Origin of the sequence: Flavobacterium sp. (assembly GCF_017744675.1) — a bacterium.
Taxonomy (GTDB): Bacteria; Bacteroidota; Bacteroidia; order Flavobacteriales; family Flavobacteriaceae; genus Flavobacterium.
This window is the reverse complement of sequence record NZ_JAGIAV010000001.1, coordinates 521,666-695,272: the sequence shown is the minus strand read 5'-3', so window position 1 is coordinate 695,272 and position 173,607 is coordinate 521,666. Positions and strand designations below refer to the sequence as shown.

Annotated in this window: 166 protein-coding genes and 2 tRNA genes; 83 read left to right on the top strand and 85 right to left on the bottom strand. The window is 33.1% G+C overall.

Annotation, left to right across the window (positions count from 1 at the left end; genetic code table 11):
- Positions 1 to 167: 167 nt before the first annotated feature.
- Both J7574_RS03060 and J7574_RS03055 read right to left on the bottom strand, forming a co-directional pair.
- On the bottom strand, positions 168 to 848 hold the full coding sequence (locus J7574_RS03060; protein ID WP_290964051.1) for a hypothetical protein: 681 nt from the start codon (positions 846 to 848) through the stop codon (positions 168 to 170).
- 118 nt (positions 849 to 966) lie between these two features.
- Complete coding sequence (locus J7574_RS03055; protein ID WP_290964048.1) at positions 967 to 1,245, bottom strand: hypothetical protein; 279 nt, start codon at positions 1,243 to 1,245, stop codon at positions 967 to 969.
- 174 nt (positions 1,246 to 1,419) lie between these two features.
- On the opposite strand from J7574_RS03055, the gene J7574_RS03050 reads away from it, so the two are divergent.
- Entirely contained in the window at positions 1,420 to 1,812 is a 393-nt protein-coding gene (locus J7574_RS03050) for a helix-turn-helix transcriptional regulator (protein ID WP_290964041.1), read from the top strand.
- Between the two features lies 1 nt (position 1,813).
- Here J7574_RS03050 and J7574_RS03045 read toward each other — a convergent pair whose 3' ends face one another.
- The 18 genes from J7574_RS03045 to J7574_RS02960 form a co-directional block, all read right to left on the bottom strand.
- Entirely contained in the window at positions 1,814 to 2,299 is a 486-nt protein-coding gene (locus tag J7574_RS03045) for a Mov34/MPN/PAD-1 family protein (protein WP_290964036.1), read from the bottom strand.
- Positions 2,292 to 4,049 carry a ThiF family adenylyltransferase gene (locus J7574_RS03040; RefSeq protein WP_290964033.1) on the bottom strand — a complete coding sequence of 586 codons (1,758 nt, stop codon included), beginning with the start codon at positions 4,047 to 4,049 and terminating at the stop codon, positions 2,292 to 2,294. The genes J7574_RS03045 and J7574_RS03040 overlap by 8 nt, the downstream gene beginning before the upstream one ends.
- Complete coding sequence (locus J7574_RS03035; protein WP_290964030.1) at positions 4,046 to 5,089, bottom strand: CBASS cGAMP synthase; 1,044 nt, start codon at positions 5,087 to 5,089, stop codon at positions 4,046 to 4,048. The genes J7574_RS03040 and J7574_RS03035 overlap by 4 nt, the downstream gene beginning before the upstream one ends.
- Position 5,090: 1 nt before the next feature.
- Entirely contained in the window at positions 5,091 to 6,110 is a 1,020-nt protein-coding gene (locus tag J7574_RS03030; protein ID WP_290964027.1) for a CBASS cGAMP-activated phospholipase, read from the bottom strand.
- 205 nt (positions 6,111 to 6,315) lie between these two features.
- Positions 6,316 to 7,512 carry a C1 family peptidase gene (locus tag J7574_RS03025; RefSeq protein ID WP_290964024.1) on the bottom strand — a complete coding sequence of 399 codons (1,197 nt, stop codon included), beginning with the start codon at positions 7,510 to 7,512 and terminating at the stop codon, positions 6,316 to 6,318.
- Positions 7,513 to 7,733: 221 nt separating this feature from the next.
- Positions 7,734 to 8,894, bottom strand: coding sequence for a BamA/TamA family outer membrane protein (locus J7574_RS03020; RefSeq protein WP_290964021.1), 1,161 nt, complete (start codon positions 8,892 to 8,894; stop codon positions 7,734 to 7,736).
- A 65-nt stretch (positions 8,895 to 8,959) separates the two neighbouring features.
- A complete protein-coding gene (locus J7574_RS03015; protein ID WP_290964017.1) occupies positions 8,960 to 9,928 on the bottom strand; it encodes a transporter in 969 nt (322 codons plus the stop codon).
- Between the two features lie 66 nt (positions 9,929 to 9,994).
- Positions 9,995 to 11,170 (bottom strand): AraC family transcriptional regulator, encoded by a 1,176-nt coding sequence (locus tag J7574_RS03010; protein ID WP_290964014.1) that lies wholly within the window; start codon positions 11,168 to 11,170, stop codon positions 9,995 to 9,997.
- Between the two features lie 132 nt (positions 11,171 to 11,302).
- Positions 11,303 to 11,881, bottom strand: a complete 579-nt coding sequence (locus tag J7574_RS03005; RefSeq protein ID WP_290964011.1) for a DUF4136 domain-containing protein — start codon at positions 11,879 to 11,881, stop codon at positions 11,303 to 11,305.
- Between the two features lie 358 nt (positions 11,882 to 12,239).
- The gene (locus J7574_RS03000) at positions 12,240 to 13,640 is read right to left on the bottom strand and encodes a DUF2252 domain-containing protein (RefSeq protein ID WP_290964009.1); all 1,401 of its coding nucleotides are present in this window, start codon (positions 13,638 to 13,640) and stop codon (positions 12,240 to 12,242) included.
- 17 nt (positions 13,641 to 13,657) lie between these two features.
- On the bottom strand, positions 13,658 to 14,476 hold the full coding sequence (locus tag J7574_RS02995; RefSeq protein WP_290964006.1) for a hypothetical protein: 819 nt from the start codon (positions 14,474 to 14,476) through the stop codon (positions 13,658 to 13,660).
- Positions 14,477 to 14,577: 101 nt separating this feature from the next.
- Positions 14,578 to 15,594 carry an HAD family hydrolase gene (locus J7574_RS02990; RefSeq protein WP_290964003.1) on the bottom strand — a complete coding sequence of 339 codons (1,017 nt, stop codon included), beginning with the start codon at positions 15,592 to 15,594 and terminating at the stop codon, positions 14,578 to 14,580.
- Between the two features lie 59 nt (positions 15,595 to 15,653).
- A complete protein-coding gene (locus J7574_RS02985) occupies positions 15,654 to 17,330 on the bottom strand; it encodes an arylsulfatase (protein WP_290964000.1) in 1,677 nt (558 codons plus the stop codon).
- 605 nt (positions 17,331 to 17,935) lie between these two features.
- Positions 17,936 to 19,369, bottom strand: a complete 1,434-nt coding sequence (gene pyk, locus J7574_RS02980; protein ID WP_290963996.1) for a pyruvate kinase — start codon at positions 19,367 to 19,369, stop codon at positions 17,936 to 17,938.
- 5 nt (positions 19,370 to 19,374) lie between these two features.
- The gene (locus J7574_RS02975; protein WP_095930692.1) at positions 19,375 to 19,863 is read right to left on the bottom strand and encodes an IPExxxVDY family protein; all 489 of its coding nucleotides are present in this window, start codon (positions 19,861 to 19,863) and stop codon (positions 19,375 to 19,377) included.
- Between the two features lie 125 nt (positions 19,864 to 19,988).
- Complete coding sequence (rnc, locus tag J7574_RS02970; RefSeq protein WP_290963990.1) at positions 19,989 to 20,729, bottom strand: ribonuclease III; 741 nt, start codon at positions 20,727 to 20,729, stop codon at positions 19,989 to 19,991.
- 10 nt (positions 20,730 to 20,739) lie between these two features.
- The gene (gene fabF, locus J7574_RS02965) at positions 20,740 to 21,993 is read right to left on the bottom strand and encodes a beta-ketoacyl-ACP synthase II (protein ID WP_290963987.1); all 1,254 of its coding nucleotides are present in this window, start codon (positions 21,991 to 21,993) and stop codon (positions 20,740 to 20,742) included.
- A 243-nt stretch (positions 21,994 to 22,236) separates the two neighbouring features.
- Positions 22,237 to 22,473: an acyl carrier protein gene (locus J7574_RS02960; RefSeq protein ID WP_007137004.1), complete on the bottom strand. Its 237-nt coding sequence runs from the start codon at positions 22,471 to 22,473 to the stop codon at positions 22,237 to 22,239.
- A 175-nt stretch (positions 22,474 to 22,648) separates the two neighbouring features.
- Between J7574_RS02960 and purN the strand changes: the two genes are divergently transcribed.
- Together purN and rnhA are read left to right on the top strand one after the other, a co-directional pair.
- Positions 22,649 to 23,212 carry a phosphoribosylglycinamide formyltransferase gene (gene purN / locus J7574_RS02955; protein ID WP_290963984.1) on the top strand — a complete coding sequence of 188 codons (564 nt, stop codon included), beginning with the start codon at positions 22,649 to 22,651 and terminating at the stop codon, positions 23,210 to 23,212.
- A 97-nt stretch (positions 23,213 to 23,309) separates the two neighbouring features.
- On the top strand, positions 23,310 to 23,789 hold the full coding sequence (rnhA, locus tag J7574_RS02950; protein ID WP_290963981.1) for a ribonuclease HI: 480 nt from the start codon (positions 23,310 to 23,312) through the stop codon (positions 23,787 to 23,789).
- 63 nt (positions 23,790 to 23,852) lie between these two features.
- Here the strand turns inward: rnhA and J7574_RS02945 are convergent, their stop codons facing one another.
- Positions 23,853 to 24,200, bottom strand: coding sequence for a DUF6249 domain-containing protein (locus J7574_RS02945; RefSeq protein ID WP_290963978.1), 348 nt, complete (start codon positions 24,198 to 24,200; stop codon positions 23,853 to 23,855).
- A gap of 316 nt (positions 24,201 to 24,516) precedes the next feature.
- Between J7574_RS02945 and J7574_RS02940 the strand changes: the two genes are divergently transcribed.
- The 5 genes from J7574_RS02940 to J7574_RS02920 all read left to right on the top strand — a co-directional run bounded on the left by J7574_RS02940 (position 24,517) and on the right by J7574_RS02920 (position 29,635).
- Positions 24,517 to 25,137 (top strand): sigma-70 family RNA polymerase sigma factor, encoded by a 621-nt coding sequence (locus tag J7574_RS02940; RefSeq protein ID WP_290963976.1) that lies wholly within the window; start codon positions 24,517 to 24,519, stop codon positions 25,135 to 25,137.
- A gap of 33 nt (positions 25,138 to 25,170) precedes the next feature.
- Positions 25,171 to 25,575 (top strand): hypothetical protein, encoded by a 405-nt coding sequence (locus tag J7574_RS02935; RefSeq protein WP_290963975.1) that lies wholly within the window; start codon positions 25,171 to 25,173, stop codon positions 25,573 to 25,575.
- A gap of 15 nt (positions 25,576 to 25,590) precedes the next feature.
- Complete coding sequence (locus tag J7574_RS02930) at positions 25,591 to 26,478, top strand: alpha/beta hydrolase (protein WP_290963971.1); 888 nt, start codon at positions 25,591 to 25,593, stop codon at positions 26,476 to 26,478.
- Between the two features lie 252 nt (positions 26,479 to 26,730).
- Positions 26,731 to 27,654, top strand: a complete 924-nt coding sequence (locus J7574_RS02925) for a PfkB family carbohydrate kinase (protein WP_223706767.1) — start codon at positions 26,731 to 26,733, stop codon at positions 27,652 to 27,654.
- An 82-nt stretch (positions 27,655 to 27,736) separates the two neighbouring features.
- A complete protein-coding gene (locus J7574_RS02920) occupies positions 27,737 to 29,635 on the top strand; it encodes an amidophosphoribosyltransferase (protein ID WP_290963965.1) in 1,899 nt (632 codons plus the stop codon).
- An 820-nt stretch (positions 29,636 to 30,455) separates the two neighbouring features.
- On the opposite strand, the gene J7574_RS02915 is transcribed toward J7574_RS02920, so the two are convergent.
- The 4 genes from J7574_RS02915 to J7574_RS02900 all read right to left on the bottom strand — a co-directional run bounded on the left by J7574_RS02915 (position 30,456) and on the right by J7574_RS02900 (position 33,899).
- Positions 30,456 to 31,067: a superoxide dismutase gene (locus J7574_RS02915; RefSeq protein WP_012023214.1), complete on the bottom strand. Its 612-nt coding sequence runs from the start codon at positions 31,065 to 31,067 to the stop codon at positions 30,456 to 30,458.
- Positions 31,068 to 31,206: 139 nt separating this feature from the next.
- A complete protein-coding gene (pth, locus tag J7574_RS02910; RefSeq protein WP_290963959.1) occupies positions 31,207 to 31,836 on the bottom strand; it encodes an aminoacyl-tRNA hydrolase in 630 nt (209 codons plus the stop codon).
- Positions 31,837 to 32,222: 386 nt separating this feature from the next.
- Positions 32,223 to 32,834, bottom strand: a complete 612-nt coding sequence (locus J7574_RS02905) for a 50S ribosomal protein L25/general stress protein Ctc (RefSeq protein ID WP_026727205.1) — start codon at positions 32,832 to 32,834, stop codon at positions 32,223 to 32,225.
- 123 nt (positions 32,835 to 32,957) lie between these two features.
- On the bottom strand, positions 32,958 to 33,899 hold the full coding sequence (locus J7574_RS02900) for a ribose-phosphate pyrophosphokinase (RefSeq protein ID WP_290963955.1): 942 nt from the start codon (positions 33,897 to 33,899) through the stop codon (positions 32,958 to 32,960).
- 287 nt (positions 33,900 to 34,186) lie between these two features.
- Between J7574_RS02900 and J7574_RS02895 the strand changes: the two genes are divergently transcribed.
- Positions 34,187 to 34,266, top strand: a tRNA-Leu gene (locus J7574_RS02895).
- A gap of 130 nt (positions 34,267 to 34,396) precedes the next feature.
- Here the strand turns inward: J7574_RS02895 and J7574_RS02890 are convergent.
- From J7574_RS02890 to J7574_RS02860, 7 genes are all read right to left on the bottom strand, one after another.
- The gene (locus tag J7574_RS02890; RefSeq protein ID WP_290963953.1) at positions 34,397 to 34,873 is read right to left on the bottom strand and encodes an OsmC family protein; all 477 of its coding nucleotides are present in this window, start codon (positions 34,871 to 34,873) and stop codon (positions 34,397 to 34,399) included.
- 3 nt (positions 34,874 to 34,876) lie between these two features.
- Positions 34,877 to 35,500, bottom strand: coding sequence for a hypothetical protein (locus J7574_RS02885; protein WP_290963950.1), 624 nt, complete (start codon positions 35,498 to 35,500; stop codon positions 34,877 to 34,879).
- Positions 35,501 to 35,662: 162 nt separating this feature from the next.
- On the bottom strand, positions 35,663 to 36,847 hold the full coding sequence (locus tag J7574_RS02880; protein ID WP_290963947.1) for an aldose epimerase family protein: 1,185 nt from the start codon (positions 36,845 to 36,847) through the stop codon (positions 35,663 to 35,665).
- Positions 36,848 to 36,987: 140 nt separating this feature from the next.
- Positions 36,988 to 38,496, bottom strand: a complete 1,509-nt coding sequence (gene araA, locus J7574_RS02875; RefSeq protein WP_290963944.1) for an L-arabinose isomerase — start codon at positions 38,494 to 38,496, stop codon at positions 36,988 to 36,990.
- A gap of 167 nt (positions 38,497 to 38,663) precedes the next feature.
- A complete protein-coding gene (locus tag J7574_RS02870; protein WP_290963941.1) occupies positions 38,664 to 39,365 on the bottom strand; it encodes an L-ribulose-5-phosphate 4-epimerase in 702 nt (233 codons plus the stop codon).
- Positions 39,349 to 41,040 carry a ribulokinase gene (locus J7574_RS02865; protein WP_290963938.1) on the bottom strand — a complete coding sequence of 564 codons (1,692 nt, stop codon included), beginning with the start codon at positions 41,038 to 41,040 and terminating at the stop codon, positions 39,349 to 39,351. Before J7574_RS02865 ends, J7574_RS02870 begins: the two co-directional genes overlap by 17 nt.
- A 272-nt stretch (positions 41,041 to 41,312) precedes the next feature.
- Positions 41,313 to 42,857, bottom strand: a complete 1,545-nt coding sequence (locus J7574_RS02860; protein WP_290963936.1) for an alpha-L-arabinofuranosidase C-terminal domain-containing protein — start codon at positions 42,855 to 42,857, stop codon at positions 41,313 to 41,315.
- A gap of 520 nt (positions 42,858 to 43,377) precedes the next feature.
- On the opposite strand from J7574_RS02860, the gene J7574_RS02855 reads away from it, so the two are divergent.
- A complete protein-coding gene (locus J7574_RS02855) occupies positions 43,378 to 44,067 on the top strand; it encodes an NUDIX domain-containing protein (protein WP_290963933.1) in 690 nt (229 codons plus the stop codon).
- Positions 44,068 to 44,081: 14 nt separating this feature from the next.
- Here J7574_RS02855 and J7574_RS02850 read toward each other — a convergent pair whose 3' ends face one another.
- Positions 44,082 to 45,080, bottom strand: a complete 999-nt coding sequence (locus J7574_RS02850; RefSeq protein ID WP_290963930.1) for a GntR family transcriptional regulator — start codon at positions 45,078 to 45,080, stop codon at positions 44,082 to 44,084.
- A 103-nt stretch (positions 45,081 to 45,183) separates the two neighbouring features.
- Here J7574_RS02850 and J7574_RS02845 point away from each other — a divergent pair, with 103 nt between their 5' ends.
- From J7574_RS02845 to J7574_RS02825, 5 genes are all read left to right on the top strand, one after another.
- A complete protein-coding gene (locus J7574_RS02845) occupies positions 45,184 to 46,236 on the top strand; it encodes an aldose epimerase family protein (protein WP_290963927.1) in 1,053 nt (350 codons plus the stop codon).
- A gap of 32 nt (positions 46,237 to 46,268) precedes the next feature.
- Positions 46,269 to 47,429 (top strand): galactokinase, encoded by a 1,161-nt coding sequence (galK, locus tag J7574_RS02840; RefSeq protein WP_290963924.1) that lies wholly within the window; start codon positions 46,269 to 46,271, stop codon positions 47,427 to 47,429.
- Positions 47,430 to 47,443: 14 nt separating this feature from the next.
- Positions 47,444 to 48,502, top strand: coding sequence for a UDP-glucose--hexose-1-phosphate uridylyltransferase (locus J7574_RS02835; protein ID WP_290963921.1), 1,059 nt, complete (start codon positions 47,444 to 47,446; stop codon positions 48,500 to 48,502).
- A 252-nt stretch (positions 48,503 to 48,754) separates the two neighbouring features.
- A complete protein-coding gene (locus tag J7574_RS02830; protein WP_290963918.1) occupies positions 48,755 to 50,440 on the top strand; it encodes a sodium/sugar symporter in 1,686 nt (561 codons plus the stop codon).
- Between the two features lie 420 nt (positions 50,441 to 50,860).
- The gene (locus tag J7574_RS02825) at positions 50,861 to 51,640 is read left to right on the top strand and encodes an SDR family oxidoreductase (protein ID WP_008465924.1); all 780 of its coding nucleotides are present in this window, start codon (positions 50,861 to 50,863) and stop codon (positions 51,638 to 51,640) included.
- A gap of 139 nt (positions 51,641 to 51,779) precedes the next feature.
- Here J7574_RS02825 and J7574_RS02820 read toward each other — a convergent pair whose 3' ends face one another.
- Complete coding sequence (locus tag J7574_RS02820; RefSeq protein WP_290963916.1) at positions 51,780 to 52,643, bottom strand: AraC family transcriptional regulator; 864 nt, start codon at positions 52,641 to 52,643, stop codon at positions 51,780 to 51,782.
- A gap of 173 nt (positions 52,644 to 52,816) precedes the next feature.
- Here J7574_RS02820 and J7574_RS02815 point away from each other — a divergent pair, with 173 nt between their 5' ends.
- The 5 genes from J7574_RS02815 to J7574_RS02795 all read left to right on the top strand — a co-directional run bounded on the left by J7574_RS02815 (position 52,817) and on the right by J7574_RS02795 (position 57,425).
- Positions 52,817 to 54,472: a UxaA family hydrolase gene (locus tag J7574_RS02815; protein WP_290963914.1), complete on the top strand. Its 1,656-nt coding sequence runs from the start codon at positions 52,817 to 52,819 to the stop codon at positions 54,470 to 54,472.
- Between the two features lie 37 nt (positions 54,473 to 54,509).
- Positions 54,510 to 55,274: an SDR family NAD(P)-dependent oxidoreductase gene (locus J7574_RS02810; RefSeq protein WP_290963912.1), complete on the top strand. Its 765-nt coding sequence runs from the start codon at positions 54,510 to 54,512 to the stop codon at positions 55,272 to 55,274.
- 186 nt (positions 55,275 to 55,460) lie between these two features.
- Positions 55,461 to 56,318, top strand: a complete 858-nt coding sequence (locus tag J7574_RS02805) for a fumarylacetoacetate hydrolase family protein (protein WP_290963910.1) — start codon at positions 55,461 to 55,463, stop codon at positions 56,316 to 56,318.
- Between the two features lie 4 nt (positions 56,319 to 56,322).
- The gene (locus J7574_RS02800; RefSeq protein ID WP_290963907.1) at positions 56,323 to 56,658 is read left to right on the top strand and encodes an L-rhamnose mutarotase; all 336 of its coding nucleotides are present in this window, start codon (positions 56,323 to 56,325) and stop codon (positions 56,656 to 56,658) included.
- Between the two features lie 161 nt (positions 56,659 to 56,819).
- A complete protein-coding gene (locus tag J7574_RS02795; protein ID WP_290963904.1) occupies positions 56,820 to 57,425 on the top strand; it encodes a hypothetical protein in 606 nt (201 codons plus the stop codon).
- A gap of 13 nt (positions 57,426 to 57,438) precedes the next feature.
- Here the strand turns inward: J7574_RS02795 and J7574_RS02790 are convergent, their stop codons facing one another.
- Positions 57,439 to 58,689, bottom strand: a complete 1,251-nt coding sequence (locus tag J7574_RS02790; RefSeq protein ID WP_290963901.1) for an NAD(P)/FAD-dependent oxidoreductase — start codon at positions 58,687 to 58,689, stop codon at positions 57,439 to 57,441.
- 101 nt (positions 58,690 to 58,790) lie between these two features.
- Here J7574_RS02790 and hutH point away from each other — a divergent pair, with 101 nt between their 5' ends.
- From hutH to J7574_RS02705, 17 genes are all read left to right on the top strand, one after another.
- Positions 58,791 to 60,311: a histidine ammonia-lyase gene (gene hutH / locus J7574_RS02785; protein WP_290963899.1), complete on the top strand. Its 1,521-nt coding sequence runs from the start codon at positions 58,791 to 58,793 to the stop codon at positions 60,309 to 60,311.
- Between the two features lie 39 nt (positions 60,312 to 60,350).
- Entirely contained in the window at positions 60,351 to 61,562 is a 1,212-nt protein-coding gene (locus J7574_RS02780; RefSeq protein WP_290963896.1) for a WG repeat-containing protein, read from the top strand.
- A 95-nt stretch (positions 61,563 to 61,657) separates the two neighbouring features.
- The gene (gene fabG, locus J7574_RS02775) at positions 61,658 to 62,389 is read left to right on the top strand and encodes a 3-oxoacyl-ACP reductase FabG (RefSeq protein ID WP_290963893.1); all 732 of its coding nucleotides are present in this window, start codon (positions 61,658 to 61,660) and stop codon (positions 62,387 to 62,389) included.
- A gap of 199 nt (positions 62,390 to 62,588) precedes the next feature.
- Entirely contained in the window at positions 62,589 to 63,824 is a 1,236-nt protein-coding gene (locus tag J7574_RS02770) for a beta-ketoacyl synthase (protein WP_290963891.1), read from the top strand.
- Positions 63,817 to 64,071 carry an acyl carrier protein gene (locus tag J7574_RS02765; RefSeq protein ID WP_290963888.1) on the top strand — a complete coding sequence of 85 codons (255 nt, stop codon included), beginning with the start codon at positions 63,817 to 63,819 and terminating at the stop codon, positions 64,069 to 64,071. Before J7574_RS02770 ends, J7574_RS02765 begins: the two co-directional genes overlap by 8 nt.
- Positions 64,071 to 64,952 (top strand): lipid A biosynthesis acyltransferase, encoded by an 882-nt coding sequence (locus tag J7574_RS02760; protein WP_290963886.1) that lies wholly within the window; start codon positions 64,071 to 64,073, stop codon positions 64,950 to 64,952. The genes J7574_RS02765 and J7574_RS02760 overlap by 1 nt, the downstream gene beginning before the upstream one ends.
- A gap of 373 nt (positions 64,953 to 65,325) precedes the next feature.
- Positions 65,326 to 66,228, top strand: a complete 903-nt coding sequence (locus tag J7574_RS02755; RefSeq protein WP_290963884.1) for a dialkylrecorsinol condensing enzyme DarA — start codon at positions 65,326 to 65,328, stop codon at positions 66,226 to 66,228.
- A 17-nt stretch (positions 66,229 to 66,245) separates the two neighbouring features.
- On the top strand, positions 66,246 to 67,379 hold the full coding sequence (locus tag J7574_RS02750; protein ID WP_290963882.1) for a beta-ketoacyl-ACP synthase III: 1,134 nt from the start codon (positions 66,246 to 66,248) through the stop codon (positions 67,377 to 67,379).
- A complete protein-coding gene (locus J7574_RS02745; protein ID WP_290963878.1) occupies positions 67,379 to 67,810 on the top strand; it encodes a hypothetical protein in 432 nt (143 codons plus the stop codon). Before J7574_RS02750 ends, J7574_RS02745 begins: the two co-directional genes overlap by 1 nt.
- A gap of 8 nt (positions 67,811 to 67,818) precedes the next feature.
- On the top strand, positions 67,819 to 68,286 hold the full coding sequence (locus J7574_RS02740) for an ABC transporter permease (protein WP_290963874.1): 468 nt from the start codon (positions 67,819 to 67,821) through the stop codon (positions 68,284 to 68,286).
- Positions 68,287 to 68,315: 29 nt separating this feature from the next.
- Positions 68,316 to 68,720: a hypothetical protein gene (locus tag J7574_RS02735; protein WP_290963871.1), complete on the top strand. Its 405-nt coding sequence runs from the start codon at positions 68,316 to 68,318 to the stop codon at positions 68,718 to 68,720.
- A complete protein-coding gene (locus tag J7574_RS02730; RefSeq protein ID WP_290963868.1) occupies positions 68,721 to 69,719 on the top strand; it encodes a BtrH N-terminal domain-containing protein in 999 nt (332 codons plus the stop codon).
- Between the two features lie 63 nt (positions 69,720 to 69,782).
- Positions 69,783 to 70,481 (top strand): ABC transporter ATP-binding protein, encoded by a 699-nt coding sequence (locus J7574_RS02725; RefSeq protein WP_290963865.1) that lies wholly within the window; start codon positions 69,783 to 69,785, stop codon positions 70,479 to 70,481.
- On the top strand, positions 70,471 to 71,754 hold the full coding sequence (locus tag J7574_RS02720) for an ABC transporter permease (protein WP_290963863.1): 1,284 nt from the start codon (positions 70,471 to 70,473) through the stop codon (positions 71,752 to 71,754). Before J7574_RS02725 ends, J7574_RS02720 begins: the two co-directional genes overlap by 11 nt.
- Entirely contained in the window at positions 71,729 to 72,178 is a 450-nt protein-coding gene (locus tag J7574_RS02715; RefSeq protein ID WP_290963861.1) for a thioesterase family protein, read from the top strand. The genes J7574_RS02720 and J7574_RS02715 overlap by 26 nt, the downstream gene beginning before the upstream one ends.
- Positions 72,148 to 72,729: a hypothetical protein gene (locus J7574_RS02710; protein ID WP_290963858.1), complete on the top strand. Its 582-nt coding sequence runs from the start codon at positions 72,148 to 72,150 to the stop codon at positions 72,727 to 72,729. Before J7574_RS02715 ends, J7574_RS02710 begins: the two co-directional genes overlap by 31 nt.
- A gap of 117 nt (positions 72,730 to 72,846) precedes the next feature.
- Complete coding sequence (locus J7574_RS02705) at positions 72,847 to 73,986, top strand: beta-ketoacyl synthase N-terminal-like domain-containing protein (protein WP_290963856.1); 1,140 nt, start codon at positions 72,847 to 72,849, stop codon at positions 73,984 to 73,986.
- A 12-nt stretch (positions 73,987 to 73,998) separates the two neighbouring features.
- Here the strand turns inward: J7574_RS02705 and J7574_RS02700 are convergent, their stop codons facing one another.
- Positions 73,999 to 74,184 carry a hypothetical protein gene (locus J7574_RS02700; protein WP_201999162.1) on the bottom strand — a complete coding sequence of 62 codons (186 nt, stop codon included), beginning with the start codon at positions 74,182 to 74,184 and terminating at the stop codon, positions 73,999 to 74,001.
- A 71-nt stretch (positions 74,185 to 74,255) separates the two neighbouring features.
- Here J7574_RS02700 and J7574_RS02695 point away from each other — a divergent pair, with 71 nt between their 5' ends.
- From J7574_RS02695 to dusB, 18 genes are all read left to right on the top strand, one after another.
- Positions 74,256 to 74,939: a hypothetical protein gene (locus tag J7574_RS02695; RefSeq protein ID WP_290963846.1), complete on the top strand. Its 684-nt coding sequence runs from the start codon at positions 74,256 to 74,258 to the stop codon at positions 74,937 to 74,939.
- Positions 74,940 to 74,960: 21 nt separating this feature from the next.
- Positions 74,961 to 75,578 (top strand): 3-oxoacyl-ACP synthase, encoded by a 618-nt coding sequence (locus tag J7574_RS02690; RefSeq protein ID WP_290965408.1) that lies wholly within the window; start codon positions 74,961 to 74,963, stop codon positions 75,576 to 75,578.
- Between the two features lie 2 nt (positions 75,579 to 75,580).
- Positions 75,581 to 75,838 carry a phosphopantetheine-binding protein gene (locus tag J7574_RS02685; protein ID WP_026727250.1) on the top strand — a complete coding sequence of 86 codons (258 nt, stop codon included), beginning with the start codon at positions 75,581 to 75,583 and terminating at the stop codon, positions 75,836 to 75,838.
- A gap of 140 nt (positions 75,839 to 75,978) precedes the next feature.
- Positions 75,979 to 77,178: a beta-ketoacyl-[acyl-carrier-protein] synthase family protein gene (locus J7574_RS02680; RefSeq protein ID WP_290963837.1), complete on the top strand. Its 1,200-nt coding sequence runs from the start codon at positions 75,979 to 75,981 to the stop codon at positions 77,176 to 77,178.
- Positions 77,178 to 78,239, top strand: a complete 1,062-nt coding sequence (locus J7574_RS02675) for a beta-ketoacyl synthase N-terminal-like domain-containing protein (protein ID WP_290963834.1) — start codon at positions 77,178 to 77,180, stop codon at positions 78,237 to 78,239. The genes J7574_RS02680 and J7574_RS02675 overlap by 1 nt, the downstream gene beginning before the upstream one ends.
- On the top strand, positions 78,236 to 79,012 hold the full coding sequence (locus J7574_RS02670; RefSeq protein WP_290963832.1) for a polysaccharide deacetylase family protein: 777 nt from the start codon (positions 78,236 to 78,238) through the stop codon (positions 79,010 to 79,012). The genes J7574_RS02675 and J7574_RS02670 overlap by 4 nt, the downstream gene beginning before the upstream one ends.
- Positions 79,013 to 79,118: 106 nt before the next feature.
- The gene (locus J7574_RS02665; protein WP_290963829.1) at positions 79,119 to 79,745 is read left to right on the top strand and encodes an outer membrane lipoprotein carrier protein LolA; all 627 of its coding nucleotides are present in this window, start codon (positions 79,119 to 79,121) and stop codon (positions 79,743 to 79,745) included.
- Positions 79,711 to 80,346, top strand: a complete 636-nt coding sequence (locus J7574_RS02660; RefSeq protein ID WP_290963827.1) for a hypothetical protein — start codon at positions 79,711 to 79,713, stop codon at positions 80,344 to 80,346. The genes J7574_RS02665 and J7574_RS02660 overlap by 35 nt, the downstream gene beginning before the upstream one ends.
- A 37-nt stretch (positions 80,347 to 80,383) precedes the next feature.
- Positions 80,384 to 80,971 (top strand): porin family protein, encoded by a 588-nt coding sequence (locus tag J7574_RS02655; protein ID WP_290963825.1) that lies wholly within the window; start codon positions 80,384 to 80,386, stop codon positions 80,969 to 80,971.
- 114 nt (positions 80,972 to 81,085) lie between these two features.
- The gene (locus J7574_RS02650) at positions 81,086 to 81,736 is read left to right on the top strand and encodes a porin family protein (RefSeq protein WP_290963823.1); all 651 of its coding nucleotides are present in this window, start codon (positions 81,086 to 81,088) and stop codon (positions 81,734 to 81,736) included.
- Positions 81,733 to 82,104: a 3-hydroxyacyl-ACP dehydratase gene (locus J7574_RS02645; protein ID WP_290963820.1), complete on the top strand. Its 372-nt coding sequence runs from the start codon at positions 81,733 to 81,735 to the stop codon at positions 82,102 to 82,104. The genes J7574_RS02650 and J7574_RS02645 overlap by 4 nt, the downstream gene beginning before the upstream one ends.
- A gap of 2 nt (positions 82,105 to 82,106) precedes the next feature.
- Positions 82,107 to 82,592: a hypothetical protein gene (locus tag J7574_RS02640; RefSeq protein WP_290963819.1), complete on the top strand. Its 486-nt coding sequence runs from the start codon at positions 82,107 to 82,109 to the stop codon at positions 82,590 to 82,592.
- Between the two features lie 16 nt (positions 82,593 to 82,608).
- Positions 82,609 to 83,784, top strand: a complete 1,176-nt coding sequence (locus J7574_RS02635) for a DUF2062 domain-containing protein (RefSeq protein ID WP_290963816.1) — start codon at positions 82,609 to 82,611, stop codon at positions 83,782 to 83,784.
- A gap of 89 nt (positions 83,785 to 83,873) precedes the next feature.
- Positions 83,874 to 87,548 (top strand): 1-acyl-sn-glycerol-3-phosphate acyltransferase, encoded by a 3,675-nt coding sequence (locus tag J7574_RS02630; RefSeq protein WP_290963814.1) that lies wholly within the window; start codon positions 83,874 to 83,876, stop codon positions 87,546 to 87,548.
- Positions 87,549 to 89,066 carry an NAD(P)/FAD-dependent oxidoreductase gene (locus J7574_RS02625; protein ID WP_290963812.1) on the top strand — a complete coding sequence of 506 codons (1,518 nt, stop codon included), beginning with the start codon at positions 87,549 to 87,551 and terminating at the stop codon, positions 89,064 to 89,066. It begins immediately after the preceding gene.
- A gap of 6 nt (positions 89,067 to 89,072) precedes the next feature.
- Positions 89,073 to 90,737 carry a C45 family peptidase gene (locus tag J7574_RS02620; RefSeq protein ID WP_290963810.1) on the top strand — a complete coding sequence of 555 codons (1,665 nt, stop codon included), beginning with the start codon at positions 89,073 to 89,075 and terminating at the stop codon, positions 90,735 to 90,737.
- Positions 90,734 to 92,020 (top strand): phenylacetate--CoA ligase family protein, encoded by a 1,287-nt coding sequence (locus J7574_RS02615; protein WP_290963807.1) that lies wholly within the window; start codon positions 90,734 to 90,736, stop codon positions 92,018 to 92,020. Before J7574_RS02620 ends, J7574_RS02615 begins: the two co-directional genes overlap by 4 nt.
- Before the next feature lie 255 nt (positions 92,021 to 92,275).
- Positions 92,276 to 93,268 carry a tRNA dihydrouridine synthase DusB gene (gene dusB / locus J7574_RS02610; protein WP_290963804.1) on the top strand — a complete coding sequence of 331 codons (993 nt, stop codon included), beginning with the start codon at positions 92,276 to 92,278 and terminating at the stop codon, positions 93,266 to 93,268.
- A gap of 70 nt (positions 93,269 to 93,338) precedes the next feature.
- Here the strand turns inward: dusB and J7574_RS02605 are convergent, their stop codons facing one another.
- From J7574_RS02605 to rbfA, 5 genes are all read right to left on the bottom strand, one after another.
- A complete protein-coding gene (locus tag J7574_RS02605) occupies positions 93,339 to 93,560 on the bottom strand; it encodes a hypothetical protein (RefSeq protein WP_290963801.1) in 222 nt (73 codons plus the stop codon).
- 16 nt (positions 93,561 to 93,576) lie between these two features.
- Positions 93,577 to 94,119: a hypothetical protein gene (locus J7574_RS02600; protein ID WP_290963798.1), complete on the bottom strand. Its 543-nt coding sequence runs from the start codon at positions 94,117 to 94,119 to the stop codon at positions 93,577 to 93,579.
- A gap of 94 nt (positions 94,120 to 94,213) precedes the next feature.
- The gene (locus tag J7574_RS02595; protein ID WP_290963795.1) at positions 94,214 to 95,641 is read right to left on the bottom strand and encodes an MATE family efflux transporter; all 1,428 of its coding nucleotides are present in this window, start codon (positions 95,639 to 95,641) and stop codon (positions 94,214 to 94,216) included.
- Between the two features lie 172 nt (positions 95,642 to 95,813).
- Positions 95,814 to 97,013: an FtsX-like permease family protein gene (locus tag J7574_RS02590; protein ID WP_290963792.1), complete on the bottom strand. Its 1,200-nt coding sequence runs from the start codon at positions 97,011 to 97,013 to the stop codon at positions 95,814 to 95,816.
- Position 97,014: 1 nt separating this feature from the next.
- Positions 97,015 to 97,407, bottom strand: a complete 393-nt coding sequence (gene rbfA / locus J7574_RS02585) for a 30S ribosome-binding factor RbfA (RefSeq protein WP_111378779.1) — start codon at positions 97,405 to 97,407, stop codon at positions 97,015 to 97,017.
- Positions 97,408 to 97,529: 122 nt separating this feature from the next.
- On the opposite strand from rbfA, the gene J7574_RS02580 reads away from it, so the two are divergent.
- The gene (locus J7574_RS02580) at positions 97,530 to 97,949 is read left to right on the top strand and encodes a CBS domain-containing protein (protein ID WP_290963786.1); all 420 of its coding nucleotides are present in this window, start codon (positions 97,530 to 97,532) and stop codon (positions 97,947 to 97,949) included.
- Between the two features lie 35 nt (positions 97,950 to 97,984).
- Here the strand turns inward: J7574_RS02580 and J7574_RS02575 are convergent, their stop codons facing one another.
- From J7574_RS02575 to J7574_RS02485, 19 genes are all read right to left on the bottom strand, one after another.
- Positions 97,985 to 99,238: a peptidoglycan DD-metalloendopeptidase family protein gene (locus tag J7574_RS02575; RefSeq protein ID WP_290963783.1), complete on the bottom strand. Its 1,254-nt coding sequence runs from the start codon at positions 99,236 to 99,238 to the stop codon at positions 97,985 to 97,987.
- 24 nt (positions 99,239 to 99,262) lie between these two features.
- On the bottom strand, positions 99,263 to 100,042 hold the full coding sequence (locus tag J7574_RS02570; RefSeq protein WP_290963780.1) for a DUF4292 domain-containing protein: 780 nt from the start codon (positions 100,040 to 100,042) through the stop codon (positions 99,263 to 99,265).
- Between the two features lie 12 nt (positions 100,043 to 100,054).
- The gene (locus J7574_RS02565) at positions 100,055 to 101,404 is read right to left on the bottom strand and encodes a tetratricopeptide repeat protein (protein ID WP_290963777.1); all 1,350 of its coding nucleotides are present in this window, start codon (positions 101,402 to 101,404) and stop codon (positions 100,055 to 100,057) included.
- A 51-nt stretch (positions 101,405 to 101,455) separates the two neighbouring features.
- On the bottom strand, positions 101,456 to 102,472 hold the full coding sequence (locus J7574_RS02560) for a sugar phosphate nucleotidyltransferase (protein WP_290963775.1): 1,017 nt from the start codon (positions 102,470 to 102,472) through the stop codon (positions 101,456 to 101,458).
- A 60-nt stretch (positions 102,473 to 102,532) separates the two neighbouring features.
- A complete protein-coding gene (gene dut, locus J7574_RS02555) occupies positions 102,533 to 102,967 on the bottom strand; it encodes a dUTP diphosphatase (protein WP_008465845.1) in 435 nt (144 codons plus the stop codon).
- Positions 102,968 to 102,995: 28 nt separating this feature from the next.
- On the bottom strand, positions 102,996 to 104,456 hold the full coding sequence (locus J7574_RS02550) for an oligosaccharide flippase family protein (protein ID WP_290963772.1): 1,461 nt from the start codon (positions 104,454 to 104,456) through the stop codon (positions 102,996 to 102,998).
- Positions 104,457 to 104,550: 94 nt separating this feature from the next.
- Positions 104,551 to 104,997 carry a GNAT family N-acetyltransferase gene (locus J7574_RS02545; RefSeq protein ID WP_290963769.1) on the bottom strand — a complete coding sequence of 149 codons (447 nt, stop codon included), beginning with the start codon at positions 104,995 to 104,997 and terminating at the stop codon, positions 104,551 to 104,553.
- Positions 104,998 to 105,660: 663 nt separating this feature from the next.
- A complete protein-coding gene (atpG, locus tag J7574_RS02540) occupies positions 105,661 to 106,521 on the bottom strand; it encodes an ATP synthase F1 subunit gamma (protein ID WP_290963766.1) in 861 nt (286 codons plus the stop codon).
- 87 nt (positions 106,522 to 106,608) lie between these two features.
- A complete protein-coding gene (gene atpA / locus J7574_RS02535; protein ID WP_290963763.1) occupies positions 106,609 to 108,186 on the bottom strand; it encodes a F0F1 ATP synthase subunit alpha in 1,578 nt (525 codons plus the stop codon).
- 37 nt (positions 108,187 to 108,223) lie between these two features.
- Positions 108,224 to 108,757 carry an ATP synthase F1 subunit delta gene (gene atpH, locus J7574_RS02530; protein ID WP_290963760.1) on the bottom strand — a complete coding sequence of 178 codons (534 nt, stop codon included), beginning with the start codon at positions 108,755 to 108,757 and terminating at the stop codon, positions 108,224 to 108,226.
- 4 nt (positions 108,758 to 108,761) lie between these two features.
- A complete protein-coding gene (locus J7574_RS02525) occupies positions 108,762 to 109,262 on the bottom strand; it encodes a F0F1 ATP synthase subunit B (protein WP_290963757.1) in 501 nt (166 codons plus the stop codon).
- A gap of 90 nt (positions 109,263 to 109,352) precedes the next feature.
- Positions 109,353 to 109,550 (bottom strand): ATP synthase F0 subunit C, encoded by a 198-nt coding sequence (gene atpE, locus J7574_RS02520; protein ID WP_008465835.1) that lies wholly within the window; start codon positions 109,548 to 109,550, stop codon positions 109,353 to 109,355.
- A gap of 33 nt (positions 109,551 to 109,583) precedes the next feature.
- Complete coding sequence (atpB, locus tag J7574_RS02515) at positions 109,584 to 110,759, bottom strand: F0F1 ATP synthase subunit A (RefSeq protein ID WP_290963743.1); 1,176 nt, start codon at positions 110,757 to 110,759, stop codon at positions 109,584 to 109,586.
- 118 nt (positions 110,760 to 110,877) lie between these two features.
- Positions 110,878 to 111,270 (bottom strand): hypothetical protein, encoded by a 393-nt coding sequence (locus J7574_RS02510; RefSeq protein WP_290963742.1) that lies wholly within the window; start codon positions 111,268 to 111,270, stop codon positions 110,878 to 110,880.
- 58 nt (positions 111,271 to 111,328) lie between these two features.
- Positions 111,329 to 111,556 (bottom strand): AtpZ/AtpI family protein, encoded by a 228-nt coding sequence (locus tag J7574_RS02505; RefSeq protein WP_290963739.1) that lies wholly within the window; start codon positions 111,554 to 111,556, stop codon positions 111,329 to 111,331.
- Positions 111,534 to 111,935 carry a polymer-forming cytoskeletal protein gene (locus J7574_RS02500; protein ID WP_290963737.1) on the bottom strand — a complete coding sequence of 134 codons (402 nt, stop codon included), beginning with the start codon at positions 111,933 to 111,935 and terminating at the stop codon, positions 111,534 to 111,536. The genes J7574_RS02505 and J7574_RS02500 overlap by 23 nt, the downstream gene beginning before the upstream one ends.
- 12 nt (positions 111,936 to 111,947) lie before the next feature.
- On the bottom strand, positions 111,948 to 114,476 hold the full coding sequence (locus tag J7574_RS02495; protein WP_367272530.1) for a gliding motility protein: 2,529 nt from the start codon (positions 114,474 to 114,476) through the stop codon (positions 111,948 to 111,950).
- 174 nt (positions 114,477 to 114,650) lie between these two features.
- Positions 114,651 to 115,346: an ABC transporter ATP-binding protein gene (locus J7574_RS02490; RefSeq protein ID WP_290963731.1), complete on the bottom strand. Its 696-nt coding sequence runs from the start codon at positions 115,344 to 115,346 to the stop codon at positions 114,651 to 114,653.
- 71 nt (positions 115,347 to 115,417) lie between these two features.
- The gene (locus J7574_RS02485) at positions 115,418 to 116,878 is read right to left on the bottom strand and encodes a DUF5687 family protein (protein ID WP_290963727.1); all 1,461 of its coding nucleotides are present in this window, start codon (positions 116,876 to 116,878) and stop codon (positions 115,418 to 115,420) included.
- A gap of 128 nt (positions 116,879 to 117,006) precedes the next feature.
- On the opposite strand from J7574_RS02485, the gene J7574_RS02480 reads away from it, so the two are divergent.
- From J7574_RS02480 to J7574_RS02470, 3 genes are all read left to right on the top strand, one after another.
- On the top strand, positions 117,007 to 118,059 hold the full coding sequence (locus tag J7574_RS02480) for a 2Fe-2S iron-sulfur cluster-binding protein (protein ID WP_290963725.1): 1,053 nt from the start codon (positions 117,007 to 117,009) through the stop codon (positions 118,057 to 118,059).
- Positions 118,060 to 118,337: 278 nt separating this feature from the next.
- Entirely contained in the window at positions 118,338 to 118,733 is a 396-nt protein-coding gene (locus tag J7574_RS02475) for a hypothetical protein (protein WP_290963722.1), read from the top strand.
- 60 nt (positions 118,734 to 118,793) lie between these two features.
- A complete protein-coding gene (locus J7574_RS02470; protein WP_290963719.1) occupies positions 118,794 to 119,102 on the top strand; it encodes a hypothetical protein in 309 nt (102 codons plus the stop codon).
- Between the two features lie 161 nt (positions 119,103 to 119,263).
- Here J7574_RS02470 and J7574_RS02465 read toward each other — a convergent pair whose 3' ends face one another.
- Positions 119,264 to 120,271 (bottom strand): glycosyltransferase family 9 protein, encoded by a 1,008-nt coding sequence (locus tag J7574_RS02465; RefSeq protein WP_290963716.1) that lies wholly within the window; start codon positions 120,269 to 120,271, stop codon positions 119,264 to 119,266.
- Positions 120,272 to 120,314: 43 nt separating this feature from the next.
- The gene (locus tag J7574_RS02460; RefSeq protein ID WP_290963714.1) at positions 120,315 to 120,920 is read right to left on the bottom strand and encodes a DUF4254 domain-containing protein; all 606 of its coding nucleotides are present in this window, start codon (positions 120,918 to 120,920) and stop codon (positions 120,315 to 120,317) included.
- A 109-nt stretch (positions 120,921 to 121,029) separates the two neighbouring features.
- Between J7574_RS02460 and upp the strand changes: the two genes are divergently transcribed.
- The gene (upp, locus tag J7574_RS02455) at positions 121,030 to 121,683 is read left to right on the top strand and encodes a uracil phosphoribosyltransferase (RefSeq protein WP_290963713.1); all 654 of its coding nucleotides are present in this window, start codon (positions 121,030 to 121,032) and stop codon (positions 121,681 to 121,683) included.
- On the opposite strand, the gene J7574_RS02450 is transcribed toward upp, so the two are convergent.
- The gene (locus J7574_RS02450) at positions 121,678 to 122,607 is read right to left on the bottom strand and encodes a DUF6427 family protein (RefSeq protein WP_290963711.1); all 930 of its coding nucleotides are present in this window, start codon (positions 122,605 to 122,607) and stop codon (positions 121,678 to 121,680) included. The genes upp and J7574_RS02450 overlap by 6 nt on opposite strands.
- Before the next feature lie 142 nt (positions 122,608 to 122,749).
- Between J7574_RS02450 and J7574_RS02445 the strand changes: the two genes are divergently transcribed.
- Entirely contained in the window at positions 122,750 to 122,980 is a 231-nt protein-coding gene (locus tag J7574_RS02445; RefSeq protein WP_041519835.1) for a hypothetical protein, read from the top strand.
- A 42-nt stretch (positions 122,981 to 123,022) separates the two neighbouring features.
- On the opposite strand, the gene purD is transcribed toward J7574_RS02445, so the two are convergent.
- Positions 123,023 to 124,297, bottom strand: a complete 1,275-nt coding sequence (gene purD, locus J7574_RS02440; RefSeq protein ID WP_290963702.1) for a phosphoribosylamine--glycine ligase — start codon at positions 124,295 to 124,297, stop codon at positions 123,023 to 123,025.
- A 134-nt stretch (positions 124,298 to 124,431) separates the two neighbouring features.
- Here purD and J7574_RS02435 point away from each other — a divergent pair, with 134 nt between their 5' ends.
- Positions 124,432 to 125,742 carry a phenylacetate--CoA ligase family protein gene (locus tag J7574_RS02435; RefSeq protein ID WP_290965405.1) on the top strand — a complete coding sequence of 437 codons (1,311 nt, stop codon included), beginning with the start codon at positions 124,432 to 124,434 and terminating at the stop codon, positions 125,740 to 125,742.
- 43 nt (positions 125,743 to 125,785) lie between these two features.
- Positions 125,786 to 126,307: an ORF6N domain-containing protein gene (locus J7574_RS02430; protein WP_290963700.1), complete on the top strand. Its 522-nt coding sequence runs from the start codon at positions 125,786 to 125,788 to the stop codon at positions 126,305 to 126,307.
- Between the two features lie 224 nt (positions 126,308 to 126,531).
- On the opposite strand, the gene J7574_RS02425 is transcribed toward J7574_RS02430, so the two are convergent.
- The 4 genes from J7574_RS02425 to J7574_RS02410 all read right to left on the bottom strand — a co-directional run bounded on the left by J7574_RS02425 (position 126,532) and on the right by J7574_RS02410 (position 130,599).
- A complete protein-coding gene (locus J7574_RS02425; RefSeq protein ID WP_290963698.1) occupies positions 126,532 to 127,299 on the bottom strand; it encodes a glycosyltransferase family 2 protein in 768 nt (255 codons plus the stop codon).
- Positions 127,300 to 127,372: 73 nt separating this feature from the next.
- Complete coding sequence (locus J7574_RS02420) at positions 127,373 to 128,356, bottom strand: UDP-glucuronic acid decarboxylase family protein (protein WP_290963696.1); 984 nt, start codon at positions 128,354 to 128,356, stop codon at positions 127,373 to 127,375.
- A gap of 64 nt (positions 128,357 to 128,420) precedes the next feature.
- Positions 128,421 to 129,545 (bottom strand): glycosyltransferase, encoded by a 1,125-nt coding sequence (locus J7574_RS02415; RefSeq protein ID WP_290963693.1) that lies wholly within the window; start codon positions 129,543 to 129,545, stop codon positions 128,421 to 128,423.
- Positions 129,546 to 129,549: 4 nt separating this feature from the next.
- Positions 129,550 to 130,599, bottom strand: coding sequence for a glycosyltransferase family 2 protein (locus J7574_RS02410; protein ID WP_290963691.1), 1,050 nt, complete (start codon positions 130,597 to 130,599; stop codon positions 129,550 to 129,552).
- 74 nt (positions 130,600 to 130,673) lie between these two features.
- Between J7574_RS02410 and J7574_RS02405 the strand changes: the two genes are divergently transcribed.
- Positions 130,674 to 131,912, top strand: a complete 1,239-nt coding sequence (locus tag J7574_RS02405; protein ID WP_290963689.1) for an oligosaccharide flippase family protein — start codon at positions 130,674 to 130,676, stop codon at positions 131,910 to 131,912.
- A gap of 2 nt (positions 131,913 to 131,914) precedes the next feature.
- On the top strand, positions 131,915 to 133,123 hold the full coding sequence (locus tag J7574_RS02400) for an O-antigen ligase family protein (protein ID WP_290963687.1): 1,209 nt from the start codon (positions 131,915 to 131,917) through the stop codon (positions 133,121 to 133,123).
- On the opposite strand, the gene J7574_RS02395 is transcribed toward J7574_RS02400, so the two are convergent.
- The 7 genes from J7574_RS02395 to J7574_RS02365 form a co-directional block, all read right to left on the bottom strand.
- Positions 133,049 to 134,254, bottom strand: a complete 1,206-nt coding sequence (locus J7574_RS02395; RefSeq protein ID WP_290963685.1) for a hypothetical protein — start codon at positions 134,252 to 134,254, stop codon at positions 133,049 to 133,051. The two genes, J7574_RS02400 and J7574_RS02395, sit on opposite strands and share 75 nt — an antisense overlap.
- 29 nt (positions 134,255 to 134,283) lie before the next feature.
- A complete protein-coding gene (locus J7574_RS02390; protein WP_290963676.1) occupies positions 134,284 to 134,799 on the bottom strand; it encodes a hypothetical protein in 516 nt (171 codons plus the stop codon).
- Between the two features lie 19 nt (positions 134,800 to 134,818).
- Positions 134,819 to 135,808: a hypothetical protein gene (locus J7574_RS02385; protein WP_290963673.1), complete on the bottom strand. Its 990-nt coding sequence runs from the start codon at positions 135,806 to 135,808 to the stop codon at positions 134,819 to 134,821.
- A 6-nt stretch (positions 135,809 to 135,814) separates the two neighbouring features.
- Complete coding sequence (locus tag J7574_RS02380; RefSeq protein WP_290963671.1) at positions 135,815 to 137,494, bottom strand: hypothetical protein; 1,680 nt, start codon at positions 137,492 to 137,494, stop codon at positions 135,815 to 135,817.
- Positions 137,495 to 137,573: 79 nt separating this feature from the next.
- Positions 137,574 to 138,233, bottom strand: a complete 660-nt coding sequence (locus tag J7574_RS02375) for a transposase (protein WP_290963668.1) — start codon at positions 138,231 to 138,233, stop codon at positions 137,574 to 137,576.
- A gap of 69 nt (positions 138,234 to 138,302) precedes the next feature.
- Positions 138,303 to 139,790: a GH3 auxin-responsive promoter family protein gene (locus J7574_RS02370; protein WP_290963665.1), complete on the bottom strand. Its 1,488-nt coding sequence runs from the start codon at positions 139,788 to 139,790 to the stop codon at positions 138,303 to 138,305.
- An 11-nt stretch (positions 139,791 to 139,801) separates the two neighbouring features.
- Positions 139,802 to 140,308 (bottom strand): peptidase, encoded by a 507-nt coding sequence (locus J7574_RS02365; RefSeq protein ID WP_290963663.1) that lies wholly within the window; start codon positions 140,306 to 140,308, stop codon positions 139,802 to 139,804.
- Between the two features lie 213 nt (positions 140,309 to 140,521).
- On the opposite strand from J7574_RS02365, the gene J7574_RS02360 reads away from it, so the two are divergent.
- Entirely contained in the window at positions 140,522 to 140,701 is a 180-nt protein-coding gene (locus J7574_RS02360; protein ID WP_008465789.1) for a twin-arginine translocase TatA/TatE family subunit, read from the top strand.
- Positions 140,702 to 140,831: 130 nt separating this feature from the next.
- Here the strand turns inward: J7574_RS02360 and J7574_RS02355 are convergent, their stop codons facing one another.
- The gene (locus J7574_RS02355) at positions 140,832 to 142,955 is read right to left on the bottom strand and encodes a Tex family protein (protein ID WP_290963657.1); all 2,124 of its coding nucleotides are present in this window, start codon (positions 142,953 to 142,955) and stop codon (positions 140,832 to 140,834) included.
- Between the two features lie 116 nt (positions 142,956 to 143,071).
- Between J7574_RS02355 and J7574_RS02350 the strand changes: the two genes are divergently transcribed.
- Complete coding sequence (locus J7574_RS02350; protein ID WP_290963655.1) at positions 143,072 to 143,341, top strand: DUF1294 domain-containing protein; 270 nt, start codon at positions 143,072 to 143,074, stop codon at positions 143,339 to 143,341.
- Positions 143,342 to 143,493: 152 nt separating this feature from the next.
- On the opposite strand, the gene rpiB is transcribed toward J7574_RS02350, so the two are convergent.
- Both rpiB and J7574_RS02340 read right to left on the bottom strand, forming a co-directional pair.
- The gene (gene rpiB / locus J7574_RS02345) at positions 143,494 to 143,925 is read right to left on the bottom strand and encodes a ribose 5-phosphate isomerase B (RefSeq protein WP_290963652.1); all 432 of its coding nucleotides are present in this window, start codon (positions 143,923 to 143,925) and stop codon (positions 143,494 to 143,496) included.
- A gap of 814 nt (positions 143,926 to 144,739) precedes the next feature.
- Positions 144,740 to 144,973 carry a DUF2007 domain-containing protein gene (locus J7574_RS02340; RefSeq protein ID WP_290963649.1) on the bottom strand — a complete coding sequence of 78 codons (234 nt, stop codon included), beginning with the start codon at positions 144,971 to 144,973 and terminating at the stop codon, positions 144,740 to 144,742.
- Positions 144,974 to 145,083: 110 nt separating this feature from the next.
- Between J7574_RS02340 and rnr the strand changes: the two genes are divergently transcribed.
- From rnr to J7574_RS02325, 3 genes are read left to right on the top strand one after another with little or no spacing between them, the layout of a single operon-like run.
- Complete coding sequence (gene rnr, locus J7574_RS02335; protein WP_290963647.1) at positions 145,084 to 147,267, top strand: ribonuclease R; 2,184 nt, start codon at positions 145,084 to 145,086, stop codon at positions 147,265 to 147,267.
- 23 nt (positions 147,268 to 147,290) lie between these two features.
- Positions 147,291 to 147,959, top strand: a complete 669-nt coding sequence (locus J7574_RS02330) for a head GIN domain-containing protein (protein WP_290963644.1) — start codon at positions 147,291 to 147,293, stop codon at positions 147,957 to 147,959.
- An 11-nt stretch (positions 147,960 to 147,970) separates the two neighbouring features.
- Entirely contained in the window at positions 147,971 to 148,648 is a 678-nt protein-coding gene (locus J7574_RS02325; RefSeq protein ID WP_290963641.1) for a LysE family transporter, read from the top strand.
- 385 nt (positions 148,649 to 149,033) lie between these two features.
- Here J7574_RS02325 and J7574_RS02320 read toward each other — a convergent pair.
- Together J7574_RS02320 and folB are read right to left on the bottom strand one after the other, a co-directional pair.
- A tRNA-Cys gene (locus J7574_RS02320) sits at positions 149,034 to 149,104 on the bottom strand.
- A gap of 94 nt (positions 149,105 to 149,198) precedes the next feature.
- Positions 149,199 to 149,558 carry a dihydroneopterin aldolase gene (gene folB, locus J7574_RS02315; RefSeq protein ID WP_057115457.1) on the bottom strand — a complete coding sequence of 120 codons (360 nt, stop codon included), beginning with the start codon at positions 149,556 to 149,558 and terminating at the stop codon, positions 149,199 to 149,201.
- A gap of 107 nt (positions 149,559 to 149,665) precedes the next feature.
- Between folB and J7574_RS02310 the strand changes: the two genes are divergently transcribed.
- From J7574_RS02310 to J7574_RS02290, 5 genes are all read left to right on the top strand, one after another.
- The gene (locus J7574_RS02310; protein ID WP_290963636.1) at positions 149,666 to 151,783 is read left to right on the top strand and encodes a glutamine--tRNA ligase/YqeY domain fusion protein; all 2,118 of its coding nucleotides are present in this window, start codon (positions 149,666 to 149,668) and stop codon (positions 151,781 to 151,783) included.
- Positions 151,784 to 152,994: 1,211 nt separating this feature from the next.
- Positions 152,995 to 153,474 (top strand): hypothetical protein, encoded by a 480-nt coding sequence (locus J7574_RS02305; RefSeq protein ID WP_290963634.1) that lies wholly within the window; start codon positions 152,995 to 152,997, stop codon positions 153,472 to 153,474.
- Between the two features lie 93 nt (positions 153,475 to 153,567).
- Entirely contained in the window at positions 153,568 to 153,894 is a 327-nt protein-coding gene (locus tag J7574_RS02300) for a YtxH domain-containing protein (protein ID WP_290963631.1), read from the top strand.
- Between the two features lie 73 nt (positions 153,895 to 153,967).
- Complete coding sequence (locus J7574_RS02295) at positions 153,968 to 154,318, top strand: competence protein (RefSeq protein ID WP_290963628.1); 351 nt, start codon at positions 153,968 to 153,970, stop codon at positions 154,316 to 154,318.
- A gap of 2 nt (positions 154,319 to 154,320) precedes the next feature.
- On the top strand, positions 154,321 to 154,575 hold the full coding sequence (locus tag J7574_RS02290; RefSeq protein WP_111368323.1) for a DUF6327 family protein: 255 nt from the start codon (positions 154,321 to 154,323) through the stop codon (positions 154,573 to 154,575).
- A gap of 23 nt (positions 154,576 to 154,598) precedes the next feature.
- Here the strand turns inward: J7574_RS02290 and J7574_RS02285 are convergent, their stop codons facing one another.
- Positions 154,599 to 155,579: an SPFH domain-containing protein gene (locus J7574_RS02285; protein ID WP_290963624.1), complete on the bottom strand. Its 981-nt coding sequence runs from the start codon at positions 155,577 to 155,579 to the stop codon at positions 154,599 to 154,601.
- A gap of 201 nt (positions 155,580 to 155,780) precedes the next feature.
- Positions 155,781 to 157,286 carry a glutamate--tRNA ligase gene (gene gltX / locus J7574_RS02280; RefSeq protein ID WP_290963621.1) on the bottom strand — a complete coding sequence of 502 codons (1,506 nt, stop codon included), beginning with the start codon at positions 157,284 to 157,286 and terminating at the stop codon, positions 155,781 to 155,783.
- Between the two features lie 162 nt (positions 157,287 to 157,448).
- Here gltX and J7574_RS02275 point away from each other — a divergent pair, with 162 nt between their 5' ends.
- The 7 genes from J7574_RS02275 to J7574_RS02245 all read left to right on the top strand — a co-directional run bounded on the left by J7574_RS02275 (position 157,449) and on the right by J7574_RS02245 (position 169,083).
- A complete protein-coding gene (locus tag J7574_RS02275) occupies positions 157,449 to 160,850 on the top strand; it encodes a DUF4175 family protein (protein WP_290963618.1) in 3,402 nt (1,133 codons plus the stop codon).
- Positions 160,847 to 161,266 carry an rRNA maturation RNase YbeY gene (ybeY, locus tag J7574_RS02270; RefSeq protein ID WP_290963616.1) on the top strand — a complete coding sequence of 140 codons (420 nt, stop codon included), beginning with the start codon at positions 160,847 to 160,849 and terminating at the stop codon, positions 161,264 to 161,266. The genes J7574_RS02275 and ybeY overlap by 4 nt, the downstream gene beginning before the upstream one ends.
- A gap of 701 nt (positions 161,267 to 161,967) precedes the next feature.
- Positions 161,968 to 163,839, top strand: coding sequence for a tRNA uridine-5-carboxymethylaminomethyl(34) synthesis enzyme MnmG (mnmG, locus tag J7574_RS02265; protein ID WP_290963614.1), 1,872 nt, complete (start codon positions 161,968 to 161,970; stop codon positions 163,837 to 163,839).
- 349 nt (positions 163,840 to 164,188) lie between these two features.
- Positions 164,189 to 165,037 (top strand): class I SAM-dependent methyltransferase, encoded by an 849-nt coding sequence (locus J7574_RS02260; protein ID WP_290963612.1) that lies wholly within the window; start codon positions 164,189 to 164,191, stop codon positions 165,035 to 165,037.
- 241 nt (positions 165,038 to 165,278) lie between these two features.
- Positions 165,279 to 165,863 carry an OmpH family outer membrane protein gene (locus J7574_RS02255; RefSeq protein WP_290963609.1) on the top strand — a complete coding sequence of 195 codons (585 nt, stop codon included), beginning with the start codon at positions 165,279 to 165,281 and terminating at the stop codon, positions 165,861 to 165,863.
- 101 nt (positions 165,864 to 165,964) lie between these two features.
- The gene (locus J7574_RS02250) at positions 165,965 to 168,244 is read left to right on the top strand and encodes a helix-turn-helix domain-containing protein (protein WP_290963607.1); all 2,280 of its coding nucleotides are present in this window, start codon (positions 165,965 to 165,967) and stop codon (positions 168,242 to 168,244) included.
- A gap of 77 nt (positions 168,245 to 168,321) precedes the next feature.
- Positions 168,322 to 169,083, top strand: a complete 762-nt coding sequence (locus J7574_RS02245) for a hypothetical protein (RefSeq protein ID WP_290963604.1) — start codon at positions 168,322 to 168,324, stop codon at positions 169,081 to 169,083.
- Between the two features lie 40 nt (positions 169,084 to 169,123).
- Here the strand turns inward: J7574_RS02245 and J7574_RS02240 are convergent, their stop codons facing one another.
- Together J7574_RS02240 and J7574_RS02235 are read right to left on the bottom strand one after the other, a co-directional pair.
- Positions 169,124 to 169,561 carry a hypothetical protein gene (locus J7574_RS02240; protein ID WP_290963602.1) on the bottom strand — a complete coding sequence of 146 codons (438 nt, stop codon included), beginning with the start codon at positions 169,559 to 169,561 and terminating at the stop codon, positions 169,124 to 169,126.
- A 353-nt stretch (positions 169,562 to 169,914) separates the two neighbouring features.
- Positions 169,915 to 170,886, bottom strand: coding sequence for an SPOR domain-containing protein (locus J7574_RS02235; RefSeq protein WP_290963600.1), 972 nt, complete (start codon positions 170,884 to 170,886; stop codon positions 169,915 to 169,917).
- Positions 170,887 to 171,123: 237 nt separating this feature from the next.
- Between J7574_RS02235 and dprA the strand changes: the two genes are divergently transcribed.
- A complete protein-coding gene (gene dprA / locus J7574_RS02230; protein WP_290963597.1) occupies positions 171,124 to 172,224 on the top strand; it encodes a DNA-processing protein DprA in 1,101 nt (366 codons plus the stop codon).
- A 267-nt stretch (positions 172,225 to 172,491) separates the two neighbouring features.
- On the opposite strand, the gene trpS is transcribed toward dprA, so the two are convergent.
- The gene (gene trpS, locus J7574_RS02225; RefSeq protein ID WP_290963594.1) at positions 172,492 to 173,466 is read right to left on the bottom strand and encodes a tryptophan--tRNA ligase; all 975 of its coding nucleotides are present in this window, start codon (positions 173,464 to 173,466) and stop codon (positions 172,492 to 172,494) included.
- Between the last annotated feature and the right edge of the window lie 141 nt (positions 173,467 to 173,607).

Below are 173,607 nucleotides of genomic sequence, written 5' to 3'. Positions count from 1 at the left end.
ACCTTAGCGCCCTTTGCGGTAAAAAAAACACAGCAAAAAAAAAGTCCGCAATAGACACAGCTTTGCGAACTTAATCTTTAGATTCCACTCAAAATAACCTTTGCGTACTTTGCGTAAACCTTAGCGAACTTTGCGGTTAAAAAAAATATGCGGTCAAATAAAAAACCTTATTTCATTGTCAAAGTTTCGCTTTTAAACCTTTTCATTAAAGTATTTGCTTTTTCATTTTCGTTTATTGCTTTTAAGGACTGAGCATATCTATAATAATAAATAACATCAAGATCTTGGGTTTCATCAAACAATTTAGCGTAATACCCTACTGCTGCGCTTAAATTGCCTTCAAAATAAAAACGGTCTGCGACTTTTTTAAGCATATCGATAGATTTATAGCCTTTATCAATCACTTTTTCATAAGTGTCGACCATATTTACGGTAATATATTTTGAAGTCGAAGGAGCAGGAGCCGTAACTTCTACCTTTACAGGCGATACAGAAGCAGACGAACTTGCCACGATTGTTTTTGCTTCTATTGCATTTGGAGCTACTTTCGGTTTTCTTTTTACGTAATTCGGAATTACCGTTCTTGTATTATTAGGTCCAAGATCGTAGGTATCGATCAAGTCTAATTTTGAAACTTGGTAAGTAATAATTCTACCTCCAAAAAGTTTATTTATTCTTTCCTCTACATAATAAGATTGTATTACAAAATCATCATTAGAAAGACTATCCGTCAACAGTGTCGTTTTTCCTGGTGCTGGAGAGGCAGAGGCATTGTTTGTGCGCTGGGCAAAACAGCTCAGAGAAAATACGAACGCAAGTGCAACCATAACTGCTTCATACTTTTTCATGATTCCTGAATAAAATTAATGCTCCAATTAAAAAACTCACCTTAAAGATACTGATTTTCTTTTACTTAGCTTTTATTCTGACTGCAAATTACCCAGAAAACCGATAAAGTACTTCTTTTTACGAATTCACCATTTGAACGCAGGCTTTTTGAATTTCTTCGTCTGAAAATGGATGCAATGTTTTTGCCAGCATGGCACTTATTCTAATACAGCTTAACATCTTAATTCGCAAAGAGAGATCGTTTCCTTGTTCTGTTTCTAGAAGGTATTCAAAAATTTCGGTTAAGTATTCGGGATGTTTTCTAAATTCTCCGTCAAAACAAATATCCGATACCAATTTAGATACCGATTTTATCACTCTCTTTTGACTTGCATTGCTTTCGTTTTCTGTTTTCATGGCGTTTAGTTTTTTGGTTTTTGAATTGAATATTATAAGAAAAATTGTATTTTTATTCCATGCAATTACGCAATAGATTGTTTAGTATCAAAATAAGCCAGCTTGGTATATCACCAATAAACTTTGTAATTTACTATAGACCTAATTTTTAAGGATTTTTAATATCTTTGAAGTATGAGCACAGCAACAAAACCAAAACATATCGGGAGAAACATAAGCCGAATTAGAGAGCTTAGAGGAATGAAACAAGAAGCACTTGCCATTGCCATTGGCTTGAGCCAACAAACGGTTTCTAATATTGAAGGAAGCGAAACGATTGATGACGAAAAACTAAACATAATTGCAGAAGCTCTTGGAGTTTCAGCTGAAGCAATTAAGAATTTTTCTGATGAAGCCGTTTTAAATGTTATTGGGAATACTTACACCAATAACGACATTGTTAATGCTGGACTTAATTATAACTGTACTTTCAACCCAATTGATAAAATTGTAGAACTTTATGAGCGTTTGGTTCAGGCTGAAAAGGATAAAGTGGAGTATTTGGAGAGATTGATGAAGGGGAAGTAAATTACATATCATCTAAATATAAATCTATCCAAGTAATTTTTTTTGAAATAATTTTTTTCCCATTATAAATTCCAATAAAAAAAGATTTAGTTCCAAAAATAATCATAACGATAAAAGGCTCATTTAATATGTTTTTCTCAAACTGTTCTTTAATCATTTTTATATCTTGAGAGGAAGGATTAGGCACCTTTTCCGGATGTGTATGCCATTCTCCTAAATAAATAGTCTTGCCTTCACTTTCCTTAAACTCAAAGTCTATTATTTTTTGAGCATTTTTAATGTCTCTTTCAAATGAATATCTTTTAGATTTATCATCCCTACATGGCACGGAATTTTTCAATATGTAAATATTTTTTATAAAAACTTGCCCTAATAAAATTCCTCCAGATTCATTTTTAAATATTTTATCCTGCTTGTAATTTACAAAATCACTTAAAACCCTTTTTGATAAAAAAATATTAAAATCTCCAAGTTTTATTTCAATCATAATTTTCTATTATGGACCCAAAAGTTTTGTTATTTGCAAAATCAGAAAGATCAATATTATTTTCTTTTAAAAAATCTACATCTCCAATCCATGTAAAAATTTTACTATTTAAATCTGAATTTACTATTATTTTTGCTAAAAGAGGAAAAATTGAAGATAAAAAAAGCATGAGATTTTGAGAAGAATATGGAATATAAGTTGTTTGGCAACCCGCTTCTTTCAGAGCAATTACGTTTTCAACCGAATTATAATGCTTACTATCAATAACATTATATTTATAATTATTTTCGTCAAACAAATTTGGATATTCAATCAAATTGTTCGGATTTACATATACAACATGCCCTCCTGCTAAATATGGTTCGACCCAAATAAATATTAGAGGCTTCACTATATCTCTTTTTTTTAATGAATTAAATAACCAGTTATCTATATTATCTTTTCCTGTCGCAACAAATATGTAATCTGTATTATTCAAAAAAGAAACATCATCTTGAATAACTTTAACTATAGAATCTTCAATTGTTTTAATTTCTTGCAAAGGATTCAATTCAATTAAGTAATCTTTCATACCTAAAGTTTTATATTTCTTGACACTATTAAATCCTAAAAAATGCCTTCCAATATTTTCAACTTTTAATTTATCATGATCAATCAATTTAAATTCAGAAATACCCATTGAGTTTAAAAAATAAACTAAATGAGAACCTACGCTTCCAACGCCACAAATTAAAAATTTATACATATTAATTTTATCCAAACCAGCTGTACGCATTCTCAATCTATTTGGAGTGTAGGTTTCCAAAGAAACACGTCCAATTTTATCTTTTTTTTGATACTTAGATATTGCGTCAAATGGTTTTATTTTATTTATACGAAACCCTTTCTTATTTATTTCTACTGATTTGTTATACCAACCTATTAAGATTTTTTTACTAGGAGTTACATAATTTGTTAAAACAAAATAAATAGATGTAGAATGATTATTTACGTAACGTCTATACTTTTCAAGTAAATTTTCATTAATTGATTTCAGCATTAAAATTATATCTTCATTACTAAAATTATAGGGAGGATAAAAATTTTTACTATTAATTTCAAAATAAAAAACTTCCTGTTCAGAAAAGTGTATTCGTTTATATTTCAAAAATGATTTAAGTTTTATTGAAATTTCATTATTATTATGTACAATATAATTAAAACCAGCAACATTAGTTTTCAAATCCAACAAATATGGTGTTTTTATATCTTCTTCAGAATTAATCAAACACAAGACATTTTTTAGTACAGAATCCCCCGCAGAAAAACTACATTCCCAGTAAGATAAAAACTCTTCTTCAAAATCTTTAAAATTTTCTTTTCTAATTCCCTCTTCAATAATTTTTTTTGCTCTTTCAATACATTCAAATACAATTTCAAACGGTTTAGACACATTCGTTCTAGTAATTTCCGAATCAAACGTACAAATTAACCTATTATCATCTATATGGGGAATATATTTTAGATTTTCATAGTCAGAAAAAGATAGGTATAACTTTGGCAAAGACAGAGGAAAATCAAACTTAAAACAAATATCAATATTTATCTCTTGAATTTTATTTTCATGACTAATTTCAGTTCTTAATTTCCAAACCTCACTATATAAATCAAGTTTATAATATTTACATTGATCTTTATTATAGATTTCAACAGATTCAATTTGCTTTATACCATTGAAAGCAATTAATCTTGCCTCTTCAAATTCATTCATTTTGCACTTTTAGCTGTAGCTCCAATAATCGCTTTATTTTCATATGTATTTGAATCATCAATTGTATCCTTCGCCATTGAACATGGGAACCTATCTCCAAAATGTTTTTGCCATTTATAACACGCATCTTTTTGATTTGGATGATTTATTGCCTGCTCTCCTGATTCAATAAAAGTCTTTAATCTATCTAAAAAATATTGTTTTTTACTTTGAGAGTAGTTTTCAAATAAATCTTCATTGATAGGAGGTGTTGGCCTTAAACATTTACAATTATTACTATCAAGGTAATTTTTTATTTTGATTAATGTATCTTTTAAAGCAATATCATCGCGCTCATTTGGTACATAATTCTCTCCAGCAAGTATTGTCATTACAATACCAGGAGGCATCTCTCCTCTTAAATTATCCGCCCATCCTTTTAAATATCTTACAATTCTTCTTAGTTGAGCATCTTTTTTTCTAATATCGTCTAACCATACTCTATATTCTTGGGAAAACATTTTCTTTTCAGAAAGAAATTGTTCCTTAAAACCAGATCCTACCTTTTGCTCAAACCAAGCAATAAACTTAATCGGATTACTTAATATCCATCCTTCTTTAGTATGAGCCAGTTCTGGATTTACTTTACTTGCATAATAAATAGGAAGATCAATATGAAACTTTTCCTTCACATATCTAACTCGCACGCAAGTTTCTTTATCAATGATTTCTGCATAATTCTCATCTTCCCCTATAGCCAAAATGACACCATCATGAAATTCTTGTGGCATGGGTCTTTTCTCCTTTGATAATGCTCCTATAAAATATACTCCATCATCTAAATCATAATCATCATCAATAGGAGTTATTATTGTATCCATTATAAAAGAACCTTGGCTTTGAAACTCTAATTTATGATTGTCAAGATTTCTAATCAAATTAAATCTTGAGTTCATTTTCTCGCGAAGAGCATTCCTGACAGATTTCAGGATTACTCTTTTTTCTTCTTTCAATTTAATAGTTGAATTGTAAATTTTAAAAAGTTCATTACAGTTTGCCATATTATTTCACTTTATATGTTTTTTGTATTGTAAATATTTTTTTAATCTGTTCTTCTTTTTCAAATTCTAATGCTTGATCATTTGCTTTTATTTTCATGAGGTTCAAAGCATCCTTTGTTGCAATATCTAATTGAACTAAACTTTCTTGTTCTTTAGAAATTTTTGCACTTGGTATCCTTAAATACTTAATATTAACATTACACATTTCCTTAATTTTAGTTAAAAAAAAGTTTGAAAAATGACTCTGCCCATTCATTGAAGTTTCAAACAATTCTGCTCCCCAATCTACAAAAGATCGTTCTCTTTTTAATCCCACTTTTTTCCCTCCCGTTAATGATAGGCTACTTAATGAAAGTATTTCAATGGAATCATATTCTTTGTTTACTCCAACAAAATAATCAAGTGCTTCTAAAAGTCCAACTAATGTGGGATTATTTGCCCAAACACCTCCATCAATAAATTGTTCATTATTATAGTACTCAATTTCTGCTAATGGAAAATATGTTGGCGCAGCTGACGTAGCTAATGCTATATCAACAATGGGAGCTAAATTATCTCTTGACAATTCTCCATCAACATGATCGAACTTAAATACTTTCGGTTTAGCTTCAGTTATTGAATAACTTGGTATACACAGTAAGTTATTACAATCTTTAATTTTTTTATCTCCAAAAATTTCAACTAATGATTGTTTTAATCCTACATCTGAATATTTCCCTCCTTTTAAAGTTTGTTTAAAAAAGCCATAATCCATTATTTTTAGAAAAGGTATTTTTATTTTTTTGTGAGTCGGAAATATAATTTCCCCTTTTTCTTCGTAAAAATTACAAATATCTTCAGCAGAAATTTTTAATGATAATGCAAGAGCAATTAAACCTCCTGTTGATGTTCCACAAATCATGTCAAAATGATCACTTGTGTAACAATTAAATTTTTCTTCAAACTTTTTTAAGATCGTTGCAGAATATAAACCTTTTATACCTCCACCATCTATTGACAAAATCTTAAAAACCTTTCCCATATCAGATTATTAAATAATACGTTACATTTTAAGAAAAACAAAAATTAATAGCTCTGTTTTTCAATAATTTATTTACAATATTAGAAAAAATCTTAAAACCTCAATTACTGTTTTCCGTAAAAAAAATGAAAAATTACGCACAAAAAAAGCGCCGTAATCTTTTGGATTACGGCGCTTTTCTATTTTCTGTAAAACTCTAGGATAATTAAACCCCTAATTTCTTAGCAATTTCAGCAGGAATTCCTCCTTTGTTTACTAGTAATGCAGTAGTTTTATATTTTACGAAGTTCTTAGTTACAAACAAGAAACCTTTGTAGTCGTTTGTTTCTCCCCAAGAATTTTTTACGATATAGTATTCTTTTCCAGTTTGGTCTTTTGCAAGTCCGATAATGTGCATTCCGTGGTCGTCTGTTGTAGTGTAGTTATCAAACGCTGCTTGGCGCATTTCTGGAGTAATTTCTGGTTCTGCTTTTGGTCCGTTAAACATGTCTGCTTTTTCTTCAGCCGTCATATCGTCGAATTTTTTAGATGCTACATAAGCAACACCGTTTTTCCAGCTAAAGCTTTTCTCGCTAACATCTGTTGCCCAAGCTACAGTGTATCCTTTTTTCAAGGCGTTGTCGATAACATCTGTCATATCGTTCAATTTTACGTTGTAAACTTGATCCAATGACCAGTTGTCTGGCACCATCATCGTTGTTTTTTGGTAGTAAGGCGCATTGGTAAAGGATGACATTTCTACGTAATCATCTGGGTTAATTCCTACTACTTCTTTAGCAAAAGATTGTGGCGTATAGTTTTTTCCTTTGTATGTAAAGTTATCTGGCACTTTTCCTAAGTAAGAATCAATAACTGCTGCGTATGCTTTTTGCCAGTTTGGAGTTAATTCTCCGTTCGGGTTTTTCACCACTGCTGTAAGAACACCTTCGATAAGAGCACCCATTTCAGCAAATTTGTTTTTGTCTGTTCCGTAGTTTAATCCTGTATAAACTTCTCTTGGCACAGTTCCGTATTTTTTATACATATTAATTACATCGTGCAAAGCTCCACCGTCTCCAAGAGTAATTGCTCCGTGCATACGCACATAGTTCACCCCTTTTTCAACATATACGTTTCTTGCAGAATAAATTTGAGATAACTCAACAGGCTGTTTTCCTAAACGAATCATTTCTGACTCTAAGAATGAGTTTGTCGAGTAGCTCCAGCAAGTTCCAGATGATCCTTGAGATTTTACCGATGTTGTTCCTAGGTTAATTACTTCTGTAAATTTGAAGTTTTCTTTGCTTTTGTCGCTCGCATTTAGTTTAAGTGAATTTACTAAAATGTCTTGCGCAAAACAGCCTGCAGTTCCAGCCAAAAATACTGAAGCGGCAAACACTGATTTGAATGAAAATGTATTCATAATTTATGTTTAAGATTTAACAAAATTAGTCTTCAATGTTTCCAATTTGTTACAAAACAATTAAATATTATACAATTTGTGTAATGTTTAGTTGTTAATGTTTTCTTAACGGCATTATTTATTAAGATATTTAACGCAAAAAAGCCCCGATAAGGAGTATCAAGGCTTTTTAAATGTATTATTTTATAAGTTAACTTCTTACAAGTTTTTTGCTCAAAGATCTATCGTAACCAGTTGCTTCCAAAAACGATATAATATGCCCATTCTTCTGGTCCTTTGGCAACGTCTACACCCATACGGAGTTTAAATTTTCTAGCAATAAGGTATCTAAAACCAGTTCCGTAACTGTACACAACGGGTTTGGCAAAAGCTTGATCCCAATCGTTAAAAGCGCTGGCGAGACCTCCGTATCCCATAAGACTCCATCTTCGGTACAAATCCCATCTAAATTCTAGTTCGCTCACAATACTGGTGTTTCCCATATATCGCGCTGCTGGAATACCTCGCATATTGATTCCCGGTTTTAAATAAAAAGGCGGACTCCCCAACGCCTGCTCCCCTTCAATCCTTAGTCCGCCAATTAAAGTTTTCGCCAACGGATAATATCCTATTGCCGATAAATTAATACGCCATGCCTGATAATCGCTCCCCAATGCTTTATCAGACCAGAAAAAATCGGACTGAATCCGTATTCCTTTATCTGGCGTAAATATATTATCACGTCCGTCAAACTGCAGCGCAGCTCCTAACTGACTTATGGTACTTTTAATATCTTTCGGATCGACAAATGGCGGCGGAAGATTAAAATCGGGCAGGTTTATTTTTGAATTTAAAAACAGATATTGCGGTCCTGCGCTCCATTTTGCATTTTTAAATTGTTTGAGCCACTGCGTATAAAATATAGTCGATTTGAAATTAAGCTTAAATTCCTGATCTGCCTGATTGGGCAGATTGTTGGCATAAAATGATAAATTCATGTCGCCATAAGCGGCAAAAACACGGTATAGAATTTTAGGTTTTACCAATGTTGCAGAACGAAATGCTCCTGCCATCCAGCTCTTGTTTGCGGTATACATTCCTAATCCTCCTGTTATATCTGGATTTACGAGACGTTTGGTTCCGTCTGCTTCAATAACAGGTGCGCGTTTTTTTAGGAAAACTGGAGCAACAGCACCTCCAAATCCTCCAAGAGCAGGTTCTGTAACAATAGTGGGTACTACTAAGAATCCGTTTGCGTAGATAAGAAAATCGCTTAAATCGAAGGCTCCGTCTATAGAATCTTTAAAAACTACTTGATGTTTTTGTGCGCTTAGAAAATTAAACGATAAAGTAATCAAAAGCAAAAATAGGATGTTTTTTTGTGTCGGTTTTTTGTTTTTCATATAAGATTTGATCATTTATATTTAAAATTTCACCTCATCTCCAAAACCTGAAATTCTTAGAAAAATCATTTTTTCTTAAAACTGAAAGTATGTGCCAGCGTGATAAAAAAGGTGTTTCCTTGAAATCTATTTTCAGCATTTACTTCTCCAATCCATCTAAAACCTGCAGTGGTCATACTTTTTATATGCAAGTAATTAACCTCTGCGCCAAGTCCAGCAACTTTATCTTTGTCCGGTTCAATAAAAATGTTGTTTGTTACAGGAATCTTATCGTCTGACACTTTATATTGCAGATAGTAAATTAAACCTGCGTTGAATATTCCTTTAGGAGCTGTTTTTTCGGCATTCATGCTATAAAAAGTTTTTCCTAGACCGCCTTCAATACTTAAAATGTCTCCCGTTTTGATGTCGGTATCTTTTTTCTTTCCATTGATTTCATAAGAAGCTAAAACCGAAAAATGAAATGTTTTTTTGTCGTTAAAAAAGACTGTAGTTCCTGCTGAAAACTCATTCATAAACATTCCTAAACCGCTATTGTCACTAGCTCCAAGCTCATATTTACCTGTTGGAAGATACATTTGATAGCTGAAAACAAAATCGGCTCTTTTATTATGCCAACCCAATTGAAGAGGCACAATGTACATATCGGTAAATGCAAAATCGCTTTTGGTATCGGTATGACTTCCTTGAATGGTATTGGAAGCTCCAGCCAATAAAATTCCAGCTCCATAATTGGCTCCCAAAATTTTAAAATCGCTTACATAAGATGCGCCTACACCTGTAATAAACATAGTGATATCTGGATTTCCAACTTTATCTCCGTTAGAATCTCTTAAAGAAGAGGCACTATAAATGTATCCTGGAATGTATACGCTTAAGGTATTTTCTGGAGCCTGAGTCCCAGATTGAAGTCCCATTGCTCCCAAAATATGCCCTCCTTTTAATTGGGCATTCATATAGAAAGAAAATAATAGCAGGATTGCTGTGACAACCGATTGGGCTATCTTTTTAGAATGATGAACTGTTGCTTTCATGCTGAAATATTTTGAATGGATTAAGGCTCTGTAACAGCCATTAACAATTTAATTTTGCAGAAAGAATTACTTAAAATAATACGCTTCTGAACGATCAGGATTTATACGGATCGTTTTAAAATATTCTGAAGGAGATTTTCCGGTGTGTTTTATAAATGCTCTAAAACAAGTTGTTCGGGATTTAAAACCAGAACCCCAAGCCATGCCTTCTAATGATAAATCTTTCCATTCTGGATCGTTTATTTTATCTTTAAAATATTCAATCCTTTTAAGATTTACATAATCCTGAAAATGAAGATCAAATTCAGAATTAATCAAATTAGATAAATGATGCACGGATATTCCCGTCTCGTCGGAAAGATCTCTGATTACGAAGTCTTTTTTTAAGAATAGGTTTTTAGAATTTAAAACGTGATCCAGTTTTAAAAGGTATTCTTCTCTTTTTTCGAGCGTAAGTTCGTTGGTTATCGGAATTGCAGTCTTTACTTCTTTGGTTTTTACGACAAGCGTATTGTCTACCACAAAATCGAATGTTTCTTCTTCATCGTGAAAAATTTGCGGTCTGAAATAAAGCCAGCCTACCGTAAAAAACAATACCGAAGAAATTAACACATAGCAGGAAAGATCGGTTGCATCTACTTTTCGCAATAAAAAGTGATGAACAAAAAGCGCCGAGAATAAAAATAGAATCATCAAGTTATACACTCTAATCCAGTTTATTACTTTAGTATGATGAAATTGGTTTCCTTTAAATTTTTTCAGATCATAGTTTAAAATCAACATGGTTTGAAAAAAGACATAGAACAACCAAATCGTCAATGTTAAAACAGAAAACGGATTTTTGATTAATTCTGCAATATAATCGACAGCTTTTATATTAGTGTGGCTTCCAATATAAACTACTAGCGTTAAAAAGAAATAAATAACAAAAGGCACAAAATGCAGCCAGTCGTATTTTCTGAAACTTTTATTTAAGGATAAAATGTTTCTCACGTACAAAAAAGAGCATGGAGCGGTTAAAAATATAAACGCTTTGGTAATGGTAAAGAGATCTGGGAAATTTTTAAATAAGTTGGCCGACAAATAAAAATTATAGATACTCACCACCGCCAAACTCAATAGAAACATTCCCAAAAAGAAACTCTTAGAGTAATTTTTCTTGGAAAATAACACCATAATTGAAGTTGCCAAACCTGCAATTGTGGCTACAAAAAAGAATAGGGAAAGTAAAATATCGATCATTTTTTAAGTTTAATTAGTGGTATTAGAAATTTTCTTAAAATCTTAAAAATAGAATGCGAGAAGGGGCGTGTAGTTATAAAGTATTGTACTTGCCGAAGTTTGGCAAGTACAAAGACTTTATTTCAGTTTTACTTATTTTTTAACTGCTCCCGGAGGGAAACCAGCTAGTATTTTTTTAATTGCGTCATTAATAAATTGTTCTGGATTATCTGGTCTGCTGTCAATTTCAGCATTTCCGATTCCTTGCCAAAGCAGCTTATCTGTTTTTGTAGATACGATATCTATAACCAATGAGCCATCAACATAATCGTAAGTATTAAATGTTGTATTGGCACCACCCATCATAGCACCGCCTCCCCAATATCCGTAAGGACGATACATTCCTCCGTACCCGTAAAAGTCAGTATTGGCGCTAACAGATGTTTTGTTTTTTAGGATAGAAACAGCATTTACTTTTAAATCTGGATTGCTAGATTCTGTAAATCCTTTTGCCAGCATTTCGTTTCGAATCGCTTTTGCAACACGATCAACATTTAGTTGATTAACCTGTCCTTGCTGCGCTTTTAAGTCGTAAACCGCAAAGGTTTTATATTCGCTAAAGTTAGCAGCATGATCATAATCGGTTGTAACTTTTACAGTTGGAGAGCAGCTGTAAAATAAACCCAAAACTAAAATTGGGATTATACGAAGACTTGTTCTTTTAATATTCATGTTGTGTATTTATTAAATTAATAATTAAATCTGTTTAACTCGAATGTATTAAAATCGTAAAAATCTTGAACGAAGGGCGTATAACATAATCAATAATCGCTCATACAACACAAACCACTACTAAACAATTACTTAGGTCACTATCAAAGATAAATCATTTTATTTAATTAACACTAATAAATAAATAAAATCTTACGTTGTTGTTTTTTGGTCTTGTTATAGCCAAGATTTTTGTTTTTTTAATATTCTATTTACCTTTTACATCTCGGTGATTGCCACATTCTTTTTTTTTGAAGAAACTATTTACAAAACGCATTAAAACACAAATTCTCCTAAAAACTTTAATTGATTACAGAATTTAGATTTCGGCTGCTATGGGCAGTTTTCCGTGTTTTATTGCTTCTAACATTTTATTGTAATCCGATTCGTTTTGAGCGGCATATAAAATCGAAAACTCAGAAATTGCATCGGCAAAATCGTCTGATTCTCCAATATAACCAGAAATGATGGAAGGATCTCCCGAGCGTGCGTGTGCCCTTGCTAGCGCCCATCCGCAGGCTTTGGCATAATCTGCCATATTTTTAGGTTTCATAACTTCGAGAACTGGCTTTATTTTGGCATCTCTAAGCTGACGAATATAGAAAAACTTATTTTTACTGTCGTTTGTCCAACCCAGAAACATATCAGATGCCGACTGCATTAATTTCTGTCCCATCACAATGCGTTCGCCCTGATGTGTATATTTGCCTTTGATTTTTACATTTTCTTCGAGCACGCTTTTTCTGGCTTCTTTAAACTGTAAAAAAATAGGTTCGCCAGAAGCAGACATCAATAAACTAATGCCGCAAAGGGTTCCAACACTTCCTACGCCAACCACTTTGATGGCCACATCATGCACCATATATCGGCTTAACAAAACTTGTTTGTCTTCTGAAAGAGATTCTACATATCTTTTGTGAATGATTTCTCCTTCTTGTGCGATTTGTTTTTCGAGATTCCCACTTGGATGAAATATCAAAGGCGGATCGTCTTTTATACGCGCTCTGGCTCCATCAAAATACGTCATCTTTGCAAACTCCTTTTCGTGAGCAGTATACTCTGATGCTTTTTTTATTCTTTTCTGATCAAATTCTTTAAGTTCTTTATCATGTCCCAGATCAATCAGTTCTGCAAAATCAATATCGGCATACCAAATTTGAAGCGCCGATAATTTGCTGTACTCTATCATGTGCCGTTTGTAACTGTCGGCAACATGCCAAGCAAATTGCTTACAGTTTTTATTGGTGAACTTTCGCCATTGTCCAGCAATAACAAAACTGGCGGCTAATCTTTTTATATCCCATTCCCAAGGCCCAGGAAATGTTTCGTCAAAATCATTAATATCAAAAACCAATTTTCGTTCTGGGGTTGCAAAACCGCCAAAATTCATTAAATGACAGTCTCCGCAAAGCTGCAGATTTATTCCCGATACCGCAGTATGAGCCAAATCTGCCGCCATAATTGCTGCAGCTCCTCTATAAAATGCAAAAGGCGATTCCATCATTCTTCTGTATCGAATTGGCAATAAACTTTCAACCCTTCCTATACTGGTCTGAATTAAAATGTCTACCGGATCTTTTCGGTTTTTAAAAGAATTCCAGTCCTGATGTTTTTCCAAAGGCACTTTTTGTCTAATAGAAGCTCCTTTTTGATAGCGCTCTGCCTTTGATACGACTGGATCAAATATGGTTTTGTCTATATGTTTCGATTTTTCAGACATCTTTTGATTGTGCTTTATTACTCAGGAAATACAAAAGCAACAACGGCTCTTAATCCCCAATCTGGTCTTATGTCTTGATGGCCGACAATTGGAATTAATGGCTGTACAGAAAACTGCACCACTTGTTTTCCAAATTTGGTTATCCCTCCCATCATCGGATTCAAAGAAATTAAAGTCGTATTGCCTTGCCAGTTTTGGGTAATTTCGGCATTCACACCCCAAGATGCTCCACTTTTATAACTATGAGAAAGAAATATCTGAGTGTAAAACTGATTAAAATCGGAACGATCGCTTGCCCCTGCTACCGACCAAATCTGATTGGCAATAAAACCAACCGACAGGCCTTTTCCTTGGTGCATCAATAATACACTTGGCCCGATTCCAAATTTTTCTGTTCCTAATAATTTATCTGTCGCCGTTGGCACTAAAAATGCGGGTCCAACACCATAGATTAGTTTTTTGCTTTTTGGAGCAAAAAATGCTGTAACGGTAGCATCACTCAAGCCAAATTCGTGAGTATTAAGTCCTGTAATATTTCGTTGATCGACAACCGGAAGAATCCATCGGCTTATTAAATTTAAGTTGTCACTTAGTTTAAACGGAATAACAGGTTGTACATTGATGGTATACTTCACACCATTGTACGGCCCGATTCCGTAGTTTAAGTTATTTTGAAGTGGCACACTAATTAAATTTGCCACTGGGTTGGCCAGTTTATCGGCAAGTTCTTGCGGACTATTGCCTGGTTTATGCTCTTCTTCCTGAGCGTAAGCGCTAAAGCCTAAAACTAAAGAGACAGCAAATAATAGTGATTTGATGACATTATAAAACTTCATAGGATGGCTCATTTTAAAAATTTATAAATGCTCTTTTTAAAATTAAAATGAAACAGCCCAACCAAAAAAGCTGTTTCATTTTTAATCATAACTAACTCAACCTAATTGTCGGAAAAAACTTTTTTCCAGTCTTTTTGCATATCCACAACATGCCATTTGTTTTTGGCGGCAGCGTTTAAGGATGCATTATCTTTTTCTTGATAGCTATATTCTCGTATAGAATCATTATGGTTTACTAGCAATTGAAAAGAAGGATATTTGTTGCCTTGCGAGTAAGTTAGCATGGCAATATCTCCCGCTCCGCCTTCGTTTCCGCAGGCAAAAACAGGTCGCTTACCAATGTGCAACTGAATGCCAACCGGTTTTCCTTCCTTATCATTAAAATGATCTAGAGCAGCTTCTCTCTGCACCGCATTTTTAGCCGCATCATATTTGTATTTGAAAGATGTACCCACAACCTGATCTTTTGGAATTCCGTAAAAATCCTGAGATATTCCTCTCACGACTTCTATTGTTCCTCCTGTTACGATAAAAGTTTTGAATCCGTTGGCACGGAGGTAGTTCAGCAATTCCAATTGTGGCTGATAGCGTATCTGCTTTACTGGAACATTTTTGCCGGGATATTTTGCGTCTTTAAAAAAATCTGCAACCGAAGCTTCAAACTCATCTTCGGTCATTCCGGTATGCGTTGCCGCAACGAGTTCTATCAATGCTTTATCGCCTCCTTTTTCAAAGAAAGTTTTGTCTTTTTCTATTACTGCTTTAAAAGGTTGTTTTTTTGCCAATTCAGGCTTCGCTTCAACCATTTTTTGCACTCTATAAAAAGCAAAAAGTTCCTGTACATAAGGTCTTTCGGCCCATAAAGTTCCGTCATTGTCAAAAGTGGCAATTCTATCTTGCTCCGGAATAAAGTCTGGACTTCCTTGCTTGGTTACTTTTTCGACATAAGCAATAATATCGCTTTTTAAAGCTCCATCATTCCAGCTCGGCAAAGGATCGCCGCCTGCAGCAGTTTCTGTTTTTTTACTCTCTGTTGTTGGGGAAGTTAACGTATCAGATTTTTTACAGGAAAAGAAAAACAAAACTACTAGAGACAAAAAGTATATATTCTTTCTCATGTGTTTTTGTTTTAAATAAAGAGATTCAGATCCTTAAATCTGAATCTCTTTGTGATGATTTATTTTTTCTTTTTTGAAGCTGCCGCCTCTTCTTCTTTTACTTTAGGCAAAATATTTTTCTCCACATATTGCTCTGCTTTTATTCCTTTCATCGTTTGCTGAAGAATTGTAGTTGGGTTAAAGCTTGGCGGAATAGAACGTGGAGGATATTCTTTGAACGACTCTGCAAAAACAAATACATCATTCATAACTCCATACATAGTTTGAACATGGTTTAACTGCCAATCCCAGAATGTATTAGAAGTAAAATCAGCTCTTTCATATGGATCTTGGAATATATTGAATATCTTTTGTAGACGAAGTTCTGTAAATGGTTCTGCCCAAACACCCAAAGTACCAGGACTGCGTTGTTCTGCAAAAACATATTTGTAATCTCCCTCTCTTAAACCTACCAAAAGCCCATCGTCATCAGAATAAAAGAATTTATCTCGTACGCTTTTTCCACCTTCCAATAATTTGGTTTGATCAAAGCCGTCTAAATGCACTTTATAACTTTTCCCATTTGCATTATACCCTTTTAAAAGTTTATTAATCAAATCTGGTTCTCCTGCAATTGAAGCAAAAGTTGGCATCCAGTCATTATGACTCATCAATTCATTAGTTATAGTTCCTGGTTTGATATGACCTGGCCATCTTACAATACAAGGAACACGGAAAGCCCCTTCCCAGTTTGTATTTTTTTCTGAACGGAATGATGTCATAGCACCGTCAGGCCATGTATTCATGTGAGGACCGTTATCTGTAGAATATACTACGATTGTATTGTCAGCAATTCCTAAATCGTCAAGTGCTTTTAAAATACTTCCAATAGTTTCATCATGTTCGATCATACCATCGATATATTCACTATCGCCGTGAGTATATCTTCCTCTATGTTCTTTTCTTACGTGTGTACGAAGGTGCATACGAGTAGCGTTAAACCAGCAGAAAAATGGTTTTCCCGCTGCGTGCTGTCTTTTAATAAAATCAATAGCAGCTGCAGAAGTTTCGTCATCTACCGTTTCCATTCTTTTTTTAGTAAGTGCTCCTGTATCTTCGATTTTTTGTTTTCCAATTTTACCAAAACGAGGATCAACAGTTGCATCATCAACATTTGTTGCGGTACATTTTAAAACTCCTCTTGGTCCATATTTTTTCAAGTATTCTGGATCTTTAGGATAATCTGGCAATTCTGGCTCTTCTTCAGCATTTAAGTGATATAGATTTCCAAAAAATTCATCAAAACCGTTTACTGTTGGTAAACTTTCGTTTCTATCTCCAACGTGATTTTTACCAAATTGACCTGTTGCATAACCTAGGTTTTTCATGATTCCTCCAATTGAAGGATCCAACTGGCTCATTCCCATTGGTGCTCCAGGAAAACCAACTTTTGTAAGTCCGGTACGAATACCGTGCTGCCCTGTTAAAAACGCTGCACGGCCTGCAGTACAGCTTTGTTCTCCATAATAATGTAGAAATCTCATTCCTTCATTAGCCAAACGATCGATATTGGGTGTAGTATATCCCATGAGTCCATCACTATAAGCGCTAATATTAGTAATCCCGATATCATCACCCCAAAGCACCAAGATGTTTGGCTTTTTGCTTTGCGCGGTAACAGAAACACCAGATAAAAATAATACTGCCAATACCTTAATGGTATTTGTAAATCCGCATTTTAATTTGATTTGTTTCATGATAAAAAAATTCGTTAATGATCTTGTATATATGAGTTTGAAAATCCAAAAAAACAAATGGGAAAATTGCAAGCTTTCAAAAAACACGCTCAATGCAGGTTGCATATTTTTGATATGTTTCAAATTCATTTTATCTTAAAATTTGAAACAGAATATTTTTAACTTTTTATTAAGTATCTCAAAATTAACTAATAAATAAGCGAACAATAGTATTTATTCGGCATGAGCTTGTTTCATTTTATAAAATGAAACAACAAAATTTGAGAATTTGCACCAAAATGTTTCATTTTATAAAATGAAACATTTCAAAACGTCAGAAAATTAAGCAGTTATGTTTTGTGTTTACTTGTGCGAAAAAGAAGTAAAAATTAGTTAGAACCGATTTTTTGCATGCCTATTTTCTACCATTTTAGTAAAATGAAACAAGAAAATCATTCTTTTCAGTAAAATTTTTATCAGATCATCAGAAAATTAGACCTAAAAAAGTCCTCAAAAAGACAAAGTGCCAAATCTGGAATGTAAACTGATTTTTACAAAAAGTGCTAAAAACAAAAAAGCCGCTTAAAAATTTAAGCGGCTTTTTCGAAATTATTTGAAGTAATGTGTTACTCGATTTCAGAAACTCTCATCGTGTTAACCATTCCTTTATCTTTAATTGGCATTGCAGCAAGATTGATTAAGTAATCTCCTTTTTGTGCATAACCTTTATTGATTGCAATTTGATTTACATCTGTTACAGTATCGTCTGTGCTTTCTTCATTATCATAGTAGAAAGATTTAACTCCCCATAATAAATTCAATTGCGTTAAGATTCTTCTGTTTGAAGTAAATACTAAAATATGAGCTGTAGATGGTCTCCAAGCTGAAATTTGAAAAGCAGTGTAACCACTGTTTGTTAAAGTACAAATTGCTTTAGCTTCGATTTCGTTAGCCAATAAAGCTGCTTGGTGGCAAACTGTTTTCGTAACAAAACGTTTCGTTTTAATTTGTGGCGTATTTTGTGGAACTTGAATAAGTGGTGAGTTCTCAACAGCTTCACAAATTTGTGCCATTCTCTGAATTACTTGCACTGGGTAGTTTCCTGTTGCAGTTTCTCCAGACAACATTACAGCATCTGCTCCATCCATTACAGAGTTGGCAACGTCATTTACTTCTGCTCTTGTTGGAGTTAAACTTGTAATCATTGTTTCCATCATTTGTGTAGCAACGATTACCGGAATTCTAGCCGTTTTAGCTCTTCTAATCAAATCTTTTTGTACCAATGGAACTTCGTGAGCAGGAAGCTCCACACCAAGATCTCCACGAGCAACCATTAGACCATCGCAATATGCTACAATTTTGTCCATGTTCTCAAGAGCTTCTGGCATTTCAATTTTAGCAATAATTGGAATTTTAACATCTGAGTGCTTCGCGATTAATTCTTGTAAATCTTGTAAATCGCGAGGAGTTTTCACGAATGAAAGTGCGATCCAGTCTACTTTTTGCTCAATTGCGAAAATCGCGTCAGCAATATCTTTTTCTGTTAAAGCTGGTAAAGAGATTTTTGTGTTTGGAAGATTAACCCCTTTTTTAGATTTTAATTCTCCACCTTGAATAACTTTAGCAACAACCTCTGTATTTTTATCTGTAGAAACAATTTCAAAAATTAGTTTACCATCATCAAGCAAGATACGTTCTCCAACATTTACATCATTTGGGAAATTTTGATATTTCATGAATGCTTTTTTTGCATCCCCGATAATATCTTCTGCTGTAGTGAAAGTGATTTCGTCTCCATCGTGAACTACTGTTCCCTCTTCCATTACACCAACTCTAAGTTTTGGTCCTTGCAAATCTCCTAAGATTGCTGTTGTGTAACCAAACTCTTCATTTAATCCTCTAATGATGTCGATTTTTTCTTTTACTCCTTCGTAATCTGCATGCGAAAAATTGATTCTAAACACATTAACCCCAGCATCGATCATATCTTTAATGATCTCTCTTGTACTACAAGCGGGCCCAAGTGTAGCAACAATTTTGGTTTTCTTGTTTGTTAGCATTTTTTTTAAAAAATTAGATTGTTTTTTGATTTTATTTTGTCTGTATCAACGGCATAAATAGCCGCAATACTTTCTATGGTATTTAATTTTTGTTGAATTTCTGAAAAATTAAGCGCCTCTTCGCTATTATCAATTTTCAGGAAAAAATCGACTTTTTTAAATTCAGGAAGTAAATGAATTGTTGTCGAAACCTCACTTGTTTCATTAGAAAACAAATTCTGGAAATCATTTGTACTCACAGAAATGATTTCATTTTTATTCTGAATTAAATTCCAGGAAACAGCTTTTTCTTCATCATAATAATAGAATCTCGAAAAATTTGCTTCACCTTCCTTAGTTTGAGCATGGATCTCGTTTTTGCTCTTACTTAAGTTGATCGGAAGGATTTTATTGATAAAATAGGCCAATCTATAATCTTCTAATGAAGTATGAATTGCCATTAAATAATAATCAATTTCGTCAAATTCGTCTAAATCCAATTTATGAATAGCCATGTCTTGAAAAATCAAGTTGTAAATATACTATTTCTAAGCGGAGCATCAACAGTTATGACATGCTTGTTTTGTTAAATTATAAACGAAAACGTTATAGCCTTATGATAATTACTTCATTTTTGCAGCTATTTCTTGTCAATTTTTTCTTGAAACGCAAAATAAGCTCTTTGAGATGCTTTTTCTTCTGCTTTCTTTTTTGAAGTTGCTCTCGCTCTTGCAACAACTTTATCATCAATACTCAATTTGACACCAAATAAACGCTGGCCGTCTATACCGTTGTCTTCAAAAATGTCATAATGGAAAACTCTTTTTTCCTTCTGGCACCATTCGATAACAAGGCTTTTATAACTTATCACTTTTCCTTCTAGTCGAGCAATATCGACATAAGGAGTAACTACTCTTTTTTGGATGAATTTCTCGCAAAAAGAATAGCCTTTATCTAGATAAATAGCTCCAATTAGAGACTCAAAAATATTACCGTGAATGTTTTCTCCAAAGTGCTGAATTGGCACTTTACTTTCTACAAACTGCACTAAATTTAAATCTTTCCCTAACTCGTTCAAATGTTCACGACTCACAATTTTTGAACGCATTTTGGTTAAATATCCTTCGTCGCCATTTGGTGCTTTATTAAATAAATGCGCAGCAATTACGGCACTTAACATAGCATCTCCTAAAAATTCTAAACGCTCATAATTTATAGGATGCCCATTCTGATCTAATTTATTAGAAGAGCGATGCGTGAAAGCCCTTCGATAAAAATCAACATTTGTTGGCGGAAAACCAAGAATTTTTTGAATAGTGTCAAAAAAAATCCCGTCTTCTAGAGAACGGGATTTAGAAAATATTTTTTTGAAAATATTCATATACAGAAAATTAATCAGCTAGTTTTTTAAACAATACGCAAGCATTGTGTCCACCAAAACCAAATGTATTACTCATGGCAACATTTACTTCTCTTTTTTGAGGTTTGTTTAGAGTAAGATTCAAAGATGGGTCAATGTTTTCGTCTACAACTGTATGGTTAATCGTTGGAGGAACAATTCCGTGTTGCATTGCCAAGATCGAAGCAATAGCTTCAATAGCTCCAGCAGCTCCAAGTAAGTGTCCTGTCATTGATTTTGTAGAGTTGATGTTGATGTTTTTAGCATGATCGCCAAAAACTTTACTAATCGCTTTTAACTCAGCAACGTCTCCTAATGGAGTAGAAGTTCCGTGAGTATTGATATGATCTACTTGATCAGGAGACATACCAGCATCTCTCAATGTGTTTTCCATTACTGCGATAACGCCAATTCCTTCTGGATGTGGTGCAGTTAAGTGGTAAGCATCAGACGACATACCGCCACCGCCAATTTCGCAGTAGATTTTTGCTCCTCTAGCTTTAGCATGCTCATACTCTTCAAGAACTAAAGCTCCTGCTCCTTCTCCTAAAACGAAACCATCTCTGGTTGCATCAAAAGGTCTTGAAGCTGTTTCTGGGCTTTCGTTTCTTGTAGATAAAGCGTGCATTGAGCTAAATCCTCCCATACCCGCAATTGTAACAGCAGCTTCAGAACCGCCAGAAACAATAACGTCGCACATTCCTAAACGAATGTAGTTGAAAGCATCGATTAATGCATTTGCAGAAGATGCACAAGCAGAAACCGTTGTATAATTTGGTCCCATATACCCGTTACGCATAGAAATATGTGCAGGAGCAATATCGGCAATCATTTTAGGAATAAAGAAAGGATTGAACTTTGGAGTTCCGTCACCTTTAGCATAATACAATACTTCATCTTGGAAAGTCTCTAAACCTCCAATTCCTGCTCCCCAGATAACACCAACTCTTTGTTTGTTTACGTTATCATTTGTGATTCCTGCGTCTTTAATAGCTTCATCACTGGCAGCAACTGCGTATTGTGCAAATTTATCTAATCTACGAGATTCCTTGCGATCCATGTAATCTTCAATATTGAAGTTTTTTACTTCGCAGGCAAATTTCGTTTTGTGTTTCTCGGTATCATAATATGTGATTGGAGCGGCTCCGCTAACTCCATTCACAAGTGCATTCCAATATTCCTGGATATTATTCCCGATAGGAGTAAGTGCACCTAATCCTGTTACAACAACTCGCTTTAATGCCATAAATATGTATTTTGTACTTTAAACAAATAAAACCCACGCTTTCTTAACTTATTTGTTACTTAAGAGCCATGGGAATTACAATAAAATATATCTTGTATGATTGAAAATCAATCGAAATTTAAAATTTAAAAAAATAATAACACCCGATTTCTAGAAATTCCAATTTTTTAAAAAACAAACTCCAATTTTTGGAATTTTGATATTTTAAATTTTGATATTTTTTAGAATTCGGGTGTGGTATTATTATTTTTTTGCTTCTTCGATATAAGAAATAGCTTGACCAACAGTAGCAATGTTTTCTGCTTGATCGTCTGGAATTTGAATATCAAATTCTTTTTCGAATTCCATAATAAGCTCAACAGTGTCTAATGAGTCAGCTCCTAAATCATTAGTGAAGCTTGCTTCTGTTACAACTTCGTTTTCGTCAACACCTAATTTGTCTACGATAATCGCTTTTACTCTTGATGCAATGTCTGACATAATCTTTAATTTTAGAATTTAATTTGTTGGCAAAAATAAAAAACTTTATTTTAAAACAACTATTTAGTTTATAAATGTGACACTAAATTATAAAATTAATTTCAAGAAAGGTCTTTTAAAGCTATTTATTTTCGATTTTTATTCCGTTTTTTGCAGTCTCAAAACACACAACTTTATGAAAAAAATTATCGTTTTTGCCTCAGGATCAGGAACTAACGCAGAGAACATTATTAAATATTTTTTGAACACCGAAATTGCAAGAGTCGTTTCTGTCTTTACAAATAATGCTTCAGCAAAAGTGATTGAAAGAGCAAAAAATCATCAAATTCCAGTCGAAATCTTCTCAAAAAACGAACTTTTAGAGCGTAAAGTACTACAAAAAGTACAAGAAATCGACCCGGATTTGATAATCTTGGCTGGTTTTTTACTCAAATTTCCAGAAAACATAATCGAGCAATATCCACATAAAATAATCAACATCCATCCTGCTCTTTTACCTAATTATGGAGGCAAGGGAATGTACGGAATGCACATACATAGAGCAATTGTAAATAATAAGGAAAAAGAAACTGGAATCTCGATTCATTATGTTAACGAAAACTACGATGAAGGCGCTATTATCTTTCAAGCAAATGTTGCTCTAACGGATGAAGACACTCCAGAAACCGTTGCAGAAAAGATTCATGAACTGGAGCAAAAGCATTTTCCAGAGATTATTCATAGATTATTAGAAGCTTAGAAATTAAACCATATTAAGGACATAGAAGATCATTTAAGTGTAATGTAGAATAAATTAAATGAACTTATATAACTTATATGGTGAAGAAAAATAAAGAATGACTCACGAAGTACATATATATACAGACGGCGCAGCAAAAGGCAATCCAGGAAATGGGGGTTACGGAGTCGTAATGGAATTGGTTGGAACGCCACATAAAAAAGAATTTTACGAAGGTTTTCGTTTGACTACTAATAATAGGATGGAACTTTTGGCTGTAATTGTAGGTTTAGAAAAACTAAAAAAGCCAAATATGAAAGTCCTTGTAGTTTCTGATTCTAAATATGTTGTAGATTCTGTCGAAAAGAAATGGGTGCTTGGATGGGAGAAAAAAGGTTTTGCAGGAAGAAAAAATGCCGATCTCTGGAAACGCTTTTTAATTGTGTACCGAAAACATCAAGTTGATTTCAAATGGATAAAAGGGCACAACAATCATCCGCAAAACGAACGATGTGATCAATTGGCGGTTATGGCATCGATGCAACCGAAACTCTCAATTGATTCTTATTACGAAAACACCGATTCTAAATTGCTATAAAAAATAAACGTATCGAAAACTAAGTTCTCGATACGTTATTCAATTACTAATCAAAAATCTTTCTTATTCTTTGTCCAGATCTTTAGCTGTTTTAAATCCAACTAAAAGTCCAATACCTGACATTATAAATATTATTGAAGGATAAACTGCTCCATCATTCAACGAAGTATAAGTTGTAATTAATAAAGCAACAAATATACCTACACCGCTTCCTATTAATAAGAAAGCCACATTTACAACAAACACTTTCCAAGCAGGAACTCCGCTTCCTTTTCCTTGTAAAAAGATACTCGCGTCTACACCTTTTTCTATAAGAGCCAAACGCTCTCTATTTCTTGTTGAATAAATTAAATAAACGATTCCGAAAATCATTAAGAAAAGGCTGATTGGAATTAAAATTTTTGAATCCATGATATTTACGTTTTTAATTGATTGATATATCCCATATGACGACGCTTTTAAAATTGAGGTTACAACTATTTTGAAAAAATTTCAAAGTTTTAAATTCCAAATCCCAAAACTCACTGATAATCAATTAATTTTGATACTCGAAAACTTTGTCAAAGTTTAAAACTTTGACAAAGTTCACTATTCTACTTTAATATATATAAAGATTGGAATTTAAAGTTTTGGAATTTCCCCACCATTGGAATTTGAGATTTAAAAATTTTGGAATTTTATTTTAAAAAGTTGTAACCTAAACAGACAACTTGTCGTCCTATATAATATGAGCACAATACACGATCAAAATTATATCGATAAAATTCTGCAAGGCGAGACCAATGCGTTTGCCGTTCTTGTAGATCGCTATAAAGATATGATCTTTACTTTGGCTCTAAAAATGGTTAAAAATCGAGAAGAAGCAGAAGAAGTTGCGCAAGACACCTTTATAAAGATTTACAGTTCGCTAACTAAATTTAAAGGAGAATCTAAATTTTCGACCTGGATTTATAAAATTGCCTACAACACCTGTCTGGATCGTTTAAAGAAAAATAAAAAAGACGATTTAAATATTTCGATTGATGATTTTTCATCTCACTTAATTAAAACAATGGACAATGCATTGAGCGCATTAGAAGAAAAAGAGCGAAAACAAACCATCCAGAAATGCTTAAATTTATTGCCAAGTGACGAGAATTTCCTTTTAACCTTATTTTATTTTGACGATCAGAATTTGGAGGAAATTGGAAAAATCATGAATATTTCGGCCAATAATGCCAAAGTAAAATTATTTAGGAGCCGACAGAAATTAGCTGTAATTTTGAGACAGCAGTTAGAACCAGAAATAATAGAATGTTATGAAATCGGCAAGATTCCAAAACAAAAACAAAATGAAGAATGCCGATAACATATTCCGTTAAAAAACAAAAAATACATTCGTATGAAAGAGAGCGATAAAAATATAGAACAACTTATAGACAAGATGATGGCAGAAGAAAAACTGCAGTCTCCATCACTAGATTTTACTTCTAAAATCATGGCAAATGTTCAAATTTTAGAAGAAAAAAAATCGATTGTCTACAAACCTTTAATTTCAAAACCTGTTTGGATTGCCATTGGAGCAGCTGTTGCTTTACTAGTACTCTATATTTCTCTTTTTTCAGGTTCAGAAAACAATATTGAAATTGACGAAATCGGAAAACTATACTACAATAAAGTTTCTACAGCTTTTTCGGGAATTCATTTTTCTAAGAATATCTTTTATGCAATTCTGATTGTTCCTATTATGATATTGGTTCAGGTTGGAATTTTGAAGAATTATTTTGATAAGAAGTATCAGTTATAACACCATTGTAAAGAAATGAAAAATAATATATTGCCAAAAAATCTTAAAGCGAAGACGTATTTCTTCTTAATCCTATTGTTTTGCATTTCTAGTCATGCATCGGCAATTTCGTCAAACTTTACTACTAAAGAAATAAAATTTGTTAGTGAGGGTGTTTCTCTCGCCGGAACTATTTTTACACCTAATAATATACAGGCAGCCGTTGTGATTGTTCATGGATCCGGACAAGAAAAAAGAATGATCGACTTTGCAACAACTCTAGCCAATAACGGAATTGCAGTTTTAACCTATGACAAACGCGGAGTTGGAGAATCTGGAGGCGTATATGCGGGTCCGGAAGTTGGAACTAATAATGTTGATTTTGCAAACCTAAATCTTTTATCTCTGGATGTTAGCGCTGCTGTAAATACTTTATCTAAATCTTTATCAAATAATCAAATCTCAATTGGTTTAACGGGAGGCAGTCAAGCTGGATGGATAATTCCATTGGCGGCACAAAAAAATAAGAAAGTCAAATTTATGACAATATTTAGCGGAGCACTTATAACTGTTAAAGAACAATTGAGATTCCAATTTTATACAAATGGAGACAAAAATTTTTGGGATACACACTCAGAAGAAGAGGCACGAAAACATGTTTTCAATGATCCAGACAAATATGAGTTTATCGATACCAATCCTAATGATGTTCTATCTACATTATCAATTCCTGGATTTTGGATTTTTGGCGGTAAAGACATTCAAGTTCCCGTGAAGCTATCAATCGAATATCTTGACAAATTAAAATCTAAAGGAAAACGTTATGAATATAAATTGTTTCCAGACTTAGGACACAATACAGCTTTCTCCAAGTCTGAAGAACCTATGAACGACGCTATTAATTGGATAAAAAGTATTAATTAAAAAAGCAATTTTAAGAAGCTCATCTTAAAAAAGTACGAGTTGTAAAATAATCGCATTTTTTTTCAAAAAAGTTGCAACTTAACTCTAGAAAACATATCTTAAGCATTCCCAAAAAATCAATTTTAACCAATTCATTTACAATAGTTTCCCTTCGAAATCGTTGTCATTTTTTTAAGAAAAATTTGAGAACCTAAACCGTTGCAATATTGTAACTTATGAAGTATCTTTGCACCCTAATTCGAAATTCATAAAATGAATAAACTATTGATTGTTGGAACAGTTGCTTTCGACGCGATTGAAACTCCTTTCGGAAAAACAGATAAAATTTTAGGTGGTGCTGCAACCTACATCGGATTATCAGCGTCATTTTTTAACTTGCAATCGGCCATTGTTTCTGTAGTTGGCGACGATTTTCCTCAAGAACATTTAGATTTATTGACTTCAAAAAATATTGATATCTCTGGTATCGAAATTGTAAAAGGAGGAAAAACCTTTTTCTGGAGCGGTTTATACCACAACGACCTAAATTCTAGAGATACTTTAGTTACTGAATTGAACGTTTTAGCTGATTTTCAGCCAAAAGTTCCTCAAAACTACAAAGATGCTGATGTGGTAATGTTAGGAAACTTACACCCATTGGTACAAAGCAGTGTTTTAGATCAATTGGAGAAAAAACCAAAATTAGTGGTTTTAGACACCATGAATTTTTGGATGGACTGTGCTCTTCCAGAATTACTAGACGTTATTAAACGTGTAGATGTTATTACAATCAATGACGAAGAAGCAAGACAACTTTCTGGTGAATATTCATTAGTAAAAGCCGCTGCGAAAATCCAAGACATGGGACCAAAATATGTGGTGATCAAAAAAGGAGAACACGGAGCACTTTTATTCCACAACAGAGAAGTATTCTTTGCACCAGCTTTACCATTAGAAGATGTTTTTGATCCAACTGGAGCAGGAGACACTTTCGCAGGTGGTTTCTCTGGATTTATTGCGCAGAGCGAAAACATTTCGTTTGGCAATATGAAAAACGCAATTATTTACGGTTCAAATTTAGCTTCGTTCTGCGTAGAGAAATTTGGGACTGAAAGAATGGAAACATTAAGCAAGGCCGAGGTGGCGATTCGATTACAGCAATTTAAGTCGTTAACTCAGTTTGATATAGAAATATAATGCCTAAGAGCCTCGATAAAACGGGGCTTTTTTATTACGTTAATACACACAACTTACAACAACACACAAATAACAAAAAACAATGAGCGACGCTTTAAAACACGAATGTGGGATAGCTTTAGTTAGACTACTTAAACCGCTTGAATATTATAAAGAAAAATACGGAACTGCGTTCTACGGAATTCAGAAGATGTATTTAATGATGGAAAAACAGCACAACCGCGGACAAGACGGAGCTGGTTTTGCAAGCATTAAATTTGATGTTGATCCAGGACAGCGCTACATCAGTAGAGTTCGTTCTAATCACGCACAGCCAATACAAGATGTTTTTAAACAAATTAACGAACGCATTAGCGAAGAGTTAAAAGCGCATCCAGAACTTGGTGACGACATGAAAGAACTAAAAGCAAACATTCCTTATATTGGAGAATTGTTTTTAGGTCACGTTCGTTACGGAACTTTTGGAAAAAACAGCATCGAGAGTGTTCACCCATTTTTACGTCAAAGTAACTGGATGCACCGTAACTTGATTTTGGCGGGAAACTTTAATATGACCAATGTTAAAGAACTTTTCGAAAATCTTGTTGAACTTGGTCAGCACCCTAAAGAAATGGCTGATACTGTTACAGTAATGGAAAAAATTGGTCACTTCTTAGATAAAGAAGTTATGCAATTGTACCAAGACTGTAAAGCCGAAGGTTACTCAAAAAGAGATGCTTCGCCAGTAATTGCAGAGCGTTTGGATATTGCTAAAATCTTAGCCCGTTCTGCTAAAAATTTGGATGGAGGTTATGCAATGGCTGGTTTATTAGGACATGGTGATGCTTTTGTCTTTAGAGATCCAGCAGGAATTCGTCCAGCTTATTTTTATCAAGATGACGAAGTTGTGGTTGTAGCTTCTGAAAGACCTGTTATTCAAACTGTATTTAATGTTCCTTTTGAAAGCGTTCAGGAAATTGATCCAGGAAATGCTTTGATTATCAAGAAAAATGGTAAAGTTTCTATGAATCAAATTTTGGAGCCAACAGTAAAAAAAGCGTGTTCTTTTGAAAGAATCTATTTCTCAAGAGGAAGTGATGCTGAAATTTACCAAGAGCGTAAAGATTTAGGTAAATTAATTTTACCAGCGGTTCTTAAAGCAATTGACAGCGACACAGACAATACTGTTTTCTCTTATATTCCGAATACAGCCGAAACATCATTCTACGGATTAGTTGAAGCTGCTCAGGATTTCTTGAATCAGAGAAAAAACAATTATATTTTAGAAAATAGAAATACCTTAACTGCTGAGACGCTTCAGGAACTTCTTTCTGTAAAAATACGTACAGAAAAAGTAGCGATAAAAGATGCTAAACTTAGAACTTTTATTACCGAAGACAGCAGTCGTGATGATTTGGTTGCTCACGTTTACGATGTTACTTATGGTGTAATTAAGCCAGAAGACAACTTGGTAATTATTGACGACAGTATTGTTCGTGGTACCACATTGAAAATGAGCATCATTAAAATGATGGATCGTTTAAAACCAAAACGCATTGTAATTGTTTCTTCTGCTCCGCAAATTCGTTACCCAGACTGTTACGGAATCGATATGGCAAAACTAGAAGGTTTGGTTGCTTTTAGAGCAGCACTAGCTTTATTGAAAGAAAGAAACTTATACCATATTGTAGACGAAGTATATGCTAAATGTAAAGCACAAGAAAACTTCCTTGATAAAGATGTTGTAAACTACGTAACAGAAATTTACGACCAATTTACACAAGACGAGATTTCAGATAAAATTGCAGAAATGTTAAGCTCGCCAGAAATCAATGCCGAAGTAAAAATTATCTTCCAAACCGTAGACGATTTGCATAAAGCATGTCCTAAAAATTTAGGTGATTGGTACTTCACAGGAGATTATCCAACTCCAGGTGGAAATCGAGTTGTAAATCGTGCTTTCATGAATTTTTATGAAGGAAAAGACGCTCGAGCTTATTAATAAAATACTAATAAAAGGTTAAATAGTGCATTTCATCGGTTTTTTTTGCCGTTCATCCTATTTCTTTGGTGAAATTGAAAAGCTATGATACTTTTGAAATACCATAACATTAGTAGGTTAAGTTTATGGTAGATTTGGGGCAAAAAGGGTGGAAGCAATTCCACCTTTTTTATTGGAATAAACTCAAACTATTTATAGTCAACCAATTATATCCTTTCACCGAATACCCTTTCTTTTATCCTAAAATTTTTCGTCACAAAAAGAATTGAGGCCATAGCATTAGTAGATTAGTTCATGATAGATTGGGGACAAAAAAAGACAAAATAAGTTCTGCTTTTTTTATTTTACACATAATTTACTGAAAAGCAACCCATTAAACGCAATTTGTCGAATATAATTGCTATTCATCTAAAAATTTTTCTTCGAATAAATAACTGCCATACCTTTACTAGACCATAACATTAGTAGGTTAGTTTATGGTAGATTTGGGGCAAAAAAGGTGGAAGAAATTCCGCCTTTTTTATTGAAATAAACCTCTAAATTTTCAAGAACCTTCATTATAGGTCTTTTATCGGATATAGTTGCCTTTCATCTGATAAGTTTTCTTCAAAAAAAGATACGCCATACCTTTACTAGACCATAACATTAGTAGGTTAAGTTTATGGTAGATTTGGGGCAAAAAAGGTGGAACTTCTTCCACCTTTTTTATTTTTTCTTTTAGAGCAAAGAATATAGATGAAAGAATTTAGATAAACAAAAAAGACGAGCACTTTTCAGTACTCGTCTTTTTTCTATGTTCTTTATTCTATTTTCTCTTAGACTATTTGTCTAAAGCAAATCTTCTAGCAACTTCTGTCCAGTTAATTACGCTGAAGAAAGCTTCAATATAATCTGGTCTTCTGTTTTGGTAGTTTAAGTAGTAAGCGTGCTCCCAAACATCCATTCCTAAGATTGGAGTTCCACCGTGACCAGCAACTTCTGGCATTAACGGATTATCTTGATTTGGAGTTCCTACAACTTCTAATTTTCCGCCTTTTTGAACTGTTAACCAAGCCCATCCAGAACCGAATTGTGTAGCACCAGCTTTAGCAAATTTTGCTTTAAATTCTTCGAAAGATCCAAAAGAAGACTCAATTGCAGCTAACAAATCACCTGTTGGCAAACCTCCTCCGTTTGGAGACATTACAGTCCAGAATAAGTTGTGGTTGTAAAAACCTCCACCATTGTTACGAACTGCTGCGTTTGACTTATCTAAGTTGATTAAGATATTCTCGATCGTTTTTCCTTCCAAATCTGTTCCTGCAATTGCTGCATTAAGATTTGTAGTATATGCATTGTGGTGCTTAGTATGATGGATTTCCATTGTACGAGCATCAATATGTGGTTCTAATGCATCGTATGCATAAGGTAATTGTGGTAATTCAAAAGCCATGGTATTATGATTTTTATGGTTTATAATAATTTATTCCAAATTTAGACATTTAACTTTGGAATTGAAAATACTATTTCGTTATAATTGAATTAAATTCGCTGATAATTTACATTTTTAGAATATAAATACCTGAAAATCTTTATTTTCCATTAAACGTAGTCATGGTATTTTCTAAACCGGCCGTTCCAAAAGTTCTAATTATTTCTGCAGAAACTTCTAAGCGTTCTTGTAATTTTGCTTCTTCCTCGGCATTCCATTCTCCTAAAACATAATCTACCTGCTGTCCTTTTTTAAATTGGTCACTAATACCAAATCTGTAACGGGTGTAGTTTTGTGTATTCAGAACCAGATTGATGTTTTTAAGTCCGTTATGACCGCCGTCGCTGCCTTTTGGTTTGATTCTAATAGTTCCGAATGAAAGATTTAAATCGTCTGTAATGACCAAAATATTTTCTAGCGGAATGTTTTCTTTATCCATCCAATATTTTACGGCTTTTCCGCTTAAATTCATGTAAGTATTTGGTTTTAAAAGAAAAAAGGTTCTTCCTTTAAATTTATACTCTGCCATCGAACCTAGTTTTACAGTTTCGAATGAAAGACCTTCTTTTTTGGCTAAAAAGTCAAGCACTTTAAATCCGATGTTATGTCTGGTGTTTACGTATTCGGCTCCGATATTTCCTAAACCTACGATTAAGTATTTTTTCATATTGTCTTCTGCGTTCTCTTCTTTTGGTGTTGATGAAAACAGTTTTGTTATCCATTTTATCATTTGGCAAAAGTAAACTTAATTAGATAATTTGGCAATTTGTTAATTAGATAATTTGAAAATGTGGCGATTAGATAATTGTGAATTGGTGCGTTATTTTTAACCGCAGAGCTCATCTTTAGAATTAAATGCTTAAAATCTCAAAACCCTAGAAGCTTAGTACCTTATAAAAAAAGATTTTTCTCGCTAGCCCTGACAGGAGCGGTATCCTTTTTCTGGTTTCTTTAACCAGGAAAAGATTTAGCGGATGGCAGGAACATCACATCTTTTGAAAGCAAATACTTTCTGCTTCTAAAAAAACTTAGCATCTCAGCACCTTAGAAACTTAGAAGCTTAAAAAAAAAAGCCCCAATCGTAAGATTGAGGCTTTTTGTATAGTTTGAAAAAAATTATTTTTTCTTTCCTTTTGCAGGAGCTTTTGCAGCTTTTGCAGCCTCTTGAGCAGCTTTCATAGCAGCACGAGAGATTCTCACTTGACAAACAACTGTGTTGTCTGGGTGCATAATTTTGTACTCTGGTTTTCCAACTTTAGTAACATATAATTTGTTACCCATTTCAAGTGGAGTGATGTCAGCTTCAACGAAATCTGGAAGATTTGCTGGTAAAGCTTTAACTTTTAATTTACGTTGGTTTAAACGTAAAACACCTCCCGCAAGAACACCTTTAGATGTACCAACGATTTTCACAGGAACTTCCATTGTGATTTCTTTATCATCAAATAATTGGAAGAAGTCGATGTGTAAAATTTTGTCAGTTACTGGGTGAACTTGGATATCTTGCAAAATTGCATTGAATGATTTTCCTTTTCCAAGCTCAATCACAACTGTGTGTGCATTTGGAGTGTAAACCAAGTTTTTGAACGCTGCAGCGTCTGCTGAGAAGTGTACTGCTTGATTTCCTCCGTATAACACGCAAGGAACCGCTCCAGCATTACGTAAGGCTTTAGTTGACACTTTGCCCACGCTTTCTCTTTCTGATCCTTTAATTGTAATCGATTTCATTGTAAAAAAATATAGTTATTAATAAATAAATTATTCTAATTTGCTGTAAGCTTTAAGCAATATGCTTTAGGCTTTTATGCAAAGTAATTAAGCTTACGGCTTAAAGCCTAAAGCTTACTGCTTTTACATAATAAATTTTCCACTGATGGAATTGTTGTGGTGAACCATTTGCATTACCTCAGCAAATAGAGGCGCGCAGCTTACCACTTTTATTTTCTTTGATTCTCTCTTTAACGGAATAGAATCTGTTACGATTAATTCTGTTAGTTTCGAGTTTTCAATTTTCTCGTACGCACCTCCAGATAAAATCGCGTGTGTACAAATTGCTCTTACACTTAGCGCTCCTTTCTCGATCATAAGGTCTGCCGCTTTCGCTAAAGTTCCTCCTGTATCGATCATGTCGTCTACTAAGATTACATTACGACCTTTTACTTCACCAATAAGTTCCATAGTATCGATAATGTTGGCTGCTTTTCTTTGTTTGTAACAGATTACTACATCTGATTCTAGAAACTTAGAGTAAGCATATGCTCTTTTTGAACCTCCCATATCTGGAGATGCAATTGTTAGATTTTCTAACTTTAAACTTTCTACGTATGGTAAAAAGATAGTAGATGCAAATAAATGATCTACCGGTTTTTCAAAGAATCCTTGAATTTGGTCTGCATGCAGATCCATTGTCATGATTCTTGTTGCTCCTGCAGCTGTTAATAGGTTTGCTACTAATTTTGCTCCAATCGGAACTCTTGGTTTGTCTTTTCTATCTTGTCTTGCCCAACCAAAATAAGGCATAACAGCTGTAATGTGTCTTGCTGAGGCACGTTTTGCCGCATCAATCATTAACAACAATTCCATCAGATTATCTGCACTTGGAAAAGTTGAACATACGATAAAAACTCGTAACCCTCTAATTGACTCTTCGTACGATGGCTGAAATTCTCCATCACTGTACGTTGACATCGTTACTTTTCCTAACGGAATCCCGTAGTCTTTTGCAATTTTTTCTGCAAGATAAACACTTTGTGAACAAGCAAAAATTTTAGCTTCTGGTTCTAGGTGCGACATTATAATGTGTTGTTTTATTCCGTTACATTTAATAGAATTTTACTCTATCATTTCTGTAAAGCTCGATGCGCTTAAATGTCTCGGATGTAGTTAGTTGTGTGTGCTTCGTTTTAACGAGCTGCAAATTTATAAAATTTATTGAAGACTGAAAGCAAAAATTTAAGTATTTTTAGTAGTTCGTTTAATTTTATTTTTTACATTTGCACCGTGTTAAAGGAATGACGCCATTTATGACTTCATTCTATTGCGTTAAAATAATCGCTTTGGGTTATTTTTTCGTCTGCTAAGCCCGGATGGCGGAATTGGTAGACGCGCTGGTCTCAAACACCTGTGGGAAACCGTGCCGGTTCGACTCCGGCTCCGGGTACTTAAAAACCTCTTCTTAACGAAAGAGGTTTTTTTATGGCTTTTTTTTAAAACCATATAAGACATATAAGTAAATAAACTTTACGCTTAAGTCTTCTAAATCTTCATTTTATTAAATGAACTTATATCACTTATATGGTTGCAACCTCACAACTCGGATTATGCAAAACAGGAAAGTTGCAAGAATTAGCAATAAAACATAATTGATTTGCTTTTTGATGCAGTTCTAAAGCCAATTCTATTTTATCTGCGTTCACAATTGTAACTTTTGGATTTAATCGAACTTCTGTAAAACGTCCGCTTCCGTCTGGATTTACTTCTAATGTTGCTTCGGCATTGTCTGAATAACTCAGAACCTCTATCCCGTTTTGAGAGCAAACGTATAAGTATGACATCATGTGGCAGGAAACTAAACCGCTTAACAATAAATCTTCTGGATTGTATAATGCTGGATCGCCTTTGAAAGCTTTTGCTGCTGAAATATCTAAAACGGGTTTTCCTTCGATTTGAATTTGATGGCTTTTGCTGTAAAATCTTTTGGAAAAATCTATTGGAGCTTGTTTAGAAGTCCAATTTAATTTTGCTTTGAATAAATGTTTAAATGCCATAAATTACTGTATTGATTCTATTTTCTCAATAAACCATTTTGTTCCTATCTTTTTTAAAGAATACTTATAACCTCCAGATACAGGCAGAACAAACTTTACTTCTGAATTAAAGTCATCTTTTTGATTTACAAAATATTTACTTTTATCAATATTCAGTAGATCTTCCTCAAAAGCTTCTTGAGTAAGAAAGAAATGATCATAATCAAAACCATACGGCGGACTATCATTGTCCGGGTTTTCTTTATAATATTTGTCCGCTTCTAAAAACGATTTTTCTTCCTTTTTAAGAAGGTTATCAGTTAAAAAACCACTTCTTTTCAATTCCGAAATATATTTTTCAGCCTCTTTAAAATTCACATAATAATTTTCTAGCTCTTCATTCTCTTTTAGATCTGCTGGCCCTCCGCCAATGACATCAAATTCACCTAGAATATCCATGTTTTTAATATACCATTTCATAAAATCTTTAACTAATGCCACCTGCTCCTTACTATCGTTCGATAAATCTGATCTTTTATGTGAATCTATTTTATCAATAGAATTGTTTTCTTGTTGGCTTTTATCTTTATTTTGGCAACTTTGAAGAAATAAAATAGAGAATAAAATATAAACAACTTTTCTTTTCATATTGCAATTTTTCAGTTTCCTAAGATGAATTAAGATCGCTAAGTTAATCTTTTAACAGCAGTGAAATCAATTAAAAATCATTCCATTCTAAAACAAAAAACCTCGAAAGCTACAACTTTCGAGGTTTTTAAAAATTACTAAACTAATAAACAAATCCTAAAACTATTTCTGCACAGAGAATTTAAACGTAGTTCTAGTCTTATAATTTTCTCCCGGGTTTAAAACCGTTGTTGGGAAGTTTTTCTGGTTTGGAGAATCTGGATAATGTTCTGTTTCCAGACATAATCCTGTTCTGTGTGCAAAAGTTCCGCCGTTTGGCATTGGTAAAGTTCCGTCAAGGAAATTTCCAGAATAAAACTGAATTCCAGGTTCGTCTGTTGTCATTTCCATAACTCTTCCGCTTGCTGCGTGATACACTTTTGCAATGATTGTTTTTCCTTTTTCAGGATTGTTCAGTACCCAGCAATGGTCGTAACCTTTTCCTCTTTCTAACTGCTCGTTTTTAGCATTGATGTCTTTTCCAATTAATTTTGGCTGTCTGAAATCGAAAGGCGTACCTGCAACGTCATCTAATTTTCCTGTTGGAATCAAAGTTGCGTCTACAGGAACCAATTTATCTGCATTTAAAGTCAACTCGTGATCTAAGATTGTTTTGGTAAAATCTCCAGACAAGTTGAAATAAGAATGCTGCGTTAAGTTAACCACTGTTTTCTTGTCGGTTGTTGCTTCGTACAACACTTCTAATTGATTGTCATTTGTCAAGGTATAAGTCACAAAAACTTTAAGGTTTCCTGGATATCCTTCTTCCATATCCTTACTTACATAAGATAATTTTAAAGAAGCAGTTTCTCCAGATTTTACCTCATCTGCTTTCCAAACCACATTAAAAAATCCTTGTGGCCCTCCGTGCAAAGCGTTTGGTGCATTGTTAATTGCTAACTGATATTCTTTTCCATCTAATGAAAATTTACCTTTTGCAATTCGGTTTCCGAATCTTCCGATCAAAGCTCCAAAAAATGGATTTTCTTTTTCGTATTGCGCTAAAGAACTAAATCCAATAACCACATTTTCTGAAACTCCAGCTTTGTTTGGCACTTTTAAATCAGTAATTCTTCCTCCAAAAGTGATGATGTCAACTTCCATCCCATTTTGGTTTTTCAGTTTGTAACTCTCCACTTTTTCGCCTTTGGCAGTAGTTCCGTACTCTGATTTTGCTATTGTAACTAAAGCTTTTTGATCAGTTGTCGCTTTTTCTGTATCCATTTTTTTTTCGTTTTTGCATTGAACTGTAACTATAGCAATACCGAGCATACTTAGTATGAAAAGGGTGCGTTTTAATACATTCATAAATGATAGTTTTTTGGTTTGTAAAAGGTTAAATGTTTAGATGTAAAATGTCAGATGCGAAATTTAATCATTTTAAAAATGTAAAATTTACCTTTTAAGCTTTTTCACATTTTACATCTTACAAATTAAATTTTACTGGCTTACAGGCCGTGTTGAAATAAATGATAATAGGCTTCATTAGCATTGATTTTATCTTTGAAATCTCTTACTGTAGTTTTTTCATCAATAACCAATAATTCGATTCCTGCGATGTCTGCGAAATCTTCCATGTATTCTGTTGTAATTGACTGGCTGTAAACGGTATGATGCGCTCCTCCAGCTAAAATCCAGGCCGTTGCTGCCACTTCTAAATTTGGCTTACAATCCCAAAGAACGCGTGCCACTGGAAGTTTTGGCAATTCTGCCATTGGTTCTACTGCTTCCACTTCGTTCACGATTAAACGGAAACGAGTTCCTATATCAACCAATGAAACGTTGATTGCATCGCCTGCAGGAGAATTAAACACCAAACGCGCTGGATCTTCTTTTCCTCCAATTCCTAACGGGTGCACTTCACAAGAAGGTTTTCCGTCAGCAATAGATGGGCAGATTTCCAACATGTGAGAACCCAAAACATACGATTTTTGCGGAGTAAAATGGTACGTGTAATCTTCCATGAAAGAAGTTCCGCCTTCTAAACCAACACACATTACTTTTAAAGCTCTTACCATTGCAGCGGTTTTCCAGTCTCCTTCTCCACCAAAACCATAACCATCGGCCATTAATCTTTGTGTAGCGATTCCTGGCAATTGTTTCCAAACTCCAAGGTTTTCAAATGTATCTGTAAAAGCTCCGAATCCTCCTTCTTCAAGGAAAGCTCTTAATCCTAATTCGATTTTTGCTGCTTCAACTAAAGAACTTCTTTGCGCTCCACCTTCTTTTAAAGAATCAGTTAAGCTGTACGATTGCTCATAAACTGCTAATAAATCGTTTAATTCTTTATCTGTTACTCTCTCAATATGTTTGGTAACGTCTGATGAATCATATCCGTTTACAGAAACTCCAAAACGAATTTGAGCTTCTACCTTGTCGCCTTCTGTAACGGCAACTTCACGCATATTATCTCCAATACGAGCCACTTTTAAGTTTTGAAGTTCGTCCCATCCAAGAGCAACTCTAGACCAGATTCCTAATTGTTTTTGAACTCTTTGATCTTCCCAGTGTCCTACAACAACTTTACGTTTTTTACGTAAACGAGACATGATGAAACCAAATTCACGATCTCCGTGAGCCGATTGGTTCAAATTCATGAAATCCATATCGATGCTTCCCCACGGAATTTCAGCATTGTATTGTGTATGCAAGTGGCATAATGGTTTTTTAAGGATATTTAATCCGCCAATCCACATTTTTGCAGGAGAGAAAGTGTGCATCCAAGCAATAATTCCTATACAGTTTTTCGCTGAGTTTGCAGCTAAACAAACATCTAAAATCTGCGAAGGAGATTTTACCACATCTTTATAAACCACTTTTACCGGAATTGAAGATGAAGCATCTAATCCTTTTGCAATAATTTGAGAATGTTCTGCTACTTTTCTAAGTGTTTCTTCACCATATAATTCCTGGCTTCCTACTACAAACCATACTTCTTTTTGAGAAATGTCTATCATTGTTTTTTATTTTGTTTCAAGTTTTCTTTTGTTTCAAGTTTCAAGTTCTCAAAATGCCGAAAATCTTATTGTTATGTTATTATTTTTGTTTTTGTCTGTTTCACGTTCCAAGTTTCACGTTCCAACAACTTGAAACTAAAAAAACCTGAAACCTGAAACAAAAATTTTTACTGTCCGTAGTACGAATCTTTTCCGTGCTTACGGTTGTAATGTTTCTTTATTAACGAATCTTTTAATCTTGGTGCGTTCGGATTTATTTGTAAAGTCAGGTACGCCATTTCTGCCACAACTTCTAATACTTTGCTGTTGTAAACCGCTTTTGCCGCATTTTTTCCCCAAGCAAACGGACCGTGATTTCCAATTAAAATCATTTCTACTTCTTCATAAGAAAGATTTTTTTCTTTGAAACAATCCAAAATCTGAATTCCAGTATTGTGTTCGTAGTTTCCTTCTATTAGATGATCTGCCATTGGCGGTGCGCACGGAATATCAGCCGTTAAATGATCGGCATGTGTTGTTCCGAAAATCGGAATATCTCGCTGCGATTGTGCCCAAGCTACAGAATAAGTTGCGTGCGTATGCGCCACTCCGCCAATATTTGGCCAGTGTTTGTATAAATAAGCATGCGTTTTTGTGTCTGAAGACGGACGCATCGTTCCTTCGATAACATTATTATCAAAATCGACAATTACAATATCTTCAGGTTTTAAATCTTCGTAAGGAACACCGCTCGGTTTAATGGCGAAAACACCATTTTTTCTGTCCACGGCACTTACGTTTCCGAAAGTATACACCACCAAGTTCAATGCATTTAACTGCATGTTGGCTTCGTAACATTCTTGTTTTAAATCTTTATAAAGAGAACTCATTTTGAGAAATTTTAATAGTTGGATCTGCAAAAGCACTTAATTGCTCATAAGCTAAAAGCAGTTTATGGTACGCTGCCACTTTATCTAATTGAGGGAAATATTCTCCGTCAAAATCACTTCCAATTTTTTGGCTTGCTTCGATTACGTTTGGATAAATTCCGGCTGCAACCGCTGCATAAATTGCGGCACCTAAAGCAGGTGTCTGGTCTGAAGCCGCCACTTTAATTGGCTTGTTTAAAACGTTGGCCAAAGTCTGCATAATAAAAGGAGATTTACGAGCCACGCCACCAATTCCGATAACACTGTCGATTTTTACGCCTTCTTCTTCAAAACGATCCACGATTTTCTTCGCTCCAAAACAGATTGCGTTTACTAAAGCTTTGAAAATATGAGGCGCTTTTGTTCCTAAAGATAAATTTGAAATGGCGCTTTTCACTTCCTGATTGGCATCTGGAGTTCTTCGTCCGTTGATCCAGTCTAAAGCAATTGGAAGACTTTCTGAAACAGGGATTTTCTCTGCTTCTTTAGTTAATTCAATAATCAATTTATCGCTGAATTCTTCTCTTAATTGTTCTTTTTGCGCATCATTTAAAGTTGAAGAAGAAGCTAATAAATGTTCTGTTGGCCACATTAGCAATTCTTTGTACCAAGCCAGTAAATCACCAAAAGCCGATTGTCCTGCTTCCAAACCAATAAATCCTGGAATTACAGATCCGTCCACTTGACCGCAGATTCCGCGAACGGTTTTTGTTCCCACTTCCTCATAAGAACCAACTAGGATATCGCAAGTTGAAGTTCCCATAACACGGACTAAAGTGTTTTCTTCAATTTTAGCTCCAACAGCACCAGAATGTGCATCGAACGTTCCAACAGCCACAACCGTTTCTGTAGAAAGTCCTAAACGTTCTGCCCATTCTTGGCTTAATTTTCCAGCAACTAAGTCTGAAGTATAGGTTTCATCGTATAAATTGCCACGCAAAGTCGCCAAATACGGATGTAATTTTTCTAAAAATTCAACTGGCGGTAATCCGTTCCAGTCTGCATGCCACATGGCTTTATGACCTGCTGCACAACGGCTTCTTTTAAATGTTTTTAAATCTTTATCTTCAATTAACAAATACGTCATTAAATCGCAATGCTCCATCCAAGTATATGCTGCATTTCTAACTGCTTCATCTTGTCTTGCAATGTGAAGGATTTTTGCCCAAAACCATTCTGAAGAATAAATTCCTCCAACGTATTTTGTCACATCTTCTCCACCCCAGCTTACTGCCAGTTCGTTGATTTCGTTTGCTTCATTTATCGCAGTGTGATCTTTCCATAAAACCATCATTGCATTTGGGTTTTCTTCAAAACCTTTTGTCAACGCCAATGGTGTTCCATCTTTTGTAACTGGAACAGGAGAAGATCCCGTTGTGTCAATACAAATTCCGCGAACCAATGACGGATCAACCTTACTTTCTTTTACTACATTTTGAATTGTAATTTCCAATCCCTCAATGTGATCCAAAGGATGTTGGCGAAACTGGTTTATAGAGGCATCACAATACTGCTTGTTTTTCCATCTTTTGTAATGAGAAACATTCGATGCCAGCTCCTGTCCATTCTCAGTATCAATTAGCACCGCGCGAACAGAATCTGTTCCGTAGTCCAATCCTATTACATAATTTTTCATTCGTATATTATTTTAAAATATTGACAAATATAGAGATAAATATTTTATAAGTGTACAAAAAACACTTAATTGAAATTGTATAGTTAATTTTTGCTATAAATGCATTAAAACAGCATTTTAGCCTTAAATCAAAAAATAAATGTTACCTACACATTTATAATGTTGCGATTATTTCATTCGCAAACAGAAATTCTTTCTTTTAAAAATGCATTTCGTTTGTTTAAGCTGTAAAAATCCGCTCTTTGAAGAACGGATTTTCAGATCTCTTTCTATTATTTTCCTTCTAAAACCAATACAGAATAAGGAGGCAATGTTATTTCAAGTTTTCCTTTTTTGTTTTCAAAACCTTTGAAAGCAACAGGAACAATTTTATTCGGATTCTCGAAAGAATTGTAATCTTGCAGTTTCGAAGCAGTAATTATATTTCCTGAAAAACCTTTTACACCAAGATCTTTTACATCAATTTCTATTTTATTCTTATTTACCGGATCAATATTTACTAGCGAAATATGAACAGAACCGCTCTGATCTTTTGATGCCGAAGCAGACACGGCTGGAATGCTTTGACCATTGTAAGTATATAAAGGCGATTTAAAATCTATTGGCAATAATTTTGCATCCTGATGCACGCTGTACATTTTCATGACATGATAGGTTGGCGTCGTGATCATTTTTGCTTTGTCTGTTAAAATTACAGCCTGAAGCACATTAATACATTGGGCTAAATTGGCCATGCGAACACGGTCTGCATGGTTATTAAAAATATTTAATGTTGCACCTGCCAAGACAGCATCTCTCATTGTATTTTGCTGATATAAAAATCCTGGGTTTGTTCCTTTCTGAACGTCATACCAACCTCCCCATTCATCTACAATCATGGCTACTTTTTTCTCTGGATCATATTTATCCATTATTGCAGCATGTTTGGTAACAAGCTCTTCCATTATTAAAGCAGACTGCATAGTAAGGAAATATTCTTTTTCTGTAAAGTCAACATCCGAACCTTTTTTGGCCCAATCGATTACAGCATAATGATGCACGCCAACTCCGCCAAGCATACTTAAAGGAATGTTTTTCATTAAAACTTCTGTCCAGTTGTAATCAGAGCTGTTGGCACCAGATGCGATTCTTGTAATTCCTCCTGCATTTCCCCAATCAGACATAAAAGTGGCGAATTTTTTATATTCGTTTGCATAATAATCTGCCGTCATATTTCCGCCGCAGCCCCATGCTTCATTTCCAATTCCCCAGTATTTCACTTTCCAAGGCTCTGTTCTTCCGTTTTTCTTACGAAGATCACTCATCGGACTTTTCCCTCCAAAATTGGTGTACTGAACCCAGTCTGCTAATTCTTGAACTGTTCCGCTTCCAACATTTCCAGATAAGTAAGGTTCTGCTCCAAGCAATTCGCACATATTTAAAAAGTCATGCGTCCCGAAACTATTATCTTCTGTAACACCTCCCCACCATTGGTTTACAATTGTCGGGCGCTGTTCTTTTGGACCTATCCCATCTTTCCAGTGATACGTATCTGCAAAACATCCTCCAGGCCATCTTAAATTCGGAATTTTAAGATCCTTCAATGCTTTTACAATGTCGTTTCGAACTCCCTTTGTGTTTGGAATTTTAGAAGTATCTCCAACAAAAAATCCACCGTAAATGCAACGTCCTAGATGTTCTGCAAAATGACCGTAAATATTTCTATTTATGGTTGGCGCCGAGGCATCATTTTTTATTGAAATAAGTGTGGATTCTTTTTGTGCAGATATTGTTTGGATGCCAAGTACAGCAAACGATATCAGTAATAGCTTTTTCATGTTTCTTGTGGTTTTTTGTTTTTAGGAAAAAGAGCATTCTCTATTCCCTATTGCTTTTTGGTTTAAATTTATAAGTGTCTGTTTAACATTTGTAAATTTAAATAAAAAAAAGCCACATAAAAAAATAAAAACATCAAAACAACTGGTTGTAAAAAATAGATTTCGCAATTATCCCTTAAAAATCAGCATAAAAAAAGATTTTGATAAACCTTATAAATGTAAAATCCAAAAAAAATCGACAAAAAACCTGCGAACAGTGGCATTTGTAACAAAATTTCAAAAAAAATAATTTTTGATCGCGAAATAATAATCCTCAGATTCATTCTCTTATAAAAATGTTTCTACCTTTGACTTCATAATTTTTATATATAATCGAGAAAGAAAACAGAACAAAGCGTTTCATGATCATTATCCAAATTGTATTATTTTATTGCCTTTTAATATTAAGTGTAAAATCGACATTATTAAATTATGATACGTTTTAAGAAGTTTATATATTTACCATACAAATTAATTATATATGTTAGATAGTTATAGCTCTGCCGATAAAGTTTTATTGGCGGTTGACTGCATCATTTTTGGGTTCGACAATGAAGGGTTGAAAATCCTTTTGATTCAAAGAGATTTTGAGCCTGAAAAAGGAAAATGGTCCTTAATTGGAGGATTTCTAAAACGCGATGAAGTTTTAGACGCTGCGGCAACCAGAATCTTAAATACCTATACAGGTCTTAACGATATTTATATGGAGCAGCTTTATGCATACAGCGAAATTGATCGTGACCCGGTAGAAAGAACCATTTCGGTTTCTTACTTTGCCTTAATTAATATCGAAAACCATAATGCAGAACTGATTCAGAATTATCATGCAAAATGGTTTCCAATTAATGATGCGCCAAACTTAATTTTTGACCACAATGAAATGGTTGAAAATGCCATTAAGAGACTTCGCTACAAAACTTCTATCAAACCAATTGGCTTTGAATTGCTTCCTGAGAAATTCACAATGCGTCAGCTTTTAGAATTGTATGAAGCTATTTTGAGCAAAGAATTAGACAAAAGAAATTTCATTAGCAAAATAAACTCTTTAGAAATTTTAAATAAACTAGACGAAAAAGACATGCAGTCTTCTCGAAAAGGTTCTTATTTATATACTTTCAACAAAGAGAAATATGAAGAAAAACTACTAAATAATTTTGTGCTCAATTTATAATTGACACTATTATATTATAAAGAATTTCTAACTATGAGAGCAGATTTATTTTCGATCTGCTCTTTTGTTCCTTTCAGAACCATATCGGCTAGAATCTTGCCCATCAATTCAAAATTGGTTGAAATGGTCGTAATTCCGTTTGCTGCAATTTTCTTCAATGGCGTCTCATTATAAGAGATAATTCCAAAATCTTCTCCTAGCTTTAAATTTCTGCTCATTGCATTTTCTATTACCAAAAGCAAATCCCGATCGTGCGGAATAATGTACAAATCTCCTAATGCAATAGATTGATTGCCAAAATCTGAAATCACTTCGTAATCAAAACCATAAGTTTCGCAAAACGATTCAAAACCCAATTTCATTCCTGGCGGCTCTCTAAAACCTGGGAAAATTAAAATTAGTTTCTTGTATTTTGCCAATCTGGATTTCCCTTTCATTAAACCTTCGTAAATATCTTTTTGATGGTTTTGGTAAATCGCTGGAAACATTTTTAAATCTGGATTGGTCTGATCCAAAATAATTACATCACTCACTGGTAGGGTTTTTATCGAATCGGCAATATCGCTTAAATTCGTCGGCATGATTATGTATTTTGTATAATTTCCGTTACTGTCGTGTATCAGCTTTTTAAAAACCTGAACATTAAAATGATGAAAGAAAATATCGACCTGCACATTTTTACCAATGTTTTTTAAAAACGAATTATAAATATCTTCCTTGAAAATATTCAACTCATCAAAAAGCAGGAAAATCTTCTGAGTTATAGTGATTTCAATACTTTTAACGTAATATCCTTTACCGGGAATGGCATAAATAATGCCTCTTTTCTTCAATTCATCATACGCCAACAAGACCGTATCGCGAGATAATGAAAATGCCAAACAGACTTTATTAACAGATGGAAGTCGGTCTCCTTTAATTAAATTTCCTTCTTCAATCGCTTTTTCGATTGAGAGAATAATCTGCTTGTATTTTGGCAAACCAATATTATTTTGAATTGAAATCATGCTCATGATAAAGTCATTTTGACTATTAAATAATTAGAAACTGGTAGGTACTGGTATGCAAATATAAAAAATGTTTCTACTTTTGGATTTCATTTTTGGTAAAAATTATATGAAAATAAAACACATATCGCATTTAAAAGAGATTCATAATTGCAAATTGTTTGGTTTAATGCCCAATAAGGAAGAAATTTATTCTTTTGATTTGGTTAATAAAAACGGAATGAAAGTGCAGATTATCAATTATGGAGCAACTGTAACTTCGATTCAAATTCCAGTTAACGGAAAACAAGTAGATGTTGTTTTAGGCTTCGATAATTTAGATGCGTATTTAGAATCTTATAATTTGCCGAGCGCTCCTTATTTCGGAACCACAGTGGGCCGCTATGCAGGACGCATTCATAATGCAACTTTTAGTCTTAATGATAAAAAGTTTCAGTTGGGCGGAAACAATAATGGCAACACACTTCATGGCGGAGAAATGGGATTTGGAAGAAAAGTGTGGAGCGTAGTTAATGCAAGTTCTGGCGAAAACCCATCTCTTACTTTTGGCCTTTTGAGTGAGCATTTAGAGGAAAATTTCCCTGGAGAAATGACGGTTTATTTAACGTATACGTTGACTGAAGAAAATGAATTAAAACTAGAATATAAAGCGACCTCAACAGAAGATACTATTATCAATCTGACGCATCACAGTTATTTCAACCTTGATGGACATGACGGAAATGTTTTAGAACAGCAAATGTTTATCAAATCGGCTAAAATATTGGAAACAAATTCAGACAATATTCCGACAGGAAATTTTACCGATTTAACCAATCATGATTTTGATTTTAGAACACCTAAAAATTGTCCGTTTCCTATTGACAATTCGTTTGTCGTGAATTCTAAAACTGAAATTGTCGGACAATTGATCAGCTTAAAAAACAAATTGAGAATGAATGTCTATACCGATCAGCCAAGTGTGCATATATATGTAGGCGGAAATTGTTTCGGAAAACTAAAAGGAAAAGAAAATGTAGATTATAATGCGCAAAGCGGAATTTGCTTTGAAACTCAAAATTTCCCAGACGCTCCAAATCATGCTCATTTTCCAAATGCGGTTTTGAAAAAAGGCGAAGAATACACGCAGAAAACGCTTTATAAATTTGAAAGTTTAAATTAATAATTCCAAAAAACACCATACAACTAACTATAATGAATGATATTTTAATACAAAATACCGTTGCTTTTTTTGAGAAATCTTTCGGGTCTTCTCCTCAAAAAACGGTACTTTCTCCAGGTAGAATTAACATCATTGGAGAGCATATTGACTATAATGATGGTTATGTTTTGCCTGCCGCAATCGACAAAGTGATTTGTTTTGCTTTTGAAAAAAACAACACCAAAACTTCCAAAATAATTGCTATCGATTTAAACGAAGAATTTGAAATCGATCTGACTCAAGAAGTAAAACTGAGCGATGTGGTTTGGACCAATTATATTCGTGGCGTAATTAAACAATTGCAAGACAACGGATTTTCTTTTGACGGTTTCAACTGCGTTTTCAGCAGCAATATTCCGGTTGGTTCTGGATTGTCTTCTTCAGCAGCTTTAGAATGCGGAATGATTTTCGGAATCAAATCTCTTTTTGATTTAAAAATCGAGAAAAAAGACATTTCATTATTAGGACAAAAAGCAGAACACTGGGTTGGCATCAACTGCGGAATTATGGATCAGTTCTCAAGCGTTCACGGTCTTGAAAACCAAGTAATTCAATTAGACTGCAACACTTTAGATTTTGAATATCACAATGCCGATTTCAAAGATTATTCTCTGATTTTATTTGATTCTAATGTAAAACATTCGCTTTTTACATCAGAATATAATACTAGAAGAATCGAATGCGAAGAAGGTTTATCTATTATAAAAAGCTATTTCCCAGAAGTAAAAAGTTTTAGAGATGCGACCGAAGAGCAAGTTATAAGCTTGAAAGACAAAATGACCGAAAAAGTTTTCAGCAGAGTTCATTTTGTTGTAAAAGAAATCAATCGCGTTATTAAAGCCTGCAAAGCTTTAGACCAAGGAAACATTGAACTTTTAGGCGAATTGCTTTTTGAAACACATTACGGTTTATCTCAAGAATATGAGGTAAGCTGCGAAGAATTAGACATGCTTGTTGACACCGCAAAAGAAGATAATGCCATTATTGGTTCAAGACTTATGGGTGGTGGTTTTGGAGGATGCACTATCAATTTAGTTAAAAAAGGACATGAAAATGAGGTTAAGCGTAAGTTTTCAAAGCTTTATTTAGATACATTTGGAATTGAATTAAAATTCTATGATGTAAAAATCTCTAACGGAACAACGCTACTTTAAAACCACACTGTACAATGAAAAATTTTGACATTAACGAAGATCCGCACAGACGCTTTAATCCATTAATCAACGAATGGGTTTTGGTATCTCCTCACCGTGCAAAACGCCCTTGGCAGGGACAAAACGAAACTATTTCGACTGAAGAACTTCCTAAATACGACCCAACTTGTTATTTGTGTCCAGGAAATGTTCGTGCCAACGGAATGAATAATCCACAATACGAAAACAGTTTTGTTTTTGAAAATGATTTTGCAGCCATGAAGCAGGACGAAATTATTTTTGAAGAGGATATTAAACATACTTTTTTTAAGGCAAAACCAGAACAAGGCATTTCGAGAGTAGTCTGCTTTTCACCAAGACACGATCTGACTTTGCCAGAAATGGAAATTGCAGATATCGAAAACATCATTAAAACTTGGCAGAAAGAATATACCGATTTAGGAAATATTAAATTCATCAACCACGTTCAGATTTTTGAAAACAAAGGAAGCGTTATGGGCTGCAGCAACCCGCACCCGCACGGTCAAATCTGGGCTCAGTCTTCATTGCCAACTCAGGTTGAAAAAACACAAAACAGCTTAAAATCTTATTTCGATAAAAACGAGAGAACCTTATTAGAAGATTATGTTAAAGCTGAATTGAAAGTGGGCGATCGCATCGTAATCGAAAATGATCATTTTGTGGCATTAGTTCCGTTTTGGGCAATCTGGCCATACGAAACCATGATTATAAGCAAAAGAGCCGTAAACAAAATCACCGATTTTACTGCTGAAGAAAGTACCGCTTTCGCGAAAATCTTAAAGCAGCTTACAACGAAGTATGACAATTTATTTAACACTTCATTTCCGTATTCTTCAGGAATTCACCAATCTCCAACAGATGGCTTATTACATCCAGAATGGCATTTCCACATGCATTTCTATCCGCCGTTGTTAAGATCGGCAACTGTAAAGAAATTTATGGTTGGATATGAAATGCTGGGCGAATCGCAACGTGATATTACACCTGAAAAAAGCGCTGAAATTTTAAGACAGCTTTCAGATGTACACTACAAAAGTCTTGTAAAAGCGTAGTGTTCTAAATGTGGCAGTAAAGCCAAAAAATAAAAATTTAACATAATAATCAAACAATAAATGTAAAAAACACATTTCATAATGGTTGATTTCTAAATTTTTATTTTACATTTGGCTTCTGCTTTTATTTTCGCAAAAAAATAACAGAAATAAAACACATCTTGCATTTTTAACAAGATTTAATAACACAAAAACTGATTTAAACCACATAAACAAACAACCCTATAATAATTATTTAAAATACTACTAACAATGAACCAAAACCTCGCTTTCGCAGACTATGCGGTTTTTATTATTTATTTTATCGTAGTCTCGGTCTATGGCTACACTGTTTACCGCAAACGTAAACAGGACGAACATGATGCCAAAGCTTACTTTTTGGCTGAAGGAAATTTAACTTGGTGGGCAATTGGAGCTTCTCTTATTGCTTCTAACATCTCTGCAGAACAATTTATCGGAATGAGCGGTGAAGGTTTCTTCTTAGGAATCGCTGTTGCTGCCTACGAATGGCTTGCTGCCGTTGCTCTTATTATTGTTGCCGTATGGTTTATTCCTGTTTATCTTAAAAATAAGATTTACACGATGCCACAATTCTTAAAAACACGTTACAATGAGTCTACTGCTCTTATCATGGCAGTTTTCTGGCTGTTTTTATATGTTTTTGTAAACTTAACTTCTATTTTATATTTAGGAGCTGTTGCCATTAACGGTCTTGCAGGAGGAGAATACCTTCACGTAATCATGATCGGATTAGCTGTTTTTGCGTTATTTATTTCTCTTGGAGGAATGAAGGTTGTGGCTTATACAGACGTTATTCAAGTTGCGGTATTAATCATTGGAGGTTTGGTAACTTCTTATATTGCTCTTACAACTGTTGGACAATATTTCGGTGTTGGCGAAAATGCAATTGCTGGTTTCAAAGTTTTAATGAAAGAAGCTCCTGAGCATTTCAAAATGATCATTCCAAAACCAACTGCAACTTCTTCTCAGTTGGAAATCGATAAATATTTAACCTTCCCTGGATTGTTATCTTACGCTGCTGGTATCTGGATCATCAACTTGAACTATTGGGGATGTAACCAATACATTACACAAAGAGCTCTTGGAGCAGACTTGCAGACTGCACGCACAGGAATTTTATTTGCTGGTATGTTAAAATTATTAATGCCATTAATCGTAATGCTTCCTGGTATTGCTGCTTATGTTTTATACACAAACGGACACTTGCCACAATTAGTTGGAGGAAAAGATGGAGCTTATTCTGCTGTATTGACATTCCTTCCAACTGGATTAAAAGGGCTTTCTGTTGCCGCACTTACTGCTGCAATTGTTGCGTCTCTTGCTGGAAAAGTAAACAGTATCTCTACAATCTATACATTAGACGTTCATAAAAAATACATCCAAAAAGAAGCTGGTGAAAAACAACAAGTAAACATCGGTCGTATTGCCGTTTTTGTTGCCATGCTTTTAGCAGTTCTATTTACATGGAATGATATCTTAGGAATTGGTGGTGTTGGAGGATTTACATACATCCAAAAATACACTGGATTTATTAGTCCTGGAGTTTTTGCGATGTTCTTCTTAGGTATGTTCTGGAAAAGAACTACTGGAACAGCTGCAATCGTTGGGGTAATTTTAGGATTCTTATTATCAGTTTTATTCAACGAATACGCTCCAGCTTTATTTGGAAACGACACACTTTTATATACAGCTTATGCTAACGGAAAAGGAGCTTTCGAAATTCCTTTCCACATCTGTATGGGATTATCGTTCTTATTTACAATGATTGCCATGATTCTAATAAGTTTCGCTGGACCAAAAGTAAACCCTAAAGCATTCGAGACAGAACCTGGAATGTTCAAAGTTAAACCGCAAACAACAGTTTTAATCGTAATTACATTATTGATTATTGTTGCGCTTTACGTTAAGTTCTGGTAATAAATTATCAGTTCAATTCTCTCTTTTTACAGCTGTTGTTTGTCATGAACAACAGCTGTAAATTTTTAAAGTATATTCGTTGAAAAAAAAGTAGCCACAGATTAAAATGATTTCATGATCTACGTTTTTGTCAGGCTGAGCGAAGTCGAAGCCCACGTCAAATTGGAGCGCCCTTCGACTTCGCTCAGGGTGACAATCTAATTCATAAATCCTTCTAATCCTTTAAATCTGTGGCAAAAAAAATTAAACACATAGAACCATAGATTTTAAAATGAGCTGAAAAGAGAAAAAAAACAAATCTAGATTTGAACACATAGAACTATGTGAATTGAAGTAAAATGAAATGCCTTTATAGATAAAGTAAAGCTATAATTCTATGTGTTAGAAAAATTAAACAATATTTAAATTAAAATAAAAGTCATGCAGTTATCATTAACCCAAAAAATCATTATCGTTACGGGAGGTGCAAAAGGAATTGGTTTAGGAATTGTAAAAGTACTAGCCGAAGAAAATGCAATTCCGTTTATCGTTGGTCGTAACGAAAATGATAACATCAAAGCCGTAGAAGAATTAAAAGCCATAGGAAAAGAAGCACATCAAGTTGCTGCTGATCTAACAAAACCTGAAGACTGCAAAAAAGCCGTTGAAGCCGTAATCGCCAAATTCGGCAGAATTGACGGATTGGTAAACAATGCCGGAGTTAATGACGGCGTTGGATTAGAAAACGGAAATTATGAAGATTTTGCTGCTTCTCTTCACAAAAATTTAGTGCATTATTATTTAATGGCGCAGCATGCTCTTCCGTATTTGAAAGAATCGAAAGGAGCAATTGTAAACATTGGTTCTAAAACTGCCGAAACGGGTCAAGGTGGAACCTCAGCGTACGCTGCTTCAAACGGAGGAAGAAATGCCTTAACCAGAGAATGGGCTGTTGAATTATTAAAATACCGCATTCGTGTAAACGCCGTAATTGTGGCAGAATGTTATACACCTCTTTACGAAACCTGGATTAATACTTTCGAAAATAAAGAAGAAAAACTAGCCGCGATTACCAAAAATATTCCGTTAGAAAACAGAATGACAACCGCAGAAGAAATTGCGAATATGGTTGTTTTCTTGTTGTCTGAAAAATCAAGCCACACTACTGGACAGATTATTTATGTAGATGGCGGTTACACGCATTTAGATCGATCTATCTAATTTTTTTTGCAAATTTTTTCGCTACGAATTCACGAATTTTTACAAATCGTAATTTGTGAAATTTACAGTCCTTTTTGATGCAAATTTCACGGATTTTAATCATTTTAATTCGTGAATTCGTGGCTATTTTTTTTCAAAATTATATAGCACTATTTTTAAACTCCGAAGGCGTAATTCCTTTACACTTCTTGAAAAGTTTATTAAAGTTAGATGCCGTTTTATACCCACAAGCATAAGCGATTTCAGACATGCTTTTATCAGTTTCCAAAAGCAATTTGCAAGCATTCGAAATCCTGATTTCATGCAGATAATCCACAAAATTCTTTTTTGTTTTTACTCTAAACATTCTGCAGAAAGAAGTCCGTGTCATATTTGCCACAGCGGCAATTTCTTCCAAGGAAATATTCTTCTTGTAATTTTTATTGACATATTGAAAAACCTCCGAAAGTCGGTCAACTTTCGAATCTTTCTGCATCAGAGAATAAATTTCGTCATTAATATAAATCTTATCCTGACTATCAGAGAGAATAGACAAAATTTCAAAAAGTCCAACAATTACTTCGAAGTCTTTTTTAGAAACTAATTTTTCCAGTTTTTTAGCAATCTGTTTATTCGTTTTTCCAATAATCGAAATCCCTTTTCCTGCCTGAAAAAAGAGATCGTTGATTTTTTGGGTTTCTTTTAATTCGTAAAAAGTTGGTCCGAAAATGTCTTTATGAAAATATACGACTATAGAATTGGCTTTTAAATCTTCAATTCCCTGATAATATTTTTCATCATTCAACCATACATGCGGAATATCAGAACCCAAAAAAACCATATCTCCAGGCTCAAAAGGCATTACCGAATTTCCGATAATTCGTTTTCCAAAACTCTCTTTCACATACACCAACTCCAGTTCTGGATGCGAATGAAAAGGCGCCTGAAAAAATGGTTCAATCCGATTCAGGACCGAAACTTTTGTGTTGAGATAAGACGTTATTTTAGTTTGTTCCAATTTCATACTGCAAAGATAATTAAAGATTATACACAGATAATATTAGACTAATATTGAATGCATAAAAAAGCTAATTTTATTTTTCGTTAACTGCCCAAATTCTATAGAAATCAAAGTGTTAATTTGATTTTTAAAATGAGGCGGCAACATCAAAAAAAAAAAGAAAAAACAACAGCACAATGTTAGAGAATACAACAAAAAAACTGGTCGTAAAACTGCATCCAGATGATAATGTATTGGTTGCCTTAACCGATCTTCAAAAAGGCGAATCGATTCATTTTGAAAATGAAACTTACGTTTTGCAAGACCTTATCAAAGCCAAACATAAATTCTACATGCAGGACATGAAGCAGGGCGAAGAAGTGAATATGTATGGCGTTTTGGTCGGAAAAGTGCAAAACGATGTGGCAAAAGGAAGTTTGATGACAACCGAAAACTTAAAACACGCCGCAGATCCTTACGCTTACAGAAACGCTTCTTACGAATGGAATGCGCCAGATGTTTCGAAGTTTGCAAACCGAACTTTTAAAGGGTACAAAAGAAAAGACGGACGCGTTGGAACAGCAAACTACTGGCTTTTTATTCCGACTGTTTTTTGTGAAAACCGAAATCTTGATGTCATCAAAGAAGCATTGCACAAGCAATTGGGTTATGCGGTGACAGACAAATACAATCAATTTACGCACGAATTGCTGGAAAGTTATTTGAACGGAAATGATATTAACGATATTAATATTGAATTGAATCCGACTCCGAAAAACAAACGTGTTTTTGAAAATGTCGACGGAATTAAATTCTTAAATCATCAAGGCGGTTGCGGCGGAACACGTCAAGATTCATCTACTTTGAGTGCTTTATTGGCTTCTTACGCCAATCACCCAAACGTTGGCGGAATCACACTTTTGAGTTTAGGATGCCAGCATTTGCAAGTTCAGGATTTTGTAAATGATGTAAAAAGACAAAATCCAGAGTTTGACAAACCGTTGTTTATTTTTGAACAACAGCAAACAGAAAGCGAAGAAGTTCTGATTACAAACGCCATCAAAAAGACTTTTGAAGGTTTAATCGAAATCAACAAATACGAAAGAACGGATGCTCCTTTAAGCGATTTATGCATTGGCGTAAAATGTGGGGGAAGCGATGGTTTTAGCGGTGTTTCTGCAAATCCTGCTGTGGGTTATACTTCAGATTTAGTGGTTGCTTTAGGCGGAAAAATTCTTTTGGCTGAATTCCCAGAATTATGTGGTGCTGAACAAAACTTAATCGACAGATGTATTACAGAAGATAACGCTAAAAAATTCATCCATTTAATGGAATCTTACGACGAACTGGCTCATAAAGTAGGCTCAGGTTTCCATATGAATCCGTCTCCTGGCAACATCAAAGACGGTTTAATTACCGATGCTATAAAAAGCGCGGGAGCGGCCAAAAAAGGAGGAACTTCTCCTGTCGTGGATGTTTTGGATTATACCGAATTGGTTACAAAACCAGGTTTAAGTTTGGTATGCACGCCAGGAAATGATGTGGAAGCAACAACAGGAAAAGCAGCTTCTGGGGCAACTCTAATTTTATTTACAACAGGTTTGGGAACTCCAACTGGAAATCCGGTTTGTCCTGTAATTAAAGTCGCTACAAACTCTGTTTTGGCGACTAGAATGAAAGATATTATCGATATTGACTGCGGACCAATCATTAGCGGTGAAAAATCTATTGAAGAAATGGGCGAAGAAATTTTAGAATATTGCATCAAAGCGGCAAGCGGAGATATTATTCCGAAAGCAGTCCAATTAAACCAAGACGATTTTATTCCGTGGAAACGCGGAGTATCTTTATAATCTAAATTTTAAAATAAATCATTAAACACATATAAGTATGTTTTCATTACAAAATAAAAAAGCAATTATCACAGGAGGCGGAAGCGGAATTGGAAGAGCGATTTCTGTTTTATTTGCTAAACAAGGAGCTGAAGTTCATATTTTAGAATTAACAGAAGAAAGCGCAAAAGAAACGGTGGAAGAAATCAAATCAAACGGAGGAACTGTTTTTGCTCATGCTTGCGACGTTTCAAACCACGAACAGGTAAAATCTGCTTTCGATAAAATCGGAAATATCAATATTTTGGTAAACAATGCGGGAATTGCTCACGTTGGAAAAGTAGACACTACTTCTGAATCTGATTTTGACAAAATCATGAATGTAAACGTAAAGGGAGTTTACAACTGTCTTCATGCTTCGATTCCAGCTTTAAGAAACTCTGGCGGAGGCGTTATTTTGAACTTAGCATCAATCGCGTGCTGGGTCGGAATTCCTGATCGTTTTGCTTATTCGACTGCAAAAGGTGCTGTTATGGCAATGACTTTGTCTGTTGCAAAAGATTATTTGCACGATAAAATCAGATGTAATTCTATTTCTCCTGCGAGAGTTCACACGCCTTTCGTAGACGGATTTATTGCTAAAAACTATCCAGGAAAAGAAGAAGAAATTTTCGAAAAACTATCTCAATCACAGCCAATCGGCCGTATGGGAAAACCAGATGAAATCGCAACTTTGGCTTTATTTTTATGCAGCGATGAATCTTCTTTCATCACCGGTTCTGATTACCCAATTGATGGAGGTTTTATTAAATTGAATAACTAAAAAAAGAAATAGCCACAGATTAAAGAGTTCAAATCTGTGCGAAAAAATAGCCACGAATTCACGAATTAAAATGATTGAAAAATCTGTGAAATCTGCGTAAAAATAATTCCAAATTTCACGAATTATAATTTGTAAAAATTCGTGAATTCGTGGCGGAAAAAAATATTACTAAAAAATATAAAGATTATGAAACTTATTAGATTTGGAGAAGAAGGAAAAGAAAAACCAGGCGTTGTACTAAATGATAAAAGATATGATGTTTCTTCTATCGTAACAGATTACAACGAAGCTTTTTTTGAAAATGACGGATTAAAAAAATTAGAAGAAGCCTTAAAAAACAACCCTGCACTTCCAGAAGTAAGCGATTCAATTCGTTTAGGTTCGCCAGTGGCACGCCCTTCAAAAATTATCTGCATCGGATTAAACTATGTTGATCACTGTGAAGAAACTGGTGCTGCGATTCCGACAGAACCCATTATTTTCTTTAAGTCTACCACTTCTTTATGCGGACCAAATGACAATTTGATCATTCCAAAAAACAGTGAAAAAACAGACTGGGAAGTAGAATTGGCATTTGTTGTAGGTAAAAAAGCAAGTTATGTTTCTGAAGAAGATGCGCCAAACTACATTGCTGGATATTGCCTTTTGAATGATTACAGCGAAAGAGCTTTCCAATTGGAGCGTGGTGGACAATGGGCTAAAGGAAAAGGAAACGACACTTTTGCTCCGCTTGGGCCAATTATGGCAACTCCAGAAGAAGTGAGTGATGTAAACAATTTAAAAATGTGGCTTACTGTAAACGGAAAAACGTTCCAAAACAGTAATACTTCAAACTTGATTTTCAAAATTCCATTTTTAATTCATTACTTAAGTCAGTTTATGACATTACTTCCTGGCGATGTAATTAGTACAGGAACACCTCCGGGAGTTGGTTTGGGAATTAAACCAAATCCAATTTACATTAAAGCGGGCGATGTAATCGAATTAGGAATTGAAGGTTTGGGCACAAGCAAACAAACTGCTGTAGCTTACCAACAAAAATAAAATTATGGCAACTCAAAAATTTTATCTTGCGTTAGACTTAAAAGATGACGCAGATTTAATTGCAGAATACAAAGAACTGCACGAAAATGTATGGCCAGAAATTAAAAAAAGCATTAAAGATTCTGGAATTGAAGTTCTGGATATTTACTGCACAGGAAATAGATTGTTCATGATTATCGAAGCAGATGCCGATTTTACTTTCGAAAAGAAAGATCAAGCCGATGCTGCAAACGAAAAAGTTCAGGAATGGGAAACTTTAATGTGGAAATTCCAACAAGCGCTTCCTTGGGCAAAACCAGGACAAAAATGGATTGTAATGGATAAGATTTTCGGATTGTAAAGTCCAATGTTATTCAAATTTTAAAAAAGGGATTTCAATTTTGGAATCTCTTTTTTTGTTTTTGAAGCAAAATAAGGAGAAACTTTAATATGAAATAAATTATATATTCATCGTTTTGATTACTTTTAGAGCCTAAAAAATAAACCTCAATTAACCAAAAAATGAAAAAACTAATTATTGCGTGCTTCTTTATTTCAGGAGCAATGTTTGCTCAGGACATCAATATTGTTCAAGGCAATTTTGACTTTTTAAAAGATCAAAAAGAAATCAATACCGTATTTGATTATAGTAATTTTACTATGATGAAAGAAAAAAAATCTGAAGCACAATATGTAAAAGAACACAAAGCAGATCTAGACGAGAAGGCAAAAGGAAATGGAAATCTTTGGGAAAAAAGATGGATTGTGGCAAAAGATCAAATATGGACTCCAAAATTTTTGGAAATTGCAAACATTGTATTGACTAAAGAGAAGAAAGAATTAAACTTTCAGGAAGGATTAAATACTCCTTATACTTTAATTGTACAGGCAGTTTGGATTTATCCAGGCTGGGATGCTGGAATTATGAAACAGCCAGCAAAAGTAACAACCAATTTAAAATTTGTTGAAACAGCTAACAAATCAAACGTCTTGTTAGAAATTAACAGTGAAGAGGCTCCAGGAGATCAATGGGGAAGCAATTTTAATAATGAAACTCGAATTGGCGAAGGATTTGCAAAAACAGCGAAAACAATGTCTAAACTTATAGCGAAAAAAGCATATAAATAAAAAAAAGCCCTGATTATTCAGGGCTTTGTTCTTTTTGCATATTCAGTAAATACGCCATATTAGCAATTACGTGATCGTGTTTTTTGACGAATGAATTTTCTTCGTTCCAAACATAACCGGCTAAAACCGCACATATTTTTTCCTTCACTTCAGGATTCTCCGGCTGATGGAAAAATAACGTCTGTAGATTTCCAGTATACCATTCTTGTACATAAGTGGTAAAAACTGCAATTCCGCGTTTCATATATTGGGTAAATTCTACTTCCCAGTCAACAGGGATTCCTTGCGATTCTTTCAAATATAATTTAGCTGCCAGCATTCCAGATTCGGTTGCAAAAGCAACTCCTGAAGAGAAAACCGGATCTAAGAATTCAGAACTGTTTCCTGTTAAAGCAAAACCATCGCCGTACATTCTTTTTACGGCTCTAGAATAGTTTTCTAATTTAACTGGCTCAAACAAAAATTCTGTTCCTTTAAATCTTTTGATATAATAATCCGATTTCTGAATCGCATTTCGTAAAGCCTCAGCATTGTCTTTATTTTCAGAAAGCGAATTGATGAAATCTGTTGGTCCCACAACCCCTAAACTAGTATTTCCGTTTGAAAATGGAATTACCCAAAGCCAAACCTCAGTTTCTAGAATATCAAATGAAATTTGAGTTCCCTCTACTCCTTCTTCTCTATTAATATCTTTAACATGGGTAAAAATAGAAGAATGCGGATCTAATTTTGAAGGCGTATCCAAATCTAAAAGTCTTGGCAATACGCGTCCATATCCGCTTGAGTCGATGATAAATTTAGCATGGATTTCTTTTAGATTTCCGTCTTTATCTTTTACAATAGTTTTTGAATTTTTCCCTTCAAAAGAAACTTCCAAAACTTCTGTTTCAAATTCTAGGTCAATTCCTTTTCTAATAATTTCCTGAGCCATTGTATTGTCAAAATCAGCTCTTGGAACTTGCCAAGTCCAATCCCAACCTTCTCCAAATTTTACGCTGAAATCAAAATTGCAGATTTCTTCGCCTCTAATAAAACGTGCGCCTAATTTTTTTTCGAAGTTCATTGCATCAAGAGCGTCAAACAATTCAGCCTCTGCAAAATGATCCATTACACGCGGAATAAGGCTTTCGCCTACCACAAGTCTCGGAAACTTCGTTTTTTCTACAACTTTTACCTTAACATTGTTTTTAAAAAGATACGATGCCGAGACACATCCAGACGGTCCTGCACCAATCACTAAAACATCAACAAACTCCTTTGTCATATTAGAATTATTATCATTAATTAACCTACATTTGCCATCATCAAAATAACTACATTTATTTTGATAAATAAAATTAAATTAGCACAACCAAAATTGATTTGATGAATACAATAAATGAATATTTAAGTTTAGCCGAATTTGAAGCCATAATCTTCGGAAAAAGCAAAGTTGCGATAAGCGATGTGGTTTTAAATCGAGTAAACGAAAGTTTTAATTTCTTAAAAGAATTCTCAGGAAATAAAGTTATATATGGCGTAAACACAGGGTTTGGTCCAATGGCTCAATATAGAATTAAAGAGTCAGATCAAATTCAATTGCAATACAATTTAATTAGAAGCCACTCATCTGGAACAGGAAAACCTTTAAATGCTGAGTGTGCAAAAGCTGCAATTTTAGCACGATTAAATACACTTTCTTTAGGAAATTCAGGAGTGCATTCTTCTGTTATTCATTTAATGGCAGAATTAATCAATCGAGACATTACACCTTTAATTTTTGAACACGGCGGTGTGGGTGCCAGCGGAGACTTGGTACAGCTATCACATTTGGCTTTGGTTTTAATCGGAGAAGGCGAAGTTTTTTATAAAGGAGAAAGAAGACCAACTGCAGAAGTTTTCGAAATTGAAGGTTTAAAACCAATTCAAGTAGAAATTAGAGAAGGTCTGGCCTTGATCAACGGAACTTCTGTAATGACGGGAATTGGAGTGGTAAATGTGCATTATGCAAAAAAATTATTAGATTGGTCGGTAAAAGCTTCTTGTGCAATTAACGAATTAGTTCAGGCTTACGACGATCATTTCTCTGAAGAATTAAATCAGACTAAACGTCATAAAGGACAACAGGAAGTTGCAGAAAGAATGAGAAAAAATCTTTCTGACAGTACGTTGATCCGTAAAAGAGAAGACCACTTATATTCTGGCGAAAACACCGAAGAAATCTTCAAAGAAAAAGTTCAGGAATATTATTCATTACGTTGCGTTCCTCAAATTCTAGGACCAGTTTTAGAAACAATAAATAATGTAGCTTCTATTCTAGAAGACGAATTTAACTCGGCAAACGATAATCCAATTATTGACGTAAAAAACAAACACGTTTACCACGGCGGAAATTTCCACGGAGATTATATTTCGCTTGAAATGGATAAACTGAAAATTGTTATTACCAAATTAACAATGTTGGCAGAACGTCAATTGAATTATTTATTGAATTCAAAAATCAACGAAATTTTGCCTCCTTTTGTAAACTTAGGAACATTAGGATTTAATTTCGGAATGCAAGGTGTTCAGTTCGTTGCGACTTCAACAACTGCAGAAAACCAAATGTTATCAAATCCAATGTACGTTCACAGTATCCCGAACAACAATGACAATCAAGATATTGTAAGCATGGGAACAAATGCGGCGGTGATTACATCAAAAGTGATCGAAAACTCATTCGAAGTTTTAGCTATCGAATTAATTACAATTGTTCAGGCAATTGATTATTTGAAACAAAAAGATCAAATTTCGTCTACGACAAAAAAATGGTATGACGATATCAGAAATATAATTCCAGAATTCAAAGAAGATCAGGTAATGTATCCTTTTGTTCAAAAAGTAAAAGATTATCTGATAAACAGTTAAAAATCTTTAATTTAAGTATTAATATTGAATCTTAAAACCATGAAAAAATCACTTGTATTTTTATTGCTATCCTGCATTCAATTTGTTAATAGCCAAGAACTAGCATTAGTTAAGAAAAATTCCAAAATTGGATATCTTTCTAAAGACGGATCTTTTAAAATAGAACCTCAATACAAATCTGCCAGAAGTTTTTCTGAAGGTTTAGCTGCTGTTGAAAACGGCGGAAAATGGGGATTTATAGATGCAAAAGGCACTTGGGTAATTCCAGCAGATTTTAAAGATGCTAAAGACTTTAATAACGGAATCGCAATTGTACAAAAAGACAAAGATTGGGTTTACATTAATACTAAAGGAGAAATTCAAAAAGCACCAGCTTCTGAAAAATTATTTGATTTTAATGATGGCGTTGCTTTTATCAGACAAAACAATAAAGTGGGTCTGATCAATAACAAAATGGCGATTGTTTTAGAACCAAAATACGATCAGATCAAACCTTTTGAAAATGGTTATGCTAGAGTAGAACTAAACAAAAACTGGGGAATCATCAATACCGAAGGAAAAGAATTGGTAGAACCTGTTTATGCAGAAGTTGGAAATTATTTTAAAGGTACAACTTGGGCCAGAAAAGATAAAACTTTTGGCCTTGTGAGCGGAGGAAAATTTATTCCGGTTGATGGTGCCGAAAAAATTTGGGATTTTGAAACTCAAGATTTGACTTTCGCCAAAAAGAACGGAAAAATCGGATACATTGATTTAAAAGGAAATTGGGCTATTCTTCCTATTTATGATAAAGGAAAAGCGTTCTCAAAAAATCTGGCTCCAGTTTTGGTTGGAAAAAAATGGGGATTCATCAATCCAGAAGGAAAATTTGTTATTGAACCAACTTACAATGATGCAGAAGTTTTCAGTACAAACGGTCTGGCTCCAGTAAAAGAAAGCAATTGGGGATTTATCAATGAATCTGGAAAACTGGTAATTCCAACACAATACGGCATAACGACAAATGCCATTATCGCAATGTTTACACAACAAGATAAAGGATTTATTGATGGTGTTGCGAGAGTAAAAAACGAAGGGAAATGGGGATTTTTAAAACCTGACGGAACTGTTTTAGCCAACCAATGGTTTGAAAATGCGGAATTATTCTCTAAAAACACAGAAAAACCTCAACCAGTGGCTGCTGTTTCTGCCGAAAAACCAAAACAAGAAACCAAGTCAGCGGCAAAACCAGCACCGAAAAAAAAGAAATAGTATTTATTCTCCGAAATAAATTATAAAATTTGCAAGATGAAATCGCTCTTTAAAATGTGATTTCATCTTGCTAATAAATAAAACCAACCTTATAAATGAAATGTGTATTAGTAACAGGCGGTTCTAGAGGAATTGGAAGTGCGATTTGTAAAAAACTAGCCGTAGAATCCGATTATCATATTCTGATTAATTATCATTCGAATAAAACAGCTGCCGAAGAAACATTACAAGAAGTGCAAAAATTAGGAGCAACAGGAGAAATCTTAGGTTTTGATGTTTCTAATTTTGAAGAAGTGCAAAATGTTTTAACCGCTTGGCAGGACGCCAATCCTGAAAAATTGGTTGAAGCAATTGTAAACAATGCCGGAATCACAAAAGACGGTCTTTTTATGTGGATGACTCCAGAAGATTGGAACGGCGTTATGAATACTAGCGTTAATGGTTTCTTTAATGTTACTCAGTTTTTCATTCAAAAAATGTTACGCAACAAATATGGCCGAATCGTAAACATGGTTTCGGTTTCTGGAGTAAAAGGAACTGCAGGACAAGCCAATTATTCGGCGGCAAAAGGGGCGATTGTAGCAGCAACCAAAGCTTTGGCTCAAGAAGTTGCGAAAAGAAATATTACGGTAAATGCTGTGGCTCCAGGTTTTATTAGAACCGACATGACAAGTCAGCTGGACGAAAAAGAATTGCTGAAACTAATTCCGGTAAATCGTTTTGGCGAAGCCGAAGAAGTGGCAGATTTGGTAAGCTTTTTGATTTCTAAAAAAGCAAGCTATATTACAGGAGAAATTATTAATATAAACGGCGGAATATATTCTTAAGAATTTCTCCAATGTTTGCGAGGTTCAATAAAGTTTTTACGTCGAAAATTGCTCGCAAAGACGCAGAGTCACAAAGTTTTTAAGCAAAAAGACTTTAAAGAATATACTTTGCGCCTTTGCGAGATTAAAAAAATAAAAACTTTGTGCCTTTTGATTAAAAAATTACACTTTAAGGATAAAAAATTACTTTTGAAAGACGATGAATAGAAGAGTTGTAATTACTGGAATGGGAATTTATTCTTGTATCGGAACTTCTTTAGACGAAGTAAAAGATTCGTTGTATGAAGGAAAATCTGGTATTCAGTTTGATTCTGAACGTAAAGAATTTGGTTTTCAATCAGCCTTAACAGGAATGGTTCCGAAAGCCGATCTTAAAAATTTATTGACTAGAAGACAACGTATGAGCATCGGCGAAGAGACCGAGTATGCTTATATGGCCACTATAGAAGCGCTTAAAAATGCCAACATCGACGATGCTTTTTTTGACAATCACGAAGTAGGCATTATGTACGGAAACGACTCTGTTTCTAAAGCCATCATTGATGCAACAGATATTGTTCGAGAGAAAAAAGACACTGCCCTTATTGGTTCTGGCGCTATTTTTAAATCAATGAATTCTACGGTAACGATGAATCTTTCTACGATTTTTAAACTTCGCGGCATCAATCTTACCGTTAGTGCGGCCTGTGCGAGCGGTTCTCACTCTATTGGTTTGGCTTACTTTTTAATTAAAAGCGGTTTTCAAGACATCGTTATTACAGGCGGAGCTCAGGAAATCAACAAATATGCGATGAGCAGTTTTGACGGATTAGGTGTTTTCTCTAACCGTGAAGGCGATCCAACAAAAGCATCGAGACCTTTTGATGCTGATCGAGACGGATTAATTCCGAGTGGCGGCGGGGCAACTTTAATCTTAGAAAGTTATGAATCTGCCATTGCTCGTGGTGCCAATATTATTGCAGAAATTGGCGGTTACGGATTTTCGTCAAACGGCGGACATATCTCAACTCCAAACGTAGAAGGCCCTGCAATAGCTATGAAACGTGCATTAGATGATGCCCAATTACAAGCATCAGATATCGAATATATTAATGCTCATGCAACTTCAACGCCAGTTGGAGATGCCAATGAAGCAAAAGCTATTTTTGAAGTTTTTGGAGAAAAAAATCCTCCTGTAAGCTCTACAAAATCAATGACAGGCCACGAATGCTGGATGGCGGGAGCCAGCGAAATCATTTATTCTATCCTAATGATGCAGCACGATTTTATCGCGCCAAACATCAATTTGGAAAACCCAGATGAAGATGCGTCAAAATTAAATTTAGTTAAAACTACGTTAAACAAAAAATTTGACATATTTTTGTCCAATTCTTTCGGGTTCGGAGGAACCAACTCTGCGTTGGTGGTTAAAAAGTTTAAATTGAACAATGAATAAAGAAGAGATTATAGCAAAAATTAATGGTTTTTTAGTTGATGAATTTGAAGTTGATAATGATGACATAGAACCAAATGCTAATTTAAAAGATACACTTGGGTTAGACAGTCTGGATTATGTTGATTTGGTGGTTTCAATAGAGGCAAACTTTAGTGTAAAACTAGTTGAAGCAGATTTTGTTGGAATTTCTGATTTTCAAAGTTTCTATGATTTAATCGAAAACAAAATCAAAGCCAAGTCAGCTTAATGAGTCAATGGGACGGCAAATCAAAAGGGACTGTTTTAGGTTATAGAATATTCGTTTTTTTGATTAAAAAAGCGGGTGTAAAAGCGGCTTATGTCTTACTATATTTTGTTGCTTCTTATTATTTTCTATTTCTAAGAAAAAGCAACAAAGCCATTTTCTACTATTTTAAAGAACGGCTTCAACATTCCTATTTCAAATCCAAAAAAATGGTTTTCAAAAGCTATTATACTTTTGGACAGACCATTATTGATAAAGTTTCTATTTCTGCTGGAATGCGAAACAGATTCACCTACGAATTTGACGGAATCGAAACGCTTAAAAAACTGTTAGCTGAGAAAAAAGGCGGCGTGCTGATTAGTGCGCATGTTGGTAATTTTGAAATTGCTGAACATTTTTTTGGAGAAATCGATCTTGATTTCCAAATCAATCTTGTTACAACAGATTTAGAACATTCTGCTATTAAGAATTATCTGGAAAGCATTTCTCAAAAACCTACCGTAAAATTTATCATAATAAAAGAAGACCTTTCTCATATTTTTGAGATCAATGCCGCATTGGCCAATAATGAATTAATCTGCTTTACTGGCGATCGTTATTTTGAAGGAACAAAATCTCTTTCAGAAAATCTTTTGGGCAAAGAAGCCAACTTTCCTGCGGGTCCGTTTTTAATTGCTTCAAGATTAAAAGTCCCAGTAGTTTTTGTTTATGTAATGAAAGAACCAAACTTGCATTACCACTTATATGCAAGAGAAGCTGAAGTAAAACATCGCGACGAAAAAGCCCTTTTAAAAGAATATGTAAAAAGTGTCGAAAGCATTCTGCATCGATATCCGTTGCAATGGTTCAATTATTTTGATTTTTGGAACGATATAAAGTCTTAATTTTTTTAGCCACGACCCGAGCGATAGCGAACTGGCGAAGCAATTCACGAATTTTATCTAACTATTTGGGGCGAATATTTTTGTCTCTTAATTTCACTAATTTTTTCTTAATGTAATATCCTTTGCATAAATAATAATTCGTGAAATTAACGACGGTTTATAATTTCTTCAAAATCATCAGTACAGTATTTAAAATAATTCGTGAATTCGTGGCGAAAAAAATTTCAGCAAACCATCATCACCGCAATATTTTGAATAATTCGTGATCCCGATAGCTATCGGGAGTGGCTAATAAAAAACCATTGGTCGAAATAAGAAAATTCGTTTAAATAAATTTACTTATTTTTGCTGACCACCAAAGCCAAAAAACCTAATGAAAAATGTTCTCGTAATTTATTATTCTCAGTCTGGACAGCTAGAATCTATTGCAAGAAATATTGCAAAACCATTTCTAAATTCGGAGGAAATAAATCTTACTTTCCACGAAATACAATTAGAGAAACCATTTCCTTTTCCGTGGAATAAAGATTCTTTTTTTGATGCTTTCCCAGAATCTTTTTTACAGATTCCGACTGCATTAAAACCAGTTCCAGAAGAAATTTTAAATACAAAATTTGACCTGGTATTATTTCATTATCAGGTTTGGTATTTGTCGCCGTCAATTCCGATTAATTCATTCTTGAAAAGCGATGATGCCAAGAAAATTTTAAACAATACTCCTGTTATTACCATTAGCGGATCTAGAAATATGTGGATCATGGCACAGGAAAAGATTAAAGTTTTATTGCGAAAAGCCAATGCCAATTTGGTTGGAAACGTAGCGTTGGTCGATCGCGTTGGAAATTTAATCAGTGTTATAACCATTGTAGAATGGATGTTTTCTGGAGTAAAGAAAAAGTATTTAGGCATTTTTCCGCTTCCAGGAGTTTCAGAAAAAGATATAGAAGAATCAAGCCAGTTCGGAGAAATCATGCTCGATTCTTTACAGCGAAACAATTTAGCCCAATTACAGCCAAAATTGGTCAATGCTGGTGCAGTAAAAATAAGTTCATATTTAGTGACTGTTGACAAAACGGCCAATAAAATTTTCAATAAGTGGTCAAACATCATTTATAAAAATCAAAAAAACCGAAAACAGTTACTTAAAGTATTTAATGTTTATTTATTCCTTGCGATATGGTTAATTTCGCCAATAGTGTATATATTGCACCTTATTACCTATCCGCTTAAGTTAAAAACTATAAAAAAGGAAACTCAATATTATCAGGGAGTTTAGAAGACGAAATTTAGATTATGTTTGAAGTATATATTACAAAAGCTGCAAAATATTTGCCAAACGAAGCCGTTTCTAATGATGAAATGGAAGCCTACTTAGGCCTTATCAACGATACTGCTTCTAAAGCAAGACGCATTATTTTGCGCAACAACAAAATTACAAGCCGATATTACGCTGTTGACAAAGAAGGAAAAAGCACGCACAGCAATGCCGAATTGACAAGAAATGCCATTTTACCATTATTCGACGAAAATTTTACGCCTCAAGATGTAGAAGTACTTTCATGCGGAACCTCAACTCCAGATATTTTTCTGCCTTCGCACGCTGCGATGGTTCACGGTCTGCTAAAAAACAAATCGGTAGAATTAAACTCTTCAACGGGAGTTTGTTGCGCTGGAATGAACTCTCTTAAATTTGGCTTTCTTTCTGTTAGATCTGGAAATTCAAAAAATGCAATCTGCACAGGATCTGAAAAAGTTTCGACTTGGCTGAATGCCCAAAAATACAATCACGAAGCTGATAATTTAAAAAGCCTGGAAGAACAGCCAATTATTGCATTTAAAAAAGATTTCCTTCGCTGGATGTTATCAGATGGTGCTGGAGCTTTTTTATTAGAAAATAAACCAAGAGGACCTATTTCGCTAAAAATTGAATGGATGGAAGCTTTTTCGTATGCTTACGAATTAGAAACTTGCATGTATGCTGGAGGCGATAAATTGGAAAACGGAGAAATTAAAGGCTGGAGTGATTATTCTCCAGAACAATGGCTAAACGAGTCTGTTTTCTCCATTAAACAAGACGTTAAATTATTAGACGAATTTATCCTGACAAAAGGTGCCGAAAGCATGAAAGATGCCATGGATAAAAACAATATAAAATCGGAAGACATCAATTTCTTTATTCCTCACGTTTCTTCTAACTTTTTTGTGGAAGGACTGAAAAAAGGATTAACTGAAAAAGGTATCGGAATGAGTGATGACAAATGGTTCATGAATCTTTCTAGAGTTGGAAACGTAGGCTCTGCTTCTATCTACCTAGCTCTTGAAGAATTGATGAATTCAGGGAAGCTGAAAAAAGGAGATAAAATTTTATTATCTGTTCCAGAAAGCGGAAGATTCTCTTTCGCGTATGCATATCTAACAGTTTGCTAATGGAGACAATGGCACTTCTAGAAAAAGAAATGGTAGAAAATTTACTGCCGCAAAAATTCCCTTTTGTGATGGTAGATGCTATGCATTCTTATTCCGAAACTTCTTTGGTTTCTGGTTTAGAAATTAAGAGCGATAATATTTTTGTTGCTGAAAATACTTTTCTGGAAGCAGGATTAATAGAACACATGGCACAATCTGTGGCATTGCATACGGGTTATCAATATTTTTTGAGAAACGAAATTGCTCCAACGGGCTACATTGGTTCTATTAAAGAAATTGAAATTAAAAAGCTACCAAAAGTAAACGACAACATTCAGTCTGAAGTAACGATTCTACAGGAATTTGCTGGAATTACTTTGGTTGATATTGTGACGACTTTAAATAATGAAGAAATTGCCAGAGGGCAAATGAAAACCGTTTTGGCAAAATAACAACAATAATGAAAACAACTTCTGCTGTCGACATACAAAATTATTTACCGCACCGAGCACCAATGCTTATGGTGGATTTGATTTTGAATATCGATTCAACTTCAGTAGAAACTGTTTTTCTTATTAAAGGCGACAATATTTTTGTTCAAAAGAATGTTTTTAATGAGGCTGGCTTAATCGAAAATACCGCTCAGACATGTTCGGCAATTGTTGGAAAAAAATACTTTTTTGACGACAACGGACTAGAAAATGAAAACGTAAATGTAATTGGATTTATCAGTGCTTTGAAAAATGTAAAAATTCATGCATTACCAAAAGTCGGTGATTCTATTATAACCAAAGCCGATTTGGTTTCTAAATTTACCGGAGACGATTACACTTTATGCACCATGAGCTGCAAAAGCTTACTTGGAGAGCAGATACTCTTAGAATGCGAAATTAATTTGTTCATTCAGAAAACAATTTCGGTTTCTTAACAATTCCACTTGAAAATAATAACTAGGTAATGGAAAAAGATAAAGTACCTCAGGATCAAAGCAACTTAACGAAAAATAACGTAAAAGAGCTTTTGTACGCAACTGATGAAAATGGCAATTATACCACAACATTAAGTACGGGATGGGAACCTAAAACAATAGCGCTTTCAAATTCTATTGACGAAATAAACGAAAGAATTGCCGATGCCAAACAACAAGTTTTGGATGGCGAAGTGAGTCCGATTGTGTACTTTATGGAAGTCAGCAAAATGGATCTTACTATTCTATCCAGTTATGTCGGATTTTGGAAATGGCGTGTAAAAAGACATTTTAAACCGAATGTTTTTGCGAAACTAAACGACAAAATCCTTAAAAAATACGCTGATGCTTTTGGAGTATCAATCGAAGAATTAAAAAACAGCATTACCAAATAAATGGAATTAACTTTCACACATCATCAGTCTGCTCATTGCGAGAATGGAGTAGCGTCGAATCTGCTAAAAAATAGCGGACTAAACATTAGCGAACCGATGGTTTTTGGTATTGGCTCTGGGTTATTTTTTGTATACCTGCCTTTTATAAAAGTTAATCATGCCCCAGCAATTAGTTATAGAACTTTGCCTGGACAGATTTTCAATAAAGTTGCCAATCGTTTACATTTAAAAATAAAAAGACAAAAATTTTCTTCTGTAGCAAATGCGAATAAAGCTTTAGACGAAAATTTAAAAAATAATATTCCAACAGGATTGCAAGTTGGAGTTTACAATTTAAGTTATTTTCCAGACGAATATCGTTTTCATTTCAACGCGCACAATTTAGTCGTTTACGGGAAAACCGAAACCGAATATTTAGTGAGCGATCCTGTTATGGAAACCGTTACGACTTTAACTTACGAAGACATGAATAAAGTACGTTTTGCCAAAGGAGCTTTTGCGCCTCGCGGACAAATGTATTATCCAATTCAGATTCCACAAAATGTTGACCTAAAAAGCGCCATCATTAAAGGAATCAAAAATACGTGCCGAGACATGTTGGCGCCAATGCCAATAGTTGGTGTTCGCGGCATTAAAATGGTTTCTCGCCAAATTAGAAAATGGCCTAAAAAGCACGGAGTCAGAAAAGCCAATCACTACTTGGCCCAAATGGTTCGTATGCAGGAAGAAATTGGTACTGGGGGCGGTGGTTTCCGTTTTATTTATGCGGCATTTTTACAGGAAGCTTCTGTTATTTTGGGTAACGAAGAACTGAAAGAACTTTCTAAAGAAATGACTCAAATTGGAGATTCATGGCGCGATTTTGCTGTTGAAGCTTCGCGTATTTATAAAAACAGAAGTGCCAAAGAAGATGCTTACAACACTATTGCCGATGAACTTTTGGACATTGCTAATAGAGAAGAAATCTTTTTCAAAAAATTAAAAAAAGCGATTAGCTAAAATCATATTTTGCAGTCTATCATTCAAATAGAATCCCTTTCGAAAAAGTACAAAAATGCAGAAATGTATTCTTTGAACAATGTTTCGCTCCATATAAATGAAGGTCAGATTTTTGGTTTGCTTGGTCCAAACGGCGCTGGAAAAACCACTTTGATTTCTATGCTTTGCGGATTGGTAAAACCAACATCAGGACATTTTACAATTGATGGTTTAGAATATCAGCATCATTCCTCAAAAATCAAAAAAATCATAGGCGTTGTTCCGCAAGAATATGCCTTATATCCGACTTTAACAGCCAGAGAAAATCTGCTTTATTTTGGAAGCATGTACGGTTTGAAAGGTTCTGATTTGAAAGACAAAGTGATTGAAGCTTTGGATCTTTTGGGTTTATTGAAATTTGCCGACAAACAAGTTCAGACTTTTTCGGGCGGAATGAAACGCCGTGTCAATCTCATCGCAGGAATTCTTCATAATCCGAAAGTTTTGTTTTTGGACGAGCCAACTGTTGGGGTCGATGTGCATTCTAAAGCTGCCATTATCGATTATTTAAAAGCTTTAAATCAAAAAGGAACGACCATTATTTATACGTCACATCATTTGGCTGAAGCCGAAGATTTCTGTACGCAAATTGCGATTTTAGATCAAGGACAAATTTATGCGCAAGACACTCCGTCGGCATTAATTGAAGCTACAAAAGATGCCCGAAATCTCGAAGATGTTTTTATTTCATTAACTGGTAAAGCGTTGAGAGATGATATATAAAATTTGGATGTCGGTAGTAAAAGAATTCCTTTTGCTAAAAAGAGATTTAGGCGGACTGATTATTTTATTTGTCATGCCGTTGGTTTTGGTCATCGCTGTAACCTTAATTCAAGACAGCACTTTTAAAGCCGTAACCGATTCTAAAATTCAGATTCTTTTGGTCGATAAAGACAAAGGATCTGTTTCTAAAACTGTTTTTGAAAATTTAGAAAAAAGCAAATATTTTACCGTTGTAACACAAATTGACAACAAACCGATTACCGAAGAAGTTGCCAAAGAAAATGTATACAAAGGAAAATTTCAGTTGGCAATTATAATTCCTGAAAATCTAAGTTCTGATTTACAAGCTAAAGTCGATCAGAATGTAGAAAAAATCGTCAGCAATTTAGGTTTGACTGATAGCACTGCAACTGCCGAACCTCGACGTGTTATTAAAGAAAAAGAAGTAAAACTGTATTTTGATCCAGCCGTTCAAATGAGTTTTAAAAATGCAGTGATGAGTTCAATCGACAAAATGATTTCGCAGATTGAAACCAAATCGATTTATTCGACTTTTCAAAAACAATTAGGAGAAGAAACAATCGATTTTGAACAGAAAAACTTCATTACTTTCAAAGAAATAATTCCGAGAATCAACAACAAAGAAGTTCGACCAAATTCGGTGCAGCATAATGTTCCGGCGTGGACACTTTTTGCGATCTTTTTTATTGTGATTCCGTTATCGATCAATATTGTAAAAGAAAAATCACAAGGAACTTTTGTTCGATTGAGAACCAATCCTGTTTCTAATTTAATTGTGATTATTGGAAAAACCATCACCTACTCGATCATTTGTATGATTCAGTTTTATATGATGGTTGCCGTTGCCGTTTTCTTATTTCCATCCATCGGATTGCCTTCTTTAAATATCGAAGGACATTTCTTTTTGACCAGCGTTGTGGCATTATTTTCAGGTTTTGCAGCAATCGGCTTCGGAATTTTACTAGGAACCGTCGCAAGCACGCAAGAACAATCTGCTCCTTTTGGCGCCACAAGTGTCATTATTTTGGCTGCAATTGGAGGCGTTTGGGTTCCTGTTTTTGCCATGCCAAAAATCATGCAGTATATCGCAAAATCGTCTCCAATGAATTGGGGATTAGAAGCTTTTTACGATGTATTGCTTCGAAACGTTTCTTTCCTAGAAATCATTCCAAGAATAACTTTATTATTTTTGTTTTTCATTATTACAACTTCCATCGCATTATTTTATGATAAAAAGAAAAGAGCAGTTTAAAGAAGCTACAGATCTAACCGTTTCTCACGAAATTAGGATTCGTTTTAACGAAACAGATCCGCTTGGAATTGTTTGGCACGGCAATTATATCACGTATTTCGAAGATGGACGAGAAGCGTTTGGCCGCCAGCACGGACTTACTTATTTGGATATTGCCAAAACGGGTTACACCACGCCGATTGTAAAATCGACTTGCGAACATAAATTGTCTTTGCGTTATGGTGATGTGGTAACAATTGAAACAACGGTTGTGGACACACCAGCCGCCAAAATGATTTATCGTTTTAAAATTATTGATGATAAAGGAGAAGTGGCCTGCACAGGCGAAACAACTCAGGTTTTTTTAGATAAAGATGGAAATTTAATGCTGACGAATCCTCCTTTTTATGAGGAATGGAAACGAAAAGTTGGGTTGTTGAAATAGTTTTTTTAGCCACGAATTCACGAATTAATATTCCTAAAATTTTAGATAATTTGAATACTAAAAAAGAAGTAACAGTAAAAGGATCTCTATTAAATTCAATTTTTGCAATAGTAATTTTTACTGCTATTCCATTTTTTATTTTTTGTAGTTTTTCAAATGAACTTCTTCATTGGAAGAAATTTAATTCAAATATTTTATACAATATCATCTTCTTTATATCCATTTTTATTGCTTTTTTAAGTTGGATTAATCTTTTTGACGATGATCCGATACTAAATTTTAATAGTAAAGGAATCTGGATGCGAAAATCAATCTTACCATTTTCTCCTTTAAAATTTTGGGATTGGAATCAGATTAAGTTTGTTGAATTAAGTACACGAAAAGAAAAAAGAGGAAGAAAAACGACAATTTTAGTTATTCACAGAAATGATTCAAAAACAAAAACAATAAATTTGGATGATCTAGATTATCCATCTGAAGAAATAATAGCAGTAGTTCGGGAGTTTTCTAATTTTCTAAACTATAAAGACAGAATGGAAGTTAGACAATAAAAGTAATTAAATCTGCCTAAGTCTGTAAAATCTGCGTGAGACCTTTTTTCAGATAAAGCTTAAAATAAACATACCTACAAGGTTTTAAAAACCTTGCAGGAGAAATCGAAATTTAAAATGTTAAGAGAAATATACATTACAGAAACGAATTGTGTTACGCCTTTAGGTTTTGATGTTCAATCGAACATTGAAGCGATTCTTCGTGGAGATTCTGGAATTCAGCTTCATAATGATATCTCTTTGATGCCAAATCCGTTTTATGCTTCGATTATCAGCGATGAAAAAATAAACAGTGCTTTTGCAAAAATCAGCACTGAAACAAAATATTCCCGTTTAGAAAAAATGATGATTTTGGCTTTAGAGCCGATTATCAAAAATTCTAAAGTCGAATTAAACTCAAAAACTGCTTTTATACTTTCTACTACAAAAGGAAATGTAACCGCTTTACAGCATAATTCAGAAGAAAGTTTTAACAACGCACATTTAGATGTTTTGGCAAAAAACGTTGCCGATTTCTTCAAGTTTAAAACACAGCCAATTGTCGTTTCAAATGCTTGCGTTTCTGGAATTTTAGCAGTTTCTGTTGCTAAAAGAATGATTCAATCTGAACTTTATGATAACATTTTTGTTGTGGCTGGCGACGAAGTTTCTGAATTTGTTTTGTCTGGTTTTAACGCTTTTCAAGCGATGAGCGAAGCACCTTGCAAACCGTATTCTAAAAATAGAACCGGTGTAAGTTTAGGCGAAGCGACTGCAGCTGTTTTAGTTTCGGCGAATCCGGCAACTGCTAAAATAAAAGCGATTGGCGACAGTTCGATAAACGACGCAAATCATATTTCGGGTCCTTCAAGAACAGGCGAAGGTTTGTTTAGAAGTATTCAGAATGCTTTGAAAGAAGCTCAAATTGAAGCGAACCAATTAGATTATATTTCAACCCACGGAACCGCAACTCCTTATAACGACGAAATGGAAGCGATTGCTTTAAATCGTCTGGATTTGCAAAATGTTCCTGTAAATAGTTTAAAAGGATTTTACGGTCACACCTTAGGCGCTTCGGGATTATTAGAAACAGTAATTGCGATAGAATCTGCCAATCAAAATATGCTTTTTGAATCAAAAGGTTTTGATGAAATCGGTGTAAGCGAATCTATCAATGTAATTGAGAAAAATGGAGAAAAAAATATTGAATATTTCCTGAAAACAGCTTCTGGTTTTGGAGGTTGTAATACGGCTGTGGTTTTTGAGAAAATGAAATAGATAATAACAAAACTATTTATTAAAGAATGCTGAACCATTTAATTCTCTTTCTTTTAAAATAGTATCAACAATTTTAATGATTTTAATTTTTGAAACATTTTGATTCTCTAAATTCATGGTAGAATATACAGTATCAACAAGCACTTTTGATAAAAAGCCTTTTTGTTTTAATACTGGATATTTTTCGTAGAATTTCATGAGATATCAAATCTATAAAATTTAATTCCAACTTGTAAATAAATCTTACAAGTTCAATAGTTAATTAAAAAATGAAGCTATCAAAATTCATATTTATAACACTCACCATTCTTTCATCTTTTGGATGTAAGAAGAAAGAAGTGCCTAAATCTGAATTTGAAAAAGAGGTTTTAAATACTGTTTTTGTCGAAATTGTGGATTCCATTTATATGGATCGGAGAATTATTTCTCCTCCACCTCCACCAAAATTCAATGAAAAAACAAATAAAGAAGACACAACAGGACATACTGCAGAATTAAAGAAGTACTGGCGTTATACAGACAGCATAAAAAATGACAAAAAAAGAATCTTATTAGGTGTTTATGATCATATTGGAAAGATTAGTTCTTTCGAAACAGAAATGATTTCTAAAGAAGTTGAGCTTTCAAAATTTTCATATGATACTTTAAAAGAAGGTGAAGAATTTAAATTTGATTTAAAACCATTTAAGAAGAATAAAAAGTTTCGTTTTGAAAGTACTTCCAAGTATCTTCATGAAAAAGAATGGAACTTAAACGATAACAGTAATTCTTTGATACCTGTTGGAACTATTTTTATATCCAGAATTCAATTTGATAAAACAAAAAAATCAGGAATTTTATCAGCTGGTGCTTCTTGTGGTGGTGGAAGATGCGGAAGAGGTTTTCTTATTTTAATAGAAAATAAAACCGGAAAATGGAGAGTAAATAAAATTATTCAAACTTGGGTTTCATAAATGAATCCATTATCAAAACAAATGACTCAAAACAAAACCAACATACAATCCTACATCAAAATCGAAAACAACGAAATTGTTTTGAACGGAACTTCTATTTTCAAAATTGAACCAACCGATTTTGCAGATTTTGCCAAACAAGCGTATCGTAATTTTGAAATGCAATATCCAAAGTTTTTCAAAATGGATGCTTTAAGCAAACTGGCTTTTTTAGGTTCAGAACTGCTTTTGAGTCCGATTACCTCAACGGAACAGGAAAATAATATCGCATTGGTTTTGGCGAATAAGTCTTCTAGCCTAGATACCGATGTAAAATACCAGGAATCCATTTCAGACAAAGAAAACTATTTTCCGAGTCCGGCAGTCTTTGTTTATACACTGCCAAATATTTGTTTGGGCGAAATAAGTATACGCCATCAGCTAAAAAGTGAAAATTCTTTTTTTATATTTGATGCTTTCAATTCTGAATTTTTGTTGAACTATTCTAGAATTTTGTTAAACACAAATAAAGCAGATTCAGTTCTTTGTGGTTGGGTAGAATTTTACAATGACAATTATAAAGCGTTTCTTTGCATCATCAGTAAAGAAGAAAACGAGAAATATACAAACGAAACTATCAATACATTATACAATAAATAAGCATGGAAGCATTAAAAGAAGAATTAAAAAATAAAATCATAACTACTTTAAACCTTGAAGATATCGCAATTGAAGACATTGCAGATAACGATCCTTTGTTTGGAGACGGTTTAGGTTTAGACTCGATTGATGCACTTGAATTGATCGTGATTTTAGATAAAGATTACGGAATTAAATTGGTTGACCCAAAAGAAGGAAAATCAATTTTCCAATCAATCGAAACGATGGCGGCTTACATTAGCGCTAACAGAACTAAATAAATTTTAGATTTCAGACTTTAGATTTTAGATTTCTTAAACCGAAATATTAAAATCTAATTCAGATACAACATCAACTTTGTCAAAGTTTTAAACTTTGACAAAGTTCAAGAAAATCTAAAATCATAAATCTAAAATCTAAAATGACAAGAGGTGTTGCAATAACGGGAATGGGAATTATCTCTGCGATTGGTAATTCGGTTGAGGAAAATTATATTTCGTTGATCGAAAACAAGATCGGTATTTCTCGTATTCAAAATATAGCTACTGTTCACGCAGATGTAATTAAAGTTGGCGAAATCAAAAAAACCAATGAAGATCTTGTTGCTGAACTGAAATTAAATGAGGATAACAATTTCTCCAGAACTGCTATGATTGGCACTTTGGCAGCAAAACAAGCTGTTGAAAATGCTGGCATTACCGATATAAATGAATTTAGAACCGGACTTATCTCTGCTACAAGCGTGGGCGGAATGGATATGACGGAAAGACATTATTACGATTATTTCGAAAAACCAGAATTGGTTAAATATATCACTTGTCACGACGGCGGCGATGTTGCTGAAAAAATTGCCGAAGAATTAGGTTTAAAAGGAATGGTGACAACCATTAGTACCGCTTGTTCTTCTGCAGCCAATTCGATTATGCTGGGTGCAAGATTAATCAAAACGGGGAAATTAGATCGTGTAATCGTGGGCGGTGCCGATGCTTTAGCAAAATTCACCATCAACGGATTTAAGACTTTGATGATTTTATCAGACGATTATAACAAACCTTTTGACAATACCAGAAAAGGATTAAATCTTGGAGAAGCAGCTGCCTTTTTGGTTTTAGAATCGGATGAAATTGTTGCGAAACAAAACAAAAAAGTTTTGGCAAGAGTTTCTGGTTACGGAAATGCAAATGATGCTTACCACCAAACTGCCTCTTCAGAAAATGGAGACGGAGCATTTTTGGCTATGAAAAAAGCATTTGATATTTCGGGTTTAAAACCTTCTGAAATTGATTACATCAATGTACACGGAACAGCAACGCCAAACAACGATTTATCAGAAGGAAGAGCTTTGCTTCGAATTTATGAAAACGAAAAAGTTCCAGATTTCAGTTCCACAAAACCTTTTACGGGACATACATTGGCGGCTGCGGCTGCGATTGAAGCTGTTTACAGTGTTTTGGCGATTCAAAATAATGTGGTTTATCCGAACTTGAATTTTGAAATTCCGATGGAAGAATTTGATTTGAAACCGCAGACTACTTTAAAAAACAAAAACATCGAACACGTTTTATCCAACTCTTTTGGTTTTGGAGGAAACTGCTCAACCCTTATATTTTCAAAAAGCTAATGAAAAAAACATATATAAATGGAGTAGGCTGTATTTCGACTCAAAAAACATTTGATACTGTTTTTTTGGAAGAAGCTGTTGTAAATCATGACGAAAATGTACTGGCAATTGTTCCGCCAGCGTACAAAGAATATATTTCGCCAGCTGCCAGCCGACGTATGGCAAAAGGTGTAAAAAACGGCATCGTGGCTTCGGCTTTGGCTATGAAAGACGCAAACGTAGAAAACGTTGATGCCATTATTACTGGAACGGGTTTAGGCTGTATCGAAGATTCTGAAAAATTCCTAAAAAGCATTTTAGATAATAACGAAGAGTTTCTAACTCCGACTTCTTTTATTCAATCTACTCATAATACGGTTGGTGCACAGATTGCGCTACTACAGCAATGTAAAGGCTATAATTTTACGTATGTAAATGGTGCAGTTTCTTTTGAATCGGCCCTTATTGATGCTAAAATGCAGATTGAAGAAGAGGAAGCCAATTCAATTTTAGTGGGCGGAGTTGATGAAAATGGCGATTATACTACTGCTCTTTTCAAACTAAACGGACGCATTAAAAAGGATAATTCTAGTCCGTACGATGTTCTGACTTCTACTACAAGTGGAGCGGTTTATGGTGAAGGCGCCAGTTTTTTTGTTTTAGAAAACGAAAGAAAAGAAAATACGTATGCTGAACTTCTTGATGTTTCTATTGTAAATACTTTAGAAGAAAACGAAATTGAAACAGCGACCAAATCTTTTCTACAAGCAAATAATTTAGACATTTCAGATATCGACGTTTTGGTTCTAGGTTTTGACGGAAATGCCAATTTTGAAAATTATTATAAAAATCTTGCTGAAAATACATTTGCTCAAATTCCTGTTTTGTATTACAAACATTTGAGCGGCGAATATGATACCGCTTCGGCTTTTGCTTTTTGGATAGCGTCTAAAATTTTAAAAACGCAGGAAATTCCAGAAATCGTAAAAGTAAATGCTGTTGAAAAACCAAGCTATAAAACGATTTTATTATACAATCAATTAAACGGGAAAAACCATAGTTTTACGCTGCTGTCAAAATGATAACGCATAAAAACATATCGCTGTTTTTTATCTTTTTATTGCTTTTATTGTTTCTTCTGAAGCTGCATTACGCAATTCATTTTCTGTGGTTCGTAGTTATAATTCTAATTTGGATTGGAATTAATGCTTTTGGTTCTGCTAGAATTTCTTCGAATTATCATGTAAAGGCGTTTTGCAATAATCCATTAGAAACAGAAAATAAAATTGCACTTACTTTTGATGACGGTCCGAGCGTTTATACTTTGGAGGTTTTAGAATTGCTGAAAAAATACAATGCCAAAGCGACTTTTTTCTGCATTGGAAAAAATATCGAAACACATCCTGAAATTCTTCAAAAAGTAATTTCTGAAGGTCATTTGGTTGGAAATCATTCGTACTCCCATTCTACCTTTTTTGATTTTTATAATGCCAAAAGAATAACCGAAGAACTTCAGAAAACAGATGAACTTCTGGAGAAATTCACTTCCAAAAAAATCAACTTTTTTCGTCCGCCTTATGGAGTTACGACGCCTTCGATTCGAAGAGCTTTAAAAATAACGGGACACACAGTTATCGGTTGGAATATTCGTTCGCTTGACGGAGGAACTACAGATGTGGAATTAATTTTGAATCGGATTAAAAAACGCGTTTCTCCTGGTGGAATTGTACTTTTGCATGATTCAGGAGCACATTCTGTTTTGGTCTTGGAACAGTTTTTGCAATTTTTACAACAAAATAAATATCAAATCGTTTCAATTGAAGAACTTTTGAATCTTAAGGCTTATGATAATTGAACTCGGATGAAACGGATTCGCTTGCGCGAAGACGCGGATAAAAATGGATTTTAAAATATTTAATCTGTGGAAATCATTTTAATCTGTAGCAAAAATTTAAAAAAATATGAAAACTAAAATAGCTCTACTAATTCTTTTTATTTCAGGCAGTTTGTTTGCTCAGGAACAAAAAATGACTGACGCAGAAATCGCTGCTTTTAAACAAGACGTAAATGTGGTGGCGAAAAAAATCAAAACTTTGACTACTGATTTTGTCCAGTATAAACATTTGGATTTTCTATCGAAAGATATTGAGACTTCAGGAAAAATGATTTTTAAAGAGCCTGCGCTTTTGTCTTGGCAATACAAAAAACCATACAATTACAGCATTGTTTTCAAGAACGGAAAAATCCTAATTAACGACGAAGGAAAGAAAAGCGCTGTTGATATTGGGAATAGTAAAATCTTTGCTCGAATCAATAAACTGATTGTGGGAAGTGTGAGTGGCAATATGTTTGATGATAAAGAGTTTACCATTTCATACTTTAAATTGAAAGGTCAGAATCTGGCGAAATTTATTCCGAAAGATGCAACGCTGAAAAAATACATCAAACAAATCGAACTGACTTTTGATAAAGAAGAGGCAACCGTTGTTCAGGTAAAATTGTTAGAATCATCTGAAGATTATACCCGAATTGTACTTAAAAATAAAGTGATCAATGCAAAAATCGACGATTCAGTTTTTACTAATTAATTGCTTTTTGGCAATCGTATTAATTTCTTGTGGCTCGGTCACCAAAAATTATACGCCCAAAAAATTAGACAAAACGTCTTACACGGTTCCGTATTTCACAGATTCAAAAGCCGATTATGTTTATAAAACCAATATCAGTGTTTACGGAAATGAATTGTCTGGAATTTTCATTGCCAAAAAAATAAACGAAACTACACATCGAGTAGTTTTTACAACCGAATTTGGAAATAAATTAATGGATTTTGAAATCTCAGAAACCGATTTTAAAGTCAATTCTATTGTTTCAGAATTAGATCGAAAAATATTGATTAATACTTTAAAAGAAGATTTTAGAGTGCTATTAAAGAAAGAATATCAGATTCAGGAACAATTCGAAAACGAATCTGATAACATTTACAAATCGGAAGATGGCAAACGCGACAATTATATTTTTATCTCCAAAAAAGATCAAAAACTAGAAAAGATCGTTCATGCCTCCAAAACAAAAGAAAAATTTACACTGCTTTTCAATTCAGAAAACAATATTTTTGCCGAGAAGATTCAAATAATTCATCAAAATATTAAGCTGAGAATCGATTTACAGCAGTTACAATCAGAATAGAAAATTAAACTAATCATAAACTTTAAATCAATTAGAAATGAAAAAATTTGCTGTACTTGCATTTGTTTTATTTATCGGAATCCAAGCAAATGCGCAGGTAAGAGTTAGCCCTGGACTTAGAGGAGGTTTGAATGTCTCGACATTAACCAATATTGACGACAATAGTTCTAAAACCGATTTTTATATTGGTGGGTTAGTCGATATTAAATTCAATAAATTTTTCTCGTTACAGCCAGAGATAAATTATTCTAGACAAGGAGATAGAGGAAGATATTTTGAAAATGGCCGTTACTATTCTGAAAATTATGAGCTGAATTATGTAACACTTGGAGCGGTTGCAAAATTTAATTTTGGTGGTGGAGGTTTTCATATATTGGGCGGACCATCTTTAGATTTAAAGGTTAGCGATAATTATATTAATACTGATCCAGAAGATGTTGATCTTGCATTTGTTGGTGGTTTGGGTTATACGCTGCCAAATGGTTTAACATTTGAAGCTCGATTCAAACAAGGATTGTTAGATATTTATGGTTACGAAGGTATAAATGATGGCTACTATTATGATCAGGTAATTTTAAATCAGGTTTTCCAGATTGGTATTAGCTATACTTTCAAGACAAAATAAAAAGTAACGATTAGTATCAAAACGACTCCAATAATTATTATTTATTTGAAGATTGTAAAACAAACATTAATTCAATTGGGAAATAAGCTTCTTTTAAATAAAGAAAAATAAAACATGACTAAACAGAATTTAGCGATAATCGCATTAACTTTTTTTGCATTTATAACAACACAAGCACAAGTAACATTTAAACCTGGTATTCATGCCGGAGTTAACATTTCTAAACTAACAAATACTGATCTTGGCACCAAAACAGATTTTTACATCGGTGGTTTTGGAGCTTTAAAACTTGGAAGAGTTTATACGTTACAACCTGAATTAACATATTCAAGACAAGGTGGAAAAGGAACAGCCGATATGGGCACAACAAGTGTTTATAATCCGCAAACAAATACATATACAACAACTTCTGTTAGCGGAACAGTAGATGCTTCATTACAATATATTTCAGCAATTACTATAAATAAGTTTAATTTTACTGAAAATTTGTATGCACTAGCGGGACCTTTTGCTGATATTTTAATTGCTGATAACATAAAAGTAGAACCTAAAGAAAAAGAATACAATTTTAATAAAGGTCAAGATATCGACTTAGGAATTATTGCAGGCTTAGGATACAGCTTGAAAAATGGTATTGCATTTGAAGCGAGAGTGAAAAAAGGATTTACGAATGCTTTTATTAATTATTATGATGAAAGTAGTGATAGCAATAACTTAGTGTTTCAATTAGGTGCTGCTTATACATTTGGAAAACAAAAAATATGATTTTACAAGATTTTTATAAAATTCTATCAGAAGAAAAAACATCTGATTCAAAATATACGATTACAATTTTGGTCAATGCTAAACATGAGGTTTTTAAAGGGCATTTTCCTGGAAATCCTATTATGCCTGGTGTTTGCATGATTCAGATTATTAAAGAACTTACAGAATCTATTACTAAAAGTTCGCTGATGATTCAGTCTTTGGCAAATGTAAAATTCATGGCGCTTATTAATCCTGAAGTTACCCCAGAATTAAGATTGGAACTAGATGTTACAACAACTGAAGACGGTTTGGTAAAAGTGAAAAACACGACGTACTTTAATGACACCATTGCTCTTAAACTGAGTACGGTGTACAAAAAAATATAATTATGAAATTCTTACTGACATTACTTTTATGGGTTAATTTATTCGGAACGCCAGATTTGACTTCGATTCGAAAAATGTATGCTGATGTGGCAAAATCTGAAAATAATGCCAAAGAATTTGTAGCAAAACTTTCGGGAGTTTCCAATAATGATGATAAAATTTTAGTGGCTTATAAAGCCGCTTCAATTTTAGTGGATTCTAAATTTGAAAAGAAATTAGGCCAGAAAATGGATCGCTTTAAAGAAGGTGCAAAATTACTTGAGGCAACCATAAAAAGTGATCCAAGCAATATCGAAATGCGAATGATAAGACTAAGTGTTCAGGAAGATGTTCCTGGCATTACGGGCTACAAGAAAAACATTAAAGAAGATAAAAAATTCATCACGACGTATTATGCATCGCAAAGTGCGGCTTTGAAAGATTATCTTAAAGACTTTGTTTTGCAATCTAAAAGTTTCTCTGAAAAAGAGAAGCAGTTTGTAAAGTAAGTTCAAAAAATACCACATGAAATCACAGCAGGAATTACTTAGTTCGACTAACTTTTGCGTTATTGTACCAACGTACAATAATCAAAAAACGCTGAAAAAAGTATTGGATTCTATTTTAGATTTCACGACAAATGTCATTATTGTCAATGACGGCTCTACAGATTCTACAAGCGAAATCTTAAAATCATATTCTCAGCTCACTCAAATTCAACATCCTAAAAATCTAGGAAAAGGAAGAGCACTAAGAAACGGATTTAGAAAAGCACTAGAACTGAATTTTGAATACGCCATTACAATCGATTCTGACGGACAGCATTTTGCTGCTGATATTCCTGTTTTCTTAGAAGCAATTCAAGAGGAGCCAAACGCACTTTTGATTGGGAGCCGAAATATGACTCAGGAAAATGTTCCAAAGAAAAGCAGTTTTGGAAATAAGTTTTCTAATTTCTGGTTCAAATTTGAAACCGGAATTAAACTAGACGACACGCAATCTGGATTTAGATTATATCCGCTTCGACTGTTGCCAAAACGTTTTTATACCAATAAATTTGAATTTGAAATCGAAGTTATTGTGCGCGCTGCATGGAAAGGAGTTGTCGTTAAAAATATTCCGATTCAAGTTTTATACGATCCGGCAGAAAGAGTTTCTCATTTTCGTCCCTTTCAAGATTTTACCCGCATTAGTATTTTGAATACCGTTTTGGTAACCAATGCTTTGCTGTACATAAAACCGAGAGATTTTTTTAGAAGAGCAAAAAAAAAAGGTTTTAAGAGATTTTTTCTAGAAGATATTTTAGAAAGTAAAGATTCTAATTTTAAAAAATCTGCAGCAATCGCTTTAGGTATTTTTATTGGACTTTCGCCTTTCTGGGGATTTCAAACTGTATTGCTTTTTACTTTTGCTGCTCTGTTCAGACTTAACAAAGTGATTGCCTATCTTACGTCAAACGTAAGTTTCCCGCCTTTTATTCCGTTTATTATTTATGCTTCACTTCAAGTTGGGAGTGTGTTTGTAACCAGCGATGCGCCATTGGTTTTAGACAGTTCGATTACGCTCGACGATATTCAAAAAAATGCTACACAATATATCGTAGGAAGTCTTATTTTAGCATCCGTTTCTGCACTAACAGTTGGTTTGATAAGTTATTTACTTTTAACGACTTTTAGTTCTAAAAACAAAACAACTATTTAAGTTATGTTTCCTTCGAATTTCACAAATTAGCACAAATTAATTCGTGAAAATTCGTGAAATTCGTGGCTTAAAAAACTTAAGCGATAATCATGCATCAATATTTCTATGCCATTCATTTGTTTGTAACCCGAAGAAAAACGCTATCGGTGCTTTTGGCTGTTTTGATGCTTGCTGTTTTTGGCTTCTTTGCTTCAAGATTGAAATTTGAAGAAGACATCACCAAACTTATTCCGACCAACGATAAAGCTGATGTTACCGCCAAAGTTTTAAAACAATTAAACTTTGCCGATAAAACTACCGTAATTTTTAGCTTGGATAAAAACGGTTCTGCCGAGGATTTAAAAGAAATGGCAACCGTATTTTCAGACAGCGTTTCTAAATCCTGCAAACCTTACATAACTGGAATTCAAGGAAAAATTGACGAAGAAAACATTCAAGAAACTATCGATTTTGTTTACAATAATCTACCGCTTTTTCTAGATGATAAAGATTATGCTGCTATCGAAAAGAAGCTGCAAAAAGACAGTATCGAGGCAACCGTTCAAGGAAATTACAAATCGATTATTTCTCCGTCTGGATTTATCACAAGAGATTTTATTCAGCAAGATCCGTTTGGGATTTCTTTTATCGCTTTAAAAAAATTACAGCAATTAAATATTGGCGACGATTTTACGCTGGAAAATGGTTTTGTAATGACAAAGGATAAAAAGAAATTGCTGCTTTTTATCACTTCGAATATTCCGTCGAGCGAAACAGAAAAGAATACCATTTTTGCCGAAAAACTAAAATCGATTCAGGAAAATCTAAATCAGAAATTTAAAGGCAAAACTTCGATCAGTTATTTTGGTTCGGCTTTAATTGCTGTTGCCAATGCCAATCAGATTAAAGGAGATATTATTCTAACAACATCCATCGCGATGTTTACCTTAATGCTGATCTTGATTTTATTTTATAGAAAACTTCTTGTTCCGTTAATTATTTTTCTTCCAACGGTTTTTGGAGGTTTGTTTGCCGTTGCGTTTTTATATTTTGTTAGAGAACAGATTTCTGCCATTTCATTAGGAATTGGCTCCATTCTACTCGGAATCACAATTGATTATTCCATTCATATTCTCACGCATTACAAACATAACAGCGATGTAAAAACCTTGTACAAAGACATTACAATGCCTGTAATCATGAGCAGTTCTACAACTGCGGTTGCCTTTTTATGCTTGCTTTTTGTAAAATCGGACGCGCTGAACGATCTCGGAATTTTTGCTGCTGTAATTGTTATGGCAACTGGAATTTTCTCGCTTTTAATTGTGCCGCATTTATACAAACCAAAAGAAAATCCCGAAGAACACAAGAAAAATGTCATCGATAAAATGGCTCATTTTTCTTTTCACAACAGTAAAATCTTAATCGGACTTTGCGTTATCATCACTATTATTTGCTGTTTTACGTATAACGATGTTGGTTTCAATAACGATTTATCACAGCTGAATTTTATTCCGAAAGAAATTAAAGCGGCAGAAAAACAATTGGAAGAAAGCACGAGTTTAACTTCCAAAACCATTTATGTAGCTTCTTACGGAAAAACGATGGAAGAAGCTTTACAGCATAATAGTCGTCTTTTCGAAAATTTAAATCAGGAAAAACAACAGCATAAAATTTTAAATTTCAGTTCGGTTGGCGGAATTGTGCTTTCTCAGGCGGCACAACTACAAAAAATCGAGAAATGGAATTCGTTCTGGACTCCACAGAAAAAACAATTCGTAAGATCAGAATTAATTGCAGAAGGCGCTAAACTTGGTTTTAAACCTTCAACATACAATTTGTTTTTTGACCAATTAGATTCTGATTTCAAACTGATTTCTGCCAATGATTATCTTCAAATAAAAGCACTTCAATTACAAGAATTTATAACGGCAAAAAATGGTTTTTACACCATTTCTACTTTAGTAAAAGTGGCTCCAGAACAGCGAGATGCTTTTGTAAAATCAGCATCAAAAACAGAAAATGTAATTGCTATCGATCGTCAGCAGATGAACGAAACATTTTTTAGCACTTTAAAAACCGATTTTAATTCGCTTGTCAATTATTCTTTCGTAGCCGTAATTTTAATTCTATTTTTCTTTTTCCGAAGAATCGAATTGGTTATTATCAGCTGTATTCCAATTGCTTTAACAGGAATTGTGACAGCAGGAATTATGGGCCTTTTTGGCATTCAGATGAATATTTTCAGTATGATTGTCTGCACCTTGATTTTTGGTCACGGAGTCGATTTTAGTATTTTCATGACGAGTGCATTACAAAAAGAATATTCTAATGGAGTCAACGAAATTGCTATTTACAGAACCTCAATCATCTTGGCGGTAATCACGACCATTTTAGGAATCGGCGCCATGATTTTTGCCAAACATCCTGCGCTTACTTCAATTTCACTGGTTTCATTAATCGGGGTTTTTGCGGCATTGATTATTACATTTATTTTCTATCCAATTTTATTCAAGCTCTTTTTATCGAATCGTCCGAAAAAAGGAAATCCGCCCTTTCAATTGCGCACTTTTATTCATGGCGTCATTTCGTTTGCTTATTATGGTTTGGGCGGAATCGTAATGTCGATTTTCAGTTTTACCATAATGCCGATTTTGCCTTTCAGTAAAAAGTCAAAAATGAAAGCTTTCCGATATGTGGTTTCAAAATTCATGAAGTCGGTATTGTATTCAAATCCGTTTATTCGCAAAAAAGTCGTTAATAATTTCAATGAAACTTTCGAAAAACCAGCGGTAATTATCGCCAATCATTCTTCGTTTCTAGACATTTTAGCCATCGGAATGCTAAGCCCGAAAATCATTTTCTTGGTAAGCGACTGGGTTTACAACTCTCCTATTTTTGGAGGTGTGGTGAGAAAAGCGGGTTTTTATCCTGTTTCTGAAGGTCTTGAAGGTGGAGTTGAACATTTGCGTAAAAAAGTAAACGAAGGATATTCGCTGATGGTTTTTCCGGAAGGAACCCGCTCAGAAAACAATGTCATTAAGAGGTTTCATAAAGGCGCGTTTTTCCTTGCCGAAGAATTTAAAATAGACATTCTGCCTGTGGTTATTCATGGCGCTTCAGAGTTAATTCCGAAAGGTGATTTTGTCATTCATCACGGAAAATTGACGGTTACTATTTTAGAGCGAATTACGCCAGAAAATCTTTCATTTGGAACAAATTATACTGAAAGAACGAAACAGATAAGTAATTTCTTTAAAGCCGAATATCGCAAAATTAGACAAGAGCTTGAAGGTCCAGATTATTTCAAAACGATGCTTATTAACAGTTACGATTACAAAGAGATCGAAATTGGAAATAGCGTAAAAAAAGATTTAAAACAGAATCTTGAAACGTATTATAACCTAAACAAATACATTACGCCAAAAGCAAAAGTGCTGCATTTAGGAAACGATTATGGCCAATTGGATGTTTTGCTGGCGCTGCAAGAGCCACAGCGAAAAATATTTTCTTTTATAAATGATGAAGAAAAATTGCTCGTTGCCAAAACGAATTATATCATTTGTAAACGAAAAATATATTATCTCGAAAAATTAGAATCGGCACTTGAGAATCATTATGATATTCTTTTAGTTTCGGATGAAAGCGATTTAGAGAAAATCGAAAAGTTAATTTCAACCGTTTCATCTATAATTTTAGTGAATTGTTCTAATGTGAAAAATCAGCTGAAAGATTTTGAAGTGGTTTCTGAAGAACATGCTTTAATCGTTTTAAAGAAAAAATAAATGAAAAAACAATACGATGTAGTTATAATTGGCAGCGGTTTAGGCGGATTGGTTTCTGCTGTTATTCTGGCAAAAGAAGGCTACAGCGTTTGTGTACTCGAAAAAAACAATCAATATGGCGGAAATCTACAGACTTTCGTAAGAGATAAAACCATTTTTGATACGGGAATTCATTATATCGGAGGTTTAGGCGAAGGCCAGAATCTTCATCAATATTTCAAATATATTGGAATAATGGATCATTTGAATCTGAAAAAATTGGACGAAAATGGTTTTGATATTATTTCTTTTGATGATGATAAAACCGAATATCCGTATGCGCAAGGTTTCGAAAATTTCATTGAAAAACTAACTCAATATTTTCCAGAAGAAAAAGAAAATATAGAACGTTATTGCCAAAAAATAAAAGCGGTTTGCAAAACATTTCCTCTTTACAATTTAGAATCTCAAGGAAAATATGATGATGAAATTTTAACGCTTAACGCGAAAGAAATCATCGATTCTTTTACTCAAAACGAGAAACTAAAAGCGGTTTTGGCTGGATCTAATTTTCTTTATGCCGGCATAGCCGAGAAATCGCCTTTTTATGTGCACGCACTTGTGGTCAATTCCTACATCGAAAGTTCATGGCGATGCGTAAATGGCGGAAGTCAGATTACGAAACAGCTTCTGAAACAGCTGAAAAATTTCGGAGGTGAATTCTTCAAACATAAGGAAGTAACGCAATTTGAAGTTGAAAATCAAAAGGTAAATTCGGTTAAAATGAAAGACGGAACAGAAGTTTCTGGAACGTATTTTATTTCGAACATTGAACCGAAAACGACTTTGAAAATGGCGGGGCAGGAAAATTTTAGAAAACCATTTTTCAATAGAATTCAGAATCTAGAAAATGTCCTTTCTGCCTTCAGCTTGTATATCGTTTTTAAACCAAAGACTTTCAAATACATCAACCATAATTATTATCATTTTAAAAGTGCCAATGATGTTTGGACTTCTCATGAATATGACGAAAATTCTTGGCCGAAAACTTTTATGGCGTCTATGAATCCGTCAAAAAAAGACGAAGAATGGGCAGATGGAATGACTTTTTTAACCTACATGAAATATGATGATGTTAAAGCTTGGGAAAACACCTTCAACACCACCTTTGAAGAAAATGAGAGAGGAGAAAGTTATGACGAATTTAAAGCTAAAAAAGCAACAAAATTTTTAGAAGAAATCGAAAAAAAATTTCCTGGAATAAAAGATTGCATCAAATCAGTGCATACTTCTACTCCACTTTCTTATCGAGATTACATTGGCGGAGACGGCGGAAATATGTACGGATATGTTAAAGATTCAAATAATCCGATGAAAACTATGATTCCGACTAAAACTAAGATAGAAAATCTTTATCTTACAGGCCAAAGTATTAACATGCACGGTGTCTTAGGAGTTACGGTTGGAGCAGTCTTAACTTGCTCAGAAATTGTAGGAAAAGAATATCTGCTCGAAAAAATTAAAAAAGAATCACAATAAGCCATTATGAAAAACCGAATTTTTTACCTCTTCCTTATCGGTTTTCTAAGCTTGCTGACTTCTTGCGGTACTTCAAAATCAAAAAAACATAGACCTGATATTACCGCTTACAACAATACAAAACCTGTTGTTGAGAAATTATCAGATAGCGTTTTTCTTTCTGGAAAAAATTCATTCTTAAAAAATAAACAAGGACTTTGGGAATTGTATGTTGAAGGCGATCCGCTTGAAATCGGATTTTCAACTGGCGCTCTAACCGATTCGCTTTTGCAAAAACAACAGCGTATTTTTTTCTCAAAAATAACCGATCTAATTCCGTCAAAATTCCAGCAGAAACTGCTTCGCCAGTTTCTAAAATGGTACAATAGAAAATTGTATTTAAATGTTCCTGACGAATATCAAACCGAGATTTATGGCATTTCTCAGTATTCTTCAAATGAATTTGACAATATCGCACCGCAATATCAGCGCGGTTTATATCTTCACGCGGCACACGATATTGGTCATGCTTTGCAAGATTTGGCTTTGGTTGGCTGTTCTTCTTTTGCGGCTTGGAACGAAAAATCGGAAGATGGAAATTTAATCTTGGCTCGAAATTTTGATTTTTATGTCAATGACGCTTTCGCGGAAAATAAAATAGTTGCCTTTATAAAACCTAAAGAAGGTTTTCCGTTTATGATGGTGACTTGGCCTGGGATGATTGGCGCGGTTTCTGGAATGAATCTGGAAGGTTTGACTGTTACGATAAATGCTTCCAAATCTAAAATTCCGCTTAGCGCGAAAACTCCGATTTCGATTTTAACTCGCGAAATTTTACAGCACGCCAAAAATCTAGATGAAGCAATTGCTATAGCTAAAAAAAGAAAAGTATTTGTTTCGGAATCGATTATGGTTGGAAGCGCCAACGATAACAAAGCAATTTTAATTGAAGTTTCTCCAGATAAAATGGATGTTTACGATGTTCCAAACAGCGATCAATTAATTTGTTCCAATCATTTTCAAGGCGAAGCTTTTGCAGCAGACAAAAGAAATCTGGAGCAAATTGCCAATAGTCATTCAGAATACCGTTATGAAAGAATGCAAGAACTTTTAGCCGAAACTCCAAAAGTAAATCCTGAAATCGCTTCAGAAATTCTTCGAAATAAAGACGGTTTAAAAAATGAGGTTTTGGGTTTTGGCAACGAAAAGGCATTAAATCAGCTTTTAGCACATCACGGAATTATCTTTAAACCAAAAGAAAAATTGGTCTGGATTTCGGCAAATCCGTTTCAATTAGGCGAGTTTGTCTGTTATGATTTAAATTCGATTTTCGATGAAAACCAAAATACCGCAAAATCATTTCAGAAAGAAAATCTGAATATTACCAAAGATCCATTCTTAGAAACCGTTGCTTTTCAGAATTTTAAAAAGTTTAAAATTGAAGATCATAAACTAGATTCCATTTTAAAAAAGAAGGAAACCGTTTCTACTGAGTTTCTGCAGCATTATCAAGCGTTAAACCCAAATTATTGGGTTGTATATTATAAGACAGGATTGTACTTTTACCAAAAAAAGGAATTTCTTCAGGCAAAGCTAAATTTTGAAAAAGCTTTAAGCCACGAAATTACTACGGTTCCTCAAAAAGAAGAAATTGAAAAATATTTAAAAAAAGTCAAAAGAAAATTAAAATGATTCCAGCAATAGAAAAAGATTCTTTAGAAGAAATTAAAATTTTTCAAGAAAAAAAATTAGCCGAACTTTTAGCTTATATCAGCGAGAATTCTCCTTTTTATAAAAGACTTTTTGCAGGGCAAAATATTGATATTTCGAAAGTAAAAACCTTAGAAGATTTACAGCATTTACCTGTTACAACCAAAGAAGATTTACAACAATATAATGATGATTTTTTGTGTGTTCCACAACATAAAATTATCGATTATGCCTCGACATCTGGAACTTTAGGCGATCCTGTAACTTTTGGCTTAACCGATTCTGACTTGGATCGATTGGCTTATAATGAAGCTATTTCGTTTGCCTGTGCTGGAATTGCAGAAGGCGATGTCGTACAATTGATGACGACAATTGACAGAAAATTTATGGCCGGTTTGGCTTATTTTTTGGGTCTTCGAAAATTGAAAGTCGGCGTAATTAGAGTTGGTGCTGGAATTCCAGAAATGCAATGGGATTCTATTTTAAAATACAATCCGAGTTATCTAATTACGGTTCCTTCTTTCCTTTTAAAATTAATTGAATATGCCGAAATGCACGGAATCGATTATAATAATTCGAGCATAAAAGGTGCCATCTGTATTGGTGAATCTTTGAGAGAACAGGATTTCTCCATGAATATCCTTTCGAAAAAAATCACAGATAAATGGAACATCAAGTTGTTTTCGACTTATGCTTCTACGGAAATGAGCACTGCTTTTACAGAATGTGAGCATGAAAAAGGCGGACACCATCATCCAGAATTAATCATTGTTGAAGTTCTAGACGAAAATAATATGCCAGTTAAAAACGGTGAAACGGGCGAACTTACTTTTACAACTTTAGGAATTGAAGCGATGCCTTTACTTCGTTTTAAGACTGGAGATATTGTACAGTTTCATGACGAGCCTTGCGCTTGCGGCAGAAATACTTTACGCGTCGGACCAGTTGTTGGGCGTAAAAAACAAATGATTAAATATAAAGGGACAACCTTGTATCCGCCAGCAATGAATGATGTTTTGAGCAGTTTTGATAATATCGAAAATCACTTAATCGAAATTTCAACAAACGATTTAGGAACAGACGAGATCTTGATTAAAATTGCTGTGAAAAACCAATCTCCAGAATTTTTACAAGAAATAAAAGATCATTTTAGAGCTAAATTGAGAGTAACACCAAAAATAGAATTTGTTCGAAAAGAAATTCTAAATCCAATCGTTTTTAATCCGATGAGTCGAAAACCAATTCGATTTTTTGACTACCGATAAACCATTACATAATTTTTTTCACCATTTAAGTAATGTAAATTCATTTAAAACTTTGTGTAAATACGAATCGCAAAACTATGTGAATTAAACTACTGAAACACCTTTTTTGCTTTTGCAAATATCTGTGCTTCTATGTGTTAAAATATTACATTCCATTTAAATGAACTTATATTACTTATATGGTTTAATTTCAGCTTCTTAAATGTTTTGCTGTGAATTAAACTAAATGTTGTAATTTTGCAAAAAATTATGAAGATGGTCAAGATTGGCAACATAGAATTACCCGAATTTCCTTTATTACTAGCACCGATGGAAGATGTTAGCGATCCGCCGTTTCGCAGATTATGCAAAACGCACGGAGCGGACATGATGTACTCTGAATTTATTTCATCAGAAGGATTAATTCGTGATGCTATAAAAAGCCGCATGAAGCTGGATATTTTTGATTACGAACGTCCTGTTGGAATTCAGATTTTTGGTGGAGATGAAGAAGCAATGGAAATGTCTTCTAAAATTGTTTCTACTGTAAAACCTGATTTAGTGGATATTAATTTTGGATGTCCGGTAAAAAAAGTGGTTTGTCGTGGTGCTGGTGCTGGAGTTTTAAAGGATGTTGATTTAATGGTACGTTTAACGCAAGCGGTTATTAAAGGAACTGATTTGCCTGTAACTGTGAAAACCCGTTTAGGCTGGGATGAAAACTCAATTAATATTGATGAAGTTGCTGAAAGACTTCAGGATATCGGGGTTCAAGCTCTAACCATTCACGCAAGAACTCGTGCCCAAATGTACAAAGGCCATTCTGACTGGTCGCATATTGCACGCGTAAAAAACAACCCAAGAATTACAATGCCTATTTTCGGAAATGGCGATATCGATAGTCCAGAAAAAGCATTAAAATATAAAAACGAATACGGAATTGACGGTATCATGATTGGTCGTGCTGCGATTGGTTATCCGTGGATTTTTAATGAAATCAAACATTATTTCAAAACTGGTGAGCACTTACCTTCTCCAACGGTTATTGATCGTGTTGAAGCGGCCAGAAATCATTTGCAATGGTCTATGGATTGGAAAGGTGAACGTTTAGGAATTGTAGAAATGCGTCGTCATTATACCAATTATTTCAAAGGAATTCATTCGTTTAAAGAATTCAAACAAAAATTAGTTACAACTGATGCACCCGAAGATTTATTTGCTATCATGAAAGAAATCGAACAGGTTTATGCAGGATATGAGTTTGTTTAAAACACAAAAAACGACCTTCAATCTTGAAGGTCGTTTTTATATATACACATATCTTTCTTTTAAACGAAATTTATTCTAAAGCACTTTTTGTAGAATTTCTTTTAGCCAAGTCAATAGCTAATTTTAATTCAGAAAAGAATAATTCAGCTTCTTTTTTATTTCGAATTGATTTAGAGAGATTGTCAACACTATTTGACTCTGCATTTCTCTCATCTGCAATATTTCTATTCGAAGTTGAAGCTAAAGCGATTTCCTGAATTTTATTAATTTTATTTTGAATTGATTCTTTCATAGAGCAAATTTAAACATTATTGATTTAAATTAAACATATAATATCTGTAAAGGTCATTAGTTTTTCTTTGGAAATCAAAAGGTTCTGGTTTTGGTTTAAAAAATGGCAGTCCATTATCATCTAATTCAATTGTTCCATTTCTAAGTAATCTAACATACCAATCTACTCCAATAATTACTAAAAAATCTTGTAAATCTTTTTGATTATATCTAAACATCCGATGATATAAATTAGCTCGTAAATCATCTGAACCATCAATACCAATTGTCTTATTAGAATTGTTTTTTAGAAAAGTTATCGAAAACAAAATTATTGTTGAAAAAACTTTATTACTATCCTTATGTTTCAGGTTTATAGAATCATTTATTTTTCCATTTTCATCAAATGGGCCAAAAGCTAAATTGTAAACGTTCGGTAATAATGACTCTGCGATATTTGTAAACTTAACCTTAAGTTGAATTATTGTATCATCTTTTAGTGCGGATTCAAAAATATATTGGTCAAAATTGGCGCTTACATATGTTGCTTCAAAAGTGTTTTCTAAGTTAATTTTAATCATAAGAAATATTACATTTCATCAAAACAAAAAACAAAATTAGTATAAATTTCTTACATAAAAAAAGACCTTCAAAATTGAAGGTCTTTTTCTTTTATTAAACTTGAACTCGTTTCCATTTTCCTCTTTTATAGAAAACGATTCCCGCTAAAGTAATTGCAGTTTCTGCAACTGGAATGGCAATAAAAACTCCTGTTGGTCCCATATTAAAATGTTTAGCCAGGACAAAAGCCAATGGAATCTGGAACAGCCAAAATCCGAAGAAATTAATTCCTGTCGGTGTCCAAGTATCTCCTGCTCCGTTGAAAGTGTTGATGAGAACCATTCCGATTCCGTAGAAAATAAATCCGATGCTCATAATTTGCAATGCTTCAATCGCAACAGTTTTTACTTGTTCATCATTCGTGAAAAACGAAATAATATATTGCCCAAGACACAAAGTAATAATCATAATAGAAGCCATGAAAATCACATTATATCTTGCCGTTGTATAAACCGATTTTTCGGCACGTTCGATTTGTTTAGCGCCCAAATTTTGTCCAACCAAAGTTGCCGCAGCATTACTTAATCCCCAAGCTGGAAGAATGAAAAACATCATAATTCTTAATGCCGTCTGATATCCTGCTGAACCGTGATCGCCTCCTGTTGTTGCGACTAATTGTGCTAAGAAAATCCAACTGCAAGATGCAATTACAAATTGTAAAATTCCTGGAGCGGCAATTTTTACTAAGGCTTTTATTTGAGTAAAATCTGGAGCGAAATACGGAATCTTGATTTTTAAAACTCCGTTACCAAAAAACAAATGATACACTTGATAAACAACTCCAATACTTCTTCCGATTGTGGTTGCCAAAGCTGCACCAACTAAACCGAAAGCTGGAACTGGGCCAAAACCATTAATTAAAATCGGACATAAAATGATATTGCAAATATTGGCAATCCAAAGACTTTTCATGGCGATTGCTGCATTTCCTGCTCCACGGAAAATTCCGTTGATTAGAAATAAAAGCATAATACACAAACTCGAACCAATCATAATTTGTGTAAATCGATAACCATGTTCGGCTGATTCTATTGAAGAACCCATTAAAATCAAAATATCTTTTGCATAAATAATTCCGAAAATGCTCAATAAGCTATTAACTGCAAAGGCGATAATAATGGCTTGCATTCCTGCTTTTGCAGCAGCTACAGGATCTTTTTCTCCAATACGTCGTGCTACAACTGCTGTTGCCGCCATACTCATTCCAATCGCTAGAGAATAAATTACAGTCAATACCGATTCGGTCAAACCAACGGTCTGAATGGCAAAACTGCTATGTTCCAAATGCCCAACAAAATACAAATCGACTAACGCAAAAACCGATTCCATCATCATTTCCAAAACCATCGGAATAGCCAATAGAATTACGGCTTTTTTTATACTTCCAGAAGTATAATCAAAAGATTCGTCGCCTTTTAGGGCTTGTTTTAAAGTGGTAAAAAATTTAGAAAAGAAGCTTTTCTTTATAGTTGTTTCTGTCATGATATTTTAGGATAAATGATAATATTGGTCCAAAATGCAGTTGCAATCTGAACTAAAAAAGTAAACGTAAGTATCCTAATTATTCTAAAAAATAAAATAGGATTAGGCAGAAACAATCATATGCTGTAGTTTTTTAAGGCGGTAAATATAATTAATATTTCTTAAGAAATTATTAATCAAGTAGTTTTTTACTTACGCGACTGCTTGCAATTAAGGAAGCCACGAAACCTAGAGAAATAATGGTTGTCATTACGATTAGAACATTCTCTACGGTAAAAACAACTGGATAAGCCAAAGTTGGCGTAATCATAATAAGCTCAAACTTCTGCTGTAAAATCACTAAGATTATACCTAAAGCAAGTCCGATTAAGCCTCCAAAAACACTTAATAAAGTTCCTTGAAGCAGAAATATTTTTCGAAGGCCATTGATATCTGTTCCTAAATTGAAAAACGTTTTAAGATTTCCTTTCTTTTCTAAAATCATCATAATCAAAGCTCCGATCAAGTTAAAAAGAGCCACAATGATAACTAATGTAAAAATCAGATAAACTGCAATGTTTTCGGTATTTAGCATTCTATACAAAGATTCATTCAGCTGTGCTCGATTTTTTAAAGTGATTTTGTTTTTAAAGATAGAACTGAGCTGTTTCTTTATTGCTGCTTCATCTGCATTTTCTTTTAATTTAAATTCGATTCCCGAGATTTGATTGTGTTTGTACATTAATAATTCCTGCACTAAACTTAAATCTGCAAATACATATTTTGAATCTAAATCTTCGCTGATGGAGTAAATTCCAACAGGTAAAACATCCGTTTTTGTAAAAGCATCTTCTGGGTTGTCGATTGCTCCTTTTCCTGGTTTAGGAGCAAAAACCTGAAGCGGGTTTTCAAAATCAAGAATTCCCATGGAGAAGTTTTGAGCTAAACCGTAACCAATTACAACCTGATAACTGTCTGGTTTTAGCCACTGTCCATTAAATAGTTTTTTCTTGATATCGTTTACAACGGGATAAATGCTGTCAACTCCTTTTAAGTACGTAACTTGCTGTTTGTCTTTAAACAAAAACAAAACACGTTCTTCTATTATTTTGGTGTAAGAAGCAACACCATTTATTTTTTTTATCTGATTTTCTTGATCGGGAGTAAGCAGAAAAGACTTTCCGTAGGTACTTACCAATTTTAAATCGGGATCAATTTCGTTGGTAAATGAAAGACTAAAAACTTTCAGTCCGCTAAAAACAGATAAAACCACAAACAAAGCCATCGTCCCAACAATGATTCCCATGCTGGCAATACGATTGATAATATTAATAGCATTGTTTTTACTGCTGCTAAAAATATAACGTTTGGCTATGTATAAGGGAAAATTCAAATTACGACTTTCTTCTTTTTTCTAAAAGATCACGATTTTCTATTGGGTTTTCTTTTCCTGCAAGCGCATTGTCGATTTTCTCTATATAATCTAAAGAGTCATCAATAAAGAATACCAAATTCGGAACGCGACGCAATTGCAAACGTACACGCTGTGCCAAATCATGTTTGATTAAAGTTGTATTGGTTTTAATTGCTTCTAAAGTTTCCTTAGCTTTTTCTTGCGGAAAAATACTTAAATATACTGTTGCCACAGATAAGTCTGTAGTTACGCTCACTTTGGATACAGAAATTACCAAGTTTGTAATTCCGTTTTTTCTCACTTCACCTTGCAAAATGTCAACCAGATCTTTCTGAAGAACACCGCCTATTTTTTTCTGTCTATTTGTTTCCATGATGCAAAAATACTAAAATTTAGTGGCATTTTCTGCTCTTTTAATTGTTTAAAAGCTGATAAAAATCATATTTTTCGAGGGAATTATTTTACATATTTGATATAAATATAAAACTAACTATCATGAAAAAAAGAGAACCAATTAGTCATATCATGACTAAAACTGTTGTAACAGTAAATCAAAATGATGATTTGAGGAAAGTAGTTGAAAAATTAAAAACAAATTCTATCCGCCATATTCCAGTTGTCAATGGTAAAGAAGTTGTTGGCATAATTAGCCGTACAGACATTAACCGCTTAACTTTTGGCGCTTTATTTGACGGACAAGAAGGCGTTGATGAGGCAATTTTAGATATGCTGACTATTCCGCAAATTATGACCTCTAAACCTAGAACTCTTCCTTCTGATACAATTATTAAAGATCTTGCCACAACTTTTGCAAAAGAAGAATTTCATGCATTACCAGTTGTCGACAATGGAGAATTAAAAGGAATTGTAACCACAACAGACGTTATCAAATACTTTTTAGAACAATATGATTAAATAAAAAAAGGGAGCTAAATGCTCCCTTTGTATTTTTATCTGCTTTGCAACCATCCTTCCGGATTGTTATTTGATGTATTTTGTAGAATCAAAAATTTGATGATTGTTTTTCCTGTATCACCGCTTGTTCTAACTTTTCCAATATTTTGTTTAATTGTTACCTTATCTCCCTGACTAACCGAAACTGAACTTAAGTTTTGATATACCGTGAAAAAATCTCCATGCTGAATCACAACTGCTTTATTTACTGGTGATAAAACGATTACTTTAGAAACTTCTCCAGCAAATACTGCTCTAGCACTTGCGCCATCTTCTGTCGTGATCTCAACCCCAGAATTATGAACTGTAATTGATGGATGCAATGGGTGCGGCTGATCTCCATATCCAAGAGAAATAAATCCTTTTTCTACCGGCCAAGGCAATCTTCCTCTGTTTGCTTTAAAATCTGCGGCAAGAACTTTATCTTCTGGAGTCATCGCAATTTTAGAAGAAGAAACTGGAGCCGTTTTTGTTTCTGTTGAACCTGCAGCTTTTGCTCTTTCAGCAGCCGCTTTTCTGTTGGCTTCTGCAATGGCTTCACGAATTAAACGGTCGATTTGTTTGTCAATACGTTTCGCTTCATTTTGTTTTGATCGAATATCGGCAGCGATTTTGTTTTTATCCTTTTTAAGTGCATTAACTAATTTCTGCTGCTCTTTTTTCTCCGCTTCAAGCGTAACTTTCTCTTTTTGATTTTCAGCAATAATCTTCTTTTTTACTTGTCTCTGACCATCCAATTTTGCATTAAAGTCTACTAATTGAGCTGTTTTTGACTGAATTTCAAGACCTTGATTTTTTCTAAAATTTGTGTATTGCTTTAAATATTGTGCTCTTTTATAGGCTTGCAAGAAACTTTCAGAAGATAAAATAAACATGGCACGACTTTGCTCAGAACGGCTTTTGTATGATTTTAAAATCATTTCCGCATAATCTTCTTTTAGAACTTTTAGCTCTTTTTTAAGTTTATTAACCTGAACTTGATTAATATACATGTCGTTACTAATCAGTTTTTCTTGTTTGGCTGTCGTATTAATTAATTTCTCTTTTAGCTTGATTTTGTTGGACTGAATTAAATATTCGCTCACAGCAGATTTCTCTTTTTTTCGAACCGATTGAAGCATCTTTTCGTTGTCTCTGATTTCCTGCTGAATTTGAGCTTTACGCTGCTCCAGTTTTTCTTGCTGCGAATCTTGCGCCCATACAAATGTAGTGGCACAAACTAAAACTAGGCTTAGGAGAAATTTTGGCATGTTTATATTTTTATTTTTGCAAATTTACTTAATTGTAACTTTTTTATAACCGCTTGGAACACTATACGGAAAAGAAAGTTCTTCATTAAATGAAATATTGTTGTAATTCAAGTTAATACTTGTTTTGCCTTTTGGCTGAACGGCATTGATTTCGATACTCGTTGGCAATGTTCCTTGATCAAAATTTTTAGTATCTGAATAAGCAATTTGTAAGGTTCTGTTTTCTGATGGCTGAGAAATCTCTTCTTTCTGAATTAAATATTTCTCTCCGTCTAAGAAAAAGGTTTTCTTTAAATTGGCATCTTTTTCTTCATCTAATCTAAATAGATTATCTACAATAGTCTGCGTATATTTTCCTTTTCTTAAATCATCAAAAGCTTCTCCAACTAATAGATTCTGAACTTTTGTATAATCTAAATCTGTCCCTAACCATTTGCTCAAACTTGTAAAATCGCCTTCGTAATAAGTTCCATTCATTTTTTCGTAGTAACTTACTGCAGAAGGTGTTATTAAAGCTTTTGCCATTGTGATTCCTAAGAAACGTACGCTTATTAAAATCTGTTTGTCTTTTTCGATTCTAATCTCAGCTGTAACATTTTGGCTTTGTTTTTCATCGGCATATTTTGCACTTGCTTTTATGTACAAAGTAGAAAAATCTAACTTATTGTTATAATGTTTTTCGATTACTTTTTTATCTTCTTTTGGTGCAATTATTTGGCTTGTATTACCTTGCACCGCTACTGCTTTTGATTTACATGAAATTACAGCAATAGACAATACTAGTATTGATATATATTTTTTCATTTGAATTCTCTTTTATTTTTTCTTTTTTAATAATTCATTTGCCTTCAAAATGTATTCCTCTTTTTTCTTTGCATCTCCTAGTCCATTGTATGCCTCTCCTAACTGAATATTAAAATTGGATTCTAATTTTACGTCATCTACTACATAATCAAGACCCATTTCTAAGACGGTTTTTGCATTTTTAAATTGTTTCTGCTGATTGCTTCCCAAACCAGCATAGTAATAAAACTGAGCCTGACTCGGATAAACTTCAATCAGCATCATGGCTCTTTTGGTCATTGGTTCAAATTGTTTTGCCTGCTCGTATGCTTCTAGCAATAACATATTGGTTTCAAGATCAGTATCTGAGTTTTCCTTTAAATCTTTTTCATAATATTTAATGGCATTTTCAAACTGTCCTTTGCTATGATAAAATTTTCCAATTTCTTTGGGAACGTCAACATCTTTATCGTTATCAAAATAAGAAATGGCTTTTTCTAAATCGGCTGAATATTGTGGATTCTTATTAACATAAATCAAAAACTCATTCAAAGTTCTGTGTTTGATTTTTGAATCGATTTTTGAACTTGCTAAAATCACATTCATCGATTTAATAGCTTTATCTGCTTGATTGGCATCCAAATATCCTTTAAACAAACTTACTTGAGCCCATTCTGAATTTGGAATTTCTTTTGCCAATTGTTTCGCTACTTCCAGCGATTTTTCGTTTTCGTTATTCTTTGAATATAAAAAAATCAGATTTACATAATTGGATTCTTCTTTGGGATTTTTTTTAATCTGATCCAAAAGATTATCAATTTCAGCATTCTGATATTTTCCTTGCGATAAAATCTGAGCTTTGTAAATCTCGCGATCAGACGATTTTCCAAACTTATCGTTCATTTCGTTTATCGCCGTTAATGCCTTGTCATACTGATTGGTAATCATGTATAGCGAAATCAAATCGTCTTTATATTCTTCGTCAAAAACAATTATTTTTTGAATAATTTCAATTGCCAACGGATAGTTTTTTGTCTCGTAGCTTACGTCGTAAATTCCAAGCCAAAACCATTTGTTTTTAGGATCAAGCTGTGTCGCTTTTTCAAAAGCTTCTTGCGCATTCTGATATTGTTTAAGCGACAAGTAATTCTTTCCTAATTCAAAATAAGCTACTGCATCATTGGGTTTTAGTTTGATACATTTCTCCAATGATACAATGGCTTTATCATAATTTTCAATTCCTTTTTGTTTTAATGATTCATAGAAAGAGTCTTGATATTCGTCTGTTGCCATAGCAATATCTTCGGGTTCTGTCTGAGCAAAAACCGAAAATGATGTGCTGAATAAAGCAAAAAACAAAACCGTAAAAACTCTTTTTTTCATCTTTTGTAAAAATTACATTTTAAACAAAACGAAACTCCGCTAATTTTTATTTTACTCTAAAATAGCATAATCTCCAATACTAATGCTTGTAAAATTACCATCATAACTTACATGATTTCCGATCATTGCATTATCAAGATTAGCATTTTTTATTTGAGAATAAGTCTGAATCAAACTGTTTTGGATTGTACTGTTGGTTACATGGCATCCTTTTCCAAGAGAAACATTCGGACCAACTGTAGTGTTTTTCAAAACCACATTTTCTCCAATATAACAAGGAGGAATAATTGTTGAATTTTCTAAAGTCACGCCGTAATCTACCAAATGCTCTCCGTCGTTATGAAGGAAACCTAGCATTCTTGTGTTAGTTTCAACAGTAACATCTTTGTTACCACAGTCCATCCACTCGTCAACACTTCCAGTTTTGAAAACTTTTCCGTTTGCCATCATGGCTTTGATACCGTCATTAATCTGATATTCTCCACCATTTTGAATGTTATTATCTAAAACATTTTGAAGTTCGTTTCTTAAAATTCCAACTTCTTTAAAATAGTAGATTCCGATAACAGCTAAATCGCTAACAAATTCTTTTGGTTTTTCAACCAATTCTATAATTTCATTATTCTGGTTTAATTTTACAACACCAAAAGCTTCAGGTTGCTCTACTTGTTTTACCCAGATTACTGCATCTGCTTCTGGATCTAATTCGAAATCTGCTCTAATTAATGTATCAGCATAAGCAATTACAGCGGGTCCAGACAACGAATCTTTTGCACACATAATAGCATGTCCTGTTCCTAGCGGCTGGTCCTGACGATAGATAGAAGCTTTTGCTCCTAATCCTTTAGCTAAATCTTCTAAACTTTCTACAACATCTGCTCCAAAGAAAGCTTCGTCTCCTAAAATAAAAGCAACTTCTTCAATTGGTTCTTTTAATATTTTGGCAATATCTTCAACTAAACGGTGTACAATAGATTTTCCTGCAACAGGAATTAACGGTTTTGGAACTGTTAAAGTATGAGGCCTCAATCTTGATCCGCGGCCTGCCATTGGCACAATTATCTTCATTCTTTATTTGATTTTTATGGGAAGATTAAAATCTTCATTGGGTTTGGTCTTTCTTTTCTATTATTTTACGCCAGTACTTCCAAAGCCTCCTTCTCCTCTTGATGTTTCAGAAAGTGTTTCAACTTCAATCCATTCTGCTCTTTCGTGTTTTGCAATAATCAGCTGTGCAATTCGCTCGCCATTTTCGATTACAAAATCGTCATTAGATAAATTTACTAAAATTACTCCTATTTCTCCGCGGTAATCTGCATCAACAGTTCCTGGCGAATTTAAAACGGTTACGCCTTTTTTTGCTGCCAGCCCGCTTCTCGGTCTCACCTGTGCTTCGTAACCAATTGGCAATTCAATAAAAAGACCCGTTTTAACAATGGTTCTTTCTAAAGGTTTTAACGTAATTGGTTCTATAATATTGGCACGTAAATCCATTCCTGCAGAAGCAATCGTTTCGTAATTTGGTAAATCGTGCTGTGATTTATTGATAATTTGAATTTTCATTTTTAAATATAATTTTTCTTAAAACGTCTTATTTTCTTTTCATTATTCCTTTTATCGTATCTTTTTCAAAGTGGTAAACCATATACATAAAGACTAAAAGAAGCGGAATTCCAACATAATATTTTTCTCTAAATCCATAAAATGAGATTATTGAAAATAGTATTGAAACGCCTAAATAAGCACCAATTTTGTTCATATCATAAGGAATAGGATAATATTTATTTCCTAAAACATAAGAAATAAGCATCATACTTCCGTAAGCCGAAATAGTCGCAATGGCAGAACCATAATAGCTATATTTCGGGATTAATAAATAATTTAAAATCAAGGTAACAATTGCTCCTACGATAGAAATGTAGGCTCCAATTTTTGTCTTATCTGTCAATTTATACCAAACCGATAAGTTGTTGTAAATACCCAAAAAGAAGTTAGCCAAAATAATTAGCGGCACAACTTTCATTGCTTCCCAATACGATTTGTTATCCAATAATAGATATTTTAAAACGTCTGCAAAAACAATTACACCCAATAAAATCAATGATCCTAAAATCACGAAGTATTTAGTAATAACAGCATAAGTTTGCGGAGCGTTTTCATTTTTAGCATGACTGAAAAAAAAAGGCTCAATTCCTAATCTGAAAGCTGTTGCGAAAAGAACCATAAACAGTCCTAATTTGTAACAAGCAGAGTAAGCTCCAACTTCAGATTTAGCTAAATTTTCTGGGAGTAAATAACCTAATAGAATTTTATCGAAATGTTCGTTTACGGCAAAAGCCAATCCTGCAACCAAAATCGGAAGTCCGTATTTCATCATTTTTTTCCAAAGCACAGGATCGAATTTTCGTCCAAGTGAAAGATAATTTGGAGAAAGCACAATAAATGTTGCCAAACTTGCTAATAGATTTGCAATGAAAATATAAGCAATCTGGAAATTCTGCACATATAAATTATCCCAAACAGAATTCGGATTTGATTCTGCTAGTTTTGGAAGATAGATCAAGAAAAATATATTCAGCAATAAGTTTATAACCACATTTCCAATTTTAATTGCGGCATAAACCATTGGCCTTTGATTCGCTCTTAATTTAGAAAACGGAATTAAAACCAGAGCATCTAAAACTAAAATCCATACGGTATAAGTTATATACTGAACATCAACTTCTGCTAAGTTTGCTAGTGTATTTCTAAAAATCAAACCAGCAAAAAGAAATAGAATCGAGGTCCAAAATATTGAAATAGTTGAAGTTGCAATTACGTTTTTCTTATCCTCTTCGGCACTGTAAAATCTAAAAAATGCCGTTTCCATTCCGTAAGAAAGAACTACGTTAAAGAAAACCATCCAAGACAATACGATCGAAACTTCACCATACTCAGCTGTAGGCAAAATTCCTGTATATAATCTCACTAATAAAAAACTCAGCATTCGCGGTAAAACTGTCGCCAGTCCGTAAATTGCCGTTTGCTTGAATAGATTTTTATATAATCCCAAAATATAATTCTAATAATGTTTGTAAGACAAAAATAACCATTTCTTTTGTTTAATGGCTCTTTTGTTGATGCAATAAAGAAAACTTCTATTGTTTTTAAACTGTTAATTTTTTTTCGTCTAAAATTTTCACAAAATGAAATCCTTTTGGTGCATAACCCTGATTGTAATAAAAACGATGCGCCGCAAAATTTCCTGTAAAAGCATCCAAAACTATACTGCTGCAATTCAGCTCGATTGCTTTTTTCTCTATATAATCGGTAAGCATTTTTCCTATTCCCTTAGATCGGTATTGTGGGTTAACAACAAAATTGTCTATTTCCAGATATTTCCCGGTCCATAATTTTGTAGCCGACCAACAGCCAGTCAGACCGAGACAAATGCCATCTTCAAATACTGCAATCTGGATATAATTGTGCGGAAGCATCTCAGAAAGAAATGCTTCATATTTTTCTAGAGCTATATTTGGATATAAAAATCGAATCGTATCTATTTGAGCCACCATGTCTTGAATGGTAGTAAGTTCTTGTATTTGTAAAGCCATTGTTTTTAAAAGAAATAGAGCTCAAAAATACTTAAAATATAAGGTATAGAAAGAGCATTTTTTGCTTGAAAAATAAATTTTAACAAAAAATAAAGAATTATTGTACAAAGTATTCATAAAATACTTATCTTTAGATCATTATAAAAGATGTTTTTAACAAAACATGTGAAATATATAAAATTTAGTTAAAAATTATGTAACATTTTTTTTACATTCTTTTATTAAATTTGTTTCAAAGGGAATGAGAAAGCTAGTACAACCCTTAAAAAAAAGAAAAGCACTGGGACTAATAAAGCTTGTTTGTTCCCATAAAAGACAAAGCATAAGGGATTGATTCAGCTGTAGTAACCCTAAAAAAAACAGAGCACTGGGACTAATAAAGCTTGTTTGTTCCCATAAAAGACAAAGCATAAGGGATTGATTCAGCTGCAGTAACCCTAAAAAAACAGAGCATTGGGACTAATAAAGCTAGTTTGTTCCCATGAAAGACAAAGCACGCAGAGTTATCTCTGTCTATTTTTATAAAATGGTAGTGATTCTCAACTTATAATTATAATTTGAGAATCACCATTTTATAAAGTTATTTTTAAAAAAGAATAGAACTTCCAATAAAAAAGAAAAGCCAGCTAAATGCTGGCTTTCTTTTTATATATTATGGAACGATTATCCGTTCAAAGCTTCTGCTCCACCTACAATTTCTAAAATCTCACTTGTAATTGCAGCCTGACGAGCTTTATTATAAGTTAATTTCAATTGGTTTCTTAGAGCTGTAGCGTTATCTGTTGCTTTGTGCATTGCAGTCATACGCGCTCCATGCTCAGAAGCAAATGAATCGCGAATACCTTTATACAATTGTGTTTTTAATGACTTAGGAATTAAAGCCAATACAATTTCTTCTTTTCCTGGTTCATAAATATAATCTCCAGAAACAGCAGGTGCGTCAGTTTTAATAGGAGCCAACGGTAAAAATTGCTCTACTTGAACAATCTGAGTTGCAGCATTTTTAAACTGATTGTAAACCAACTCGATTCTGTCGTATTCTCCAGTTAGAAACTTTTGTGTTAAATCTTCTGCAATACCAGCAACATTTTCAAATGTTAAATGATCAAAAATTGCATTATGATGACCGTGGATTTTATGCGTTTTGATTAAAGCATCACCTCCTTTTTTACCAATGGCAAAAACGTCAACTTGCTTTCCAGCATAAAAATCAGTACGATTTTTAATCTCTTTAATAATATTTGAATTGAAAGCACCGCATAAACCTCTATTTGAAGTTACAGCTACCAACAATACTTTTTTTACTTCACGTTGTGTAGTGTAATCTCCTCCAACTTCACCTTCTAGTGTCGCAGAAAGATCTTGCAATAACTCCGTTAATTTCTCGGCATAAGGACGCATTGCAGTGATTGCATCTTGTGCTTTCTTAAGCTTTGCAGCAGAAACCATTTTCATAGCTGATGTAATTTGCATCGTCGATGAAACGGAAGTAATTCTATTACGGATTTCCTTTAAATTTGCCATCTATTAATTAGAAAATGCGACAATTTTAAAATTAGATAATTAGAAAATGGAATCATTCTCTAACTATCTAATTTACCAATTATCTAATTAGTTATATTTTGCTGAAACTTCTTTTGCTGCTTTTTCGATAACGTCTGTAATAGCGTCATCTAATTTTCCAGCTTTCAAAGCGTTAAGTGTATCTTTATGTTTGCTGTTTAAGTAAGCTAAGAAATCTGCTTCGAATTCTTTTACTTTATTCACAGGAACATTTTTTAATAAGTTTTTAGAACCAGCATAGATAATAGCTACTTGGTTTTCAACTGTATAAGGATCATTTAAACCTTGTTTCAAGATCTCAACGTTTCTTTTACCTTTTTCAATTACATTTAAAGTAACAGAATCTAAGTCAGAACCGAATTTAGCGAAAGCTTCTAATTCACGGAACTGAGCTTGGTCTAATTTTAAAGTTCCAGAAACTTTTTTCATTGATTTAATTTGAGCATTACCTCCAACACGAGATACAGAGATACCTACGTTAATTGCAGGACGAACCCCAGAGTTGAACAAATCTCCATCAAGGAAAATCTGACCATCTGTAATCGAAATTACGTTTGTTGGGATATATGCAGAAACGTCACCAGCTTGAGTTTCGATAATTGGTAAAGCAGTTAATGAACCACCACCTTTTACGATAGACTTAATAGAATCTGGTAAATCGTTCATGTTTTTAGCGATACCATCATCAGCGATTACTTTACAAGCACGCTCTAATAAACGAGAGTGTAAGTAGAAAACGTCTCCAGGGTAAGCCTCACGTCCCGGTGGTCTTCTTAATAAAAGAGAAACCTCACGGTAAGCAACAGCTTGTTTAGATAAATCATCATAAACGATAAGAGCTGGACGACCAGAATCTCTGAAGTATTCTCCAATTGCAGCACCAGCGAATGGAGCGTAAACTTGCATTGGAGCTGGATCAGAAGCATTAGCAGCAACGATAACTGTATAAGCCATTGCTCCTTTTTCTTCTAACATTTTTGCGATTCCTGCTACAGTTGAAGCTTTTTGTCCAATTGCAACATATATACAGAATACAGGTTTTCCTGCATCGTAAAATTCTTTTTGATTTAAGATTGTATCGATACAAACAGTTGATTTACCTGTTTGACGGTCACCAATAACAAGCTCACGTTGTCCACGACCAACTGGGATCATAGCATCAACTGCTTTTACACCTGTTTGTAATGGCTCAGTTACTGGTTGACGGAAGATAACTCCAGGAGCTTTTCTTTCCAAAGGCATTTCGTATAAATCACCACCGATTGGTCCTTTTCCATCAATTGGGAAACCAAGAGTGTTAACAACACGTCCTACCATTTGCTCACCAACTTTAAGAGAAGCAATACGCTGAGTTCTTTTTGCTGTAGATCCTTCTTTAATTCCTGTTGAAGGCCCTAATAATACAACACCAACATTATCCTCATCAAGATTCAATACGATACCTTCCATACCGTTATCAAATTCTACTAATTCTCCATATTGTACATTAGACAACCCGTAAACACGAGCAATACCGTCTCCAACTTGAAGTACTGATCCTACTTCCTCTAGCGTAGCGCCAGATTCAAAACCTTCTACTTGCTTTCTTAATATTGCTGAAATTTCAGCAGGTTTAATTTCCGCCATCTTAATTTATAATTTAGACACTTTTTGTGTTATAAAACTAATTACTTAACTCTCTTTTTAATACTTGTAATCTGTTAGCAACTGAAGCGTTGTACTGATTATCTCCTATTCTCAAAATAAATCCGCCAATAATTGAAGGATCTACTATATTTTCAATTGTAATTTTTTTATCTGATAAAGTTGCAACTTTAGCTAAAACTTTAGCTTCTAAAGCAGCATCCATCGGAATTGCTGTAGTAACTTTTGCTACTTCAACTCCTTGATTTTCATCAAATAATTTATTGTATCCTAATGCAATTGCATCTAGAATTTCAAATCTTTTATTTTCGTATAATAAACGGAATAATCCTTTTGTTACTCCATTTACATTTGGGAAAACTTCTAAAAGAGCACCTTCCTTAACTTCAGCTTTTGTAGTTGGGTTTAGAATAAATGTACTCAATTCTTGATTCGTCTCAATTGCATTTGCAATTGATTTCATATCGTTATTGACAGCTTCGGCAACACCTTTAGAGTTTGCTAAGTCTAGAATTGCTTTTGCATAACGAATTGCTGCTCTTGTACTTGCCATAATCTTAGTTTAACTTTACGTCACCTAACATTTTCTCAACCAATTTAGTTTGAGATTCTTTGTTAGATAATTCTTCTTTCAATAATTTTTCAGCAATACTCAATGATAGAGAAGAAACTTGAGATTTCAATTCTGCCATTGCAGCATTTTTTTCGCTTTCGATAGCAGCTTTAGCTTGCTCAATCATTTTTTGACCAGCTTCTTGCGCTTCGTTTTTAGAATCAGCAATCATTTTCTCTTTCATTTCGCGAGCTTCTTTCAACATCGCGTCACGTTCTGCACGAGCTTCATTCAAAATTCTTTGATTGTCAGCTTGTAAGTTCTCCATTTCTCTCTTTGCGTTTTCAGCAGAAAGCAATGCATTTTTAATACCTTCTTCTCTTGCAGTAATAGATTCCATAATTGGTTTCCAAGCAAATTTTACCAAAAGCAAAATTAGTATTACCAAGATTAAAGCCTGCCAGAAGAATAATCCGAATGAAAAATCGTTAATTAACTTATCCATTTTATATAACTATATTAAATATTTAATTTCTTTTTTAAAAGTAACAACATCTTTAACCAACCGTTAAAGATGCTGTTATTTCTCTCTTTATTATTTTCCTAAGATTAAAGCAGCGAATGCTAAACCTTCTAATAAAGCCGCGATAATAATCATCGCAGTTTGAATTTTACCAGCAGCTTCTGGCTGACGAGCAATAGCGTCCATAGCAGATCCACCGATTTTACCTAAACCTAAACCTGCACCGATTACTACTAAACCAGCACCTACTAAAGTTGGAATTGTTCCCATAACTATTTATATATATAAAATTAAACTTCTAAATTAAATAATTGCTGTTTCGTCTTCGTGGTGGTGAGCATGATCATGATCTTGAACTGCCATACCGATAAACAATGATGATAACATTGTAAAGATGAACGCTTGCAAAAACGCAACTAAAATTTCAATAACAGAGATAAACAATGTCAATCCTAATGAGATTGGCAAATCTGCTGCTAAATTTTTTCCAACAAAAATCATTGCAATCAAACTCATAATTACTACGTGACCTGCAGTAATGTTTGCATACAAACGAATTAATAATGCGAATGGTTTTGTTAATGTTCCTAAAATCTCAATTGGAGCTAAGATAATTTTCATTGGAACTGGCACTCCTGGCATCCAGAAGATGTGTCCCCAATAATCTTTGTTTGCGCTAAATTGAGTAATGATGAATGTAAAGGCCGCTAAACAAACAGTGATAGCGATGTTTCCTGTTACGTTGATTCCTAGTGGAGTCATTCCTAATAAGTTCAAGATCCAAACAAAGAAAAATACAGTTAATAGGTAACCCATATATTTACGGTATTTTTTCTCTCCAATATTTGGAACTGCAATTTCATCTCTAATGAAAATTACAAGTGGTTCTAAAACTCTACCAAATCCTGTTGGGATTGGTCCTTTTTTATATGATTTTGCTAAACCAGTAAACATTAAGAATAATAATACTGATACGAAAAGCATTGATACAACATTTTTAGTAATCGAAAAATCTAATGGTTTTTCGTTTGATGGATGACCATGCTCGTCAAAGTTGATTGTTCCGGCAGCATCTGTTTTGTAAATTTTACCGTGAACTAATTTGTAGAAATTTCCATCAACCTCTGCAACTTCTTCTCCGTGGTGTAATTTTGAAGAAGAGAAAACTTTTAAACCACCATCAATTAAAATAACTGGTAATGGAAAACCGTAGTGTTTATTTTCTTTTTCATCTGAAAAGAAAACAAAATCGTGAGAATCTTGTAAGTGGTGATCAATAAATGCATCCACTTTTGCCTTTGGATCTAGAGCAACATGCTCTCCTTCTTCGTGAGCATTATGTGAAACTACTTTCTCTTCGTGAGTCGTTTCAGTTTGAACATGCGTCGAATCATTCTCTTGATTTGCAAAACCCATAATAGGTAGAGAAGCTACAAAAGCTGCAAGAATAAAGCTGAGTGGTTTGTTTGAAATCACCATATCGTGGAAAATCTTATTTTTTTACGTTTCTAAAATTTGGTGCAAAGGTACATTTTTTATTAATATTCAAAAGGATATGAAAAATTATTTTTAAACCTTGTTTTAAAGAATTGTTATTTTAACGCTTTTCATTTAATAATCGGACAGTTAAAAGGGTCTGAAATAACAAAAACAGCACAAATGTTACAAAAAAACTAACTTTTTCAACATTGCTTTCTCCAGCTTTGTCTTTTAAGATTGGCTGCAAAACTAAATAGGCTAATAACATTTGTGCAAAAGTTCCAAATAAAAACGTCATCCCGACGATTTCAAAATTCTTCTTTTTTACTATTAATAATATAAGGTATAATAAAGACGAAATTGCAAAGAAAAATATATACAGTAATTCTAAACTGTAATGAAAATTCTCTGTACCAATTTCACTAAAGAAAAAAACTGCTTTATGAACAATATAAGTTCCTAAAGCAAGACATAACAAATAAAAAATCGGTTTGTAATTTTTTGAAAGCATTTGAAATAATTTTTGTGCAAAGATGCAACTTTTATCTCAAGGCGTTTTTATTTACAAACTACTTTGTTTTATTGATATCATTTACTTGTCGGATTACATTGTACAATGCAACTCCAACGCCGGCTAATACAAATATGGTGTTATAATATACTTCTGGACTTGGATGCTTCTCGTCGAGCCAGGTTCCGAAATAAGAGAATACAAAAATAATTACTCCCATTTGAAATGGAATATTAATAAATGCCATCCATTTATTTCTCCTATTATTGTTCGGCTCCTTTTCCATCTTCTAACATTATTACTGTGTTTGAATGGGCAAGCATAGTGCAGGTTGCTGTAAAGTCGGCTCCTGGTTCTATTGAAAGTTTTCCCACTGCTACATCTCCATGTATTTGAGCGGTAGATTTAATATTAAGGGTTTCAAGAACCTTTATTTTTCCGTGAAATTCGCCTTCGATGTCTGCATTGTTACAGATAATTTCTCCTTTAACAACCCCTTTGGCCCCAATTACAATTTTGCCCTGCGAAGTAAAATTTCCGATCAATTCGCCGTCTAATCTAAAATCGGCTTTAGAGACTATATCTCCTACTATTGAGGTTCCTTCAACTATTCTATTTGTTTTTCCTAATTGTTCAGTTCCGTTTTTTTTTACTTTTTCAAACATGGCGGTTAAGATTTAAGGGGTTTTTGGGGTAAGGTATGTATCTAGATTCTTTTTAATCTGAACAATTTTGTAATTATCGGCTGATATAATTATTGCTTGATCTGGGATTCTATATTTTTCATCATTTTTGAAAACACCAGCAACATCATTTGCATAGGCTTCAGATTTTAAACCATGAATAACTACAAAACTTTCTGTTTTATTGTATTTATCCAGAGATGTTGTCAATCTTTCGTAGTTTTCAACTAATAAAAATACTCGAATTGCTTCTTCAATTCTTTTAACTGTTTTGGTGTCGTTATTAGCAACTCGATATAAAATTTTCCAGTTTTTATTATCGGTTGTCGTAAAGTTAAGTTTCTCTAAAACAGGAACTTGTTTTTCTAGAATTTCTCTAGCGTTTCTGCCCTCTTCACTATTCGGATAATTAACTGCTACATTCTCAAGACCTTTTTTATAAGCTTCTAAACCATATACTTTCCCTAAAGTATTGGCTTTTAGCAATTCGTATTTCGAAACAATATCGTCTCCAGAATATTGGTTAATTAAATTATCAATATTTGCCAAGACTTCATTAAAATGTTCTTCTTCAAAAAGTTTATACCATTTTTGATATTCTTTGTCTGGACTAGAATTTGGATCGTCTTCTTTATTGTTTAAAATGTGAGCATATCTAGAATCTGGATATTTCGAAGAAATCTCTGCTTTTATAGCTTCAGCTTTTGCCGGATTTGTAATCTGATATATTTTGTACAAATTATACATCGACGGCAATACTAGTTTTTCTTCAGGATTATTCTGAAGTAATTGCTCTAGTTTGTTACTAGCCAAATTATATTCTTTAAACTTCTCCTTATATATAAGTCCTAATTGGTAGTATGAAAAATTACGCTCTTTACCAATACTATCCATCGCCGTTTGCGAAGTCGGAAGCTGTTTAACATAATATGCTACAGTATATTTTTCTGGTACAATAGTATCTTTCAGTGCGTTTGCAACTTCTTTAGTAACAATTGTATCATTCATTGCTTCATTATTAGCCGCTTTAATTCCTGCCAATCTCCAGTTTCCTGCCATAGTTCTGCTACCCCACATTTTCTTGAATTGGAGTTTTCCGTAAGCAACCGTTGTTGGATTATAAAAATAGAATGAACTTGCAATATCATTTCCGCCGGGAGGCATTCCTAGACCTTCTGGTTCTGATGGTTTACCCAAAGACTGCGGATTTACCGCTCCGTTTCCTGGAGTTTGTGCCTGAGAGTTTCGATCTATATTGGCCAATCGTTCTTTTTCTTTTTCTTCAAAAAGTTTTTTGGCTTCATCTTTCTTTTTAAGTTCGGCAATATAATTTTCGAAATAATCTTTCTTTTCGTTTGGCGGAAGATTGTATACCTTAATAATACTATCGTTGCGTTTTGCAATAGCTTCGTATTTAATTACGTCATCAAGATTTTTTCTGTTTTTTTCTATAAAGGCAAATTCTCTGGTTTTAGGATCCAGTTTTACTAAAGTACTGTCATAATACTTTGCTGCCATCGAATAATCTGTATTTTTAAAATACATGTTTCCAATGTTTCTATAAGCAGAAGCCATCAAATATGGATCTTTAGATTTTCTTCCTAAAGATTTATTATAGAACAGCAATGCATTTTCTTGATCTTTATTTTTATCAAAGAAAACTCCCATTTCATAAAACAGCAGATCATAATAAGGACGGTTTTCTCGATCTTCCACCAATTTATTATAGGCTTCGATAAACATATTTTTATCTCCGTTTTCATAATCAAACATCTGTGCTTTTCTGGCGTAAGCGTGCATCATGTACTTACGATCTGCTTTTCTGTTTAAATCTATTACGGCGTTATAAAAATAAATGGCGCTGTCTCGCTGTCCTTCTGCCTGATACATTTGGCCAAGAATAAAACGATATCTTGCGCGCTCTTCATTGCTTCGTGTAAATTGTTCTGCAATTCTAAGTTTAGAAACGGCACTGTCTTTCTCTTCCAAATTCAGATAAGCTTCTGCCAAAAGAGCATTGGCATCTGCAAAAGTCTGCTTGTTTAGATCTGTCTTTTTAAGTAAAATTTTGATGTTCTTAAGAGCAATGGCATCATTGCCTAAACGCATATTGGTTTTTTCTCGCCAGATTTTTGCCGTATAAATATTGTTGCTTTCCGGATATTTGTATAAAATATAATTGAAAGCCTCAATTGCTGGAATAAAACGCTGATCGTAATATCTTGCTTTTCCAAGCATAAGATAAGCTTCGTCAATCTGCCAGTTTCTTTCTCTTCCACCAATATTCATGGAATGTTTCTGAATGGCTTTTGTCGCTTTTGTCTCTGCTTTTTCAAAATCAGGATTTTTAGCTTTTTCGCCTTCAGAAAAATTTTCATCAAACTGCATTTTTTCAATTGGAAGCAGTTTCCAGAAATTATCTTCGTTATTGGCTTGAATAGACTTTAAACCTTTTTCAAGACCAATTCCCCCGTTGTATAGAATATTATACTTTGTTCCAATCGAATGGGAACTTCTAGCCAAAAAGGTATTTTTTTTGGTAGAACAAGCTATCAAAAAGAATAAAAAAACGAGAGTAAAACTATATTTAAGAGTATTCTTTTTCAATAGAAAAGAGTTTAAAACAGATAACTACTAAAAATCGGTTTTAGTATATTCACTTGTAAAAATACGCTTCTTTTTGAAATATAGAAATTCTTACACAGCAAAAAATAATTCTAGTTCTTGTAAGGTTTCTTTTGAGGTCTGAATATCTTTGACAATTTCACCTTTATTAAGAGCAACAATTCGATTGCAAACCTCTACAGTATGCTGTAAATCGTGACTTGAGACCAAAACGGTTACATTTGGATCATCGGCCAATTCTTTAATTATTTTTTTTAATCGGCTTACCGTTGTTGGATCTAAATTGGCAAAAGGTTCGTCTAAAATAACAACTTCTGGATTTCCTATAAGTGTGGCAATAATACCCACTTTCTTCTGATTTCCTTTAGACAAATCTCGAAGGTATTTTTTGTTCTTTAAAATTTCTCCGTTAAAAAACTCTTCATGTTTTGCCAGCAATGCATCAATATCTGCCTTGTTCTGATTGCGTAAATCGCCGATAAAATAAAAGTATTCTTCTGGAGTTAAATATCCGATAAGGAAATTTTCGTCTAAAAATGATCCTGTAAAAGATTTCCAGTTTTCGCTTGTATTTACTTGAATATCATGACTTTTTATATATCCTGTTGAAGGTTGGATAAGATCTAATAGCAAACTAAAAAAAGTTGTTTTTCCAGCTCCGTTATTTCCGACCAAACCAAAACTTTGTCCTTTTGGGATTTCTAGATTGCTGATGTTTAAAACTGTTGTTCCGTTATATGTTTTTGAAAGCTGATTTACTTGTATCATGGTGTAATTTTAGATTGTTGATTTAAGATTTTAGATTAATTATCTAATTGACTCATTTTCTAATTCACTAATTAACTCTTTTGTTTGTAAGCACTTATCGTGCTGTACTTTTCTTTTTTGTACCTCTTTTCTATTAATGAAAACACTTTTTCTTTAAAGATAAAACCTAAAACTCCAGCTCCTGCAACCAAAATTAATGCTACGGTTTTATCTGCAAAATGAAGTCCGAGCCAATATAATAATAACGGAAGAAATATTTTTGGCAAAGACAACAGCATGGCACTTACATTAAATGCTTTTTTGTCTCCAAAAGCTCCACCAGCATTGCTTAAATCGATTGGTGTTTTGGTAAATGCTCCACCTAAAAGAACTAAATGAGAATTTACTCCAATATTGTAAATCGCTCCTACAACGATTGTTAGGTAAACTTCCCATCCGTAAAATAAATAGAATGATGCCAAAATTGTCGAAATGAAAGTTGCAATAACAACAAGCCACCATTTAGATGTAATATAACCTCTGTACGGAATATTTTGCGTCATCATTAATTGATAATACGAACTGTCCCAGCTTGGTACAAATTGTCCAAAGACAAATAGAAATCCTCCCGATACAAATATTCCCGCAAAAATATGCATGGCTGGCGGCTGATGTGTGTTTCCGAAAAAAATCAATCCGTAGAATAAAAAGATCACACTCATAACAATAGTAGTTTTTGATCTTTTATTTCTTTTGATGAGTTTAATGTCGTTTTTAAGAAAAGTCCCCAAAGTTCCAAACTGATTCAGCCAAGCCAGATTTTCTGTTGATGCAATATCTTGTTTTACAGATAGACCTGCATCTAGATATAAATTCTTTTTGAAGTATTTAAAAGTAAAAATATAAAGTCCTATTAATATTAAAATCGGAATTAAAAATACTCCGTCAAGATCATAGAAATTCTGAAAAAATGGAGTTGTAAATATCGTGATATCAAATAACTTGTAATATTGCGCTCCTCCCAAAACTACAATCAATAACACAAATACAACAAACAATTTGTCAATATTACTCAAGATAATATTCAGGAAATTGTTGATGTATATCATGGCCATTATTCCTAAATGCCAGAAAATGATTTCGATAACATCATATCCATTTAAAATTAGCACGACTGAAAACGGAATAAAAAATAGAGCATGTATCCAGTTAAAAAAAGATAAAGCCGTTTTGCCTAAAGAAAAATGAACGATTGTTGGTTTCTTGAAAGGGAGAACCAGTAAAGGCTTGATATTCAAAACAGGAATTGACTGCAATAGCAATCGAATTACTAAATCGAATAAAAAATAATAAATCAGAAATTTGTTTACTGTTACCAATGGTTCCAATTTCATTTCCTTCAGCACATAAAACGCTCCCACTCCCATGCCAATAAAAATTAATGAAAAATAGATCATCAAAAATCCCATTATAATTTTCATTGCCAGGTTTTTACCGAAAGATGCCGACCTAATAAAAGCCTTCCATTCGAGATAAATAAACTTCTTAATCATGGTTTATGGTTTTAGTATTTTTGTAGTAAGAGACCAAATGTAGGAAAACGTTACAAAAAAAGTTAAAAAAAATAATTTCGTGCTAAACTTTTAATAGTCGTTTGCTACTTTTGCATAAAAATTTTATCATGCCTTCATTCTTAAAACTTATAATTAAAGAGGTTAAACGTGAGACTGCAGATGCGGTTTCTATTCTTTTTAATGTTCCTGAAGAACTAAAATCTGACTATAAATTTATAGCAGGCCAATATATAAATTTAAAACTAACTCTTGACAACCAAGAAATTAGACGTGCTTATTCTATTTGCTCTGCACCAGATAGCGGCGAATTAAGAATTGCTGTAAAAGCAGTAAAAAACGGTCTTTTTTCTCAGTTTGCCAATACTACATTAAAGGCAGGAGATGTTCTTGAAGTAGGTCAGCCAGAAGGAAAATTTACTTTTGAGCCAGATGCTGAGAGACAAAAAAACTATGCTGCATTTGCTGCTGGAAGCGGAATTACTCCGGTTCTTTCTATTATAAAATCGGTTTTAAAAAATGAGCCAAAAAGTTCATTTGTATTGGTTTACGGAAACAAAACTCCTGAAAGTACAATATTTCACCAAGAACTTCACGATTTACAGCTACAATATGTAGGCAGATTTTTTGTGCATTATGTATACAGTCAGGCAAAAGCGGAGAATGCTTTGTTTGGAAGAATTGAAAAATCGGCCGTAAATTTTGTTTTAAACAACAAACACAAAGAGCTTCAATTTGATAAATTTTTCCTTTGCGGACCAGAAGAAATGATCAATACTGTTTCTAATGTTTTGAAAGAGAAAAATGTAAAAGAATCTGCTATTAAATTTGAGCTTTTCACTTCTTCTTCTGAAGAGCATGCGATTCAAGGTTCACAAGAAGGTCATACAAAAATCACGGTTTTAGTTGATGACGAAGAGACTACTTTTGAAATGTCTAAAAAACAAACGATTCTTGATGCTGCTTTAAAACAAGGTGTTGATGCACCTTATTCTTGTCAAGGAGGAATCTGCAGCAGCTGTTTAGGACGTGTGACAAAAGGAAGTGCAGAAATGACAAAAAATTCTATTTTAACAGATGGTGAAATTGCTGAAGGTTTAATTTTAACTTGCCAAGCGCATCCAACTTCAGAAACGATTTATGTAGATTATGACGATGTTTAATCGTTAAAAATCCTAAAATATAAAATTCCAAATTCCAATTTTACCGTTGGGATTTGGATTTTTTTTTTGTGTTTATCTTTCCTTCATAGCATTTCCAGGTAAATTCTTCGATTTAAAAAAGTGTCGAAAAAGCGTTTATATTTTTGAGTATTTTTTAAAAAATGTCCTAAAAATTTATTAAATTAGTAGCACGCTCAAGACTGATATATCTTTTATCTACAAAGATAAATTTTGTAAAGCTGCATTTAATTGTTAACACGTTTAAAACATTAAATATCATGGAAATGCACCACTACCTCCGTCTAACTTTTATTTTGCTTTTTGTAATAACTGCTCTATTCTGTGGCTATTTTATAATTAAAGCAGGAAAAAAAAGAAAAACGCCTAAACTTCTTTCAAAAGAAGAATACAATTCTTCAACTGCTAAAGGAATTAAAGAAGTATCAATCTCTGATAATTTCTTTAATATATGGCCTTATGTAAGCGAATTAAAAGCGGCTAAAATTTTATCGAAAAAAATCAAAGAATCTGAACTGGTGCATAAAGTTTACCGAAATTCAGCTGAAGATAGAGAATACATTTTGCTGGCTACCGAAAAAGAAAATCAATTTGTTGAAGTGGTAGTTGACAAAAACAAAAAGAAAGTACTAGGATATCTCTTCTTAAGTATGTAAGATATAGTCTTACAAAGTAAAAAAATTAGATCTTTGTCAAAGTTTAAAATCTTGATAAAGATGAAATCAATACGTGAAATATTTAAAAATAACCCATCACTTTTGGAAGAACCAGAAGTCATTCAGCTTGTCGATTATTGCTCAGAATTGCAAGATGAAATTGTAGAATTTAAATTTCAAAAGACAGATAATAAAGAACTTCCGATGCTGGATATGATTAAGGAAGTTATAAAAGGCTGTGAAGCCTTAGAAAAAGAACAAATGGAACACGAACGATTTGGTTATGATGCTCCAGATTATCAAGCTACAATTGCAAATCTTAAAAACTATATTTACCGCAGATGCCGTGATGAAAAGATTTGGCTTTAAGCGAAATTCCAATAAAAAAAATCCAAATTCCAACTTTTAAATTGGGATTTGGATTTTCTATTTCTATTTCTATAAATCTTTGTCAAAGTTTAAAACTTTGACAAAGAGAATATTCATTCTCAATTTTGGGATTTGGAATTTGGAATTTTTAAATTGGAATTTTAAATCAATTTATTGATTTTAGAAACCACATCTTCTGGAGAAATTGTTCTCATTGCATCTTCATATCCTTCAACAATTTTGTTTCCGTAGACTGAAGTTGGCAATTTAGGGTATACATTTCTATCTGAAGTTAATGCATTTTCTAAGCTTTGATTGAAAGGCAAAAATCCCGCATAAGGATGTGTTGCACCCCAAAGCGTAACTACTTTTACACCCAGCATTGCAGCGATATGTGCATTGCCAGAATCCATAGAAAGCATGACATCAAGATTGCTTATCAATTGTAATTCTTGCTGAAATTTAATTTTTCCAGCCATATTAATTACATTTTCAAAAGGCTGCGCAAGAGCATCTAAAATTTCAATTTCTTTCTTTCCTCCACCAAAAAGTAAAACTTTATTCGATGAATTAGCAGCCAATTTTTCAATTACTTCTTTCATCAAATCTACAGGATAAACTTTAGAATCGTATTGTGCAAAAGGCGCGATACCAATTAGTTTTTGATAATTCTCTCCAATTAAATTGGTGATTTCCGCGCTTAAAACTGCTTTTTTAGGAAATTGAGGATGAGATAAATCTACCGAAAAGCCAAGTTCTTCAAACACTTTTGCATGTCTTTCAAACATAGTTGGCAATTGTTTAAAAATCTTATTCTCAGCTCTTGTCAATTCTTTTTTTCCTTCACGACCTTTATCAACAGTTGCTCTTTTTTTTCCGCTTAAAGCGAAAAGTAAGCTCACTACCTTAGATCTTAAAACGTTATGAAAATCTGCAAAGGCATCAACCTTTAGCTTTTTTACATCACTATATAAACGCAAAAGTCCCAAAAATCCTTTATGTCTTTCTTTTTCATCAAAAGCAAAAAAATCGAGATTAGGAATTCCGTCAAAAAAAGATTTAAAAAACGGGCGAGAAATAATGGTAAGTTTTACCTCTGGATATTGTTTTACAAAAGCGCGTAAAACAGGAACCGTCATGGCGACATCTCCCATTGCGGATAGTCTCATGACGGCTATATGCTTAATTTTGCTAGACAAGTCTGCCAAATTATTATTTTTTATTTTGATATAAAACTGGGTTCAACTCATCGTCGTTGTACATTTTCATTTGTTTGTACACTTTCATGAATTTATCACCGTTTTCGATATCTGTCAGTAATTCTTCAATTGCTGTAGATAAATCTGTTCTTTGCTCCAAAAGAACATTTAATTTTTCTTGACATTTATCTCTGTGCTCTTGAGAAGCTTCTGCACGATTAGCTTCTTCATGCATGTGATAAATTTTTAAAGCCAAGATAGACAATCTGTCAAAAGCCCAAGCTGGACTTTCAGAATTGATTTTTGCTCCGTCTTTTACTTTTACATCGCTATATTTCTGCAAAAAATAACTGTCTATATATTCCACCATATCAGTACGTTCCTGATTTGATGCATCAATTCTTCTTTTTAAAGTTAATGCCGCAACTGGATCGATCTGCGGATCACGGATAATATCTTCAAAATGCCATTGAACGGTGTCAATCCAATTTTTTAGATATAACAAATGCTCGAACTTATCTTTTGGATAAGGATTATTAATCGGCTGATCAACATTATCAAATTTATGATAATCTTTAATACTTTGCTCGAAAACAGAATATGCTAATTTTGAAAACATGTTTTTATTTTTTTATGAAACAAAGATACTTTTTATACTTTTATACTGCGAAAAAAAGCTATTATTTTTCGTTTTTATATTTTATTCGTTAATAAACTTAAATTTCACCATGAAAATTCATTATATCTCTGAAAACAACAGTGTTCTTAACCATTTCCTTGGACAAATTAGGAATGTAAATGTTCAAAATGACAGTCTGCGTTTTCGCAGGAATATTGAACGCATTGGAGAAATTATGGCTTACGAACTGAGTAAAATTTTACCATACAAAGAAGTTGAAATTCAGACACCTCTTGGAATTAAGAAGACTACTGAAATTGATACCGATTTAGTATTGTGTCCTATTTTAAGAGCTGGATTGCCTCTTCACAATGGTTTTCTCAATTATTTTGATCACGCAGAAAACAGCTTTGTTTCTGCCTGCAGATATCATCCAAATAATGATGATGAATTTGAAATTCGGGTTGAATATCAAGCGATTTCAGATTTAAATAACAAAACTGTTCTACTTCTTGACCCAATGTTGGCAACTGGACAATCTATTGTTGCTGTTCACGAGAAATTAGTAGAAAATGCTACTCCAACAGAAATTCACATTGTTGTCGTTATCGCAGCACCAGAGGGAATTGCTTACTTAGAAAAAAATCTTCCAGAAAACTGCCATTTATGGGTTGCTTCTTTAGACGAGAAACTAAATGAGAAAAACTACATTGTTCCTGGACTTGGAGACGCTGGCGATCTTGCTTACGGAAGTAAATTATAATTGAGAGAAAAAAGTAAATAAACTACACGCAATCAAGGTGTAGTAAACAATCTCGTTGTTCAATTTCTGCTGCATATATTCGACATGGCTTGTTGCCATAATAGTCAGCGGAGCAATGCTAAACAATAACAAGTCATTACTTTTATTTGGCGAAACGATGTAAACAAAAGCGGCTATAAAAAAGCAAGCTACAATTTTCTTGTAAGAAGAATGTACAATTTGTGGTCTGTTTGATAGCGTCATTAACATTGAAGTAACAAAAAATAAAGCAACTGCAGTGTATATCGAAAGTGCGGCATTTTCGTAATTATTCTTAAAATAATCAATTCTAAAATCGATTACAGCTCTTTCCTGAATAAAAGCTACAGCATCGAGATTTATAATTAATGAGGTCATATAGAACAAAATCGTTACGGCCAAAAGTGCAATAAAAGGTAGAACCCAGTTTCTATAATCTCTTGAAACGTGAAAAATAATCGAAATGTAGACCAATATAATGAAGAGAATACTCCAAAATTGAAATAAAGAAGCTACAAAAATCCAAAATGCAGCATCAAATATTTTTTCTTTGGATGCTTTTAGAGATTGTAACGAAACCAATCTTCGAAGTGCCAATAAAATGAAAAAATTGGCATAAATAACATTGGAATTATTGAATATCGTTGGAAAAAATAAAATAAACAATAAGTAAAAAAGTATCGCGTAACCATTGTCTTTACTGAGTCCGTTCTTTTTTACGATAAAATTAATCATAAAAAAAGAAGCCAAAATAAAGCACAATAAACTCACTTTTTGAAAAGCCAAAAAATAAGAAGTAACCCAAGTTGGGTCTTTAATTTGGAAGATGAAAAAGAAAACCAGTATTAAAATTACAACCAAGGAATAATTTAATGGTGTAGATTTTTTAAAAACACTTGTTATCATAAGGATATTTTATACTTTTGTGATTGTAAAGATAATACTTGTTTAAAAGGAAAGTCCTAACAAGTTGAAAAAAAGATTTGGTTAGCCGAATTTTATCTTCAAGGCATTACACAACAATAAATAACATATAATTTTTAAAATTATGACAGCTTTTTTTGAAGGAATTCAATACCTATTCGTTAACATTTTGTTTGCTCCTCTTGACTTTTTACGTCATTTAGAATTAATTACATGGTTTGGTGCAAACACTATTAACTGGATTTTTATGATCATCTGTGCATGCGCAATCGTTTATTGGATTAAACAATTACGTATTTTTGATGACGCTGGAACAGAAAACCAAGATACAACGGCTCATTCATTTTTAAAATAAAAAACCAAACCCTTTAATTAAAAAGGGCTGGTGCATTTATTTTTAGATTAAATCGAATCCGATATCTTTTCTAAAATACATCTTATCAAAGCTTAGTTTATCTATGTTTTGGTAAGATTTTTTTATGGCCTCTTGGAAATTATCTCCATAAGATGTCACAGCAATTACACGCCCTCCATTAGTAACGACATTTTCGCCATCTAATTTTGTTCCTGCGTGAAAAACTATCGAATCTGTTACATTTTCTAAGCCAGAAATTACTTTTCCTTTTTCGAAATCTTCAGGATATCCGCCAGAAACTACCATTACAGTTGTAGCGCTTCTTGGATCAACTTCTAAATTAAAGTCTCCTAACTTTTGGTCTGCAACAGATAAAAACAATTCAACTAAGTCAGATTTCAATCTCGGAACCACAACTTCAGTTTCTGGATCTCCCATTCTTACGTTGTATTCAATAACGATTGGTTCGTTTTTCACGTTGATTAAACCAATGAAAACAAAACCTTTATATTCGATTCCATCTTTTTGGAAACCTTCAATAGTTGGTTTTACGATACGAGTTTCAATTTTTTCCATTAAAACAGCATCAACATAAGGAACTGGAGAAACTGCTCCCATTCCACCTGTATTCAAACCTGTGTCTCCTTCTCCGATACGTTTGTAATCTTTTGCTGTTGGAAGAATTTTATAGCTTTTTCCATCAGTCAAAACGAAACAGCTTAATTCGATTCCGTCCAAGAATTCTTCGATAACCACTTTTGAACTTGCTGTTCCGAATTTTGCATGAACCAGCATGTTTCTTAATTCAGTTTTTGCTTCTTCAAGATCTTGAATAATCAAAACGCCTTTTCCAGCTGCCAATCCGTCTGCTTTTAAAACGTAAGGAGGTTGCAAAGTTTCTAAAAATTCACATCCTTTTTCAACTGTTTCAGCAGTAAAACTGTCATAAGCTGCAGTTGGAATGTTGTGTTTCATCAAGAATTCTTTTGCAAATTCTTTACTTCCTTCTAGTTGTGCACCTAATTTAGATGGCCCAATAACTGGAATATGTTTTAAACTTTCATCGTTTTTGAAATAATCGTAAACTCCTTTTACCAACGGATCTTCTGGTCCTACGACTACTAAACTTATATTTTCTTTAAGCACTAATGCCTTTACTGCTTCAAAATCAGTTGGAGATATGGCAACGTTTTCAGCAATTGCAGCTGTTCCTGCATTTCCAGGTACTACAAAAAGTTTTTCGCAAAGCGGACTCTGTGTCATTTTCCATGCAAATGCATGCTCTCTTCCGCCTGATCCCAATAGTAAAATTGTCATGGTGTTGTTGTATTTAGTTGTGGTGCAAAAATACTTGCTTTTGTACTTAAAAAATAATTAAATCTTCAAAAAGTTGTTTGTTATATACTGTTAGTAATTCCTAAACATTATTTTTGACGAAAATTATTCTGAAAATGATTCGCCTTTTTGATCTTTCGCTGCAATTAAATGGTTTTCCTATAAGGGAAGCCAAAGCCGAATTAGATAAAATTGTTCATTTGTCTGAAGAAGAATTTGCTACATTTCTTGAAAACAAAAAAACAGAAATTGTTGATTTTCATCTGAAAAACAATTCTTTTTACGCAGCATTAGCTGGAAATGCAACTGCTCTAAATTGGGAAAACCTTCCAATCTTAAATAAACAGAATTTACAAAAACCATTGGAAGAAAGACTTTCAAAAGGTTATTCGAAAAAGTCAGTTTACCTCAACAAAACATCTGGATCAAGCGGAACTCCTTTTGTTTTTGCAAAAGACAAATATTCACATGCTTTAACTTGGGCTTCTAATATTATGCGTTTTGGCTGGTTTGGAATCGATTTTAATCATTCGTATCAAGCACGTTTTTACGGAATTCCGATGGATTTTATTGGATATCAAAAAGAACGTTTCAAGGATTTTTTAACACATCGTTTTCGTTTTCCTGTATTTGATTTATCTGATGAAGTTCTTGAAAAATTTCTGCAAAAATTCAAAACCAAAAAATTCGATTACCTCAACGGATATACCAGTTCTATTGTTTTATTTGCCAAATATCTGGAACAAAAAAATATTGTTTTAAAAGAAATATGCCCAACTTTAAAAGCCTGTTTTGTTACTTCGGAAATGCTTTTTGAAATGGATAAAAAGCTTCTGGAAACACAATTCGGGATTCCGATTATCAGCGAATACGGCGCTTCTGAACTGGACTTGATCGCTTTTGAAAATCCGAAAGGAGAATGGCAAGTAAATTCAGAAACTCTTTTTGTAGAAATTTTAGATGAAAATAATAATCCTGTTCCACATGGAACAGAAGGAAAAATTGTAATTACATCTTTATTCAACAAAGCAAATCCTTTTATTCGATATGAAATTGGCGACATCGGAATTTTGGATGAAAAAAGTACACCTAAAAAACCAATTCTAAAAAAGTTAATAGGAAGAACAAATGATGTTGCAATTTTACCAAGCGGTAAAAAATCGCCTGGTTTGACCTTTTATTATGTAACCAAAAGCATAATTGAAGATGATGGAAATGTAAAAGAATTCATTATCAAACAAACCAAATTAGACGCTTTTGAAATTGAATATGTTTCTGAAAATGAATTAACTTCAGAGCAAATCGAGAAAATAAAACAAGCAATCGATTTATATTTAGAACCAAATCTAAACTTCACATTCACCCGAAAAACAGTTTTAGAAAGAACCAACCGCGGTAAGCTAAAACAATTCAAATCTTATTTATAATATAAATAAAGTCTTACATTTGTTTTTTTTAAAAATTAAACTTATGGACAATCATTCTCTGCTTTCTGAGGAAACAATTTCAAATAAAATATATTTTATTCGTGGGCAAAAAGTGATGTTAGATAGTGATTTGGCAATGCTTTATGAAATAGAAACTAGGGTATTAAATCAAGCCGTTAAAAGAAACATTACTAGATTTCCAAAAGATTTTATGTTCGAATTATCTCAAACTGAATTTGAAAACTTGAAATCACAAATTGTGACATCAAGTTGGGGAGGAACAAGAAAATTGCCCTCAGCCTTCACCGAACATGGAGTTCTAATGTTATCAAGTGTCTTAAAAAGTGATAAAGCCATTCAAACCAATATCCAAATCATGAGGATTTTCACGAAAGTGAGAAAAATGCTCTTAGATACAACTGAAATTAAAGTTGATATACTTCAGATTCAGAAGAAGTTAGAGAATCATGATAAAAATATAGAATTAGTATTTTCTTATTTGGATGAACTAACTGAGAAAAAAGAAAACGAAACTGAAAGAATAAAAATCGGATATAAAAAGTAATTCTTTAAGGTCACAAATTGTGACCTTAAAGAATTTGAAGTCGCAAATTGCGACTTCAAATTCAGTATAAATTCCAATTTGGAGGTCACAAATTGTGGCCTCCAATTTTAATCGACATTCTTCAAGGTCGCAAATTGCGACCTTGAAACTTGAAGTCACAAATTGCGACATCAAGTTTCAATTAAATTCAAAAAATGGAGGTCGCAATTTGTAACCTCCATTTTCTAAATCTTCTCTATGTATTGTTTTTTTACAATCAACTGAGTATATAAAAACCGAATCATCAACAAAATAGAAAACACAAAATTGTATCCGTGAAATTGTCTGTAAACACCAAAGTTGTGTTTGATTAATTTGAATTTTGAAGAAGAAACAGAATCTTTTCTAATTCTGTAAAAAGCCAAAGGTTCTGGAACTGGTTTAGCTATTTTAATCTGTTTTAAAATCGTAAGCCAAATTCTCCAATCTTGACGTTTTTGTGACGTTTCTAGAATGATTTTTCCAAAGTAATCTGAATCGTAAATTGCTGTCAAATTGCCTACATAATTGCAGAAAAACAATTGTTTATAGGTCAATGGATTTGGTGATTCTACTCTTCTGTTCAAATCATTTCCTTCTTCGTCAATAGAATCGTAAAAGCTAAAAGTAAAGTGTAAGTTACTTGCTTTCAAAAACTGAATCTGCTTTTCTAATTTTTCAGGAAACCATAAATCATCAGCATCTAAATAAGCAATATATTTTCCTGTGGCTTTTTCTAAAGCGGTATTTCTAGCAAAACCATTTCCTTTATTTTCAGGTAATTTGAAGAGTTTTATTCGATTGTCTTTTTCAGCAAATTCTTCAATTATTTTGACTGTATTATCTGTCGAACCATCATCAGCCAAAATCATTTCCCAATTGGGATAGGTTTGATTTTGCACCGACTCTATTGTTTGTCTAATGAACTTTTCGGTATTATATGTGGGTACAATAATAGAAACTAATTCGTTCATCTGATAATAACTGTTTTTGGGGATTTATTAAAAACAGCTCGAATTAGATTTAAAATTCGAGCTGTTTGAAGTATTATTTTATATAACTAGAAAAATCTTTGTGTTCTTCTTTGGCAAGTTCTTCAGGAGATAATGATTTAAAATACTCGTAAGTAATTTTCATTCCTTCTGCACGAGTCACTTTTGCTTCCCAACCTAGCAATTCTTTTGCTTTTGTCGTATCTGGCTGGCGCTGTAAGGGATCATTTATTGGCAACGGGTGATAAACCACTTTCTGGTTTGTTCCTGTCAGTTTTATAATTTCTTCTGCAAAATCTTTGATTGTGATTTCATCAGGATTTCCAATATTTACAGGATATACATAATCTGAATGCAGTAATCTGTAAATACCTTCAACTTGGTCATCTACATAACAGAAAGAGCGTGTTTGCATTCCGTCTCCAAAAATGGTCAAATCTTCTCCGCGAAGCGCCTGTCCAATAAAAGCAGGAATTACGCGTCCGTCGTTTAATCGCATTCTTGGTCCGTAAGTATTAAAAATACGCACAATTCTGGTTTCTACGCCGTGAAAAGTATGGTACGCCATTGTAATAGATTCCTGAAAACGTTTTGCTTCATCATAAACCCCGCGCGGACCAATTGTGTTTACATTTCCATAATATTCTTCCGTTTGTGGATGCACTAAAGGATCTCCATAAACTTCAGATGTTGATGCAATCAAAATTCTGGCTTTTTTCACTCTAGCTAATCCAAGCAAATTGTGCGTCCCTAAGGATCCTACTTTTAATGTCTGAATTGGAATTTTTAAATAATCAATCGGACTTGCCGGCGATGCAAAATGCAATATATAATCTAACTCTCCTGGAACATGAACAAATTTGGTAATATCATGGTGATAGAACTCAAAGTTTTCTAACTTAAATAAATGTTCAATATTTTTAAGGTCTCCTGTGATCAGATTATCCATTCCGATTACAAAGTAACCTTCTTTGATAAATCTGTCACATAAATGCGATCCTAAAAATCCTGCCGCTCCAGTAATAAGTATTCTTTTCATGATATTTGTTTGTTCAACGCAAATGTAGTTGATTTGAAAAATATTTTTAAGTTATATCCTTAATTTATCTTTCTTTTAATGATTGCTGATGTGCTTTAAATTTTCTTTCGACAAATTCTTTGATTTCTTTTTCAAATCGTTCTTTTGAAAATTTAACCGCATGTTCGCGAATTATTTTAGGATCAAAGGTTTTGGTCTTAAAATTCAATATTGCTTCTTTAATTTTTTGTGAAGATTGTTCTTCAAAGAACATTCCTGTTTGATTATCAACAACTGTTTCAAGAGTTCCACCTTTTTTAAGTGCAATTACGGGAGTTCCGCAGGCTTGTGCTTCAAGTGGAATGATTCCAAAATCTTCTTCTGCCGCAAAAACAAAAGCTTTCGCTTTTTGCATTAAACTTCTAAGTTTTCTGTTTTCTACAAAACCGACAAATTCAATATTGTCTTTGGCAATTTTTTGAAGTTTTTCTAATTCTGGCCCTTCTCCTGCGACAATCAATTTTAAATGAGACAATTCATTAAAAGCTTCAACAATCAATTGTGTTTTTTTATAGGAAACTAGTCGCGAAGCTGTCAAATAATAATCTTCTTTGGTTTCTTGCAAACTAAAAAAATCAACATCTACTGGAGGATAAATAACAACAGAATCTTTATTGTAAGTCTTCTTTATTCTTTGAGAAATGTGTTGCGAATTCGCAATAAAGTAGTCTACATTTTCTGAATTGTAAAGATCCCATTTTTGAATTTTATCTAAAACTGATTTTGCATAGAGTCCTTTCAAACCTTTGGTCAATCCAGCATCTTTTAGATATTGTTCTCTTAAGTCCCAAGCATAACGCATTGGTGAATGACAATAGCAAATATGAAGTTGGTTCTTATTAACCTTAATTCCTTTCGCCACTGCTGAAGAAGAACTAATGATAAGGTCGTAGCTGCTTAAATCAAATTGTTCTATGGCAATTGGAAATAACTGCAAAAATTTACGATGGTTTTTTCTTACGGTTGGCAGTTTTTGAATAAAGCTTGTTTTTGCTTTTTTGCCATTTAGAATAAACTCGCGATCTTCATCATTCAGAAAATCAATAAGGGCAAAATGATCAAAATTGTCCCATACTTTGTTTATTGAATGAATGACTTTTTCAGCTCCTCCATTTACATAATACCAATCGCTGATTAGAGCTTTTTTCATTTACTTATTGCATTATTTTTCTTGTAAGATAATAAGCATAATATGCTTTTTTACCAAAAGTGCGGTTTAACAAATACAATGTCTTTGGAATCCAATGATCAAACAAATTTATTTTTTTTAATTCACATTTAAGTTCTTTTAAAGTTTCTTTTGATGCTCCTACATTCATTTCGAAAACATGAAATGACTGTCTAATCATTAATTCTTGTCGCAATTCTTCTTGAATCTCAATATTGTATAAATTGCCTACATCTTTACCAATGTCTAAAACTCCTTTCCACATAGAAGCTCTTCCTCTTGCAGAATACGTTCCGGGAATATGTAAATGGCCATCTTTTTCAGAATTGCCAAATAAAGGCGGATTTCCAGCTCTTCCTCCTACTGAAGGATTAGCCAAATAACCAATTCCTGTTGTACAAAACGCATTTGCTGCAAGATATATCTGGTAGAAAAGTGTACCGTCATATTTATTGGTGGCTAGATTCTTCGCCCATTCTTTATTAATAACTAATCCTCCCACAAAACCACACATTCTGAAAATAAATTTAGCAGAATCTCCCTTACCAATAATAACTTCCGTGGGTAAAACTCTAGAAATGCCAAGTGGTTTATTTATATTATTTTCAAATCGAATGAAAGGTCTGGAAACCATTGCAATCGATTCATTTTTTTTGCAAAATACGTCAATTTCCTTTAGACCATTTTTCAAAAACAAATCATCATTTCCAATTAAAACCACCCATTTAAATTGGGCCAAATCAATCAATTTTCTAATGTTAGCATCATAACCTAAGTTTTTTTCGTTTTCTATATAAGAAACAATAACCTTTTTGGTATTAAAAGCAATTTGGTATTCTTCTGCAACTGCACGAATTTCGTTTCTTTCTTTCGAAAAATCTTCACAAATAATAATTTCATTAGGCAACATGTCCATTTCATAAATAGACTTTAATAAATCATCAAATTCATGTGGCCTGCCGTAAGCGGGAATTGCGATACTATATCCTTCTGTCATTTTTACATTAAAAAAACATGCATTTTCTAATTTTTTCAAAAATATAATTTTAATTTGTATTTGATTGAAATTAAAAATCAAGTTTAGGTTTAAAATCTAATAACAATTAAATAGTGCTTAAAAACATATCATTGAGCTTTGGAATAAATTTTATTAATTTATTATTTCCTCTATTATTAATCCCATTTTACATTAAAACTTTTGGCATTGATACTTATGGTTTAATTGCGGTATCAATGGCATTTATTAATATAGTTTCTGTTTTATATGATTATTCCTGGTATGCATTTGCGCCTGTAGAGCTCCAGACAATAAAAGGGAATTTTAATTTGATTAGTAGATATATTTCAAAAATCATTAATTGTAAGATTGTTATATTTCTACCTTCTACAATCTTATTACTTATATTTATTTTATGTTCTGAGATAAAATACAATCTTGTATTTTCATTTTCATTGTTAGTTTTCTTGTTCTCAAGATCGCAAAATAACCTTTGTTTTTTTATTGGATTAGATAAAGTTTTTCCTTACTTCTTAATAAATTCAATTGTCAAAATAGGTTGTATCGCATTGATTTTAATCACTCTCGTTAAAAAAAATGATTATCAATTTGTCTTTTACTATTTAGGAATCTCAGATATTCTTATTTTCATTTTTTCTACTTTATATCTGCTTAAAAAAATCGATTTTAAATATAATATTTCTTCAATAAAAGAAATTTATGCTGAACTTATTTCTGGTTACAAATTGTTTTTAACTAATCTTACTATTTGTGCACTGATGAATTCCAGCACCATAATTCTAAGCATATTTTTTGACAATACTATTGCAGGTATTTACAATGTTGCAGAGAAAATTATAATGCTTTGTAAACAATCAATCAGCGTACTGTTTCAGGGTGTTTATTTTAAAGCCTGTCAAATTGGAACCTCAAAAATAAAACAACTTAACGCCTTTTTAAAATCTGTATTTTGGTCTTATTTTTTAATGTATAGTTTAGGAGGTTTGATTTTAATGATTTTACCGAATTTGATTATTAGTATTTTAAGTTCTGAATTTACTTCAAGTTCATCTTTATACTTAATTTATATGGCTCCAATTCCGCTCATTGCCGCATTAAATCAGCCTGCTTATATGTCGTTATTATTGCATCATCAGAAAAAAAACTACTTTAAAGCACACCTATTAGGATTAATTATTAATATCGTTCTTTCGTTTATATTGTGCAATTTTATGAATGTTTATGGAATTATATTGTCTTTAGTTTTAACCGAAATATTTATAACAACATCTCTCAATTTTGCAATCATAAAAAATGGTGAATTGAATTTTTTTAAGAATATAATCAACTAAAAATGAATTTTTCAAAAAAACTTATTGTTCCAATATTTTATTTATTGATTTTCTCTTCTCTTATATATTTTTTAGAAGCTTTTCAATCTATAATGATGATCATAACTGCTTTGTTACTAATAAGTTTTTCTAGATTTGAAGATTTCAAAATTTCTAAAAAAAATGTTCCTTTTCTCTTTTCTTTTGTCATTTTAGCTTTTTACTATACATTGTTTTTTAGCTCAAAAAGTTTAAAACTTATTGGGGAGAGTTTATTGTTATTTGTAATTCCGCTGTTAAGCGCTTATTTATATCAAACAGAAATATTTATAAAAGATCTTAAAAAGATTCAATTTGCTTACAGTATTTCCTTGAGTTTATTGTGCTTCTATTTTTTATCATTTTATATTTTAGATATACATAATCATCACTTTGACTGGTATTTGGCCCGTTACAATTTAGAATTTTACAATAAAATACATGGAACATACATTTGTTTGTGGATAGCAATTGCAATTCTATTTTTAGCAGATCTAGCCTCAAACTTTACTTTCTTTTCTATTTACAAAAAAGCATTGTTTTTTATAATGTTTGTGCTTTTGTTTTCAGGATTAATTATTTACAACTCCAGAAATATTATCGTTGGACTTATTATTATAGCAACAATTCGATTTTTACTGTTAAAAAAACAAAATAAAGCGATTTCTAAAAAGCTAATTTTCCTTATTCTATTTACAATAATAGCCGTTGTTCTATTATCGAGAAGATTTATAGAAGACATCTCTTTTCTTTTCGAAAATTCGTTTAAAAATTCAACTCGATATGCAGCTTGGTCTTGCAGTTCAAGATTAATTTACGACTCTAATTTTTTAGGAATGGACTTTAATTTAATTCAGGAAAAATTAAATGAATGCTATAAGCCTTTTCATAATCCAGAGTTGGTTAAATTCAAGATTAATTCACATAACCAATACCTTGATTATTTATTAAAGGGAGGAATTTTGATGCTTTTAGCTTTTATTTCGACTTTATTTATAAAAATAAAATACGCTATTAAAAACCACAATTACTTATATTTATCTATAACAATCTTATTTCTTATTTCATTTATAACAGAAAATATTCTGGTACGACAATATGGAATATACAGTTATTTTTTATGTGACATACTGTTTCTCGGTTCTATTTTTGGAAATAAAAATCATGGTAGAAACGAAATAAAAAAATACTAATGTCGGAATATACAACATACAACCATCACTACAACAAACAAAAAGATAAGTCATACAGCCAACTAAATAAAGATAATTATTGTTTTTGGTTGTAATGGCAACATAAACAGGCATAAAAAAGGAAAGAGAAAATAAAAGTATTCCAACAAAACCAAGCTGTTTAAAAATAGATAAATAAACAATTTCTTCAATAAACTTAAAAGTCTGGCTTCCAAAAAAACTTAAACTGCTAAGCTGCCTGATTTGCTCAATTCTTCCTCCAAGTTTTGAATCTAAAATAAATCCAGATAATGATCCGTATTGAAAATATCGATTCATTAACAATGTTCCGATTACGATTAAAATTAGTCCTAACAAGGCATAAATTTTTATCAATCTAAAAATACTGTCTTTGTAAATTAATACAAAATAAAACAATAATCCAAGCCAAACGGTTCTAGATAAAGTTAGTATTAAAGCCAAAATCACGAGTCCTAGTTTTATTTTAGAACTATTTTTTTTATGAAAAATGGGGAATAGCATTAGAATACAAACTCCAAAAATATTTCCATTATTATAAGTCGAAATCAACTTATAGAGCGAACCTCGCATGTTGTATTTTCCTTCTAATGTTCCCAAATCTCCAGCATTTACTGTTACATAAGGAACTTCAATATAATGACCTGTTACTTGTTTGAAAATAAAAAGCAAAACGCCATACAAAGAAACTAAAAATACTGCCTGAGAAATCTTTTCTTCAATGTAAAAAGAATCTATTTTCTTTAAAAAAGGACTCAAAAAAAGATAAAACAATAACGGGAGAAATGCAAAACTTACATAGAAAGCTACAAGATTTCCTAATGATCCCGTATATCCTCTAAAAATGAGATTTAGAGAAAAATAGAAAACAAATGGCAGTGTAGCCAGATAACATATAAAGTGTTTAGATTGAACTAAAAAAGTTCGCTTTTCAAGCATTGCCACTATTAAAAGAACAAAAAGAAAGCCTAAATACAGATAACCCCAAGTAAACGGTACACCTGCTATTTTGAAACCGCCTTTTGGCAAATAAACTAATAACAACAAGGCAATAAAAAAAAGATACTCTCTAATTTTTTCGTTATTCAAAATAAGTTTAAAATTAAAACGCATCTTTTTAATTGTTGTTGATATCTATCTATTTAATACTTAAGTCTTTGAAGTTCATCCTTTAATTCGTTATTACCCATTAAAAAAGGATCATATTGATTATTGATGGTGCTTAATTTATATCCGAAGTAATTTGGATCCCAAGTAACAAATTCATTGCTGTAAAAGTACTTTTGGTAAGCATTAAAATCTCCATTAATTATTTTTGAATTGTGTTTAATAGAAATATTTTTTATCGTAACATTTTGTTGCGTAGTATTATACCCCAAATCTACTCTAATGTTTTCTGGAAAAACTTTGTCCGGAAAATTGATTACAATCTTTTGCATTTCATTTGAAGCATAAACTGGTCTAAAAACAGAATTTGCATCTTTCCATTCTCCCCCTTCCACTAAATAAAAAATCTGCAATTTATCATTTTTAGCAAAAACACCTTCAATAGTAACTGTAAATATATCTTTTTGCTTAATTATATTTTCTTCTTTTTTGCCACAAGAAGAGAAAAATAAAGCAACTAAAAAGCAGATTGAAATGATTTTAAATTTCATTTTTTAGATTAATAAGTTATTAGATTTTATCGTTTTCGGCTAATATTTGTTGTTTTTTATAAAATGCTTTAAATAAGTTTATAAAGACAAAAAGAATAATAAACAAAATAGGAAGATAGAATTTCAATTTACTATTAATAGATTTCTTGCTTTCAACATTAATCGTTTTGCTTATTTCTTTGATCGTTTTGTTATAACTGATCAATTTTAGTCTGTTTCTTCCTTGTTCTTCAATTAAAGCTTGTTTCGTTTTTATAAGATCATTCAGCTGTGTATTCTCATTGTAATACATGAGTTTATCATTACGAGTTCCTTTTGCAACATTCGAAAAATTACTTAAAACCGTATTAATCTGCTTAATTATCGAATCGTTTTGAACAATATTTTCCTGTAAATTTTTTAATTCTATTTTCTGAACCGAATTAAAATAATCTGAGTTGTTTAAAAAATTTAAAATGGGTTCAGCAAAATCCTGATCATTTCCTACTTCATTTGTTGTGAAAGAAATAGTATGATATCTGTAATTTTTACTTGTTATCGTGTCTACCAAAATCTTGTTAATGTCACCATTATCAGCCATTAACTCTAACAATTCAAAATTTTTATCTTTGCTGTCTATGAACTTATAAATTTCAACAATGGGTCTAATTTGAATTTTTTTAATCCATTTCGGTCTTTTAACGCCAACAATATTTTTTATAAAAACAGTATCATTTGAAATTATCTTAGATTGCAGTAAATCAATTTTGGAATACAAATAATCAACACTTTCAAAATTTGGTTCCACAATAATTTGATTACTGTACGTTTTCCTTGCTGAGTCTAAATACCATCCAATAGCAAAACCAGAAACAATCAAAATCAAGACAATAACCCAATTCTTAATGAAAAACTGAATACTCCTAAAAATAGAAGTATTCAATCTCGCAAAAAAATGGTTTATCTTTTTAGAAATTACAACTAAATCAATCTCTTGATCTTCCGCATTTTGAGGTACTTTTGTACTCATTTACAATTATTTTATATTGAAAATCTGTTCTAAAATTTTAATCGTAATCAAATAAGTTGGCTTTACACCAGTTGTTCCTAATCCGCCTGAAGCTAAAGTACTGCCTGTTTCAAGAGGATTATCTGAAGCATAGTAAGCGTAACGAACCTTGATATCGTGTGGCACGCTTTTTCTAATTTTTGATGCCGACTGAATCGCTTTTTGATAGTAAGAACCCTCCATTTCGAGTCCGATTACGCCCCAAGTCGATTCGTGGAAAAACTTCAATAAATCTCTGTTTTGCAACGACGTCCCTAAAACGGTCACCATTGCTCCTTCGTAAATATCAATATCATTTCCTTCGAACATTGCTCCTGTTAGTTCATTTTCAAAGAAATAATTATCTGCTGTTCCTTCGTTGATATGTGCCGTAGGAATCATAATATCTCCTTTTCCTCCTTCTAGGATTCCTGCTTTCCCCATAATAGAAACCGATTTCACGTTTAGTAAGGTTTCTTTTTTATACGGTTTCAACAGTTCATCGATTGTTTCGTAAGCCTGCTCTCCAAAAGCATAATCCATTACGATAATAACCGGTTTTTCTTCGCCTACATTGGCGTGCGAAAAGGCTGTTTTTGACCAATCAATTTTGGCTGTATCAAAAATCTGAACATCAATATTGGTTCCTGAACCATCTGGCAACGAAATCATTCCGTTCTTTAAAGCCAATTCTTCAACCTGGCCTCTGATTTCTTTCGAACCAGAACCGCTTAATTCTTCATAAATAAAGAAATCCGTTTTTCCTTTATATTTTGTTTTTAACAAAGGCGTTGCAAAGATCGAATTCATTACACTGTGCATATTGGCACTAATGACATGAATTGGTCTTTTCAATAAATCGTTTGCTTTTAAAACTTCTTTAATGTTTGTCGCCCAGATTTCGCCGTGAATATGGTGTCCTAGACGCTCGCGTAAAACCGGACTAAAAGTAATTGTACGTTTATTGTTTTCAACAATTTCTTCGATTGCTAATTTTCCTAACCAATAAATAACGTGCAAGAAACGATCTGGCGCCGTTTCTGAACCAAAAGCATCGTAGATGTCTAAAACTTCTTCGAAAGTTCTGGCCAAAATATTTGCAACGTGGGAAATCGCTTTTTCTTTTTCTACCAAAGAAAGCTTTTTGGTCTGCATAACCGCCTGCTCCAGTTTCTGCCAATCGCGAGATACTTCTCCCCCATCATCTATTAAAACTCTATTTTTGATCTTATGAGATTCAATGAAAATGAAAGTGAGATGTGTCAGAATATCGTAAATATCTGAACGTCCGCGAGTGATTTCGACATTCATTTGCTCTTCGTCAATTCTGTAGCAATTTCTTCTTCTTTTTGGAGGAACAATTGGCTGAAAATGCGATTTAGAATAACCTTCATCTGAAGTTAAATTGATAAAACGGCATTGCTCAATTCCAATTGGCAAACGCTCAATAACGTATAAAAGACCGTTCAATTCTACTTTTTCTTCGGCAATGTTTCCGTAGATTTCTGGACGCAATGCCAATAATGATTCTCTTAAACTATCGCCCGAAACTCCCATTGGTTTGTAAAAACCACGGTTGAATAAATGGCGCATTGTAATGTACATTTTTTCTATTGCCGCAGAAGATTCCTGCGCTCTAGATCTTGATATATGTTTAGTTTCTTTCATTCTAATTTTATTTATAACTCAAATGTAAGCAAATACACGGCATACGTTGTATCTACAATATTATTTTTTAAAAATCATTTTATTTTAATTTATCTTCTCTTTTAAATTTATCCTTTGCCCAATTTTTCGGATTTGAAACAATGTAATCAGAAATTCTTTGATATTGATTGTTGTCTCTAATGATATTATCGTAAAATAATTTTTGCCATTGATGCGGATATCCTAATCTGTTTGCATGTTTGGTTACCGCAGATTTATATGATCCAACAATGGACGAAATGGTGTTTTTTCCAATGTTTTGAAAACGTTGCGAACCTGGTTTTTCAAATTTGGCAATTGATGGTGATGACACCAATGGCGGTGGTGACGATAACAATGGTGGTAGATACAGGGCATGCCCTGTATCTACGTTGTCCATATTATTTCTGTTATTCCCATTATCCACATCACCAATATTTAATTGTTTATCAATTATCAAAATTCCGTGAATATGATTTGGCATGACAACAAAATCACCCAATTCGACATTTTTATGATGCATCGGAATTTGATGCCATAATATATCGGCAATAATACCAACCTCTGATAAAACCATTTTATCATTTTGAATTTCTCCAAAATAATGTTTTCTGTCTTGTGTACAGATTGTTATAAAATAGGCTCCATTCCAACCATAATCCCACCATTGCGCTCTAATTGAAGAAATACGGTATTTATTTTGAAACTTTCCTTGACTCATTTAATTTTCATTTACTTATCCATCCTAATTCATATGAATAAATAACTGTTTAATCTTGGAAATATTATTTTATTTTGTAAGATTATCCGCAATATCTCTATTGTTTGATAATCTAGGAATTTTATTCTGTCCGCCCAATTTTCCTTGCGATTTCATATAATCTTGAAATCCGTTTTTAGAAACTTTAGTAATTACTACTTTTCTTAAAACATTCCCTGTAATTAAATCGTCGTAATAAATGTTTTGTTTTCGCATTGAATTATCGATCGTTTCAGCAAAAACTTCCATGTTTTCAGGTTCTTTTTCAAATTCGATCAGCCATTCGTGATAAGGTAATCCACTGGCTGGTGTTATTTGTGGAGCTACAGTAAATTCGTTAATTACAATATTAGTTGAATTTACGGCTTCTTTCATCGCATTTTCGACTTCATTGGCAATAACGTGTTCGCCAAAAGCCGAAATATAATGTTTGATACGTCCAGAAACTATAACACGGTATGGAGCCAGAGAAGTAAACTGAACAGTATCTCCAATATTATAACGCCAAAGTCCTGCATTAGTAGAAATAATCAAAACATAGTTTACTCCTACCTCAACTTCACCAATTGTATATACTTTCGGACTTTCGTTAAAAAACTCATCTGCTTTTATGAACTCGTAGAAAATACCCGAATTCAACAGTAACAACATTCCTTTTTCTTTCTGCGAATCTTGATATGCAAAAAAACCTTCAGAAGCCGGAAACAACTCGATGCTGTCTACTTTTCTGCCAATCATTTGTTCAAATTTGGCACGATATGGCTCGTAATTAACACCTCCGTAAATAAAGAGATTGAAGTTTTTGAAAATTTCGCCGATCTTTTTTCCGCCGCTTTTCTTTTCCAAACGTTCAAAATACATCTGAACCCAAGACGGAATTCCAGAAATTACAGACATGTCTTCTTTTATAGTTTCATCGACAATGGCATCAACTTTGGTTTCCCAATCGTCAATACAATTGGTTTCCCAAGACGGCATTCTGTTTTTCTGCAGATATTTTGGAACAAAATGTGCTACAATTCCAGAAAGACGTCCAAATTTAATTCCGTATTTCTCCGTCAAAATTGGACTTCCTTGCAAAAAGATCATTTTTCCGTCAACAAAATCAGCTTTTCCAGTTTCGTTAATATAATGAAGAATCGCATTTCGAGCTGCTTCTATATGGTAAGGCATCGATTCTTTGGTAAGCGGAATAAATTTTGCTCCCGAAGTTGTTCCAGAAGTTTTGGCAAAATATAATGGTTTTCCTTTCCAAAGAATATCCGCTTCGCCTTTTACAACCTTTTCAACATACGGTTTTAAATCTTCGTAATCTCTCACAGGAACTAAATTTTGAAAATCTTCGAAAGTTCTTATCTGATCGAAATGATGGTCTTTTCCAAATTCGGTGTTTAGTGCATTTTCAATCAAACTTTTAAAAACCTTTTGCTGAGTTTCAACTGGTTTTTCTGCCCATCTAAGCGTTTGTTTATATATTTTTCGGGCAAAAATTTTTGCCGCAATTGACTTAATTGACATTTTTAGTGGTATTATTTTTTATCACTTTTCTTTTTGTCTTGAGATTTTGCTTTCAGCTCTTTTTCAGTTTCAGCGACATCTTCTCTCAATTTTATCTCAGCATCAGATGCTTTCATATTTAAATCTGAAGCATCATCGGCAGACTCTGTTTTAATAGAATCTTTATTAAATTTTGAATATTCTAATTCTCCCCTTAAAACTTTCTGAATTCCTTTTATATAAGCATCATTTTGTTTTAAAGCCGTTTCTAAAGAATCTGATTTAATTGCCAGTTTTGTAGCATTTCGTTTCAATTCTGTCGAAGAATATCCAGGAATAAATTCACGAAGCGGTGTAAAAGCAATTATGAAAGTAGTAACCAAAATTAGAAATATTCCGCCTAAAGTAAACGTTACGAATACATTCATTAAAGTAAGCCTAAAAGAAAATATCTCTTCAAAAGTGTCTTCATTTAAAATTACCAATCGATTTTTAATGAATAGTTTTTTCCTAAAATTCTTTTTCTTTTTTTTAGTCATTATCCTTCTTTATGCTAGCAAATATAGTAATTAATCATTACGAAATTTGTTTGAAAAATTTCATGAAGAGCTATAATTTACGATTTTATAAAATATTTAACGTGGTCCGATACAAATATTTTAAACTAAAAATACTTCTATTTCGTATATTTCTATATACCTTTGCGTAATAATTAAGAAAAACAATTTGCTTCGGCATTAAATATATTAGTCATGGGAAGATTAGGTCTTACAGAAATCCTTGTAATAGTAGGTATTGTGATTTTACTTTTTGGAGGTAAAAAAATTCCAGAATTAATGAAAGGTTTAGGAAGTGGAATTAAGGAATTTAAAAACGCTGCTAAAGACGATCAACCTGCTGCTTCTAAAAAACAAGAAGAAGAAACAAAATAAGAAATTCGAAAAACTTATTAAATCCCAAATTACATTTGTAGTTTGGGATTTTTTTTAGCTTTTTTTTCTAGCGTAGAAAGAAATACCAAATTCTAAAAATTTTAGAATTTGGTATTTCAATATTTGAATTTTATAAAATCATCGTCAACTGAATTCTCTTTCTATCTTCATCAACCTCTGTCACTTTCACATCAACATGCTGGTGTAACTTTACCACTTCGTTTACATCGCTTACATAACCCGATTTTAACTGTGAAATATGCACTAAACCACTTTCTTTAATTCCGATGTCAACAAAACAGCCAAAGTTGGTGATGTTATTAACAATACCTGGCAAGATCATTCCCGTTTTTAAATCTTTGATTGATTTTACGTTGGCATCAAACTCAAATACTTTCGCAGACTTTCTTGGGTCTAATCCAGGTTTTTCAAGCTCTTTAATGATATCTTTTAGCGTAAGTAAACCAATTTCAGGCGTTACATATTTTTCTGGCTTAATAAGCGCTGTTTTCTCTTTGTTGGCAATTAAATCATTTAGAGAAATATTCAAATCTTTCGCCATCTTTTCAACAACCGGATAAGCTTCTGGATGCACCGCCGAATTATCCAGCGGATTCTTAGCATTTGTAATTCTAATAAACGCTGCTCCTTGCTGATAGGCTTTATCTCCTAAGCGAGGCACTTTTTTCAGCTGTTTTCTATCTTCGAAAGGTCCGTTTTCAGAGCGGTATTGTACAATGTTTTCTGCCAGCTTCTCCCCGATTCCACTCACATAACTTAGTAAGTGCTTGCTTGCGGTGTTGATGTTAATTCCAACCGAGTTTACGCAACGAATAACCGTATTATCTAATTCTTCTTTTAATTTCGTTTGGTCAACATCATGCTGGTACTGCCCTACTCCAATTGCTTTTGGATCGATTTTTACCAATTCAGCCAACGGATCTGAAAGTCGACGACCAATAGAAACCGAACCACGAACAGTTACATCATAATTAGGGAATTCTTCTCTCGCAATTTTTGAAGCTGAGTAAACTGAAGCTCCTGCCTCAGAAACTATAAAAACTTGAACTGGTTTGTCAAACGCGATTTTTTTGATGAAAAATTCAGTTTCGCGAGAAGCCGTTCCGTTTCCTATTGAAATGGCATCAATTTGATACGCATTTACCATTGAACGAATTTTTTTAATCGCCATTGTTTCCTCATTTTGAGGTGCGTGCGGATAAATCGTTTCGTTATATAATAAATCGCCTTTTTCGTCTAAACAAACTACTTTACAACCACTTCTAAATCCTGGATCGATTGCCAAAATACGTTTTTCTCCCAACGGTGGAGCCAATAACAACTGACCTAAATTGTTAGCAAAAACCTGAATAGAATTGGCATCGGCTTTTGCTTTTGCTTCTTGCAGTGTTTCGTTTCCAATTGCCGGATTCAATAAACGTTTGTAACTGTCTTCAATTGCCAGCTGCAAATGTGCTGTTGAATTATTTTGTTTTTTAATGATGATTTCGTCAATTACATCATATGCATCGTCGATATCAACATCAATTTTCATTTTTATAAAACCTTCATTTTCTGCGCGAAGCATTGCTAATAAACGGTGTGCTGGAGCTTTCGTCAATGGTTCTTCCCAATCAAAATACTGGCTGAATTTTTGTGCTCCTTCTTCTTCTGCTTTCTTTTTAACCACTTTTGTAGCAATAGTCGCTTTTCGCTGAAACAGTCTACGAAGCTGTTTACGAACATAAATGTTTTCGTTAATCCATTCGGCTACAATATCTCTCGCGCCTTGAATAGCGGCTTCTTCGTTAATAACATTTTCATTAATATATTGTGTCGAAATAAAATCGATATCAGCATCACTTTCAGAAATGATCAGTTTTGCCAAAGGTTCCAAACCAAATTCGCGCGCAACATCTGCTTTTGTTTTTTTCTTCTTTTTGTATGGAAGATAGAAATCTTCTATTTCCTGTAAATCAAAACTGTCTTCAATCTTTTTCTTCAATTCTGGCGTAAGTGCTTTTTGCTCTTCGATCGATTTTAAAACTGCTTCTTTACGTTTTACAAGCGTATCGTATTCTTTCTGCAATTTAGCAATCAACTCAATAACAGTTTCATCAAGATTTCCGGTTGCATCTTTTCGGTAACGCGAAATAAAGGGAATTGTACAGTCTTCCTCTAATAATTTTACTGTGTTTTGAATACTGACTGCGGGAGCCTGAACAGACTTGGCAATGAATTGAATATTAGTCATACTTTTAATGAAATGATTTTCTTACTTAAAAATGATATAATTTACTTGTTAAAGCGTTTCTGCAAAATAGTAAATCATTCGGCTAAAATAATATCTTTGTTTTTAATTTTGAGCCAATGGAAATTTTATTACTGTATTTTTTATTTATAAATATCGTTCTTTTTATAATTGCTGGTTATGATAAATATCAAGCCTTAAAAAACAAAAGAAGAATTCCTGAAAAAACCTTGTTTTTCATGGCTTTAACGGGTGGCTCACCAGGGTTATTAACAGCCATGTTATTATTTAAACATAAAACGAGTAAAACTTCTTTTATTGTGAAGTTTGAAGTGATTTTAGTTATTCAAACTGCACTTATAATTGCCTTTCTTAATTATAAAAAGTAACTATTAACATTGTTGATAACTCGAAAAACACTGTTTTTACATTAATTTAACCAACTGAATTTTAATTACTTAAATAAAAAACCGGGCAAATTAAAAAATCGGCCCGGTGTGTTTATGAATTGGTGCGAAGCACCGAAATTTTTTTTGACTTTTTACGAACAAGCAATTTTATTCACTCTATTTTGGTGTCTTCCGCCTTCAAAAGCTGTATTTAAAAAAGTTTCAACGATTTCAACAGCTTGATGAATAGACGTGAATCTTGCTGGAATACTTACAATGTTGGCGTCGTTGTGCAAACGAGTTAAATACGCAATTTCTTTAGTCCAACATAAACCAGCTCTCACTTTCGGATGTTTATTTACAGTCATTGCTATTCCGTTACCGCTTCCACAGATTACAATTCCAAAATCGGCTTTACCTTCAGATACATCATTGGCAACTGGATGCCCATAATCTGGATAATCTACAGATGCATCAGTATCTGTTCCATAATTGGTTACTTCATATCCTTTTGCTGTAAGCCATTCAACAATTGCTTTTTTATATTCTGGACCTGCGTGATCGTTTCCTATCGAAATTTTCATTTTTATATTATTTAGTTGTGTACTGCAAATTTAATTAAAGAATACGGAAGTAGATATTTTTCGAAAGGAAAATCCATATTTTGGCCATGAATTCACGAATATTCACCAATTTCAAAAATCTATAACTTTAATTAGTATAAAAATTGAAAAAATTCGTGAATTTGTGGCTAATCACAACTGTCTTACTTTCAAAACCTTATACGGTTATCAACAATTTTGATAACTTCATAAGTATCTCATAATCAATAAAGAATAAACAGAATATTTGTTAAAATTTTGAGGTGTTAATACGAGTTCGTAATTCGTTGATATTCAGTTAACTTTAAATTAACAGAAAATGTTAATAAGTTCGAAAAGAAAATTAGAAGTTTTTTTTGGTTGTTTTCAAAAATTTCATAATCCAAAAGTGAAATTAAATATGCAAGAAAAGTTTCGTGAATTTTTGGAAAAGTTATCAATATCAAAAATACCATTTTCAACAGAAATCAACATATCAACTTATCTACAAAATCAATTCAAATTTGGTTGTCAACCGTTGTTAATTAAAATACAAAAAGTCTTATAAATTAATAATTTAACCAAAAATAACTATGTTAATAACTCAGAATAAATAAGTAAAACGAGATTTCAATGGCTCCAAAAAAAAAATTATTCGACATATTAACAAGCTATAATAACCATAAATTTTTTTTAAATTTTTAAAAATCTTTTTTGTTGTATTTAATATATGTTGAAAACTAAAAAAGTTGAAATTGAAAAAAATTTGAGTTGAATTGAATTTTACTCTGATTTGAGTTTGTTTTGAATTTTTGTTTCAGACGATTTTGAGAGGATTGTTGAGATTGTCGAGGATTTCCTGAACTTGCTCGAAATCGTCTGGGTGAACTTTGAGTTTGATGCCACCGAGCGCGTTGGAGTAAAACGGCATAACAGAGAGCGTCATTTCGTTTTCGAAAAAATAAGGGATTCCTTCTTGTTCCAGTAAGTGTTTGAGAACTACGGTTTCGTGCAGATAATTGAATACGGCGATCGTTTTAAAGCTTTCCATTTTTGGTCTTTTTGTAAATGTACGAAAAGTTATATTTTTAATAATTCTATTTGTTAAAAAGTATTATCTGATATCTTATTTGTAATTTTAAGCCTTATTAGAAAAGATATATGAGTAAGAAAATTAGAAAGCCGATAAAAAAAGAGAAAGATTTCTCTGGAAAAATACTTAAGATTTTATCGCAAAATGCTAATAAACCTTTCAATTACAAACAAATAGGAGCTAAGCTAGAATTAGACGATACAAAAAGCAGAAATCAGATTATAAAAGATTTAAAGATTCTTGCAGCTCAAAAGAAGATTATAGAAACAGAACCTGGAAAATACTTAGTAAAAGCAATTAGCCAGGATTACTACGAAGGAACAATAGATATGACGAGCAGAAAAACGGCATATTTTATTTGTGATGAGTTTGAAGAAGATGTTTTTATTCCGACCAATAATTTGAATCGTGCATTAGACAAAGACAAAGTAAAAGTTTACGTTTATAACAGAAGAAAAGGAAAAAGACCTGAAGGTGAGGTTATTGAAGTTATCGAAAGAGATAAAACAGAGTTTGTAGGTGTAATAGATATGCAGCCAAACTTTGCTTTTGTGTCTACTGCCAATCCTAAAATGTATACCGATATTTTTATTCCGAAAGATAAAATTGGTGAAGCAGAAAACGGAGATGTAGTTTTAGTGAAGATTGAAGACTGGCCAAAGAGAGCCGATAGTCCGTTCGGATCTGTAATTCGAGTACTTGGAAAACCTGGTGAGCATAATACAGAGATTCACGCCATTTTAGCAGAATATGGTTTGCCAGCAGATTTCCCTGTAGAAGTAGAGGTTTTTGCACAAAAACTGGATACTTCAATTCAAGAATCTGAAATTGCAAAACGTCGTGATATGCGTGATACGCTTACGTTTACGATTGACCCGAAAGATGCCAAAGATTTTGATGATGCCTTGTCTTTCAAAAAGTTAGAAAACGGAAACTACGAAATCGGAATTCACATTGCCGATGTTTCCTATTATTTAGAAGAAGGTACAATTCTCGATGATGAAGCGTACCAAAGAGCTACTTCTGTGTATTTGGTAGATAGAGTAGTGCCAATGCTTCCAGAAGTATTGTCTAACTTTGCCTGTTCGTTACGTCCGAATGAGGAGAAATATACTTTCTCAGCAGTATTTGAAGTTTCTCCGACAGCTCAAGTTATTAACCAATGGTTTGGTAGAACTGTAATTTATTCAGATCAGCGTTTTGCTTATGAAGAGGCACAGCATATTATTGAAACAAAAGGAAATAATACCATTCCGGTTGATATTTCAATTACTGGAGATTCTTATGTTGTTTCAGATGAAATTGTTGAAGCTACTTTAAAACTAGATGAATTGGCTAAGATTTTAAGAAAGAAAAGAATGCAGCAAGGTGCTATTTCTTTTGATAAAGTCGAAGTGAAATTCAATTTGAATGAAGAAGGAGAACCAGAAGGCGTTTATTTCAAAATATCAAAAGATGCCAATCATTTGATTGAAGAATTTATGCTTTTAGCCAATAGAAAAGTGGCTGAATACATTGGAAAACAAAAGAAAACGTTTGTTTACCGTATTCACGACGAACCAAATGAAGATAAACTGGTTGCGATGCAAACTGTTATCGCTAAGTTTGGTTATAAGATTGATTTTAGAACAAAAGGTGATATAGCAAAATCTATCAATGCTTTGATGGAAGAAGTAAACGGTAAGAAAGAACAAAATCTTATTGATACTCTTGCCATTAGAAGTATGAGCAAAGCCAAATATTCGACTGATAATATTGGTCATTATGGTTTGGCTTTTGATTATTACAGCCATTTTACATCGCCAATTCGTCGTTATCCAGACGTTATGGTACACCGTTTGCTGCAATATTATCTAGATGGGGGAGCTTCTGTAGATGAAGAAACTTACGAAACCAAATGTCTGCACTGTTCAAATATGGAAAATTTGGCAACAAATGCGGAGCGTGATAGTATTAAATACATGCAGGTTAAATACATGCAGGATCATCAAGATGAAGAATTCCTTGGAGTTATTTCTGGTGTTACGGAATGGGGAATTTATGTTGAAATCGTTTCTAACAAATGTGAAGGAATGGTAAGAATCAGAGAGATAAAAGAGGATTACTATACTTTTGACGAAAGGCAATATGCATTGGTTGGAGCTACTTCAAACCGTTTATTGCAATTGGGAGACGAGATTTATGTGAAAGTAAAAAATGCCGATTTAGTTAAAAAACAACTGGATTTTCATTTTTTACGACGAGCAGAATAAGTAATTAATTTAAAAATAAAAGTATGAGAAAGCTAATTATTGGAGCAGCAATTTTATTTGTACAAATGTCTTTTGGTCAAGTTACCAAAGAGTTAGGAGATTTTGATACCGTAAAGGTTTTTGATAAATTAAGCGTAAAAGTAGTTCAAGCAGATCAAAATAGAATTGTAATAAAAGGCTCAAGAGAAGCAGAAGTTGAAGTTGTTAACAAAAATGGTATTTTGAAACTAAGAATGCCTTTTCCAAAACTTTTATCAGGAAATGATCTTAGTGTTACATTATACTATAAACACATAGAATTGATTGATGCTAATGAAGGAGCAACCGTAACAAGTAATGAGGCTATTAAAGCAACTTCGTTTAAAGTAAGTGCACAAGAAGGCGCAGTTATTAATGTTGATTTAGATGTTGATAAACTTAAAGTAAGCTCAGTATCAGGAGGTTCAATTACATTAACTGGTAAAGCTACAAATCAGGATGCTAGTTTAGGAGCTGGAGGTTATCTCTTAGCAAGCAAATTAGAGACATCTCAGACTACTGTGAGCGTTTCTGCGGGCGGAAAAGCAGATGTTAAGGCTTCTACTCTTGTAGATGCAAAAGTGAGCGCAGGAGGCTCTATTTACATTTATGGAAAACCAAAACAGATAAACCAAAAAACAGTTTTTGGAGGTAAAATTGAAGAAGTAAAATAAGTCGTATTTTGATGATAAATGATATTTTGGCTGGACTGCCTTGGGGACTTTTTTTGAGCTTTATGGTAGGTCCAGTATTTTTTGTACTATTAGAAACCAGTATCACCAAAGGATTTAGAGCTGCATTAGCTTTTGATTGTGGTGTGGTATTAGGTGATATTTTTTTCATAGCAATCGCTTATCTAGGAAGTTATAGATTAATTTCTAGCCTAAAAGATAAACCAGCACTGTTTATTTTTGGAGGTATAATTATGCTGGCTTATGGTATAATCTCTTTTCTTAAATTAAAAAAAGGAGAAAAAATAAACGATGAAGAAATTGATCGTGATATTATTAAAAGAAATTATGGAAGTTTATTCGTAAAAGGTTTTTTACTGAACGTTATTAACATTGGTGTTTTAGGTTTTTGGTTGGCAGTAATTATTTCAATTGGTCCGAAACTACAAATGCAGACTCCAAGAATGATGACCTTTTTTGTTTCCGTAATTGTTGCCTATTTATTAGTTGATTGCATTAAAATACTTTTAGCTAAACAGTTAAAATCTAAAATGACACCAACAAACATTCTAAAAATTAAAAAAGGAATTAGTATTGTTTTAATGGTTTTTGGAGTAGTGTTGATCACTCAAGGATGGTTTCCTAAAGAAAAAGAAATGGTTAAAAATGCTTTCGAAAGAATAGATAAATAGTTGTTAATAACTCAAAAATGTAAAATTAAACCTCTGAATTTCAGAGGTTTTTTTGTGTTTATAAGTGTGAATTGTCATTGCGAGGAACGAAGCAATCTCATTACGTAAATCGATATTTGCAAACTTATAATAGTGAGATTGCTTCGTTCCTCGCAATGACTTAAAGGCATAAAAAAACCTTCAAATTGCTTTGAAGGTATTGAAGCATCGTCTGGATTCGAACCAATACCTTTAATTAATTTTTTATAAAAATTAAACAAAAAAAAAGAGACACATTTCTGTATCTCTTTTTGAGACATCGTCTGGATTCGAACCAATATCTTTAATTAATTTTTTATAAAAATTAAACATAAAAAAAAGAGACACATTTCTGTATCTCTTTTTGAGGCATCGTCCGGATTCGAACCGGAGTAGGAGCTTTTGCAGAGCCCAGCCTAGCCGCTCGGCCACGACGCCATTACTTGAACGGTTGGCAAAAGTAACTAAAATCTTTAAATTTCAAAAGTTTCCAAGAAACTATTTTAAAAAAATAGAGATTTAATTGTAGCAATTACTTTCTAATTTCGGTCATTTTTATAGTAACTGACTCAACATCACCGCCAATAGGAGGATTAATTTTAGAAACCCAAACTGTTGTTTTTTCTACTGTTTCTATCTCTGCCAGCACGCGAATATTGATTCTTTTAGCTACATGTTCTAATAAATGCGAACGAATTGCCATTTCTTCCGTCACAATTTTGTTCAAATGAACATAGTCTACCGTGTCTAAAAGATGATCTGTTTCGGCTGATTTCTGTAAATTGGTTTTAATTTTTAGATCAACAGTATAATCAGATCCAATTTTTCCTTCTTCAATTAAACATCCGTGGTAAGAAAATGTACGGATATTTTTAAGTTTTATAACTCCCATTTTTATGTTGTTTCAAGTTTAAAGTTTCAGGTTTTGCGCTAGTTAAACAACTTTAAACCTGAAACCTGAAACCTTTTTTTTATCTTTGCTAAAATTACTATAAAATAATGGCATCAGAAGAGAAATCACTCAATTTTATTGAACAAATCATAGAGGAAGATGTAAAATCAGGTCTTCCAAATACTAAACTTCGCTTTCGTTTTCCACCAGAACCTAATGGATATTTACACATTGGGCACGCAAGTTCTATTGCTTTAAATTTTGGTTTAGGAATTGATTATCAATCTCCTGTGAATTTACGTTTTGATGATACAAACCCTGAAAAAGAAGAGCAGGAATTTGTTGATGCTATTAAAAAAGATGTAGAATGGTTAGGATATACTTGGGCAGAAGAATGTTATGCTTCAGATTATTTCCAACAATTATATGACTGGGCAGTTTTATTGATTAAAAAAGATAAAGCTTATGTTGATAGTCAGACTTCTGAAGAAATGGCAATCCAAAAAGGAACTCCAACAACTCCAGGAACTGATAGTCCATACAGAAATCGTTCAGTTGAAGAAAACTTAGATTTATTCGAAAGAATGAAAAACGGTGAATTTGAGGCTGGTACACATATTCTTCGTGCAAAAATTGACATGAAATCAACAAACATGTTAATGCGTGATCCTATCATGTACAGAATTTTGCACAAACATCACCACAGAACTGGCGATGCTTGGAAAATCTATCCTATGTACGATTGGGCACACGGACAAAGTGATTATTTAGAACAAATTTCACACTCATTTTGTACACTAGAATTTTTGCCTCACCGTGAATTGTATGATTGGTTTTTAGATCAAATTTTTGAGGATAATAAATTACGTCCAAAGCAAAGAGAATTTGCTAGACGTAACTTATCACATACTGTTGTTAGTAAAAGAAAATTACAGCAACTCGTTAAGGAAAAGCATGTTAACGGTTGGGATGATCCTAGAATGTCAACTATTTCTGGATTAAGAAGACGTGGTTATACAGCTGCTTCATTGCGTAATTTTGCTAACACAATTGGTATTGCCAAACGTGATAATTTAATCAATGTTTCGGTTTTAGAATTCTGTATTCGTGAAGATTTGAACAAAATTGCACCTCGTGTAATGGCTGTTTTAGATCCTGTAAAATTGGTAATTACTAATTATCCAGAAGGAAAAGAAGAGTGGTTAGAAGCTGAAAATAATCAAGAAGATGAAAATGCAGGTTTCAGAAAAGTGCCTTTTTCTCGTGAATTGTACATTGAAAGAGAAGACTTTTTGGAAGAAGCGCCAGCTAAATATTTCCGTTTGACTTTAGGAAAAGAAGTACGTCTTAAAAATGCCTATATTATTAAAGGAGAATCAGTTATAAAGGACGCTGAAGGCAATATTACTGAAATTCATGTTACTTATGATACCGATTCTTTAAGCGGAAGCGGAACAGAAGCAAGCCAAAGAAAAGTATCTGGAACTTTACATTGGGTTTCTATTAAACATGCTTTGGAAGCAGAAGTTCGTTTGTACGATCGTTTGTTTACAGATGAAGCTCCGGACAGTTATAAAGAGAAAAATTTCTTAGATTTTGTAAATCCAAATTCTCTAGAAATTGTGACTGGATATGTTGAACCAAGTTTATCAACAGCTCAAAATGAAGATAAATTTCAGTTTCAACGTTTAGGATATTTTACTGTTGATAAAGACTCAACTCCTTCAAAATTAGTGTTTAACAAAACAGTTGGATTGAAAGATGCTTGGGAAGAAAAAGGTAAAAAAGAAGAAAATAGCATCAATAATTCTTTAAAAGAAATCAACAAATATTTTAAAGTTGAAACAAAAGCAGAACGTATTGCAATTGAAAGTGCAATAGGGGAGAACATCAAAAATGTTTCCAGTTTCTCTTTGATTCAGAATTCATTAAAGAAAAATATCAACAATAATAAGGCTTCACTGTTGTTTTCTCAGTTTATTTTGAAGTATTCAAACTGGAAATCTACCGATTTTGAAGAAGAAGATATTAAGAAATTATATTCAATGTCTTTAAAAAGTGAATCGACCTATGTAAGATCAAAAGCACTTTTAAACTTAAGGGATATTGAAAGTGAAAATCTGAGAGATCAGTTTTCTGATGAAATTTTGAAATTATATTCAAATCCACCAAAAAATGCTTCGGAAAGAGAAATTGAAATTCTTTCTGAAATGGTTAAGAAATAATATCAACTAAATTTATGAAAAGCGCTTTTATAAGCGCTTTTTTTTATTATATAAATTTACTATCGATAATTTAAATTTCATAATTTTTATAGATTGAAAGTGACTTTTATAAATTGATTTTAATAGAAAATAAAATTTTAATGGATAACCAATTCATTTTTTAGATTTTGATTTATTAGAAGTCTTTATTTTGATTTTTTGCATTTTTTAGTTCCTTATTTTACTATCAAATTTTATAATATAGTTTTAATTGATTTAAAATTTAATTATAAATCATTTTATTTATTATTTATAAAAACTATTGTTTTAAAATTTTAATTTATTTTATAGATTAAAAGTGACCTCCATAAATAAGATTTGAGATAAAATAAAAATTAGTCGAGTAGAGAAGACCTTTTTTTGTTTTTCATTCATTAAAACTCTTTATTTTAATTTTTTACTTTTTTGACTTCAATTTTCATCTCAAAAAGTTTAAATTAAAGTTTTTTCTTATTTTTTTAATTTTTGATCTCAAATTTGTAATTATAATTTTAAGTTATGAATTTTTTTTAAAAATTAGTTTTTAATTATTATTTATGAAATTGACTATAAAGTTTAAAATCATAGTTTTTTATTATTTTTTTAAGTTTTTGATTTCGATTTTATCTTTATAAATTTTGATTATAATTTTTTATAAAATTTAGTTTTTAATTATTATTTATAAAAATGATTATAAATAATTAAATAATAGTTTTTGTATATTAATTTTAACCTTCATAAATTGATTTTAAGACGTTTTTTTAATTGATTTAATATGTAACTCATTTTTTGAATTATTGTTTATTTATGGTCTTTATTTTAGTTTTTACTGTTATTTTGGTCAGTTTAACGGCTTGTTAACACACAATTGTTTATAAAACTGCTATTTTTAACTCAATACCAAAAGTCAGAGATGATTTTTGTAAAAATTAAAATTTGCCATAAAGAATCTAAGCTGGAATTTATTGTTTTTAGAAACTCGTAATTTTTATCACAATAGATTTTCAAAACTGATTTCCCAAAAAGACAATTTTATGTTCTCATTTTTATTATGATGTAATTTTGATAATATTTCCCGTAAAAAGTATTTTTCAAATTGTATTGTAATGACAAAATTCCATAATATTGAATTTGAGTGAAAGTTTAGTTTTTAAATTTCAAGTCTGACAATTTTTAATTTAAATCTAATTATCATGAAAATTTTATATTTCACAATAGCATTATTATTTGCAAACGTTGCAATTTCACAAACACATCAAATTACAAAACATAACGGCGAACAACTTGATGTTAATTTCATTAAAACAGAAAATGGTTTTGTGTACTATTCTTTAAAAGGAAGTTCTGAAGAAATCAAAATAAGCAAGTATGCTGTTTCTTCTATTACAAACAAAGAAACAAAACAAACTCAGAAAGTTTCTGATAAAATAGTAGTTGATTCAAAAGACGATTACAAAATGGTAACGGTTCTGCCACAAGAAAAAACAATAGGACTGAAACAAGCTGCTAGTTTTACTGGTGTCTCGACAAGGACAAAAGGTGAACCACCAATTGCAAATCAGAAACAGACAGCTATGAGAATCAAATCTAAATCGGCTTCAAATGGTTACCCTTTTGTTAGCATTATTGAAAAAGCTGATGGTAAGTACGAAGCTGTAGCTTATGTGTATTAATTATATTGTTAATTTTTTGTAAATTGCGATTAACCAAAGTTTTATCATTTCAAAAAAGAGTATCTTTATTAATAATTTTAAATTGTAATTATCATGTCTAAAAATTTAAATACAGCGGCAGCAATTCTAGCTGCAGCAGCGGCTGGAGCGGCAATAGGAATTTTATTTGCACCAGATAAAGGATCTAAAACTAGAGCAAAATTAAAAGAAGGCATAGATGATGCTAAACATAATATAAAAGATTCTTTTGATGCTAGTTCTGAAGTTTTGCGTGAAAGATTTACAAATGCAACTCAAAATCTTGACGGAACGTTAAATGATTTACTTTCAAATGTAAGTCATAAAACAGAAGAAGTAATCACTTTTTTGGAAACTAAGTTAGCTGAGTTAAAAGCACAGAACGCTAAATTTCAAAAATAATATTTTTATAAAGCACATTACTTGCTTATTTTTATAAGAAAGTTTTGTGCTTTTTTTATTTAAAATTATAATTATGGCGTTTGAAGAATTAAAAGAAAACACTGATAAAGTTCAAGATCAAGCTAAAGAATACATTGAAAGCCATTTAGCTTATTATAAACTTTGGGGTTTTAAGGTTGCTATGAAATCGACAACTTTGATCTTTAAGTTTACCTTGATTTTATTATGTTTCAGTATGGTTTTGATTTTCGGATCTTTTGCCGCAGCGTATGCTTTTGGTTCTTTGTTTGAAAGTAATGCTCTCGGATTTTTGGCAGTAGGAGGGATCTATCTTTTCTTTACCATTTTACTTTTCTTTGTAAAAGACAAGTTTGTTGAAGGACCAATTTTGGAGAAATTTTCAGAAATCTTTTTTAATGATTAATTATGGAAAGAAAAAAATACTCTTCGTATGCTGAGATTGAAAGAGATCTAGAAATTCTGAAACTCGAAAAAGAAATTAATTATCAGAAATTGGTTTTGAGTTTTCAGAAAACTAAGGAAAGCATCACACCGCAAAATATTGTAAATGGTTTCATTTCATCTTACACCGGTTATGTCAAGAAATCATTTCCAGAAATTTTACAATCTATTTTACCATTTATAATCAATTGGTTTATAAATAAAAAAAGAGGCAATTAAGCCTCTTTTTTATTTTGAAATTATTATTGAACATCTGGTTGAATGTCATCTTCGTAACCTGATTGTTTAGGTGTTTGTTTTGGTTTTTCAATTTTCTTATTGGTCTTTTTCATCATTTCTCCAACTTGGTTAGAAGCTGTAAAAGAAGCAACCATATTATTCAGCATATCGCTTCCAGCTTGTGGAGAATTTGGAAGGAGAATTAAGTTTGAATTGGTATCAGATCCAATAGATTGTAAAGTATCATAATGTTGAGTAACTACAATTAGGGCAGAAGCTTCTTGAGAATTAATGCCAACATTGTTCAAAACTTCAACACTTTCTACAAGACCTCTTGCGATTTCACGACGTTGATCTGCAATACCTTGTCCTTGTAAACGTTTACTTTCTGCTTCAGCTTTTGCTTTTGCAACAATTCTAATTCTTGAACTTTCAGCTTCAAATTCTGCAGCTGTTTTTTCTCTATCAGCAGCATTGATTCTGTTCATTGCATTTTTTACCTGGATGTCTGGATCAATATCAGTAACCAAAGTGTTGATGATATCATAACCATAAGTAGACATTGCTTCGTTTAATTCGCGTTTTACTGCAACAGCAATATCATCTTTTCTTTCAAAAACATCATCCAATTTTAGTTTAGGAACTTCGGCACGAACGACATCAAATACATAAGAAGTAATTTGATCGTGTGGATATTCTAGTTTATAAAATGCTTCGTAAACTTTATCTTGAATCACTTTGAACTGAACTGAAACTTTCATTTTGATAAAAACGTTGTCTCTAGTTTTAGTTTCGATGATAACATCTAACTGCTGAATTTTAAGATTTACTCTTCCGGCCAATCTATCAACCATCGGAATTTTAAGTTGTAATCCTGAATTTCTAACACTTTGAAATTTTCCAAAACGTTCAATAATTACAGAAGATTGTTGTTTCACAGTAAAGAACGACGACATAAAAATGAAGAATGCCAATACTAAAATGATAATGAATGCTGTACTCATGGTTGTATAATTTATATTTATGAATTTGGTAATTTACGAAAATTCTTCTAAAATAAAATTTTCAAACATTAAAAAAACGCTAAGAACATTTTTGAGATGTTACGTAGCGTTTAGTTTTTATGAACCATTAAGTTCATTTAGAAAATTAAGATCAAATCTAGTTAAGCTTAATAAACTTAATATCTTAATGGTAAAATATATTTACAACGTTGAAATTGCTTTCTGGATTCTAGAAATAGTTTCTGTCTTTCCAATAATTTCTACAATGTCAAATAGGTGGGGACCTTTTAAAGCTCCAACCAAACTTAGACGGAAAGGTTGCATCACTTTACCCATTCCGATTTCGTTTTTGGTTAACCAATCTTTCACCACTGCTTCAATATTTGCTGAAGTAAAATCTTCAATGTTTTCTAAAACAGAAATCAATTCTTGCATTAAAGTTGGAGTTTCTTCTTTCCAATTTTTGCTTGCTTTCTCATCGTAAGATGTTGGACCTTGGAAAAAGAAATCGGTCAACTCCCAAAAATCAGAAACAAAATTGGCTCTTTCTTTAATTAGTGATACAATTCTAGTTGTCACTTCGAGCGGAGTCGAGAAGCCTTTTTCTACCAAAATTGGAGAGAAAGTTTTTGCTAAATCTGCATCATTTTGTTTTACTAAATATTGGTGGTTGAACCATTTGTTTTTCTCAGGATCAAATTTTGCTCCAGCTTTGTGAACTCTGTTTAAGTCAAAAGATGCTGCCAATTCTTCTAAAGAAAATAATTCTTTATCTGTTCCATCATTCCATCCAAGCAAGGCAAGGAAGTTTACAACTGCTTCTGGGAAAAATCCTTTTTCTCTGTAGCCAGATGAAACGCCTTCTTCTGTTTTCCATTCTAGCGGAAATACTGGAAATCCCATTTTATCTCCATCTCTTTTTGATAATTTACCATTTCCAACTGGTTTCAAAATCAACGGTAAGTGTGCAAATTCTGGAGCTTCCCAACCAAATGCTTTATACAATAAAACGTGAAGTGGCATAGATGGCAACCATTCTTCACCACGAATTACGTGTGAAGTTTCCATTAAATGATCATCGACGATATTAGCTAGATGGTACGTTGGCATTCCGTCACTTTTGAATAAAACTTTATCATCCAAAAGATTAGTTTCAAACTTAACATCACCACGAATGATATCTTTCAAATGTAAAGTTTCATCAACTGGAGTTTTAAAACGGATTACATAATGTTCGCCATTTGCAATTCTCTTTGCAGTTTCTTCAGCAGAAATTACTAACGAAGTATCTAATTTTTCGCGATTATGGTGATTATAAATAAATGTTTTCCCTTCAGCTTCGTGTTGTTTTCTATGTGCATCCAAAGCTTCTGGAGTATCAAAAGCATAATAAGCCCAACCAGAATTTATTAATTGATCGGCATATTGCTGGTAAAGATTTTTACGTTCGCTTTGTCTGTACGGACCAAATTTTTCATTTTTTCCAACAGTTTCTTCAGGAGCAATTCCTAACCATTCAAGAGCTTCCATAATGTAAGCCTCTGCACCAGGAACAAAACGAGTCTGATCTGTATCTTCAATTCTTAGATAAAAAACACCGTTATGTTTCTTCGCAAATAAATAATTAAATAAGGCAGTACGAACTCCGCCAATATGTAATGGTCCAGTCGGACTTGGTGCAAAACGCACACGAACTTGCTTTGACATTTGTTTAAATTTTGATGCAAAGATACGACTCTGAATTAGAAAATTAGACAATGAGAAAATTAGATAATTCGTCGTGTTAAGCTTAATTGACTAATTTTCTAATTGAACATTATCTAATTAATAATTACTACTTTTATAGGTTATAATTAAAAGAGATTTATTTTGAAGACATCATCTGCAATATATCAAAAGCTAGAGGCTTTCATTAAGAAATATTATACCAACGAATTAATAAAAGGGATCTTACTTTTTACCGGTTTTGGTTTGTTATATTTTTTGTTTACGCTTTTTGTGGAATACTTTCTTTGGCTAAAACCATTAGGTAGAACTTTCCTTTTTTGGATTTTTATTGCTGTTGAAGTTTTCCTTTTGGTACGTTTAATTTTGTTTCCAGTATTCAAATTATTCAAACTTCAAAAGGGAATTGATTATACTCAAGCTTCAAAAATTATCGGAAATCATTTCACAGAAGTGAGCGATAAGCTGACAAACTTTTTGCAATTATCTTCAGAGAATAATCCTGAAAGTTCAGAATTAGTTTTGGCTTCAATCGAACAAAAAGCAAATTCTTTGCAACCAATTCCGTTTGGAAATGCCATCAATTTTAAAGCAAATAAAAAATATTTGCCATTGGCTTTAGTTCCAATTTTGCTTTTTGCCGTGTTTTATATTTCTGGAAATAGCAATGTAATTTCTCAAAGTTTGAATAGAGTAGTGCATTTCAATTCTGCATTTTTGCCACCAGCTCCTTTTAAATTTGTGGTTTTGAATTCTAATTTACAAGCAGAACAAAACAAAGATTTTGTGATCAAAATGGAATCTGTTGGAAATGTAGTTCCAGAAAATGTGATGATACATATTGGTAACGAAAGTTATTTTATGGAATCTTCTCAACCTGGAAAGTTTGAATTTAAAGTAGAGAAACCGGCAGAAGATATTCGTTTTTCTTTTGAAGGAAATTCAGTTGTTTCAGAAGAATATGATTTGAAAGTTATCACTGTTCCGTCAATTGCAAACTTCGAAATGGTTTTAAATTTTCCTTCTTATCTAAAGAAAAAATCAGAAACAATTCAAGGAACTGGAAACGCAATTGTACCTGAAGGAACAACTGTAACTTGGAAAATGAACACCAAATCTACACAAGAAGTAACATGGAAAAGAGATAACGAACTATTCAAGTTCAATAAGGTAGAAAATGAGTTTAAATTGGCTAAAAATATTAGTCAAAATACAGAATATCAAATTCTTACGTCTAACGATAAGGTTAAAAACTATGAGAAATTAGACTATCAGCTATCTGTGATCAAAGATCAGTATCCAACCATCAATGTAGGGCCTGCACCAGATAGTTTGAAGCTAGATAAGAACTATATTTTAGGAAGATTGGGTGATGACTACGGACTTTCAAAACTTCAAATTGTATATTACGAACGTAACAAACCTCAATCTGCTAAGCGTGGAAACATTCCTGTAAAGGCTGGAGTATTTGATCAGTTTGTTTTTAATTTTCCAAGTAATCTTCCAGTTGAAGAAGGCGTTTCATACGAATACTATTTTGAAGTTTTTGATAACGATGCACCGCACGGATTTAAGAGTACAAAGTCTTCTACGTTTTCAGATCGTGTAGCTACAACAGATGAAATTCAAGATCAAGAATTACAACAGCAAAATAATAATATCAATAGTTTGTCTAAATCTTTAAAGAACCAAACGAAGCAGATTTCTGAAATGGATAAGCTTCAAAATACAGGAAAAGAAAAAGACAATTTAGAGTTTAAAGATCAGCAGAAGATTAATGATTTTATCAAACGTCAGAAACAACAAGACGAAATGATGAAACAATTTTCTGAGAAAATGAATCAGAATCTAGATAAGTTTAAAGACGATAAGAAAGATAAAACAGCTGAAGATTTACAAAAGCGTTTAGATAATGCTCAGAAAGATTTAGAAAAGAATCAGAAATTATTAGACGAATTGAAGAACTTGAATGATAAATTAAACAGTGAAGAGCTGTTTGATAAAATGGAAAAGTTCAAACAAATAAGTAAAAACCAATCTCGTAATTTAGAACAATTGGTGGAGTTAACCAAGCGTTTTTATGTTTCTAAGAAAGCAGAACAAGTTGCTGAGAAATTAAATAAACTGTCAGAACAACAGGAACAGTTATCAAATAAAGAGAAAGAAAATACTAAAGAAAAGCAGGACGAAATAAATAAATCTTTTGATAAGATTCAGGAAGATCTAAAAGATTTAAAAGAGGAGAATAAAACTTTAAAGAAACCTTTGGATATTCCGTCTGATGCTTCTAAAGAGAAAGATGTAGACAATGATCTTAATAAAGCTTCTGAAGAATTGAGCAAAAAGAATACTTCTGGAGCTAAGCCAAAACAGAAAAGTGCGGCTAAGAAAATGAAGAATATGGCTCAAGATATGCAGAGCGAAATGGAAGGTGGAGAGCAAGAACAATTGGAAGAAGATGTAGCAATGCTTCGTCAGATTCTTGATAATCTTTTGGCTTATTCTTTATCGCAAGAAGATGTGATGAAACAATTCAAAGCAATGAAATTAGGTTCGTCAACCTTTACAAAAAACATCAAGATTCAGCAGAATTTGAAACAACAGTTCAGACATGTTGATGATAGTTTGTTTGCACTTTCATTACGTAATCCAAAGGTAGCAGAAGATGTAACTAAAGAAATTGGAAATGTACAATACAACATGGACAAGGCCATTGAAACTTTAACCGATGTTCAGATTCCTAGAGGAGTTTCACACCAGCAATATGCCGTTTCATCTGCTAATAAGTTAGCCGATTTCTTAAGTGATTTATTGAATAATATGCAAATGTCAATGTCTAAACCAGGATCTGGAAAACCAAAACCAGGTGACGGACAAGGAATGCAGTTACCAGATATTATTCAGAAACAAAAAGGTCTTGCTGATAAGATGAAAGACGGAATGAAATCAGGACAACAACAAGGTGATAAACCTGGTGAAGGAAAAGATGGAAAGTCTGGACAAGGACAAAGTGGTCAAGGAAAAGAGGGGCAGGGCAAAGAAGGGCAAGGAAGCAAAAGTGGCGATAAAGGTTCTTCTGGTAAAGACGGAAAGAATGGTAAAGGAGAAAAAAATGGAAGCGATGGTGAAGATGGAGAAGGAGATGCAGAAGCTATTATGGAGATTTACAAAGAGCAAGTTAAACTGAGAGAAGCATTGCAAAAAGAATTAGCAAAGAAAGGTTTGGACTCTCAAGGTAAATCTGTAATTGACCAAATGAAGCAATCTGAAAAACAGATTTTGAATAAAGGTTTTAAGAATGAGAACCTACAGCGCATATTAAATATCCAACAAGAACTTTGGAAATTAAACAATGCAGTTCAGCAGCAAGGTCAAGATACACAAAGACAATCTGAAACAAATAAGGCTGAATTTACAAATCGTTCGAATGCTTTGCCAAGTTCATTATTGGATTATTTAAACAGTGTAGAGATATTAAACAGACAATCACTACCTTTGCGCTCGAATTTTAATCAAAAAGTTCAAGAATACTTTAACACAAAATGATAAATTTTAATTACGAAACAGATTTTACTTTAGGAGACGAGCAGGCTTTTAGCGACTGGTTAAGTGCTGTAATTGTTTCTGAGAACAAGAACGAAGGAGAAATCAATTATATATTTTGTGATGATGAATATCTTCATAAAATAAATATTGAATATCTGGATCACGATACACTCACAGATATTATCAGTTTTGATTATACTGTTGGTAACGAGTTGAATGGAGATATTTTTGTTTCTGTAGAACGAGTTGCAGACAATGCTAAAGACTTCAATGTTTCATTTGCTGAAGAACTTAAAAGAGTATTATCTCATGGTATACTACATTACTGTGGATACAAGGATAAAACAGATGAAGATGCTCAATTAATGAGAGCAAAGGAAGAAGAGAAGATGAAGATGTTTCACGTGGAACAGTAATTAAAACTCTTTAAAAAAAATGAAAATATGTTCCACGTGAAACCTTTTAGGTTTTGTTTTTTTAGAACGTTCCACGTGAAACATATTTTAAATAATGAGGTTAAATAATAACGTTCCACGTGGAACGTTATGTTGAAAATTGAATAAAAGATTAAATCGTTCCACGTGGAACGATTTTTTAGGTTTGATTTTCGTGAAAATAATATGAAGTTTCACGTGGAACGATATTGGGAAACTTGAATTTTTTGAATTGAAAAATCAAAACGTTTCACGTGGAACATGGTCTGAAAGTTCTGATTTGAAAGTTCTGATTTGAAAGTTTAGAATGGAAGTTTAGAATGGAAGTTTAGAATGGAAGTTTGAAATGGAAGTTTAGAATGGAAGTTTAGAATGGAAGTTTGAAATGGAAGTTTGAAATGGAAGTTTGAAATGGAAGTTTGAAATGGAAGTTTAGGAATGGAAGTTTAGGAATGGAAGTTTAGGAATGGAAGTTTAGGAATGTTTCACGTGAAACATTCCGATTTGAAGATTTGAAGATTTGAAGATTCCAGTTTGAAGATTCCAGTTTGAAGATTCCAGTTTGAACTTGAAATATGAAACCTCAAACCTGAAACAAAAAATATAGTTCCACGTGGAACAAGAAAAATATAAATGTAATTCTAGAAACCGCGTTAGCGGTTTTTGGAGAATAATAAAACAAAATGTTTTTAGAAGAATATGATGTAATTGTGGTTGGTGCTGGCCACGCTGGTTCTGAAGCTGCGGCTGCGGCGGCAAATTTGGGATCGAAAACTTTATTGGTAACAATGAGTTTGCAAAACATTGCACAGATGTCTTGCAATCCTGCGATGGGAGGAATTGCAAAAGGACAGATCGTTCGTGAAATTGATGCGCTTGGAGGATATTCAGGAATTGTTTCAGATAGAACTGCAATTCAATTCAAAATGCTGAATAAATCAAAAGGACCTGCAATGTGGTCGCCGAGAGTTCAAAGCGATAGAATGCGTTTCGCAGAAGAATGGAGAATGATGTTGGAGAAAACTCCAAATCTTGATTTTTATCAAGAAATGGTAAAAGGGTTAATTATTGAAAACGGAAAGATAAAAGGAATTAGAACTTCACTTGGAGTGGAGATTCGTTCCAAATCTGTGGTTTTGACAAATGGTACTTTTTTGAATGGTTTAATTCATATTGGAGAAAAACAATTCGGAGGAGGTAGAGCAGGAGAAAGTGCTGCAACCGGAATTACAGAAGATTTGATCAAGGCAGGTTTTGAAGCTGGAAGAATGAAAACAGGAACGCCACCTCGAGTAGATGGACGTTCTTTGGATTATTCTAAAATGAACGAAGAAAAAGGAGATGCAAAGCCAGATAAGTTTTCATACTCAGATTTGACAACTTCGTTAACACATCAACGTTCTTGTTACATGACGTACACGTCGTTGAATGTTCACGATATTTTGAGAGAAGGTTTTGATCGTTCCCCAATGTTCAACGGAAGAATCAAAAGTTTAGGGCCAAGATATTGTCCATCGATTGAAGATAAAATAAATCGTTTCGCAGATAAAGAGCGCCATCAATTATTTGTGGAGCCAGAAGGATGGAATACTTGCGAAGTTTATGTAAACGGATTTTCAACTTCACTTCCAGAAGACATCCAATTTAAAGCGCTTCGTTCTGTAGCAGGTTTTGAGAATGTAAAATTCTTTAGACCTGGTTATGCTATAGAATATGATTTCTTTCCACCAACACAATTAAAGCATACTTTGGAAACTAAGTTAGTTGAAGGATTGTACTTCGCTGGACAAATCAACGGAACAACAGGTTACGAAGAAGCAGCTTCTCAAGGTTTGATGGCTGGAATAAATGCACACTTGAAAGTTCACGAAAAAGATCCATTAATTTTAAAACGTGACGAAGCATACATCGGAGTTCTTATTGATGATTTGATTACGAAAGGAACAGAAGAACCATATCGTATGTTTACATCTAGAGCAGAATACAGAACATTGTTGCGTCAAGATAATGCCGATTTCAGATTGACTCCAATGTCATACGAAATTGGTTTAGCTTCTGAAGATCGTTTGCGAAGAATGGAAAAGAAACTAAACGAATCTGAAAAGATGGTTTCGTTCTTTAAAGAAACAAGTGTGACAGTTGCTGAAACAAATCCGATTTTGGAAGCCAAAGAATCTGCTCCAATTTCGCAAGGAGATAAAATGTTTAAGATTTTCTCTCGTCCGCAAATTGAGCTAGAAGATATGTTGAAGTTTGAAAAAGTTTCAGCTTACATTGAAGAGAACGAACTTGACGAAGAAATTGTAGAGCAAGCCGTAATTCAGGTAAAATATTCTGGATATATCGAAAAGGAAAGAAACAACGCAGATAAGTTAAATCGTTTGGAAGAAGTAAAAATTCCAGACAATTTCGATTATAATAAAATCAAATCAATGTCAATTGAAGCAAAACAGAAATTAAGCAAGATACGTCCTGTTACTATTTCGCAAGCTTCAAGAATAAGCGGAGTATCACCAAGTGATATTTCCGTGCTTTTGATTTATATGGGAAGGTAATTTTGGTTTCAAATTTAATGTTTCAAGTTATCTTGATTTAAACTTGCAAACATGAAACTTGAAACAAAAAACAATTGTTCCACGTGAAACCTTTTAATAAAAAAAGAAATGATATTTAGAAAATAAGTATCATTTTTAATCTTTCATAGAGAAAAAAAGAAAGTTGAAGCATGAACTATTTTGCAGAAAATTATTAAAAAAGAAGATTTGCAGAAACGTTGAATAATCAAGTTTTGATAAAAAGAGATTAAAAGAAGAATAAAAAGAAAAAGACTAAAAATCCTAAAAGCGATAAATTTCGTTTTTAGGATTTGCTATAAATTAAACCCAATATCTATAAATTTAAAAAATGAACGTTTTAAACAAAAAACATTTTCTTACGGTAAAAGACCATTCTGTTTCAAAAGAAATTTTTAATTTGTATTATGATGAAGAATTAGATATGCTAATTACTTCTCCACAACCCGAACTTGAAAATTTGGGAAGATATTACGAAAGCGAAGATTATATTTCGCATACAGACAACAAACGTTCGTTATTTGAAAAAGCATATCATTTCGTAAAAAATATTGCACTTCAAAACAAATTGAATTTAATCAATAGTCAGCAACCGCAAAAAGGAAGAATTTTGGATATTGGTGCTGGAACAGGAGATTTTCTTTTAACAGCAAAAAATAATGGTTGGGAAACAATTGGAGTAGAACCAAGCGACCGAGCAAAAAATATTGCCAAACAAAAAGGAATTTCATTTGTAGAAGAAATTAGGGCTTTAGAAAATCATTCATTAGACGTAATTACGATGTGGCACGTTTTAGAACACGTTCCAGATTTAGAACACCAGATCCAGGAATTGAAGCGTTTATTAAAGCCAACTGGAACATTAATTGTTGCGGTTCCAAACTACAAATCGTTTGATGCAAATCATTATCAAACATTTTGGGCAGCCTATGATGTGCCAATTCACTTTTGGCATTTTTCAAAAAAATCGATTCAATTACTTTTTGAAAAAGTAGACATGAAATTAGAAAAGATCCTTCCAATGAAGTTCGATTCGTTTTATGTGAGCCTTTTGTCTGAAAAATACAAAACTGGAAAGATGAATTACATGAAAGCTTTTTTCATTGGTTTAAAATCAAACTGGAAAGCAAAAAGCTCAAAAGAATATTCATCGCATATCTATGTTTTAAAAAACAAATAAATAAACTAAAAAATATACCCAAAAAGCTATTTTGTCCTTTCGTGGCGAAATAGCTTTTTTCGATTAAAAAAAATAGACAAAAAACAGTCGATTTTATGTTATAAAGTTGAATTATTGCTATTATTTTTTCGATAAATAAAAACAATATCATAAAATTTACGCATTTTTTAAACTTTATGCTGATGCTATTGATTTTTTTATATTTTTGTCTTCAATACTTAAAAAAATAGAATTAAAAAAAATGAAGAAAGCATTAGTTATTATCGCACTTTCAGTTTTCGCAGTTTCTTGTAACAAAACAGCAGAGGTAAAGGAAGTAAAAACAGCTTACGTGGATACTTCGGTTTTGATGAAAGAATACACTGAGGCAAAAGATTTAGAGGCAAAGTACAAAGCTCAAGCGGAAGAAAAAGGTAGACAATTACAAGCTGAGATTTCACGTTTTAAACAAGACGCTGCTAATTTTCAAAGCCAGGCACAAGCAAACGGTCAAGCTTGGGCGCAGCAAAGAGGTGCTGAGTTGCAAAAAAGAGAGCAGCAATTAGGTTATGCACAACAAGCATTAGCACAACAATTGCAACAAGAAAGTGGTGTTGAAATGGATTCTCTTGTTAGTGGAGTTAAAAAATTCATTAAAGATTACGGAAAGAAAAACGGTTACTCTTACATCTACGGAACAGGAGATGCCGCATCAATTTTGTATGCTGAAGATAAATACGATATCACAAAAGATATTGTAAAAGCATTAAATGACAAATACAAGGCAGAGCCAAAAGCAGATGCAAAACCAGCAGCTGAAACAAAAGAAGGCGAAGCTAAAAAATAAAACTACCAAACTAACTAAATTACTGAAAACCTAAATCCACTGCGATTTAGGTTTTTTCTTTTTATAAAAATGCGGTAATTTTAGTTTTTAATACAAGCCCAATGCAGAACGTTTCAGAAGCGGCAGCTTACACTTTACAATTCATTAATCAGACTCAAAAATCTATTTTCCTTACGGGAAAAGCAGGTACTGGAAAAACTACGCTCTTACGCGAAATTATCGCGACAACACACAAAAATACTGTGGTCGTTGCACCAACAGGAATTGCTGCTTTGAATGCAGGTGGCGTAACGATTCATTCCATGTTTCAGCTTCCGTTTTCTGCGTTCATTCCGTCGTACGATGCGAGTGCGCAATTTACAGAAACAGTAAAGTTTGAAAACAAAGAATCGCTTCGTCGCCATTTCAAAATGAATAATGTTAAGCGAAATGTAATCAAAAACATGGAGCTTCTGGTGATTGATGAAGTCAGTATGATGCGTGCCGATTTGTTGGACGCGGTCGATTTCATGATGCAGACCGTTCGAAGAAATACACAGCCATTTGGCGGAGTTCAAGTTTTGTTCATTGGAGACTTGCTTCAGTTGCCGCCAGTTATTCGTGATGAAGAATGGCGAACGCTGAAAAACTATTACCGCGGAAAATTCTTTTTCCATTCTCATGTTCTCCAAACGTATCCGCCGATTTATATCGAATTGTCAAAAATCTATCGCCAGACAGATGATGCTTTTATCTCGGTTTTGAACAATCTTCGAAATAATCAGATCACTCCAGAAGACATAGCCATTCTAAATCAGTATGTTAAGCCAGATTTTGACTTCAAGGAGAACAAAGGATACATCACACTCACAACGCATAATGCGAAGGCTGATGCTATCAACTCACAGTCAATCAGTGATTTATATGGTAAAGAATACGTTTACACACCATTTGTGGTGGGAGATTTTCCAGAAAAGATCTTTCCTGTCGAGGAAGAATTGAAATTGAAAGTCGGCGCGCAAATTATGTTCGTCAAAAATGATTTGTCTTTTGAGAAAAGATATTTCAACGGAAAGATGGGAATAATCAAATCGCTTTCTGATGAAGAAATCTTTGTTCATTTTCCAGAAGAAAACATGACACTCGAAGTAGAAAAGTACGAATGGAAAAATATCCGATACAAAGTCAACGAGCAAACGAAAGACATCGAAGAAGAAGTTTTGGGAACCTTTGCGCATTATCCGATCAAATTGGCTTGGGCGATTACGGTGCACAAAAGCCAAGGTTTAACTTTTGACAAAGCAGCGCTCGATGTATCGCAAGTTTTTCTGCCTGGGCAAGCCTATGTAGCACTTTCGCGTTTGCGTTCGTTAAACGGGCTTATTTTGCTTTCTCCGATGCAGATGAATGGTATTTCCAACGATCAAGACGTGATGGATTACGCTTTGAACAGAGCGACGGAAGAAACTTTAGAGAAAGCGCTTCACTTCGAAACCAAAAATTTTATTCATAACTATTTGGTTAACAGTTTTAATTGGGGAGAATTGGCACAAGAATGGCGAAACCATCGTTTTAGTTATAACGAAAATGCGGCAGGTTCTGAAAAAACGAAGCACGCAGTTTGGGCGCATAAACGAATGGAAATTATGGAGCAGCTTTTAGATCCTTCACAGAAATTCATTTCTCAACTCAATAAAATCTTCATCAAAGAAACGGTCGATTTGTTTTTTGTGAAAGAAAGGGTAGATGCTGCCTACGATTATTTCTTCAAGCCGATGGACAAATTGGTTGATGATCTGATTTATAAAATGGCCGAAATTCAAAAATTCAAAAAAGTAAAAGAATTCTACGAAGAGCTTAACTTTTTAGAAGATTTGCAGACCAAAGCTGTTTTGCGATTGATGAAAGCCAAACTATTGATCGAAGTTGTTGTTGCTGGCGAAGAAATCAGTAAAGAAAAACTAACGTCGCCAAATATTAAAAATTACAAAAGCAACAAAGCAGAAAGGATTCGCGAAGAGCTTAAAACGACAAATACAGACATTTTTAGAACCGAAGAGCCCGTTGCTCGATACAAATCGCCTAAGACGGAGAAAAACGAGCTTAAAACGGCTAAAAAAACGACAGTTGAAGAAACCTACGATTTGTGGATGGACAAAAATTCGGTAGAAGAAATTGCAAGAATGCGTAAATTGAACGTTCAGACTATCGAAGGGCATTTGATCAAATTGATTCAAGCCAAAAAAATTGAAATTGCCGATGTTCTGCCGTATGATAAAATTTTGGCTTTGCGGGAAGCTTTTCAGTTTTACCAAGAAGAATCTCTGAGTCCTTTGAAAGAAAAATATGGAGATGAATTTACTTGGGACGAGCTAAAAATGTTCAAAGCAAGTATCAATTAATTTTTGAGCGTCCTACGTGAAACATTGATTTCTACTTTTCAAAATTCTAATTTCTAACGCCTTAAATTATTTTTGATATGAAAACATTTAAAATTTTGCTAACAATTTTGGCCTTCAATTCTTGGTTTTTGAATGCTCAAGACTTGAAACCAGAATATCAAAAGTTCATTTCGAAATTTATTGAAGAAGTAAAAACTAGCGATAAAGAGGCCGTTGCAAAACGAATCAAATTTCCGTTTAAGCGAGATTATCCAATTCCTTCGGTTAAGGATAAAGCCGATTTTGTAAAAAGATATAATCAAATTTTTGATAAAGTTTTGATTCAAAAAATAACAAAATCAGATCCTGCAAAAGATTGGTCAGAAGTGGGATGGCGCGGCATCATGCTAGATCGAGGAGATTTGTGGATCGATACCGATGGAAAAATTATCAGCATCAATCACCAATCTGATGAAGAACTGAAATTGAAAAATTCGCTAATCGCGGAACAGAAGAAAAATGTAAACACTTCCATTTCAAAATTTAAAGAACCTGTTGCAATTCTTGAAACTACTAAATTTAGAATCAGGATTGATGATTTAGGAAACAACAACTACCGCTATGTTTCTTGGTCAATCAAAAAGAAAATGACGGATACTCCAGATCTTGTAATGGAGAAAGGAGTTTTTGTTGCCGATGGAACGGGTGGAAATCATCATTACGAGTTTAAAAAAGGCAATTTCAGATATGAATGTCATTTTATCGTTTTGGGCGAAAAAAAATCGGCGCCTGCGGCGTTAATCGTATATCAGTCGGGAAAGGAAATTCTATCGCAAGATGCAAAGATTGTTTCACGATAAACAAAACATAAGCCTAATTCGTTTTGAATTAGGCTTATGTTTATAACGTAGAAATGACTTTTTCAAGTTCTTTTCCCTGATCTAGTAAAGTCAGTTTCAGTTTCTGTATAGAAACTTCATTTTCTTTAATTTTGATTTTTTGTTTTTGAATTTCTTCTTCGGAAGTAGAAGAAGTTAGAATTTTGCCTTCAATTTTTTGGTTGGCAATTTGAAGCTTTTCAATTTTATCTTTTGTAGATTTTAAATTGTTTTCAGATTTGACAAGACTTCTTTTTTTGGTTTCAAATTCCTTTTGCTCTTTTTTTAGCAAAGCTATTTTATCGTCCAATTTTTTGTGGTTTTCTTTCAAAGTGAGCTGCATTTGCGCTTCGGCTATTTTAAGATCCATGTCCTGTGAAGAAGTGTCTTGAACTTGTGCAAAGAAAGATTGAGAGCTAAGAAGCATCAAGAAAATCAGTGTTTTGAAGATTTTATCCATGATTTTTTAAATTTTTATGAGAGCTAAATTATGGGTTGGGTTTTAGAAATTTTGTCTCATAAATTTTTAAAAACAACAGAATAGGACAAAAGTTTATTGCTGAAAGTAATCGCTTTGTAATAAAATGGTTTTATGTTGAACAATTTTATTTACAATATTTCAGCCTTCAAACTTTATCCCTTTTGAAGAATTTCATGTAAATTGTTTTGTTGCTAATGACAACGGATATTTGGATACGGATGTTTCGCGTGGAACTTGTAAACGTTGAAAGAAATAATATGGCCAAGTTGATTTAATTCTATCGAAAAAAGGCCAAAAAAAATCCTGCTCTTTCGAACAGGATTAAAAGTATTTTATAGATTTTCAACTAGAATCCAAGCTTGTGGATTTTCGCCTTTTTGGATTTCTTTTTGAGCTTGTTCAGCCTCTTTCATCGTAGCATAACTTCCGTACAAAACAGGAAATAAACCGTGTTTGTTTTCTTTCAACATTCTTGCTTTATAACCATCTTTAAGTAATTGGTTGTAAGCTTTTCTAGCATTTTGCTCGCTTCTAAAAGCGCCTGCCATAATATGATATGGCATTGTTGGTTCAACAGTTTCAACAGCAGCAGAATCTACAGAAAGAGTTACAGCCGGAAGCGGACTTTTGATAAAGAAAGTAGCTTCTTGTATTTTGTTTTGCACTTTTTTCTGAACGGCTTTTTCTACAACAAGTGTTTGGTTATCAATTTGATTTTGATACAAAGGATAACCGATGCTTCCTGTAATTCCAAGTCCTAAAACTAGAATTGCAGCATAACGTAAAAACGGATTTGAAGATTTTGTTTCTTCTTCATTTTCGTATAATAAAACAGCATCTTTTTCTTTTGCCGCAATCTTTTCGATTTTTTTCTCGAAAGCTTCTTTTTTCACCATCGGAGAAACAAAAGGACTTAATCCAAAAGAAGTTGCCAGAAAATTAGTCTGGTCATTTGGTTTGAAAACAATGTTGCTCTCAGAATTTAAACGCAGTTCTCCAATATTTTTTAAAAGAATAACGCCACCTTCTTCCAAGGTTTTTTTCCAGTTCAAAACATCAAAAGCAATTGCACTAACAGCAAAACCATAAGATGTTTTTTCAGCTTGAGCAATATGATTTGCCAACAATCCATCGTTATTTTTGATACGGCTGTTGAAAGAAATGGTTTTTTTTGGAGGAAAAAACGAATTAGTGCTTTCATTCAGCTGCGCTGAGTGAGTTTCGGTTAAAAATGCACCAAATCCTGGAACCGTTACGCACTGATAACGATACAATAACTGTGAGATATATACTTCGATTTTCATATTAACAAAGTTATGCAACACGTATAGTTATCAAAATTTTATTCACAATTTTTATTAACAATTCAGAATTATTTTTATATAATTCGTTTTCAATTATTTAAGTCCTTTGTTTTCTTAGGTTTTATCTGCTTTCCAAAAATATACTTTTATTTTATTAAGAATTTACTTTGTTTTAATGATATTTGCGGTTCAAAAAAGTGAAATTAATTTTTCTATTTTACATAATGTTTTAAAAGTATGAGCGATCAAGATTTATTTAGTTTACTTGCCTTGTTGAAAGTTGATGGAGTGGGAGATATTTTGGGAAAGAAATTGCTTCATACTTTTGGATCTGCCACAGAGGTTTTTAAAGCGAAAAGTTCTCAGCTAGCTGCGGTTGACGGTATTGGATCTGTTTTATTGAAAAATTTGAAAGACAAAAGCATTTTTGAAAAAGCAGATCGAGAGCTGTCTTTCATAAAAAACAATACGATTCAGGTTTCTTTTTTTCAAGACGAAAGTTATCCAGAAAGGCTTAGACATTGTTTTGATGCTCCGATTTTACTTTTTACGGCGGGAAATATAGATCTTAAAAGCAAAAAGATAATTAGTATTGTGGGGACCAGACAAATCACTTCTTACGGAACAGATTTCTGCAGAAAATTGATAGAAGAGATAGCTCCTTTAGATCCCGTGATTGTTAGCGGATTTGCGTATGGAGTTGATATTGTAGCTCATCAAGCAGCGATGGATTTTAACTTGCAAACAATTGGGGTTTTGGCTCATGGCTTGAATCAAGTGTATCCTCGTACCCATAAAAAATACATGGCAAAAATGGAAGAGAATGGCGGATTCATAACAGAATTTTGGAGCGATTCAAATCCTGATAAAGAGAATTTTGTTCGCAGAAATCGTATAGTTGCTGGAATGACAGAAGCTACAATTGTTATTGAATCTGCAGATAAAGGCGGTTCATTAATAACTGCAAATATTGCCAATGAGTACAATCGAGATGTGTTTGCAGTGCCTGGAAGAGTCACAGATAAATACAGTCAAGGTTGTAACAATTTAATTAAAACCCAGAAAGCAAATGTATTGACAAGTGCCGCCGATTTGATTTATATGCTGAATTGGGATATTAAAGAAAAATCAAAAAGTATTCAAAAACAGCTTTTTATAGAATTACAGCCTGAGGAACAAAAGATCTACGATTTTCTTCAAAAAAATGGAAAAGAATTATTAGACCTCATTGCAATTGAATGCGAAATTCCAATTTTTAAACTATCTGGAATTCTGATAGGAATGGAGTTAAAAGGCGTAATTCGGCCACTTCCTGGAAAACTTTTTGAATCAATTTAACGCAGAAAATCCTATTTTTATTTTTTGGTAAAATGTTTGTACAATCGATACAAAATATAAATCAGCAATAAGCCGAAAATTATATTTAGGACTTTAAATAGATACGGAACATTGTAATCTTCAATATACTTATCCATCTTTTGTTTTTTAAATAGTTAATATTCTTGAAGTTACGAAATTAAAAATGGATTGAAGAATTATAAATCATAAAAAACGCTGATTCAATTCTGATCAGCGTTTCTATTATTTGATTATCTAAAGATCTATTTATTTCTCAAATCCAAGAACATTACGAACTTTTGCTAAAACTCCATCGGCAATTACAGAAGCTTTTGAAGCGCCTTTTTTCAATAAAGCATCTACTTCTTCAAGGTTGTTGATGTAGTAATTGTATTTTTCTCTTTCTGTTTTGAATTTCTCTGTAATCAACTCAAACAAAGCTTGTTTTGCATGACCATAACCATAATTTCCGCCAAGATAATTGGCTCTCATTTGTGCAGTTTGTTCTTCGTTTGCTAACAGCGAATAAATAGCAAAAGCATTACAAGTATCTGGATTTTTTGGAGCTTCAAGCGGAGTACTATCCGTTTCAATGCTCATAACTTGCTTGCGCAAAGTCTTATCATCCAAGAAAATGTTGATGATATTGTTGGCAGATTTACTCATTTTTCCTCCGTTTGTTCCAGGAATAAGCATAATATCTTCACGAACTTTTACCTCAGGAAGCACAAAAGTTTCTCCCATTTGGTGATTGAATCGAGAAGCAACATCACGTGTAATTTCTAAATGCTGCATTTGATCTTTCCCAACAGGAACAAATTCAGCGTCATACAATAAAATATCTGCAGCCATTAACATCGGATAGGTGAAAAGTCCAGCATTAACATCGTCTAAACGATCTGCTTTATCTTTGAAAGAATGTGCTAATGTCAATCTTTGAAATGGAAAAAAACAACTCAAATACCAAGTCAATTCTGTAGTTTGAACCACATCAGATTGTCTGTAAAAAGTAACTTTATCAGGATTTAAACCACAAGCAAGCCAAGCTGCAGCTGTGCTATACGTGTTTTCTCTTAAAGTTTTTCCGTCTTTAATTTGAGTGATTGAATGCAAATCGGCAATAAACAAAAAAGATTCATTTGCTGGATCGTTTGATAATTCGATTGCCGGAATAATTGCTCCTAATAAATTTCCTAAATGCGGTGTTCCTGTACTTTGAACACCAGTAAGTATTTTTGCCATTCTCGTTTTTTTCTGAAATGCAAATGTCGGAATGTTTTTTCTAACGACAAAGCTCGTCAAGATTTAAGCTTTGTTTTGGTGCCGATGTTACGCGGAGATCGCAGAGCTTTTTTCGCAGAGTGCGCTGAGTTTTTTGAGAGA

What these genes read in the sequence shown, in the direction of transcription:
- J7574_RS03005 (WP_290964011.1), bottom strand. Translation starts at nt 11,881, where the DNA reads ATGAATATTAAAAGAACAAGTCTTCGTATAATCCCAATTTTAGTTTTG.
- J7574_RS02640 (WP_290963819.1), top strand. Translation starts at nt 82,107, where the DNA reads ATGAAATTCTTACTGACATTACTTTTATGGGTTAATTTATTCGGAACG.
- J7574_RS02415 (WP_290963693.1), bottom strand. Translation starts at nt 129,545, where the DNA reads ATGAAAAAAGCTCTAATCAGCGATTGGTATTATGTAAATGGAGGAGCT.
- J7574_RS02800 (WP_290963907.1), top strand. Translation starts at nt 56,323, where the DNA reads ATGGCAACTCAAAAATTTTATCTTGCGTTAGACTTAAAAGATGACGCA.
- J7574_RS02385 (WP_290963673.1), bottom strand. Translation starts at nt 135,808, where the DNA reads ATGAGTACAAAAGTACCTCAAAATGCGGAAGATCAAGAGATTGATTTA.
- J7574_RS02695 (WP_290963846.1), top strand. Translation starts at nt 74,256, where the DNA reads ATGAAGCTATCAAAATTCATATTTATAACACTCACCATTCTTTCATCT.
- fabF (WP_290963987.1), bottom strand. Translation starts at nt 21,993, where the DNA reads ATGGCATTAAAGCGAGTTGTTGTAACAGGATTAGGTGCACTTACTCCT.
- J7574_RS02380 (WP_290963671.1), bottom strand. Translation starts at nt 137,494, where the DNA reads ATGAAAGAAACTAAACATATATCAAGATCTAGAGCGCAGGAATCTTCT.
- J7574_RS03045 (WP_290964036.1), bottom strand. Translation starts at nt 2,299, where the DNA reads ATGATTGAAATAAAACTTGGAGATTTTAATATTTTTTTATCAAAAAGG.
- J7574_RS02340 (WP_290963649.1), bottom strand. Translation starts at nt 144,973, where the DNA reads ATGGAAAGCTTTAAAACGATCGCCGTATTCAATTATCTGCACGAAACC.
- J7574_RS02245 (WP_290963604.1), top strand. Translation starts at nt 168,322, where the DNA reads ATGAAAACATTTAAAATTTTGCTAACAATTTTGGCCTTCAATTCTTGG.
- J7574_RS02755 (WP_290963884.1), top strand. Translation starts at nt 65,326, where the DNA reads ATGAAAAATGTTCTCGTAATTTATTATTCTCAGTCTGGACAGCTAGAA.
- J7574_RS02935 (WP_290963975.1), top strand. Translation starts at nt 25,171, where the DNA reads ATGAAAGAGAGCGATAAAAATATAGAACAACTTATAGACAAGATGATG.
- J7574_RS02260 (WP_290963612.1), top strand. Translation starts at nt 164,189, where the DNA reads ATGAACGTTTTAAACAAAAAACATTTTCTTACGGTAAAAGACCATTCT.
- J7574_RS02835 (WP_290963921.1), top strand. Translation starts at nt 47,444, where the DNA reads ATGAAAAATTTTGACATTAACGAAGATCCGCACAGACGCTTTAATCCA.
- J7574_RS02485 (WP_290963727.1), bottom strand. Translation starts at nt 116,878, where the DNA reads ATGATTAAGAAGTTTATTTATCTCGAATGGAAGGCTTTTATTAGGTCG.
- J7574_RS02770 (WP_290963891.1), top strand. Translation starts at nt 62,589, where the DNA reads ATGAATAGAAGAGTTGTAATTACTGGAATGGGAATTTATTCTTGTATC.
- J7574_RS02350 (WP_290963655.1), top strand. Translation starts at nt 143,072, where the DNA reads ATGGAAATTTTATTACTGTATTTTTTATTTATAAATATCGTTCTTTTT.
- J7574_RS02625 (WP_290963812.1), top strand. Translation starts at nt 87,549, where the DNA reads ATGAAAAAACAATACGATGTAGTTATAATTGGCAGCGGTTTAGGCGGA.
- hutH (WP_290963899.1), top strand. Translation starts at nt 58,791, where the DNA reads ATGAATACAATAAATGAATATTTAAGTTTAGCCGAATTTGAAGCCATA.
- J7574_RS02240 (WP_290963602.1), bottom strand. Translation starts at nt 169,561, where the DNA reads ATGGATAAAATCTTCAAAACACTGATTTTCTTGATGCTTCTTAGCTCT.
- J7574_RS02395 (WP_290963685.1), bottom strand. Translation starts at nt 134,254, where the DNA reads ATGCGTTTTAATTTTAAACTTATTTTGAATAACGAAAAAATTAGAGAG.
- J7574_RS02885 (WP_290963950.1), bottom strand. Translation starts at nt 35,500, where the DNA reads ATGAAAAGAAAAGTTGTTTATATTTTATTCTCTATTTTATTTCTTCAA.
- J7574_RS03025 (WP_290964024.1), bottom strand. Translation starts at nt 7,512, where the DNA reads ATGAATACATTTTCATTCAAATCAGTGTTTGCCGCTTCAGTATTTTTG.
- J7574_RS02750 (WP_290963882.1), top strand. Translation starts at nt 66,246, where the DNA reads ATGTTTGAAGTATATATTACAAAAGCTGCAAAATATTTGCCAAACGAA.
- J7574_RS02365 (WP_290963663.1), bottom strand. Translation starts at nt 140,308, where the DNA reads ATGACTAAAAAAAAGAAAAAGAATTTTAGGAAAAAACTATTCATTAAA.
- J7574_RS02595 (WP_290963795.1), bottom strand. Translation starts at nt 95,641, where the DNA reads ATGACAGAAACAACTATAAAGAAAAGCTTCTTTTCTAAATTTTTTACC.
- J7574_RS02725 (WP_290963865.1), top strand. Translation starts at nt 69,783, where the DNA reads ATGTATTCTTTGAACAATGTTTCGCTCCATATAAATGAAGGTCAGATT.
- J7574_RS03050 (WP_290964041.1), top strand. Translation starts at nt 1,420, where the DNA reads ATGAGCACAGCAACAAAACCAAAACATATCGGGAGAAACATAAGCCGA.
- J7574_RS02615 (WP_290963807.1), top strand. Translation starts at nt 90,734, where the DNA reads ATGATTCCAGCAATAGAAAAAGATTCTTTAGAAGAAATTAAAATTTTT.
- J7574_RS02295 (WP_290963628.1), top strand. Translation starts at nt 153,968, where the DNA reads ATGGCGTTTGAAGAATTAAAAGAAAACACTGATAAAGTTCAAGATCAA.
- J7574_RS02890 (WP_290963953.1), bottom strand. Translation starts at nt 34,873, where the DNA reads ATGGCATTTAAACATTTATTCAAAGCAAAATTAAATTGGACTTCTAAA.
- atpG (WP_290963766.1), bottom strand. Translation starts at nt 106,521, where the DNA reads ATGGCAAATTTAAAGGAAATCCGTAATAGAATTACTTCCGTTTCATCG.
- J7574_RS02635 (WP_290963816.1), top strand. Translation starts at nt 82,609, where the DNA reads ATGAAATCACAGCAGGAATTACTTAGTTCGACTAACTTTTGCGTTATT.
- J7574_RS02370 (WP_290963665.1), bottom strand. Translation starts at nt 139,790, where the DNA reads ATGTCAATTAAGTCAATTGCGGCAAAAATTTTTGCCCGAAAAATATAT.
- J7574_RS02235 (WP_290963600.1), bottom strand. Translation starts at nt 170,886, where the DNA reads ATGAAAATCGAAGTATATATCTCACAGTTATTGTATCGTTATCAGTGC.
- J7574_RS02920 (WP_290963965.1), top strand. Translation starts at nt 27,737, where the DNA reads ATGAGCGACGCTTTAAAACACGAATGTGGGATAGCTTTAGTTAGACTA.
- J7574_RS02900 (WP_290963955.1), bottom strand. Translation starts at nt 33,899, where the DNA reads ATGTCGCACCTAGAACCAGAAGCTAAAATTTTTGCTTGTTCACAAAGT.
- J7574_RS02805 (WP_290963910.1), top strand. Translation starts at nt 55,461, where the DNA reads ATGAAACTTATTAGATTTGGAGAAGAAGGAAAAGAAAAACCAGGCGTT.
- J7574_RS02985 (WP_290964000.1), bottom strand. Translation starts at nt 17,330, where the DNA reads ATGAAACAAATCAAATTAAAATGCGGATTTACAAATACCATTAAGGTA.
- J7574_RS03060 (WP_290964051.1), bottom strand. Translation starts at nt 848, where the DNA reads ATGAAAAAGTATGAAGCAGTTATGGTTGCACTTGCGTTCGTATTTTCT.
- J7574_RS02490 (WP_290963731.1), bottom strand. Translation starts at nt 115,346, where the DNA reads ATGATACAAGTAAATCAGCTTTCAAAAACATATAACGGAACAACAGTT.
- J7574_RS02795 (WP_290963904.1), top strand. Translation starts at nt 56,820, where the DNA reads ATGAAAAAACTAATTATTGCGTGCTTCTTTATTTCAGGAGCAATGTTT.
- pyk (WP_290963996.1), bottom strand. Translation starts at nt 19,369, where the DNA reads ATGCTAACAAACAAGAAAACCAAAATTGTTGCTACACTTGGGCCCGCT.
- rnr (WP_290963647.1), top strand. Translation starts at nt 145,084, where the DNA reads ATGAGTAAGAAAATTAGAAAGCCGATAAAAAAAGAGAAAGATTTCTCT.
- J7574_RS02700 (WP_201999162.1), bottom strand. Translation starts at nt 74,184, where the DNA reads ATGAAATTCTACGAAAAATATCCAGTATTAAAACAAAAAGGCTTTTTA.
- J7574_RS02680 (WP_290963837.1), top strand. Translation starts at nt 75,979, where the DNA reads ATGACAAGAGGTGTTGCAATAACGGGAATGGGAATTATCTCTGCGATT.
- mnmG (WP_290963614.1), top strand. Translation starts at nt 161,968, where the DNA reads ATGTTTTTAGAAGAATATGATGTAATTGTGGTTGGTGCTGGCCACGCT.
- J7574_RS02435 (WP_290965405.1), top strand. Translation starts at nt 124,432, where the DNA reads ATGATTCGCCTTTTTGATCTTTCGCTGCAATTAAATGGTTTTCCTATA.
- J7574_RS02730 (WP_290963868.1), top strand. Translation starts at nt 68,721, where the DNA reads ATGGAATTAACTTTCACACATCATCAGTCTGCTCATTGCGAGAATGGA.
- J7574_RS02390 (WP_290963676.1), bottom strand. Translation starts at nt 134,799, where the DNA reads ATGAAATTTAAAATCATTTCAATCTGCTTTTTAGTTGCTTTATTTTTC.
- J7574_RS02765 (WP_290963888.1), top strand. Translation starts at nt 63,817, where the DNA reads ATGAATAAAGAAGAGATTATAGCAAAAATTAATGGTTTTTTAGTTGAT.
- J7574_RS02580 (WP_290963786.1), top strand. Translation starts at nt 97,530, where the DNA reads ATGAAAAAAAGAGAACCAATTAGTCATATCATGACTAAAACTGTTGTA.
- J7574_RS02685 (WP_026727250.1), top strand. Translation starts at nt 75,581, where the DNA reads ATGGAAGCATTAAAAGAAGAATTAAAAAATAAAATCATAACTACTTTA.
- J7574_RS02660 (WP_290963827.1), top strand. Translation starts at nt 79,711, where the DNA reads ATGCAAAAATCGACGATTCAGTTTTTACTAATTAATTGCTTTTTGGCA.
- J7574_RS03020 (WP_290964021.1), bottom strand. Translation starts at nt 8,894, where the DNA reads ATGAAAAACAAAAAACCGACACAAAAAAACATCCTATTTTTGCTTTTG.
- J7574_RS02250 (WP_290963607.1), top strand. Translation starts at nt 165,965, where the DNA reads ATGCAGAACGTTTCAGAAGCGGCAGCTTACACTTTACAATTCATTAAT.
- trpS (WP_290963594.1), bottom strand. Translation starts at nt 173,466, where the DNA reads ATGGCAAAAATACTTACTGGTGTTCAAAGTACAGGAACACCGCATTTA.
- J7574_RS02855 (WP_290963933.1), top strand. Translation starts at nt 43,378, where the DNA reads ATGTTAGATAGTTATAGCTCTGCCGATAAAGTTTTATTGGCGGTTGAC.
- J7574_RS02720 (WP_290963863.1), top strand. Translation starts at nt 70,471, where the DNA reads ATGATATATAAAATTTGGATGTCGGTAGTAAAAGAATTCCTTTTGCTA.
- J7574_RS02470 (WP_290963719.1), top strand. Translation starts at nt 118,794, where the DNA reads ATGAAATCAATACGTGAAATATTTAAAAATAACCCATCACTTTTGGAA.
- J7574_RS02475 (WP_290963722.1), top strand. Translation starts at nt 118,338, where the DNA reads ATGGAAATGCACCACTACCTCCGTCTAACTTTTATTTTGCTTTTTGTA.
- J7574_RS02460 (WP_290963714.1), bottom strand. Translation starts at nt 120,920, where the DNA reads ATGTTTTCAAAATTAGCATATTCTGTTTTCGAGCAAAGTATTAAAGAT.
- J7574_RS02710 (WP_290963858.1), top strand. Translation starts at nt 72,148, where the DNA reads ATGGAAACGAAAAGTTGGGTTGTTGAAATAGTTTTTTTAGCCACGAAT.
- J7574_RS02630 (WP_290963814.1), top strand. Translation starts at nt 83,874, where the DNA reads ATGCATCAATATTTCTATGCCATTCATTTGTTTGTAACCCGAAGAAAA.
- J7574_RS02745 (WP_290963878.1), top strand. Translation starts at nt 67,379, where the DNA reads ATGGAGACAATGGCACTTCTAGAAAAAGAAATGGTAGAAAATTTACTG.
- J7574_RS02545 (WP_290963769.1), bottom strand. Translation starts at nt 104,997, where the DNA reads ATGGCTTTACAAATACAAGAACTTACTACCATTCAAGACATGGTGGCT.
- dusB (WP_290963804.1), top strand. Translation starts at nt 92,276, where the DNA reads ATGGTCAAGATTGGCAACATAGAATTACCCGAATTTCCTTTATTACTA.
- J7574_RS03030 (WP_290964027.1), bottom strand. Translation starts at nt 6,110, where the DNA reads ATGGGAAAGGTTTTTAAGATTTTGTCAATAGATGGTGGAGGTATAAAA.
- J7574_RS02810 (WP_290963912.1), top strand. Translation starts at nt 54,510, where the DNA reads ATGTTTTCATTACAAAATAAAAAAGCAATTATCACAGGAGGCGGAAGC.
- J7574_RS02285 (WP_290963624.1), bottom strand. Translation starts at nt 155,579, where the DNA reads ATGAGTACAGCATTCATTATCATTTTAGTATTGGCATTCTTCATTTTT.
- dut (WP_008465845.1), bottom strand. Translation starts at nt 102,967, where the DNA reads ATGAAAATTCAAATTATCAATAAATCACAGCACGATTTACCAAATTAC.
- J7574_RS02420 (WP_290963696.1), bottom strand. Translation starts at nt 128,356, where the DNA reads ATGAAAAGAATACTTATTACTGGAGCGGCAGGATTTTTAGGATCGCAT.
- ybeY (WP_290963616.1), top strand. Translation starts at nt 160,847, where the DNA reads ATGATAAATTTTAATTACGAAACAGATTTTACTTTAGGAGACGAGCAG.
- J7574_RS02945 (WP_290963978.1), bottom strand. Translation starts at nt 24,200, where the DNA reads ATGGATTCAAAAATTTTAATTCCAATCAGCCTTTTCTTAATGATTTTC.
- rbfA (WP_111378779.1), bottom strand. Translation starts at nt 97,407, where the DNA reads ATGGAAACAAATAGACAGAAAAAAATAGGCGGTGTTCTTCAGAAAGAT.
- J7574_RS02575 (WP_290963783.1), bottom strand. Translation starts at nt 99,238, where the DNA reads ATGCCAAAATTTCTCCTAAGCCTAGTTTTAGTTTGTGCCACTACATTT.
- J7574_RS02675 (WP_290963834.1), top strand. Translation starts at nt 77,178, where the DNA reads ATGAAAAAAACATATATAAATGGAGTAGGCTGTATTTCGACTCAAAAA.
- J7574_RS03010 (WP_290964014.1), bottom strand. Translation starts at nt 11,170, where the DNA reads ATGATCGATATTTTACTTTCCCTATTCTTTTTTGTAGCCACAATTGCA.
- J7574_RS02445 (WP_041519835.1), top strand. Translation starts at nt 122,750, where the DNA reads ATGACAGCTTTTTTTGAAGGAATTCAATACCTATTCGTTAACATTTTG.
- J7574_RS02860 (WP_290963936.1), bottom strand. Translation starts at nt 42,857, where the DNA reads ATGAAAAAGCTATTACTGATATCGTTTGCTGTACTTGGCATCCAAACA.
- J7574_RS02255 (WP_290963609.1), top strand. Translation starts at nt 165,279, where the DNA reads ATGAAGAAAGCATTAGTTATTATCGCACTTTCAGTTTTCGCAGTTTCT.
- J7574_RS02525 (WP_290963757.1), bottom strand. Translation starts at nt 109,262, where the DNA reads ATGGATAAGTTAATTAACGATTTTTCATTCGGATTATTCTTCTGGCAG.
- J7574_RS02480 (WP_290963725.1), top strand. Translation starts at nt 117,007, where the DNA reads ATGCCTTCATTCTTAAAACTTATAATTAAAGAGGTTAAACGTGAGACT.
- J7574_RS02565 (WP_290963777.1), bottom strand. Translation starts at nt 101,404, where the DNA reads ATGAAAAAAAGAGTTTTTACGGTTTTGTTTTTTGCTTTATTCAGCACA.
- J7574_RS02915 (WP_012023214.1), bottom strand. Translation starts at nt 31,067, where the DNA reads ATGGCTTTTGAATTACCACAATTACCTTATGCATACGATGCATTAGAA.
- J7574_RS02960 (WP_007137004.1), bottom strand. Translation starts at nt 22,473, where the DNA reads ATGTCAGACATTGCATCAAGAGTAAAAGCGATTATCGTAGACAAATTA.
- folB (WP_057115457.1), bottom strand. Translation starts at nt 149,558, where the DNA reads ATGGGAGTTATAAAACTTAAAAATATCCGTACATTTTCTTACCACGGA.
- J7574_RS02925 (WP_223706767.1), top strand. Translation starts at nt 26,731, where the DNA reads ATGAATAAACTATTGATTGTTGGAACAGTTGCTTTCGACGCGATTGAA.
- J7574_RS02845 (WP_290963927.1), top strand. Translation starts at nt 45,184, where the DNA reads ATGAAAATAAAACACATATCGCATTTAAAAGAGATTCATAATTGCAAA.
- J7574_RS02825 (WP_008465924.1), top strand. Translation starts at nt 50,861, where the DNA reads ATGCAGTTATCATTAACCCAAAAAATCATTATCGTTACGGGAGGTGCA.
- J7574_RS02780 (WP_290963896.1), top strand. Translation starts at nt 60,351, where the DNA reads ATGAAAAAATCACTTGTATTTTTATTGCTATCCTGCATTCAATTTGTT.
- J7574_RS02330 (WP_290963644.1), top strand. Translation starts at nt 147,291, where the DNA reads ATGAGAAAGCTAATTATTGGAGCAGCAATTTTATTTGTACAAATGTCT.
- gltX (WP_290963621.1), bottom strand. Translation starts at nt 157,286, where the DNA reads ATGTCAAAGCAAGTTCGTGTGCGTTTTGCACCAAGTCCGACTGGACCA.
- J7574_RS02360 (WP_008465789.1), top strand. Translation starts at nt 140,522, where the DNA reads ATGGGAAGATTAGGTCTTACAGAAATCCTTGTAATAGTAGGTATTGTG.
- J7574_RS02930 (WP_290963971.1), top strand. Translation starts at nt 25,591, where the DNA reads ATGAAAAATAATATATTGCCAAAAAATCTTAAAGCGAAGACGTATTTC.
- J7574_RS03035 (WP_290964030.1), bottom strand. Translation starts at nt 5,089, where the DNA reads ATGGCAAACTGTAATGAACTTTTTAAAATTTACAATTCAACTATTAAA.
- J7574_RS02940 (WP_290963976.1), top strand. Translation starts at nt 24,517, where the DNA reads ATGAGCACAATACACGATCAAAATTATATCGATAAAATTCTGCAAGGC.
- J7574_RS02995 (WP_290964006.1), bottom strand. Translation starts at nt 14,476, where the DNA reads ATGAAGTTTTATAATGTCATCAAATCACTATTATTTGCTGTCTCTTTA.
- J7574_RS02500 (WP_290963737.1), bottom strand. Translation starts at nt 111,935, where the DNA reads ATGTTTGAAAAAGTAAAAAAAAACGGAACTGAACAATTAGGAAAAACA.
- J7574_RS02425 (WP_290963698.1), bottom strand. Translation starts at nt 127,299, where the DNA reads ATGAACGAATTAGTTTCTATTATTGTACCCACATATAATACCGAAAAG.
- J7574_RS02905 (WP_026727205.1), bottom strand. Translation starts at nt 32,834, where the DNA reads ATGAAATCGATTACAATTAAAGGATCAGAAAGAGAAAGCGTGGGCAAA.
- J7574_RS02510 (WP_290963742.1), bottom strand. Translation starts at nt 111,270, where the DNA reads ATGCTTTCAAAAAATTACAAACCGATTTTTTATTTGTTATGTCTTGCT.
- J7574_RS02975 (WP_095930692.1), bottom strand. Translation starts at nt 19,863, where the DNA reads ATGGCTATTCATAAATTGGATTTAGACGAATTTGACGAAATTGATTAT.
- J7574_RS02325 (WP_290963641.1), top strand. Translation starts at nt 147,971, where the DNA reads ATGATAAATGATATTTTGGCTGGACTGCCTTGGGGACTTTTTTTGAGC.
- J7574_RS02705 (WP_290963856.1), top strand. Translation starts at nt 72,847, where the DNA reads ATGTTAAGAGAAATATACATTACAGAAACGAATTGTGTTACGCCTTTA.
- J7574_RS02505 (WP_290963739.1), bottom strand. Translation starts at nt 111,556, where the DNA reads ATGGAAAAGGAGCCGAACAATAATAGGAGAAATAAATGGATGGCATTT.
- atpB (WP_290963743.1), bottom strand. Translation starts at nt 110,759, where the DNA reads ATGGTGATTTCAAACAAACCACTCAGCTTTATTCTTGCAGCTTTTGTA.
- J7574_RS02300 (WP_290963631.1), top strand. Translation starts at nt 153,568, where the DNA reads ATGTCTAAAAATTTAAATACAGCGGCAGCAATTCTAGCTGCAGCAGCG.
- J7574_RS02990 (WP_290964003.1), bottom strand. Translation starts at nt 15,594, where the DNA reads ATGAGAAAGAATATATACTTTTTGTCTCTAGTAGTTTTGTTTTTCTTT.
- J7574_RS02290 (WP_111368323.1), top strand. Translation starts at nt 154,321, where the DNA reads ATGGAAAGAAAAAAATACTCTTCGTATGCTGAGATTGAAAGAGATCTA.
- J7574_RS02310 (WP_290963636.1), top strand. Translation starts at nt 149,666, where the DNA reads ATGGCATCAGAAGAGAAATCACTCAATTTTATTGAACAAATCATAGAG.
- J7574_RS02830 (WP_290963918.1), top strand. Translation starts at nt 48,755, where the DNA reads ATGAACCAAAACCTCGCTTTCGCAGACTATGCGGTTTTTATTATTTAT.
- J7574_RS02650 (WP_290963823.1), top strand. Translation starts at nt 81,086, where the DNA reads ATGACTAAACAGAATTTAGCGATAATCGCATTAACTTTTTTTGCATTT.
- J7574_RS02870 (WP_290963941.1), bottom strand. Translation starts at nt 39,365, where the DNA reads ATGAGTTCTCTTTATAAAGATTTAAAACAAGAATGTTACGAAGCCAAC.
- purD (WP_290963702.1), bottom strand. Translation starts at nt 124,297, where the DNA reads ATGACAATTTTACTATTGGGATCAGGCGGAAGAGAGCATGCATTTGCA.
- J7574_RS02665 (WP_290963829.1), top strand. Translation starts at nt 79,119, where the DNA reads ATGAAAACTAAAATAGCTCTACTAATTCTTTTTATTTCAGGCAGTTTG.
- J7574_RS02465 (WP_290963716.1), bottom strand. Translation starts at nt 120,271, where the DNA reads ATGAGACTATCCGCAATGGGAGATGTCGCCATGACGGTTCCTGTTTTA.
- J7574_RS02355 (WP_290963657.1), bottom strand. Translation starts at nt 142,955, where the DNA reads ATGACTAATATTCAATTCATTGCCAAGTCTGTTCAGGCTCCCGCAGTC.
- J7574_RS02605 (WP_290963801.1), bottom strand. Translation starts at nt 93,560, where the DNA reads ATGAAAGAATCAATTCAAAATAAAATTAATAAAATTCAGGAAATCGCT.
- purN (WP_290963984.1), top strand. Translation starts at nt 22,649, where the DNA reads ATGAAAAAAATTATCGTTTTTGCCTCAGGATCAGGAACTAACGCAGAG.
- J7574_RS02760 (WP_290963886.1), top strand. Translation starts at nt 64,071, where the DNA reads ATGAGTCAATGGGACGGCAAATCAAAAGGGACTGTTTTAGGTTATAGA.
- J7574_RS03055 (WP_290964048.1), bottom strand. Translation starts at nt 1,245, where the DNA reads ATGAAAACAGAAAACGAAAGCAATGCAAGTCAAAAGAGAGTGATAAAA.
- upp (WP_290963713.1), top strand. Translation starts at nt 121,030, where the DNA reads ATGAAAATTCATTATATCTCTGAAAACAACAGTGTTCTTAACCATTTC.
- J7574_RS02305 (WP_290963634.1), top strand. Translation starts at nt 152,995, where the DNA reads ATGAAAATTTTATATTTCACAATAGCATTATTATTTGCAAACGTTGCA.
- J7574_RS02645 (WP_290963820.1), top strand. Translation starts at nt 81,733, where the DNA reads ATGATTTTACAAGATTTTTATAAAATTCTATCAGAAGAAAAAACATCT.
- J7574_RS02600 (WP_290963798.1), bottom strand. Translation starts at nt 94,119, where the DNA reads ATGATTAAAATTAACTTAGAAAACACTTTTGAAGCAACATATGTAAGC.
- J7574_RS03040 (WP_290964033.1), bottom strand. Translation starts at nt 4,049, where the DNA reads ATGAATGAATTTGAAGAGGCAAGATTAATTGCTTTCAATGGTATAAAG.
- J7574_RS03015 (WP_290964017.1), bottom strand. Translation starts at nt 9,928, where the DNA reads ATGAAAGCAACAGTTCATCATTCTAAAAAGATAGCCCAATCGGTTGTC.
- J7574_RS02740 (WP_290963874.1), top strand. Translation starts at nt 67,819, where the DNA reads ATGAAAACAACTTCTGCTGTCGACATACAAAATTATTTACCGCACCGA.
- atpA (WP_290963763.1), bottom strand. Translation starts at nt 108,186, where the DNA reads ATGGCGGAAATTAAACCTGCTGAAATTTCAGCAATATTAAGAAAGCAA.
- rnc (WP_290963990.1), bottom strand. Translation starts at nt 20,729, where the DNA reads ATGAATATTTTCAAAAAAATATTTTCTAAATCCCGTTCTCTAGAAGAC.
- J7574_RS03000 (WP_290964009.1), bottom strand. Translation starts at nt 13,640, where the DNA reads ATGTCTGAAAAATCGAAACATATAGACAAAACCATATTTGATCCAGTC.
- dprA (WP_290963597.1), top strand. Translation starts at nt 171,124, where the DNA reads ATGAGCGATCAAGATTTATTTAGTTTACTTGCCTTGTTGAAAGTTGAT.
- fabG (WP_290963893.1), top strand. Translation starts at nt 61,658, where the DNA reads ATGAAATGTGTATTAGTAACAGGCGGTTCTAGAGGAATTGGAAGTGCG.
- J7574_RS02375 (WP_290963668.1), bottom strand. Translation starts at nt 138,233, where the DNA reads ATGAGTCAAGGAAAGTTTCAAAATAAATACCGTATTTCTTCAATTAGA.
- J7574_RS02690 (WP_290965408.1), top strand. Translation starts at nt 74,961, where the DNA reads ATGACTCAAAACAAAACCAACATACAATCCTACATCAAAATCGAAAAC.
- J7574_RS02815 (WP_290963914.1), top strand. Translation starts at nt 52,817, where the DNA reads ATGTTAGAGAATACAACAAAAAAACTGGTCGTAAAACTGCATCCAGAT.
- J7574_RS02715 (WP_290963861.1), top strand. Translation starts at nt 71,729, where the DNA reads ATGATAAAAAGAAAAGAGCAGTTTAAAGAAGCTACAGATCTAACCGTT.
- J7574_RS02655 (WP_290963825.1), top strand. Translation starts at nt 80,384, where the DNA reads ATGAAAAAATTTGCTGTACTTGCATTTGTTTTATTTATCGGAATCCAA.
- J7574_RS02880 (WP_290963947.1), bottom strand. Translation starts at nt 36,847, where the DNA reads ATGAATGTATTAAAACGCACCCTTTTCATACTAAGTATGCTCGGTATT.
- atpH (WP_290963760.1), bottom strand. Translation starts at nt 108,757, where the DNA reads ATGGCAAGTACAAGAGCAGCAATTCGTTATGCAAAAGCAATTCTAGAC.
- J7574_RS02790 (WP_290963901.1), bottom strand. Translation starts at nt 58,689, where the DNA reads ATGACAAAGGAGTTTGTTGATGTTTTAGTGATTGGTGCAGGACCGTCT.
- J7574_RS02400 (WP_290963687.1), top strand. Translation starts at nt 131,915, where the DNA reads ATGAATTTTTCAAAAAAACTTATTGTTCCAATATTTTATTTATTGATT.
- atpE (WP_008465835.1), bottom strand. Translation starts at nt 109,550, where the DNA reads ATGGGAACAATTCCAACTTTAGTAGGTGCTGGTTTAGTAGTAATCGGT.
- J7574_RS02820 (WP_290963916.1), bottom strand. Translation starts at nt 52,643, where the DNA reads ATGAAATTGGAACAAACTAAAATAACGTCTTATCTCAACACAAAAGTT.
- pth (WP_290963959.1), bottom strand. Translation starts at nt 31,836, where the DNA reads ATGATAAAATGGATAACAAAACTGTTTTCATCAACACCAAAAGAAGAG.
- J7574_RS02735 (WP_290963871.1), top strand. Translation starts at nt 68,316, where the DNA reads ATGGAAAAAGATAAAGTACCTCAGGATCAAAGCAACTTAACGAAAAAT.
- J7574_RS02570 (WP_290963780.1), bottom strand. Translation starts at nt 100,042, where the DNA reads ATGAAAAAATATATATCAATACTAGTATTGTCTATTGCTGTAATTTCA.
- galK (WP_290963924.1), top strand. Translation starts at nt 46,269, where the DNA reads ATGAATGATATTTTAATACAAAATACCGTTGCTTTTTTTGAGAAATCT.
- J7574_RS02670 (WP_290963832.1), top strand. Translation starts at nt 78,236, where the DNA reads ATGATAACGCATAAAAACATATCGCTGTTTTTTATCTTTTTATTGCTT.
- rnhA (WP_290963981.1), top strand. Translation starts at nt 23,310, where the DNA reads ATGACTCACGAAGTACATATATATACAGACGGCGCAGCAAAAGGCAAT.
- J7574_RS02430 (WP_290963700.1), top strand. Translation starts at nt 125,786, where the DNA reads ATGGACAATCATTCTCTGCTTTCTGAGGAAACAATTTCAAATAAAATA.
- araA (WP_290963944.1), bottom strand. Translation starts at nt 38,496, where the DNA reads ATGATAGACATTTCTCAAAAAGAAGTATGGTTTGTAGTAGGAAGCCAG.
- J7574_RS02620 (WP_290963810.1), top strand. Translation starts at nt 89,073, where the DNA reads ATGAAAAACCGAATTTTTTACCTCTTCCTTATCGGTTTTCTAAGCTTG.
- J7574_RS02560 (WP_290963775.1), bottom strand. Translation starts at nt 102,472, where the DNA reads ATGAAGATAATTGTGCCAATGGCAGGCCGCGGATCAAGATTGAGGCCT.
- rpiB (WP_290963652.1), bottom strand. Translation starts at nt 143,925, where the DNA reads ATGAAAATTTCGATAGGAAACGATCACGCAGGTCCAGAATATAAAAAA.
- J7574_RS02450 (WP_290963711.1), bottom strand. Translation starts at nt 122,607, where the DNA reads ATGATAACAAGTGTTTTTAAAAAATCTACACCATTAAATTATTCCTTG.
- J7574_RS02865 (WP_290963938.1), bottom strand. Translation starts at nt 41,040, where the DNA reads ATGAAAAATTATGTAATAGGATTGGACTACGGAACAGATTCTGTTCGC.
- J7574_RS02850 (WP_290963930.1), bottom strand. Translation starts at nt 45,080, where the DNA reads ATGAGCATGATTTCAATTCAAAATAATATTGGTTTGCCAAAATACAAG.